This is a genomic window from Bradyrhizobium sp. JHI2711 (genome assembly GCF_056156565.1).
Genome location: NZ_JBPZPT010000003.1, coordinates 560188 through 784953, shown reverse-complemented (window position 1 = coordinate 784953; position 224766 = coordinate 560188). Strand labels below are relative to the sequence as shown.

The window sequence follows — 224766 nt, the reverse complement described above, 5'->3', positions numbered from 1 at the left end:
GGCAACGAGCCGCAGCCGGAATTCTCGACCTGCTTCGGCTCGCCCTTCCTGCCGCTCGATCCATCCGTCTACGGCAACATGCTGCGCGACCTCATCGCCCAGCACAATGTCGATTGCTGGCTGGTCAACACCGGGTGGACCGGCGGCAAGTATGGTGTCGGCTCGCGCATGCCGATCAAGGTGACGCGCGCGCTGCTCACCGCCGCGCTCGACGGCTCGCTTCGCAACGTCGAATTCCGCACCGACAAGTATTTCGGCTTTGCGGTCCCGACCGCGCTGCCGGGCGTGCCGGCCGAGATCCTCAACCCGGTCAACACCTGGAAGGACAAGGACGAGTTCGACAAGACCGCCCGCGCGCTGGTCGGCATGTTCCAGAAGAATTTTGCCAAGTTCGAAGCACAGGTGGACGCCGAGGTGCGCGCGGCTGCCCCGGACGTGAAGCTGGCCGCGGAGTAAGGTCGCATTGTTTGAATTGCGAAAGGGCGGCCGAAAGGCCGCCCTTTTTCTTTCCTTCTCCCCTTGCGGGAGAAGGTGGCGCGAAGCGCCGGATGAGGGGTTCTGTCCGCAAACTCAAGTGCGAGGGAAGTGCCCGCGGAGAGAACCCCTCGCCCGTCTCGCCGCTACGCGGCGATCCACCCTCTCCCACAAGGGGAGAGGGAGGAGAAAGCTACGCCTTGAAATACGCGATCTGCGTCGTGGTCGCGAGCAGCCGGCCGTTCGGCGACCACAGCTCGGCGTTCTGGTCGGCGTAGCTCTTGTGCATGATCTTGGAATCCGCCGTCGCGAGCACGCGCGTGATGTCTTCAGCCGCAAGCTCCTCGGCGTCGGTGTGGAAGTAGGTCGTCAGCGACACCGTGCCGAACGGCACCAGCTCCCGCCGGGCGTGGAAGATGCGGCCGAAGAAGGCGTCCGACATCGACATCAGCGACAGCATGTCGAGCTTGCGCGGCGTGCGGTCGCTGATCCAGATCTTCGAGTAGGTGCTGGCGGGCTCGGCTTGCGGCGGGCCGATCCGCATCTCGCCCTCGACGAAGCGGAATTCGTACTGGTTGGCCCAGGATGCCGAGATTTTTGGGAACGGCAGCGTCTCCTCGAACGGCTTGGCATCCGGATATTGCGCTACCCTGTGCTCCCAGGACGGACGGCGTTCGGCTAGCACGGCGGTGGCGAGCGTTGCGACCTCGCCGCCGCCCTGACTGAGCTCGACGCTCCAGTGCTGGCTGGAGCGGTTGGCCTTGACGAGGCGCACGTCGAGATCGAACGGACCCTTGGCGATCGGCGCGCAATAATTGACGGTGAGGGCGAGCGGATCGCCGGCGGCTTGCGGGTGCTCGATCAGCGCCCGCAAAATGGTCGCGGCGGTGGCGCCGCCGAACGGGCCGACAAAGGCCCAGTAATCGTCGTTGGTGTGTCCCTGCCAGCTAAAGTCACCGGCGGTGACGCGCGTGGCCTCGTCGAACGGGTGCGGGAGCTTGGCGTGCATTGTTGGTCCTCGATGCCCTCCGCAGCCGTCATTGAGCGTAGCGAAGCAATCCAGACTGTCTCCGCGGAAAGATTCTGGATTGCTTCGCTGCGCTCGCAATGACGGCGGTTGAGGTTGCGGCGTCGTGTCACAACGCCGCTTAGGGGATGATGACGATCATATCATCATCCCTCGCGAAGGATGCAATAACCTCGCAGGTAACGCCGCTTCCACGCCGCGGAAAATCAGCCCGCGGCGTCGCGCAGGTTCGGCAGCAGCGGCGTGGTCGGATTGACCGGCACGTTCCAGATCTCCTCGGCATATTCGCGGATGGTGCGGTCCGAGGAGAACCAGGCCATGCGCGCGACATTGAGGATCGAGGCGCGGGTCCAGGCCGGCGCCACCTGCCAGCGCGCATCGACCGCGCGCTGCGCCTCGTAGTAGGAATCGAAATCGGCGCTCACCATGTAATGGTCGAGGTAACGCAGCGCGTGCGCGATGGATTCGAAACGGCCGGGGTCGCCGGGCGAGAACTCGCCGGCGCCGATCGCGTTGATGGCACGCTGCAGCTTCGGCGACCGGCGGATCACGTCGGAAGCATCCAGCCCCTGCTTGCGCCGGATCATCACGTCGCCGGCTTCCATGCCGAAGATCGCGATATTCTCCGCGCCGACATGGTCGCGGATCTCGATATTGGCGCCGTCGAGCGTGCCGATGGTGATGGCCCCGTTCAGCGCCAGCTTCATGTTGCCGGTGCCGGAGGCTTCCATGCCCGCGGTGGAGATCTGCTCGGACAGATCGGCGGCGGGAATGATCACCTCGGCGAGGCTGACATTGTAGTCGGGCAGGAACACGACCTTGAGCTTGCCGCCGATCGCCGGATCGTTGTTGACGATCTCGGCGACGTCGTTGATCAGCTTGATGATCAGCTTGGCGTAGCGATAGCTCGCGGCCGCCTTGCCGGCGAAGATCTTCACCCGCGGCACCCAATTGCCGTTGGGCTCATCCTTGATGGCCTGGTACAGCGCGACCGTTTCGATGACGTTGAGCAGCTGGCGCTTGTATTCGTGGATGCGCTTGATCTGCACGTCGAACAATGCGCCCGGGTCGACCCTGATGCCGAGCCGTTCGCCGATCAGGCGGGCGAGCTGGGCCTTGTTGTGGTGCTTGACGCTGCGGAACTTCTTCTGGAACTCGACGTCGCTGGCGCGCGCCTCGATCAGCGAGAGCTGGGTCGGATCGTCGAGCACGGCATCGCCGCAGCTCTCGCGCAACAAATCGGTCAGCTTCGGGTTCGCCAGCATCAGCCAGCGTCGGAAGGTGATGCCGTTGGTCTTGTTGGTGATCCGTCCGGGATAGAGATGGTTGAGGTCGTGGAACACGGTCTCGCGCATCAGGTCCGAATGCATCGCCGAGACCCCGTTGATGCGATGCGAGCCGACGAAGGCGAGTTGGCCCATGCGCACGCGGCGGCCGCTCTTCTCGTCGATCAGCGACACCGAGGCGCGGAAGTCGATGTCGCCGGGGCAGCGCGCCTCGGCGAGCGCCAGATGCTGCACGTTGATGCGGTAGATGATCTCCAGATGCCGCGGCAGCAGCCGCTCGAACAGCTCGACCGGCCAGGTCTCCAGCGCCTCCGGCAGCAGCGTGTGGTTGGTGTAGGAGAGGGTGGCGACCGTGATCTTCCAGGCCTCGTCCCAGCGGAAATTGTGGAGGTCGACGAGGATGCGCATCAGCTCGGTGACGGCAAGGCTCGGATGGGTGTCGTTGAGCTGCACCGCGACCTTGCCGGCGAGGTTGCGCAGCTGGCCGTCGGAGGCGAGATGCCGCTTCACCAGGTCCTGGAGCGAGGCGGAGACGAAGAAATATTCCTGGCGCAGCCGCAGCTCGCGGCCCGCCGGGCTCTCGTCGTTCGGATAGAGGAACTTGCAGATCGCCTCCGCGCGCGCCTGCTCGGCGCTGGCGCTGACGTAATCGCCTTTGTTGAAGGCATCTAACTTGAGCGGATCGGGCGAGCGCGCCGACCACAGCCGCAGCGCATTGACGTGCTGGCCGCGCCAGCCGACGATCGGCGTGTCATAGGCGATCGCCTGCACGGTTTCAGCAGGATGCCAGATCGAGCGGTCGCGGCCCTTGTCGTCGACATGCTCGACGCCGCCGCCGAAATTGACGTCGTAGATCACCTCGGGTCGCTGCAATTCCCAGGGATTGCCGAAGCTCAGCCATTCGTCGGGATATTCCTGCTGCCAGCCCTGATTGATGATCTGGCGGAACAGGCCGTAATCGTAGCGGATGCCGTAGCCGATCGCGGGGATCGACAGCGTCGCCATGCTCTCCATGAAGCAGGCGGCGAGCCGGCCGAGGCCGCCATTGCCGAGCGCCGCATCCGGCTCGCATTTGCGCAGCTCCGGCAGCGAGACGCCGAGATCGCCGAGCGCGACCTCGAAGATCTTGAGCAGGCCCATGTTGTTGAGCGCGTCGGTGAAGAGCCGGCCGATCAGGAATTCGAGCGAGAGATAGTAAACCCGCTTGCGGCCCGCGTCGTAGCTGTGCTTCTCGGCCGTGAGCCAGCGATGCACGATGCGGTCGCGCAGCGCGAGCGCCGCGGCCTGGTACCAATCGTGCCTGGTCGCCATGCCAGCGTCCTTGCCGATGGCAAGGCGCAGCTTCGCCAGGATTGCGCCCTTGATCTCGGCCAGCGCGAGTTCGTCGATGGGCTGGCCGGGGGCCGGATAACTGGGCTGGAACGATGAATCCTGCAAAGCCGTTACTTCCTAACTCTTAACTCTACGCGTCCTGCCCTTGCACCGGAACTGTCGCCCGCGAGGTCGTGCACTGCGCTGGCGCAAATTTATGCAAGGAATGGGCCGAATTGGGAACCCGGAGGAGCACGGAGAAACCCAGATTCGGTGCTAGATTACGAAAGATTCAGCCATCAGTGTGGAGAAGCGGACCGTGAGACTGCTGATCGAAATCGCCACTGCGGCCCTGCTCGTCGTCTGCATCAGCGCCACCAGTGCGGCGTTTGCCGCCGGCACGACCGGTCGCAGCGCCGATGGCCTCAGCTGCGGCTTCACAGCGCCGCAGAAGGCGTCGCCCGCAGCCCGCTGCGCTGCGATCAAGCGCCAATGCGGCGGCAAGTTTTACGCAAGCGCGTGCGGCGACAAGCTGATATCCGCAGCGAATTGAGAGCCGTAGGAGCTTTGGCGAGCTCAAGCCGCCTTGCTCTGCACCGCATCGCAAAACTCCGCGAGACGGTCCGCAAGCCGCAGCGTCGCCGGGCTCGCATCCGGCGAAGCCATCAGTGCAACCTCGGTCTTGTTGATCGGCGCAAAGCCGTCCTTCGCCGTCAGCACGCGGTGGTCGGTCTGGATCGCCATCTCCGACAGGATGCTGAGGCCCATGCCGGCGGCGACCGCGGCCTGAATGCCGGCGAGGCTCGATGAGGTGTAGGCGGTGTGCCAAGCGCGGCCGGCCGTTTCCAGCGCGTGGATGGCGCCGGCGCGGTAGATGCAGCCGAGCGGAAAGCCGATCAGCGGCACCGACGGCACGTTGACGTCGACCGGGTGGCTCTTGCTGGTGACCCAGTGCACCCGCTCCGGCCACACCGCGATCGCGTCCTTCGCGCCAGCCTCGCGCTTGTAGAGCGCAAGGTCGAGCTCGCCGCGTTGGAGATCGCGGGCGAGATGCTTGCTCTGGTCGGCGCGCACGTCCAGCCGCAATCCCGGATGCGAGCGCGAGAAAGCGCCCAGCAGTTTTGCCAGCCGGTACGCGGCAAAGTCCTCGGGGATGCCGAGCCGGATCGCGCCATCGCTATCAGGCTGGCGCAGCACGTCGCGCGCCTCCTCGGCCAGCGAGAGCAATCGCCGCGCATAGGACAGCAGCCGCTCGCCGGCCTCGGTCGGGCGCACGTCCTTGCCGTCGCGGTGCAGCAGCACCTGACCGACATCCTCCTCCAGCCGCTTGATCTGCTGACTCACGGTCGATTGCGTGCGGTGGACGCGCTCGCCGGCGCGGGTGAAGCCGCCGGCCTCGACCACCGAGACGAAGCTGCGCAGCAGCTCGAGATCGAGCACGGCCGCCTCCATTAAGAAATCCACTGGGCGCGAGTTAATCATTTAATTTCCAAATGGCAAGCGGCCTCCCTAGATCGAGGGCAGAAAAAAACATCCGAGAATGCCCCTCATGTCGCTCGCCAGCTCGCTTCCCGCCCCCCGCAGCCGCTTCAACACATTGCCGCTCGCGATCGGCCTGTTCTGCCTGCTCTGGAGCTACGCCTTCATCGCCGGCAAGATCGGCGTCACCCATTGCCCGCCGCTGATCCTGCTCGCCGCGCGCTTCTCGCTCGCGGGTATCTTGATCCTGGGCGCCACGTTGATCCGCGGCGAAGCCTGGTCGTTGTCGTGGCGCGATGCCGCGATCTTCGCGGTGCTCGGCATCGCCAACAATGCGCTCTATCTCGGCCTCGGCTACACCGGCCTGCAATCGGTCTCCGCCGGCCTCGGCGGCCTGATCGTGTCAGCCAATCCGGTGTTCACCGCGGGCCTTGCCGCGCTGCTGCTCGGCGAAGGCATGACCTGGCGCAAGGCGAGCGGCCTCTTGCTCGGCATCATCGGCGTGACCGCAATCGTCTGGCACCGCCTGTCGGTCGGCACCGATTCGCTGCACGGCATCGTTTTCACGCTGGCCTCGCTCGCTTCGATCGTGGCCGGCACCATCCTGTTCAAGCTGCTGGCGCCGAAGGGATCCCTGTGGATCGGCAATGGCGTGCAGAACCTCGCGGCCGGCATCGTACTGACACCGGTCGCGCTCACCTTCGCCGATGTCGACGCGATCGACTATACGCCGAGCCTGATCGGCGCCTTCGCCTTTCTCGTGCTCGGCGGCTCGATCATCGCTTCTTGGCTCTGGTTTCGTCTCTTGAAGACGTGTGGCGCCACCGCCGCCAGCGCCTATCATTTCCTGATGCCGCCGCTCGGCATGCTGTTCGCATTCCTCGTCCTCGGCGAGCACATCGAGGCGCGCGACCTGCTTGGCATCATTCCGGTCGCGCTCGGCATCTATCTGGTGACGCGGCCGGCGAAGGCGGTGGTGTAGGTGGAGGCCCCGCTGTTCACTATCGTCATTGCGAGGAGCTCTTGCGACGAAGCAATCCAGACTGCCGCAGCGGAGGCAGTCTGGATTGCTTCGCTGCGCTCGCAATGACGGGGGGCTAGTCCTTCCTGAACACGATCGAGGCCATCCACCCCGTCATCAGCGCCATCGCAACGGTGGCGAGGCCGTAGATCAGGCCATTCTGGCGGGCAGTGGTGGCGACGAACTGCTCGAAGCCGACCTTGACGATCTCGAACGCGGTCTCGGTCTTGCCGATGAACGCGCCGTTGGCGAACAACTTGATCTCGATCTCATAGGTGCCGATCGGCACCTCCGCGGGCAGCGGAATGCCGGTGCGGAACAGCGTCGGCGTCAGGAACGTGACCGCGCTTCCGTCTTCGCGGTAGAGCCCGCGCTGGGTGCGCAGGCGAATGAAAGCCGAGCGGAACGCATCGTTGGGCACCACGTCGGCAAAGTCGCCGCTGACCCGCTGCGTCAGCAGCACGTTGTTGAGCCCGATCTGCTGCCGCCGCGCGATCTCGGGCGAGGTGATGGCGTCGAGCGGGCGGTTGGCGAACAGCGCGAGATAGCTCGGCACCTGCAGGAATTGGCGGTAGTCGGTGTTGATCCAGATGCCGAAGGTGCGCTCCTTCCGCCGCGTCACCATGTCGGCGCGCGGGCCCATCACGGTGACGACGAGGTCGTAGGCCGTGCGGTCCGCGGGCGTCGTCGTATCCTTCTCGACCGAGCCGAACAGCACCAGCTCCTCGCCGGAATAGTTCGGCGTCACCGTGACCCGGTGATTCGAGACCGACACAATCAGCCGCTCGGCCCGCGCAGCGCCGCCGAGCAGCAGGACGAGGACGATGGCGAGAAGCATGCGCCTCATCGGCTCACTCCGAGCTCACGGATGGTGAAGAGATCGGAGGGCTGGATCACCAGCTCGATCGCGAAGCGGATTCCGACCGAGAGGATGAGCAAGCCCAGCAGCAGCCGCAGCTGCTCGCCGCGGATCTTCTGGCCGGCACGGGCGCCGAACTGCGCGCCGGTGACGCCGCCGACCATCAGGATCAGCGCCAGCACGGCATCGACCAAGTGATTGGTCGCCGCGTGCAGCATGGTCGCGAACAGCATGGTGACGACGGTGAGAACCATCGAGGTCCCGATCACCGTCGAGGTCGGCACCCTCAAGAGATAGATCATGATCGGCACCAGGATGAAGCCGCCGCCTATACCCATGATGGCGCCGATGAAACCGATCACGATGCCGACGATCACCACGGGGATGACCGAGAGATAGATCTTCGAGCGCTTGAACCGCATCTTCAGCGGCAGGCCGTGGATCCAGTTGTGGGTGCGGCGCGGCGGCAGCGCCCCGCGCCGGGTCCGCATCAAGGCGCGCAATCCTTCCGAGAACATCAGGCTGCCGACCGTGGTGAGCAGCACGACGTAGGAGAGCGCGATCATCAGGTCGAGCTGGCCGAGCGCCCGCAGCTGGGTGAAGGTCCAGACGCCGAGCGTCGTGCCGGTCACGCCGCCGCATAACAACACGCTCGCCAGCGCCGGATCGATCGCGCGCCGCCGCCAATAGGAGAGGGCGCCGGAAAAGGAGGAGGCCGCGATGTGGCTCGCCACCGAGGCCACCGCGACCGCCGGCGTGATGCCGATGAAGATCAAAAGCGGCGTCATCAGGAAGCCGCCGCCGATGCCGAACATGCCGGAGACGAAGCCGACCGCAGCGCCCATGGCGAGCACCAGGAAGACGTTGACCGGAAGATCGGCGATTGGGAGGTAAAGCTGCATTGAACCTGCGCACCGGCGAGACGGATCGACGAACGCGGAATGCTCGCGGAAGGAACGGAACGATTGCCGCGTCCTTCAATAGCGGAATTCCCCGGCGGGCGGGACCGGGAATTTCAGGCGTGGTGAATGGGTATGACGCGCGCGTGATGATCTCTGCGATCGTCCGCACTCCCGCTGCAGGCGGAGAGGCGAAAGGTCAGAACGGACTGACCGAGAAATACCGTAGCCAGAGATCGGTGTAGCGGCCTTTTTCCCAGATCCGGAACATCGACCAGTTCAGGGCCTGGCGCAGCACGTCGTTGCCCTTGCGCACGGCGATGCCGATGCCCTCGCCGAAGAAACGGCTCTCGACGAACGGACCGCCGGAGAAGGCGCAGCAATCGGCCGAATCCGTGCCGTTGATCCAGAACGCCAGCGAGATGGCGTCACCGAAGATGAAGTCGACCTCGCCCCTGCGCAGAGCTGCGCGCATCGCATCGTCATTGGGGTAGGCGTGCAGCTCGGCGTCGGTGAACATCGCCTTGAGATACGCCTCGTGCGCCGAGCCGGCGATGGCGCCGACCTTCTTGCCCTCGAGATATTCGGGGCGGATCTCCGGCATTACCGCATCCTTGCGCGAGACGAAGCGCGCCGGCACGCGGTAATAGGGATCGGTGAAGTCGACGCGGGCGCGCAGCTGCGGGCTCACCGCCATGGAGGCGATGATGGCATCGCCCCGGTTGGAGGTGAGCGCATCGACCAGCGTCTCGAAACGCCGCATCTGCACCGTGCAGGTGACCTTGATCTCCTCGCACAGGGCGCGGGCGAAATCGACGTTGAAGCCGGCCGGATTGCCGTCCGCACCGGTGTAGTTGAACGGCGGATAGTCGGTCTCGGTCAGGAAGCGGATCACGGTCAGGCGGGACAGGTCCGGCCGTTCGGGGCGCCGGCGCGGGTCCCAGAACCCGGGCACCGCCTGCGGGGCGGCCTGGGGCGCCGCCTGAGGGGTGGTCTGTGGCGCAGCCGGAGGCCGCTTGGCGGGAGCTTGCGCGTTCGCCTCGGTGAGGCCGCCGAGCAGGCAAAGGCCAGCAGCCAGCCCTGCCAGCAAGCCACGGACAGATTTGAGCGATTTCGCCTGTTGCGATGGAGCCATCGGCCGAAGGAATGAATTTCGTCGGGATCGGAGGGCCTTATAGACCATCCCGCCGGGAACGCGAGCGCCGATTGTGGCCAGCGTGAAGCTCAGAGATAGCGCTTCAAATCAACGGCTGCCTCTTCCGGCGTCCGCTTCAAATTGAACGGCGAGACGAACCTGCCCTCGCGGTCCATCAGGTAGATCAGCGCGGTGTGGTCCATCGTGTAGTCGCCGTCCTTGGTCGGGACCTTCTTGGCATAGACCCGGTAGGAGGAGATCACCTTGGCGGTCTCGGCGGGGTCGCCGGACAGGCCCTGGAGGTGCGGATCGAAGCTCGACAGGTAATCCTTCATCGCGGCCTGCGTGTCGCGCTCGGGATCGACCGAGATGAAGATGGCATTGACCTTGTCGGCGTCCTTACCCAGCGCGCGCAGCACTTCCGAGATCTCGAATAGCGAGGTCGGGCAGACGTCGGGGCAATGGGTGTAGCCGAAGAAGATCAGGGTCGGCTTGCCCTTCAGGCTCTTGTCGGTGACGGCCTTGCCGTTCTGGTCGGTCAGCTGGAACGGGCCGCCGATCGCGGCCGGCTGTGCCACCTTGCCGACCCCGCCCATGGCCCAGAACATGATCAGGAGCCCGACGACGAGGCTTGTAGCGAAGGCGGTCGCGATCACCAGCGGACGGGTGGCGGAGCTCATGGGCGGAAAACTTCCTGTCGCAGGTCAGAAGCAGGCGGCAAAGCCGGTCCTGATCATTTCGAAGAACACCTGGCTGCCATAGTGGAACCAGAGCGCCAGCGCGCCGATCACGGCGAGACCGCCGATTGCAGCGCCCGCCCACAGCAGCACGGATGGCATCCGCCCGGCAGTGGGCGAATTGTCCGATAGCCGATGTGCCGGGTGCAGCGGTTGAGCCATGACAACGATCGGGACGAAGGCCCCGGTTCCCTGGCTTTCAGATAGGCTTTGCGCCGGCTGCGGGCAAGGCGCCGCCCGCAGGCAAGGCGCCGCCAGCAGGCAAGACGCCGCGGCGGCGCCAGAGGACGCCGCCAGCCCGTGGATGTCAGTGGAGGAGCTGGCCCCGGGCGGATTCGAGCGGCTCCGCTTGCGGGAGCGACCGGCGCGACGGCCTGGTCGTCGAGGCCTGCGCGTCCAGGTAGCACGGCTTGTACATGGCCTGGAGCTGCTTGCCCCTCAGGAAGAGCATCCGCGGGGTGAGGCCGCCCCGCTGGCCGATCCAGCGCCTGATCTGCGAGGGATACATCGCATAGAGCATCTGGGTCGCTTCGGGATTGGTGATGGCGCGGCCGTTCGCGCCGAAATCCCAGGCGGCATGGAAGCCCAGCGTCGCATGCGAGGTCACGCAGATCCGGTCGTGCGGGATAGCACCGAGAACGATGGTACAGGCCGAGGCGCAGAGGCCATCGATGATGACCGTCTCGCCCGATTGCCTGAGGTCCTGGTACTTGTCGACGTAGGTTCCGATCCGGCCGCCGCGGTCATCCGCGATCCGAACCACCGCGTGAGAAGCCCCCATGCCTGCGATCAAGAGAACCGCCGCAAGCAACCCCGTCAGAAAATTCATTTTCCCCCGCCCCAGTCGAATTCGAATCTGTGTGTCAGGTGATGATGCACGGCTAGCGTCGGTCGTAACCGAGGCTTTGTCTAGGCAGGCCTGCTGGCTCAAAACAAATTAAATCCAGTGTTGCGTCCGCGCTGCACCCGGCCGGTCTCCATCCCAAAGTGGAACAAGTTAACGAGGTCTTGCGCGCCATACCCTTGATCTCAGTTGCAACCGCTGGCTTCAATCCGGGCAACTACAGGGGGGAACCCTTGAGGAGGAGAAGAACTTGGAGGGGGAAGCGCATGGTTCAAGAAACGGATGTCATCGTCGTCGGCGCGGGACTGTCGGGCCTCGTCGCCGCCACCGAGATCGCTGATGCGGGCAAGCGCGTGATGGTAATCGACCAGGAAGGCGAGCAGTCGCTCGGCGGCCAGGCGTTCTGGTCGTTCGGCGGATTGTTCCTGGTCGATTCGCCGGAGCAGCGCCGGCTCGGCATCAAGGATTCCTACGAGCTTGCCATGCAGGACTGGCTCGGCACCGCCGGCTTCGACCGCGACGAGGATTTCTGGCCGCGCCAATGGGCCGAAGCCTATGTGGCCTTCGCGGCCGGCGAGAAGCGCGGCTGGCTGCGCGCGATGGGCCATCGCTTCTTTCCCGTGGTCGGCTGGGCCGAGCGCGGCGGATATGATGCGATGGGCCACGGCAATTCGGTGCCGCGCTTCCACGTCACCTGGGGCACCGGCCCGGGCATCGTCGAGCCGTTCGAGCGCCGCGCGCGCGAGGCGATGAAGACCGGCCGATTGATCTTCCGATTCCGCCATCGCGTCGATGCGCTCTCGGTCACCAATGGCACGGTGGATGGCGTCAGCGGCGTCGTTCTTGCGCCCGATGATGCAGAGCGCGGCAAGAGCTCCTCGCGCAACGTGGTCGGTGACTTCGCGTTGAAGGCGCAGGCCGTGATCGTCGCCTCCGGCGGCATCGGCGGCAACCACGAGCTGGTGCGGCAGAACTGGCCGGAGCGGCTCGGTGAGCCCCCGAAGTTCATGATCTCCGGCGTGCCCGAGCATGTCGACGGGCGCATGATAGGCATCACGGAAAAGACCGGCGCACGGCTGATCAATCGCGACCGCATGTGGCACTACGTCGAGGGCATCCAGAACTGGAACCCGATCTGGCCGCGCCACGGCATCCGCATCCTGCCGGGTCCTTCCTCGATGTGGTTCGACGCCACAGGCACGCGGCTGCCGGCGCCGCTATTCCCGGGCTCGGACACGCTCGGCCAGCTCAAATACATCATGTCGACCGGCTACGACTATTCCTGGTTCATCCTGACCCAGAGCATCATCAAGAAAGAGTTTGCGCTGTCGGGCTCGGAGCAGAACCCGGACCTGACCGGCAAGAGCTGGCGCATGACGCTTCGCCGCGCCACCAACAAGGGCGCGCCGGCGCCGGTGGAGGCGTTCAAGAGCCATGGTGTCGACTTCATTGTCCGCGACAAGCTCGATGAGCTCGTTGCGGCCATGAACAAGCTCGCCGGCAGCGATCTCCTCAAGCTCGAGCACATCAGGATGCAGATCGAGGCGCGTGACCGCGAGATCGCCAATCCCTACGTCAAGGATGCGCAGGTCATGAACATCCACAATGCGCGCCGCTATATCGGCGACAAGTTGATCCGCACCGCTTCCCCGCACCGCATCCTCGATCCCGCGCATGGGCCGCTGATCGCGGTGAAGCTCAACATTCTCACCCGCAAGACGCTAGGCGGCTTCGAGACTGATCTCGACTCCCGCGTGTTCGGGGAGGAGGGCCGCATCATCCCGGGCCTCTACGCCGTCGGCGAGGCCGCCGGCTTCGGTGGCGGCGGCGTGCATGGCTATCGCTCGCTGGAAGGCACCTTTCTGGGCGGCTGCCTGTTCTCGGGCCGCAATGCGGGCCGTGCCGCCGCCAAGGCAGTGGGCTAGACCATGCGGCGGCGGATGCGCATCGCCACGCTGATCGCTGCTTTGACGGCAGCTTCGGCTGCGTCCGCCGATACGGTCGATGTCAACGGGGTGAAGCGCTCCTACACCGCGCAACTGCCAGCCAAGCGGCCCGCACCGCTCGTAATCGTGCTGCATGGCAAGACCCAGCGCGGCGCCGACATGGTCACACGGACGGCCTGGCCGCAGGTCGCCAAGCGCGAGGGCCTCGCCGTGGTGTTTCCGGACGGGCTCAACAACGCATGGGCGGACGCGCGCACCAAGGCGGGGCCTGCCCTGCGCGGACCACCGGTCGGCACCGACGACGTTGCCTTCATCGCAAGGCTGGTCGAGAAGCTGGTGGCCGACGGCACGGCCGATCCGAAGCGCGTCTACGTCGCCGGCGTCTCCAATGGCGGTGCCATGGCGATGACCATGGCCTGTGCGCGGGCCGATCTGTTTGCGGCGGCTGCGAGTGTGATCATGAACCTCAACGATGAAGCCGCCGTCACCTGTCATCCGTCGCGGCCGCTGCCGATGCTGCTCATGAACGGGACCGAAGATCCGCTGGTCCCTTATGAGGGCGGGCGCGGATCGAGCTATTTTGCCGCAGAGGGATTCTGGTCGACGGACGAGACGCTGGCGTTCTGGCGCAGGCTCAATGGCTGCGAGACCGACGACGCCGGGATCACCGACATGCCCGACGCGGCGCCCGCGGACCAGTCCACGGTCACGCGTATCAGCTCGCGCTGTCCGGCTGGGCACGACGTCGTGCTCTATCGCATCAACCATGGTGGCCACCGCATGCCAGGTTTCGCTCCGGATGCCCGCTTCCCGAAGGTCGCCAGAAACCTGCTCGGAGCGCAAAACGGCGACATCGACGGCGCCGAAACGATCTGGACGTTCTTCAGCCGGTTTCCGTGAGCGGCGTTGCTGGCCCACGCATGCGTACCTGGCAACGCATGCGTGCCGGGCAACGCACGCGTGCCAGGGGGTGGCACAGTGCAAACCGCTGGGCTAGACAGGGCCGCCATTCCAGTCAGGAGATCCCAGATGAGCATTCAGCGTTTTGAAACCGGCCCGCGCATGAGCCAGGTCGTCGTGCACGGCAACACCGTCTATCTCGCCGGTGTCGTCGCCAACAAGGCGGCCGGCGAAAGCGTGACGAAGCAGACCCAGGACATCCTGGCGACCATCGACGGTCACCTCGCCAAGGCCGGCACCGACAAGTCGAAGCTGCTCTCGGCCACGATCTACATCACCGACATGAAGACCTTCGCAGAGATGAACGCTGTGTGGGACGCCTGGGTCTCGCCCGGCAATACGCCTGCGCGCGCCACCGTCGAAGCCAAGCTGGCGGCCCCGCAATACACCGTCGAGATCATGGTGACGGCGGCGAAGTAAATTTTGCGAACACCTCACGCGCGTTGATGACCTCCGAGGTAATCGATCAACGCGCGTGAACCTTCGATAGTCACGGTCAGCCGGACAACACGGCGCCATCGAAGGAGAGAACCATGACCGACCCCGTCACCATCGCCCGCCGCTACATCGAGCTCTGGAACGAGCGCAGTGCCGGCCGTCGCCGCGAGCTGCTGAGCGAAAGCTGGACGACGGATGCGAGCTACGTCGACCCCGTGATGAGGGGCGACGGCCAGGACGGCATCGAGGCGCTGATCGCAGGTGTGCAGCAGCGCTTTCCCGATTTCACATTCAAGCTGATCGGCGAGCCCAACGGCTACGGCGATCACATCCGCTTCTCGTGGGGACTTGGCCCTGACGGCGCCGACAGCCCGATCAAGGGCACCGATTTCGCCGTGCTGAAGGACGGCCGGATCAGAAGCGTGACCGGATTTCTCGATCAGGTCCCGGCCGGGGCGTGAGAGCGCTGGCCCTCGTCGCGCAGGCGAGGAGAGGACCGAAAATTTGGACCTCACAAGCGGTCGTCATGCCCGGGCTTGTCCCGGGCATCCACGTTCTTCGTGCCGCGGGTGAGACGTGGATGGCCGGGACAAGCCCGGCCATGACGATGTCGAGTCTATCGTGCCTCAAATGGACAGCGCGTGTGCGATCGCCCTGTCGCAGGCCATAGCCCCCCCTCGACGAAGCCATCCCTACGGCTTACCTGTCATGCCGTGCCGCCCCGTATCCTCCAAACATCGACCGAGCCGGCCGCGCTGCTGCCGGATCGCTTCCAGGCCTGGTTCGCAGCCCGCGGCTGGTCGCCGCGCGCGCATCAATTGGCGCTGCTGGAGAAGGCGCGCGAGGACCGGTCGGCGCTGCTGATTGCGCCGACCGGCGCCGGCAAGACGCTGGCCGGATTTCTGCCGACGCTGGTCGAGCTGTCGGCGCAGCCGCTGACGCGCAACGCGGGCGCGAAGAAGAACCTCGTCTCCACCGGCCGCAGCGTGCAGCGCAGCGGCGGCCTGCACACCCTCTACATCTCGCCGCTCAAGGCGCTCGCCGTCGACATCGCGCGCAATCTCGAGCGTCCGATCGCCGAGATGGACTTGCCCATCAAGGTGGAGACCCGCACCGGCGATACGCCGGTGTCGCGCCGTCAGCGGCAGCGGCGCTATCCGCCCGACGTGTTGCTGACGACGCCCGAGCAGCTCGCGCTGCTGCTCTCCTCCGACGACGCACCGTTCCTGTTTTCCTCTCTCAAGCGCATCGTGCTCGACGAGCTGCACGCGCTGGTCACGTCCAAGCGGGGCGATCTGCTCTCCCTCGGGCTGGCGCGATTGTGGCGCCTCGCGCCGCAGATGCGCGCGATCGGCTTGTCCGCGACCGTAGCCGAGCCAGAGCAGCTCGCGCGCTTCCTGGTGCCGCAGCCCGACGGCAAGGAGCGGGCAGCCGACATCGTCGTCGCCGGCGGCGCCGCGCCGCCCGTGGTCGAGATGCTCGATACGCGCGAGCGGCTGCCCTGGGCCGGTCACAGCGCGCGTCACGCGCTCCCTGAAATCTACGAGCTGATCAAGGCCAACAAGACCACGCTGGTCTTCGTCAACACCCGCAGCCAGGCCGAGATGCTGTTCCAGAATCTCTGGAGCATGAACGACGATGGCCTTGCCATCGCGCTGCATCACGGCTCGCTCGACGTCGCCCAGCGCCGCAAGGTCGAAGACGCCATGTCGGCGGGCCGGCTGCGCGGCGTGGTCTGCACCTCCTCGCTCGACCTCGGCGTCGACTGGGGTGACGTCGATCTCGTCGTCAATATCGGCGCGCCAAAAGGCTCCTCGCGTCTGATGCAGCGCATCGGCCGCGCCAATCACCGCCTCGACGAGGCTTCCCGCGCGGTGCTGGTGCCCGCCAACCGTTTTGAAGTGCTGGAGTGCCGCGTCGCCATCGACGCCATCGCCGAGAATGCGCAGGATACGCCGCCCTTGCGCACTGGCGCGCTCGACGTGCTGGCTCAGCATGTTCTGGGCTGTGCCTGTGGCGAGCCGTTCTTCAGCGACGAGCTCTATGGCGAGGTTCGCACCGCCGCGCCCTACGCAAGCCTGTCGCGGCAGGATTTCGACGACGTCGTCGATTTCGACGCCTCCGGCGGCTATGCGCTGAAGACCTATGAGCGCTTTGCTCGCATCAAGCAGGACAAGGAGGGACGCTGGCGCGTCGCCAATCCCAAGGTGCGGCAGAGCTACCGCATGAATGTCGGCACCATCGTCGAGGACGACATGCTGAAGGTGCGGCTGGTGCGTTCGCGCGGCAGCGGTGCAGGATCCACGGGCGTGATCGCACGCGGCGGCCGACTGCTCGGCGAGATCGAGGAAGCCTTCATCGAGGGCCTCTCCCCCGGCGACACATTCGTGTTCTCGGGCGAAGTGGTGCGCTACGAGACCCTGGTCGAGGACCAGGTCTATGTCTCGCGCGCGCATGACAAGGACCCGAAGGTGCCGTCCTACATGGGCGGCAAGTTTCCGCTTTCGACCTATCTCGCCGAGCGCGTGCGCCGCCTGCTCGATGATGGCCGCGCCTGGGGCGGCTTGCCGGAGCAGGTGCGCGACTGGCTGTCGCTGCAGAAGGATGTCAGCAGAGTGCCGGCGGTCCGCGAGCTGCTGGTCGAGAGCTTTCCGCGGGCCAACAAGCATTATCTCGTTTGCTACCCCTTCGAGGGCCGTCTCGCGCATCAGACCTTGGGCATGCTGCTGACGCGCCGGCTGGAGCGCGCTCGCGCGCGTCCGCTCGGCTTCGTCGCCAATGAATATGCCGTGGCGATCTGGGGGCTCGGTGATCTCTCGTTCATGATCCGCGATGGGCGGATCGACCTCAACGCGCTGTTCGATCCTGACATGCTCGGCGATGATCTCGAAGCCTGGCTCGCCGAATCCGCGCTGATGAAGCGAACCTTCCGCAACTGCGCCATCATCTCCGGCCTGATCGCGCGCCGCCACACCGGGGAGGAGAAGAGCCGCCGTCAGGTGCTGTTCTCGACCGATCTCGTCTACGACGTGTTGCGCAAGCACCAGGCCGATCACGTCCTGCTCCGCGCTGCGCGCGCCGATGCCGCCACCGGCCTGCTCGATTTGCGCCGGCTCGGCGACATGCTGATGCGCATCCACGGCCGCATCACGCACCGGGAACTCGACCGCGTCTCCCCGCTCGCCGTGCCCGTGATGCTGGAAATCGGCCGCGAGTCAGTTTATGGCGAAGCTGCAGACGAGCTTTTGGCGGAAGCCGCCGACGAGCTCGTCAAAGAGGCGATGGATCGAAGCGGGTAAGACGTGACGGCAGGCGCGCTGATTTCGGGAGATGTCGAGGACATGCGCGTTTCCAGAGTCACGATCAGCGATGTGACCTTCGCGGCCGATCTCTCCGGCGCGCTGTTCTGGGACGAGCAGCGCCTGCTCGTCGTCTCCGACCTGCATCTGGAGAAAGGGTCGAGCTTCGCCACGCGCGGCGTGCTGCTGCCGCCTTACGATACCATCGCGACTCTCGGCCGGCTCGCTGCTGTCATCTCCCGCCATGATCCGCGAGTGGTCATCGCGCTCGGCGACAGTTTTCACGACCGCAGCGCGCATGAGCGTCTGTCGGCCGAGGACCGCGACGCGGTGGCCGCACTCCAGACCGGCCGCGACTGGATCTGGATCTCGGGCAATCATGATCCCATGCTGCCGCGCGATCTCGGCGGCACCATCGCGGACGAAGTCGCGATCGGCCCGATCACCTTCCGCCACGAGCCGACCGGCGCCCACGGCGAGATCGCCGGCCATCTGCATCCGAAGGCGCGCGTCTCGGCGCGTGGCCGCTCGATGGAGCGCCGCTGCTTCGCCAGCGACGGGATGCGGGCGGTGATGCCGGCATTCGGTGCTTACGCGGGGGGCCTCAGCATCCGCGATCCAGCCTTCGCAAAGATCTTTCCGGCGAATGGCTTTGTCGCCCATCTCCTCGGCGACCGCCGCGTCCACGCCATTGCGGCCTCGCGCTGCCATTGAGGCGCCGGCTGCATTAGGACAGCACTACGACCGGTATTTTTCCGGAATCGCGCAAAGCCCGCTGTCGGTATTAACGTCCGCGCTTGCCGGGGCTGGATTTCATCCCGAACAAGATTGCAACCGGCAAAGGGGTCGCCTCGGGCGGCCCCTTTCGATTCCACGCGCGCCCAGAACAAATTAAGAACACTTTAGCAAGTCTTTGATATATCATTGTGATTCGGCGCCTCGCCGATACAATATCTAGCGTCTGTCCGACTTTGCGAGGACTACATGTCCACCATTGCCTTCGACCAGTTTGCCCTCACCCGGATCGCCGATTTCGCGCGCTCGCTGTCACGGCTGCATCAGGCCGCGCGGCGCCAGAGGGTCGATGACGACCAGTTCGACCGCGAGTTCAACGCGGTGTGCCAGTCGATCTGGGGCTACACCATCGACGATGTCAGCGACGATCTGTTCTCGTCCGAGGATCATCTGTTTCTCGACACGCTGGACGAAGCGCATGCGCGCATCTTCGCGGCGGAGCAGGGCTATGACCTCGTCGGCGATCAGGGCATGCTGACCGATTGGTGGGGCTTCTGCTGGATGATCCTGGCCGAGAAGCGCGGCCTCCTGACGCCGGAGAACCGCGCCTCCGCGCGCGCCGCGATCGAGGAGAAATATCTGGCGGCGCCGAATGTGATCGGCGTGATCATCGGGAGGTAGTGCCGCAAATTCCGTCATTGCTTCGCTACGCTCGCAATGACGGTGTGGTTACAGGTGAGGCTTACTCCAACCCCGCCCGCTTCGCCGGCTTCGCGGCGGTCTTCGGCACTGTCACGTCCGGCAGCGGCTCGCGCACGATCTCGTTTGACGCTGGCGCATCTGCCGACACCGTCTCGGCGCGCACCGGCGCCACCTTCATCTCGCCGAGCCGCGCTCGAACCTGCGCGGTGAGGCCGGGATAGGAGGCAACCGGGGTGAAATCCGCAGCCTGGTCGTTGCCGACGCGGACGCCGGTATAGGCGACGAGGCCGTCGCTGGTGGCGATCACGTCGCCGGCCTTCAGGGAGGAATCCAGCGCAAGGTCGACCGGGGCAAGACCGACGGGTTCACGGCCGTTGCAGGTGCAGTCGGCGCGCAGCGCCTTGCGGTAGGCGAACGCGTTCTCGCTGTCGGCGTAGCGCTCGCCGGTCTGTGAATAGGCACCGTCGATCGACGAGCCGAAATAGACCTTGGTCGCGCTGGCAGGACAGAACGCCTGACACATCTGCGCGGGTGAGACGAGACCGCGCATCAGCGGAAAGTATTTCCCGTCGCAACTGCGTACGCAGAAGGCCGGTCCCGAGCCACCGGCCGCGGCCGAGCGGGTCGGCGGCACATATTGCGGCGTGGCGCCATTCTGCTGGCTGCTGAAGGGATCGACGTGGGAGTTCGCCGGCGGCACCTCGCGCTGCGGCCGCTGCTGCATTCCGCCGAAGAGGAAATCGAACAGGCCTTCGGCCGCAACCGAGGTCGGCGCCGCCAGCAGCGGCGCTGCCAGCATGGCGGCCACAAGCGAAGCGCGACGCCGCCGGCGCGCATGGGACATGACTGTACGCAATGCTTACTCCACCCGACGCTACTGAATCGGCTGGGACCGAGCGATCTCAGCACACGATTCACCATAAAGCGGGATGGTAAATGAGCAGTTGAGCGTAGGCGGTTTCAAGACGAGGCGGTGGCCTCTTTAAGGCCGGGCGCAGCTTTGGACGGGTGGTTGCTACCGGGACACATTGAGGCATGACGGCGGAGAAATTTCCGCCACTTCACCCCTTCAAGAATTCCGACGCCTTGTACAGCGAGCGGAACGGCAGGCCAGCCGCACCGAACGTGTCGGTGGCGCCTTCCTCGCGATCGACCATGGTCAGCACCAGCACGACATTGGCCCCGGCCTCGCGCACCGATTCCACCGCCTTCATCGCCGAGCCGCCCGTGGTGGTGACGTCCTCGACGATCACGACGCGCTTGCCCGCCAGCGTCTCGCCCTTGGGCAGGCCCTCGATCGCGAGCTTCGCGCCGTGCTCCTTCGGCTTCTTGCGCACGAAGAAGGCCGCGATCGGATGACCCTTGATCCAGGAGATCTGCGCCAGCGCGCCGGCGAGCGGCACCGCGCCCATCTCGAGACCGCCGATGAAATCGAGCTGGTCGTCCTTGAGCGCCTCGTAAGTCAGCTCGGCGAGCAGCGTTGCGCCCTCGGGGTCGAGCATGGTCGGCTTGAGGTTGAAGTAGAAATCGCTCTTGCGGCCCGACGCGAGCGTCACCTCGCCGCGGCCGAATGAGCGCCGGCGGATGATCTCGAACAGGCGGGCGCGGGAGGCGGATTTCGACACGGCGGTCCCTCAAACAGCGTTTTTGGTGGCGGCGGAATTTATCCGCGACCGACGCGACATTCCAGAGGGGGCGTCTCCCGTCAACAGGGATCGGCCATCCCGGTCCGCCGGTTGTGAGGGCGCAACCTTCTGGAGTAGGTGAGGGGGCAAGCCTTCGGGCAAGCCTCTTGGGGAAGGACACGGAATGACCATCGAGCTCTATACCTGGAACACGCCGAACGGCCGCAAGATCTCGGTCGCGCTGGAGGAGATGGGGCTGCCCTATAAGGTGATCCCGGTGAACATCACCAAGGGCGAGCAGATGGCGCCCGAGTTCCTCAACCTCTCGCCCAACAACAAGATCCCCGCGATCGTCGACCCCGAGGGGCCTGAGGGCAAGCCCGTCAGCATCTTCGAATCCGGCGCGATCCTGCTCTATCTCGGCGAAAAGACCGGCAAATTCCTGCCGAAATCGCTTATCCAGCGCATTCCGGTCTACGAATGGCTGATGTGGCAGATGGGCGGCTTCGGCCCGATGCCCGGCCAGGTACACCATTTCATCGCACTCGAGAACGAGCAGGACCGGGCCTACGGCCTGAAGCGCTTCATGGCCGAGACCCGCCGGCTCTACGGCGTGCTCGACCGCCGCCTGGAGGGGCGCGACTTCGTCGCCGGCGAGCTCTCGGTTGCCGATTTTGCCATCCTGGGCTGGGCCTGGCGCCATCCTCGCCACAAGGTTGATCTGGCCGACTTCCCCAACGTCAAGCGCTGGTACGAGGCCCTGATGGCGCGCCCGGCCGTGAAGCGGGGGATGGAGGCGAAGCTGGATTAAGCTCTCTTCTCCCTCTCCCCGTTCTTACGGGGAGAGGGTTGGGGTGAGGGGCCTCTCTCCCCATGCGAGATGGTCGAGAGACCTGTACCCCCTCACCCGAATTCGATCTGCGATCGAATTCGACCTCTCCCCGCAGGCGGGGAGAGGTGAAGACCATCCTCACACCCTCTTCGCTTCCACCGCCATCCGCACCGCGAGTCCCGCCAGCACGGTGCCCATCAGCCAGCGTTGCACCAGCATCCAGCTCGGCCGGTTCGCCAGGAACAGCGCGATCGAGCCGGCGGCCAGCGCGATCATCGCGTTGACGCTGACGCTGATTGCGATCTGGATCGCGCCCAGCACCACAGACTGCGTCAGCACGCTGCCCGCCGCGGGATCGATGAACTGCGGCAGCAGCGCCAGATACAGCATCGCGATCTTCGGGTTGAGCAGGTTGGTGATGAAGCCCATCACGAACAATTTGCGCGGGCTGTCGACCGCGAGCTTCCTCACCTGGAACGGCGAGCGTCCGCCCGGCTTTACCGCCTGCCAGGCGAGCCACAGCAAATAGCCGGCACCGGCAAAGCGCAGCGCGTCATAGGCGAAAGGAATGGCGAGCAACAGCGCCGTGATACCGAACGCCGCGCACAGCATGTAGAACACGAAGCCGAGCGCCACGCCGCCGAGCGAGACGATGCCGGCCGCGCCGCCTTGCGTGATCGAGCGCGAGATCAGGTAGATCATGTTCGGTCCCGGCGTGAGCACGAGCCCGAGGCTGACGAGGGCGAAGCCGAGCAAGGCGGAGGTGTGGGGCATGGTTGAACCGGTGCGGGAGATGCAAAGGTTCTAATACGCGCGGGATCGCGCGGCCATCGCGCAATTGCTCGGAGGACAATCGAGGTCTTGCGCCGGTGTGCTCCCTCGCCCCGGTTCTTACGGGGCCGGGACGAGCTTCGCTCGCCCTGAGAGGGCTGGGGTGAGGGGCTTTCTCCACACGGGCGGTCGTCGATAGACCTGCACCCCCTCACCCGGATCGGAAGGGCGATCCGACCTCTCCCCGCAAGCGGGGAGAGGTAAGGAAGTGCGCTAATGCGCCTCGTCCCAATTGTTCGCGGCGCGGGCGTCGACATGCAGCGGCACTGAGAGCAGCACGGCCGGGAACGGCGCGTCCTGCATCACCTTCTGCACGACCGGGAGCGTTGCCTCGACCTCGTCGTCCGGCACCTCGAAGATCAACTCGTCGTGCACCTGGAGCAGCATTTGCGCCGAGAGCTTCTTCTCGGTGAGCGCATCCTCCACGCGCGTCATGGCGCGGCGGATGATGTCGGCGGCGGTGCCCTGAAGCCGCGCGTTGATCGCGGCGCGCTCGTTGAAGGCGCGCACCGAGGCATTCGAAGCCTTGATGTCGGGGTAGTGGCACTTGCGGCCGAACAGCGTGGTGACGTAGCCGTGGTTGCGGCAGAAATCGCGCGTCTCGTCCATATAGGCGCGGATGCCGGGGAACCGCTCGAAATACTTCTTGATGTAGGAGGAGGCTTCCTCGCGCGCGATGCCGAGCTGGTTGGCGAGGCCGAAGGCGGAGATGCCGTAGATGATGCCGAAATTGATCGCTTTCGCGCGGCGGCGGATCTCGCTCGGCATGCCCTTGATCGGCACACCGAACATTTCTGATGCGGTCATGGCGTGAATGTCGAGCCCGTCGCGGAACGCCTGCTTCAGCACGGGAATGTCGGCGATCTCGGCCAGCAGCCGCAGCTCGATCTGCGAATAGTCGGCGGAGACCAGCTTGTGCCCGGGCGTGGCGATGAAGGCTCGGCGGATCTTGCGGCCGTCCTCGGTGCGCACCGGAATGTTCTGCAGGTTCGGCTCGTTCGACGACAAGCGCCCCGTCGTGGTCGCAGCCAGCGCGTAGGTGGTGTGCACGCGGTGGGTCTGCGGGTTGACGTAGGTCGGCAGCGCGTCGGTGTAGGTCGATTTCAGCTTGGAGACCTGGCGCCATTCCAGAATCTTCTTCGGGAAGTCGTGGCCCTGCTCGGCGAGCTCGTCGAGCACCTGTGCGGTGGTCGACCACGCGCCGGTCTTGGTCTTGGTGCCGCCAGGCAATCCCATCTTACCGAACAGGATGTCGCCGATCTGCTTGGGGCTGCCGACATTGACCGGCTCGCCCGCGATCTCCTGGATCTCGGCCTCGACGCGCGCTGCGGTCTGGGCGAAGTCGCCGGACAGACGCGACAGCACCTGGCGATCGATCGAGATGCCGCGCCGCTCCATACGCGCAAGCACGGAGACCAGCGGCCGCTCCAGCGTCTCGTAGACCGCACTCATGTGCTCGGAAACCAGGCGCGGCTTCAGCACGCGCCACACCCGCAACGCGATGTCGACGCCTTCGGCTGACAGCGGTGCGGCCTTGTCGATCGGCACCTGGTCGAAGGTGATCTTGCCCTTGCCGCTGCCGAGCAGCTCGCTGTCCTTCAGCATGGCATGGCCGAACCAGCGCTCCGACAACGATTCGAGCGCATGCGAGCCGCGGCCGGCATCGAGCACGTAGGAGATCAGCAGCGCATCGTCGATGTTGCGCAGGGTGATGCCGTGCTGCGCCAGCATCACGGCCGTGAACTTGACGTCGAAGCCGATCTTGAGGATGCCCGCCGATTCCAGCACCGGCCGCAGCGCCTGCAGCGCGTCGTCATGCTTGACCTGGTCCGGCGCAAGGCCGGCATCGAACAGGCCGGCGCCGCCGCCGGATTGCTTGTGCGCCAGCGGCACGTAGCAGGCCTCGTTCGGCGCCAGTGCCAGCGCGATGCCGCAGAGATCGGCCTGCATCGGATCGATCGAGCTCGCTCTTGTCTCGATCGCGACATGGCCGGCGTCATGGATGCGCGCAATGAAGGCGTCGAGCTCCTTCAGCGTCTTGATGGTCTGGTATTTGCCGCGATCGACAGGAAGCTTGCGCAGCGCCTCTTCGCGCGCGACGGCGAGCGAGATCGGCGCACCCTTCGGGCTCGCAGCCTTGTCCTCCTTGCCTGCCGATTTGTTGGGCTGGTTCGGCCGGGCTGGCGCCGGAGTTCCCGTGCCTGGTGTGGGCACGACGTCCGAAGGCGGCAGCGTCGTGAACACGCTGGCGCCGCTGGCGTAGCCGGGATCGGCATCGACATTGGCAGGATCGATCTGCGCATATTCGGCGACGCGCCGCGTCAGCGTCGTGAATTCCATCGCCTTGAGGAAGGCGATCAGCTTGCGCGCGTCGGGCTCGTGGACGGCGAGGTCGTCCAGCGGCACCTCCAACTCGACCTTGTCGTCGAGCAGCACGAGTTGCCGCGAGATGCGCGCCTTCTCCGCATTCTCGAGCAGCGCCTCGCGCCGCTTGGGCTGCTTGATCTCGCCGGCGCGGAACAGCAATTGGTCGAGATCGCCAAATTCGGTGATCAGCTGCGCCGCGGTCTTGATGCCGATGCCGGGTACGCCCGGCACGTTGTCGGTGGAATCGCCCGCGAGCGCCTGCACCTCGACCACCTTGTTCGGCGGCACGCCGAACTTCTCGATCACCTCTGATATGCCGATGCGGCGGTCCTTCATGGTGTCGTACATCGTGACGCAATCGGTGACGAGCTGCATCAGGTCCTTATCGGACGACACGATGGTGGCGCTGGCGCCGCGCTCGCAGGCTTGGCGCACATAGGTCGCGATGAGATCGTCGGCCTCGAAGCCGATCTGTTCCAGGCAGGGCAGGTCGAAGGCGCGCACGGCTTCGCGGATCAGCGCGAATTGCGGAATGAGATCGTCGGGGGCGGGCGGCCGGTGCGCCTTGTAGTCCGGATAGATCTTGTTGCGGAAGGTGATCTCCGATTTGTCGAAGATGATGGCCAGATGCGTCGGCCGGTTGTCCTCGGGCATCTCGCGGAGCAGCTTCCACAGCATGTTGCAGAAGCCGAGCACGGCATTGACCTGGAGCCCGTCGGATTTGCGGTTCAGCGGCGGCAGCGCGTGATAGGCGCGGAAGATGTAGGAGGAACCGTCGACCAGGAAGACGTGGTCGCCCTTTCCGGCCGCCTTCGCCGCGACCGGTTTGGCAGCAGCTGTCGCAGCTTTGGCAACAGGCTTGGTGTCAGTGGCCGCCTTGGGCGCGGCTGTGGTGTCGGCTTTGGCGCTGGTCTTCGGAGATGTCTTCGGCGAGGTTTTGGGCATGGGCCGCAATGTATGAATTTTTGCGGGCTTTGACAGCCTTGGGCAGCGGATTTTTGGCGCGATTCCCACACCCTCGTCGTCCCGGACAAGCGCGCCCTAAGCGCGCGCAGATCCGGGCCCCATAGCCACAGGATGTAGTTTTGCGAAGACTCGGGGTTGCCATCTCCGCCATAACCGCTTCCTGGGGTTATGGATCCCCGCCCCGTGCGCAATTGCGCACTATGGGGATGGCCTCGGGGAGGGAGCGCTACTCGGCCGCCTGCAATCGCACGCCAGGCTTCTTCGGCGCGATCCAGAATGCCTCCGGCCGCTCGAACAGGAAGCGCGCATTAAGTCGCAACGCGGCCTGCCAGATCACAAGCGATCCAAGCACGCCGGCGATAGTGACGAGCAGCGACACCGTGCCGATATCAGGAATGATGCCCGTGCGCAGCAGCAGCGTCCGCGTCGCCGCCATCGGCAAGAAGAAGGCGAGATAGATCACGATCGAATGCTCGCCGCAGAAGCGGAGGAAGTTGAGCCAGTGCGCCCGCGCGAGCAGCGTGCCCGCGGCGATAATGGCGCAGGCGCCGGCGAAGCCGAGCGCGAGCGAGACGATCGCCCACTCGCTGGCGCCCGCTGCGACGAGGCCGGCATTGATCAGCGCCCAGGCAGCGAGCGCTGCAAGCGCCAGCGCCGGATGCTTCCGCGCCCGGTCCGACAGGGCGAACACGTAGGGCGCGAACAAATAGCCCGAATAGAAATAGATGAAGCGTGCGCAGAACTCGTCGATGGCGGTCCAGCCGGTCGTGATGTGCGCGGTCTCCAGCGCGGCGGCGACGAGCCAGACCGCGAGCGATGGGACCTTGCGTGTCAGTTTCGTGACGACGAAGAAGACCGGCAACAGATAGATGAACCACAGCGTGCCGAACGGCTCGATGAAGGATTCGAGATACAGCAGGCCGACGTGCTGCCAGCTGGTCTCGGCCGCAAAGGCCGGGGCCTTGAAGCCGAATTGGATTGTCACCCAGACGACATAAAAATAGGCGAAATGCACCACCTTGCGGTCGAGATAGGTTCGCCAGTCCCGATCGATCACCAGAGACAGGAACAAGCCCGAAATCAGAAAGAAATCCGGCATCCGGAACGGCTTTGCGAAGGCTACGAGCACGTGCATGAACCCGGTCTGCCCGGCGGCAAGCTCCACCCCCAGCACCGAATGCATCATCACCACCATGACGATGCAGATACCCTTGGCGTAGTCGACCCAGTCGATACGCGCGCCCGAAGCGGCCGTGGAGGGGCTGGCCGCCGCGATTGTGCCTGATCGTGCCATGGTGTCCCTTTTCGAGGCGCGTTCCGCCCGAGCCTGTGCGGGCCTGGGGCAGTTTGGAGCCCAGTAGTTTCCGACTTCTTTACCGGTTCAAATCGCGGGCCGGTTTTTGCATGCGGACTGTTCCATGGCCTCGGGAAAATGCTAAACCGCCCCGGATTGGGCTGAGTTGGACGTCCGTTAACCAAGCTGGAACAGGATTTTTCATGCGAATTGCGATGATCGGCACGGGCTATGTGGGATTGGTGTCCGGCGCCTGCTTTGCGGATTTCGGCCACGACGTCACCTGCGTCGACAAGGACGAGAGGAAGATCGCGGCACTCCATCGCGGCGAGATCCCGATCTACGAGCCTGGCCTCGACGAGCTGGTCGCGAACAATGTGAAAGCCAAGCGGCTCGACTTCACCACCGACCTGAAGCAGCCGGTCGCCGATGCCGATGCCGTGTTCATCGCGGTCGGCACGCCCTCGCGCCGCGGCGACGGACACGCCGACCTGTCTTACGTCTACGCCGCCGCGAAAGAGATCGCGCAGTCGCTGCAGGGCTTCACCGTGGTGGTGACGAAATCGACCGTGCCGGTCGGCACCGGCGACGAGGTCGAGCGCATCATCCGCGAGGCCAATCCCAAGGCCGACGTCGTGGTCGCCTCGAACCCTGAGTTCCTGCGCGAGGGCGCGGCGATCCGCGATTTCAAATTCCCGGACCGCATCGTGGTCGGCACCTCCGACGAGCGCGGCCGCAAGGTGATGGGCGACATCTACCGCCCGCTGTCGCTGAACCAGGCGCCGCTGATGTTCACCGCGCGCCGCACCGCCGAGATGATCAAATACGCCGCCAACGCGTTCCTCGCGACCAAGATCACCTTCATCAACGAGATCGCCGATCTGTCCGAGAAGGCCGGCGCCAACGTGCAGGAGGTCGCGCGCGGCATCGGCCTCGACAACCGCATCGGCACCAAGTTCCTGCATGCCGGTCCCGGCTTCGGCGGCTCGTGCTTCCCGAAGGACACCAAGGCCCTGATCAAGATCGCGCAGGACTACGACGTCTCCCTGCGCATCGTCGAATCGGTGCTGGCGGTCAACGAGAACCGCAAGCGCGCGATGGCGCGCAAGGTGAGCCAGGCGCTCGGCGGCAATCTGCGCGGCAAGACCGTCGCGGTGCTCGGCCTCACCTTCAAGCCCGACACCGACGACATGCGTGATGCGCCGTCGATCCCGCTGGTAACAGGCCTGATCGACATGGGCGCGAAGGTGAAGGCGTTCGATCCCGTCGGCATGGAGCAGGCCAAGGGCGAATTGCCCGATATCACCTATTGCGAGGACGCCTATGCCTGCGCGCAAGGCGCCGACGCTCTCGTCATCGTCACCGAATGGGTCCAGTTCCGCGCGCTCGATCTCGACCGGTTGAAGGCGACCATGGCGCAGCCGGTCGTCGTCGACCTCCGCAACATCTACCGCCCCGAAGACATGGAAGCCGCCGGCTTTGTGTACGAGAGCGTCGGTCGTCCGCCAGTGCAGGGCTGATCGTTCCCAGCTCCACATAAATTCGTCATGGCCGGGCTTGTCCCGGCCATCCACGTCTGTTTTCTGGTCGAGGACGTGGATGCCCCGGACAAGCCCGGGCATGACGAGTGGATGGATCTTGCCCCGCAGCTTCGACACGCCCCTCCCGATCGATGCCGTGCTCGACGATTTGTCGCGTACGCTGGAGGCTAGCAACGCCGCAGTGCTGGTGGCCCCTCCCGGCGCCGGCAAGACCACGCGCGTGCCGCTGGCCTTGCTCGATGCGCCGTGGGCCAAGGACAAGAAGATCATCGTGCTGGAGCCGCGCCGCATCGCCGCGCGCGCCAGTGCCGACCGCATGGCCAAATCGCTCGGCGAGCGCGCCGGCGAAACCGTGGGCTATCGTGTCCGCTTCGGCTCGAAGATCTCGCGCGCGACGCGCATCGAGGTGGTGACCGAGGGCATCTTCACCCGCCAGATCCTCGACGATCCCGAACTAACAGGCGTTGCCGCGATCCTGTTCGACGAATTCCATGAACGCTCGCTCGACGCCGACATGGGCCTCGCGCTGGCGCGTGATGCGCAAACCGGCTTGCGCGAGGATTTGCGCATCCTGGTGATGTCGGCGACGCTCGACGGTGCGCGGGTGGCAAGGCTGCTCGGCGATGCCCCCGTCGTCGAGAGCGAGGGCCGTGCGTTTCCGGTCGAGACACGCTATCTCGGCCGCAAGGCGGATGCACCGATCGAGCGGCAGATGGCGGATGCGATCGCATCTGCGCTGCGCGCCGATAGCGGCTCGGTGCTGGCCTTCCTGCCAGGCGCCGCCGAGATCCGCCGCACGCAGAATTTCCTCTCCGAGCGCGTGCAGGACGCCTCCGTCGAGATCGTGCCGCTGTTCGGCGCGCTCGATGCCGCCGTGCAGGATCGCGCCATCGCGCCGGCACCCAAGGGCACGCGCAAGGTGGTGCTGGCAACCTCGATCGCGGAGACCTCGCTCACCATCGAGGGCGTGCGTATCGTCGTCGATAGCGGTCTTGCCCGCGTGCCGCGCTATGAGCCCGATATCGGCCTGACCCGGCTCGAGACCGTGCGCGCCTCGCGCGCGGCGGTGGACCAGCGCCGCGGCCGTGCCGGCCGCACCGAGCCCGGCGTCTGCTACCGGCTCTGGGACGAGCCGCAGACCGCATCGCTCGCGCCGTACACCCAGCCGGAAATCCTCAGCGCCGACCTGTCCTCGCTGGTGCTCGATCTCGCGCAATGGGGCGTCAGCGATCCCGCGGCTCTATCGTTCCTCGATCCGCCGCCGCAGCCGGCCTGGAAGGAAGCCAAGAGCCTGCTGAGCGAGCTAAACGCGCTCGACGGCGACGGCCGCATCACCGCCGAAGGCAAGAGCTTGCGTGCGCTGGCGCTGCCGCCTCGGCTGGCGCGCATGATCGTGGATTCGCATCGCGCCGGCGAGGGCCAGGCCGCCGCCGAGATCGCGGCCATCATCACCGAGCGCGGCCTTGGCGGCGACAGCGTCGATCTCGAGCACCGCCGCGACCAGTTCCGCCGCGACCGCTCACCACGCGCGGCAAGCGCGCGCGATCTCGCGCACCGCTGGGCTTCGCAGGTCGCGGCGTCGGAGAAGGTGGCGCAGCAGGAGGATCTCTCGACCGGCCTGATGCTCGCCTATGCGTTCCCGGACCGCGTCGCGCGCAATCGCGGCAATGGCAGCTTCGTGCTGGCCAACGGCCGCGGCGCCTCTGTCGAGCAGACCTCCTCGCTCGCCCGTGCGCCCTACATCGCGATCGGTGAGATGACGGGGACGGCGGCGAGCGGTCGCATCTTGCTCGCCGCGCAAATCACCGAGGACGAGATCGAGCGGCATTTCGCCGAGCATATCGAGACCGCCGACGAGATCTCGTTCGATCGCGGCGCGATGGCGCTGCGGGCGCGGCGCAAGCGCGTGCTGCACGCGATCACGCTGTCCGAGGCGACGCTTTCAGTATCGCCCTCGGAGGACACCGCGCGCATCTTCGCAGATGGCCTGATCGCCGCGGGCCTCGACCGGCTGCCCTGGTCGAAAGCCGCCAAGCAATGGCGTGATCGCGTGATGTTCCTGCGCAAGGCCGAGGGCGACAGCTGGCCCGATTTGTCCGACGACGGTCTGATCGCGCGGCGCGACGACTGGCTGGTGCCGGCGCTCTCCGACAAGATCGCGCTCAAGGACATCTCCGCGGGCGATCTCTCCGACGCCCTGATGGCGCTCTTGCCCTGGGAGATGCGCACGCGGCTCGACCGCGAGGCGCCGACGCATTTCGAGGCGCCGACCGGCACTATGCTCGCGATCGACTACGAGGCCGAGCAGGGGCCGACCATCGCGGTCCGGCTACAGGAATTGTTCGGCCTCAACACCCATCCCTCGATCGCCGCCGGCAAGGTGCCGCTGGTGCTGGAATTGCTGTCGCCGGCCCAGCGTCCGGTGCAGGTGACGCGCGATCTGCCCGGCTTCTGGCGCGGCAGCTACGCCGCCGTCCGCTCCGACCTGCGCGGCCGCTACCCGCGTCACCCCTGGCCCGACGATCCCGCGAGCGCCGTGCCGACAAGGCGGGCGAAGCCGCGCGGGACGTGAGAACTCGCAACCGGCATTAACCCTCCGCTCATCCTTTTCGTCAAAATGACAGGAGCCCCGGCGTGCCTGCGCTCGCCGCCGGCCTCGTCGCGTGATGAAATCGAGCTTTCGGCTCGGAAGTGGTGTGATGCGTAACATTATGATCATCGCGGCCGTTATGATCGGCCTCGGCACCTTCATGGCGCAGATGGCGGACAAGATGAGCTCGGCTTCCGCCACGTCAGTGCCGCGCACGACGGTCGCAGTCGCGGCCACAGCGCCGGCCAGCGGCCGCAGCCTGGCCATTGGACGTGACGGCCGCGGTCATTTCCAGACCGAGGGCCGGATCGACGGCCAGCGCATCGGCTTCATGATCGATACCGGCGCCTCCGTCGTGGCGCTGAACGAGACCTCGGCCGCCCGCTTTGGTCTCCGTCCCTCGCGTGGCGAGTACAACGCCACCGTTTCCACCGCCAACGGCACCATCAAGGCCGCGCGCACCCGAATCGCCATGCTCGACGTCGGCGGCCTCATCGTGCGCGATGTCGATGCCATGGTGCTGCCGGACGAGGCGCTGTCGGAAAACCTGCTCGGCCTCTCCTTCCTGTCCCGCCTGAAGCGTTTTGAGTACGCCAACGGGCAGATGGTGTTGGAGCAGTAGAGGCGAGCCGCGCGACCGCGCGGTCGTCAATTTCAAGAAGATATTCTTGCTCCGGCCGCCCTTCCGGTAACGTTTCTTCGTTACCAAACTGCCGCAATTATCGGCCATAAGCCTTCATTCCCGCCTTTCGCTGCGGTTTGGCATTCGCTAAGCCTGCAGCAACTCCCGCCCCCCCTTTCACGAGACCGACTCAATGTTCCCGAAGCCGAAATCCGTATTGTTGCCCAACACCTACGCCTTCGAATCCGAGCCGATGGTGAAGCCGACAGGCTTTCGCGAATACGACGCGCGCTGGTTGTTCCAGAAGGAAATCAACCTGATGGGTGTGCAGGCGCTCGGCATGGGGCTCGGCGCGCTGATTGCCGAGCTCGGCGTCAAACAGGAGATCATCACCGGCCACGATTTCCGCGGCTACTCGGCCTCGATCAAATACGCGCTGATCTCCGGCCTGATGGCGGCGGGCTGCAAGGTGCACGATATCGGTCTTGCGGTGACGCCGATGGCCTATTTCGCGCAGTTCGATCTCGACGTGCCCGCCGTTGCGATGGTTACGGCCTCCCACAACGACAATGGCTGGACCGGCGTGAAGATGGGCGCCAACCGCCCGCTGACCTTCGGCCCTGACGAGATGACGCGGCTGAAGGAGATCGTCCTGAACGCGGAATTCAAGAACAAGGCCGGGGGCTCCTACCAGTTCCACGAGAACTATCCGGCGCGCTACATCGCCGACCTCACCTCTCGTCCGAAGCTCAAGCGCAAGCTCAAGGTGGTCGCGGCCTGCGGCAACGGCACCGCCGGTGCGTTCGCGCCGCAGGTGCTGGAAGCGATCGGCTGCGAGGTGATCCCGCTCGACACCGAGCTCGACCACACCTTCCCGAAATACAATCCGAATCCGGAAGACATGGAGATGCTGCACGCGATCCGCGACGCGGTGTTGCAGCACAAGGCCGATGTCGGCCTTGGTTTCGACGGTGACGGCGACCGCTGCGGCGTGGTCGACAACACCGGTGAGGAGATCTTTGCCGACAAGGTCGGCGTGATGCTGGCGCGCGACATGTCGGCGATCCACAAGGACGCGCAGTTCATCGTCGACGTGAAGTCCACCGGCCTGTTCATCACCGATCCCGTGCTGCAGAAGCAGGGCGCAAAGACCGCCTATTGGAAGACCGGTCATTCCTACATGAAGCGCCGCACCAACGAGACCGGCGCGCTCGCGGGCTTCGAGAAGTCCGGCCACTTCTTCTTCAACAAGCCCTATGGCCGCGGCTATGACGACGGCCTGGTCTCGGCGCTCGCGATCTGCGACATGCTCGACCGCGCGCCCGGCAAGTCGATGGCCGATCTGAAGAACGCGCTGCCGAAGACCTGGTCGTCGCCGACCATGTCGCCGCATTGCGCCGACGAGACCAAATACGGCGTCATCGACAAGGTGGTGAAGCACTTCGAAGGCCTGCAAGCAAAGGGTGCGAAGATCGGGGGGCAGGCGATCCGCGATCTCGTCACCGTCAACGGCGTGCGCGTCACGGTCGAGGACGGCAGCTGGGGCCTGGTGCGCGCCTCGTCCAACAAGCCCGAGCTCGTCGTCGTGGTCGAAAGCCCGGTCTCGGAGCAGCGCATGCACGACATGTTCGAGATGGTGAACAGCGTGCTGCGCACGCATCCCGAAGTCGGCGAGTACAATCAGAAGATTTGAGGAGCACCTGAGAGAGGCGATCCGTCCCTCTCGCTCCGCTGTCATGCCCCGGCTTGACCGGGGCATCCAGTACCCCGCGGCTTCTCGATTCTATCACCGGCGTCTCTGGAATACTGGATCGCCCGATTAAATCGGGCGATGACACTTTCCGTGTGGCGTAAATTAAGCCGCCACCACCGCCGGGATCGGTAGCGCCGTCACCGACTTGATCTTCTCCATCGCGAAGCGCGAGGTGACGTTCTTCAGCGGCACGGCGCTGATCAGCTTCTTGTAGAACACGTCATAGGCCTGCATGTCGGCGACCACGACGCGCAGCATGTAATCGACGTCGCCAGCCATGCGATAGAACTCCATCACCTCCGGCATGGCGCTGACGGCCTCGGCGAACCGTTTCAGCCAGGCATCCGAATGATCGGAGCTCTCGACCGACACGAACACGGAGATGCCGAGCCCGATCTTGTTCTGGTCGACGAGCGCGACGCGCTTGATGATCACGCCGTCGGCCTCCAGGCGCTGGATGCGCTTCCAGCAGGGGGTCGAGGACAGGCCGACCCGGTCGCCGATCTCGGCGACGGAAAGGGAGGCGTCTTCCTGGAGCACCATCAGGATCTTGCGGTCGATGGCGTCGAGGCGGCGGCTGGTCTCGGGAATTTGGACGGCGACATCAGTCATTTGAAGAACTTTGTTTCATTTCAGGGGCAGATTTCCCTGATATAGAGAAAATCTTTCCACGGCAAGCCCATAATCTCGGCGCGTCAGTGGAATCGCTCTAGAGCTTGCCTTGTAAAAGCTCTTCAACTTCAGCGCGTTGCGGGGCGGCCAGCCCGCCGCCATGGCGGGTGCATTTCAGCGCCGCGGCGGCTGCGGCGAATCGCATCGCTTCCCGCAACCCCTTGCCCTCGGCGAGGCCGAGCGCGAACGCGCCATGGAAGACGTCGCCGGCGCCGAGCGTATCGACCGCCTGGACCGGGAAGGCTGGTGTTTCCTCCAGCGTGCCCGCCTGGTTCAGCCAGATCGCGCCGTGCGGGCCGCGGGTGGCCGCGAGGAAGGCGGGCGTCAGCTCCGCCAGGCGCTTCAAGGCCGCACCGTCGTCAGCGATGCCGGCCGTCTCCTGCAGCTGGGCGCTGGCGAACAGCAGATGCGAGGCGGCCGTGAGCAGGCCGTCCTGCAGCGCCATCGCGCGGTCGACGCCGACGATGACGGGAATGCCGCGCCGGCGTGCCTCGGCGCAAAACGAGGTCGCGAACGCCGCGCAGCGGCTTTCGACGAGCACCGCCTGACAATCGGCAAGCAGCGCATCGGCCTCGGGCAGCCTCACGGTCCACAGCGCAGGATCGCGATAGATGGTGAGCGTCCGCTCGCCGGAGGGCTCGATCATGATCGCCGAGACCGGCGTGCTCAGGCCCGGCATGCGCACGATGTGCGTGCTATCGACGCCCTCCTGCGCCATCTGCGCGAGGATGAAAGCGGTCGACGTCTCCCGCGCATCGCCCATCGGCCCCCCGAACGCGACGCGGCCGCCGAGCCGCGCCATCGCGATGGCAGCGTTGAGCGCGTTGCCCCCGCACACTTCGGCGAGATGGCTGGCGTTCGCCTTGCTGCCGCGTTCGGGCAAGGCCTCGACGCGCAGGATGAGGTCGCGCACCGGCATGCCGATGCAGAGGATGCGCGGCGCGGTCCCGGCCATCGTCGTTCGGCTCAGCTGCTCTTGTCGTGTACCCAGCGGCCGAGCAGATGATGGGCGATCGCGAACGGATGCGGGCCGGCAAGCCCGTCGGGATGCGTCCGCGTCAGCATCTTCGCCGCCTCCTCGCGCGTGAACCAGCGCGCGTCTTCCAGCTCCATCCGATCGACGACGATGTCCTCGTTCAGCGCCTGCGCGCTGCAGCCGATCATCAGCGACGACGGATAGGGCCAGGGCTGGGTCATGTAATATTGCACGTCGGTGCAGCGGATCCCGGACTCCTCAAAGATCTCGCGGCGCACCGCGTCCTCGATGGTCTCGGCAGCCTCGACGAAGCCGGCGAGGCAGGAATACATCCCTGCCGGAAACTGCTTCTGCCGGCCGAGCAGGCACTTGTCGCCGGACGCCACCAGCATGATCACGACCGGATCGGTGCGCGGAAAATGCTCGGCCTTGCAACTCGGGCAGTCGCGCTTCCAGCCGCCTTCCTTCATGCTGGTGCGTACGCCGCAATTGGCGCAATAGCCGTGGCGCTGATGCCATCCCACCATCGACTTCGCCATCGCGACGGCCGAGAGCTCCTCGGGCGGGATCGCGCCCTGCATCGCCATGCCGCGCAGCTCGGTCACGGTATAATCCTCGCGGCCGACCAGCTTCTCGGCGGCGGCCTGCGACAGGCCCATGCCGAACACGGCCGCACCGTCGCGAAGCCCGAGGAACACCGTGCCGGGATTGGCGCCGCATTTCAGCGCCTCGTCGATTCCGAGCAGCGCCCGCACCTTGTCGCCCTCGCGCTTCACCAGCAGCGAGTCGCGATAGACCACGTAGGCGCGCGAGGACGGCTTCTGCTCCAGCGCGAACAGCTTTTCGTCGTCGCGGCGCAGATGCGCGGCGCGGTCGAGGACGTTGGTGACGAAGGCCGGCTGCCCCAGCGGAAACGCGTTGAATGCTGACATTATCGTTCTTTCAACCCAACCAGATCTTGCGGCGAAGCGCGCTGATGAAATTCTGAACCTCCGCGGCGTCATGCGCCAGCGGCGGCATCACGCCCCACACCGGCCGCGGCCAGGCCGCGTCACTGGTGCGGCGCGCGATGATGTGGACGTGCAGCTGCGGCACGAGGTTGCCGAGCGCGGCGATGTTGAGCTTGTCGCATTTGGTGATCTCCTTCAGCGCGCGCGAGACGCGGGAGATCTCGGTCATCAACTGCGCCTGCTGCACCTCGTCGAGATCGATGATCTCGACCGTATCGGCGCGCCGCGGCACCAGCAGCAGCCAGGGATAATGCGCGTCCTTGATGACCAGCACCTTCGACAGCGGCAGATCGCCGATATCGATGGTGTCCTCTTTCAAGCGGGAGTGCAGCGACCAGGCGGGTTCGGGCATGAAGGCTCTCTGGATTGATTCTTACCGTCGCAGAGACCACGCCCCCAGACAACATGCGTATGCGCCGTGGTCCTTATGCGCCGGACCCGGGGGGCAGGCCGAATGAGGGCGAATTCGGCGCCGGAAGTCCCCAAGCGCCGTCGGAACAGCCCCAGACCCCGCTTGCTTTCCACTCCCTTTGGCCCCAAATAGGGACCGGGAGATTGGCGGTGGACGAGCCACTCGCCAACCGGGTCAGGTCCGGAAGGAAGCAGCCCTAACGAGGTCCGGATCGGGTCGCTCGTCAGTCTCCTACCTGTTTTTCGAGCGAACCAGCGCCGGCGGCACCAGCCGCCAGCGCGCTCCTTTCCGCAAAAGCCGGCCAAGAGACATTTCATTGCGGATCGACCGATGACCGACGCTGGCGCCCCTCCCGATCCCGATAGCGCCGGCCAGGCCGGCAATGCGCCCTACCGGGTGCTGGCGCGCAAATACCGCCCATCCTCGTTCGACGACCTGATCGGCCAGGAGGCCGTGGTCCGTACCGTCTCCAATGCGTTCGAGACCGGCCGCATTCCGCAGGCCTGGATTCTCACCGGCGTCCGCGGGGTCGGTAAGACCACCACCGCGCGCATTCTCGCCCGCGCACTCAACTACGAGGTGCCGGATGGATCGGTGAAGGGGCCGACCATCCACATGCCGTCCTTGGGCGTGCATTGCCAGGCGATCATGGAAAGCCGGCACATGGACGTGCTGGAGATGGACGCGGCCTCGCATACCGGCGTCGACGACGTCCGCCAGATCAATGACAGCGTGCGCTATGCCCCGGCCAGCGCCCGCTACAAGGTCTACATCATCGACGAAGTCCACATGCTGTCGACGGCGGCGTTCAACGCCTTCCTGAAGACGCTGGAGGAGCCGCCGGAGCACGCCAAGTTCGTGTTCGCGACGACGGAGATCCGCAAGGTTCCGGTCACCGTGCTGTCGCGTTGCCAGCGCTTCGACCTGCGCCGCGTCGAGGCCGACGTGCTGATGAAGCACCTCGCCAGCATTGCGGCGAAGGAAAACGTCGAGATCGAGCCGGAAGCGCTCGGCATCATTGCGCGCGCCGCGGAGGGCTCGGTGCGCGATTCGCTGTCGCTGCTCGACCAGGCGATCGCGCATGCGGCGGGGCAGGTGAAGGCCGATGCCGTCAGGCAGATGCTGGGCCTTGCCGACCGCACCCGGGTCATCGACCTGTTCGAGTCGCTGGCGCGCGGCGACATCGCGTCCGCCTTCAAGGAGTTCCGCGACCAATACGATGTCGGCGCCGATCCCATCGTCGTGCTCTCGGACCTCGCCGAGTTCGTCAATTTCGTCACCCGTGTGAAGGTCATCCCGGCGACCGCCGACAACGTCGCCTATGGCGAGACCGAGCGGGTGCGCGCCAAGGAGTTCGCCTCCAAGATCTCGATGCGCGTGCTGTCGCGGATGTGGCAGATGCTGCTTAAGGGCATCGCCGAGGTGCAGGCCGCAACGCGTCCCGCAGCCGCGGCCGAAATGGTTCTGGTGCGCATCGCCTATGTCGCCGACCTGCCGACGCCCGACGAAGCGATCAGAATGCTCGAGCAGAACGGCGGCGGCTCGCCGGTCGTGAACGGCGGAAGTAGCGCGCGCAACGGCGCGCCGGCCGCGCCGGTTGCCTCCGCAGCGCCGATGTCAGCTGCGCCCGTGCGCATGCCGACAGCCTCGGCTCCAGCGTTTGGCGGTGGCGCCCGGCCGCAGATGGCGGCCCCCGCGCCGGATACGCAAGGGGCGGCGCCCCAGCTGCGCATCGCGAGCTTCACCCAGCTGGTTGCGCTCGCAGGGCAGAAGCGCGACATCATGACCAAGAGCGCGCTCGAAGGCGACATGCGCCTCGTCCGTTTCGAGGAGGGGCGGCTGGAAGTCGCGCTCGAGCCCAACGCTTCCAAGACCATGATCTCGGAACTTGCGAAGAAGTTCGAGCTGTGGACCGGCCGCCGCTGGACCGTGATCGTCTCCAACGAGCAGGGCCAGCCGACTTTGCGCTCGGTGAACCAGGCGGCTAAGCAGGAGCATGCCCGTACCGCGGAAGCCGATCCGCGCGTGCAGGAGGTGCTGTCGCGTTTCCCCGGCGCCAAGGTCGTCGAGGTCCGCAGGCTTGCTCCCGAGACGCCGGAAACCGATATTAACGCCGACTATGGCAGCGACGATCCGCCCGACGGTTCCGACGGCGACGATCTCTGAACCATTCTTTCCAAGGACACGCACCCATGGCTGATTTTCTCGGCATGATGAAACAGGCGGCGCAGCTGCAATCCAAGATGCAGGAGATGCAGGACCAGCTCGCCAACGTCGAGGTCGAAGGCATTTCCGGCGGCGGTCTCGTCGCCGTGCGCATGACCGCGAAGATGGACGTCAAGAGCATCAAGATCGATCCTTCGCTGATGAAGGCCGAGGAGCGCGAGGTGCTGGAAGACCTGCTCGTCACCGCCCTCGCTGATGCGCGCCGCAAGGCCGAGACCGCCATGCAGGAGAAGATGCAGGCCCTCACCGGCGGGCTCGGCCTGCCGCCGGGGCTGTTCGGCCAATAAGATGGGCGCTGTTGCAGGTCCCGAGATCGAGCGGCTGGTCCAGCTGCTCGCGCGGCTGCCGGGCCTCGGTCCGCGCTCGGCGCGGCGCGCGGCGCTGCATCTGATCAAGAAGCGCGAAGCGCTGATGATGCCGTTGTCGAGCGCCTTGCAGGTGGCGCTGGACAAGGTCCAGGTCTGCAAGACCTGCGGCAACATCGACACGCAAAACCCCTGCACCGTCTGCACCGATCCGAAGCGCGATCCTGCCATCATCGTCGTCGTCGCCGATGTCGCCGACCTCTGGGCGCTGGAGCGCGCCAATGCCACCCAGGGGCGCTATCACGTGCTGGGCGCGACATTGTCGCCGCTCGACGGCGTCGGCCCGCAGGACCTCACCATCGACGCGCTGGTGGCGCGCGCGCATGATTCGCAAGTGCATGAAATCATCCTAGCGCTGAATGCGACGGTGGACGGCCAGACCACGGCGCATTACATCACCGACCTGCTTCAGGACGCCAATGTGAAGGTGACGCGGCTCGCCCACGGGGTTCCCGTCGGCGGCGAGCTTGATTATCTCGATGAAGGTACGCTATCGGCTGCGATGCGGCAGCGCACCCTGTTCTAGAGCGTTTTCGAGCGAAGTGGATACCGGTTCGCGTGAAGAAAACGCGTCAAAACAGGAATCTCCATCCAGACTTTACGGAACGGACGACATGACGAAACTTTTCGCCACGCGATGGGCTTTGGTCGCGACGATGCTGATGCTGGTGACCCCGGCCATCTCCGCGCAGCAGGGCGACGCGGCGCTGCCGCCGTCCAAGCCCGGCAAGCCGATCAACACTGGCGACGTGCTCTCCGGGGAGCTCAACGCGATGAAGGTGCGCGACGCCAAGAACGGCAAGCGCGTCGCGACCTACCAGATCACGTCCGAGCCGCGCCGCCTGCCGCCGCCGAACGGGCTGTGCAATCTCGAAACCGGCCCCGAGACGTTCCAGCTCGTCACCTCCAGCGAGGCGCAGGCCGCCCAGCTGAAATCCTTCGTCGGCAAGGAGATCTCCGTGAAGGTGGACGAGGTCGCCTGCGCCAGCGATCCCGGCCAGATGAGCGAGGCCGTGATCACGAAGTGGAGCCTGATCAAGAAGCAGTAGGGGTGGAGTCGTCTCCCCGATTCCGGTGTCATCGCCCGCGAAGGCGGGCGATCCAGTACGCCGCAGCTTCTCGGTCGATCACGACTGTCTCGGAGTACTGGATGCCCCGCCTTCGCGGGGCATGACAGGGGTGCCTACACCCGCACCGGCCCCAGCGCCTCGAAATGCCCGCGCTTCTGCAAATACGCCAGCAGCATCAGGCTCGGGATGGCGACGAGGACGGAGATCGCGAAGAACATCGGCCAGCCCGTCGCCTTCGCCAGATAGCCTGCGCCCGACGACAAATAGGTCCGTCCCACCGCGGCGAGCGCCGTCAGCAGCGCATATTGGGTCGCCGTGTGCAGCGGGTTCTGGCACAGCGCCGAGAGATAGGCGACGAAGATCACGGTGCCGATGGCGTTGCAGAAATTGTCGGAGGTGATCGCGAGGGTCAGCGCCCATTCGTTGACGCCGACAATCGCAAGCCACGAGAACGACAAATTGGACATCGCCTGCACGATGCCGCCGATCCACAGGCTGGTCGCGAGCGAATAGCGTCGGGCCACGAAGCCGCCGGCAAAGCCGCCGGCCAGGGTCGCGATGATGCCGACGCCCTTGACGATCACGGCATAGTCGTTCCGCGTGAAGCCGATGTCGATGACGAACGGCACGGTCATGTTGCCGGAGAACGCGTCGGTGAACTTGAACAGCACGACGAAGGCGAGCACGACCCATGCTTCCTTGCGTCGCAGGAATTCCGAGAACGCGCCCAGCGCCGCATGGAACACCCGCGTGAGCGCGCCCTCGTCCTGCGTGGCGGCCTCGGCGCGCGCGGATTGTGCGGGCTCGGTGGCGGCGAGCGCAGTCGCCGTGCCGATCAGCACCAGAGCCGCCATCACCACATAGCCCCACATCCAGGCGGCCCCACGCGGGACGATCGCCTCGAAGCCGGTGACGATGAACAGGGCGCCTGCAGTCGAGACCAACATGCCGATGCGATAGGCGGCGACATAGGCGGCCATGCCGGCGGCCTGCTCGCTTTCGGGCAGGCTCTCGACGCGGAAAGCATCGACCACGATGTCCTGCGTCGAGGACATCGTCGCGACCAGCAGCGCGCCGAGCGCGACAAGCAGTGGCGAACGTGCCGGATCGGTCAGCGCCAACAGCAGGATCGCGCCGATCAGCAGCAGCTGCGCAAACACCAGCCACCCACGGCGACGTCCGAAGGCATGCGTGAAGAACGGCACATGCAGCGCATCGACCAGCGGCGCCCACAGGAATTTGAGCGTGTATGGCGTTCCAACCAGCGCAAACAGCCCGATCGTTCCAAGATCGACCCCGGCTTCGGCCATCCACACCAGCAGCGTCGATCCCGACAGTGCCAGCGGCAGCCCCGAGGAGAAGCCGAGAAACAGCACGATCAGCACCCGCGGCTGCAGGTAAACAGCAAGGCTGTCGCGCCAGGAGGGCGAGGCGGTGGAAGTCGCGGCGGGGGAGGTCGCGTCGGGTGCGGTCATGGGGGCGTGTTAGCAGATTCTGGGAGAAAAGACTCTCGCGGTAGCTGGTGAGACGGGAGAGCTTCCAACACGCTCGGTGTCATCGTCCGCGAAGGCGGACGATCCAGTACTCCGCGGCGTCTCGGTTCAACCACTCGGGCTGCGGAATACTGGGTGCCCCGCGTTCGCGGGGCACGACAGTGTGCCCTAGTCTCACTCCCCCGCCTGGAGCTTGCGCGGAAACAGCTCTGCCGCTCCCGTCGCCACCAGCCGCGGTGTCTCCGGCGCATCGCTCTTGCTGAAATCGAGCTCCTCGATGCGGCCTGCGCGCTTCTCGATCTTGTCGGCGGAGATCAGCACCTGGCGGACGTCCTCGTTCACGTCGGCAAAATGCTTTTGCAGCTTGAGCACGCGGTCGCGCAGGCGCCCCAAATCGTCGCCGAGCTTGATCACCTCGGTGCGGATCTGGTCGGCGGCGTCGCGCATGCGCGCGTCTTTCATGATCTGCTGCATCACCTGGATCGCGAGCATCAGCAGCGACGGCGACACCAGCACGACGCGGGCGCGATAGGCCTTCTGGATCACGTCGTCGAAGCCGTCATGGATCTCGGCATAGACCGATTCCGACGGCACGAACATCAGCGCCATCTCCTGGGTCTCGCCGGTGACGAGGTATTTTTCCGCGATGTCGCTGACATGCTTCATCACGTCGCCGCGCAGCCGCTGCGTGGCAACGCGCCGCTCCTCGTCGGTGCGGGCGTCGTGCAGCGCCGTCATCGCCTCCAGCGGAAACTTCGCGTCGATGCAGAGCGGGCGCTGGTCGGGCAGGAACACGACGCAGTCCGGTCGTTTTCCGGTCGAGAGCGTGAACTGGAACTCGTAGGAGCCTTTGGGCAGACCGTCCTGGACGATCGCCTCCATCCGCGCCTGGCCGAAGGCGCCGCGCGACTGCTTGTTGGCGAGTACGTCGCGCAGAGTGGTCACCTGCGTGGTGAGGTCGGTGAGGTTCTTGTGCGCGTTGTCGATGATGCCGAGCCGTTCATGCAGCGCGCGCAGGCTCTCCATGGTGTTGCGGGTCGAATGTTCCATGGACTGGCCGACCCGATGCGTCACCGAATCAAGCCGCTCGTTGACCGCACGCGCCATCTCGGCCTGGCGGCCGGCGAGCGCCTGGGTCATGGCGTCGACCCGCCCCGAGGCCTCGCTCTGGGCGTGCAGCACCTGGGCGAGCCGCTCCTCGAGCTCGTCGGCACGGATTGCGTTCGCCATGGCGAGTTCCGCGCCACGCCGCCCCGAGCGCGCGATCACAACCGCAATCACAACCAGCAGGATGAGGACGAGCGCACCGAAGCCGATCAGCGCATCGACGATGCGCACCGGCCAGTCGCCCAGCATGACAACGATCTCGTTCATGCCGCCTTGTAGCCGATTCGCTGCGCTCTCGCGAACGAAGAGGGAACATTCTGGGTTAACCGCCCCCTAAATTTCATGGTTAATGAAACGTGAAGTTTTATGGTTAGCGAGGGGTTAACGGGTTCCGGGCCGCATTGACCGCATCCGGCGCGCGGCTTAAATCGCGGCCATGGCCCTCAGAGAAATCATCATCCTGCCCGACAAGCAGCTGCGCCTGGTCTCCAAGCCGATCGAGAAGGTCACGGCGGAGATCCGCAAGCTTGCCGACGACATGTTCGAGACCATGTACGACGCGCCCGGCATCGGGCTGGCGGCGATCCAGGTCGCGCAACCCTTGCGTCTCATCACCATGGATCTCGCCAAGCGTGACGAGAGCGGCGAGACCAAGCACGTGCCGCGCGTCTTCATCAATCCTGAAATCATCGCCTCGTCCGAGGAACTGTCGGTCTACGAGGAAGGCTGCCTGTCGATCCCGGAATATTACGAGGAGGTCGAGCGTCCCGCGAAGGTGCGCGTGCGCTTCACCGATCTCGACGGCAAGGTGCACGAGGAGGATGCCGAAGGCCTCTACGCCACCTGCATCCAGCACGAGATCGACCATCTCAACGGCGTGCTGTTCGTCGACTATCTGTCCAAGCTCAAGCGCGACCGCGTCATGAAGAAGTTCGAGAAAGCCGCCAAGCGCGCGGCGGAGTGATAATTCCTCCGCCGTCATGCCCGGGCTTGTCCCGGGCATCCACGTTCTTTGCCGCCGCGAGCAGGACGAACGTGGATGGCCGGGACAAGCCCGGCCATGACGAGTACCTTGCTCGTTTCAAGGATTGTCTCGTCACATGCCCCTCCGCCTCATCTTCATGGGCACGCCCGATTTCTCCGTGCCGACGCTGCTCGAGCTGGTCGCGCATGGCCACGAGATCGCGGCCGCCTACACCCGCGCGCCGAAGCCGGGCGGCCGGCGCGGCCTGCAATTGCAGCCGACCCCGGTCGAGGAGGCCGCGCGAAAGCTGGGCATTCCCGTGCTGACGCCGAAGACGCTGAAGACCGAGCAGGCGCTGGCGGAGTTCCGCGCCTTCGATGCGGACGCGGCCGTCGTCGTCGCCTATGGCATGATCCTGCCACAGGCGATCCTCGATGCGCCAAAACTCGGCTGCTACAATCTGCATGCCTCGCTGTTGCCGCGCTGGCGCGGCGCCGCGCCGATCAACCGCGCCATCATGGCCGGCGATGCCGAGAGCGGCGTGATGGTGATGAAGATGGATGTCGGCTTAGATACCGGCGACGTCGCCATGGCCGAGAGCATCACGATCACCGACAACATGACCGCGCTCGACCTGCACGATCGTCTGTCCCGCCTTGGCGCCGACCTGATGGTGCGCGCGATGGCCGCGCTCGAACGCGGCGGGCTCCAGCTCAAGGCGCAGAGCGAGGACGGCGCCACCTATGCCGCCAAGATCGAGAAGGCGGAGGCGCGGATCGACTGGACAAAGCCGGCGCGCGCAGTGCTGCGCCACGTCCATGGCCTCTCGCCGTTCCCCGGCGCCTGGAGCGAGCTTGACGATGCCCGCGTCAAAATCCTGCGTTGCGAGTTGGCGCAAGGCGCCGGCGCGCCTGGCGAAATGCTCGACGATCAGCTTACCGTCGCCTGCGGCGACGGCGCCATCCGCATCATCGAGCTGCAGCGCGAGGGCAAGGCCCGCATGCAGGCCGCGGACTTCCTGCGCGGCGTGCCGTTAAAGGCGGGATCCAAATTCACCTGACACTGTCATACCCCGCGAAGGCGGGGTATCCAGTACGCCGAGGCTTCTCGGTCAATCGGATAAGCTGCGGAGTACTGGTTGCCCGCCCCAGTGCGCAACAGCGCACAAGGCGGGCAATGACGACGAAACTGGACACGATGCCCCGCTACAAGCTCACCATCGAATATGACGGCGCGCCGTTCTTCGGCTGGCAGGTGCAGGACACGCTGCCATCGGTGCAGGGCGCGCTGCAAGCCGCGGTGAAGGCGATGACTGGTTCGGATCTGCGCGTGCACGGTGCCGGCCGCACCGATGCCGGCGTGCATGCACGCGGCCAGGTCGCCCATGTCGACGTCGACAAGCAGTTTCCGCCGGGCCGTTTTCGCGACGGGCTCAACGCGCATCTGCGCCCGCATCCGATCGCGGTGCTCGAGGCCGAGATAGTGCCCGACGATTTCGAGGCGCGCTTCTCGGCGGTCAAGCGCCACTACCGCTATCGCATCGTCAACACTCGCGCCAATCTCGCGCTCGATGTCGGCCACGCCTGGCGCGTGCCGCGCAAGCTCGATGCCGACGCAATGCACGCGGCGGCGCAGCGCCTGCTCGGCAAGCACGATTTCACCACCTTTCGCGACACCGAGTGCCAGGCCAAATCGCCGGAGAAGACACTCGACCAGCTGGACGTGATCCGCGATGGCCGCGAGATCAACGTCATCACCTCGGCGCGCTCGTTCCTGCACAGCCAGGTGCGCTCGATGGTGGGATCCCTGGTCTGGGTCGGCGAGGGCCGCTGGACCGCCGACGATCTCTCCGCCGCACTCAAAGCCCGCAACCGCACCGCCTGCGGCATCGTCGCCCCGCCTGAGGGGCTGTATTTGATGAAGGTGGATTATTAGGCGAGCGGCGCAGAGAGCGGGCACGCTCTCGCCAAACCTCGGTGTCATGCCCCGGCTTGACAGGGGCATCCAGTACGCCGCGGCCTCTCGGCTCAATCACTGCCGTCTCTGGAATACTGGATCGCCCGGTCAAGCCGGGCGATGACGGTCGTGTTTATGGAGGCAACACTGCCTCAAGCAAAATACCGCGCCAAAATCCCGCGATACACTTTCGTCAGCCTCTCCAGATCCGCCACCGGCACGCGCTCGTCGATCTGGTGCATGGTCTGCCCGACCAGGCCGAACTCGATCACGGGGCAATAGAAGGAGATGAATCGCGCATCCGACGTGCCGCCTGAGGTCGAGAGCTCGGGCTTGCGCCCCGTCACCTCCTCGATCGCGGAGACCGCGAGATCGGTGAACGGACCCGGCTTGGTCACGAACACGTTCGAGTTCGAGGGCTCCCAGACGATGCGGGCCTTGATGCGGTTGCCGCAGGCTTTGGCGAGGCGCGTCTCGACCAATTCGCGCAAGCTCGTCTGGGTGTGGTTGTCGTTGTAGCGGATGTTGAATCTTGCGCGGGCCTCGCCGGGGATGACGTTGAAGGCCTTGTTGCCGACGTCGACCGAGACGAATTCGAGATTGGACGCCTGGAATTGCGCGCTGCCATTGTCGAGCGGCTCGTCGGAGATCGCGACGATCAGCCGCGAGATATCAGGCACCGGATTGGAGGCGCGGTGCGGATAGGCGACGTGGCCCTGCACGCCGTCGACGACGAGCGTGCCGGATTGCGAGCCGCGCCGGCCGATCTTGATGGTGTCGCCGAGCGTCTCGACGTTGGAAGGCTCGCCGAGCACGCAATGGTCGAATTTCTCGCCGCGCTCGGCGACCCATTTCAGCAGCTTGATGGTGCCGTTGATCGAGACGTCTTCCTCGTCGCCGGTGATCAGGAACGAGATCGAGCCCTTTCCGTCGCTGCGCGGCTTGCCGCCGTTGGCGGCGAGATGCTCCAGCACCGCGGCGACCGAGCAGGCGATGCCGCCTTTCATGTCGACCGCGCCGCGGCCATGCAGCACGCCGTCCTTCACCTCTCCGGAGAACGCGCCGACGCTCCAGGCGCTCTCGTCGCCGGGCGGCACCACATCGGTGTGGCCTGCGAAGGTGATGTGCGGACCGTCGGTGCCGATCCGAGCGTAGAGATTGTCGACGTCGGCGGTGCCTTCCTCGCTGAAGGTCACGCGGTGACAGGTGAAACCGGCAGCGCCCATGATTTTTTCGAGCACCCCGAGCGCGCCGGCATCGGCCGGAGTGACTGAGGGGCAACGGATGAGGTCGCGGGCGATCGAGAGGGCATCGGTCATGCGCCCCGCTTAACATGCATGCCGCCGGGTGGGCTAGCGCTGGGCGGAACAATTTCGATCTCGCGGTCCTGGTCCCAGCTCTTCGCAGGCGGCGAGGCGGGCGTGGACTCATACGCGATCCCGGCCAGCGGATCAGGCCCGAACCGGTTATCGCCGACAGTGCCGGGCACGCAGAGCATCTCGACGAGACCCCACAGCCACAGCATCGAAGCGGCGAGGTTGAAAAGAAGCATCACGCTGGTGTCGGGGAGCAGGTCCGAGAACTGGTTGAACAGGCCGGGCACGAGGAAAAACGGAACGAGCCACCAGCCGCTCCTGTCACGGTCGTGCAGCCGCTTGATCGCCGTTGCCAGATAGACCCACAGGAACAGCGACATGCCGAATGCCCTCAGGATCAGGGGCGCGCGGTCGGTAGACGCGAGTGAAGGGTGTTCCCGGGGATCGGCCAGCTTGAACAGATCGCCAAGGCCGAAATCGAGCTTGAGCGAGAGCTTCAACGATCCGTCGGCATTGGGCAGATGAATGATCTGACCGATCACCTCCAGCAAGCCTGCCAGCAGCGCAACGATCAGCAGCGCCTGCCACAGCAGGGCGCGATTGATGCGGCCGTCGAAGCGGAATAGGTACCAGATCCAGTCCATGCGAGTGGCTCCGGGCGGAATGGCCGCCCGGAAATTGGTCGCGATGGAGGGAGGGTGGGTTCGATCCTAGCAGCGAATGGTGAATGGTGAATGGCAAGTAGGATTGGCGCCCTATTCGCCACTGGCTATTCGCTACTCGCCTTGCATCAATCCCGCAGCAGCTCGTTGATGCTGGTCTTCGACCGCGTGCGCTCGTCGACGCGCTTGACGATCACGGCGCAAGCGGTGCTCGGGCCGATCTGGCCGTTCTTCATCGGCTTGCCGGGCAGCGCGCCGGGCACCACGACGGAATATTCGGGCACTTCGCCCATGAAGACCTCGCCGGTCTCGCGGTCGACGATCTTGGTCGAGGCTCCCAGGAACACGCCCATCGCCAGCACCGCGCCCTTGCGCACGATCACGCCTTCGGCGACTTCCGAGCGCGCGCCGATGAAGCAATCGTCCTCGATGATGACCGGCTCGGCCTGCAGCGGCTCGAGCACGCCGCCGATGCCGGCGCCGCCCGAGATGTGCACGCGCTTGCCGATCTGCGCGCAGGAGCCGACGGTGGCCCAGGTGTCGACCATCGTGCTCTCATCGACATAGGCGCCGAGATTGACGAAGGACGGCATCAAGACGACGTTCTTGGCGATGAAGGCCGAGCGGCGGACGATCGCGCCGGGCACCGCGCGAAAACCGGCATCGCGGAAGCGGTTCGGGCCCCAGCCTTCGAACTTCGAGGGCACCTTGTCCCACCAGCTTGCCTTGCCGGGGCCGCCGCCAATGACGTCCATGTCGTTGAGGCGGAACGACAGCAGCACGGCCTTCTTCAGCCATTGATTGACCTTCCACTTGCCGTCGCTGCCGCGCTCGGCAACGCGCGCCTCGCCCTTGTCAAGGATCTCCAGCGACTGGTCGACGGCCTCGCGCACCTCGCCCTTGGTCGTGGTCGAGATGCCTTCACGCGCCTCGAAGGCGCTGTTGATGGTGGATTCGAGGGCTGCAAGGGACATCGTGATTTCCTCTGGGAAGCGCGTGGTTTCGCGAGAATTGGAGCGCTTTTTCGGGATTTGGCGGAGCGGAGTCAAGGCTGCGTTCTGGATCACCACCCGGGAAGACCCGTAGCCCGGATGGAGCGAAGCGCAATCCGGGACAGTCTCTCCGCAGCTACGCCAGCCCCGGATTACGCTGCGCTCCATCCAGGCTACGAAATCACCCCGACAACTTTGCCAAAAACCCCGCCAGATCATCCGTGACGTGGTCGACATGGGCGGCGTCGCGGCCTTCCAGCTCCCAGTCCTCGCGCACCACCTCCTTGGTGCCGTCGGGCACCACCAACACGGTGGTCATGCCGAGCCGGTAGGGGACGGTGAGGTTGCGGGCGAGGTCCTCGAACATGGCGGCGCGGGTCGGATCGACCGCATGCTGGCCGAGGAACTTGCGGTAGGTCTGCTCCGCCGGCTTCGGTTCGAACTCGGCGGCGATGATGTCGAACACGCCGTCGAAATGGCCGGCGAAGCCGAGCCGCGCCAGCACGGCATCGACATGGTCGACCGAGCCGTTGGTGAGGATCAGCTTGCGGCCCGGCAGCTTTGCGATGGCCGCGCCAAGCGCCGGATTCGGCTCCAGCGGAGAGTGGTCGATCTTGTGGACATAGGCGAGGTAGTCGTCGGCGGAGACGCCGTGCAGGGTCATCATGCCGCGCATCGTGGTGCCGAAGCGGCGATAATAGTCTTTCTGGATCGCCCGCGCTTCCTCCGGGCCGACATTCAGCCAGTTGCAGACGAACTCCCCGATCCGCGCATCGACCTGCTGCCACAGATTGACGTGATGCGGATAGAGCGTGTTGTCGAGGTCGAACACCCAGGTGTCGACATGGTTGAAGCTGCGGGGGAAGGTCATATCGGCATTCTCAACTTGTCGTCCCGGGGCGCGCGAAGGGCGAGCCCGGGACCCATAACCCCAGGGAGGAGTTTTGCGAAGACTCGGGGTGACCAGCTTCCCTCCGCAACCACTCCCTGGGGTTATGGGTCCCCGCCTTCGCGGGGACGACGGCGGAGCTTGTGGATGCTTGCGTGCTGATCATTGCGCCAATCTCACGGCACGGCAAAGCGCAGCGTCTTGCCGCCGCTCGACATGTCTACCGCGCCGAAGCCCGTTGGCGCAAAGCCGCGCGCGCCGCAATCGGTCTGCTCGCTGGTCTCGAACTTGGTCTCGCGTGTGCAGAGCTGCCTGTCGCCGCCCCAATTCAGCGGCTTGTCCTTAAGCTTGACGATTCGGTTGTCGGCGTCGACCGCTTCCGCGAAGCTGAAGATCTGCTTCGGCTGGCCTGATACATCGGGGTGCAGGCAGGTCTTGGGATCGATGCGATACCAGCCGCGGCTGGTCACCGCCTTGCCGTCGTCGGTCGCGATCGCCGCCATCACCTTGTGCGGCGTGTCGTTGCACCAGGTGAGGCCGGTCGCGGACGGCGTCTGCACGGCATCGACCATGGTCTTGAAGAAGTTCTGCGAGCCCACGATGTCGGACGACAAGCCCCGGCTCTTCAGGAATGCGGCCAGCGCGCTCTGCGTCTTCGGCCCGTCGACGCCATCGATCGGCGCGGCGTCGTAGCCTGCGATCACCAGGAGCCGCTGGATGCCGGCGAGGCGCGCCTGCTCGTCGTCATATTCGGAATCCTCGGCGAGATAAGCGACGAGGTTGCCGTCCGGGCTTTGCGTCGGCGTCACCTGTGTGAAGGGAACCTGCGTCTGGCCGCTGCGGCACTGCCTGGCCGCCGCGATGACGAAATTGTCCTGCGCGACGCACAGCATGTCGTTGCCGCTTTGCGGGATCGGGGACGCGCCGTAGACGCCGAGCGCGCGCGCGTTGAGCAGGATGCGGTCGGCGGTCAGCGTGCCCTGCACCACCACGCGGCAGGCGGCGGGATCGATCCTGAACCAGCCGCGCGTCGCGGTGGCCGCCTTGTCGTCGATGCCGATCGCGGCCTCGACCACATAGGACATGCGGTTGCAGATCTTGAGGTCGGCGATCGCCGGCGCCGAGGAGAAGAAGAAGGAGACAGTTGCGGCAGGCAGCGTCATCAGGAAGCGGGTGAGGGGGGAGCGGCGTGGATGACGCTCTCTCAAATCGTCATGGCCGGGCTTGACCCAGCCATCCACGTCTTTGCCGCGAGAAGAAAGGTCGTGGATGCCCGGGACAAGCCCGGGCATGACGACCTTCTTCCGCTGCTCGCGTTCCCGCATCACTTGTGGATCAGCGTGCCCGTGCCCTGGTTGGTGAAGAGCTCGAGCAGCACCGCGTGCTGCATCTTGCCGTCGATGATGACGACGCCCTCGACGCCCTGCTCCAGCGCGTAGATGCAGGTCTCGACCTTCGGGATCATGCCGCCGGAGATGGTGCCGTCGGCGATCAGTTTTCGCGCGTCCTTCACCGACAATTGCGGGATCAGCTTCTTCGACTTGTCGAGCACGCCGGGCACGTCGGTGAGCAGCAGCAGGCGCTTGGCTTTCAGCGCGCCGGCGACGGCCCCTGCAAAGGTGTCGGCGTTGATGTTCAGCGTCTGGCCCTCTTTCGAGGTTGCGAGCGGGGCCAGCACCGGGATCAGCTCGTAGCCGATCAGCTGGTTGAGCAAAGTGAGGTCGACCTTCTCGGGGTCGCCGACGAAGCCGAGATCGATCGCCTTCTCGATGTTCGAGTCGGGATCGACGATGGTGCGCGTCGTCTTGGTCGCCTTCACCATGTTGCCGTCCTTGCCGGACAGGCCCACCGCCTTGCCGCCGGCCTCGTTGATGTAGCCGACGATCTGCTTGTTGACGGAGCCGGCGAGCACCATCTCGACGATCTCGATGGTCGCGGCATCGGTGATGCGCAGGCCCGCGGCGAATTCCGAGACGATCCCAAGACGCTTGAGCATGGTCGCGATCTGCGGCCCGCCGCCATGCACCACCACCGGATTGATCGCGGTCTGCTCCAAGAGCACGATGTCGCGGGCAAAGTTCTTCGCGGTCTCCTCGTCGCCCATGGCATGGCCGCCATATTTGATGACGATGGTTTCCTCGTCATATTGCTGCATGTGCGGCAGCGCTTCGGACAGGATGCGGGCCTGGTCGAGCGGAGAGATGTCGGTCATGTCGCGGGTCTCGCTGGCGGGTCGAATGGTGCGCGTTCTATCCGATTGGCGGGGACAGCGCAAAGGTGTGGCAGCTATGTAGCCCGGATGGAGCGCAGCGTAATCCGGGATTCGTCGCCGCAGACACCGGCCCCGGATTGCGCTTCGCTCCATCCGGGCTACGGATTCAGCGCTTCGCCACCACCGCCGCCACACTTACCGCCAGCCAGCTCGCAATCATCACCATCCCGCCCGTCGGCGCCGCCATCGGAAACAGCGCGTGCCCGGCATACTGCCGCAAGGTGAGGTCGCCTGCGAACAGCGCGGCACCGATCGCGAAGCCGAACGTCGCCACGATTCCAATTCCGCCGTGCAGAAGGCCGCGCGTGAGCAAGGCGATGGTCGCAAGTATGGCACTTGCATGAAACAGCAGCATGGCGCTGGCGGAGGCAAGACGGCTCGCGTCGGCACCATGGGCGGACGCGGCGGCCAGCGCGACGCCGGCGGCGCCCATCAAGCCGGCAAGCCCGATCAGCAGGCGGTGCGCTGCCATCACGAGGCCCGCTCTTCCAGGAGCTTCGCCATCGCGGCGCGAAGCTCGGCCATGCCGGTCGCGCTGCGCGACGAGGTCGCGAGCACGGTCGGGAACGCGGCCGGATGCTTGGCGAGCACGGCCTCGGTCTCGGCGATGCGTGCTTGCAGCTCGGCGACTTTCACCTGGTCGGCCTTGGTCAGCACGATCTGGTAGCTGACGGCGGAGCGGTCGAGCGTCTTCAGCACCTCGAGATCGACATCCTTGATCCCGTGCCGCGCATCGATCAGCACGTAGACGCGCGCGAGACTGGCGCGTCCCAGCAGGAATTTGTGGATCAGCTCGGTCCAGGACGCGACCTGGCTCTTCGGCGCCTTGGCATAGCCGTAGCCGGGCATGTCGACGAGGCGCAGGTCGTTCTTGCCGGGGACCTCGAAGAAGATCAGCTCCTGGGTGCGGCCCGGCGTATGCGAGGTGCGCGCCAGCGCGTTGCGGCCCGTGAGCGCGTTGATCAGGCTCGACTTGCCGACATTGGAGCGCCCGGCAAAGGCGATCTCCAGCCCCGCCATCGGCGGCAGCGTTTCGATCGAAGGCGAGGCCCAGATGAACTGCCAGTCGCGGGCGAACAGCTTGCGCCCGGCCTCGATCAGTCGCTCGTCGGTCTTCTCGTTCATGCGAGCGGGCTATCCTCTCGTCATGGCCGGGCAAAAGCGCGAAGCGCGTCCTTCCCAACCAAATGTCCCGGCCATCCACGTCTGACTGTGAGGCACCCTCCTAAACGTGGATGCCCGGGACGAGCCCGGGCATACGCTGTGGAGGCAGTTTGCCTGACATTATCGAAGGACTACGTCGCCTTCCTCGCGAACGTCGCCTTGAGATTGTCGAGTAATTCCACCTTCACGCCGTTGCGGCGCATGATGTAGCCCTGCTGGACCACCGAGAGCAGGTTGTTCCAGGCCCAGTAGATCACGAGGCCCGCCGGGAATCCCGCCAGCATGAAGGTGAAGATCAGCGGCATCCAGTTGAAGATGATCTGCTGCGTCGGATCCGGCGGCGTCGGATTCAGCTTCATCTGGATCCACATCGTGATGCCCATGATGATCGGCCAGATGCCGAGCGCGAGGTAATAGCCGAACACCGGAATCGTGGTCGGATCGAACGGGATGAGCCCGAACAGGTTGAAGAGATTGGTCGGGTCCGGCGCGGAGAGGTCCTTGATCCAGCCGAAGAACGGCGCGTGCCGCATCTCGATGGTGACGAACAGCACCTTGTAGAGCGCGAAGAACACCGGAATCTGGATCAGCACGGGCAGACAGCCGGCGACCGGATTGATCTTCTCCTTGCGGTAGATCTCCATCATCTCCTGCTGCTGCTTCACCTTGTCGTCGGGATAGCGCTCCTTCAGTGCCAGCAGCTGCGGCTGGATCGACTTCATCTTCGCCATCGAGGCGTAGGACTTGTTCGCCAGCGGGAAGAACAACAGCTTCACGATCACCGTGACGAGCAAGATCGAGACGCCGAAATTGCCGAAGAAGCGGAAGAAGAAGTCGAGGCCGAGGAACATCGGCTTGGTGAGGAAATAGAACCAGCCCCAGTCGATCAGCAGGTCGAACTGGTTGAGGCCGAGCGCCTTGTTGTAGCCGCCGAGGCCCGCGAGCGGGAAGTTGATGCCGACCACGCCGGCTTCCTTGGCGCCTGCGAACAGCCGCGCGTTGGCCGTCGCGGTGCCGCCGATCGCGACGGTGACGGGGTCGAGCAGATAGTCGGTCTGGTAGGTATGGACCTTGCCGACCGGGTTGGACGAGAAGCGCGCCTGGAGCTGGGCGTTGGTATCCGGCAGCAGCGCGGAGGCCCAGTATTTGTCGGTGATGCCGAGCCAGCCATTGGTGGCCTTGAAGTTCACCTGCTTGGCTTCGTCGATCTTGCTGTAGGCATATTCCTGCAGCCTGTGTTCGCCGAGATAGCCGATCAGGCCCTCATGCAGGATATAGTAGCCGGAGACATGCGGCGCGCCGTGGCGCGAGATCAGCGCGAACGGATAGAGCGTGACGGGCGCGTTGCCGACATTGCTCACCTCGTCCTTGATGGTGAAGAGATAATGGTCGTCGACGGCGATGGTGCGGCGGAAAGTCAGGCCGTCGCCATTGTCCCATTTCAGCACCACGGGCGTCGACGGCGTCAGGCTGCCGCTGCCCTCCTGCTGCCAGACGGTCTGGGCATCCGGCATCTTTGCCGTCACGCCCGTCGCTGCAACCCAGCCGAACTCGGCGTAATAGGGCTCCGCCGTGCCCGACGGCGAATAGAGGACGATCGGCGGCGATTTCGGATCGACCGTCTCGCGATATTGCACCAGCGCGATGTCGTCGATGCGGCCGCCCTTCAGCGAGATGCTGCCGGCGATCCGCGGCGTCTCGATCTTGACGCGCGGGCTCGCTGCAATGGCAGTCTCGCGCGAAACGACCGCTTGGGGCGGGCTCGCGGCCGGCGTCGACGGCTGGGCCGCGCCGGGCTGCGGCGCGCTGCCCGGCGTCGGGGACGCGCCCGGCTGCGGCGTGCTGCCCTTCTGGAGCTCGGACTGCGCCTGCTGCTGGGCGCGCTGCTTCTCCATCTGCGGCACATTGTAGAAGTACTGCCAGGCGATCAGCACCAGGCCGGACAGAATGACGGCGAGGATGGTATTGCGATTGTCGGTCATCTCGATTGTCTCGTCATCAATCCGGTTTGCGGCTGGTCGCTGCGACGTGACCCGGCCTGTGGCCGCGCGCTTTGGCCGTATGCCGCGCGGGCTTCGTGAACGCTATGCGCAGATCGTCGAGCATGGTGGCGAAGTCGCGCGAGAGCGCGTCCTTTCGTCCGACCAGGACATAATCATGGTGGGGCTGCATCGATGTCGGATCGAGCCGCTTCACCAGTTCGCGCAACCGGCGCCGGATGCGATTGCGCTCGGGGGCGTTGCCGTTCTTCTTGGTGACGGTGAAGCCGATCCTGACAGGGCCGGAATCATCGCGGCGGCGGCTTTGCAGGACGAACGCGGGACTATTCACCCGCGCGCCATTGGCAACGGCGAGGAAATCCGCCCGCTGCCTCAGCCGATCCATGATGAAATCCCAAAAAGGGGGTCCGGCTCAGGCGCTCAGACGCTTGCGGCCGCGGGCGCGGCGGGCGGCGAGAACCTTGCGGCCGCCGGCAGTGGCGAGACGGGCGCGGAAGCCGTGACGGCGCTTGCGCACCAGTTTGCTGGGTTGATAAGTCCGCTTCACGGGTTTTTCTCCGCTGACCGGGCAATTTGCCTGTAGAATTGATGGTAAAGTCCGGAAGATGCGGCCCAAAACGGGCCCTTTTTCGGCCCCAAGAGAGCCGCTCCCGGTGTCGCACCGGGTCATCGCGGACAATTCGCGCGGCTTATAAGGGAGCGCCTTGTCTTCGTCAACGCCGCACAAGCGCGCGATTGTGGTGAATATCGCTGTTTGCGCGGCGTTTTTAACCCTTGAGGTGGCGACTCGCGCTATCAGCGCTTACACCACACCTCGGCAGATTAGCGATCCGTAATTTGACCGGACATCGGTCGGGTCGCATCCTCCATCAGCCAAGGCCAACAGGGGCGAGTTTCGTGCCAGCCACAGATCGCCAGCCGATCCAGGATCTGGATCAGCCAGACCAGCCGGCGACGCGGCCCCGCGGCTCGCGCGGGCTCGGGTTGTCCGGCAAGCTGCTGCTGCTCACCATTCCCTTGGTGATGATCGCCGCGGTGCTGCTCTACGTGCCAGCCATCGCGAATTTTTGGGTCAACCGGCTGAATGATCGCGTCGCGGCGGCCAACACCGCGGCGCTGGTGCTGGATGCGGCGCCGCTCGGCATGGTCCCCGATTCGCTGTCGCGGCAGATCCTGAAGAGCATCAATGCCCGCGCCGTCGCAATCAAGATGGGCCAGCAGCGCCGGCTGCTCGCCAGCGACAACATTCCCGCCGCCATCGAGCACGACATCGACCTGCGCGACATGACGGCTTGGGAGGCGATCACCGGCTCGTTCCGGATGATGCTGGAAACCGGCAACCAGGCCATCCGCATCGTCGGCCCCGGGGTCGGCAATGCACAGTTCATCGAGATCGTCACCGATGAGCTGCCGCTGCGGAAGCAGATGTACCGCTTCTCCCGCAACCTCGTCGTGGTCGCGTTGATCATCGCGGTGCTGACCGCGGGCCTCGTCTATCTCGCGCTTCATTATCTCTTCGTGCGCCCGATGCGGCGGCTGACCGCGAGCCTGGTCGGCTTCCACGAGAATCCCGAGAGCTCGGCCGGCATCATCGTGCCGAGCCAGCGCAGCGACGAGATCGGGGTCGCCGAGCGCGAATTGTCCGACATGCAGCGCGACCTGATGTCGATGCTGAATCAGAAGAGCCGGCTCGCTGCCCTCGGCCTCGCGGTCTCCAAGATCAACCACGATCTGCGCAATCTGCTCGCCTCGGCCCAGCTGCTGTCGGATCAGCTCGCCAGCGTGCCGGATCCGCGCGTGCAGCGCTTTGCGCCCAAGCTCGTGCGCTCGCTCGAGCGCGCCATCGCCTTCTGCCAGTCGACATTGTCCTACGGCCGCGCCCAGGAGGCCGCACCCGACCGCCGCATGATCCTGATCGAGCCTGTTGTGATGGAGGTGCGGGAGACCGCGGGGCTCGCCAACGACGCCTCGATCGCCTGGGTCGCCGCGATCGAGCGCGGGCTCGCGGTCGACGCCGATCCCGACCAGCTGTTCCGGGTCTTGCTCAACCTCGTCCGCAACGCCGCCCAGGCGCTCGAAAGCCATGCGGCGGGTGAGGGGCGCGTGCAGCAGATCCGGATCACCGGAAAGCGCGAAGGCGCCGTCGCCATTCTCGAGGTCTCCGACACCGGCCCCGGCGTTCCCCCGAAGACCCGGGAGCGCCTGTTCGAGGCCTTCCAGACCTCGGGCCGCCCCGGCGGCAGCGGCCTTGGCCTCGCCATCGCCGCCGAGCTGGTCCGCGCCCATGGCGGCGAGATCCACTTGGTCGAGGGCACCATCGGCGCCACGTTCCGCATCGTCATCCCCGACCGTCCCGTGGAACTGCTCTCCATCCGCAACGAGCGCCAGAGGGCTTAAGGCTAGGCCAGCGGCCGACTGAAACGAGCTGGGCCATCGCCATTCCTTCCGTCATTCCGGGACGACCCGAAGGGTCGGGCCCGGAATCCATAACCCCGGCTGGTGGTTATGGATTCCGGGCTCGCGACTTCGTCGCGCCCCGGAATGACGAAGAGAAGTGCGGAAATGCTCCAAAATACCGGCGAGCCGGACCTTGCCAATCGGGACAAGAGCGGTTAGTCAGAGCGCTCTTTCGCACCCCCTCCGGCTCCGCCGGGGGCTGCTTGCGGGCCCTGCCCGCGCTGTTTGCGAAACACGCGCCCGTAGCTCAGCTGGATAGAGCATCAGACTACGAATCTGAGGGTCGGACGTTCGAATCGTTCCGGGCGCGCCATTATTTGCAGGGTTTTTGCATTCTATAGCTTTGAGCAGGTCGCCCTAGCTACCAACTAGCAACCGCCCCATTCAGACTCGGCTCCTGTCCCGACGTACTCCAAATTTTTATCGCAAGAGGCCCCCTACTCGGGAAAGGCCTTCATACTTGCGAGCAACAAAAAGGCCTTTTTCTCCTTCGCCCGGGCGCGGATCCAGTTCACCGCAGGCGGCGCGCAGCCTTCGGTCTATAAGGACATCGTCTTCCAAGCCATTCGGTGTCGGCCTTCTCATGGCGCAGAACATAGAACCAAATTTCAGCTTCCTCCCGTCTTGCCAGAGACCGCAACGCTCTCAACACTGCGACCCGATGCTTCTTGAGGACCGGTTCGGTGCGATAGACCAACTTGCAAAGCTCTGAGGTCGAAAACGACCCCGCGGGGTCTCTCTCGAAAATCTCCTTGATCCGCGCCCCGACCTTTCCAAGACCCCTGCTCATCTGCCTAGCTTAAGTTAAGTGTTTCCCAACCCGCCGTTCTAAAGTGTAGGTTGCGCAGGTCAATTCTTTCTCGCAAGTAGCGGGGACTCGCGCGGGGCATTTTCAGAGCGGGGTCATCATGCGAGTAACATTGGTTGGGGCTGGGAAGACGGTTTCATTCGAGACGATGGAAGCAGCGGGCGGCTGGCTCTTGGAACAGGCCGGCGTTCGGGACCTCGCGATCGTAAGGCGCAGCGTCGGGGCGTGGGCGCTTTGCGAAGCCCTACAGGACGGGACCAAGAAGGTGTTGGTCGAAGTCTCTACAAAGAGCGAGGCGCAGCTTGGATCGCTCCTTTTCCGGAAGTTCTACCAGGAATGGTTCGCCGTGCTTGGGTTCGAGGCACTGAACCCACCTGCTCACTCCTCGCCTCAGCGACTTGCAAGTGGTCGCCACCGGCAGCCGTCGTACCTGTTCGACGAACGGGCCCATATTGCTGCGTTCGGATATTAAGCGGCTACGAAGCATCCGAATTGGACACGAACCAGCAGTCAGATACAAGGAGGTCGCAAGTGGCAGCAATCATCACCCGCGAGAACATCCAGCCCCCAAAGATTGAGGAGGGCGACGCCGGCATTATTCTTAAAGCCGATGGCACGTTTCGCGTTTTCAACACCATCGCAGATCCGACGAAGCTGATCCCCGCGCAGATAGAGCAAGGCAAGAAGCTCCTGGCACTTGCCGCGGTGCTGAAAGATCCGGAGATCCTCAAACTGATTACCTCGAACATCGGAGCGTTTGGGGACGTTCTTTCATTGAAGATGGATTCGTAGTCTATGCAACAACACGTTTCGCGCTACCGCGCGCTCGAAATGTTCGCGGAGAGTATCGCCGAGTTGGAAATACCCAATGATAAAGGCCTGACGGCGCTTTTTGGTCAGATAAAGTCGCAGGCCAGGCAGGCGCTGAATCGCAAGGATCCTCTGCGCAATAAAAAGCTGAACGTGGCGCGGGAGAAGGCTCGCGAGACTACGATCCGCAAGGCAAAGAAGTTCCGCGAGCAGATGATGCCGCACATCGCGGAGGCGCAGACGGCCGGATGTTTGACGACTCGCGCCATTGCCGATTGGCTCAACAAACAAGGTTTTACGACAGCCCGTGGCTTCGACTGGTCTTCGGGCTCGGTCCATAGAATTTTGGAAGGTGACGGATAGCTCCGTCCACGGTACCAGCTCTGACCTATGTTACCGCGTTGGGTTGGCAGTTCACTTTTTCAGGGGGCGGTTCGGTTGGAAAAGCAAACATCTGTGTTCGATTTGATCCGACCAGGGAGCATCCTTCGTGGGCTCGACATCTCCGGTCCGGCCGAGGTCATTCAAGTCGCCAAATTCGGCCCAGATGCGATCAACATCGCTTTTCGGGTCAACGGCCGGGTCTCTGAACGGCTTCTCTACCGCGGCGAAGAGTCGTCCTTTGAGTTGGTCGAGAACGGCCGGGCGTACGCTTTTGATGCAGATGGCAACCTTTTGCGCCTCGCCTCAGAGGCCTACCGCATCCGATTGGCGCATCTCTTCGATCCCTACCTGGCGGTCAGCGCCTCGCAAATCGAGGCTCTGCCGCATCAGATCACGGCGGTTTACGGTGAGATGCTGCCTCGCCAGCCTCTTCGGTTTCTGCTCGCCGACGATCCGGGCGCCGGCAAGACGATCATGGCCGGCCTGCTCATCAAGGAGCTGATGATCCGCGGGGATCTCGATCGGTGCTTAATTGTTGCGCCGGGCAGCCTCGTGGAACAATGGCAGGAAGAAATGGCCGAGAAATTCGGCCTAGGCTTTGATTTGCTGACGAGAGACCAGATTGAAGCTTCGATCACCGGCAATCCGTTTGCGGAAAAGAACCGTCTGATCATGAGGCTGGATATGGCCGCGCGGTCGGACGAATTGAAAGCCAAGTTGGCTGCAGCGCCGGATTGGGACCTCATTATCTGCGATGAAGCTCATCGCATGGCTGCTTCCTATTTCGGTGGCGAAGTGAAGGAAACCCAGCGCCACAAACTGGGGAAGCTGCTGGGCACGCGAACCCGTAACTTCCTTCTCATGTCGGCGACGCCTCATAACGGCAAGGAGGCTGATTTCCAGCTATTCATGGGCTTGCTGGACGCAGACCGCTTTGAGGGGCGATTTCGCGAAGGCGTCCACAAGGCCGACGTGTCCGACATGATGCGGCGGCTTACCAAGGAAGAGCTATACCGGTTCGACGGCACGCCGCTTTTTCCGGAACGCCGGGCCTATACTGCCGGCTATGCGCTGTCCCCGGTGGAGGCCGATCTCTACCAAGCGGTCACGACGTACGTGCGGGAAGAGATGAACCGCGCAGATCGAACCGGCGATGATAAGCGCAGGTCGAGCGTAGGCTTCGCGTTGCAGATCTTGCAGCGGCGATTGGCATCATCTCCTGCAGCCATTCATCGCTCGCTTGAACGGCGACGCAAGCGTCTGGAAGAAAGATTGCGTGAAGAGACGCTAATGCGGCAGTCGGGTTCCGCCTCCCTGCGAGGCGCGCCTGAATTGCCAACTTGCGATCCCGATGATGTAGACGAAATTCCAGGCGTCGAGGTTGAAGAGGCGGAGGATCAAATTGCGGATCAGGCAACCGCAGCCGCGACCCTTGCTGAGCTGGAAGCCGAAATTCTCACCTTAAAGGACCTAGAGGGCCGCGCCCTGCGGCTCAAGCTTTCCGGCCAGGACGCCAAGTGGCGTGAACTGGAATCGATCCTCGATGAACCAATGATGCAGGATCAGGCAACCGGCCTTCGGCGAAAGGTTCTGATCTTTACGGAGCCGAAGGACACGCTGGAATATTTGCAGCAGAAGATCGTCGCGAGGGTCGGAGATCCGGCCGCGGTCGTTGTGATCCACGGCGGTGTTGCTCGCGAAGCGCGTCGTGCAGCCATTGCAGCATTCAATTCCGATCCCGTGGTTCGCGTCATGATCGCGAATGATGCCGCTGGCGAAGGTGTTAACCTTCAACGCGGCGCGCACCTCATGATCAACTACGATCTGCCTTGGAACCCAAACCGGCTTGAGCAGCGATTTGGTCGGATTCATCGCATCGGTCAGACGGAAGTCTGCCATCTATGGAACCTATGTGCGGCCAATACACGCGAGGGCGAAGTATATCGGCGATTGCTCGAAAAGCTTGAGGAGGCTCGCACCGCCCTTGGCGGCAAAGTCTACGACGTACTTGGCGAATTGTTTGAGGGCCACGCCCTCCGCGATCTTCTCGTTGACGCGATCCGCTACGGTGACCGGCCCGAGAAGAAGGCAGAATTGCTTCGGAAGGTCGAAGGTGCCGTCGACGTTGATGCAATTGAAAAGCTTGTCGCCGAACGCAAGCTCACCTCAGAGGGCATGAGCGCGAGTTCCGTCGCTGAGGTCCGCGAGCAGATGGAACGTGCCCAGGCGCGCCGTCTTCAGCCGCACTTCATTGGTGCTTTCTTTCGCGAAGCCTTCACATTGCTCGGCGGGCGAATTGCAGAGCGAGAGAAAGGTCGCTTCGAAATACTACGGGTGCCATCTATCCTGAAGGAGCGCGACAGGCTGATCGGCCGATCGGATCCGGTGCTCGATCGATACGCGCGGATCACGTTTGAAAAGGCGCTCATCGTTGGTAAGCCGCAAGGCGAACTGGTTGCGCCCGGTCACCCCCTTCTGGAAGCGCTGGTGGACGTGGTTCTCGAACGTTTCCAACCTCTGCTGTCCCAGGGCGCGGTGCTGGTTGACGAGACTGACGAAGGGCAATCCCCGCGCTTGCTTGTTTATCTTGAGCATGCTGTTCGTGACGCGCGGACAGGCCGATCGGGTGAGCCACGAACGATCTCACAGCGGCTCCAATTTCTCTTCTTGCAGGAAGATGGGACCGCAACAGACGGAGGCCCCGCACCCTATCTCGATTGTCGGCCAATCACGTCCGAAGAGCGCCTATTGGTTGCAGATTCGATCTCTGCCGCGTGGTTGTCGGTAAATGTTGAGGCACAGGCGTTAGGCTATGCGGTGCGGATGCTGGTGCCGGAGCATCTAAATGAGGTGCGCTCGCGTCGTATCGCAGAAATCGACAAAGTGGAGCGGGAGGTGCGCGCCCGCCTCAATCGCGAAATCAACTATTGGGATGCTCGTTCTGCACGATTGCGGGAGGAAGAGCGTGCCGGCAAGGAACAACGGATCAACGCTCAGAACGCGGAAGCAACGGCGGCGCGGCTGGTGGAACGGCTGCATCGCCGCCAAACAGAACTGGATCGGGAGCGGCAGATTTCAGCCCTGCCGCCCGTGTTGAAAGGGGCGGCTCTAGTAATTCCTGGTGGCCTGCTGAAGAAAAAGCCCGCAAGTGCGCCAGCCGAGAAACTAGATGGCTTCTCCGAAGACCCGGCGGCCCGTGCCGAAATCGAACGGCTCGCCATGGAGGCTGTGTTTGCGGCGGAGCGTGCTCTTGGCAATGACCCGCGCGACGTGTCGGCTGAAAAGAAGGGTTGGGATATCGAGAGCCGCGACTTGAAGGCAGGTCATCTCCGTTTCATTGAAGTGAAGGGAAGGCAGTCCGACGGACGCGACGTAATCCTGACTAAGAATGAGATCCTCGCATCGTTGAACGCCGCTGAGGCCTTTATACTGGCGATTGTTCAAGTCGATGGCGGCTTCGCACGAGAGCCGATCTATATCAGGCGCTTTTTTGGTAGGGAACTAGGCTTTGCGGAGACAGCGGTGGTTTTCGATATTGCAACGTTGATGGCGTCCGGCATGCCGCCGGCATGAGGTGGTGGATCAGAGAGGATGCGACGCAAGATATGAAGGCAATCGTAATTCGGGAGCCGTATGTCAGTCTCATTCTCGCGGGCGAAAAGACCTGGGAGATGCGCAAAGCAGCTTGCCGCTATCGAGGTCCTGTCGCTTTGATCAGCAAAGGCAGCGGCACGGTGGTAGGTGCAGCGGAGATCGTCGATTCGCTTCCGTCCATAGATTCGCTGGAGGCATATGCCAAGGCTGAACCAAAGCATCGCGTTCCGCCAAACCTCCAACGCCAGGCTTTTTCCGATGGCTGGCGGACCCCGTGGGTTGTGACCAGGGGACATCGCCTGGCCTCTCCAGTTCCTTACAAGCACCCCTCCGGGGCGGTAATTTGGGTCAGCCTTGATGAGGATGTGGCCGCCCAGGTGATGGCTCAGATTCAACAAACGTCTGAGCCTGGGGTGGCACAAGGGACACGGGAAAAGGTGGATCCTTCCTCTTCGTACCCAGGCTCAATACGATCGTACACGAGTTCGTCGAATGACATCTCCCCTTTGCGCGTCTTGAAGAAAGACGACATTGGGAGAAGTGGCATGTCTGACGAGATCAGAAGAGTGACCATAACCGGCGGAAACATCCGCAATAATCACATCTATTTGCCTCTCGATTTCTTTCCTCAGGAAGCCATCGGTGGCAACAACAAGTTCGAACCAGCTGCGCGGACCGTCTCCGTTACCTTCAGGCCTGGGCAAACGATCGAAACTGATATTGATCGTACAAAGCGGATCCTGCGAGCACGCAGGGCCGTAGGCGACTTTTTCGCTGCCGCTGGTGTCGAAGAGGGTGATGTGATTCGTCTCATCAGAATTGGTGTCTTCTGCTACGAAATATCGAAAGAGACTAATGGCTGATATTGCTCCACAGCATCCCCGCAAGAAGTTGATTGAAGTTTCAATTCCGCTTGAAGCGATCAATGCCGAATCGTCTCGACGTAAGCAAAAGGCACCTAAAGGCTACCCAACTGCGATACACAAGTATTGGGCTCAACGACCAGTGGCGGCGTGTAGGGCCGTTCTATTCGCTCAACTGGTCGACGATCCATCTGGATGGCCAGATCGGTTTAAGACTGAGAAAGAACAGGATGAGGAGCGCAAACGCCTGCACAAACTAATGGAGCGTTTGGTGCTTTGGGAGGCCTCAAACGATGAGGCGATCCTAAACGAAGCGCGATGGGAGATCGCACGTTCAATCGCGTGGGGTCTGAACGAAGAGCCGCCAGCGAAGGGCAGTACGAAAGCCATCTCGGAATATCTGTTCACTAAAGGCCCCCCTGTTTTCGACCCCTTTTCTGGCGGCGGTTCGATCCCCCTTGAGGCTCAACGGCTTGGGTTGCGTTCGTATGGGTCCGATCTCAACCCCATCGCGGTCCTGATCGGAAAATCACTTGTTGAGATACCACCGCGCTTCCATGGGAATGCCCCAGTGAACCCCGTATCGCAAATGAAGCTGAAGCGAGGGGGTGAGTGGAACAGTCGTGGCGCAGAAGGCCTCGCGGAAGATGTTCGATACTATGGCCAATGGCTCTGCAACGAGGCTCACCGACGCATCGGTTCATTTTATCCCGAAGTAACATTGCCTAACGGTCACAAAGGTACGGTCGTGGCTTGGCTGTGGGCCCGCACTGTCCGATCGCCTGATCCCTCGGCAAAGGGTGCGATGGTCCCTCTCGTCTCTTCCTTTATCCTCTCTAACAAGGATGGAAGGAAAGTTTGGGTCGAGCCGACTCTCGATCCCAAATCACCTGATGGGTACAGGTTTGAAGTTAAGGCGGGGACAATTTCGAAGGCGGATGAGGCGCGGCTTCGCGTAGGCACAATAGGAAGAAGCACCGGTGGGATCTGTGTCTTATCCGGTGCGTCGATGCCCTTCACATACGTTCGCAATGAAGGTCAAACAGTCGGTTTAGGAGTTCGGCTCATGGCAATTGTTGCAGATGGGCCAAGCGGTCGAGTGTACCTGTCACCGTCTACCGAACAGGAAACGGTGGCGCTGCAGGCTAGGCCACAATGGGAGCCGGAAGGAGAGTTGCCGAGTAATCCTCGCGATTTTAAGACACCAAACTACGGCATGTCGACATTCGCCTCGATCTTTACACCGCGACAGCTCCTTGGGTTAACAACGCTATCTGACCTCGTGCACGAGGCGCGGAAGCAAATAATTCTTGATGCAGGTGGTTCTGAAGTGTCGGGAGACGCCACTTCGCTCGACAAAGGTGGTTGCGGCGCCACTGCATACGCTCATGCGGTGGCGACCTATCTTGCGATGGTAATCGATAGAATGGCATTTTATGGATCCTCTCTCTGCGGATGGCTCGCAAAAGACAATGCAATGGGAAAGACCATGCCGCAGCAAGCTTTGGCAATGAGCTGGGATTTCGCTGAAGGCAATCCTTTTGGCAAGTCAAGCGCGTCTATCGCAACCTGCACAAAGGCGGTCGCCGACTGCATCGTTGAACTTAGACAGACCGCCAAGGCCGAGATATCCAATCAAGACGCGCAGAACATAGTCTACAAGGCTGGGGCAGTGATATCTACAGACCCGCCCTATTACGACAACGTGGGCTATGCCGACCTGTCCGACTTCTTCTATTGCTGGCTGAAACCCACGATCGGCGGTGTCTACCCTGATCTATTTCGTCGTCTTAGCACCCCCAAAGATTCCGAGTTGGTAGCAACTCCATACAGACATGGTGGAGCAAACGAAGCCGAGCAATTCTTCATGGAGGGGATGCGCAAGTCATTATTGCAAATGAGAACGGCAAAAAGTGCCTATCCAATGGCGATTTATTACGCATTCAAGCAGCAAGAACAAACTCAAATAGGAGTCACTTCGGCGGGTTGGGCGGGATTTCTTCAAGCGATTGTAGATGCAGGTTTCGGTATCGACGGAACATGGCCGATTCGAACAGAGAACCCAAGTCGATCTATCGCGCAAGGTGCCAATGCGTTGGCCTCTTCGATCGTCCTCGTCTGTCGCGAACGCGACTCTACGGCCGACGTAGTCACCCGCGGGGAATTTATCAGAGCATTACGGCGCGAACTGCCAGATGCCATCGACGATATTCGCAAGGCAGGTGTTGGCCCAGTGGATATGCAGCAGTCGGTCATCGGTCCCGGAATGGGTATATTCTCTCGTTACGCTAAGGTTTTGGAAGACGACGATAGCGCCATGCCAGTCAAGACAGCACTCTCACTCATCAATCGGGTCTGGGAGGAAATCGAGAATGAACTTGAAAGTAACTTCGATCCCGAAACTCAGGTCGCGCTTGCTTGGTTCGCAACCTATGGATTCGATGCACGCACTTCCGGTGAGTTGATCACCCTCGCCAATGCTAAGAACATTGCATCAAACTCTCTCTTCGATTCCGGCGTCTTCAAAGATCTTAAAGGCAAGGCCGCATTGACGCCTCGCGATGACCTTTCGAAGGAGTGGAGACCCATAACAGACAAGTCGCTCACCGTTTGGAAATGCGTTCAACATACTGCTCGCGTCCTCAACGCCGAAGATGGGGGCGCTGCGGCGGCTGGTCGACTTGTCGCCGAAATGGGGCCAAGGGCGGCGGAAGCCCGAGCGTTAGCTTATCGTCTATTCGAAATCGCCACGCAGAAGGGTTGGTCCGCCGAGGCGCTAGTCTATAACGAGCTGGCGCAGGAATGGCCGCGACTTGAGGATCTGGCTTCGACAACCGACGCTAGAGATCGAGCTGTATCTTCACAAGCGGAACTCTTTTAGTCAGTTGGGAGGGTTTGATGTCGGCTGAAAAAGAGACGCTCCAACGAGTTCAAGGCGGGCTCTATCATCTTCAGAGAGGCCTGACGCCATTCGTAGAAGCGCGCATGAAGTTGGCTCACGGCGCCAACTGGCTAAATTATGCAAGCCGAGCTTCCGGGGGGGTGCCAAACGCGCCACTCGATGCCTATGGTCTGGTCAAGACGATGATTGATCGCTGGCGCGAGACCTTTGATGATGCGTTTGGTCGAAACGACAAGCATAAGGCGCGCAATTTTGCATCAATGGCACTCGAAGCCAGAAATGCTATTTCCCATCTTGCTATTGGTCTTCAAGATGACGAAGCGTTGCGATACCTCGATGCAATGCATCAGCTGCTCAAGTTGGTGAAAGCGCCGGCCGCCGAAGTCGCCGAACTAAAGAAGCTATATGACGCGCAGCGCCAGTCGGGGCTGGCTAGATCGCCTGCATCGGAGACGGTCGTAACGCCGTCTCCGGCATCAAAGTCCGCTCAAGCGACGCTTACTCTACCGCAGTCGGCTACAGTTGATGAACGGACCGGTAAAGCACTCAAACCTTGGATTGAGGTTGCGCTGCCTCATCCAGATGTGATCGCAAACCGGTTCAAGGAGGCTGAGTTCGCGGCCGACCTTTTCGCCGTCGACACAGGCCATGCAAGCGACGCCTATGCGACGCCGACAAATTTCTTCGGCATCACATTCTTAACTGAAGGATTGCGGAGGGTGTTAACCTCGGCCGTCCAGCGCTTGGGAGACACAGGCGGCGATCCAGTGATCGGTCTTCAAACCTCATTCGGTGGAGGCAAGACCCACACTATGCTCGCGATCTATCATTTGGCACGTCATCTGAGTGAAGGTGGCGATGCAAGCCGGCTGGCGGGCGTTGCAGAGATCGTCGAGAAGACCGGTGCGCGCAAACTGCCAAAACCAAAGATTGCGGTGTTCGTCGGCTCCGCTGACGGGCCCGATGTAAGCCTAAAGATAGACAAGGGCCCCAAGGTTCACACGGTTTGGGGTTACATTGCGTGGCGGCTTGCCGGCGAAAAAGGACTTGCTCTCGTTGCCGAAGCTGAGGCGGCGCGAACGAGCCCGGGGTCTCGGGTGATGGTCGAGGTCTTCAAGCTGGCCGGCCCGAGCGTTATTCTTCTTGACGAGTTGACGATGTTTGCCCGCCAGCTCGATGATGATCGGTTCGAAGCGTTCTTGTCATTCGTTCAGTCGCTGACCGAAGCGGCAAAAATGGTACCCGGCATCCTGATCATCGGCTCCTTGCCAGAAAGCGACGCGGAGGCGGGAGGCGAACGAGGAAAGGCGGCGCTGCGGAGACTTGAGAAGGTTTTTGGCCGTGTGCAGTCACCTTGGCTGCCGGCTTCCGGCGATGAAACTTACGAAATCATTCGCCGTCGTCTCTTTCAGGCGCTCGACTCCGATGGAGAAAAGGCGCGGGAAGAGACCGTGAAAGCCTTCCATGATCTGTACAAGAAGAACGCAGCCGAGTTTCCGCCAGAGGCCAAGGAGCAGAGGTACTTAGAGCTGTTGCGGCTTTCTTATCCGATCCACCCGGAGCTTTTCGATCGGCTATCGAAGGATTGGGCAAGCTTGGAGAAATTTCAGCGGACGCGAGGCGTTCTGCGGTTCATGGCCAACGTGGTGGGAGTTCTCTGGCACTCTCAAGCACATGATCCACTGATCACGCCTGCTCGCATTCCGGTAGCCCATGAACGTGTTAGGGCGAGCGTGCTGTATCCACTCGACCCCCAATTCGGCTCCGTTGTTGACAAGGAGGTCGATGGTGAGGGGTCGTTGCCGAGCCGGATGGAGGCCAATCCGTCACGCAGGATATCCCAGCTGCGGGCTGCTACTCGTGCGGCCCGGGCGGTCTTTCTATGCTCTGCACCATTGGTTGGGCAGCCAAATGCAGGGCTTACCGGTCAGGGTCTCCGGCTTGCCTGCGCTGAGCCGGGGGACCAACTTGCGATCTTCGGCGAAGCGCTTCGAGAACTGACGGAGCGTGCCACCTATCTCTATGAGGAAGCGGGCCGCTATTGGTTCTCGACGCAGCCCACACTCAATCGGCTCGCGGATGATCGAGCGAAGGCATTGGCGGACCACGATGTAGACGAAGCGATTGCCGACGTTCTCCGCAAGGACGCGGCGATCAAGGGCGGATTCGACCGCGTCTATGCCGCTCCAGATGATCCGGTGACGATTGACGAAGCTCAGGCGTTGTCTCTTGTCATACTTGGTCCCGCTACCCCGCATGTCGGCAAGGGAGGCGTGAAATCTGCTGCAACGGATGCCGCGAGCGATGCCTTGACGCGCTGTCGTGCTACTCAGCGGCGCTTCCGCAATACCCTTGTTTTCGTTGGAGCTGACGAGGCGGGTCTGGGAACGGCCCGAGATGTCATGCGCAAAGCAATGGCATGGAAGCAAATCGTCGACGACAAGCGTTTGCACGATGCTATGACAACTGCGCAGATTGCGGACGCAGAAGACAAGGCGAGGACAAATCGCGATTCGGCTCAGAAGGCGGTTCGTAGCGCATGGAGCCACATTCTCTACGGGGTTAAGAGCGACACTGCGGGCAAGCCGTTCGAACTAGAGCATAGCTTGATTTCATCGCGTGACCGCGCTGCTATTCCGGCAGTTGTCTACGACAAGGCGAGGGCTGACGGGATTGCTCTGGAGAAGCTGGGAACGGAACGCCTTTGGCACGCTCTGAAGCCCATCTGGCCAGAGGACAGGGAGCATTTGCCTGTATCGGAACTCACCGATTGGTTTTCGTCCTATGTCTATCTGCCGAAGTTGCGTGATCGCGTAGTCCTGGAAGCGTCGATCAGGGATGCCGTTGCAAAGCTTGACCCGCAGTTCGGCTATGCCGACAGTTTCGACGAGACAAGCGGAAAATATCGCGGTTTGATCTGGGCAAAGGATCCGCCTCAGCCGTTCCCCGCAAATGCAGTCCTCGTCAGCGATGCCGCGGCGAAGAGGCAGCTCGCTGAGAAGGCAACTGTAGGGCCTGCAGCGCCCGCTGGATGGCCCGCGGCGCCAGGGGCCCCACCAAGCACTACCGACGACAAACCCGCGCCAGCGCAGCCCCGTAAGACCCGTCGGTTCTATGGATCGGTCGATCTCGATATGGTGCGTCCGGTGAAGGCCTTTGACGCAATCCTAAATGCCGTTGTCATGGAGCTTCAGCGAACCCAGGGAGCCAAGGTGAAGTTGACGTTGGAGATCGAGGCGGTGGCTGACGAGGGCTTTGCAGACAACGACGTAAGCGTGGTGCGGGACAACGCGCGGCAACTCAAGTTCAAGCCGGAATCGACGGGGTTCGAGGACTGAGAATGGTGGGACCCAAATTCAGTAAATGGGTTCGAAGTTGCCCACTCCATAAAAGCGGGATTATTTAAGGCTGAAAATCTCCTAAGGGATTGTTTTGTAATGAGAAAAAATTGTTCCAAAAACCAGAAAAATTCAAGAATTTTCGTCCGCTTCAGAGCTTCTTTCGCTCGCCTTTGGGGACAAGACGGATCAATGAGGTCATCGACGCCCAGACATGGTGGTCGGGGATGATCGAGAACTGGGAATCTTTTTCGAAATAGAATTGTGCCAGCCCAGAGAGCCATTCGTGCGTTAGGGGTATACGGGCGTTCGGGTTGTGAAATATCTGCAGCTCGTCGGACCAACCTTCAAAATAGGACGGATCGGCCACATCTTCCGAAAACCAAATGCCTCTTGTGGCATTAGGATCTGGATTGAAACGGAAACCCATTCGAAGGTACTTGTGCCCAGGTGCTTCGAAGCCCGCAACCACGCCCATGCGATCAAATTTCGCGATCGTTCCGGCATTGGAAAAGAGAACAGCCGAAATATTCTCAGCCCCGGGGTGGTCAAAAAAACCAGAAGGTATGCTCTTGGTGCCGAAGGTGTGGGACGAATTTTTCACCGCCCGCGTAATGAGCTGGCCATCTTTCATTTCCCATTCGACCCGGTGACCATAGAGGTAAGGCCATAGAGCAGAGTGCGTGAACGTCATTGAGCCGAGTTGGTCCTGCTCCGCCTGTTTGTGGAAGTCCGCCACAGCAAGAACGAAGGGCTTATCTTTTGTTTCTTCGCGCTCCCAATAATGACGTCCTTGAGCGTCCGTTTTGTTGAGCTTGCTCATCAAGGATGATCCAAATTTCATGGGCATGTAGTTCGCCAGGAAATCCTTAACTTCCTCGGGGGTTTGCGGGTTGGGATGCGCTGCCAACGGGCCCGTCTGCGAAGGGGAGACTGTAGTCGCCTCTACAGTGAAAGCGATTCCTGGGGCACTGCAAACAAAGTCGGGCGCCTCCAGTTGTTTGACATCAAAGCCAAGCTCACGGAAAGCCGCCCAAAGGTAAAGCTCCCACAAACGTTGATCAAAGTGTTGGCATTGAAATTCCTGCACGAAATGCGGGTCGGATGGCGCCAGCCATGGACCAATCTCCCTGACAGCGGCTCGTGCCGGTGCTCGGCCAGCAGTGTCTGCGAGCTGCCGGAAATAGGGATGAAGCTTGGTCGGATCGGTTTCCGGTGAGACTCTCAAGAGGTCGAAAGGTTCGTTTGGCTCATCGCCCTGAGAACCCAGCTCAGCAAGATTGTCCGTCTTTAGCGTAGAAGCAATCGCGCTACGCAGACCAATTGTTGCGTAGTCTTCGCTTTTTTTGCTGTGCTCCATCTTAACCCAACGGAAGCGCCCGGCTCGATCCCTCGCAAGAAGTATCCAGCCAAAGTCGTCATCCTCCCTATCGCGAAATACAAGGCCGATAATCTGTTCGTTGAGATCTGACCAACATGACAGTTCCTCGGCCAAGACGCGCGCCATCGAGTGCCGCGTTCCCAACGTGTACAGATTAAAGCGTGCGCGACTTAGCCGCTTGCTCAAGAGGCTGTCCTCTTGGCGCTGCTTATTCTTCCTCTTGCTCTGTCCCATAATTACTCTTGGTTGCGAAATTTGCGAATCGCGAGTTAGAGTAAGTCAAAGGGCGCCGTTTGGCACGCACCTGGTTGCGGTTCTCGAGTTCGCACTGATGGCAGATTTGCAGCTTTGTCCCTAACTTAGACGGATCATGCCGAGCTACGAAGACCATAGCGTTAGAGGGAGGACTATTTGACCCTAGGCATCATCTGGGCTCGATCAGTCGGCGGAATACGAGAAATGATCGTCGCCTCAGATAGCAGACTCAGTGGAGGTCAACATTGGGACGCCAACCCTAAGATCATGCTTCTTCCGCGAAGCGATGCGGTACTATCCTTTGGCGGGGATACTGACGACGCCTATCCCCTTATGCTCCAAGCGTGGAATGCGATTGAGATGTTTGGTCCGGCAAAGAGCCGTGCCATGGATCTGGCAGACCTTAAGGGTCATCTTGTTCGCGTTTTTAATCATTCACGGAGGTTCATCGGAGGCCTACCACAGGGTCAAAAAGCGCCCAGCGATCCTGGCGCCATATTCGCTATCAGCGGCTACTCTTGGCGTACACGGCGGTTCCATATCTGGAAGCTATTCTACGATGTATCGATTGGGCGGTTCACCTTCAGGCCGGCAGGCGAATGGCGCGGCCAGGACGCTGATAGTCACAAACTCGTTGAATATCTCGGCGACGATGATGCAATCGACGAAGCGAAAAAGCGCTTGGTCACGTTGCTCAGGGATCGAGGCAAAATCTCTAGCGGATCATTTGATATGGAGCCCTTCGAGGTATTGCGGGACATCATCAGGTCAAAGAGTTTTCCGAGTGTCGGGGGGCCGATCCAGCTCGTGAAAATCTACGAGCACGCCAACGTAGCTCCGATTGGCGTACTGTGGCCCGACAAGGCGGGAAGCGTGTCGCTTCTTGGTCGGCCCTTAATGGCCTATGAAATAATGCCCTGGGGCGTTATCGATCCTGATGTTCCGGACCGCGCACGACCACTTTCGTCTTACCCCTCGTACCCGGCTGAAAATGAGGTCTCCGAAGACCTGATGAAAACAAGCGAGCTAGAATCTAGCAAGGGTGACTGCGGAGATAGTTCGAAATGACCAGATCGACGCGGGTGCGGAACCACTGTCCCACCGACTTCCTGCGCAATGCTTTCTTGAGCGGCCAACACATCGCGAGTTCGTCTCGCCGAAGGTAACCACGCTGCTTTGATTCGATGAGCCTAAGCCGACGACCAAAGATCTCAGCAATCAAACTTGCGGATATCCTCATCCGAAACGTCCGGCAGGAATGGCCACTTGGCTGGGTCGATCTCATTGCAGCCGATCGCGCAGACCATAAGGTTCTCTGGAGACACAGCCGAGTACGCGACAATCGACCCCCGACGTCGTGCGTAGTCGAGCATGATCTGCTCCGGCGTGATAGTTGGGTCGGAATCGCGCAATATCCTAGGCAAGCCGTCGTCATACGACCAATCCGGGCCGATCATTTCGGGCAGGGACGAGCTGCGAATGACGAAACGGATAAACGGCGGCTGCTTCGTACCACTTGGCTCTAGTTCCGCGCCTATCGGATGCCAACAAGCGATCGGTCCTGCGCTCGGACCGAAGCGCGCCTTGACATAGTCGGGCGGTCCTTTGTCAATACGGGGCTCGATCCCCGTCTGCCTAATGGATTGCAAGCTGCTGAACTGCGATACATGACGGAACAACGGGTACCGCTCGATTAGCGCGGCACGGCAGCGCGCCATGATATCAGGCCGGAGTAGTTCTTGGTTGATATCGATCTTATTATTCAGCACAACGCTTCTCACAATTGAGGGAACTAGCCTGTCCCAGTGTCCCCCCTTTGGGGATTGGGACGGCGGGACACGGCGCTGCAGGAGCTAAAGCCTGGCATCTGTGGCGAGCCTACACTGCTTTGTATTTTACTGTCCCCAGTCTAGTCGCTCGGCGTCCTCATCCTGGCGGCGCGCGTCTTGCTCGTAGCTGTCGGCCAAGGTGTCGAGAGCCTTCGCAGTGCCGGGGTGCTCATAAACGATGGCTGCGGCGTACTTTCGGTACTTGGCGGCCTCATCTCGTTCAAGGTTGCCGCCGTCTCCCGGTCGCCGCGATGTGACACCCCGGCGGTTGCGTTTCCCGATCCAGAAGCCGTCAATCATCGGCTTGCTGCCGAAGTGATCGATGACTTCCCGCACTGCCTCGGCAGGCCAGACCCCGTCAGCGCCGTTAGGCGATGCGGAAAGCATCGCGCCGATCCGGCTATCGGCAATCTCACTACGTCCGACTGCCTTCGCGAGCGATCTTGCCTGTTCAATCCAAGCCTTTAGCGCGTTCGGGTCGATCGTGCCATCGTCGCGCGTCCCAGGAATCCGGCTCCAGAGGTCGAGCAGCCGGTAAGCCTGTTGGGCGACGGCACCGGCCCGTTCTGGATCGGTCGGCTCGGGCTCAACTACACCGCTGTCCTCACTGGGTTTAAAAACGGCACGGAGCATATCGATGAAGAGCGAAGGTTGTTCAGACAGCGCCTTTACGAGGGCCTTTGGTTGCCTTCGCGAATACTGGAGCAGTGGTAGATAGGCCCATTCCAAGCGGGCGAGGGCGTCCATGCTGACGTCTTGCTTCTCGTCCAGTTGGTTGAGGATTTCCACGACGTGGTGTTGGAACATCGTGGTCTCGTTTGCGTCGCTATCGCCCTCAAACGGCTGACCCAGCGCCTCCGTCAGCACGGACACCAAAAGATCGCTCTGCAGCCGATGCTCACGGTCGCGAGCCGCCAGATGTACGGCATGTCGGGCTCGGCCGACCTCGATCAGCTTGCGCACCGAGAAAGCGAGGTTGTCGCTGTCGTCGCCTATCCAAAGAATAGGTGCGCGCCGCCAGTACGCTTGCTCAATCGCTTCGCCGGCCTGCGCGGCCTGATCCCAAGTCCGGCGCTCCTGCGGCAAAGCCCGAAGGATGGTGAGCAGCGCTGTATCTCCCCATTTTTCTTTACGCGCCTTGGCAATTAGCGCGGCGGCCCAGGATTCCTTCCGCTCACGAAAGACAGAGATGATCAAGCCGTGAGCGACATCGCGCTCGTGCGGATTGTCACTTCGCACACACGCCTCCAGGACCTTGTCGAGGTCGGCCTTGCCGAGACCCGCTTCGAACAAGGCTCTGCCAATGTAGCCAGCCGTCGAGACAAGCCGCGCCAGCTTGAGGATTCCGTCTACGCCGTATGCGGAGAAGATTGTTCGAGCGGTCTGTCGGCGCGTTTCATCCAGCTGGCGTTCCTCGGCCTGCCAGCCCTCATGTGATGGGTTGGGCAGGCTCACCGATTGTTCGAAGAGCCAAGCGACGCGCTCGAACGGATCGGATGGCGCTAGGCGATCGTAGACGGTTTCAAGCTGATCAAGCTCATCGGGCGGCAAGGACCAATCGGCATCAGGGAACTGTCGGTGATGGTGCAGCACCTTGCGCAATCCCTCCCATAGCCTCGATCGGTCCGTCTCGGACTTGATCTGCGGCTCGGCCCTCTTCAGGAGGTCAATGGCAGCGTTACGATCGGGCGCAATGTCGACCAAGCGGTCGAACAGATCCAGCCAGCGGGGAACGTGCAGACCGACATCGCTGAGAATCCGTTCGCTGATGGCCGCGGCCCCTCGGGCGATCAATGGCCAAGTCACCACCTCCGACTTATCAACCGTGAAGTCGCGCCAACGCGGCGTTGGCGCATGATCGGATGTGTCGTGCGCTTGCGGCAGTACCGCGAGCATCAGCTTCCACGCCGCATCGTTCTCCCGTTTGCGAATTAGATCCAATACGCGAAGGCGTTGCTCTAGAGGGGCATGGGTTTGAGGTAGCCAGAGCAGAAATATATGGCGAAGGCTGTTTCCCGGACGATTGGCGAAACGACCGGGTGGACTATCGATGGCGTCCAGCCGAGCAAGAACGAGACTTACGCGCGCGAGGAGTTCTGGCGACCACGCCAATGATTCCAAAGCCCAAAGTAGATCAGACAGATGCTCGGTGCCGAACACACCTCCTTCGTCCGAGCCGAAGAGGGAACGTATTGGAGGATCATTCTGATCTAGGCTGTCCTCGATGGCAGTGAGGAAAGCGTTCGGTGACGCCTCGGCCAACAGCCGGAAATCCCGAGAGAGGGACCACCAGCGCCGTTGGTCGGCACCCCGGAGCAGCTTGCTGACGATGGCGTCGGCGCGCCGATGAGCGCTCGGCACCATCCGAATCTTGTCACCCCACAAGGCGAGCAGGATCAGGACCTCACCGACGCCATGCCGCAATAGTCCGGAATAAACCGGGCGAATACCACGGACTGAAGCCATCCAGCGGTCGTCTGGCTCCATGTCATAACGAGGGTCGGTAGAGCCCAAGATCTCGTGCGCTGCTGCTTCAAAGCGATCAATGTCTGCTGCAGTCACGTATGATCCCAGCAACAGCCAAGCATCGGGAGGCGACGCGACGCGCCAAGTTTTTCCGACCTTGCGTAGCGGACTATCGAACTCGCCGACATAGCGGGCGAGCGCGGCCGCCGCTTCTTCGTAGGGTTGGCCGGCCAGCTCGGAGATTTTGGCTTTGTCGAACTCAGACTCATCGTCCCATCCGCCGGCAAGCAACGCAGCGACTAGCGCGCGGGGGGGAGGGTCTTGCGCCCAGTCCGGAACACGTCCCGGCGCGCTTGGAATGAGGCGTCGTAGGACTGCTAGATTGCGGGCGCTATCGCGGGCCAGCGCTCGCGCCCGCGGCTCGGGAATGCCAGCCTCGCTTAGTGCGGCAGCAATGCCCTCGCGGGAAGGCCGCGCAAGCTTTCGCACTTCACCGGCCGAGACCGGACTATCGTCATAGGCCTGAAGGACAAAATGGCCACGCTGCACCAAGCTACGCGCGAGCCCCGGTTCTGGCTCGGTAAGTACGATAATCAGCGGCGCAGGCGCATTCGCTATTGCTCGGGCGGCGGCGGCGTCAGTTGCAACAAGGCAGCGCGCACGATAGTGCGCGGCCGTCTCATACGGCAGCATGCTCAATGTGGCGTGAAAGAAGGCGACGGCCTCGTCCGTTGTGGTCGCCTGGATCGAGAAAACCGACGGCGCTCCGCGCAGCCAGCGGAGGACTTCGGCAGCATCCTCGTCTCGGTCACTGAGGACCAGGTCGCCGGTGAGGGGCCACTGAGTGGCAAGTGACCACTCCTCCCAAATCTCTTCAAGCTCGCGCGTACCGGGCGGGCGCTTACCCAGGCGCGTGGCCAGCCACAGCCCGACAGCGGGCGTTTGCTCGATCCAGTGCACGAGGTCGTCGGCGTCGTAGACCTGCACGGCCTGCCAATGCCCCTCTGTCTGTCGAGCCTCGGTCCATTCACTCTTCTTCGGCCAATGACGGGGCGTGACGAAAATATAGGTGGAGGTCGCCGGGTTGAGCGGCGCGGGCTTCGCGGTTCGCTTGTTGTAGTCTTCGGTCGCCTTTTGCGCGATGCCTTCGCGCTGGCTCCCTATCTCCCAGCCAGCTTGACCTTTCGGAACGTAAGCACCGCCCTCTTCGGCGGTGGTGAGCCCGTCCCAGCCCGGATGACGGATGCCCTCGTCCGATGGAAATCGAAGTTCGACTGCGGGTCCGTGCGTCGCACGAATTAGGTGCGCCAGCAGGGTTGGGAGGCTTGCCACACCATCTAGGCGGTTTGCCCAGACGGCTAGGTCTTCGGCATCCACCCAGCGAAGCGGTGCGCCGTGAGATTCAGGTTTGGTGATGCGGGGAATCGGAGGTCCGATTAGCGCGCCGGTCGGCAGGAAGCTAATGCCGGCGGTTTCCAGTGCGTCTCGGATAGCCTGAGCATTGTTGGCCACCGGAGTGCGCTGGCCCCGTTCAAAATCCGCTATCGTCGAGGTCGCCACGCCGGCACTTCTGGCAAGATCCTGTTGGGACCAGGCCAGCAAGGCGCGGGCAGCCTTTACGAGCTTTGGGGTCAATTCGGCATTTGCAGACATGGTCATAAGAAATATATGACGTCAGTTAGCACTTTCCAAATGTTATCTAATGATGGCAACTATTTTTATTTGCCTGCTGTTGGTAACAAATTTCGTGTGAGCGCTTTCTAGCGGCTGGACGGGCGCGCCTTCGCGTTCATTCCGAGCTGGACTAGAGGTTGGCATCGTCATAGGAAATCTATGACATCAGGTGCTAATCTTCAAATGTTGTTCAATGTCGACAAATCTGCTGACGTGCCGACAAAAGATAACAAAATGACCCAACGTCATGTGCTGCCTTATCGCGAGCGCGCCCTCAATCTCGTTCGGGCCCGAGGCATTGCCCGCGCCCGCGACTTCAAAGCCGCGGGTATCCCCCTTGTCTACCTGAAGCGACTGACAGACACAGGTGAACTCGTTCGACTTGGAAGAGGGCTCTACCAAGATCCGGAGCGAGTCGGAGAAGATGTCGCTCATAATCTTGCGGAAGCCGCACGGGCCATTCCCAACGGAGTCGTTAGCCTTGCCAGTGCGCTCCGGTACCACGGGTTGACGACCCAGCTGCCGCATGCCGTCTGGCTGACCATTCCGCACAAAGCTAGAACTCCGAAGGCCATTGGCTTCCCGTTGGAAATCGTCCGTGCCACAGGCGATGTGATGACAGCTGGCGTCGAGCATGTGCAAGTCGAAGGCGTCGACGTCCCCATATACGGCGTAGCTAAAACCATCGCCGATTGCTTCAAGCACCGTCGTCATATCGGGGAGGACGTCGCGATTGAGGCACTCCGCGATGCGCTCCGCCTGCGGAAGACTACAGTGAGCGATGTCATGAGGTACGCCGAGATCGATCGTGTGGCCGAGAGAATCCGCCCCGTTCTTAAGGCGCTTCAATGATCGGCAAGCCGCTCAAAGATCCCGGTGCTTCGATCCGTCAGCGCCTGCTCAACCACGCCAAGGAGCACGGCGACGAGTATCAACGGATTCTGACGCGCTACGCGATTGAGCGGTTGCTATTCAGACTAAGCCGAACCGAGGCGCGCGAGCGATACGTCCTCAAGGGCGCGATGCTCTTCGTGACTTGGCCCGAACAAGTGTTTCGGCCCACGGGTGATCTTGACCTTCTTGGGCAAGGGGATCCCGATCCAGCTGCCATCATTGATCTCTTCACCCTTATCTGCCAGGTCGAGGCGCCGGCGGATGGCATCATCTTCGACCCCTCTACGCTGCAGGTGGAGGCGGTCCGCGAGGAGGAAAAATATCAGGGTGTCAGACTCTCCCTGAGGGGACGTCTTGGCACGGCGGTGATCCCTGTCCAGGTGGACATCGGGTTTGGTGACAGTGTTCATCCCGCGCCCAGCCGGAACAATTTCCCCAGCCTGCTGCCGGACCTGCCGGCGGCGGACGTCCTGATGTACCCGCCCGAGACAGTAATTGCAGAGAAATTCGAAGCGATGATCCGCTTTGGCGAAGCGAACGGCAGGATCAAAGATTTTCACGATATCTGGGTCACGGCGCGAACCTTCGCTTTCAACCTCTCTACGCTGGTCGAGGCGGTTAGCGGTACCCTGCAAAGGCGGGAAACCGCGTTCCCGACGGAGATGCCGGTGGCGCTGACGTCTCAGTTCGCCGAGATGGCCGACAAACAAGCGCTATGGACAGGCTTTCTGCGCCGCAATCCGCCCACGCTGCCGCCGCCTCCATTGGGCGACTTGTTGGCGGAGCTGCGGCGGTTCTTCGAACCCGTGCTTGCGGCTCTTCCTTTGCCGGAAAGCGCGACCGGTCGTTGGAATCCGGACCGCGGCGCCTGGGAATAGATCTTCATCATACCTCGCTGAGCAGCGGAGCAAGAGGCGTTGATGGGATTCCTACAGTCTTGAACATCATCGCACGAAGCGGCACCCAGTTGCGGTCCTGTCCCGCTGTCCCACACGTAGGCAGGGGGACAGTGGGACAGTCATTATAGTAGTGCTACCGTTCGTTGAATTTTCTCGCCTCCTTGAGCAGCCGGCCGACTACTGATTTTGACTTGCCGGTCAGCTCTGCGATCTCACGAACAGACTTACCTTCGTGGGACAACTTCAAGATCTGCTCCATCTCCTCTTCGTCCTCTTCTCCGAGATCGCGGCAAACCCAGGCCGAACCACCATCCTCCATCGGGACGAGCTTTGCCTCGAAGCCCAATGCCTTCTCCCCGAAGATGCCGCGTGCCTTCTCCAGGTGAACCTCAAACCGAGCCCCCTCTGAGGGATCATAGTCGTCCGGGTGCTTGAGCTTGATGACCGTGTCCAAGACATCCTCTCGCTTCGAGGTGCCTCGAGCATTGCCGTTCCGCGCCGCATGGTGAACCAGGAGCACGGTGACCCCCCTGCGTCGCAATTGCAGCAGCCACTCCTGCATCGAGACCCAAGACTCGGCATCGTTCTCCGGGCCGCCGTTCATCAACGTGGAGAGATTGTCCAGGACCAGAAATCCTACATCATCCAACTGGCGATCCAAGGCGGCCTGGTGCTTCGGGTTGGCCAGATTGAGCGTAAAGCCAAGCTCCTGTCGATCCATGCACAACAGCCTGAAAGCACCATCCTCTGGCTGCTTGTCGGATGCATCCATCATGGCCGACAGGCGCTCCTGCAGCGCTTGCTGGGGCATTTCGCCGTCGACGTACAAGACGTTTCTGGGCTTCTCCGCGTGCCACCGGAGGAACTCGCCACCACAGCTTACGGCATAGGCCATTCCGAGTGCCGTATGCGTCTTGCCGATCCCGCGCCCAGCAAACAGCATCCCCAGTCCCTTCTGAGGCAGGATCGGATCCAGGACCATCTTTCGCGGCGGCAGCTTCAATTGGGCGAACTCCCGGAGGCAGATCGTCTGAAGCCGGGGCGCTTTCCGCTCATCACCTTTGTACATCGACTCGTCATCACGCGACTGATCCGGATCGGCACCGTTGCCCGTCATCGGATCAGCGTCGTGGTCGCTCATCATCTCATCGAACATCTCTCTCAACCTTTCAGAGCCTTCGTTCCCTAGAATTTTGTTTGCGTCCTGCTTGATCATTTTTAGATCGAACCCTCCGAACCGCGGATTGCGGACCATCTCCCCAGCTGCACTTGGAATCCGCGAGCCCGTAGCACCGTGGCAAGCTCATTGGCGTGTTTCCATCCGGCGTCATCCTCGTCCGGGACGATGCAGACGGAGTCGATGTACCGCGGCACGGCTGCGGCGAGCCTCGGCAGGCGAGATGCCGCTCCAGCTGCCCAGGCTCCGAGTCCCGTGGCCGCATGCCACGAAAGCGCGTCCTCGATGCCTTCAGCGATTGCCAGTCCCAGCAGATCATTCGGCGGTGCGACGATGATCGGCGTGCCGCTGCTGCTGCCGATCATGATCTTGTCGCTCTCGGTGCCAGCTTTCCCCGTGCCATCAGCGCGGATGCGCGTTAGGTGGATGGCGGAAACGTCACCCGGCGGTATTTCAAGCACTCCGGGTTCATTCTCCCGCGCCATTCCGAAGGCGGCGACCATGGCTGCGGGGTATTGATCGCTCGGCTTCAGGTAGCGCAGCGTGGACGGGAGGTCGCCCGAATAATGCCGCGCAACCCGCAGGTACGTCTCGGCCGGTGTGCCCCCGATGGGGACGGCCTGCTTCCAGAGCCACCGGGCCTTCGATAACTGCCTCGCTGAGCGGTTCTCGGTGGGCGCATGCCGTCGTCCGCGAACGAGGCCGCGTACCGACGTCATCTGCGGCCGGCGCGGGCGGTGCCTAGCCGGGCTGAATGCCGGTAAGCCGAGGGCTTGCCGGACATGGTCCTTGCAGGCGATCGGATCATCACCCGCGAACGAATGGACCAAGAAGCCGTCTGGCGCGTTCGGCTCGAGTCTAACGCTGAGTGACCGATCTTTCGCGGAATGGCCGGGTCCTGGGGCTTGCACCCGGTTGCGACCAGTTACCGCGCCACAGAGAGCGCGCGCCACGGCATGGGCATCCAGAAGTGCCCGTTGGCCTCCAGGGGGGCGCCGCTTAGACATTGTACGACACCTTGGCCGACGTGGAGGTGCGAGCATTGTTGTCGAGCCACTGGTCCACGTCGCTGCGGCGGTAAAGGACTCGCCTGCCCGCTTTGAGGTAGGCCGGGCCGCATCCTTCGACGCGCCACCGTTCGAGCGTGCGTTCCGAGACGGCGAGGATGTGGGCCAGTTTTTGTTGGGGAAGTAGGTCTGTTGTCATTCGTGCCTCTTGCAGTGAATTTCTGCGAGGCTTCTGTCACGGGCGAGAACGTGTGTCGGCCGGTAACGGTCGGTAACTAGTTTCCGACCTCCTTCCTGAATCTGTCCAGGAACCGGCGGATGCGTCCCTTCAGCTCCGTGTCACCAGGTTCGGTGTCCCAGTTGTTCTGACACCATTGAGCCATTGCCTTCACCATGTCCGCCTGGGTCTTCGGAATACCGCTTTCATAGATCCAAGCCGCAGCTGCAGCATAGAAATCAGGCCAATCGTATTTTGCAGGTCGACCACCGACATTCGTTCTGACAGGCGCACCGGAGACCGGGCTCGTAAGGGCAGGCAACGCGGACAATACCTCATCGGTCGGGAGGACCACGGGCTCAAAGAAGGCTCGGTTTCCCCACGCAAAGAAATCGCCTGAGAAATCGAGCGCGTCAAACAGCTCACCTGGCAGATCAAACCCTTCGGTTATTTCCAGTGCAGAGGCGTTCCATCGAATGTCCCCTGAATACCAGGTTGAGGATGGCACCTCGAATGGCCCGATCTGGGGAACAGGGACTGGCGTCAGTGGATCTTCACCCTCGTAGACGACGCTGATCTTGGCGGTGGCCGTTAGCTCCCCGTCAGCCAGCAGCGCGAGGAGCCGGCGCAAGGTATCGTTGGACCCAAGTTCATCCTCGTCCAAGCGCACCTTCGTGCGTGCAAACAATTGTTCGGGTACTGGTCTGATTCCCCGAGCGATCCATAGCGCCACCTGGGCGAGGGAAATCTGATTGGGCAACTCGGAAGGCATGCTCGACTCCGCTCGTTACTGCATCCCGGACTGCACTAGCTGGCCGTTATCGACCGCCCGACTACTCGGCACCGGAAAGGTTGGTCCGGTGAAATGAAAGCTCGTCACATCCCCATGACCGCGGAACGGCTTGAGGTAGGTAGCTTCGATGCGGGTGATAGCACCGGCCTCGCACCTGGCCTGAAGGCCCCAAAGCAGGCCCTCCGGCACATAAGCGAATAATGACCGGGTGGTTCGCGACAGCTGTATTGAAAAAAGGCTCAGACGTGAGTCGGAATCGCCAACCCGATCTTCCCTAAGGCTGCGCTCGAAGGTGAATGCGCATTCGATGGCCTGGCCGATGTGCTCGGGTTGAGGGGGATCGATTTCAACTATGCTGCCGAGCAGGGTGATGATTGCTTCCTCTGTCGTATGGCGCGGCCGTTCCGACGAGTGACAGCAGGCGAAGTAGCTGAATGAACAGTTCCGGATGTCGATGATCATACGGTGTTCGGGGATCTGGGATTTGCGGGCAGAAGATTTCGGGCGGGACATCTCGATCTCGCTCTTGCGTGATGGATTTATTGAGAAGGGCTCAACGCGCCTCTGGCGCCTTGGGGGTTAGAGCGGCTCCCAGGCTATCGGCGATTTGCTGGCCGACGGATCTGAGCGGATCGTTTGCGAGATGGGCGTAACGCTGGGTCGTGGCTGGATTCTTATGACCCAGCAGCTTGCCGATGATGTACAGAGATGCGCCAGAACCCGCGGCAATGCTGGCGAAGGTGTGGCGCATGTCGTGGAGCCTAACGGTCTCCAAGCCTGCTCGGTGCCTAATCGATTTCCAGGTGGTCTTCAGTTCCTTGACTGACTCTCCCTCCTTCCGTCCTGGAAGGACGTATGGGTTACCCGCCAGCCTGGGCAGCTCGCGAAGAACCGCAGTTGCCAAGGCGTTCAAGTGGATGGGCTTCCTGCCGCTCTTGCTGTCGGGCAAGAACAGCATCGATCGCTCGAAATCGACGTAGTCCCATTTGAGTGTCAGAATCTCACCGCGGCGGGCTCCTGTGAACAGAAGGAGACGGATAGCCGCGATCGTGGATGGCAGGCTGCGACCGCTTTGCTCGGCCTCCTGGATGGCCTCGGCTAGGCGGTTAATCTCCTCCGTAGTGAGAAAACGCTCGCGAGGACTCTCGCGATATTTCTCGATATGGCGACATGGGTTGCTATCTTTGGGAACCAGTTCCCGCGCTTCAGCGAACGAGAACATCTTTGAGACGACGGCAACGGTCCGATTTGCCTGGTACGGGGTCTCATGCAGATCGTGATGGAGGCCGGCAATGTCAGCGTTCTTGACGTCCTTAGCGATCCGCTTTCCCAGCTTCGGGAGAACGATCCGGCTCAGGATGTCCCGGTAGAGGCTGGCCGTACTGGCTTTGCGCTTCGTATCGACGTGTTCGGCTAGGAACAGCTTTGTCAGCTCCTCGACGGTGAGGTCTTTCGTCGTCGACCTCCCGCTCGACGGATCTCCGCCACGAGCGATCTCACCTAGCATGCCGACGGCATGACGCCGCGCTGTGTCCGGCGTCCATGGGGCGCCATGCTTGCCAATCGTGAACCATCGCTGGCGCCCGTTCACGCGCGTCTTCAGACCATAGACCTTGTCCCTCCGCTGGCAACGAACGGAGAACCCGGACAGCTCGCCGTCCCAGACGATTTCGCCGGGTTTGAGGGAGTCGACGACGCGCTTGGTAATACGTTTCGTAGTCATTATACCGACCGAAATAGCTACACCGAGTAGTAGCTACCAGATAGCAACCTAGCAACCAGGAAATAGGGCGTAGATCCGCGACCGGATGTCGCTGACTTGATTGAAGAATATAGCTAAATCGTAGTGCTTCGTACGTCTGAGTAGCTAGACCCTGAAACTACGAATCTGAGGGTCGGACGTTCGAATCGTTCCGGGCGCGCCATTCTTTGCCGAAAGGTCAGGACAGGACAGCATCTGGTCGCCAGACCGGCCCGAGACCGGATGGCCATGCCGTGTGGGGAGCTGGATGAGGATATCGCAGGCGTTCAAGTTCGAGGCGGCGCATCGGCTGCCAAACGTGCCCGAGACTCACCGGTGCAGCCGGCTGCATGGTCATTCCTATCGGGTCGAGGTCCAGCTGGATGGGCCGGTCGACCCGCACACCGGCTTCGTCGCTGATTTCTTCGATATCGAGAAAAGCTTCGCCGGCATCATGGCGGCGCTGGACCACCAGTGTCTGAACGAGGTCGACGGCCTCGCGAACCCGACCGCCGAGAATATCGCGGTCTGGATCTGGGACCGCTTGAAGCCCAGCCTGCCGCAGCTGTGGGCGGTCCGCGTTTATGAAACGACGGATTGCTGGGCCGAATATCAGGGGCGGTGACGACGGCCCGCTGACCCAGCGCCGGCCTCACCGTCGCCATATGGGAACCCGCAGGGAAACTCAGGATCAGCCGTACGAGCGGAGTGGTGCTGCTTGCGCGCCGCCGGACGGGTCTCATTGCTCACGCATATATGAGCTGTGTTGATAACCGCATGCGGGTTGGAAGGTTTAATTTCAAGCTGGCGTAGAATGTCCGCAATGCCAGTTGTGCTTGGCCCCTGTACAGGGAAACCGTTGATGGAACGCAAGCTCGCCGCGATCATGGCCGCCGACATCGTCAGCTACAGCCTGATGATGGCCGAAAACGAGGCCTCCACCTATAAAGAGCTGCGCACGGTCTTCGACAATCTGATCGAGCCCACAGTCGCGCAGCATGGTGGACGCATCTTCAAGAAGACCGGGGACGGGTTTCTGGCGATGTTTCCCAGCGTCAACGAAGCCGTTGATGCGGGCTCTGCCATCCAGCAAGGGTTCGACAACGCCCCGTTTGAGCTGCGCATAGGCATCAACCTCGGTGATGTCATCGAGGATAATGGCGATATGTACGGCGACGGCGTTAATGTCGCCACACGGCTCGAGACGATGGCCGATCCCGGTAGCATCTTTGTTAGCGGCGCTGTCGTCATGGCCGCAGACCGCAATCGCGGCGATGTGTTCGCGCGTGTGGGCCGTAGGCGCGCCAAAAACATTCCCGACCGTCTTAACGTCTACCGGGTCCGACGCGCGCAATCCTCGTGGTCTCGCTGGCGAAAAGTCCCGCGCGTTCTACGCGGTACCGCTGCGCGCTGGTCGTATGGCGTCGCCGCCGTAGCCCTTGTCCTCATCGGCACCCAAATCCAACCGCTTTCCCTGGCGGCGATGGTCAGCCGGCTCCCGGCCGCGCTATCTTTCGACCAGACCCGCGCCGACCCGCGCCCGTCAGTTGCGGTCATGCCCTTTGCGACCATGGGCGGGGACCAGTCGTACTTTGCAGACGGGCTGACCGAGGATGTGACCACGGCGCTCGCAAGGAATTCCGAGCTTCAGATCATCGCGCGCGACTCCACCTATGCCGTGCGCGGGCAAGACAGCGATATGCGCAAGCTCGGGGCAAAGCTGGGCGTTTCCTACGTGGTGGAAGGCAGCGCGCGCCGCGAGGGGGACCGGCTTCGCGTCTCGGCGCAGCTGATCGACGTGAAATCGGGCGCGCACCTTTGGTCGCGCAGCTTCGACAGGCAGGTTGCCGACGTCTTCACCGTACAAAGCGAGCTGACCACGGAAATCGTCGCCCAGCTCGCGCCGTATATCGGCCGAAGTGAAGCCATCGCTGCCGCGCAACGTCCGACCGACAACCTTCAGGCTTACGATCTTCTCCTGCGGGCCCGTCATCGATACCGGCATGGCGTCCAGGATGCGGAAGCACTTATGGAGGCACGCGGCCTCTATCAGCGCGCGCTGGAAATGGACCCGGCCTATGCCGCCGCCCGTGCGGGCTTGGCCCTCACTTACATCGCGGATGTGGCCAAGAGGTCGAGTGGTCGGGCGACAGCGCATGAGCTGGAACTAGGTCTTAGCGAAGCGCGCCAGGCTGTGCGCCTCGATCCCAATCTCTCGCTCGGCTATCAGGTGATCAGCTTCGGGCTGGCGGTGCAGGGCGATTATGCGGGCGGCTTGCAGGCCGCCAAGCGCGCCGTCGAACTGAATCCCAATGACCCGGATAGCATGATGGCATTGGCAAAAGCACAAGTCCGTTTCGGGGACTACGCGGACGCCGTTGCCAATGCCGAACGGGCACGTCGCCTCCATCCCATGGCACCGGAATATTACGCCTACGTGCACGGCCAGGCTCTTTACGCCGCTGATCGTCGCGATGAGTCGGCTACCGTGATCTCCGAATGCCTTGTAAGGGCGCCGCGCGATGCCAACTGCCTGCTCATCCAGGCTGCGCTGCAAGGGCGGCGCGGTGATATAGAAGCGGCGCAGCTGACGATGGCAAGCTTGGTAGGGGCCCAACCGACATTTTCGTTGGAGGCAGAGCGCTCTTATCGCCGGTTTGGCAACAAGCCGCTCATGGAGCAGTTCCTGAAGGACCTGACGGTGGCGAAGGCACCGGGGGCTGCGTAATAGGATTTTTGTTCAGTTTCATCTCGTCGGGCGCACCGTTTCGATAGTAAGTTCGTCCGATGCGCACGATCGATCATCTATTCTCCCGCTTCGTTTTATTCCTTGCCATCGCAGCCGCCCCGGTGCTTCCCGTGCGCGCGGCCGAAACCTGCCCGTTCATCAGCGCCCAGGAGCTCGCCCGGGCGATGCCGGCGCTGAAATGGTCGCTGATTTCGAACCAGGACGGCCGCGGCTGCATCTACCAGGCCGGGCGCGGCGACACGATGATGCTCTCCGTGTTCCGCAATCCCGACAAGGACCGCGCCAGGGAATTGTACGCGACCTTCGTCAAGACGCTTGGCGAACGCATGCCGCTGAGCGCAGTGTCCGGAATCGGCGACGAGGGCCAGGGTGGAACGAGCGCGGCGGGCGCGGAACGCCAGGAGGCCTCGGTCGTCGCCCTGTCCGGCGATTACATCCTGCAGATCAGCGTCTATCCGGTCGGCCGGCGTGCCGATGATGCGCTGCTCGCGCCGATCGCTGAGGCCGCGCGCGTTGCCGTCGGCAATGTGAGCAGGAGCAGCGAGCGGTTCGGCAATTGCGAGTGGCTCACGGCCGCGGATGCCGACGGCTTTCTCGACAACGGCACGCTGACGGTGCAGCGGACCGGGGCAGGCAGCTGCATGATGTTCGATCGTGAGGCCAACACCATGACCGTCGCGGTGATCACGACCTCGCGCGATACCGCCATCGGCATGATGAAGCGTGCAGGGCCATGCACGCACGTGGCGATCCCCGAGCTCGGCCGCGAAGCCTTCGGCGAGCATTCCTGCACCAAGGGCAACGGCAACGCCGTCCACATCCATGTCTGGAAGAACGGCCGCCAGGCTTCGATCCTGTTCGCCCCGGTCAAGCCGCATCCGCAGTCCGGCTCGGTCGAGCGCCTGAAGGCGGTTGCCGCGCGGGTGTATGGGAAACTGTGACGACGGTGGTCGGGGTCACACTTGCGTCGCGCAATTCTGGATTGCGTTTGCCGCGGGCGCAGCTATCGTCCCACACCGCACGGTCTGCTGGAAAGCCCTTGATGTCTAAGCGTCGCACATGGTCCGCAGCCAGTGACTTGATCTGTGTCGCTGCCGCGCTGCTGCTATCAGCCCTCACCGCCGATGCCCAGGAGGCACAGTGGTCTCCGTTGTGGGATGCCTTGACGAAGCGGTCCGACGCAAAGGTGGTCGATGGCGTCAATGACAAGGGCAAGGCGACGCGACGTATAGATCTCTCCTCGGGGGTGTCCTTCTTTTTGGAGCGCGATGGCGACCGGATCATGAGTACCGGGTTCGACAATAGCGGACGCGGAGCCGTGCAATGCAGTTGGGAGATTTATGTCGGGGTTCGAGCCTACACCGAAGCTTGCCAGCCGAGCGAAGATCAAGCCTTTGAAGCCGATCTGGACGATGCGATAGCTCGCATGAACGAGTTCATCGTTGAGAACAGCATCGTTCCCGTGACCAAATCGGAGCTTCAGGATGCCATTCGGCAACGTAAGCAGCACGTCGGGGACGTGGTGCGCGGGCAATCCGACGACGATCGCCGCAAGCTGTGCGAAGCCAACCCTATTCGTCCCATGAGCATTGCATTGCGGTCCGCTTCGCACGACTTGCGAGTTTCAACTTTGAACACGCTCTTGTCCGTCAAGCGACCACCGGTGAAGAATCCGTGCCTTTGAGCGTGCCGCTGCCGGCGTGATGCGGTTTCGCAAAACGATGCAAGACGACAGCAACCGCCGGGACCCTCGGAGGTCCCGGATGTCATCCGCCTAGACCGTCAGCCCGCAAGCCCGCCGGATCGCGATCTGAACCGGCGAAGGTGGCAGCGCCGGATCGAATTCGCGCTTCGGCAGCAGCGGAGGCTGTGCCATGAAGCGCGGCTCTTTCCCGCGGTGGGGTTGCGCGGCATGAACCAGGAACGGGTGGCACAGATAGGCGGTGCCTGGCTTGCCGGTCGCAAGTTCAACCTCGCGATCCCTTGTCGACGCCCAGTCGCCGGCAGCAAGTTGCCGGAGCGTTGCGCCCGCCTCGCCATGGGGCAGTAGCTCCCGCGCGATGGCCGCATGCGAGCCTTTCCGGATTCGCGTGGGCGCATCATCGTTTCCGACGTCCGAGAACAGGAAGAGCATCAGCAGCGCACGGCCGCTGCTCTTCACATTGGCACGCCATTCCATGAAGTCGGCATGGGCTGTGCCAAAGCTCATGTCCACATGCCAGCCATCGTCGCCTGGCGATTGCGATGACGGGAAGCGGATCGGAAAGGTTCCGAGGCCCCTGGGCGCAAGCCAGCGCCCTTCGCCGGCGAGCTGATCATAGGCCTTGTGCAGACGCGGCGTGTTCGCGGCTTCAATGAAGGGGGGCGTCGCTTTGGCGCCGACCCGGACAACGGGCTGGGTCCAATGTTCGGGCTCGTCCGGCGACAGGCCGATATCCGCCCACAGCTCGTCCCTGCATTGCTTGGCAAGGTCGGTGCTGAAGGCATTCTCGAGTTTGACGAAACCGTCGTCGATGAAGGTCTGGACCTGACGGGGCGTCAGGCCAACCTGTTCGGTCTTGGGCATTGCACATCTCTCCGTTCGGCTACCGCAGCGCGCGTAGCCGTTTGATCTGAGTGGCGCAGGAGCGCCGGAACGACGTTCGGCCGTTCAGATCAGCGGGAAGAATGTGGAGATGAACATCATGGCGGGAACGTATAGCGCGGCGGAGCGGGGAATCAAGACACGGACAAGCGGATGAGCGAGGCCTTCACCGCAGGCCCTGCTCGTCGATCAGGATGCGGTGGATCTCGATGCGCTCCGGCAGCTCGATCAGAAACTCCGCGTCGCGCGCGAGATGATGGACCTTGGTCGGCTCGCCCTTGGTGAAAGCCGTCATGGCTGCGATGTCCGCCCAATAGGAAATGGTGGTGAACCACGTCTCCTCGTCGCGGTCCTCGCGCAATTGCTGCACGCCGAGCGCGGTCTTTCGCAGTGGCGGGATGCCCTCGGCCTGCAGATAGGCCTGGTAGGCGTCGGCGAGGTCGCGGCGGGTACGGCCGCGCCAGACGCGGGCGATGGTCGGCTTGGTCGGCATGGCAGGATTCTCCTCGCTGCCGAACGCCGTGCGGCGCATCTCGTTCCAGCGTCGCCATGTCACGGCCGCCGGCAGCCGCGGCTGGAACCTGGCGCTTGGTCGGCACTGGCGAATCATGGGCCGGATCTTGACCGGCGCCGCGGCAGCATTTCCACATCATTGATCTGAAACAATGATGGTCTTCGCCACAAATGCTAGGGCCAGTCGCAGGTCACGTGCGAGGCTCCCCAGGCCGGCCAAGACAATCTCCGCGCGTGATGAAATCCGAGGGCTCAATGGGACGACTGCTGAATATCGTAACGCCGCTGCACACTGCGACCAAGCGCGACTACATGGGCCGCATGAACGACGACAAGATCGGCTGCTCGCTGAAGGCGCGGGAGTACGAGGCCGATTACTGGGACGGCGATCGCCGTTTCGGTTATGGCGGCTACCGCTTCATCGAGGGGCGCTGGGCCCCGGTCGCCAAGGCGCTGATCGAGACCTATGGCCTGAAGGACGGGTCGAGCGTGCTCGACGTCGGCTGCGGCAAGGGTTTTCTGTTGTACGAGATGCAGAAGATCCTGCCGGGTCTGAAGGTCACCGGCTTCGACATTTCCAAGCATGGTCTTGCCAATGCACACGAGCAGGTGAAGCCGTATCTGTTCAACTATCGCGCCCAGGACGTCTATCCCTATGGCGACGACAGCTTCGACCTCGTCATCTCGCTCGGCACCCTGCACAATCTCAGGCTCTACGAGCTCGAGGCCGCGCTCAAGGAGATCGAGCGGGTCGGCAAGAACAAATACGTCATGGTCGAGGGCTACCGGAACGTCACCGAGCTGCACAACCTCGAATGCTGGGCGCTAACGGCAGAATCCATCCTGCACACCTCGGAATGGATCTGGCTCTACGGCAAGCTCGGCTACACCGGCGACTACGAATTCATCTATTTCGAGTGAACGGGCGCGCGATCCATGGACATCAAGACCGCGAAGGCCGCGATACTCGTCGAATCCGGCAAGCCGCTGATCGTCGACGAGTTCAATCTGCCCGACAGGCTCGAGCACGGTCAGGTGCTCGCCCATGTGCACACGTCGAGCATTTGCGGCGCACAGATCAACGAGATCGACGCCGTCAAGGGCGTCGACAAGTTCCTGCCGCACCTCTTGGGGCACGAGGCGCTGGCGACCATCGTCGAAACCGGACCCGGCGTCGTCTCCTGCAAGCAGGGCGATACCGTCGTCATGCATTGGCGGCCGGGCAAGGGCATCCAGTCCAACACGCCGGTTTATTCCTGGCGCGGCAAGCGCCTCAATGCGGGCTGGGTCACCACCTTCAACGAATATGCCGTGGTGTCGGAGAATCGCGTCACGCCCGTTCCTGATACGATCGACCGCACCAGTGCGCCGCTGCTCGGCTGCGCGGTGACGACCGCGCTCGGCGTCGTCAACAACGATGCGCAGATCGCCATCGGCGAATCCGTCGTCGTATTCGGTGTCGGCGGCGTCGGATTGAACATCGTGCAATTCGCCGCGATGGTCGGCGCCTGGCCGGTCATTGCGATCGACCGCCTCGACAACAAGCTGGCCATGGCGAAGGATTTCGGTGCCACCCACATCATCAATTCCGAGACTGTGAAGGATGTGGCCGCCGAGGTCCGGTCCATCACGGGGGCCGACGGCCCCGACAAGGTCGTCGAGACCACCGGCGTCAAGAACCTGATCGAGCTCGCCTACGAGATCACCGCCAAGAAAGGCCGCTGCATCCTCGTCGGCGTGCCCCGCGAGAAGGCCGAGATCTATACCCTTCCGTTGCACTTCGAGAAGGTGCTGAAGGGCTCGGAAGGCGGGCAATGCCAGCCCGCGCGCGATATCCCGCGCCTGGTGCGACTCAGCGACGCCGGCAAGGTGAGCTACCGCGGCATCGTCACCCACGAGTTCGCGCTCGACGACATCAACGACGCCTTGGATCTGATGCGCAGCGGCACATCGGGACGGATCCTCCTGAACATCAGCTGAGCGCTGCGCTCGCCGCGCACGCGCCGGTCACTAATCGATCTCCGCCTTGGTCTTCAGTCCGGGCAACACGGTGCGGACGTGCTCGGCCAGCGTCGTCGCCAGCAGCGAGGGCTTCGCCTCCGAGAATTCGAGCGCGATGCCGATGGTCGGAAGCAGGGGCAGTCCGGCCGAGACGACGTGTAGATCGAACGGGACGGCGGTTCGTGTCAGGACGCTGATCGCATGACCGGACCGCGCGATCGCGATCAGGCCGGCGAGGCTGTTGCTCGCGTAGGCGACCCTGTAGCGCCGATTGACCGCGTCCATCGCGGCGCAGGCGGCGCGGTAGTCCAGGCTCATCGGCGCCGCCAGCGCCAGCGGCAGCACATCCTGCGTCAGTATTTTCGGTTCGGCCTCGTTCGCGACCCAGACGAAGCGCTCCTCGCGGATCACCTCGCGCGCTCCGGCATCGGACAGCGAGACCAGCGCCATGTCGATCTGGCGCCGCGCCAGCATCGGGCGCAGCTCGGAGGTCGGTGCGCAGACCATGCGCAGCTCGACATTGGGATGCAGCGCGCAGAACCCCTTCAGCAGTGCCGGCAGGAAAGCGATCGAATAGTCCTCCGGGCAGCCCAGGCTCAGCGTCCCCTCGAGACTCTCGCCGCTCATGTCGGCGAGAATCTCGTCGTGCTGCGCCAGCAGCATCTCGGCGTGGGCGAGCAGTTTCTCGCCGGCCGCGGTCAGTCTCATGCCGGATCCGCTGCGGTGAAACAGCGGCTGCGTGATCGTCTGTTCCAGCCGTTGCATCTGCATGCTGAGCGCGGACTGTGTCCGGCCAATCTGCAAGGCCGCCAGGCTGATCGAGCCGGTGCGGGCCACGACGACGAAATTCCTCAGAAGGTTGAGATCCAGCATCGACATCAAGAAGATTGATATCCAGATTGAATTATATCAATTAGCCTGAAGTCAAATTCTTGACTAGAGGTCGGACGTCCCCCAAGCGGAGAGGTGGCTGTCATGACCTTGAATGCCGATCCCGATTTCTGGGCGTCCGCCAACACGCATCTGACCCGCTATGGGCCGAGTTTCGAACCCGTCATCATCGAGCGTGCGGCCGGCAGTTTCGTCTACGACGCCGACGGACGCGCCATCCTCGATTTCACCTCGGGTCAGATGAGCGCTGTGCTGGGGCACACGCATCCCGACATCGTCGCCACGGTCGCACGGCAAATGGGTGCGGTCGCTCATCTCTTCAGCGGCATGCTCTCGCGTCCGGTGGTGACGTTGGCCGAGCGTCTCGCTGCGCTTGCGCCCGGTCTCGACCGCGTGCAGCTGCTGACGACAGGCGCGGAAGCCAATGAAGCGGCGATCCGGATGGCCAAGCTCGTCACCGGCCGGCACGAAATCGTCGCCTTCGCGCAAAGCTGGCACGGCATGACCGGCGCGGCGGCGTCGGCGACCTACAGCGCGGGCCGGCGCGGTTATGGGCCGGCCGCGATCGGATCGTTCGTCATTCCCGCGCCGAACGCCTATCGGCCGCGCTTCAGGAACGTCGACGGCAGCAACGACTGGCAGACCGAGCTCGACGATGCGTTCGCACTGATCGACAGCCAGTCGACCGGTAGTCTGGCGGCCTTCATCGCCGAGCCGATCCTCTCCAGCGGCGGCATTCTGGAACTGCCGCTCGGCTATCTCGCGGCCTTGAAGCAAAAATGCGAGCAGCGCGGCATGCTGCTGATCCTCGACGAAGCTCAGACCGGAATCGGCCGCACCGGGCACATGTTTGCCTTCGAGCGTGACGGCGTGGTGCCTGATATTCTCACGCTGTCGAAGACGCTCGGCGCCGGTCTGCCGCTCGCCGCGGTCATGACGACAAAGGCCATCGAGCAGACCGCGTTCGAGCGCGGCTTCCTGTTCTACACCACGCATGTCTCCGATCCCTTGCCCGCCGCGATCGGCGTCACGGTGCTCGACGTGGTCGCGCGCGACGGGTTAGTGGCGCAGGCAACCGCCAGGGGCAACAGGCTCCGGGATGGATTGCTGTCGCTGCAGCAAAAGTTCGAATGCGTCGGTGACGTCAGGGGCCGCGGGCTTCTGCTTGGTCTTGAAATCGTCGTCGACCGGCAGTCCAAGACGCCGGGGTTTGAACTCGGCGCGCGGATCATGGAGGAGACCATGCGTCGCGGTCTCAGCATGAACATCGTCAAGTTGCCCAGCATGGGCGGCGTATTCCGCATCGCGCCGCCGCTCACGGTGTCCGAGGCCGAAATCGATCGCGGTCTCGAGATCATGTCGGAGGCGATCCAGGCTGCTGCGACGACGCACTGATCGGGGAAGGCCTTTTCCGGATGCAACTCGCCAGGACATATGGGCGTCCGACGCTGTTCTCGCGGCACGGCATGGTCGCCGCCGCGCATCCGCTCGCGGCACAGGCCGGTGCACGAATCCTGATGCAGGGCGGCAATGCGTTCGATGCGGCCGTCGCCACGGCGGCCGCCCTCAACGTGGTCGAGCCGTTCATGTCGGGGCTTGCCGGGTTTGGACTGGCCACGATCTGGGTGGCGATCGAGCAGCGCATTCGCGTGCTCGACTTCGCGCCGCCGATGCCCGCAAGCTTCCCGGTCGGCAGATACACCAGCAGATTCGAGCTCGAGCGCGGTCCGCAGGCAGCCTCGACGCCCGGCAATCTCGCGGGCTGGTGCGAGCTGCTCTCGCGCTATGGACGCAAATCGCTTCCGGACGTCTTTGCGCCGGCGATCACGCTGGCGCAGGGCGGCTTTGCGCTCTCGGATTTCGGTGTTGATGAGATCAACGAGCAGGTGCCGCTGCTCGAACCCTGGCCGGAGCTGCACGCCGCACTGGTCAGGAACTATCTCCCGGATGGAATGCCGGTGAAGCTCGGCAGCATCGTCGCGCAGCCTGATCTTGCGCAGACTCTTGCCGAGATCTCCGAATGGGGGCCCGAGCATCTGTATGGCGGCAAGCTCGGCCGGCGGATCGTGGACTATCTCGCCACGCTCGGCGGCAGCCTGACGCTGGACGATGTCATCGCCGTCAAGCCGCACTGGTTCGATCCCCTGACCGTGTCCTATCGGGGGCTCGAGCTTCACGTCCCGGCGCAGCAATGCGGCGGCTTCCAGTTCGCCCTGACCCTCAAGATCCTTGAAGGCTTTGACCTCGGGCGTCTGCCGAAGGACGGCGCCGATCATCTCGACACGGTCTATCGCGCGATCCGTCTCGCCGCCGGCGAGCGCATCGCCCATGGCAATCTGGGACCGGATCAAGCCGCTGCAGCAATGTCCGAGGCGACGATCGCGCGGCTTCGCCAGCGTGTGAGCGACGGCCGGCCGATCACGGGCCCGACGGAGCAATGGATGCCGCAGGATCGTGCCGATCCCGGCCACACCACCTCGTTCTCGATCGCCGACGCCGAAGGCAATCTGGTCTGCATGACGCAAAGTCTCGGCAGCCCGTTCGGCAGCGGCGTCGTGGTGCCGGGGACCGGCGTTTGCCTCAACAATCATCTGCATTGGGCCGACGTGCAGCCGGGAAGCCCGAACCTCGCCAAGCCGGGCGATGCGTTGCCGGTGACGCTGGCACCGTCGATTGCGACGCGCGGCAGCCGTCCGGTGCTCGCGCTGGGGACGCCCGGCAGCTACGGCATCCCGCAAACCCAGGCCCAGGCTTATGTGCAGCACATCGAGTTCGGCCTTCCGCTGCAGCAGGCGATCGAGGCGCCGCGTTCACGGCTGTGGGACGGCCGCTTCATTCAGGCGGAGAACCGCATCGCGCCGGAGACCATCGCCGAACTGAAGCGCCGCGGCCACGAGATCGAGATCTTGGACACCGAATGGACCATGCTCTGCGGCGGCATGCAGGCCGTCGCGCTCGATCCGGTAACCGGCGTGATGACGGGTGCCGCCGATCCGAGGCGGGACGGGTATGTCATCGCCTTGTGAGCGGTCTGCACATCGAGGCGAGCGCAGGCAGGCCCGCCGATGTGCGCCGCGCCTGAATGGCTGGCCGCGTCGCGTTAACGAATCGTTCACCGCCCAAGACCATCCCAGCCCGGCCCAGCCGTAACCGCCGGTTAACCATGGATATTTACGGTGTAGCAAGCCTCAGAGCTATGACTGTCAGTTGATTTCGAGTCCAACCCATGGCGTTCGGTAGCCGCGCATCTCCGCGAAGCATCGCCCCGACGGAGCAAGCGGCTTCGTGGGAAGCGCCGCGCGCTGCGAAGGCGAAGCCTGACGGCGCCTCGCCGGGACTGACCAAGGGATCGCTGACCGTCTCCGGGACGCTGTCCTTTCTGCGCGAGAACGGCCGGCGCATCCTGACGCTGACGCTGGCGCTGTTCGCCCTCGGCGTCGTCGCCCTGATGGTGCTTCCGGTCCGCTATGCCGCGACGGCCTTGGTCGTGCTCGATCCGCGCGAGCTGCGCGTGACCTCGGAGCAGGACGTGCTGCCCGGCATCGGCCAGGATGCCGCGGCGCTGCAGAGCCAGATCGAGATCGCCAAATCCGACGGCTTCCTCCGCCCCCTGATCGAGCAGCTCAAGATCGCGGACGACGACGACATCGCGGGCGGTTATACCGACATGACGCGCCTGCTCGAAAGATTCCGCAACCGCCTCGAGATCACCCGGCGCGGGCTGACCTACGTCATCGCGATTTCCTTCACCTCCAACCGGCCGGATCGCGCCGCCTACTACGCCAATGCCATCGCCGAGGCCTTCGTCGCCAGCCAGGGCCGCGTCCGCACCGAGGCGACGGACGAGGCGGCCGGCTGGCTCCAGGACCGGCTGAAAACGCTGAGCGAGCGCCTGCGCGCATCGGAAGACGCCGTCGCCGCCTTCCGGCTCGAGCACAACATCGTCAATGCCGGCAAGGAATCCACCACGCAGCAATTGCGGGTGACCGACCTGACCCAGCAGGTCTCCGCCGCCCGCGCCCGCACCGAGGAGGCCAAGGCGCGCTACGAGCAGGTGCAGCGCGACGTCAAGGCCAATGTCGAAGGGCCGGTGAAGCAGGATCTCCTCAGCATGCTGCGCGCGCAGCGCTCGGCGCTGAACGACCAGATCGCGCAGAAGAAGGCGGTTTATGGCGACCGCCATCCCGACCTTGCGATCTCCTACAGCCAGCTGGCGGACATCAACCGGCAGATCGAGATCGAGCGGAAGAAGAACATCGATACGGCCAAGTCCGAATATGAGGCGCAGCTGGAGCAGCAGAACGCGCTGGAAAAGCAGCTCAAGGCGGTCGAGACCAAGATGCTGCGCGACGGCCAGGCGCTGGTGAAGCTGCAGGAGCTGCAGCGCGACGCCGATGCTAACCGCAACATCTACGAGCAGTTCCTGTCGCGGTTCAAGACCACCAATGAGCAGCGTCAGCTGCAGGCGTCCCAGACCAAGATCGCATCGGTTGCCATTCCGCCGTTGCGCTCGACGCGTCCGCCGCTCGCCTTGCTGCTCGCGGCGCTGGCGATCGGCTCGCTGCTGACGTCGACCGCCGCCGTTGCGGTGACGACCAGCCTGTCCGCCGACAAGCCCGAATCCGTTGAGGCGCCTGTCTCACGTGAAGCGGAGGAGACGCCCAACCGGCAAGTTTCCCCTCCTGCCGCCGCCGCGCGCCCAGCCGAGGCGATGCCCCGCCTTCCTGTCTGGGCCCGCATCCCCGAGCTGGCGCCAGGAACCGGGATCAACGGAGGCGGGATCAACACGGTCTGGCAAAGACCGGTCAGCGCGTCGGCCGAGCTCGATCTCGGGCCCCACTTACGGCCGCTGCTCGAACGCATCGACCGCGTGCCGGTGCGCGGCTGCAAGGTCGCGCTGGTCTTGTCGGTCGGCAAGAGTGCCGGCGGCAACACCGTGGCGCGCGCCCTCAATCGCGCCGCCGTGAATCGCGGCATGATGAGCGTGCTGATCCGGCTCCAGCCGGAATTTGCAGGCACCCAGCCGCCGGTGACCGAATGGCAGGACGGCTCGACCACGGCGGGACTTCAGTCGATCGACGAGCTGCTCAGTGCCGGCCGGAAGCCCGATGCTCGGCCCGAGGACGATATCCGCTCGGAGTTCGACCTGATCGTGGTACACGCCGGTAATCTCGCCTTGCAGCCCGACGCCATTGCGCTCGCCGCGCATGCCGACCTGATCGTCCTGGTGGCGCGCGCCGGCGAGCTCGACTCGTCCGCGATGCGCAGGGTGACCGCGGCGCTGGCGAGATACGCGGCGGTGCCGACCGGCCTCGTCGTCAATCACGTGCCCGCCGATTCGATGGCGCCTCAGCCCGACGGTGGCGCTTTGGGCCTTGCGGTGTGACGATGACAGTCTTGCGCCGCCGTCTGCTGGCTGCGGCGATGCTGTTGTCGATCGCGGTCGGCCGTCCGGTATTCGCCGAGGATTGCGTGCCACTGCCGTCGACGGTTTCGCCCGGGCGGCTGGCCGCCCTCTCGCGCGGCTTCAACGCCGACGGTTGGATCAACGGTGCGCCACCGAGCCGCGCGCTGCTGCAGCAGCTGCGCAAGGCGGGCATGAGCCATGTCCGCCTGCCGGTGCCGGCGGAACGCGTGATGCCGCGCTTTGCCGCAAAGGACGAGCGCCAGGCGACGCTGCGCGTGCTAGACGGCGCGTTGAAGCAGCTGACCTCGCTCGGCTATTCCAGCTCCGTCGACCTTCATCCGGGCGAGCGCTTCAATCGCCTGCACAAGGATGATCCGGATGCAGCGATGGGCGAGATGCAGGAGGCCTGGCGCGCGCTTGCTGGGGTCATTCGGTCATATCCAGCCGATCTAGTCTTCGCCGAGTTGCTCAACGAACCCGATATCGAAGCGGACCGATGGCAAAAGGTGGTCGAGGCGCTCGCCGCCTTCGTTCGCCGGTTGCTGCCCGCCACCACGCTCATCGTCGGTCCGGTCAATTGGCAGCGCGCGGACTCGCTGCCGCGGTTTCGCCCGCTGGCGGACCCTGACGTCGTCTACGCCATCCATTTCTACGACCCAATGGTGTTCACCCATCAAGGCCATTGGGACGCGCGCGATCCGCTGCACGACATCATGGATCTGCCTTATCCGATCAATGCCGGCGATCCCAAGGTTCAGGCGCTTCGGCAGGATTTGCAGGCTAGGGCCGCGGTCAAGGCGCTCGCCATGCTCGATACCGCGATTGCCGCCGCCAAGGAGAAGCCGGGAGCCGATCGCTGGCTCGCGCCCGCGCTCGCATGGCAGCAGCAATTTTCGCGGCCGATCGTCGTCAATGAGTTCGGCGTGTTGAAAGCCGGCGCCCCCCGGCAGAGCCGGTTGCGCTGGCTGGCGGAGGTCACTGCCTATGCTCGCGCGCATTGCTGGGGCTGGGCGCATTGGGAACTGGAGCAAGGCTTTGGCCTCGTCGATGCCGCAACCGGCAAGCCCGATCCCGACGTGATGCGGGCGCTGCTCGGCGCGCCCGGCCGGCCTGAACGTGCTCCCGCTGCGCGCCGCGATCGTTAACGGATCCTTACCCCTCGCGCGGCTATCGTGTCCGGCGCGATGGAAGGACGATTGATGAGCGCCGGGTACTCACCGCAAGGCCAGAGCGTGCAGGCCGCGCCGTCGCCTCCGGCCTGGCGCGAGCTGGCCGCGACCTTCTGCATCGCCATCGCGACGATCAGCTCTGCGCCGGTTCTGCATCTCGCCAATCCCGCGCTGGCCATCATCATCGAGGTCCTGATCGGTATCGCCATCGTCGTTGCGGTCCCGACCTGGGCCCCGGCGGTCGCGATCTTCGTCCTGTTCTTCCAGAACCTGTTCGTCTCCATCCTGTCGCCGCTGGTCCCGCTCCCCTCCGATCTCGACTTCATCAAGGGCTACAATTTCCTGATTTGCTCCGTGATGTGGCTGGCGACGTTTGCGCTCTACGTGCTGGGCCAGAGGAGCCAGTCGAGGGAAATCAATCAGATCATGCGCTGGGGCGTCGTCACCCTCGCCGTCGTCTCGCTCTATTTCGCGATCGGCTTCGTCCAGGACGGACAGCCGGCGGCGGTCTATTTGCGCAACATCGTTCTGCCGCTGTTTCTGTTTCAGCTGTCGCTCCTGACCGCGGCAACCTTTGAGGTGCGCATCACGCCGTTCCTGGTCGCGCTAGCGGTCATCCTCATGCTGTGCGGCTATGTCGAGCTCGTCTTGCGCGATGTCTGGCTGGCCGTCACCAACGGCCATACGTTCTGGGGCTTCGACGAGCTCAAGGCGACCCATTCCGGCGTCTGGGAAACCCAGATGCGGCAGACCGGCAACGTGCCCGTCACACTCAAGGATCGTTTCAGCTTCGATTTCCTGAACACGCCCTTGCTCGAAGGCTTCGGCCTGTCGAAGATGCTGCGCATTCACGGCCCGAACATGCACCCGATCAGCTTCGCCTACGGGATCGGCTTTCTCGCCCTGTTCCTATTCTCGGTCGGACGCCCGCTGCTCGCCCTGGCAGCCCTGCCGCTGCTGGTCTTCTGCAGCGTGAAGGGAGCGCTCATCACCGTCATCTTCGTGGCTGCAGGCTGGATCGGGACTCGCCTCATCGGTGCCGTAGCGACATTGTTGCTGGGGTTCGCCGGCATGATCGCCTTTGCGATCCTGGCGATCCGCATCGGCCTGCAGATCGGCGACTATCACGTCATCGGCCTGATGGGCGGCCTCGACGGATTCGTGCAGAGACCTTACGGCCGGGGCCTCGGCATCGGCGGCAATTTGTCGGAGAGCTATTTTTCGATCGATTGGAGCGCTGCGCAGGCGGCCGGCACGATCGACGGCGCGGTCGAAAGCGCGATCGGCGTCCTCTTGTACCAGATGGGCATCGCGGCCTTCGTGCCGCTGGCCTTCTATTTCGCGATGGCGCTCAAGGCGTGGCGCCTCTACGCGTCGTCGGGATATCTGACGCAGGGCCTCGCCGGCTTCGGCGTGCTCGTCGTTCTGCTCAACGGATTATTCCAGGAAGAGGCCCTGTTCGCGCCGCTCGCGCTGGGCCTGATGCTCTCGCTCGCCGGTCTCGTCATCGGCAGCCATGCGAGGGTGCAGAGCGTTGCAAACGAGCATGCCGAGCCCGCTCGGCTCACCGGCTACCAGCCGGCTGCGTGAGCTGCCGACCTGCCGACGGTCCCGGTACTCGGGACCGTGCCCATCCAGGAACTTCCGGTTTTTCCCGGCGTTGAACAAGACCCGCACAAGCGGCCGACGCACGCGATGAAGAATTTTTCCAACGCCGAATTTTCTCCCGAGGTGATCGAGATCATGACGACCGCGCTGGAAGCTGCCGTTGCGACCCTGCCGGATCCCGTGCATTCCTCGCATGTCAACGCGCTCGCCGAATCCATCCTGCGCACCGCCGGCGCTGGCGAGCGGGACGTCTCCAACCTGCAAAGGATGGCCTTGATGGAGCTGCAACTGGCGCCGCGCAAATGACGGGGCGGACATGAAGACATTGCTTGCCGCAATCATCGCGCTCTGTGCGACATTCTCGATCGCCTCGGCAAGCGGCTGGAGGACTTACCGCATCCCGGAATCCGGAACGTCGGTCGACATTCCCGCCGCGATCTTCACCGAACCGGCCGGCAAGCCTGACGGATATGGGCAGCATTTCCGCAGCTCCGACGGCAATGCCGACTTCACCGTTCAGGCCGTCGAGAACCGGCAAGGTCTGTCGCCGGCCGAATTCCTCGCCAGCAAGAATCCGCCGACGGGGATCATCTACAAACGGATCAGCTCGAACTTCTTCGTGGTCTCGAGCATCAAGCGCGACAAGATCTGGTACAACCGCTGCAATTTCGCGCGCGGCTACGTGCACTGCGTTCTGATCAACTACCCGGCCGCCCAGAAGCGGCGATGGGATGCCGTCGTCACCCGGATCAGCCACAGCCTGCGTGGTGGCTGAGCCGGCTCGCAAGACGGAAAGTCGCAAACGGAAAAGCTGCCCGGGCCAAGCCGGGCAGCAGGTGGTGAGGAATAGAGCCGCGCGATGCTAGCGGGCCGTCGTCGTCGTCCTCGACATTGTCGGCTTCGAGCCCGGCACATGCGACATCGTCTTGGTGGTCGAGCCGACCTGCTCGCCGGCCTTGACCTTGGTGCGGGTGTGCGAGCGGCTGAACGTGCCGCCATCATGGGCTTGCGCGCGGGCGTTGGAGTTCAGTACCGGACCGTTGCCCTTGTTCATGCTGACGCCGGTCTTGGTCTTGCCGTCGACGGTAGCGGCGCTTCCGCCGGCCGCGATCGAAGAGCCGGTGCGGCCCGTCGCCAAGGTGGACGTTCCGCCGGTGCCGACGGTGGAGGCGGAGGTGCCGCCCGCTGCAGCCGAGCCGCCGCTGCCACCGGTGATGCTGGTCTGCGCCAGCAATGGTGAAGTGGCGGCAAGCAGAAGCGCGACCGCCGAGGTCGTAACGAGTGTTCTCATGTTTTCAATCCTTTCTATGCCTTAAGGCGACGAGGTCGAGATCGTGCAGCCGTTGACGGTGATGGTGCTGGCGCTGGTGGAGCCGGGCCCACCCGCCGTCGACGAGGAGCTCGAGACGTGGCCGCCGCCCGCTTGCACATTGACCGACGATCCGCCGGCAGAGCTCGAGCTCGACAGCGAACCGCTCGATGCGGTCGAGCCCGTCGTGCCCGAACCCGATGCGCCCGCGGCCGTGATGCTGCCGTCCGCATGCTTCACCACCGTCACCTTGCACGTCTCGCCCGACGCCGTCTTGCCGGTCTTTTCCATAGTAGCCGCCTGAGCTGCGCTAAACGTCAGTGCCAACGCTGCGATCGCAATGATTGATCTGTTCATGCGAGTTCTCCTCCAACAAAGACGAAGGAGCGGCATCGCTGCCGCTCCTGGTCAAGGCACTAGTTCTTGTCCTTCTTCCACTCGTCCTTGTTATGGCCCTTGCCCTTTTCGAGGCCCATGTCGCTGGCGTGGCTACCGGACTTGCCGTCGCCCATGCCGGGCGATTTCGACGAACCGGACTGGCCAACGGTCGAGCCGCCCGCAGCCGAGCCGCCAGTGCCGACGCTGGATGAGCTCTTGCCATCGCCCGCCGATGAACCACCGGTGCCGAGCGTCGAGGCCGAGCCGCTGCCCGAGCCACTGCCGGCCGCCGATCCGCCGGTGCCGACGGTCGAAGAGCTGGTGCCGCCGCCGGCCGACGAGCCGCCGGTGCCGAGCGTCGATGCAGAGCCCGACCCGCTGCCGCCAGCTGAAGAGCCACCGGTGCCCACCGTCGAAGAGCTGGTGCCGCCGCCGGCCGATGAACCGCCGGTGCCGATCGTCGAGCTCGATTGCGCAACGGCAAGCGCCGTGCCGGCCAGCAGCGCGGCCGCAGCCGCAGAGAGCTTCAGGATCCTCATTTCCATTTTCCTCCAGGGTTTCCAAAAATCAAATCGCCAATCAGGCACGGGATAAATTGGCAATCGCGCAAACGTTCCTTGTGTCCGACACGTTGACGCGTTGATACGATCTGAGATAGTTCCGCGACGCGCGGCGCATGGTCATTCATTCATCTGGCGTTCATCTCTGCCGCGCGCCACAGCTGTAGATTCCTGTTAGCTGCGATCGCGAGGCTCCAGCTCTCAGAATGCTCCGACCGTCACCAGACGCGTGGAGAGGCGAGAGGAAGCCGCGCGGCATTCCGATTTGAATGCAGACCGGCTGCTCGCGCCGTGCCGCGTCGAGATGCCGGTGTGACGTCCGGTTTTCTGGTTGCAAGCATCGCCAACGCGTTGCTTGCACCGGGATCCGGCGACTCGGCGGCGAGCAGGGGAGTGGAGACCGTGGTGGCGATCCGAGTCGATGTGTCGAAGATGATTCTTTCAGGCAGCGCCCGTGCGGAGTGGATGCGAATGCTGGTTCGCGCGACGTCCGGGCCGGCAGCGCGCTCCGCGGCCTGCGGCAGAGAGCGATCCAACAGGAAGAGCAACGCCACGGCTAAAATGCTTGCAAACACGAAATATCGAACGATCGGCATCAGGCGCTACCGCAAACGAGCTGTCGAAAGAATGCACGGGCGGGCCGCCTCGACGACCCGCCGTGCGGCGGTTTAGTCAATCTCCTGGACGACCATGCGGCTGCCGGGATCGACCAACATCACGCGGTTGCCCGAGTAGACGTAGCGGTACTTGGTGAGCGAGGGACCCCAGTCACTCGGCACGGCTGCGAGCTCGACGTCGCTCGGCACGGGCGAACCGACGACGATCTTTTCGCGCGTTTCGACCGGACGGATCTTGCGCTCGGTGACGTAGGACCGGATCTTGGTGCGGGACTCCGGTTCGATCTGCACGGCCGCGCCGTGCCCGGCTCCGGTCGTGGTGGTGACGGTGGTTTGTGCCATCGCGCCCGTCGACACGAGCAGAGCGGCGGCCGAAATCAACATGAGCTTCTTCATTGCGTTCTCCCTCGCCGCTGCATGCGGCGCTGCAATGAACTCGCCATCAGCTGCGCCGTTCCGGCAAAACCCGGAACGTTTGCCGTTTTTTCCCGTTCTCTCACCGGGAGCACTCAACTGGAGGAGAGGAAAATGCCTGTGTTGATTCTTTGGGCGGTGCCCGCGCTCATCGTCCTGGGCGGCGGCATCTATCTCATCGGCTACCTGCAATGAATGTGAAGGTTCCGGTTTCCGGACAAAGGAAGAAACCGGACCCCACATCCGCTCGCGCGCGTCGAGGCCGGTGCTCCGGCCGCGCCGTCGCCATCGGCTTCCGATCATCGCATTGTCACGCTCCGGTCATCTCCGCTGCATCGTCCGTTGCTCTTGTCCCGCGCGCCAGAGCCTGCTTCGTCCGGTGACGTCGGAACGGAGCTCTGGATCGTCGTTTGGCGTTTTCGCGATGCGATCCCGACGCCGCTTCGCTCGAAAACGCTCTGGGGAGAGCTGACATGCAACTGATCAGGACGTTTTCAGCGGACCGCCGCGCGATGCTCAAGGGCCTCGCGGCAGCAGTCGTGGCGCCGCTTGCGGGGCCGGCCTTTGCCGCCGAGGGACTTCCGCCGCAGCCGACCGGCTCAGTGGCTGCCATCGCCACCGACAAGTCCTATTGGGCGGCCGTGAAGGGGCTCTACGCCGTGACGCCGGACATCGTCAATTTCGAGAACGGCTATTGGGGCATCATGGCCGAGCCCGTGCGGCGCGAGTTCATCCGCCAGTCCGACATGGTCAATTATCAGAACACCTATTACGCGCGGCTGCGTGCGGGTGCGGATTTCGAGGCCGTGCGCACCAAGGTGGCGGAGGCTGTCGGCGCGCTTCCAGCTGAGATCGCGCTCACCCGCGGCGCCACCGAGGCGCTTCAGCTCCTCATCGGCGGCTACAACAGGCTGAAGCCGGGCGACGGCGTGCTCTATGCCGATCTCGACTATGATTCGATGCAATATGCGATGAACGCGCTGAAGGCGCGCCGTGGCGTCGAAGTGGTCAAGTTCGACGTGCCGGAGCCCGCCACCCGCCAGGCTGTGCTCGACGCCTATGCCCGCGCCATCGAGGCGAACCCGAAAACGAGGCTTTTGCTCCTGACCCATGTCAGCCACCGCACCGGCTTCGTCATGCCGGTCGCCGAGATCGCCCGCATGGCCAAGGCCAAGGGCATCGACACCATCGTCGATGCCGCCCATTCCTGGGGGCAGCTCGACTTCCGGGTGAGCGAGCTCGAGGCCGATTTCGTCGGCTTCAATCTGCACAAATGGATCGGCGCGCCGCTCGGCGTCGGCTTCCTCTACATCAGGAAGGATCGCCTCGCGGCCATCGACCGCAACATGTGCGACGAGGATTTTCCGGAAAGCGACATCCGCTCGCGGGTGCATACCGGCACGGTCAATTTCGCCACGATGCTGACGGTGCCGACGGCGCTGGCGCTGCATCAGCAGATCGGCGGCGCGGCCAAGCAAGCGCGTCTGCGCCATCTGCGCGACTATTGGGTGAGCCGCGTCCGCGGCTTCAAGGACATCGAGATCCTGACGCCGGATGAAGCCGGCTCATATGGCGCGATCACGTCGTTCCGCCTCGCCGGCAAGACCGGCAAGGCCGACAACGAGGCCATCGTTGCGAAGCTTCGGGACAGCTACAGGATCATGACGGTGCGCCGCGCCGGCGTCGCCAAAGGCCAGTGCATCCGTGTGACGCCGGCGCTCTTCACCGACGAGGCCGATCTCGGCCGCCTCGTCGAGGCGCTGGCCGTCATCACGGGGACGAAGACGGGGTAAGGCTGGTATGACACGGCCGCTCGATCGCCAGAGGTCGCACGCCGGTCGGGCGGGCTCGGCCGTGCACGGCTTCGCAATTCTGTTCCGACGGGGGCGGTGAGTGGGTTACAAGCGCAGGCGATCCAACGGTCGCCGATGCGACTGAGCCGCGACGGCATGGGTAGGAGACGGCTCGTGCCTCACGACAGGAAAGCCCTTCAGATCCTTTTCAATGCCTATTGGTCGCCAAAGGGCTGGAAGCAAAGCGCGGCGACTGATCAGGCGGATTTCGAGTATGCCCGTCAAGCCGGTTACATGTTCGATCCCGTCGCCGTGACGCATGACGACATCGTCGCGCGGCTCGTCTCTATCCGTCCCCGGGTGAATCTGGAACGGGCCGCCAACGCCTTCCTTGCCAGTCTCAGCACCCGCCGGCTCGATTTGCGCTCGGCGCTGGGCAGCTTCTCCTGTGCCGCATATTTCCCTCTTCATGGGCTTCGGGAACAGGCCTCTCGAGCGCTCGGCCGCCGGCTGCCCTGCCGCATCTGCGGGCGCTACGGTGACGGGAGCCCGGCGCAAGAGGATCTCAACGTGCTGAGCTTCGAGAGATGGAAATGGGGCGGCGTTCGTCACGTCGACCCCCTGTACTGCTGGTTCGATCTCGCGCAGTTCGAAAAAGCTGATTTGGTCGAGCCGACGGAGGAAGATTGCTCGATTCTGACGGAGATCGTCGGCATCGCCTCTGGCCTCCCTCCGGACGCAAGGCCGAATGAGCTGGAGAAGCGCATCGGCAAAGTGCTCAAGTCGAACCGAGCCGAGCGGTGCGTTCTCATCCAGATTCTCGGTTATTGCGGCGTCCTGAAGCCGGCGCGCCGCAGCGGCTTCCTGCAGGCCTTTACGCCGGATGAGTTCCGGGACCGGCCTCCCGATCACACCAATGATTGGGCCTACCCGGTCATCTGGTGGCGCGGCGCGGATGGCGTCAATGCCGATGCGCTCAGCCAGCTCTTTCCGAAAGTCGCTTCTATGGTCTGAGCACCTCGGCTGCGAGACGTGATACGCCCCAATCGACGATGCGCCTCAAGGTCGAGATAAGCGCGAGGCAGGCGGAACCGGCGGCGTCGGGCATCAACTGCGGCTGGTCGATTGGATGAGATCCCAGCGGTTGCCGCATAGGTCCTCGAAAACCGGGACGACGCCATAGGCCTCGTGCCGCGGCGGCCGGACGAAACGCACGCCGGCGGCAACCATGCGCGCATGATCGCGCTCGAAATCATCCGTTTCCAGGAAGAGGAAGACGCGCCCGCCGGTCTGGTCGCCGATGCGCGCCGTCTGCGCCGGCCCGTCTGCTCGCGCCAGGAGCAGGCCAGAACCAGGATTGCCCCGCGGCCGCACCACCACCCAGCGCTTGCCGCCGCCGAGCGGCGTGTCCTCGCAAAGCTCGAAATCCAGAGCGCGCGTGAAGAAGGCGATCGCTTCATCATAGTCGGCGACCACGAGACTGACGAGTGACAGACGCTGATTCATCGCGCGACCCGGCGAATGGCGGCAAGCTCGCTGTGGAGGAGACAGGATAGCATAACACTGTCCAGCTCGCGTGATCCTGCCGCCGGTCCCAAGAGCTAGCACGGACACACGAAGATCGTCGAGCAATTGTTCGCTCGGCCAGAGCCCGCACGTTCATCTGCCGACGCTGACCCACTCCTGGACCTTCTTCCGCCATTCCTCATCGAATCGTAAGGTGAGTTGGTTGGCAGCGTCCGGTGAGAGAAGTTGGTCAACCGCGGACATTTTTATCTCGCCAACGTCAGGTACGTCGATGTATCCGAGGCTGGCCAACCGCTGGCCAAAAGGCGGATGTGTCGAATCGGGATCGTGCTGGCGGCTCAGACTGGCGACGGCGGCGGTCATGAATCCCGGCGCTCTTATAGCTGGAATCTGATCTAAGATTCGCGCGAATGGCGGCGATGGCGCCTTGATTGCGCCGAGCACCTCCTTCTGCAGGGGAGCGAAGACGAGATCGGCCAGACGTGCTCCACAAACCTCCATCATCACCAGCGCGCGTGCCATCTCCTCGCGTCCAACCTGCTCGGCCGCTTCCAGATCGGCGGCAAGCTCGTTCTCCCGTGACAATGCCTTGTATTCCTTCTCCAGCCTTTCGAGCAGGGAATGGAGTAGGATGCGAGCAATGTATCCGGTAATCGTGTGCTCCGGATCGGCGTAGAAGAAAACGTTCTCCGCGGCCGCCATGAAATCGGCGAGGTTGGTGCCTCCCGAAGTGTGCCGAAGCCGGGCGTGCGCCACTTCATGAGCGATAACGGCACGAACCGATCGCTGGTCCAGGATCATCAACAATGGCAGACCAATGGTCATCGTGACATGCTGTCCGAACACGCCCGCATACCGGCTTTCTTCCGAGATCGAAGCGTTGAAATCGGTGTCGACCAGCAGAGTGCGGTTCGATCTGACAAAACTGCGATCGAGCTCCCTCCATGCGGCCCAAAGCCCCGGGGCGGTCTGTTCGTCGGCTTCGAAACCGCCATGCTTGCGCGAAGGCAGGAACAGGAGCCCAATTGCGAGTGCTATGGTGGCCATGGAGCTTGTGAACACAATCGGTGCCGTGGCCAGCGCCGCAATCGTGTAGCGGTCCATGATCATCAGCCAGATGGCGAGAATCGTGCATGCCAGCGCGACGACGGGAAGCACCGCATAGCGACCAAGGCGCAAGACGATTTGCAGAATAAGGCGTTTCATCCGCGTTTCGGCCGCGGAGAGCCTCAGATCACGCCTTGCCACATGAGCTGTTGCTCTGATGCAAGCTGGCGACGTCGGCACGACCCTGGCTTTCCGTGACCTGAACCAACGTGATCGCACCGGGCGTGATGATTCCCACCTGTGGCTGGGCGGAGAGGTAGGTGGTGCTGCCGGCGCGCAGATCGAGGCTCACTTTCTCGCTTCCCTGCCCGAACAGGTTGGTACTCAGTGGAAGATTGTTGACCGCAACCTCGTGGCGGCCCGGAGGCAGCTCGCAGGCGACGAACCCTGCAGCCTGGCTGCCTCCAACGACGTTTCCATCGACCGCATAATTTGGCTGGATCGCAAAACCGAGGGCGGACGAGCGATAGATGACAAGCCGCGCAGTGTTGGCCTTGACGTTCTCTGTCAGCGCCGAGCTGCCCATCGGCCCTGACGCACACCCCGCTAGCAAGAATGCTGCAACGAAAATTCCTGGACGCAAGCCCATTCAACCCCCCGATCAGTCCAACAATGCCCCGAGGGATCATTGGCGTCGGTGGTGCATGAAGTCAATCACGACTTGCGGTCGTGTCACGCCTTTCAGGTCACCGCCACCCCAGCGCCGGCGCGACATGCATCAGGATCGCCTCGATCGCATGCGCGCAATAATCCACGCCGAGCTGGTTCGGGATCGTCAGCAGCAGCGTATCGGCTTCGGTGATCGCCTCGTCCTGGCGCAGCTGTTCGATCAGCACGTCGGGCTCGGCCGCATAACTCCGCCCGAAGATCGCGCGCGTGCGCGGGTCGATGAAGCCGATCTCGTCTTCGCTGCCGCGCTCGCCGCCGAAATAGGCGCGGTCGCGATCGTCCATCAGCGCGAAGATGCTGCGGCTGACGGAGACGCGGGGCTCGCGGCTGTGGCCTGCTTCCTTCCACGCCGCGCGATAGGCACGGATCTGCGCCGCCTGCTGCACGTGAAAGGCCTCGCCGGTCTCGTCGTTCTTCAGCGTCGAGCTCTGCAGGTTCATGCCGAGCTTCGCCGCCCACACCGCGGTGGCGTTCGAGCCGGCGCCCCACCAGATCCGTTCGCGCAGGCCGGGCGCATGCGGCTCCAGGCGCAGCAGCCCCGGCGGGTTGGGAAACATCGGCTGCGGATTGGGCTCGGCGAATCCTTCGCCGCGCAGCAGGTCGAGGAAGACCTCCGCATGGCGCCGCCCCATGTCGGCGTCGCTCTGGCCTTCGGCCGGCCGATAGCCGAAATAGCGCCAGCCGTCGATCACCTGCTCGGGCGAGCCGCGGCTGATGCCGAGCTGAAGCCGTCCGCCAGCGATGAGATCGGCGCTGCCGGCGTCCTCCACCATGTAGAGCGGGTTCTCGTAGCGCATGTCGATCACGGCCGTGCCGATCTCGATTCGGCTGGTCTTGGCGCCGACGGCCGCGAGCAGCGGAAACGGCGAGGCCAGCTGCCGCGCGAAATGATGCACGCGGAAATAGGCGCCGTCGGCCCCGAGCTGTTCGGCCGCGACCGCCAGCTCGATCGATTGCAGCAGCGTATCCGCCGCCGAGCGCGTCCGGGATTGCGGCGAGGGCGTCCAGTGCCCGAAGGAGAGAAATCCGATCTTTTTCATGCGGGCAACATATGGCTGATCGGAAGAGTTTGCGAGACGTTCCTGGAGGCGGCCTCAGATTTCGCAGCCGGTCAAGTTCAAAGCCTTGAGCAGGCCGCCGAACGCCTTGAGGCGACACTGCTCGGTCTCGTTGGCCGCCTTTTCGCGCTGAACAGTGGCGGCTCGTTTGACGACAAATGCCTTTGGCTTCGGCTTGGGAGGTTCAGCGGTCGCGATCCGTTTCGGTTTGCTTCGCGGACGGACGATCGGCGTCGGCGCGAATGAACGGACATGCACGTCCTGCGGAGCAACCGGGTTATCCATCGAAGCGGTCTGTGTCGGCATCGCGCGGCTCTCAGCGGCAACCTCGAGGCGATCGGCCTTCGCCAGCGCATCGTGCGAAGCGGGGATGCTTGCGTTCTGCTCGGCAGGCGGCTGGACCGTGGCGGCGATGCGACGCGGTGGAGCGCTCAGCTCCATGGCCGACAGCATTCCCACACTCAACAGGATGAGGAGGCCCAACAACGCCATTCTCAGCATAACGCGCCTCTGACCCAGGTTAGCGCCGCTGAAAATTCTGCGCGTCAATGAGGCAACTTTGCCGGCGGCCGCCGCCCAACGGCAATCATTTGTCGATAGGGTTAATTCGGTGCCGCATCTTGCCAACGCAGACCGGCTTTGGTCGCGCAAGATGGTCTGTTCGGCCGTGGCTATCGACGTGAAGTGACGACTTGAATTGCTCTTTGTCCTCGGGGCAGAGCCAGGAGGAAGGACCGAACTACTGCACCTCGGCGATCTTCGGTCCGGGTGATGGCACCTGTGCGCTCGTTGCCGACGGCCGGTTCGACGGCGAGGCCGGGTCCGGAGATCGGGATGCGGCATCGGGCGGCGTACCCTGGGACGGTCGACGGGCCGCATTCGTCGGAAGCACGATCACCTTCGCGCCGACTTTCACCCGCTCATAGAGGTCGACGACGTCCTCGTTGGTCAGGCGGATGCAGCCGGACGACACCCGCTTGCCGATCGTCTCGGGCTTGTTGGTGCCGTGAATGCGATATTCGGTCTCGCCGAGATACATCGCCCGGGCGCCGAGCGGATTGCCGGGGCCGCCCGCCATGAACCGCGGCAGATAAGGCTGACGCGAGACCATCTCCGCAGGCGGGCGCCAATCCGGCCATTCTGCCTTGCGCGCCACGGTTTGCTCACCGGACCACGCAAAACCTTCGCGGCCCACACCGATGCCGTAGCGCATCGCCTGCGTGTCGCTCAGGACGAGATAGAGGAACGTGTTGTTGGTATCGATGATCACGGTGCCCGGCGTCTGGCGGCTGGCATAGTCGACCACCTGCCGGACCAAGGCTCCGGGAATTTCGGCGTCGGCTTTGGGCGGTTCGACCAGCGGCGCCGGAGTAGGAACCGGGGGCGGCGCGGGCGCTGCTGCGTGAACCTGCGGTGCCACGTAGACCGGCGTTGACGATGCCATGGCCTGGGGCGCGGACGGCTTCCGCACCGGTTGCACGTTTCCCGGGCGAGCCAGCAGGCCATACCCCAATGCTGCGATGGCCACGGCGCCAATTCCGACTCTCGCTGCCATCGGCAGTGCGATCGTCTCGACCTTCCGGCGTTTGGCCCGCTTGCTCATGTCTTCTCCCAGGTCGCCACGCCCAGGAGGAGTACCCAGCAAGATTTAAGAAACTTCGAAGCGATTTCGCTGGGACCGGAACCGTCGACCATGGTTAACGCCGGCTGAGCCCGCGGCGGCCGCGCGGGAGACCGTCGAGCGAAGCGGCGTCATTCGTCCTCTTGCTTTGGCAGCTTCTGCTTGGTCAGCTACACAAACCAATCATGCACTGGATGATGCTCAACGCCCCTCGCGTGATCAACGGCGCTTTGCTCCGCGTGCGAATGGCCAATCAGATCTGCATCTGGGATCAGCGACAGTTCGGGATGTCCGGCACGGTGCGGGCCGTGTTCTGCCGTGTCGGTGCCATAGCCACTCTCGCGATGATCCGAACCCTTGGCCGATGGCATATCGTTCCTGAAATGAAAGGAATCTCCGGGCCCGGGCGCGGCAGCCGCTTGTGCTGCACCGGCGCCGTGGTTCGCCGGGTCGTGGCCGTCAGCCTTTTGGCCCGGCTCTGCATGCGGATTTTGAGAAGCGTTTGGATGCGCCTGGTGCAAGTCACGCTGCGATTCGCCGGAATTGGCATGGCTTGCGGGTCCGTCATCGTCGGCAAGCTGCTTGGCAGCTGCGGAACCGGGTTCCGAAGCGTGATCCGATTGTCCATGATGGGAGTCGTGCCCGGTCGAGCCCTGCTTGTCCTGATGCTTTCCGGCCGCTGCACCGTTTTCCGAACCATGCAAATCACGCTGCGATTGTCCACGAGCGAAATCGCCCTCCGGCGGGCCGAGCTCGGCATGCTTGTTGCCGGCTGCTGCATCCTTCTCCGAAGCGTGCGATTTTCCCTGGCTTGATGCGTGGTCGGGTGGCCCGTGCTCGGTCTCCGGCTTGCCGGCTGCTGCGCCGTCTTCCGAAGCGTGCAAATCGCGCTGCGCTTGTCCATGATCGCGTGCGTCGATCGCCGCTGCCTGTGTCGTGCCGCGTTCGGCATTCCTCGCGCCCGTTGCGGCCGCCTGTTCCAAGCCGCCATGATCACTCAGAGCGTCGATGGCGCCGGATCCGATATGAGGGTTGCCGTTGTCGCCGAAGCCGTCCTCGCGCGCGGCCGCATCGATGATCTGAACCTCGTCGGCTCTGGCCATGGCGTCGCCTCGGGCAGCTTCCAACGCGAATGATTCATGGTGTGTGTCGGGATCGAGCCAGGGCAGCTTGTCGAAGCCGTCGAGATCGGGCCTGCCGGGACTATCGAGGGCGACCAACTCGCGGGGGGCGTTCGCGTCAGCCCACGCAAAGACATCGCTCGGTCTTTCCCAAGCAGTGAACGCCTGGGCGTGACTGCTCAGGAGCGAGACTCCGACTGCCGTCATCATGAACGTGCCGGCGCTGCTCAAGCCCGGCCTTGCAGGGTTGAGTGGCGGCACTGTGATCGTGCTGCCAGCAATATCGGCTCGGGATTCGATGAGCTTGGCGGCCCGCGTCGGCATGTCCGTCGGGGAGTTCTCGATACGGACGGCTCTGGCCATCTTGCCCGGAGCAGGAGTCGTTTTTGCGGAGGTGATCTTGATGGTCACGATCGCGCCGGTGCCATCTGCGGTCATGACCGTGACAGTGTCGGCATCCACAGTATCGACTTCGGTCGCGCCGGCGGATCGAACGTCCTCGAGCGCCGCCCAAATCAGAGCTGCAAGCGCGCCGACCCCGCCGTAAAGGCGCGTCAGGGCGAAGCTTGCGAGCTCCGTCCGGCCCTGGATGTCGAGCCGCGCGGATATGTGATCGATCCGCGCCTGAATGGTGCCTGGGGCGACCTTGAGCTCGCGCGCAATCTCCTTGTTCGACATGCCGCTGGCGACCAGACGCATGATCCTGCGCTCCTGGTCCGTCAGCGCTGCCAGGCCATTTTCGCCAGACGCGCCATTGCCTGCCTTGCGGGCCGCCGGGTGCGCGTTCGGCGCCACCAGCCGCAGCGACTGCAACAGGTTTTCGGGCTCCTCGCGCATCGGTATGGCGGTGCAGGCACCCGCTGCGACGGCCGCAGCGAGATCGCCGCGTGCGATCGATGCGGTGTAGAAGACCAGCCGTGTGCGAAGGCTTTCGGCGTTGACGGCGGCCAGCATGGCTGAAGCCGTCAGATCGGGAAATCCATCCTCGACAAGCGCGACGTCCGGCGCCAACGTCCGGACGGCTTCGAGGCAATCGGCTCCATTGATGCAGGACGCAACGATCTCGAAGTCACGTTCGGTCGCAAATAGCGTGGCAAAACCCTGCAAAACGATCGGACGGCGATCTGCGATCACGAGTCGGATACGACGCATCTGGTTTGGCTCGCCCGGCTTTCCCGTCTTGATTGGCCCAGCAAGGCGACCCGGCTTCAGCTGCGTCACCTTCAAGAGCAGCGCGGCAACGCGCGACACCCTCGTTGGTTCCACGAGGTGTGAAGCCCAGGGATGTCAGTACGGAGCAGCGGATGGGGTCGGCCCATCTTGATTCTTCCGATGCGCCATCCTGCTCCTGTTTTGCCCGACGGTGCAACGCTTTCGTAAAATGAGCAGAGTGCGCTGCGGTCATTCGAAAGATCGTGCTTGCTGAAGCAGCCTGGTCCGCCGCGGAGATCTATCCCGGCTCGCCGCGCTCTAAGTCGCTGATTTCGTTGCCCGCGCCTACCGTGCGTGGGGTTGTTTTCGACTTTTTGTTGCGGGGGTGCAAAGATATCGGTCCGAACCCGATCTGGTACGGCGCTCGCATTTTCATCCAATCATTTTCCGGAGGCGCGTCATGCAGGTTTACAACGTCGTCAAGTTCAAGGTGAAGCCGGGCCAGGAAGGCGCCTTTCTCGATGCGCACCGAGACGGCAAGGCCAAATGGCCGGGACTGGAGCACGGCGTCATCATCAGGACCGGCGATCAGACCTTCTGCCTCATCGGCACGTGGTCCAGCCAGGACGCGCTGGTGGCGGCACGCTCGGCGATGATCAAGACCCTCGACAGTTTCAGGCCGGTGCTCGAGGACCAGGGCAACGGACGCGGCGTGACGGACGCGGTGTCGGGCGAGGTCGTGCTCGCGCTGTAGCGCGGGCAGTGCCGCGACTTCATCACCCGCAGGGGTCCTTGGTCGTGAACCGCTGCGTCTTGACGCCGGGGCCGCAGGCTCGTCGGAAAATGACGCAGGGTTGAGGCGTGTCGTCGGCTATTTGCCGGCTGCCGTTGTACGCCATTGGCCGTCAGGCGTTACTTTCCCCTGTCAAAGATGGAATGAGCGTCGATATTGGGATGGGCTCTGGCCGGTCAATGACCGGAAGACGCGGGCAAAATGCGCGGGACTGATAAAACCGACGCGTAGCGCCATCTGCGCGACCGAAAGCTTGCTGCTCGCCAGCAGTTGTTTTGCCATTGCGACACGCCGCGCATGGACGAATGCCAGCGGCGTCTGCCCGGTCGCTGCCCTGAATGCGCGATGGAAATGGCCTTCCGAGAGCTGCGCAAGATCAGCGAGATCGGCAATCCGAATTGTCGCGCTCAAATGCGCGTCGATGAATTCAGTGACGCGCCGTAACCTCCACGCCGGCAGCTTGATCGATGTATCCTTCACTCTTGCACCACCGTATCGGCGTGCAAGGTATACAACGAGAGCAAGGCTCATCGTGTCGCAATAGATCGCGTCGAGACCTCCCTCCAGCGCGTCAACTCGTTCGAACTCCGCGAGCATGTTCCAGACAAAGCTGTCTTCCGAGCCCGACAGGGGGCCAAGTCCTTCGATCGATGCGCCGGCGATTGCTGAAATCCTGGCGGGGTCGAGGGCGATCGCTGCCCATCGCCAACCCACATTGTGAAGCCGAAGCCGTCGCTCGCAGCCAGCCGGGAGAAATGAAACGGTCGACGGCAGATCGGGCCCGTCATAGCGATGCCCGCCATCGGCCGAGATTTCATGTCGCTCGGCGCCGCCGGACAGGGTCGCCATGATGAGGTGATTTGGCGAGAGGATGCGTCCTTCGACGATGGAGGTCATCGGCCGGTACGCCGTTTCGAATGCGCCGTTCGCCCATTGGGTACGCCGCCAGCCATCCGGCCGGGAGCTCAACCGATCGATTGTCGACGCATTCTCAATGACACGGTGCATCGCGACTTCCTGCGAAGCGATGTCGCCTGAATACACATTCAAGCTTGGAACCGCAATTCCTTGCAGGCCGGAAAGGGAGCATCGTCGCGTCAGGATCCGAGTGATTTGATCAGAATCCCGCGCGACAAAGCGAGAGGTCGATCCTTTCTATTGGCAGGCGACAAGTGCCGCAGGCGAAATCACGGAGATTTGCAATGGATAAGACACCACAGGATTGGCCGACGGCGACCGACCGCCGCCAGTTTCTCGGCGCCGCCACCGCGATGGGCGCCGTCGCGGCGACAGCTGTTCACGCAACTGCAGTCGGCGTTTCGAGCGCCAATGCGCAAGCGCCAGCCGGCACTGCATCGCGTGCGGCTGCGGCGGGGCCGGTACTCACCCGAACGATCGGCCGCACCAACGAAAGTCTGCCCGCGCTCGGACTGGGAACGTTTCTGACTTTTGACCTGCTGCCCGGCAGCAATCGCGACGCGCTGCGAGAGGTCACCAGGAAATATATAGATGGCGGCGTCCGGGTGATCGATACATCGCCGCTCTACGGTACCGGCGAGGTCAGCGTCGGTGGATTTCTCAGCGCCATGGGCGTGACGGACCAGATGTTCATCAGCAACAAGATCTGGTCGACCGGCGACTACCTGGCCGACGAAAGCCACGCCTTGGCCAGCATGGAGCAATCGAGGCTTCGGCTGTGGCGCGACAAGATCGACGTGCTCCACTGCCACAGCCTGGTCAATGTCGACGCGATCGTGCCACTGCTGCGCGTATGGAAGAGAGAGGGCAGGATTCGCTATGTCGGCGCCTCGGTCCACGAGAATGACTATCACAACATTCTCGCAGGCTTGATCGACAAGGATCTGGTGGACATCATCCAGGTCAACTATTCGATCTTCAATCGTCACGCCGAGGAGCGCGTCCTTCGCGCGGCGAGCGAGAAGGGCGTCGGCGTGCTCACAAATATGCCGCTCGAAAAAGGCCGCTTGCACAAGATCGTCGAGGGCCGGCCGCTGCCTGATTTTGCCCGCGACATCGGTGCGGAGAACTGGTCGCAGTTCTTCATCAAATGGGCTATGGGCCATCCGGCGGTGACGACCGTTCTTGCCGCGACGTCGAACCCGGATCACGCGGCCGAGAACGTCGGAGCGTTGCGCGGTCCTCAGCCGGATCAATCCATGCGGCAGCGGATGGCACGGCATATGGAAAGCATTCCCGGCTTCGCCAATCTCGCGTCGATGCAATGGTATCCTGACAAGCAGAGCATGTACCAGGGCGTCATCCGCCGTTCGCAGGCGGCATTGCGTCAGCGCATGAGTTGATCGGTGAATGGCAGGCGCGCAGGGTCGATGCCTGCCCTTCTCACCTGGAAGCAATACAGGAGAAGTTCGTACATGAAATGGCGCTCGATTGCTTTGCGATGTGGCTTGATGGCTATTACCGGCGTTGCATTCGCCGAGGCTGGTCAACGCGAGAATCTGGGCAAGTTTGCCATCGACCGGACCGAGGTCACGATCGGCCAATTTCGCAATTTCGCGGCTGACAAAGCTCTGAAGACCGCGGCCGAACAGGAAGGAGGCGGACACGAATTCGCGGGCGGCTGGATCCGTCGCAGCGGCTGGACATGGGCGACTCCGTTCGGAGAACCAGGCAGCGACGATGAGCCGGCGGTGCATGTGTCGTGGAACGAAGCTCGTGACTACTGCTTAGCCGTGGGCGGACGCTTGCCGACCCTGGAAGAATGGGAAAGAGCCGCCTATACCGAAACGCGTGCGAATCCTACCGACGATTTCGTAAATGGACGCACCTATCCTTATCCTGTCGGCGATAGACCTGACGGCATGAACACATCCGATAGAGATCGCTGGCCGCGGCATGCAGCCGTGGGTACCACCAAGCGGGGTGTCAACGGTCTGTACGACATGGGTGGCAATGTCTGGGAATGGCTCGCGGATCGGCGGGGCGATGAGGCACTGACGGCCGGCGGGTCGTGGTGGTACGGTGCGGACAAGACAAAAGCGTCAGCCGTACAGTGGAAATCGGCCGACTTTCACGCGGTCTATATCGGGTTGCGTTGCGTTTACACGGCTCAATAGCCCGTTCAGGTGAGGGCCCAACACACCCTGGGTAAAGGCCGACGGCCGGCGAGTTGCGCTAAAGACAAGCAAGCATGCGCGGCGCTGCCGACGACCGACTTATTGGTTTGCCGCCGCCGCAGCAGTCGCCACATATTTCGTGTAGAATTCGGCGACCCGGCCGCGCCACATGCCGACGAACGCTTCTGACGTCACGTTGTCGACCGATTTCCAGGTGCGCTTGAAGGCCGGAAGTGCATTGCCCCAAATCGCGCGTTTGCACCACCGCTCACCCTTCTCCTTGCCTTCGCTGGTGGCGCACATGGATTTCCATGCGGCGCGAGCGGGCCGGCTGATGTGCTCGGCGGCGCCTTCCCAGCCCTGCTGATGAATCAGGTAGAGATCGCTCATGTCCGGCTTACGGTGGGTGATCCACTCGAACAGGACGCCCTCGGTAATGATCTTGTAGGCGGCGGCGACGGCGTTATCCCGCGGACTGCGAATTTGCCCGAAGCCGAACTTTCCGAACTCATAATAGCTGAGCTGAAACAGCCCGATATAGGACCCGGTGCGTTGATTGGGGTTGAAACCGGATTCGATCTTGGCAACCGCCATCATGAAATTGAAATCGAGACCAAACGCGTCGGCAGCGCGCTTGATTTCTTCGGTCGGCGTTCCCAGCGGAATGTCCCTGAACGCACGCAAGACGATCTCCGCCGGTTTCTCGGCGGGCGGCAGTTCGGACCAGACGTAGTAGGCCAGATGACGGAAATCCCGCGTCGACGCCGCTTTCGGCGCAATGTTTGACGCATCGCGTTCCGGCGGCAGCGATTGGACGACATCCTGTCCCAACGAGGCCAATTTCGGCGCGACGGGTTGATCGACGATCTCGGCTTCGGTGCGTAGCGGTGCCGAACCTGCCGACATCACCGCGCCCGGCTCTGCTCTTTCTTCCCGAAGCGCTGCCGCAAGTCTGGCGGATGCCTCTGCGTAGGCGGCCGGCGTCACCACGTTCGTGGGAGCCGCCATGCTCGCTGCAGCCGGTATGCTCGCTGCCGCTTGCGACATGACATCGGGCACCGTCGCGGCCGGTCTGTTAGCGGCGGCCAGAAAGAGTCCCACGGATGCGAGAACAGCCACGATGCAGCTGGTCTGCCAGGCCTTCATTGCCCGAAGTCCAATGACGGCTTCTGTAGGAAGGTTGTTCGCATGGTCCTGCGGCCTGTGGGTGAGTACTCTTCGTAGAAACTTAAGGTTTAAATGTGGTGAACGAGAGCGGGCTTTCTGCCTCGCACCCGATGAGTCCCCCCTTTGAGTCACAAGCGTTTCCTGGCGGAGGACGCTCGTGGGGGCGGCCAGGGGCGCATATGCTGCAAATGGGATCCGATCTTAGCGGCTTCCGCTCTACACGAGGCAACCGACGCGCCGACAGCCACCGGGATCTTCGGCTACGGGCCAGAAGTGGGCCGCGGACAGGAGGGGTACGTTGGGATCACACTAGCCACACCTCCTATTTCTCGCCGTACCGGCTACCCCACGATCCTGCATCCGAGCGACATCAGGTCGGAATGTCCGGGGTCGGGACAGATGCACCTTGTACCAGAGAAGCCAATCGGCGGCGCCTTCCACTCGCGGCACATAAGCGAGCGTTCAGCGGCCCGAGCGCGAGGTTTAGATTTTGAGATTAAAGGAACACCCACCGGAATATCTGGGTCGCACTGTTACTTGGCTATGTTGGCGGTTCGCAACCGACTTTGAAATGTGAATGCTCGTTGATCTGCATCATGAAACTTGCTTGATGTTCCTATAGACTACCTACCGGTTCACAAGCAGAGTTGCGGCCCAAATCACCGGAGGGATCAATGCGCATTCTCCTTCTTCTCGGCGAGACGGAGTCCTCGCTTAGCGCCCGGGAGTTTGCATTCGATCTCGCCCGTCCTGGCGGACTACCTGTTTCCGGCCTCTCTGGTATCGATCTGTCTTCCCTCACTGTTCCAATGATTGGCGGGATTGGCGCGTCGGCATATCAAGCCAAGCTCGAGGAGACGCGGGGGCGGCAAGCGCGCGAGAATAACGCGCGGCTACACGCGTCATATGCTGAAGCATGTGATGCGAGGGGCGTCGAGTTCTCCTGGCTCTCTTTCGAAGGTGATCCGGCTGAGGCCTTCCGCGTTGCTTCCGAGACGCGAGATTTGATCGTCACCGGTCACGATACGACCTTTTCGGTCGACCGGGCTGCCTCGTTGCCGGAATTGCTGTCTAACCTTCTGTTGCTCTCGCCACGGCCAGTCGTCGTCTGCGGCGACGAGTATCGCCGTCCGCGCGACGTGTTGGTGGCATATGATGGCAGTCTGACCGCCATGCGCGCCTTGCAAATGTACGCACTTCTGGGACTGTGGCGCGAGGCCCGCGTGCACGTGACGTCTATCGCAGCGGAATTGCAGCTTGCTACCCGACGCGCTCATGCTGCGGCCGACTTCTTACGTAGCCATGACGTACACTGTACAGTCGTTCCGATCGAGACAAGGGTGGACCCGTCCGAGGCGATCCGAATTGAAGTCGTTGATCGGGGCATTGGTCTGCTGGTGATGGGCGCATTTGGTCATCGCGGCTGGAGTAATGCCCTTTTTGGCTCGACGACGCGGCGACTGGTCGAGCGGCCGCCTTGTCCCCTGTTCCTCTTCCACTAGAACCGGCGTCCGTGCCCGTGCAGGTGCGCGCCTTACACACCGAACAGATACACGGCAAATTGGGCGATGATAACCCAACCGACCGTGCCGCGGACCCGTGTCTCGGGCTTGTACAGCACCGCTATGATGAATATTCCCGTCATCACGACGGCCGCGGAAGCCCAGGCGGGCAGGAATGCATGTCTCGCCTCATCGCGGTGATCGCGTCGAGCCGTCTCTATACGCGCCGGGGCGCGACGCACCGCTTCAAGCTTGAGCAAATCGAGGAGGCTTACGACGTATGCGCCAACCAGCGCGAGCACGTCCTCGAAGTGGCGATCTCACCCTGACAACGTAGCGGATAGCAAGCTCAACCGAAACACAATTCCAGGTCTCACAATTGAGCACGAACGAGCGCGAAGCACACTACCACGCAATGTCCGTGGAAGCGGTCCTCGCCGCTGTCGAGGCCCATGCGAGCGGGCTTTCTGCTCCCGAGGCGGCGCGGCGCCTAAGCCGGTACGGAGCCAACCGGCTTCCGGAACCGCCTCGACGCAGTGCGATCCTGCGTTTCCTCTCCCACTTCCACAACTTCCTGATTTATGTGCTGCTGGGCGCGGCGGCGATCACTGCCGCTCTCGGGCATCTCGTCGACTCGAGCGTCATCCTGGCGGTGGTGATTGCCAATGCGATTATCGGCTTCATTCAGGAAGGGCGCGCGGAACAGGCGATGGATGCCATCCGCCAGATGCTGGCTCCGAAATCCTCCGTGATGCGCGATGGCGAACGGCACAGCATCGATAGCGCCTCGGTCGTTCCGGGCGATATCGTGCTGCTGGAGGCAGGCGAGAGAGTTCCTGCCGACCTGCGGCTGGTAGAGGCGACCGGCCTCCGGATCGAGGAGGCAATCCTCACCGGCGAATCCGTACCGACAGACAAAGAAACGAAGCCTGTGGCAAGCGGAGCGATGATCGGCGACCGATCGTGCATGGCCTTCAGCGGGACGCTCGTTGCCGGCGGCGCCGGTCGCGGCGTGGCCGTGGCCACCGGAGCGTCAACCGAAATTGGCCGCATAAGCGGCATGCTTTCCCAAGTCGAGACATTGACCACGCCACTGGTTCGACAGATGGACGGGTTCGCGCGATGGTTGACGATCCTGATCCTGCTGATCGGCGGCGTGCTGCTCGTCTACGGCTATTTCGTAGGACACCTGCCCTTCGCCGAGTTGTTTATGAGCGTCGTCGGGCTGTCGGTCGCTGCAATTCCGGAGGGGCTACCAGCCGTACTGACCATCACGCTGGCCGTAGGTGTCCAGGCGATGGCTCGCCGCAACGCCATCGTTCGCCGCCTGCCGGCAATCGAGACGCTTGGGTCTGTTTCCGTGATTTGCAGCGACAAGACGGGAACACTCACTCGCAACGAGATGATGGTGACAACCCTGGCCAGCGCCGATCACATCTATTCGGTCGCGGGAGACGGGTATGCGCCCGAAGGCGCTATCCGACTCGCCGATGCGGACGTCGACCCGGTGGAGCATGAGCTGCTGCTCGAATTCGCCCGAACCTGTGCTCTCTGCAATGATGCCGCCTTGCACAGCCATGACGAAGGGTGGAAGGTCGTGGGCGATCCGATGGAAGGCGCGCTCAAGGCTCTGGCCGGCAAGATTACGCGCCAGGGCGCTGCGGCCTTCGCCGATTGGACGCGAACCGACACCATCCCCTTCGACGCCAAGCATCGGTACATGGCCGTCCTCCATCACGATCATGAAGGGCATGCCTGGATCCACGTCAAAGGCGCTCCGGAACGGATCCTTGCCATGTGTTCCGTTCAGCGGACATCAGATGGGAGCACTCACGCGATCGACGCGGACTACTGGCGCAAGCGGATGGACGACATTGCCGCGCAGGGCCAGCGCGTCCTGGCTCTTGCCGCACGTTCAACGGCGCCGGATCACGTTGTCCTGAACACTGCCGATCTCGACGGCCATATGGTGCTTGTCGGACTGATCGGCCTGATCGATCCACCTCGTCCGGAAGCCATCGCCGCCGTTGCGGAGTGCCATGGCGCGGGAATCCGCGTCAAGATGATTACCGGCGATCATGCCGGCACCGCAGCAGCAATCGCGCGCCAGGTCGGCCTTCAGCACCCCGGCAAGGTGCTTACCGGTGCCGATCTCGAGGCAATGAGTGATGCCGAACTCGCGGCCGTCGTCGTCGATACCGACGTCTACGCGAGAACCAGCCCTGAGCACAAGCTGCGACTGGTGACCGCGCTTCAATCGCACGGACTGACGGTTGCCATGACCGGGGATGGAGTGAATGACGCGCCCGCACTCAAGCGCGCCGACGCCGGTATCGCCATGGGGCAGAAAGGCAGCGAAGCCGCCAAGGAAGCTTCCGATCTGGTCCTCGCCGACGACAATTTCGCATCCATCGCCGTCGCGATCCGCGAAGGGCGCACGGTCTATGACAACATCAAGAAGGTCATCAGTTGGACGCTGCCCACCAATGCGGGGGAGGCTACAACAATCATCACCGCGCTGTTTCTCGGCATGGCGCTGCCCGTCACAGCGGTGCAGATCCTGTGGGTCAATCTGATCACCGGGATCACTCTCGGCATTGCGCTGGCATTCGAGCCGACCGAAGAAGACACGATGAAGCGGGCGCCGCGGTCACGGAAGGAGCCATTGCTGACTGGCGCGCTGATCTGGCACATCATTCTCGTGTCCGCACTGTTCCTTGCGGCAGTCTTCGGCATGTACACCTATGCAATCGACAAAGGACATGCGCCAGACCTCGCCCGGACCATCGCCCTGAACACGCTTGTGGTGCTGGAGATCTTCCATCTCTTCTTCATCCGCAACATCTACGGCACGTCATTGACCTTGAAAGCGGTGCGGGGAACGCGCGTCGTGTGGATTTGCGTGATCGCAATCACCCTGGCTCAATTCGCTGTCACTTATCTTCCACCGCTCCAGCAGGTGTTCGGCACGCAACCGGTACCCTTCTTCGATGGGATGCTCATCGTGGCGGTCGGCGCAGTATTCTTCGCGGTGATCGAGGCAGAGAAGCAGCTAAGAATTGTCTTCCAGCGGACCGAGCAAGCCCCGTATTCATGACGGGCGGCTTTTCACGTCTTGAATTGGCCAAGGTCCTGCACTGCGGTGGCGAGCACGCAGATAATCGGGAAGTGGTGATCCCAATTTAGCGCAAGCACCCCCTCGAACCGCGATGGGCATGATGAACGCCCGAGAAGGAGGAGCGAGCGGGGCTTGTCGGCGTTTGCAATCCGACGACCCTCATGGTTCTACCATTGAGAAATGGATTCGGGCGACAACCGCTGCTCAGAAAAGCTTCTGATGACCCTTTGACCTCCGGGAAGGATCAAACCGCTGGTGGCCCGATAGGTGTTTATCCCTTGCCCCAGTCCACAGTTGATCTCCCCGTTCTGGGTCGAAACAAGCCGAATGGCGGCATGCCCCTCGACGTTGGAGCGAACATACTCTTGCGCGGCCGAGATGAGATCTTCCACGGCCGTTTTGTTGTACAAAGGATGCTTCGGGTTCAGATGCAAACCAGTTTCGACGATCATCACCTGGGTGATCCCCGTTGATAGAACCTCAACGGCGAATGATACGAACGATACGTATTGAGCTTTGAAGGCCATTGATCTGCTCACCGCCATCGCGCGTAGATGGCGCCCCAGCCGAGGCCGAGCGTGGCGGCAACAAGCGAGCCGAGGAGTACGCCCAGTTTCGCTGCCCTCAGTAGTGCTTCATCGGAGAAGGCCAGCATTGAAATGAAAATGGACATCGTGAAACCGATGCCAGCCAGCAGGCCGACCAGACAGACGCCGCCCCAAGAAACACCGGGAGCAAGGCGACACCAGCTCAGTCGTACCGCAACCCAGCTCGCGCCGACGACTCCAAGCGGTTTGCCGGCGACCAGGGCAATTGATGTACCCATCATCACCAATTGCCCCCCAGAAGCGAGATCAGCGCCGGTGATGCCGACTCCGGCGTTCGCCAGCGCAAAGACCGGCATGACGCCATAAGCCACCCACGGATGTAGTGCCATCTGCACTCGGGAAACCGGCGGCAAAATTTCGCGGTGAGCGACGCGAAGATCTCGCAGCGGTCGCTCTAACCGGTGCGGATCTTTCGCGTTCACTGCATCGCTGCTTCGCAACTGCTTTAGTACTCGCGACAGCACCTCCAGCGGTGGTTCACGCATCGGTATAGCGCGTGCGGGAGTTATCAGTCCGAGGACAACGCCTGCAAGGGTTGGATGGATTCCCGCCACCATGAAGCCAATCCATACCAAAGAGCCGGGCAGCACGTACAAGAGTGCAGAACCGATCCCAATCCGCTGTAATCCTAAAACCCCGAGAACGCCTATCGACGCAATGGCGAATCCGCCAAGCTGAAGGCCAGTGGAGTAGAACAACGCGATGATCATCACTGCGATGATGTCGTCGATGATCGCGAGAGCCAGCAGCAAGACACGCACATTGACTGGGATTTTGCGCCCAAGCAGGGCAAGTACTCCGACAGCGAAAGCGATATCGGTTGCGGTGGGCACGGCCCAGCCTCGCCCGCCCGCCGGGTCGTGGTTGAGGCTCAGATAGATCAGCGCCGGGACGATGACGCCACCGGCCGCGGCGATCAGTGGCAGAATGGCTTGGTCGAACCGACTAAGAGCACCTTCATGGATTTCGCGTTTGATCTCCATTCCCACAACGAGGAAGAAGATGGTCATCAGAACGTCGTTGACCCAGAAATGCAGCGACCGTGAAAAGACGTAGTCCCCAAAGCCGATTGAGAGCTGAAGGTTCCAGAAATCGTGATAGCTGTGATCGTATCGAGAATTGGCCCAAAACAGCGCCGCTGCGGCGGCTACGAGAAGCGCAACGCCGCTGACAGCCTCAACATGCAAAAACCGATGGAGAGTGCTGAAGGCCTGTTCTGCCAGCCGCTGGGCTTTGGGCACATCGTCGAACGTTGGTCCATTATGCATGGGCGCACTCAATCCGCGTGGCGGCCCGACCATCGCTCGACCTGTCGCTGCTCAATGCAACGAGCACCCATGTGTCGTTATACAGAGCGATCGTGGCAATTCAACCTCGAAACAAGGGCCGGCGACAGGTCTGGAGTCCACTAAGGGTCAAGACGCGAAGAACTAAGGCTTCGTCAATCTGGTCCGCTCTGACGCGATCAGCGGACTTCCGTCAGACTTCACGCAACTTCGCCGCTGGGCCAAAAGCCGCGAGCACCTCGAGCGCGGTAAAGCCGGCAGCGGGTATCGCAACCTCCCGCTGGGCTGCTGGCGATCAAGCGATCATGAGCGCCGCCGCCTGCAGCACGTCGAGCCGCGGAACGGACTGCGCGCACGACGCGGTCGTGAACTCGACGACACCCGTGCTCAACAACGGAAGGGGCTCCCGATCCCGGTACATCCGATGCTGGCATTCTGCTCCTGTTTTGCCCGACGGAGCAACGGCTTCGTCTGATCAGCCGAATCAGAAGCAACTATTCGAAAAAATTGTGCTCGATCAACGAGCTAAAGGCGAGTGACGCGCCATCCGATCTCGTGGCGCTCTAAGCTGTTGATTTTGCTGCCCCTGCCTACTGTGCATGGGGTTGTTTTCGAACTTTTGTTTGGGAGAGCGCGAAAGCGCCCCCGACTCGCGCCTCATCCGGCTCGCGCGCTACTTCATCACCCGCAGGCCCTTGGTCGTAAACTTCTGCGTCTTGCCGCCGGGCCGCATTGGTCGCCTGGTGCCGGCGGCCTTGCCGGTGCCGGGAGGCTGGTGCGCAGGCACGAGCTGATGCGGCTGCGAGCCGATCAGGTCGCGGCGGCCCATCTCGATCAAGGCCTCGCGCAGCAGCGGCCAATTGTCGGGGTCGTGGTAGCGCAGGAACGCCTTGTGCAGGCGGCGCTGGCGCAGGCCCTTGATCGCCTCGACCTTGTCGCTGCCGCCGTGGCGCACGCCGCGCAAGGGGTTGACGCCGGTGTGATACATCGCAGTCGCGGTCGCCATCGGCGAGGGCAGGAAGGTCTGCACCTGGTCGGCGCGATAGCGGTTCTTCTTCAGCCACAGCGCGAGGTTCATCATGTCCTCGTCGGTCGTGCCCGGATGCGCCGCGATGAAGTAGGGGATCAGGTAATATTTCTTGCCGGCGCGCTCGGCCGCCTCGTCGAACATGCGCTTGAACTTGTTGTAGGCGCCGATGCCCGGCTTCATCATCTTGTCCAGCGGGCCGCGCTCGGTATGTTCAGGCGCGATCTTCAAGTAACCGCCGACGTGGTGGGTGACGAGCTCCTTGATGTATTCGGGGCTCTCGACCGCGAGGTCGTAGCGCACGCCGGAGGCGACCATCACCTTCTTGATACCCTTGGTCTCGCGCACCTTGCGATAGAGCCGGATCAGGTCGTCATGCGAGGTGTTGAGGTTCGGGCAGATCTCGGGGAAGACGCAGGAGGGACGGCGGCACGCCGCCTCGACCTTCGGATCCTTGCACGCCATCCGGTACATGTTCGCGGTGGGGCCGCCGATGTCGGAGATGACGCCGGTGAAGCCCGGCGTCTTGTCGCGGATGCGCTCGATCTCGCGCAGGATCGAGCCTTCCGAGCGGTTCTGAATGATGCGGCCCTCGTGCTCGGTGATCGAGCAGAAGGTGCAGCCGCCGAAACAGCCGCGCATGATCGTCACCGAGAACTTGATCATCTCCCAGGCGGGGATGCGGGCATCGCCATAGGACGGGTGCGGCGCGCGCGCGTAAGGCAGATCGTAGACCGCGTCCATCTCTTCCGTCGTGAGTGGGATCGGCGGCGGATTGAGCCAGAGGTCGCGGTCGCCATGGCGCTGCACCAGCGGCCGCGCATTGCCGGGATTGCTCTCCCGGTGCAGCACGCGCGAGGCGCGCGCATAGGCTTCCTTGTCCTGCTCGACCTGCTCCAGCGCCGGCAGGCGGATCACGGTTAAGCCCTTCTGGCGCGATGCGCCCTCGTCGGCGGACTCGAGATCGTCGGCGTGCAGCTCGGTGTAATCGTCCGGCACTTTTCGGAACAGCGCCACGCCCCTGATGTCGTCGAGCTCGCGCGGCGCTTCGCCAGCCGCGAGCCGGTGCGCCACTTCGACCACGGCACGCTCGGCGTTGCCGTAGAGCAGCAAGTCCGCCTTGGCGTCCGCCAGCACCGAGCGGCGCACCTTGTCGGACCAGTAATCGTAATGTGCGATCCGGCGCAGCGAGGCCTCGATGCCGCCGAGCACGATCGGGGTGTCCTTGAACGCCTCGCGGCAGCGCTGGGCGTAGACGATGGTGCAGCGGTCCGGCCGCTTGCCGCCTTCGCCGCCCGCCGTATAGGCGTCGTCGCTGCGGATGCGCCGGTCGGCGGTGTAGCGGTTCACCATGGAATCCATGTTGCCGCCGGTGACGCCAAAGAACACTCTTGGCTTGCCGAGCGCCTTGAACGGCTCCGCCGAATGCCAGTCCGGCTGCGCGATGATGCCGACCCGAAAACCCTGCGCCTCCAGCAGGCGGCCGATGATCGCCATGCCGAAGCTCGGATGGTCGACATAGGCATCCCCGGTCACCAGCACGATGTCGCAGGCGTCCCAGCCGAGCGCGTTCATCTCGGCGCGGCTCATGGGGAGGAACGGCGCCGGCTTGCGCGGGCGGGCCTGGGCCATCAGCGGCTTTTCGGCGGCAATCATCTGGGTGTCCATGGCGCCTACGCATAGGGCTCCGAGGCCATGAATTCAACCGACGGGCGCGTGAAAGATCAGGTTCCGCGGGACATCGCCTTTCCCTCAGGATGGCGAGGAAAACGCCTGCTCGATCCGCGCCGCGAAGGAGATCAGGCGCTCCTCGCTGTGCGGTGGGCCGACGACCTGCAAGGAGACCGGCATGCCGGCCCCATCGCGGCCGGCGGGCACCGCCAGCGCAGGGCAGCCGAGGATCGACCAGACATAGGTGATCATGATCCAGTCGATGTAGATCTTCGATGCGGTCCCCTCGATCTCGGCCGGCCACATGATCTCGACCGGAAAGGGCGCGACCTGCACGGTCGGGCAGATCAGGATGTCGATGTCGCCGAAGAAATCCTGCATGCGCCGATAGATGGCCGCGCGCTGCTCTATCGCGGCCGCGATGTCTGTTGCGGAGAGGCTTTCACCATAGGCGATGTCGCCCGCCACCTCGGGCGTGAAGGCCGCGCGCGATTGCGGCCAAAGTCTGCTCCAGGTGGCAAGATAGGCGAGACCACGCAGCGCGCGGATCACGCGCGGCAGCCCGGCGAGATCAGGGGCGGTCTCGCTCATCCTGCAGCCGGCGGGTTGGAGCCGGTCGATCGCGCCGCGGAAGGCGGAACGGATGTCGTGATCGACCGGCAGCAGGCCGAGATCCTCGGACACCGCTATTCGCTCCGCCCATCCGGGTCGTGCGGCGGCGTTGCGGAACGATGCGGGATGCTCGCGCGACAACAGATCGGGCGGATGGAAGCCGGCCATCGCATCCAGCATCAAGGCAAGATCGGGAATCGTCCGCGCCATCGGTCCCTCGACGAAAACGGTGTCGAACGGATCGGAGAGCGGCTTTCTCGGCACGAGGCCCGGTGTGGGCCTCAGCCCCGCAACACCGCAAAATGCGGCCGGCGTGCGCAGGCTGCCGCCGACATCGTTGCCATGGGCGAGATAGACCTGATGCGCGGCCAGCGCCGCTGCCGATCCGCCGGAGGAGCCGCCCGCGGTCAGCGCAGGAAAGAACGGATTGCGCGTCGCGCCGAACAGCGCGTTGGTGGTGTTGGCGCCGCCGAGCTCCGACAGATTGCTCTTGCCCACGACGATGGCGCCATTGCGCTGGAGACGATCGATCGCGGGATTCGATATCTCGGGAGCGCCGCGGGCCGTCAGCGCGCTGCCGCCGCTGGTCGGCACGCCTGCGACATCGGTGTTGTCCTTGACCGCGAGCGGAAGCCCGCAGAGCAGGGCCAGTCCTCACCGGCCGCCTTTTTCTCCATAAGCCGCCGTGCTTCACCCCGTGCGGCCTCGAAGCAGCGAACCGGAATCGCGTTGATTCCCGCATCCGTCGCTTCGATCCTGTCGATCGCGGCATCGACCACGTCGAGCGGCGACAGATGGCCTTTGCGAATCTCGGCAATGGCGTCGACGGCGGACAGCGCAAGAATGCCGGTGGAAGGCGCAAGGCCGGGCGCATCACTCATCTCTATGTCCGGATCGCGGCGGTGGACCCGCGCACCACCAGCGCCGGCTGAAGCTGGATCGATCTCGCCTCTCCCTCGACGCCGGAACGTCCCTCCGAAACTCGCGACAGCAGGGTCGAGACCGTGGTTTGGGCAATCGCCTCGGATGGCTGCGTCACGATGGTCATGCCCGGCCGCACCAAGCCGGCCCACGGAGGCTCGTCGACCGCGATGACGGAGAGGTCGTCGGGAATCGAGAGACCGCGCTCGGCAATGGCGCGAAGCAGTCCGAGCGACAGATGATTGTTGGTGGCGAAGATCGCGGTCGGTCGCTGCGCATGCCGCAGGAGCCGCATTGCGGCGGCATGGCCGGCGGCCTCGGAGAAATTGTCCTTCTCGATCAGCCGTTCGTCGAGGGTGGTGCCGCGCGAGGCCAGGCCGCTTCGGAGGCCATCGAGGCGGTGGCGCGCGATCTGATGCTCGGGCGATCCCATGATCACGGCGATGCGGCGATGGCCGAGATCGTCGAGATGTTCGGCCGCGAGCCGTCCCAGCGCAACGTTGTCGGTCGTGACCGAATCGAGGTCGAGCCCCTCGATGCGTCGGTCCACCAGAATGCCCGGCATCGGCAAGTCCGCCAGCGCGGCCTGGCGTCCGCTCCAGCCGCGCCGGGTCGGGATGACGATGACGCCGTCGGCGCGCTGCGACAGCAGCATGGCAAGATGCCGCTCTTCGCGCCCGGGGTCTTCGGCACTGTTGCAGAGAATGACGGAATAGCCCGCGGCGCTCGACAGCCGCTCGATGCTCTCGACGAGCCTCAGGAAATAGGGATTGGCGAGGTCTGCCACGAGCAGCCCGAGGATGCGCGTAGCGCCGCTGCGCAGGCTGCGGGCGCTGGCATGCGGTGCATAGCCGAGCTTGCGTGCTGCCGCATTGACGCGCGCCTGGAGGAGCTCGCTGACCTTGCCCGACCGGTTGAGCGTCTTCGACACGGTGGCCACGGAGACACCGGCGAGCCGGGCGACCTCGTGGATAGTGGGCAATGGCCCTGCCGGCATCAACCATTCTCCTGTTAAACGTTTTTGTATTGGTTGGATTGACTGGAGGCAAGCCATAAGAGCATGAGAAGTGTACAATACCGTTGCGATAGACCAGCTTCCGTGCTTCATTAGAAAAACGTTTAACTAAGACCAGGGAGGCAATGGTGCGTGGGCTGGATGGCGTCCGGCGATCGCCGGTCTGCATTTGCAGGCGCTCGGCATGACCGGCTATGTGGTCGGTCGGCTGTTCGCGGCCATCCCCGTGCTGCTCGCCGTCGCGGTATTCGTCTTTCTGCTGCTCAGCCTCGTGCCGGGTGATCCCGCCGTGCTGATCGCCGGTGACTTCGCCTCGCCGCCACAGGTGGAGGCGGTGCGCCAGGCGCTCGGACTCAATCTGCCGCTGCTGCCGCGTTTCCTCGCATGGGCCGGCCGCATCCTGAGCGGCGATTTCGGCCTGTCGCTGTTCAGCCGCATCCCGGTCTCGCAGCTCGTCGCCCAGCGGATCGAGCCGACGCTGCTTCTCTCTCTCATGACGATCACGATTGCGGTCGTCGTCGCCGTGCCGCTCGGCCTCGTCGCCGCCTATCGTCCGAGGGGGCTCGTCGCGCGCCTGACCATGGCGGGAGCGGTGCTCGGCTTCTCATTGCCGGTCTTCGTCGTCGCTTTCGCGCTTGTCTATACGCTCGCACTCGGCCTGCACTGGTTTCCGGTGCAGGGCTATAAGCCGCTGTCGCAGGGCGTGCTGGCCTGCCTGCATTCGCTCGTGCTGCCCGCGATCTCGCTGAGCTTCCTCTATATCGCCTTGATCGCGAGGGTGACGCGCGCTGCGGTGCTGGAGGTGCTGCGCGAAGATTATGTCCGCACCGCCCATGCCAAGGGGCTCGCGGCCCGCAAAATCATCGTACGGCACGTGCTCAGCAATGCCGCAGTCCCGATCATCACGGTCGTCGGCATCGGATTTGCCGCGCTGCTTGGCGGCGTCGTCGTTACCGAGACCGTGTTTTCCATTCCCGGCCTCGGCCGGCTGACCGCAGACTCCATTCTCCGGCGCGACTATCCGGTGGTGCAAGCCCTGATCCTGCTGTTCGCCTTCGTCTATGTCGTCGTCAATCTCGTGGTCGACATTCTCTACGCTGTCGTCGATCCGCGGATCCGGTACTGATGCAGGACGAGCCGATGGCGATGACCCACGCAGCTGAAGGGCTCGATGCGCCGGACATCGGTGTCAACCGGTTTGCGCAGATCGCGAGCCTGCCGGTTCGCCAGCCCATACTGGCTCTGAGTTGCGTTCTGCTGCTCGCCTTTGGCGTGACGGCCGTCGTGAGCCCGTGGATCACCGCGGATCCCGCTGCGCTGGACCCGCTGAACCGGCTTCAGCCGCCGTCGCCGGCGGAGCCCTTCGGCACCGATCAAGTCGGACGTTCCGTGTTTGCCCGCGCGCTGGTGGGAACGCGGGTTTCGCTGTCGGTCGGCATTGCCGTTGCGGTTCTCACCACGCTGATCGGCGTGTGCATCGGTGTCATCGCCGGTTATTTCCGCAGCGTCGACAAGATCGTAATGCGCGCGATGGATGCGGTGATGGCGATCCCCGCGATCCTGCTCGCGATCGCACTCGTGGCGCTGATTGGCGCTTCGCCCATCGTGATCGTCACGGCGATCAGCCTCCCGGAAATTCCCCGCATGGCGCGCGTGGTGCGCGCCAGCGTTCTCAGCTTGCGCGAACGCGCCTATGTCGAGGCCGCCATCACTTGTGGCGGGCGTACCGTGACCATCCTGCATCGTCACATCCTGCCCGGCGCTGCCGGGCCGATCATGGTGCAGTCGACCTACGTCTTTGCCTCCGCGATGATCCTGGAATCGATCCTGTCGTTTCTCGGTGCGGGCACGCCGCCCGACGTGCCGAGCTGGGGCAACATGATGTCGGAGGGACGGCAGTTCCTGCAGATCGCGCCGTGGATTCTCGGCTTCCCAGCCTTGATGCTGGCGATGACGGTGCTCGCCGCCAACCTGCTCGGAGATGTGCTTCGCGACCTGCTCGATCCGAGCTTTGCGGGAGGCGAGATGCGATGAGTACGCCGCTGCTCTCCGTCGAGAACCTCTCCATTACACTCAACACGCGAGGCACCCCGGTGCCGCTCGTCCGCAACGTCTCGTTTGCGATCGATCCGGGTGAAACGCTGTGCCTCGTCGGCGAGAGCGGCTGCGGCAAGAGCCTGACCGCGCTCTCCATCATCGGCCTGCTCAACCGAAGCGTCATGCAGGTCGCTTCCGGTCGCATCCTCTTCGAGGGGCGCGATCTCGTCACGCTCGGGGCCGAGGAACTGCGCAAGCTCCGGGGCGACCGTCTCGCGATGGTGTTTCAGGAGCCGATGACGTCGCTCAATCCGCTGCTGCGGGTCGGCGAGCAGATCGCGGAGGTGATCGTCGAGCATCGTGGCGTGTCCGAGGCGGACGCGCGGCGGCAGGCGGTCGGATTGCTCGATCTCGTCCGCATTCCGGATGCGCGGCGACGGGCCTCCGAATTTCCGCACCAGCTTTCCGGTGGCATGCGGCAGCGCGTGATGATCGCGATGGCGCTCGCCCTGCGCCCTGCATTGCTGATCGCCGACGAGCCGACCACCGCGCTCGACGTCACCATCCAGGCCCAGGTCTTGACCCTGATCGACGATCTGCGTCGCGAGTTCGGCACGTCCGTGCTCCTGATCACGCACGATCTCGGGGTCGTCGCGGAAATGGCCGACCGGGTCGTCGTGCTCTACGCCGGCAGCATCGTCGAGCAGGCCGGCGTCGACGGCATCTTCGATGCCGCGGCCCATCCCTATACGCGCGGCCTGCTTGGGGCGATCGGCCAGCTCAACAGCGGCACCCGCGATCGTCTCGCCGAGATTCCCGGCAGCGTGCCGAGCCCGGTCTCGCTCGGCACGGGCTGCGCCTTTCGCCAGCGCTGCGGCGCGGCGATGCCGGTGTGTCACTCGGAGTCGCCGTTGTTGTCGGGCGCTGACGAGCACCTGACGGCATGCTGGCTGGGCAAGGCCGGCGCGATGGTGCCGGCATGAGCGCCGTCCTCGAGGTCTCAGGTCTGACCCAGATCTTCACCTCACGGCAGGGGCCGTTCGGATTGTTCGGCCGGCGCGATCTTCGCGCCGTCGACGACGTCAGCTTCGTCGTCGCGCGCGGACGTACCTTCTGCCTCGTTGGTGAAAGCGGCTGCGGCAAGACCACGATCGGCCGCATGGTCGTGCGCCTGTTGCGGCCGACGGCCGGCTCGGTCCACATCAATGGCGAGGACTTCGGCAATCTCTCCGGCGAGACGCTGCGCAGGAAGCGCCAGCAGGTGCAGATGGTGTTCCAGGATCCCTTCGCCTGCCTCAACTCGCGCATGACCGCGGCGGAGATCGTCGAAGAGCCCTTGCAGAATTTCGGCATCGGCGATGCGGTGTCGCGACGGCGGAAGGTCGCGCGTCTGTTCGACCAGGTCGGACTGCCCCAACATTTTCGCGCACGTCTGCCGCATCATCTGTCGGGCGGACAGCGGCAGCGCCTCGGCATCGCGCGGGCGCTCGCCGCGGATCCCGCGCTGATCGTCGCGGACGAGGCGGTCGCGGCGCTGGACGTGTCGATCCGCTCCCAGATCCTGAATCTCCTGAAGGATGTCCAGCGCGAGATCGGGATCTCCTATCTGTTCATCTCGCATGATCTCGCCGTGGTGCGCTATCTCGCGGACGACGTGGCGGTGATGTATCTCGGCGCCATCGTCGAGCAGGGGCCGGCGAAAGCCGTGTTCGCTGCACCGGTGCATCCCTATACGCGGGCGTTGATCGATTCCGTCCCTGCGGTCCACCCGCGCAACCGGCGCCGCCGCGCGGCTCTCGAAGGCGAGGTGCCGAGTGCCGCTTCGCTGCCGTCCGGATGCCGCTTTCGCACGCGCTGTCCGTTCGCGACGGACATTTGCGCGCAAGCGGCGCCGGCGATGACTGAAGTCACGCCCGGCCATGCCGTCGCCTGTCATCACGCAGGATCGCTGCCACGCTTCGACGCGCCGGGTCCGGGCCGGGCCGTAGCCCCCGACGCAGTTGCCTAGAAACAGAAAACGGGAGGAGTATCAAATGAGATCGCCGAACGGAATATTTGCGGTCATGATGGCGGCAGGTTGGCTTGGTGCAATATCGCCTGCCGTTGCGGAGACGGTGCTCAAGATCCGCCCCTTCGGCGATCTCAAGCAGATCGATCCCGTGATCACGTCCGACTATATGGTTCGTAACCACGGCTATATGGTGTACGACACGCTGTTCTCGCTGGATGAGAAGCTCGTCGCGCAGCCGCAGATGCTGGAGTCCTTTGCGGTCGGCAGCGATCAACTCACCTACACCTTCACGCTGCGCGGCGGCCTGACCTTCAGCAACGGCCAGCCGGTCACCGCGGAGGATGCGGTCGTATCGCTGAAGCGCTGGTGGCAGCGCGATGGCCTTGGCCAACAGCTTGCCTCCGTCAGCGACAGCCTGACGGTCAAGGACGAAAAAACCTTCGAGCTGAAGCTCAAACGTCCTTGGGGGCTGGTGATCGAGGCGCTCTCCAAGCCGAGCTCCAACGTGCCCTTCATCATGCCGAAGGGGATCGCTGCGACGCCGGCGGACACCGCCATCACGGATGCGACCGGCTCGGGTCCCTTCATCATGAAGAAGGACGAGTGGGTTCCGGGCTCCAAGGTCGTTTACGTCAAGAGCCCGTCCTACAAGTCGCGCGCGGAGCCGGCGAGCGGGCTTGCCGGCGGCAAGCTCGCCAAGGTCGACCGGGTCGAATGGCATTACATCCCGGATGCGCAGACCGCGCTCAATGCACTCCAGGCCGGCGAGATCGACATTTTCGAGGAGGTGCCGCCGGACTTCCTGCCGACGCTTGCCGGCAATCCCGACATCAAGACGATGCCGCAGGACACGCTCGGCATGCAGATGGTGTTCCGCATGAACATTTCGGTCCCGCCGTTCAACAATCCAAAGGTCCGGCAGGCGATCAGCTACATGATCGACCAGGACAAGTTCGCGCGAGCCTATGTCAGCGACCCCAAGCTCTACAAGAGCTGCCCGAGCTTCTACATGTGCTCGTCACCCTATTTCACGGCCGCCGGCTGGACCAAGCCCGATATCGAAAAGGCCAAGAAGCTGATTGCCGAGAGCGGTTATGACGGTACGCCGGTCGTGGTGCTGCATGCGACCGAAAGCGGGCCCACGAATACGTTCAGCCTCGTTGCCGAGCAGTTGATGCGTCAGATCGGCCTCAAGGTCGAACCTCAGGCGATGGACTGGGGCACGCTGGTTGGACGGCGCGCGTCCAAGGAAACCGTCGACAAGGGCGGCTGGTCACTGTTCATGTCGGGACCGACGGGCGCCGACATGTTCGAGCCGGTCGGCCACCTTGGGCTGCGCGCAAACTGCGACAAGGCCTGGTTCGGCTGGCCTTGCGACGAGCAGATCGAAAAGCTGCGCAACGAATTCGCGTTGGCGACAGATCCCGAGCAGAAAAAGAAGATCGCAGCCGACCTCCAGCTCCGCGCCGTCGACTATGTGCCGTATTGGCCGGCTGCACAGCTCTATCTGGTGCGGGCGGTACGCAGCAACGTTGACGGCATCGTAAAGGGGGCGGTCCCGGTCTACTGGAATATCACCAAGAAGTAGTGCGATCCGGCACGGCGCCGGAGGAACCAATCGCTCCCAGCGACATTCAGATTGAGGGTTCGACGCGGGCCCGGGTTGCGCGCGCCTCCATCGTTTCGGCGTCCGTGACGTCGCCTCTGGCGATGGGGGAATCGTGGGTACGGTCATAGAGAACTTGCTGATGCGGAAGCAGAAGCTGGTGGAACAGCTCGAACAGGCGCCATCGGTGGAGGATCGCGACCGAATCGAGCACCAGCTCGAGCAGATCAACACCGCGCTGGATTTTCTGGACAGGCCGGGATCGAAGGAGGAGCGGTAGACGCGCTCAATCCACCTTCAACGCCCTAGCATAGACCATTCCCGAATTCGTGATGTGCGTCGTCATCAGGCCTTCGAAGGCGGCGAACTCGCCGCGCGCGAACAGATCGAGCAGCTTGCGGTGCTCGTCGAAGGACGTGCGGGTGCGCACGTCGATCGGCGAGGTCAGATTGGTGCGCAGCGCGGCGACGCGGCCGGAGACGAGCTGATAGGATTCGGCGAGATAGCGGTTGCTGCAATGGGCGAACAGCGCCTCGTGAAAAGCGGTGTCGGCGCGGCCATAGGCGATGTTGTCCTTTGCCGCGACGGCCGGCTCCATCGCCGCGATCGCCGCGCTCATGGACGCAATCGCGCCGTCGCGGTCATTGCGGAAGGCGAGCTCGGCGGCCTTGGGCTCGAGCGCAATGCGGAAGGTGCAGAGCGCATGGATGTCGTCCGCACTCGGCGTGAAGACGAAGCTGCCGACCTGGGGTCGGATCACCACGAGTCCCTGCGCCTGCAGCTGGCCCATGGCCTCGCGCACCGGTGTGCGGCTGACGCCGAAGGAATTGGCCACCATCTCCTCGGAGATGGCAGCGCCTAACGCGAACTCGCCGTCGATGATGGCCTGGCGCAGCCGCAGCATCACCCGCTGCGACAGCGATTTCGGCGTATCGAGCTTGAGCGATCGCATCGTGCGTTCAGATCACCTTGCCGGGATTGAGCAGGTGATCGGGGTCGAGCGCCGCCTTGAGCGTGCGCATCAGCGCGATCTCGGCCTCGCCCCTCGCATGGCCCAGCCATTGCTTCTTCAAGGTGCCGATGCCGTGCTCGGCGGAGACGCTGCCGCCGAGCTCGCGGACCAGACGGTAGATGATCGCGTCCATCTCCTCCTTCGGCTGCTGCGCGACGGAAAGGCCGGTGACCCAGGCGACGAGATGCAGATTGCCGTCGCCGATATGGCCGTAATAGACGCTCTCGCAACCCTCGATGCCCGCAGCGAGCGCCGCCTTGCAGCGTGTGACGAACTCGTCCATCCGTGCCACCGCAAGGCCGATGTCGTAGGAGATGTGCGGCCCCAGCACCTGACCGAATTCGGCGCAGACGTCGCGCACGCGCCAGAAGGCTTGCGTCTGCCCCAGCGATTGCGCGACAGCGGCATCCGCCAGCAGCCCGCGCTCCATCAGCTCCTCGAGCCAGCTCTGGAAGCGCGGCGCATCCATGCTCTCGTCGGTGCCCTGCGCTTCCACCAGCACGTAGAGACCGTGGCCTGGGGCGACCGGCAGCTTCACGCCGGCGCGCTTCGTGATCACGTCCCAATAATCCGGCCACATCACCTCGAAGGCGGACAGCAGCGGGCCGAGCCCTGAGCGCGCCGCGTCGAGCAGCGCGATCACCGCGGCATAATCCTTCAAGGCGCACAGCGCGGCCATGGTCGAGCGCGGCTTCGGGAACAGTTTTAGCACCACGCGCGTGATGATGCCGAGGGTGCCTTCCGAGCCGATGAACAGATGCTTCAGGTCATAGCCGGCATTGTTCTTCATCAGCTTGTTGAGGCTGGTGATGACGGTGCCGTCGGGCAGCACCACTTCGAGACCAAGCACCAGCTCGCGCGTCATGCCGTAACGGATCACGCGGTTGCCGCCGGCGTTGGTCGAGAGATTGCCGCCGATCGCGCAGGAGCCGCGCGAGCCGAGATCGAGCGGAAAGAAGAAGCCGGCTTCGTCGGCCGCCTTCTGGATCGTCTCCAGCGGCGTGCCGGCTTTCACCGTCATCGTCATCGAGGCGCGATCGATCTCCTCGATGCCGGTCATGCGCTCCAGCGAGATCGCGACCCAGCCCGCTTCGGGCGAAGCGCCGCGGCACAGTCCGGTCAGTCCGCCCTGCGGCACGAACGGCAGATGCGCCTGCCGGCAAGTCGTAATCGCGTCGGCAACGCCCTGCGCATCGACGGGGCGGATCACCGCGCGCGGCGTCTGCGGCAGGCTCGCGCTCCAGTCGTTGCAATTGCGCGCCGGCACATCTGTGCCAACAAGCACTGCCAGCGCGCCGAGCCTGTCGCGCAACGCGCCGAGCAATTGGTCGGGGCGTCCGGTGGGGGTCACCATGTTCATGCGAGACCTCCTCAAGATCTGGCCGCGCACATGGCGCGGATGATTGCATGAACGTTGTATGTAAGGTACAAGACCAAAAGTAAAGTGAAAACAAGGTCTCGGCAAGCGCGAAAGATCGTTGGAGATCAGCGGCTTGGCCGGGTGCGGCAGCAAAGGGTGGTGTGATGGCCGAGGCAATTTGCGGGTTCTGGGTGGCGTCGGCGACGCCGCTGGCGACGGACGGCAGTGTCGACGCCGCCAAGCTCGCCTCTCACGCCAAGCACCTCTTCGGCAAGGGCGTCGACGGCGTCGTGCTGTTCGGCACCACCGGCGAGGGGACCTCATTCAACGCCGCCGAACGGATTGCGACGATCGAAGCGATGCTCAAGGCCGGGGTCGCGGCGGAGCGCATCGGAATCGGCGGCGGCTTTCCGGCCATCACCGACAGCATTGCGCTGACGCGCGCCGTGCTCGGCCTCGGCCTGCGCCACGTGTTGCTGCTGCCGCCCTATTTCGATCGGAGTGTCACGCATGAAGGCATCGAGGACGCCTTTGCGGCCGTCATCGACGGTGTTGCCGACGATCGCCTGCGCGCCTCGCTCTACCACATTCCGCAAGTCTCGGGCGTTGCGATCCCGACGACAGTCGCCGCAAGCCTGCGCAAGCGCTACGGCCAAGTGGTTGCCGGTCTGAAGGACTCCAGCGGCGACTTCAAGCAGTTCCAAGCATTCCGTGCCGCCGCGCCCGAGCTCGCCATCACCGTCGGCAACGAACCCGATATCACTCGCGCGATCGCCGCCGGCGGCGCCGGCACCATCTGCGGCATGGCCAACATTGCGCCGGAGCTGGTCAAGGCGATGGTTGACGGCAAGAACGTCGAAGCGCGCATGCAGGCGGCGGTCGACGTCGTGCTGAAGACGCCCTCCCTTGTCCCAACGCTGAAGGCGATCCTTGCGGCGCAGACCGGCGATGCAGGTTGGTTGCGCGTGCGTCCGCCGCTCCGCGCTTTGTCGGACGGCAGTGCGTTCAAGCGGAAGCTCGACGAGTTGATCGCTCCCGCCATCGCGTGATCCGTGAAATCTCGGGTCACGATTTCGCGTGCAGCGTGTCATGCGCGGTGCACCGGCAATTCATGATTGCTGTTCAGCATCCGCCTCCTCTTAGAACAATTCAACACTAGAGCGATTCAAGCCCGGCTACGGTTCTCCTTGATCGCGGCGGCTGTTACAGGCGCACACTTCAATGCTCCTGACTTGAAGTGGAATGAAAGTGCGTGCCTTCGTGGATGGCCAACGTGACAACGGCCATCGAACCCGTGCCGGCAAGAGCCGTGCAGGTCTTCTCATGGGAGCAGCGGTGCTGCTCATCGAATATCCCTCCATCACGACGAGCGCACAGGCGCAATCGGCTCTGCCGCCGGTGACGGTGGAGGCGCCGGCGCCACGACCGAAGCCGGCACGTGCATCGGAGCAGTCGTCACGCCGCGCGCAAACGGCGGCGCGCCGCCAGCCCAGCCGCAATCCCGCACCCGCGGCGCCGACGCTGTCGGAGCGCGCCGCTGCCGTAGCCGCCGCACAGCAAGCCGCAAAGCTCGGCTACCGCGCGATGCCGAGCGCGACCACGCTGCGCAGCGGCGCCTCGCCGCTCGACACCTCGCAGGCCGTCAACGTCGTGCCTGCGCAGGTGCTGAAGGACCAGCTCCCGCGCAACATCGACGACGCGCTGAGCAACGTCTCCGGCGTCACCCAGACCAACACGCTCGCCGGCAGCCAGGACGCGGTGATCCGCCGTGGCTTCGGCGACAACCGCGACGGCTCGATCATGCGCAACGGCATGCCGCTGGTGCAGGGCCGCAGTCTCAATCCTGCGGTCGAAAGCGTCGAGGTGCTGAAAGGTCCGGCTTCGCTGCTCTACGGCATCATGGATCCCGGCGGCATCGTCAACACCATCAGCAAGCGGCCCGAGCTCTATCAGCATGGCTCGGTCACGCTGCTCGGCTCGGCCTTCAGTGCCTCCAAGACCGGTGCCGACGGCCTGCTCGACGTCACCGGTCCGATCGGCGACCAGGGGCTCGCCTATCGTTTCATCGGCTACGGCGTCAGCGAGGATTATTGGCGGAATTTCGGTCGTCACCGCGAGATGCTGGTTGCGCCCTCGCTCGCGTGGTACGGCCAGGACACCACGGTGCAGCTGAACTACGAGCACCGCGAGTTCATCTATCCGTTCGACCGCGGCACCGCGTTCAATCCGGTGACGAAGGCGCCGCTGGCCGTGCCCGCTACGCGCCGGCTGGATGAGCCTTTCAACAACACCTGGGGCACGTCCGATCTGATCCAGGCTTCGGTCGAGCACCGCTTCAACCAGGATTGGAAGCTCTACGCAGGCTACAGCTACAACACCGAAACCTTCAGCGCCAACCAGCTCCGCATCACCGGCATCAATTTCACGACCGGCGTCGAGACGCGCAGCAACGACGGCACGGGAAGCTCGCTAAGCAATGTCAGCTATGGAACATCCTATGTCTCGGGCGGCTTCTGGCTCGGCGACATGCGCAACGAGGTGCTATTCGGCGGCGACGGTCAGTATCGCACGATCTATCGCGACGTCTTGATCCGGCAGACAACTCCCGCCTTCAACGTCTACGATCCTGTCTATGGGCTGATCGGGCCTGGAACCAGGGTGTCGAACCCCGACAGCGCCCAGACCGACAAGCTTGGCCAGTGGTCGCTGTTCTTCCAGGACACGCTGCATCTGACCGAGCGGTTCGCACTGGTCGGTGGTGTGCGCTATATGGACTACGATCAGATCGCCGGACGCGGAAAGCCGTTCAACACCAACACAAACGTGTCGCAAGACAAGGTGCTCCCGCTTGGCGGCGCGATTTTCAAGCTGACCGACCAGATCTCGCTTTATGCGAGCTACACCGAATCGCTGAAGCCGAACTCGACGATTGCGCCGATCGGCGTGGTGATCGACTCCAGGGTCGCGCCCGAGGAGGGTGTGTCGTACGAGACCGGCGTGAAGTTCGACATCAACCGGCGCATCTCCGGGACCGTCGCATTCTACGACCTCGACAAGAAGAATGTGCAAACGACGAAGACGAACAGCGCGGGCGTGGTGGAGCTTCACACCGTCGGCCGCGCTCATTCGCGCGGCCTCGAAATCGACGTCACCGGCAGGCTCACCGACAGTTGGGCATTGATTGGGAGCTATGGCTATACCGACGCCCGCGTGACGGTCTCCGAGGATCTGACGTTGCTCGGCAAGAAGCTGCAAAACGTCGCCTTGAACACCGCTTCGCTCTATCTGGTCTACGACTTCGGCACCGCCTTGCCCGGCCAGCTCCGTCTCGGCGGCGGCGCGCGCTATGTCGGCGATCGTCCCGGCGATTCGATCAACAGCTTCTTCCTGCCGTCCTATGTCGTCGCAGACCTCTTTGCGACTTACGAGACGAAACACGAGCAGTTTCCGGTGGTGTACCAGGTGAACGTCAAGAACCTGTTCGACACGGTCTACTATCCCTCAGCCGTGAATAATTTAAACGTCGCTATCGGCGACGCGCGCCGGGTGTCTCTCTCGGCGACGGTGAAGTTCTAGCCATGGCCGCGCGGCCCGGGCACATGATCAAAACTGTCCTGCTCCAGGTCCATTCCATCGCAGGCCTGGTGCTCGCGCTGCTGCTAGCCTTGATCGCGCTGACCGGCGCGATCATGAGTTTCGAGGACGAGATCGTCGATCATCTCAACGCCGGCATCATGCATGTCGTGCCACGCGAGATGCCGGCGCTGATGCCGGACGAGCTGGTCGCGCGGCTGGGGGCGGGGCAAAATTTCGGTCAGGTCTCGGCCGTCATGTTGTCGAGCGATCCGACTGCGGCCGTGCGGGTCCGCTTCGCGCGCGACGAGCAGGGCGAGCGGCCGAATTCGCTCTATGTCGACCCCTATGATGCGCGCGTGCTGGGTGCGCCGCGCGGCGAGGCGTTCTTCGCGACGGTTCGGAAGCTGCATCGCTGGCTGCTGATCCCTGGCGATGCCAAGGGCTGGGGACGCCAGATCACCGGTGTGGCCGCGCTCGGCCTGATCGTCATGCTGGTCTCGGGCCTCGTGCTGCGCTGGCCCCGCCGCGTGCGCAGCGTGAAGATGTGGCTCAAGCCCAATCTCGGTCTCGGCGGACGCGGGCTGCATCGCTCGCTGCATGCGGTGATCGGCACCTGGGTTCTTCCGGTCTATCTGGTGATGACGCTCACGGGCCTGTGGTATTCGTTCGACTGGTACAAGGACGGCGTCGTCTGGCTGCTGTCGCGTCCAGAAGTCTCTGCCGCGAAGATGCAGCCAAGAATGTCCGCGAAGGCGCCGCGTGCGGCGGCTCGTTCCGAGCCGGCTCAGCCGATCGGGTTCGACCTGGCGTGGACGACGTTCCGGCGTGAGGAGGGCGACCGCTTCGCCAGGGCTTGGCTGACGCTGCCGCCGGGGCCTGGCACGTTAATACGGATCCGGTCTTGGGGAAAGGACTCGGCGCTCGATACTACGCGCGATGAATTCCGCATCGATGCCGTCACCGGTCAGGTCGCCTCCACGGAACGTTACGCCGACAAGACGTTCGGCGAGAAGATCATCGCCAACGTGCTCGATATCCATCGCGGCGCGGTCCTGGGCTGGCCCGGCAAGCTCGCCTTCATGATTGCTGCGGCACTGATGCCGCTGTTCTCGGTCACCGGCATTTTGCTCTATCTGTCGCGCCGCAAGCTGCGGCGCCCGGCGCAGCCGCCGCTTGGGCGGCTCGTTCCGGGCGAGTGAGTTGCAGCCGAAGAGGCTAGCCAACACCTCGACAATCGTTCAAAAGCCCGTGGCACGTCCTTGTCAGGTTTTCGCCATGAAGCTTCCGACCGTCACCCCCGCCGATATCCGCCGCGCCCTGCTCCTGCGCGAGGAGATCGCGCTGCTCGATCTCAGATACGAGGCTGCCTTTGCCACCGCCCATCCGCTGTTCGCCGCCAACATGGCCGCCGACCGGATCGCGATCGAGGCCGAGGTGCGGCTGCCGCGCAAGGACGTTGCGATCGTGCTTTATGATGACGGCGAGGGGCTCATCGCGTCCGGCGCCGAGGGTCTGGCTGCACTCGGCTACAGCAATGTCAGCGCACTCGACGGCGGGCTGAAGGCGTGGCGCGATGCAGGCTTCGAGGTTTTCGAGGACGTCAATTCCTATTCCAAGGCTTTCGGCGAGCTGGTCGAGTCGCGTCGCCACACGCCCTCGCTGAGTGCCGATGAGGTGGCAAAGCTGATCGCCGACAAGGCCAACATCGCCATCCTCGACGTCCGCCGCTTCGACGAATACGCGACCATGAACATCCCGGGCTCGGTCAGCGTGCCCGGCGCGGAGCTGGTGCTGCGGGCAGGCCAGGCCGCGCCCGATCCTGAAACCACCATCATCGTCAATTGCGCCGGCCGCACCCGCTCTATCATCGGCACGCAATCGCTGATCAATGCCGGCGTGCCCAACAAGGTGCGGGCGCTGCGCAACGGCACCATCGGCTGGACCCTGGCGCGGCACGGGCTCAATCACGGCGCCGACAGGCGCGGCGCGATCGGCCCGTTCGAGGGCGGTCCAGCCAATGCCCGCGACGTCGCCTATCGCGCCGGTGTTCGCCATATCGGAGCGAACGAGATGGCTGCGCTGGTCGCAGAGACCGATCGCACGCTGTATCGCTTCGACGTGCGCGATGCCGAGGACTATGCGGCCGGCCATCTCCCCGGCTTCCGCCATTATCCCGGCGGCCAGCTCGTGCAGGAAACCGACGTGGCCGCGCCCGTGCGCGGCGCGCGCATCGTCCTGACCGATGACAGATGCGTCCGCGCCGACATGACGGCGTCCTGGCTGGCGCAGATGGGTTGGGAAGTCTATGTGCTCGAGGGCGGCTATGATTGCGCGCTGGAAATCGGTCCACCGCAGGTCTTGCCGAAGCCCAACCCGGCCCATCGCTATCGCCGGCCCTATGAAGGCACCGATGTGGCCGAATCCGCGATGCAGGCCTATCTCGATTGGGAATACGGCCTCGTCGAGCAGCTCCGCCGCGACGGCACGCACGGGTTCTATGTGATTTGACCGAGCTCTGGGATGCCAAGCGCATCCTCAGCTCCGGCCGTCTTCTCCCCGTATCCGTTCCCTATTGTGCTGCGCACCGCCCGCGGTCTATGTGCGAAGGCAAAGCTGCCATCTACGGAGATGCCATGTCCGCCCCAGGCCAAAGCCCTGAGCGAAGCGCCAAGGCGCTGCTGCTCGAAGGCGTCAATGATAGCGCTGTCGACCTGTTCGCGAGCGCCGGCTTCACCAATGTCGAACGGCTGACCAAGGCGCTGGACGGCGCGGATCTGCGGCACGCGCTCGAGGGCGTGTCGCTGCTCGGCATCCGTTCGCGCACGCAGATCACGGATGAGGTTCTGGCGGCGGCCGGCCAGCTTCTCGCGGTCGGCTGCTTCAGCGTCGGCACCAACCAGGTCGATCTTTCGGCGGCGCGCAAGCGCGGTATTCCCGTCTTCAACGCTCCGTTCTCCAACACGCGCAGCGTCGCCGAGCTCGTGATCGGCGAGATCGTGATGCTGCTGCGCCGGATCTTTCCGCGTTCGGTGTCGGCCCATGCGGGGGGCTGGGACAAGTCGGCGGCGGGCAGCCGCGAGGTGCGCGGCCGCACGCTCGGCATCGTCGGCTACGGCAATATCGGCTCGCAGCTTTCCACCTTGGCCGAAGCCATGGGCATGCGCGTGATCTATTTCGACCGCACCGACAAGCTTCGCCACGGCAACACCGAGCCGGTCGAGAAGCTGGAAGATCTGCTGGCGCAGAGCGACGTCGTCAGCCTGCACGTGCCGGAGACGCCGGAGACTGCGGGCATGATCGGCGAGAGGGAGCTGCGGGCGATGAAGCCGGGCTCGTTTCTGATCAACAACAGCCGCGGCACCGTGGTCGATCTCGATGCGCTGGCGCGTGCCTTGCGCGACGGTCATCTGGCCGGTGCGGCCGTCGACGTCTTTCCCGTCGAACCTTCGTCGAATGCCGATCGTTTCAATAGTCCCATTCAGGGCATCGAGAACGTCATCCTCACCCCCCATATCGGTGGGTCGACTGAGGAGGCGCAGGAGCGCATCGGTGGGGAAGTCGCGCGAAAACTGGTCGACTATTTCATTACCGGCTCGACCATGGGCGCGGTCAACTTCCCGGAGGTGCAGCTGCATCTTCGTCCCTCCGGTGCACGCTTCAGCCATGTCCATCGCAACGTGCCCGGCATGTTGCGGCGGCTGAACGAGGTCTTCCTTCAGCGCGACATCAACATCGCCGCGCAATATCTGGAGACCGCCGGCGACCTCGGCTACGTCGTGCTCGACGCCGATCTCGGCGGTCAGGATTCCGGCGAGCTGCTGCAGCAGATCCGCGGCCTCGAGGGAACGGTCGGGGCGCGGCTGGTATTTGAGCACTAAACCGCCCACGTTCCGGTTGCATCTTGCGGCCGGTGCTCCCACACTGCGGTCGAATTCGACGTGTTCCAGTCATGTCGAATTTGAGCTTCAGTTGCGTGAGTGTCCGCCATGGAACGGGACGCCGTACTGATTGATCTCGCGTTGCAGGGCGGCGGTTCGCATGGCGCCTTCTCCTGGGGTGTGCTCGACCGTCTTCTGGAAGAGAAATGGCTGGAGATCGCCGCGATCTCCGGAACCTCCGCAGGCGCGATGAATGCGGCGGTCCTGGCGGACGGGTGGACGGCCGGCGGCGCCGAGGGGGCGCGTGAGGCGCTCGACCGATACTGGCGTCGTATCTCGAAGGCCGCGGCCTTCAGCCCGCTACAGCGCTCTCCGCTCGACCGCTTGATGGGGCGCTGGACCCTCGATACGTCGCCGTTCTACATCCTCACCGATTTGATGTCGCGTGTGCTCTCGCCCTACGACCTCAATCCTACCGGTTACAATCCGCTGCGCGCGGTGCTGGCCGAGAGCATCGATTTCGAACGGCTCGTGCGCTCGCCGATCCAGCTATTCATCACCGCGACCCGGGTACGCACCGGGCGCGGACGTATCTTCCGCAACGCGGAGATCACGGCCGACGTGCTGCTGGCATCGGCCTGTCTTCCAACCATGTTCCGCGCGATTGAGATCGACGGCGAGCCCTATTGGGACGGCGGCTATGCCGGCAACCCGACCATCACGCCGCTGGTTCGCGAAAGCGACGCGCATGACACCATTCTCGTCCAGATCAATCCGACCGAGCGGCCGGAGCAACCGCGGACGGCTGCGGAGATCCTCAACCGTCTCAACGAAATCTCCTTCAACTCGCCGCTGATGAAGGAGCTGCGCATGATCGCGCTGCTGCGCCAGGCGGCCGATCCGGGCAGCGGCGAGGGCGCGCGCTGGGCGAAGATGCGCACGCACCGGATCAAGAGCGACATGCTGGCGAAGTTCGGGGCCTCCTCGAAGCTCAACGCGGAGTGGGAGTTCGTCTCGATGCTGCGCGCCGAGGGACGCATGGCCGCGGACAACTTCCTCGCCGAGCACGGCGCGGAGATCGGCCGCCGCTCGACCGCCGATCTCGATGTCCTGCTGTCGGAGTGCTGAGGCATGGGTCTCCTCGGCCTCCTCGTCGGACTCGGTCTGCTCGTCCTATTCGCCTTCCGCGGTTGGAGCGTCCTGCTGCTCGCGCCGTTCGCCGCACTCATTGCTGCGTTGTTCGGCGGTGAGCCGCTGCTCGCGAACCTGACCCAGGTGTTCATGGTGAACGCGGCGGGATTTCTGGCGCAGTTTTTTCCGATCTTTCTGCTTGGTGCCGTCTTCGGCAAGTTGATGGACGACAGTGGCGCGGTGACGTCGGTCGCCGGCTTCATGGCGGAGCGCCTCGGCGAACGCCGCGTGATCCTGGCGGTCGTGCTCGCCGGCGCGCTGGTCACCTATGGTGGTGTCAGCCTGTTCGTTGCGTTCTTCGTCATCGTTCCAATGGCCCGCTCGCTGTTTCGTGCCGCTTCGATTCCGCGTCGTCTGATCCCGGCCGCGATCGTGCTGGGAACGTCGACCTTCACCATGTCGGCCCTACCTGGCACGCCGTCGATCCAGAATGCGATTCCGATGCCGTTCTTCGGCACGACGCCGTTTGCCGCGCCGGGCCTCGGCATCGTCGGCTCGCTCATCATGCTCGGCGCGGGATTGTGGTGGCTGCATCGCGCCGAAGCTGCGGCGCGCCGCGCCGGTGAAGGCTATGGCGACGACGCCGAGGGCGCGATCGAGCAGGCCGCTGCTGACGAGCTCGTGCGCGAGCGCGCGACGACTGCCCGCGAGTTCGATCCGGCGGAGCTACAGCACGGTCATCGCAGCGAGCGGCCGTCGCCCGTGCTGAACGCCATGGCGCCGCTCGTCGTTGTCGTGACCGTCAACCTGTTGATGTCGCTGGTGGTGCTGCCGCGGCTCGATGTCAGCTATCTCGCCGAGCCGCGCTTTGGCGACACGACGCTTGCGGCGGTCGCAGGCGTGTGGTCGGTCGCGGTGGCGCTGGCTGCCGCCATCGTCACGACCATCGCGCTGAACTGGGCGCGCCTGCCGGTGCTGCGCCGGACCATGGACGCCGGGGCCAATGCGTCGGTCCTGCCTGCGTTCAGCGTCGCCAGCCTCGTCGGCTTCGGCGCCGTCGTGGCCTCGCTGCCGGCGTTCACGATCGTGCGCGACTGGGTGCTGGCGATCGAAGGGGGACCGCTGGTCTCGCTCGCCGTCGCGACCAACATCCTGGCCGCGCTGACCGGATCGGCGTCGGGCGGCCTGACCATCGCCCTCGATGCTCTCGGCCCGACCTATGTCGAACTTGCCGCGCGCCACGGCATCGACCTTGCGCTGATGCATCGCGTGGCGGTGATCGGCGCGGGAACGCTGGACATCCTGCCGCATAACGGTGCGGTGGTCAGCCTGCTCGCGATCTGCGGCCTGACCCATCGCGACAGCTATTTCGATATCGTCATGGTCGGTATCGTGACCTCGCTCCTGGCGCTGCTGGCGGTGATCGCCCTGGGCACTGCGCTGGGCTCGTTCTGACGGAAAGCCGGCGTCAGCGATTGACGGACGGGCGAAGGTTGCATTGAATGCGGCCAAGTGCCGAACGCAACAGGACAAGCCGGGTGGAAACGATGAAGCGCAACAGAGCGAAGCTGTGTGCATGGCTGGTGGGCACTGCGGCCGCAATGAGCGCGAGTGGTGCCTCAGCGGCAACGCTGGCCGAAGACGCCGAGACCGTCTGCAAAGGCCTCGTCGGCGGCGCTGACGCCGTGAAGATCAATTCCGCGACCCTGCAGGCGCCGTCGCAATTGGCCGTGGCCGAGCGCGGGCCGACGCCGTCAGCACGCATCACGCCGGCCAATCCGCGCTTCTGCAAGGTGCTCGGCCATATCGATCCCACCGATCCCAAGGCGCCCCCGATCAAATTCCAGGTCAACCTCCCCGTCGAATGGAACGGGCGCTCGCTGCAATATGGCGGCGGCGGCTTCAACGGTGTGCTGATCACGGGCCTTGCCCTGCCGCCGGCCTATCCCTTCGACAGGCCCTCGCCGCTGGCGCGCGGCTTCGTCACCTACGGCACCGACTCCGGCCACGAGACCAAGCAGGGCGAGCCGCCGCAGGTCTTTGCGCTGAACGACGAAGCGTTCGAGAATTTCGCCCATCGCGCCTACAAGAAGGTGCGCGACGCTGCGGTCGGGCTGATGCAGCGTGCCTACGGCAGGAAGCCGGAGAAGCTGTACTTCATGGGCTCGTCAGAGGGCGGCCGCGAAGGCCTCGCCATGGCGCAGCGCTATCCCGACGATTTCGACGGCATCTTCGCCCGTGTGCCCGTGATCAACTGGGTCGGGCTGCAGCATGCCGGCACGCGCTCGGGTCTCGTCACCATGGGCGAGGGCTGGATCAACCCGGCGCAGGTCAAGCTCGTAGGCGAGGCCGTGCGCGCGGCTTGCGACAAGGCCGACGGCTCCGACGATGCGCTGGTGCAGGATCCCGTCGGCTGCAAGGCGGCGTTCAAGGTCGAGACGCTGCGCTGCGCGGCCGGGCAGAGCGGCGACCAGTGTCTCACCGATGCACAGATCAAGGCGGTGAACACGCTGCACGCCACCTACAAATTCCCCTTCGCGCTCGCCAATGGTCTCGACGATTATCCGGGCTGGGGCGTCTCCGGCGAGGACATCCCCGCGGTCGGGCCGACCGGCGGCTGGGTCTCCTGGTGGCTCGGCACCGCGCCGCCGGCGCAGCCGCCCGCGCCGAACAACGGCATCGCCTGGATCTACGGCGCCGGCGGCATCCAATATGTCTTCGCGCGCGATCCGAAGCTCGACGTCACCACCTACAAGGTGGAAGAGCACAAGGCGCGGCTGCTCGAGGTGTCCAGCCTGATGGATTCCACCGATCCCGATCTCAGTCGGTTCCGGGCGCGGGGCGGCCGGCTGATCGTGCTCGAGCACATGGCCGACTACGCCCAGAGCCCCTATGCCGGCATCCGCTACTTCGAGAGCGTCGAGCGCAAGATGGGCAAGGCCGAGACCGCGGAGTTCGCGCGCCTCTACACCGCGCCCGGCGTCGACCATGTCGGCTCCGGCGCGCCCGCCAATGTCGACATGCTGAGCGTGCTGGTCGACTGGGTCGAGAATGGCAAAGCGCCCGGCGACTTAGAGGTCAGGGAGCAGAAGGTCGAGGCGCCGTCGTTTGCCGCGACGCGCTCGCTGCCGCTGTGCCGCTGGCCGGCCTGGCCGCACTACAAGAGCGGCCCGGTGACGGAAGCGGCGAGCTTCACCTGCGCGCCATAACCAAGAGGGCCCGTTTGACAACGCGCCTGCGTTTCACTATCTATTTCGCATGCGAAATAACAGCGCCGTCGCTCGGCATCCCCGGCTGATCTACTTGCTGAGTGTCGCCCAGCGCCGGCTGCAGCGCTGGATGGCGGCGCGGCCCGAGAGCGCGGTGACGCCGGCGCAGGCGGGGCTACTGTTCATCCTTGGCAAGCAGGATGGCGTCCTGATGGGCGAGGCTGGGGCGGCGCTCGACATGGGACCGGCCGGCATTTCGGGTCTCGTCGACCGGACGGTGGCTGCGAAACTGGTCGAGCGGCGGGCCGATCGCGAGGACGGCCGCGCCTTTCGCATCTGGCTGACGCCGAAGGGGCGCACCGCGCTGGCGCAGGCCAAGACCAGCGCGGCGGAGGTCAATGCGGCGCTGACGGAAGGTTTCACGGCCGCGGAAATCGACATCGTCGCACGCTGGCTGACGAGCATTCAGGACAAGTTTCCAAGACGTTCAGACGAATAACACGGAGCAGACTAATGACCGAGCACGTCCGGATCGAGAATAGCGGCGGAGTCCTCACCCTCACGCTGGCACGTCCCGACAAGAAGAACGCGCTGACGGATGCGATGTACGGCAAGCTCGCCGATGCGATCGAATCCGCCGAGTTCGACCCATCCGCCCGCGTGATCCTGATCCGCGGCGAGGGCGACATGTTCACCGCCGGCAACGACGTCGGCGAGTTCGCGGCCGTCGCGGCCGGCAAGTCCGAAGGCAGCCGCAACGTGGTGCGCTTCATCCAGTCGCTGGCGCGTTGCACCCGGCCGCTGGTCGCGGCCGTGCAGGGCCGTGCCGTCGGCGTCGGCACCACGATGCTGCTGCATTGCGACCTCGTCGTGCTCGCCGACAACGCGCAATTGTCGACGCCGTTCGTCAGCCTCGCGCTGGTGCCTGAAGCCGCCTCCAGCCTGTTGATGCCGGCGCGCATCGGCTATGCCCGCGCCTACGAGATGTTCGCGCTTGGCGAAACCGTGCCGGCCAGGTCGGCGCTGGAATGGGGACTCGCCAACCGTGTGGTGCCGCTCGATAGGCTCGATGCCGAAGCGCTTGCGCTGGCGCAGCGTCTCGCCCGCCAGCCGGCCGGGGCTCTCATCGCGACCAAGCGGCTGATGCGCAACGGCGAGGCGCTGGTCGCGCAGATGCAGGCCGAAGGCGAGCAGTTCGCGCAGCGCCTGCGCACCGCCGAAGCGCGTGAGGCGTTTACGGCGTTTGCGGAGCGCCGCCCGCCGGATTTCACCAGAATAGGATAGTATTCCGAATGCGTGCAGGTTGGATCGTTTCGATTCAACTCAAACCTTAACGCAACATTGGCACGTGGCGGTGCAAGGTGGCCTCTCCGGAGAGTTAGGCCCCTTGACCCATGTCCATTTTTAAGAAATCGGTAAGCACGCTTCTCCTGGTCCTGATGACGCTGCTGGCGGCCGGCGCGCTGACCAGCACGGCCATCCAGATGGTCGGGGCTTTCGGCCGCTACAGCGACAGTCTGGAGACCGAGCGGCTCGCGAATGCCGACAAGTCGATCTTCCATGGCGTGGTTGCCCTGCGCAGCAATCGTGGCGATGCCCAGAGCGCCCTGCTCGGTGAGGACGATCCGCGCGCCAAGCTCGGCGTTGCCGAGAAGGCGGAACAGGCCGGCTACGATGCCATCAGCGCGGCGCTCTCTACCGTCGAATTCGCCCGCCGCGACGAACTCGCCAGCACGCTGAAGCAGCGCTGGAGCGAGGCCGCGCCAAAATTCCAGTTGTTCTACGACGAGGCCAAGCTGCCGCGCGCCGAGCGCAAGCTGGAGCGGACTGCGCCCTGGTACGATGCGGTCACCAAGGTGATCGAGACCGCCAATCTCGCATCCACTGCCGTGTCGAACCGCGCCTGGATGAACGATCCTTACATCGCCCGCATGATCCAGGCCCGCCGCCTCGCCTGGCAGGTGCGCGACCGCTACGGCATCCAGTGCTCGACCCTGCGGCCGAACGTCAACGCCAGCAAGCCGCTCGACGATGCCCAGAAGCAGACCGTGGCCGGATGGAACGGCGTCGTCGCCGCCGGCTGGACCGGCATGGAGGAGCTGCTGGCTGCGCCTGACGTGCCGGCCGACCTCGTCAACACGGCCAAGGAGGCGAGGGCCAAGACTGACGGCGCCCTCAAGCAGATCGGCGAGATCACCAAGGGCTTCGACGGCAGCGGCCGGCCCGCGATGCCCGCCGCGGAATGGAACACGTTGTGCCAGGCTCCGTTCGCGTCGATCGTCGCGGTCGCGAGCAAGGCGCTCGACCTGTCGATCGCGCACGCGGAGGCGGTTCAGGCGAAAGCCCTCACCAATCTCATCGTGCAATCCTTCGGCTTCCTGCTCGCACTGGCCGTGACTGTCGCGGGCGTGTTTGTGGTGCGCAACCGGCTGATGCGCCCGGTGCGCGCCATCCTCGACGCCATCGCCCGCATCAGCGCCCGCGACTATGCGACGCCGGTGCCGCAATCGCGGCATCCCGACGAGTTCGGCACCATGGCGGCTGCGCTCGAAAGCCTGCGCGAGAGCGCGGCGACCGCGGAGCGGCTGGGTAAGGAACGCGAATCGCAGCAGGCGCTGCAGCTCGCCCGCTCCGGCACCGTCGATGCCGCCTGCCGCACCTTCGACGACACGGTGCAGGCGGTGATCCGGAGCGTTGCGGCCTCGACGCGGGAGCTCGACGCTACCGCAAGCGGCGTGCGCTCGCTGGTCACGGAATCGAGCAGCCAGACCGCGGCGGTGTCCTCGGCAGCCGAGCAGGCCACCAATAATCTCGAGACCATCGCCGCCGCGACCGAGGAGCTCTCCGCATCCGTGGGCGAGATCTCCGCGCAGGTGCAGTCGAGCGCCCGCGAGGCCCGCGAGGCCGTGGCCCAGGCCGAGCAGACCAATGCGACGGTCGAGATCCTCGATCAGACGGCGAGCCGCATCGGCGAGATCGTGAAGATGATCAACGCGATCGCGGCCCAGACCAATCTGCTGGCATTGAACGCCACCATCGAAGCCGCGCGCGCCGGCGAGGCCGGCCGCGGCTTCGCGGTGGTTGCAGGCGAGGTCAAGAGCCTTGCGGCGCAGACCGCGACGGCGACGGAAGAGATCTCGCGCCAGGTCGAGGAGATCCAAGGCGCGACCGGCCAGGCGGTCGCCGCGATCCGGTTGATCGGCGGCGCCATCGGCGGCATCGACGAGAAGATGACGGCGATTGCCGCCGCGGTCGAACAGCAGCGCGCGGCCACGACGGAGATCTCGCGCAACTTCCAGCAGGCGGCCCAGGGCACCCGCGAGGTCACCGATACCATCGGCAGCGTCGCCAGGCTCAACCAGGAGACCGGCAATGCCGGGACGGTGCTGTCGGAGTCCGTCAAGAAGATGTCGGCGGACGCCGATCGTCTCCGCGTCGCGGTCGAGGGTTTCCTGGGCGCCGTGAAGAGCGCCTGATTTTCGTACTCTTTCCACCTGATGTCGCGCGGGCATTGCCGCAGCTCGGCACTGCGGGTACATCTGTGCCGCCTCGCTCCCGCGGGCGCGGCGACAGACGCAAGACATCAGGGATGGAGAGTTCGATGCCGGTCACCCCACACAAGGCCCAACGCCCCTATCGCGGCGTGTTCCCGGTCGCGCCCACCATCTTCGACGAGCGCGGCGAGCTCGACCTCGAGGGTCAGCGCCGCTGCATCGATTTCATGATCGACGCCGGCTCGCACGGCATTTGCATCCTCGCCAATTTCTCCGAGCAGTTCGTGCTCACCGATGCCGAGCGCGACACGGTGATGCATGCGGTGCTGGACCATGTGGCCGGCCGGGTTCCCGTGATCGTCACCACCACCCATTTCAGCTCGGCCGTATGCGCCGCGCGCAGCAAGCAGGCCGAGGCGGCCGGCGCCGCCATGGTGATGGTGATGCCGCCCTATCACGGCGCGACCTTCCGCGTCCCCGAGAAAGGCATCGTCGAATTCTTCAAGGTGCTCTCCGGCGCGATCAACATCCCGATCATGATCCAGGACGCGCCGGTTGCCGGCACGCCGCTGTCGGTCGAGTTGCTCGCGCGGCTGTCGCGCGAGTTTTCCAACATCCGCTATTTCAAGATCGAGGTGCCGGGCGCGGCCTCGAAGCTCCGCAGCCTGATCGAGGCGGGCGGCAAGGACATCGAGGGCCCCTGGGACGGCGAGGAGGCGATCACGCTGCTCGCCGATCTCGACGCCGGCGCCACCGGCGCCATGACCGGCGGCGGCTATCCCGACGGCATCCGCCAGATCATCGATCCCTATTTCGCGGGCGATCGCGAAAAGGCGAAGGCCGCCTACGAGCGCTGGCTGCCGCTGATCAACTACGAGAACCGCCAATGCGGCCTGATCGCCTGCAAGGTGATGATGCAGGCCGGCGGCGTGATCAAGTCGGAGGCGGTGCGCCATCCGCTGCAGCCGCTGCATCCGGCGACGCGCGCCGGGCTATTGGAGCTCGCCAAGGAGCGCGACGCGTTGGCGCTCAGGTGGGGGAAGTAATTCTCTCCCCCGTCATTGCGTGAAGCTGTCGTAGGGTGGGCAAAGCGAAGCGTGCCCACCAACTTGCGCGCCCGCGGGAAGAGCGGTGGGCACGGCGCTTTGCGCCTTTGCCCACCCTACGAAGGCTGCGAGGAGCGACTTGTGCGCCCTCGCTCGAAATGAACGAGGGATGCCCATTTCGCCTGAAGGCGTCGAATTAGCGCGTGCCGGGCCGTTCCCCATAGCCCCGCGATGGCATAATGTACGCGCGCCAACCGGCCCTGCGGAGATTCTCAGGACATCGCGCAACAGCTCTTCTTTTGCCACTATCCCGAGCCAGGTTGGTGCAAACCGACAGAACAGGGAGGCAGTGCCATGACGATGAGGCCGGATCCCACCTTTCACGCATCGCCCAAGCTTGCGATGGAAGCGCCTGCGGAGAATTTTGCTTACACCTTGCTGCTCAGTCCGGATTTCTCAAAGCCGGATGCTCTCGCGGTCATCGACGTCAAGCCGGGATCGCCGACCTATAGCCAGATCGTCCACACCGTAACGATGCCCAACAAGGGTGATGAGTTTCACCATTTCGGCTGGAATGCTTGCTCCTCCGCCCTGTCGCCGCTCGCCGGACACGCCTTCATCGAGCGGCGCTATCTCATCATCCCGGGGCTGCGCTCGTCGCGGATCTACGTCATCGATACCAAGCCCGATCCGACGCAGGCCAAGATCCACAAGATCATCGAGCCTGAGGAGGTCTTCAAGAAGACCGGCTACTCGCGGCCGCACACGATCCATTGCGGGCCGGACGGCATTTACGTGAGCACGCTGGGCGGCGGCGGCAAGGACGGCACCAATGGACCTCCGGGCGTCTTCATCATGGATTGCGAGACGTTCGAAGTTCTTGGACGATGGGAGATCGACCGTGGCCCGCAGACGCTGCATTATGATTTCTGGTGGAATCTGCCGCGCGATTACATGGTGACGAGCGAATGGGCGTTACCGCCGCAGTTCGAGAACGGGATCGTCCCGGAAGATCTGCTTGCGAACAAATATGGCCATCGTCTCCACTTCTGGGACCTTCGCGCGCGTCGCAACGTCCAGACCATCGACCTCGGCGCCAATCATCAGATGGCGCTGGAGGTGCGCCCCGCGCACGATCCGGTTCGCGAGTACGGCTTCGTTGGCGTCGTGGTCGACACCACCAACCTCGAAGCGTCGATCTGGACCTGGTGGCGCGAGGACGGAAGATTCCATGCCGAGAAGACGGCGACGATCCCTCCCGAACCCGCGCCCAAGGAGAAGCTGCCGCCGCTGCTGCAGGGATTTGGCGCCGTGCCGCCGCTGGTGACGGACATCGACCTGTCGATGGACGACCGGTTTCTCTATGTCTCGTGCTGGGGCACGGGTGAGATGCGCCAGTACGACGTCAGCGATCCCAGAAAGCCGAAGCTTGCGGGCTCAGTCCACATCGGCGGCATCGCGCGCCGCACGCCCCATCCGAACGGCAAGCCCTTTGCGGCGGGTCCGCAGATGGTCGAGATCAGCCGCGACGGCCGGCGCGTGTACTGGACCAATTCGCTTTATTCCACCTGGGACGACCAGTTCTATCCCGACGGGGTTCCGGGCGTGGAAGTCATGGCCAATGTCGGTCGCAACGGCGGCCTCGAGCTCGACAAGGACTATTTCGTGAGCTTCCCCGACGGATATCGTGCGCACCAGATCAGGCTCGAGGGCGGCGACTGTTCGACGGACTCATTTTGCTACCCGTCGGTCTAGATGGCACGCAGGCGAGCCCGGCCCTTGGCTGGCTGTGGCTCGCGCTTGTTGCGAGCGGTCTCTACCACGGGGTCAATCCGGGAATGGGATGGCCGCTCGCCGTTTCGGCCGGGCTCATGGACAAGAGCCCCCTCGCGCTCTTCCGTGCATTGTGGGCTCTGGCGGCCGGGCACCTCCTGGCAACACTTCTCGTGCTGCTGCCGTTCGCCTTCCTGCTCGTACTGGCCGAATGGCAGCGTCCAATCCAGATCGTCGCGAGTCTTCTCGTCATCGGCTTTGGCGTCTACCGGCTGATCGACCGGCGTCATCCGCGCGCGCTGGCACGAATTCCGCCGACGCAATTGGTGCTCTGGTCATTTGCCGTCGCCATCGCTCACGGCGCTGCCCTGATGCTCGTGCCGATCTATCTCGGGCTCTGCCAGGCCTTCGAGCTCGATGCCGGCCATCAGGCGGCGGGCGCGCTGATGACGGCAAATCTCGGGATGGCGGTGCTGGTGTCGCTGGTGCACGTTGCCGCCATGGTCGGCGCCGGCGGATGTCTGGCGTGGCTGGTCTACCGCCATCTGGGACTGAGGTTCGTCTCGCGAAGCTGGTTCAACCTGGATGCAGTCTGGGCGATCAGCCTCGTTCTGGTTGGCGCGGTGGCGCTCGCTTTCAATCTTGCGACCTCGCGCTGAGGTCTACCGCACCAAAGCCCACTCGCCGATGATGCGAAACCGCGCCTTGGCATCATCCTGCTTGAACAGGGCAATGCGATCGATCGCGAGCGTCTCGATCCCCAGCGCCGCAAACCGTGTTCGCAGCATCTGAAGGATCGGCCCGCGCCGCTCCGCATCCAGCCGCCCCGTCAGCGTCATGTGGAAGCGGAATTCTTCCATCACGTAAGGATAGCCCCAGCGGTCGAGATAATCGCGCTGCCGCTCGCTGAGCTTCTCCGGCTTGCGCCGAGCGCGATCTTCCGCCGTCAGCGCGGCGCGAAACGGGTCGAACTCGCGAACGCAATCAGCGGCAAGTTGCTGGAGCGTTTCCATCGGCTCGGCCGGAATAACGGCAATGAAGCCGCTGATGGCATCGACCACTGGTCGGATCGCCGGGATCGGACGTGTCCTGCCCGCGAAGGCCGCGCAGGCGGCCAGCAGCTCGGCTTCGGTATTGCCAGGCGCCAGCGCCATCGGCGCCTTCAGCGTGGCGTGAAAGCCGTATTTGCGAGGATCGGCGCTGACCTCGCGCCAGTCGGGCGCGGCGTGCAGCGCCTGCTCTGGAAACGAAATCTCGCCGCCGCTGTAGGCGTCATAGCCGAGCAGCTCGGCGCCGAAGCGGGAGAGGGCGCTGTCGCGGCCTGCGGCATAATAGATCGCGTAGCGGGGGAAACCTGTCATTGCCTCAGCATAACCAATTTACGCCGCGACGACAGTCTCGCGCGGGGCCGCCACTGCGGTGAGCAGCCGCGTCGCGTCGGTGAGATGCACGAGCCTGCCGCCTGAGATCACCGCGATCAGCCGCGGCCGCAGCTTCACGTTGTCGTCGACGAGGAGAATGTCAGCGCGGCGTCCCTCCGCGAGCAGGCCGCGATCGGTGAGGCCGGTCGCGCGCGCCGGGCCGGCGGAGACCAGATCCCAGGCCTGAGCCAGAGGCACCACGCCATCGGCGGCCAGGCGGAACGCGGCGAGCAGCTGCGCGGGATAATAATAGTCAGACGCCAGCACCGAGCAGAGCCCCTTGGCGATCATGTCGGAGGCCCTGGTCCAGCCGGTGTGGCTGCCGCCGCGCACGACGTTCGGCGCGCCGTAGACGATGGCATCGCCGTGGCTGGCCGCTGCGCGCGCCGTCTCCTCGTTGATCGGAAACTCCGCGATCAAGGCGCCGAGCTCGCGAAAGTCCCGGCGCATCGCCGGGCTCGAATCGTCGTGCGAGAGCATCCGCACCTCGGCGGTGCGGGCCGCGGCGGCCAGGCGTGACACCGAGGTGGGCACCTCGTCGGCGCGCGAGACCACGCGCTCGACCAGCCGGTCGAATTCGTCGCTCGACAGACCGGTGCGCTCCACCATGCGGTTGCGCTTGCGTGGGTTGGAGATGTCGGCAACGACGCCGTCCATATGATCGTTAAAGGCGAACAGGTCGACGCGGCCCTCGCTGAGCCACTGTGCGATCTCCGCTTCGGCATCGAGATTGAAGGTCTCGTGCCGCAGGTGGAAGCGGGTGTCGGCGGCGAATTGAGGACGCTGCCGCTCGATCGCCTCCATCAGACCGCGCGCATTGTCGGCGCTGCGCAGGCCCGGCTCCCACGAGCAGGTTGTGGCGTGAAACACGGTAGTGATGCCGTTGCTGATCGCCTGGCGGTCGCTGTCGGCGAGCGCGACGTCGATCGGAAAGTCGACGCCGGCGCGCGGCATCATCTGGCGCTCGAAGGCATCGCCATGCAGATCAACGATGCCGGGCAGCACCAGCAGGTCACGGGCATCCAGCGCCAGCCGCGCCCGGCCGCGAGAGGCGTCGACCTCTGCAATGTCTGTTCCGGAGACGAGAAGGGAGGTTTCGACGAGCTCGGCGCCGATCAGGGCCCGGCCGCCTTCGATGAATATGTCTGTCACGCGACCGCGCTTCGTTTGCTGGCAGGAGAATTGGCGAGTGAGCTCGCTTTTGCTTCGTATGACGAGAGGAAATCTTCAATCCCGAGCTTGCGGAAATTGGGCAGCGCCTCGCGCAACTTGTCGTGATCCCAGTCCCACCAAGCAAGCCTTGCGAGCCGTCCGGCGATCTCCTCCGAGAATCGCCGCCGCACGATGCGGGCCGGATTGCCGGCGACGATGCTGTAGGCCGGCACGTCCTTGGTGACGATCGCGCCGGCGGCGATCACCGCGCCGGTGCCGATGTTGCGGCCCGGCAGCACGATCGCGCCATGGCCGATCCAGACGTCATGGCCGATATGAACGTGATGCCGGCGGCGCCAGTCGAAGAACTCGAGATCGTCGCTCTCACCTTCGAAATAGGCGCTGGATCGGTAAGTGAAATGCGCCTGAGTGGCGCGATGCATCGGATGGTTGCCGGGATTGATGCGGGTCATCGCCGCGATCGAGCAGAACTTTCCGATGGTGGCGTAGGTGATCTGCGCATCGTTCACGACATAGGAATAATCGCCCATCGCGACTTCATGCAGGATCGTGCGCGCGCCGACTTCGGTGTAGGCGCCAAGCCTGGTCTCATGCAGCTTGGCCGAGGGATCGACGGTCGGCTGAACCGAAAGAGCTTTGGCGGCCATGTTGCATCCGAAGTGCGAGGGCGGGCGTCTTTCTTCGAGCGGCCGGATGACGGTGTCGTGACAATGAGATGACAGGGGATGACGTGCGTAGGATGGCCGCACTGCAGCAGCCTTGTCACACAAGTGTTAACCACGGGCGTTAGCGGTTGGCTCCAGCTACTCTGGAGCCCCTCGATGCTGGTGGTTGAAGGCCTGACGTGTCGCTTCGGCGCGAAGGCCGCTGTGGACGATGCTTCGTTTCAAGTTTCCCCTGGCGGCTTCGTCGGGGTGATCGGGCGATCCGGCGCCGGCAAGTCGACATTGCTGCGGTCCATCAACCGCCTCATCGAGCCCTCCGAAGGCCGCATCCTGTTCGAAGGCGTCGACGTCACCGCGCTGCGCGGCAAGGAGCTGCGGCAGTGGCGTGCGCGGTCGGCGATGATTTTTCAGCAGTTCAACCTCGTCGGCCGGCTCGACGTCCTCACCAATGTGCTGATGGGGCGGCTGTCGACGGTGCCGACATGGCGGTCGCTGCTGCAGCTTTGGCCCGAAGAAGACAAGGCCATCGCGATGTCGGCGCTCGAGCAGTTCGACATGGCTGCCATCGCGGCCCAGCGCGCCGACCAGCTCTCGGGCGGTCAGCAGCAGCGCGTGGCGATCGCGCGGGCGCTGGTTCAGCAGCCCGACATTATCCTTGCCGACGAGCCGATCGCCTCGCTCGATCCCCGCAACACCAAGATCGTGATGGATGCGCTTCTGCGCATCAACAAGCATTTCGGTATCACCGTGCTCTGCAACCTGCATTCGCTCGATCTCGCCCGCAGCTATTGCGACCGCCTGATCGGGATGGCCGCGGGGCGGGTGGTGTTCGACGGCGCGCCGGCGGCCTTGACCGATCATATCGCGCGCGAGCTGTACGATCTCGAGGCGAATGAAGTCATGGATGTTGCGCCCGCGGATGCATCGGTCGGCACGGCAGTTCCTGCCCTCCGCACGGTTGCCGTGGCCTGATCGCTGCTTCTTTAAATCGAGCCTGGTCGTAGAGCCGGAACTCGACAGTTTCATAACCTTGAAATGGGAGACGTCATGATAGACCGTCGTACGATCGTTGCCGCTGCGGCGGCCCTGGCATTTTCAGTTTCAGCCGCTGCGGCGCAGGACTGGAAGGCAAAATATCCTGAGTTGATCTTCGCAAAAGTCCCCGACGAGAATGCCTCCGGCACCACCAACCGCTGGACGCCTCTGACGGAGTACCTGTCCCGCGAGCTTGGAACCAAGGTCACGCTGCGCATCGCCAACGACTACGCCGCGGTGATCGAAGGTCAGCGTGCAGGAAACATTCACATTGCGATGTACGGCCCGGCGTCCTACGCGCGTGCCTACATCATTGGCGCGAAGGTCGAACCGTTCGCGATCGAGGTGAACGGCGACGGCACCAAAGGCTATTACTCGGTTCTCTATGTCAAAAGCGATTCGAGCTACAAGGACATTAAGGACCTGCAAGGCAAGAACCTCTGCCTCGTCGATCCCAATTCGACTTCCGGCAACAACGTGCCGCGTTTCGCGATGAACAAGATGGGCATCGACCCGGAAAAGTTCTTCGCCAAGGTGGTCTATTCGGGGAGCCATGAAAACGCGGTGATCGGGCTTTCCCAGGGCACCTGCGACGCGGCGTTCAACTGGTGGAACGACGAGAAGGAATCGAACCTGCTCCGGATGGAACGGAAGGGCATGGCGAAGGCCGCTGATTTCAAGATCATCATGAAGTCCGAGCAGATCGTGAACTCGCCGATGGCCTATCTCAGCAGCCTGCCTGACGACCTCAAGGCGGCGATCAAGAAAGCAGTGCTGGAAATTGCGGTGAAGGACAAGGCGGCTTTCGACAAGATTTACGAGGGGAAGCAATTGCCCTACGTCGAGGTCGGCCACAAGGCGTATGACGCCGTGATCGAACTGACCAAGTTTGTCGACAGCATTCGCAAGCAGAAATCCTGAGGGAAACGAAGGGTTGGACAAGTCGGGCAGATCGCAAGATCTGCCCGTCGGCTCTCGCGAACATCCCATGCGAACAGCAGTTCCCGAATTTCCGGAAGCCAGGCTGCGTGAGCTTGGCGATCGCTATGCGGCCGCAATTGCCGCCAAGCGCCGCCGCGTATGGCTCGGTGCCGCCGTCCTGATCGCCGTTGCCATTGCCGCGGGCTGGATGGGCGAGGTCAGTCTCGGGAATTTTGTCGAGAACTTCTGGCGCTTCCCGGCCTATTTCGTCAGCATCGCACCCAAATTTTCGTTCGCGACCGCATGGAGCGATTTGGCGGACTGGCTGTGGGGATTGCCGCGCTGGGCACGGCTTCTCGGGGATACGTTGCTGATCGCCTATATGGGCACCCTCTCGGGTGCGCTGTGCGGTTTCGCACTTTGCTTCCTCGCCTCGGCCAATCTCGTGAAATCAGGAACGACTGTTTTCGTCACCCGGCGCGTTCTGGAGTTTTTCAGGACCGTGCCGGAGATCGTGTTTGCCCTGATCTTCGTGCTGGCCTTTGGTCTCGGGCCGCTGCCGGGCGTTCTGGCGATTGCAATCCATACCGCCGGAGCGTTGGGCAAGCAATTCGCCGAGGTTGTCGAGAACATCGACAGCAAGCCGGTCGAAGGGGTGGCGGCAAGCGGGGGCAGCTGGGTTCAGGTCGTTCGGTTCGGCGCGTTGCCTCAGGTCCTCTCGAACTTCGTGAGCTATGCCTTGCTCAGGTTCGAGATCAACGTGCGGGGCGCCGCCGTGATGGGCTTCGTCGGCGCCGGCGGGATCGGTCAGGATCTGATCGAGGCGGTTCGCAAGTTCTACTTCACCGACGTCAGCGCCATCCTGCTGCTCATCGTCCTTACCGTCATGTTGATCGACTTCCTGACGGAACGGTTGCGACACCGCCTGCTCGGGCTGGAGGGAAGCACCCGATGAGCTCCTTCAGTTTTGAAAACCGGGCCGGCATTGCCGAACGGTATCCCGACGTCTTCCGGACCGATTGGTGGCAGCGGGGAAGGATCGCAATACTCGTCGGCGGGGCGGTCGGGCTGTTCCTGTTCGGGATCGTCCAGCTCGATATTCCCTTTAATCGGCTCTCCCAGGGCATGGTCAGGCTGGGCGAATTCGTCCAGCTCATGTTGCCGCCCAACCCGGGTTCTTGGGCGGAGGTCCTGAAATATCTGTATGCGCTCGGAGAGACGGTGTCGATCGCGTTTCTCGGCACGCTGGGTGGCGCGCTGCTCGCGCTGCCGGTATCCCTGCTGGCGGCGCGCAACGTGGTTGCAAACCGGATCATCCGCCTATTGACCCGTCGTGGCCTCGATACCATCCGTGGAGTCGATACCTTGATCTGGGCACTGATCTGGGTCGGCGTCGTGGGGCTGGGGCCGTTTGCCGGCATCCTGGCCGTGATCTGCAGCGATTTCGGAACGTTCGGCAAGCTGTTCTCGGAAGCGATCGAGGTCGCCGACAAGAACCCCGCGGAAGGCGTTCGGTCATCGGGCGGCAGCCATCTCCACAGCGTCCGGTTCGGATTGCTGCCGCAGGTATTCCCGGTCTTGCTGAGCCAGGTGCTCTACTATTTCGAGTCGAACACGCGATCGGCGACGATCATCGGAATCGTTGGCGCTGGCGGCATTGGCCTTCAGCTTGCCGAACAGATCCGGGTGCTGGAATGGCAGAAGGTATCGTTTCTGATCCTCCTAATCCTGATAACGGTATCGTCGATCGACTGGATTTCCGGCAAGCTGCGCTTCGCGATCATCGGCAAGCGGACGGTCGCCTAACGTCGTGCTGCAGTCTTATCGTTCCGATTGGATCGGAACGGAGCTCTGATTCTAGTTTTGACGCGTTTTCTCGACGCAAACCGTTTCCACCCCGGATCAAGTCCGAGGGCAGGCTTCGCTGGAAAACGCTCTGATCTAAGCGTTCTCCACCAAGAACTCCACACGTTCTGCCGCAAAGCGCGAGTGCTTCGTCACCAGCGGCTTGCCCATGAGATCATGGTCGGTGGCGTCGACCACCAGGATCGGCCGCCCCAGCGCCAGGTCGAGCCGTGCGGCGTCGGTCGCGTCGACGATCCCTGCGGTGATTCTCGTCGCGCCGCGGCGATAATCGCGGACGCCGAAATGCTCCAGCAGCTTCGTCATCGAGCGCGTTGCTGCGAACACGGCGCCCGCGTCCGGGAACAGCTCAGCCGAGAGCCAGGTGGTGGAAACACAGATTGGCGTACGGTCGGCGAGGCGAATCGCCTCGATCCGCACCAGAGGCGCGCCGGTCTTCAATCCCAGCTCTCGTGCGAGCTCGCGCGTCGCAACGTCATCGGTCGCCTCGATCAGCCGGCCATGCGGTTCGCGGCCATCGGCGCCGACGATCTCGGAGAAGCGCGTGCGCGAGCGCAAGGGATAAGCGAGCTTTTGCGCCTCGACATAGGTTCCGCTGCCGCGCTCGGCGCGCACCAGGCCGCGCTCGGCGAGGGCTGCCAACGCGCGCCGCACGGTGTGGCGGTTGACGCGATAGGTTTCGGCGATCTCCATCTCGCCCGGCAATTTGTCGCCGGCCGCAAAGCGGCCGTCGGCGATGCCGCGCTCGATGCCATCGGCCACGAGGCGCCATAGCGCGACGCCCGAGGAGGCTGTGTCCTGCATGCTCATGTCGCGGGAAACCTACTCCAGAAATCACAGCATTGTCACGAAACAGTCATGGCGCGTCCGTATGAAGTTGTCTATTATCATAGACAACTTCGACGCGGCAAGTTCTGTCAAAAAGCTCGGTGGACCAGGTGACCCAGCACAACGACCAGCAAGCCCAGCGCAAGGCCGCAATGGCGGTGCTGGCGCACGCGGAGGCGGGCGAGATCGCCGCTCGCCTCCGCAACTTGTCTCTCCCGGATCACCACGATCTGCGCACGCCGGAGAACGGCCTCGTCATGCTGCGCGGCCGGGTCGGCGGCGACGGCGCGCCGTTCAATCTCGGCGAAGCCACGGTGTCGCGCGCCGCGGTGCGGCTTGCGAGCGGCGAGGTCGGGTTCGGCTACACGCTCGGCCGCGACGGTGAGAAGGCGCGGCTGATCGCGCTGTGCGATGCGCTGGTGCAGTCCCGCGATTTCGGCGGCGCGGTGGAGCGCGACGTTATCGCGCCGTTGCGCGAGCAGCTTATGGTCAGGCGCAAGCAGGCGGCGGCAGCGGCCGCCGCAACGAAGGTTGATTTCTACACCATGGTGCGCGGTGAGGGGTGAGATCATGACCACGATTGCGGAACTGCCGCCGGGTTTCGCCGACAAGGTGCTGTCGGCGCAATCGACCTTTCGCTCGGTCATGGACGCCATGGCGCGGCCGGGCTCGGTCCAGCGCATCGTGCCGATGGCGGGCGCGCCTGATACGATGATGCGAGGCACCGCCGCGATCGCGCTGACGCTGTTCGACCACGACACGCCGCTCTGGCTCGACGCACGGATGGCGGAAAGCGCGGACGTGACGAAGTGGCTGAAGTTCCACACCGGAGCGCCGGTTGTGCAGGATTCGTCGGTTGCTTCGTTCGCGCTCATCAGTGACGGCGGTGCGCTGCCTTCGCTCGAGCGCTTCGCGCTCGGCACCAGCGAATATCCGGACCGCTCGACCACGGTGATCGTCCAGATCGACAGCCTCGCCGCCGGGCGCAGCTTCGAGCTGCGCGGCCCCGGCATCGACGGGGTCGCCACGCTGCAAGCGTCGATCAAGCCGTTCGACCTGTTCGAGCGCCTGCATATCAACGAGGCGCTGTTTCCGCGCGGCATCGATGTGGTGCTGGTCGCCGATGACGCCGTGGTCGCGATCCCCCGCACCACGCGAATCGTGAGCAAGGGAAGCTAGAAGCATGTATGTCGCAGTCAAAGGCGGCGAACGCGCCATCGAGAACGCCCATCGCCTGCTCGCGCATAAGCGGCGCGGCGACCAGAGCGTTGCGGAAATCTCGCTCGACCAGATCTCGGAGCAGCTCGGCCTTGCCGTCGATCGCGTCATGAGCGAAGGCTCGCTCTATGACCGCGAGCTCGCGGCACTCGCGATCAAGCAGGCGCGCGGTGATTTGATCGAGGCGATCTTCCTGGTTCGCGCCTTCCGCGCCACGCTGCCGCGTTTCGGTGCCAGCGAGCCCGTCGACACCGGCGCGATGCGGGTGCAACGGCGGGTGTCGGCGACCTTCAAGGACATTCCCGGCGGCCAAATCCTGGGTCCGACCTTCGACTACACGCACCGCCTGCTCGATCCATCGCTCGCCCAAGGTTTTGTGCCGGAGAGGCCGGCTGCGGCCGAAGCCTCCACCGCGCCGACGCCGCGCGTGACAGACATTCTCGGCCGCGACGGGCTGATCGAAGCATCGCCGGAAGCCGAGGATGGCGCCAGCGTCGGCGATCTCACCCGCGAGCCGCTGAATTTCCCCGCGGACCGTGATTTGCGCCTGCAAAACCTCGCGCGTGGTGACGAAGGCTTTCTGCTCGCGATGGGCTATTCCACCCAGCGCGGCTACGGCCGCAACCATCCCTTCGTCGGCGAGATCCGTTTCGGCGAGGTCGAGGTCGAATTTGTCGCGGAAGATGTCGGCTTTGCCGTGCCGCTCGGGGCGATCGAGCTGACCGAGTGCCAGATGGTCAACCAGTTCAAGGGCTCCGCGACCGAGGCGCCGTGCTTCACCCGCGGCTATGGCCTCGCCTTCGGCCAGAGCGAGCGCAAAACCATGTCGATGGCGCTGGTCGATCGCGCGCTGCGCGCCCGTGAGCTCGGCGAAGAGGCGCTGGCCCCGGCGCAGGACGAGGAGTTCGTGATGTCGCATTCGGACAACGTCCAGGCGACCGGATTCGTCGAGCATCTGAAGCTGCCGCATTACGTCGATTTCCAGTCCGAGCTCGGCCTCCTGCGCAAACTGCGCAAGGAATTCGCCGATGCCAATGCGCCCGATGCCATGAAGGAGGCCGCGGAATGAACGCGCCCGCCTACAACTTCGCCTATCTCGACGAGCAGACCAAGCGCATGATCCGCCGCGCGATCCTCAAGGCGATCGCCATCCCCGGCTATCAGGTGCCGTTCGCCAGTCGCGAAATGCCGATGCCGTATGGCTGGGGCACCGGCGGCGTGCAGGTCACCGCCGCGATCCTTGGGCCTCAGGACGTGCTGAAGGTGATCGACCAGGGCTCGGACGACACCACCAACGCGATCTCGATCCGCAAATTCTTCGCCAAGACCGCGGGCGTTGCGACCACGACGGCGACGGACGAGGCAACCGTGATCCAGACCCGTCACCGCATCCCCGAGACGGCGCTGAACGAGAACCAGGTGCTGGTCTATCAGGTGCCGATCCCCGAGCCGTTGCGCTTCCTCGAGCCGCGCGAGACCGAGACGCGGCGCATGCACGCGCTCGCCGAATACGGCCTGATGCATGTGAAGCTCTACGAGGACATCGCACGCTTCGGCCACATCGCCACGGCCTATGCCTACCCGGTGAAGGTCAACGCGCGCTATGTGATGGACCCGTCGCCGACGCCGAAATTCGACAATCCCAAGATGGACAATTCCCCGGCGCTGCAATTGTTCGGCGCCGGCCGCGAGAAGCGCATCTACGCCATCCCGCCCTACACCCAGGTGGTGTCGCTCGATTTCGAGGATCACCCGTTCGAGCCCTACCGCTTCAACGCGCCCTGCGCGCTCTGTGGCGCGGAGAATTCCTATCTCGACGAGATCGTGACCGACGACAAGGGCGGGCGCATGTTCGTGTGCTCGGATACCGATTATTGCGAGGGCCGCCAGGCCGCCGGCCATCACGGCAGCCTCAGTGCCGCGCCGTACAAGGATAAGGCGCAGGAGGCCGCGAATGGCTGATCAGAATCTGGTCGAGAACGACGAGCCGCTGCTGGTCGCAAAATCCCTCAGCAAGTCGTTCGGCCGCATCAATGCCTGTCGCGACGTGTCGTTCTCGCTCTATCCCGGCGAGGTGCTGGCGATCGTCGGCGAATCCGGCTCGGGCAAGTCGACGCTGCTGCAAATGCTGTCAGGCCAGCTCGCGCCGAGTGCAGGCCATGTGTCCTATCGGATGCGTGATGGCGTCACCCGCGATCTCACGACGCTCGGCGAGGCCGAGCGCCGCTTCCTGTTCCGCACCGATTGGGGCTTTGTGCATCAAGACCCCGCGCAGGGCCTGCGCATGGCAGTCTCGGCCGGCGCCAATGTCGGCGAGCGGCTGATGGCGGTGGGGTGGAATCACTACGGCCGCATCCGTGAGACCGCGTCGGATTGGCTGACGCGCGTCGAGATCGACGTCGCGCGCATCGACGATGCGCCGCGCACCTATTCCGGCGGCATGCGCCAGCGCCTCCAGATCGCCCGCAACCTCGTTACCGAGCCGCGGCTCGTGTTCATGGACGAGCCGACCGGCGGCCTTGACGTATCGGTGCAGGCGCGCCTGCTCGATCTCTTGCGCAGCCTCGTCGCCGAGCTGAACCTCGCCGTCATCATCGTCACCCACGATCTCGCGGTGGCGCGCCTCTTGTCGCACCGCGTGATGGTGATGAAAGGCGGCCGCGTCATCGAGACCGGTCTCACGGACCAGGTGCTCGACGACCCGCGCGAGCCCTATACCCAGCTCCTCGTCTCCTCGATCCTGCCGCCATGAACTTTACGATATGAGCTTTCCAATGACCGCCATGATCGACATCACTGACGCCGGCAAGACCTTTACGATGCACCTGCAGGGCGGCATCGAGCTGCCTGTCGTGCGTGGCGTGACCTTCCAGGTCAATCCAGGCGAGTGCGTCGTGCTGTCGGGGCCGTCGGGCGCCGGCAAGTCGTCCATCCTGAAGATGATCTTCGGCAATTATCGCTGCGATAGCGGCTGCATCGGCATCCGCCATCGCGGCAAAGTGGTCGATCTTGCCACCGCCGAGCCACGCCAGGTGCTCAACATCCGCCGCTCCACCATCGGCTATGTCAGCCAGTTCCTGCGCGCGGTGCCGCGCGTCGCCACCATCGACGTCGTCGCGGAGCCGCTGATCGCGAATGGCATGAGCCGGGCAGACGCACAGGCGCGCGCCGGCGAGCTGCTGCATCGTCTCAACATCCCCGAACGGCTCTGGCAGCTTCCCCCCGCGACCTTCTCCGGCGGCGAGCAGCAGCGCGTGAACATCGCCCGTGGCTTCATCTCCGACCTGCCGATCCTTCTGCTGGACGAGCCGACCGCCTCGCTCGATGCGGCCAATCGCGCCGTGGTGGTCGAGCTGGTCGCTGAAAAGAAACGTCAGGGCGTCGCCATGGTCGCCATTGTCCATGACGACGAAATCCGTCATTTGATTGCCGACCGCATCGTCGACGTCACCGGCTTTGCCGCCGCGGCCTGAAGGAATGGGGAAATGAAGAAGGAATCCGTGATCGCCAACGCCAGGATCGTGCTGGCTGACCGGGTGATCGAGCAGGGCTGGCTCGCGCTTGCCGACGGCCGCATTGCGGAGATCGGCGAGGGGAGGGCGCCCGCGGGTGCCGAGGATGCCGGCGGCGATCTGATCATGCCCGGCCTGATCGAACTCCACACCGACCATCTCGAGGCGCATTACGTACCGCGGCCAAAAGTGTTCTGGAATCCTGTCGCCGCCGTCATCTCCTATGACGGCCAGCTCGCGACCTCGGGCATCACCACCGTGTTCGATTCGCTCCGGGTCTGGCGCGAGGACGGCGCCGAGGAGGTCGATGGCCGCGCCGGCGTGCTCGCCGCCGCGATCACCACCGCGCGCGAGGCCAACCTGCTGCGCGCCGATCACTTCCTGCATCTGCGCTGCGAGATCCCGATGCCAAGCGTGGTCGAGGAGGCCAAGGAGCTGATCGACCGTCCCGACGTCAAGCTGATGTCGCTGATGGACCACACGCCGGGCCAGCGCCAGTTTCGCGACGAGGTCAAGCTGCGCGACTATTATCGCGGCAAGGGCGGCGGCAAGACCGATGCCGAGCTCGACGAGCTGTTCGCAAAGCGGTTCGAATATCAAAGGCTGTATGCCGCGGCCAACATGCGCGAGATCGTGGCGCTGGCGCATCAGTACAACATTCCGCTGGCGAGCCACGACGACACCACCGAGGAGAACGTCGCGGACGCCGTGCGCGACCGCGTCTCCGTCGCGGAATTCCCGACCACGCTTGAGGCCGCGCGCGGCCTGCACCAGGCCGGCATCGACATCCTGATGGGCGCGCCGAACGTGGTGCGCGGCGGCTCGCACTCCGGCAACATCGCCGCGGTCGATCTCGCCCGCGAGGGCCTGCTCGACATCCTGTCGTCGGACTACATCCCGTCGAGCCTTTTGATGGCCGCGTTGCAATTGCCCGAGCATGTGCCCGCGATCAGCCTTCCGGCCGCGGTCCGCACCGTGACGAAAGCGCCCGCCGAAGCGGTCGGCCTCACCGACCGCGGCGAGGTCGCGACTGGCAAGCGCGCCGATCTGATCCGCGTCCATGTCGCAGGCCACGTTCCCGTGGTCCGCAGCGTCTGGCGCGAAGGACACCGCGTCGCATGAGCGAGATGGCGGCCACGGGCGAAGGCGAGACGGGTGCGATCGGCCCCGGCCGGCTCGTGCTCGTGGTCGGCCCCAGCGGCGCCGGCAAGGATACCTTGCTGCGGCTGGCCCAGGCGGCTTGCAGCGACGATCCCGACATCGTCTTCCCGCGCCGCATCGTGACGCGTGCGTCCTCGGCCGATGAAGACAATATCGCGGTCAGTCCCGACGAATTCCGCCGCGCGTGCGAGCACGGCGACTTTGCCGTGCACTGGGAGGCGCATGGGCATTCCTATGCGCTGCCGCTCGAGATCAACGACGACGTCCGCGCGGGCCGCACCATCGTTGCCAACGTCTCACGCACCGTGATCGCTGCCTTGCGCCGCGCCTATGCCAACGTCGTGGTGGTCGCGATCACGGCGCCGCCGGACGTATTGGCGCAGCGGCTTGCCGCGCGCGCCCGGAAAAGCGATGGCAACATCGCCGAGCGGCTGTCGCGCAGCGTCGATGACGCCTCGGCACACGCCGATGTCACCATCCTCAATGCCGGCAGCGCCGACTATCACAGCCGCCAGCTCGTGCGCGTGATCAGGAATCAAGGCTGGCAAGATTAGTTGCGGGCAATAACACGGAGAGAGTGGAATGACGGTGATTGAAACGGTCGAGCAGCTGGAGGCCATCTACGGCGTCACGAACGATGCCTCGACCGTCAAAGTTGCCGACCACGTCACCCCGCTCTACCGCATCTTCATCGAGAAGGCGCCGTTCGCCGCGCTCGCCACCATCGGGCCCGAAGGCATCGATTGCTCGCCGCGCGGCGATCTGCCCGGCTTTGTCCGCATCCACGACCCCAAGACGCTGATGCTGCCCGACCGCCGTGGCAACAACCGGGTCGATTCCTTGCGCAATATCGTGCGCGACCCGCGCGTGTCGCTGATGTTCCTGATCCCCGGCTCGGGCAATGCGGTGCGGGCCAACGGCCGCGCGCATCTGTCGATCGATCCGGAGCTGCTGGCCTCGTTCAAGGTCGAGGGTAAGGCGCCGCGTAGCGTCATGGTGATGAACGTGGACGAGATCTACTTCCAGTGCGCCCGCGCCATCGTCCGCGCCGATCTCTGGAATCCCGACAAGCGCGTCGATCCGAAGACGCTGCCGACACCGGGGCAGATTCTTGCGGAGATGAGCGACAACAAAGTCGGCGGCGCGGAATACGACCGCATCTGGCCGGAGCGCGCCGCCGCGACGATGTGGTGAGTGAGCCGTCTCTTTCCACGATCGACGGAATCGTAGGGGTGGGCAAAGGCGCATTTGCGCCGTGCCCACGACCTGCCCAACGCGGCGAAGAAATCGTGGGCACGCCTCGCTTTGCCCACCCCACAGACGCCCGCGATGTGGTGCCGACCACTTCTGACCGCGCCAGATGAATCCGCCTGACGCCGCCTGAGCTGATCAGCTCTGGCGGCGCGCCCTGGTGCGCGCCGCCTTCTTCGCGGTGGCGGAGCGCACCTTGGCACCCTTGGTGTGGCTTGCCTTGCGCGCGGCGGCTGAACGGGACGCTGCGGTTCGGCGGCTTGCGGCTCGCTTGGCCTGTTTCGACAGCGCACTGCGCGATGCGGTCGATCGCGGTTCCTTCTTCAGAGCGTTCGTGGCGGCGCGCGATACTTTTGGCCTCCGCTTCGGCGTGCGTTTGCCCTGGCCGACCTCGTAAGCGTACTTGGCACTACGGCGCGTCGACTTCTTAGTGCTTCCCTTGCGCGGTGGCGGCAGATCGACACCGGCGCGACGCGCTTCGGAGAGGCCGATCGCGATGGCCTGCTTGGTCGAGCGTGCGCCGTGCTTGCCTTTCCGGATCCTGTCGATCTCGTCCTTGACGAATTCGCCGGCCTGCGTGCTGGCCGACTTGCCGGCGCGCTTGTCTTGCCTGGCTTTGCGAATGACTTCCTGTCTCGGCATGGTCCAGTTCCCTTCTTGAGTGAGAGGGATGTCTGACCGCAACGCGCAAGACGGAAGATTGATCCGCCTAAAGCATGATCCGGAAAAGTGCGAAGCGGTTTTCCGGAAAGATCATGCGTAGACAACTTTAGTTCCTCAGCGCCGCCAGCAGCTCGTCCGGCCGCTCGGCCATGATCATGTGGCCGGCGCCGGGCACCACGACGGTCTTTGCATGCGGGATCGCCGCGGCGAGCGCCTTGCCGGCCTTCGCCGGCGTCATCATGTCCCGCTCGCCGAGGATGAGCGTCGTCGGCACCTTCACGGTCGCCGCAGCGGCAAGCGCATTCGTATAGGAGTTGCAGGCCGACAGATCCCTGAACAGCACGCCCGGCTCGCATGCCCTGAGCACCGCCTGCGCGCCGCCATGCATCCACAGGCCCGGCGCCAGGCTGCCGCCGAGCTCCGCGTTGAAGCCGAGGCCCCAGATCGAGACCATGTCGTTGGCATCCTGCGAGTTGGCTTCGGCGGCTTTCAACAGATCCGGACCCACCGTCATGGTCGCGGCGGTGCCGATCAGGCTCAGCGCTGACACCTTGTCGGGATGTCGCGCGGCGGTCTCCAGCGAGATCAGCGAGCCCATGGAGTGACCGATCAGATGCGCCTTTGCGGCGCCCGCCGCATCGAGCAGCGCCGCCGTCCAGTCGGCCATCTCGGCGATGCTGCCGAGCGAAGGCCCAGTAGAGCGGCCGTGGCCGGGCAGGTCGGGCGCCAGCACGGCAAAGCCGTGATGGGCGAACCAGCGCGTATGCAACGCCCAGGTCGAATGGTCGAAGCCGGCGCCGTGGATGAAGACGACCGCGGGCAGGGACTTGTCGAAGTCGCGGCCACCGGTTGCGACAAACACATCGGTGCCGTTGACGGAGAGCTTCATGGTGTCAGGCCTTTTGCGAGATGCGCAGCGCTTGGTTGAGGTCGTCGATGATGTCGCTTGCGGTCTCGATGCCGACCGAGAGCCGCACCAGCTCTTCGCCGATGCCGGCCGCCTTGAGCTGCTCGGCATCCATCTGCTGATGCGTGGTCGAGGCCGGATGGATCACCAGCGTCTTGGCGTCGCCGACATTGGCGAGATGGCTGATCATGCGTAAGCTCTCGATGAACTTGCGTCCGGCAGGCCGGCCGCCCTTGATGCCGAAGGAGACGATCGAGCCGGCACCGCGCGGCAGCAGCGTCTTGGCAAGCTGGTAGTCCGTATGATCCTCGAGCGACGGGTGCAGCACCCAGTCCACGGCCTTGTTGGACTTCAGCGCCTCCAGCACCAGATGCGTGTTCTGCATATGCCGGTCCATGCGCACGCCGAGCGTCTCGACGCCCTGGAGCAGCTGGAACGCGTTGGTCGGCGACAGACAGGCGCCGAAATCGCGCAGGCCTTCGGTGCGGGCGCGCATGATGAAGGCGGCGGTGCCGAACTGCTCGTCGAAGACGATGCCGTGATAGCCGCCATAGGGCTCGGTCAGCACGCCGAACTTGCCGGAGGAGCGCCAGTCGAAGCGGCCGCCGTCCACGATAGCGCCGCCGATCGCAATGCCGTGGCCGCCGATCCATTTGGTTGCCGAATGCATCACGATGTCGGCGCCGAGCTCGATCGGGCGGCTGAGATAGGGCGTGGCGAAGGTGTTGTCGATCAGAAGCGGAATCTTGGCCTCATGCGCGATCGCCGCAACCTTCGGGATGTCGAGCACCTCGAGGCCGGGGTTGCCGATGGTCTCGCCGATCACGAGCTTCGTGTTCGGTTTGATCGCCGCGCGGAATGCGTCGAGATCGCGTGGTTTCACAAACGTCGTGGTGATGCCGAAGCGGGGCAGCGTGTGCGCCAACAAATTGATGGTGCCGCCATAGAGCGAGCTCGACGCCACGATGTGGTCGCCGGCATTGAGCAGCGTGGCGATGGCGAGGTGCAGCGCCGCCTGGCCGCTCGCCGTGCAGATCGCGCCGACGCCGCCTTCCAGCGCCGCAAGCCGCTCCTCCAGCACGCCGGTGGTCGGATTGGAGATGCGCGTATAGATGTGGCCGGCGCGCTCCAGATTGAACAGCGCGGCGGCGTGATCGGAATCCTGGAACACGTAGGACGTGGTCTGGTAGATCGGCACCGCCCGGGCGCCGGTCGTGGGATCCGGATGCTGGCCCGCATGCAGGCTCAGGGTCTCGAAGGCAGGCGGTTTCGGCGCGGGCATGCGTGGCCTCGTTGATCGGTCGGCGATGGCGGCCGTTGTGCCACAAAACGGAGCGGTACGTCAGCCCATTGACAGCGCTGGGTTTGAAGCGAGCTCCAGCCGCGCCGGCGGTGCGCTCCCTCGCCCCGTTCTTACGGGGAGAGGGTTGGGGTGAGGGGCTCTCTCCACGAAGATGGTGGCAGCTGGACTCGCGGAGGCTCCCCCTCACCCGGAATTTGCTGCGCAAATTCCGGCCTCTCCCCGCAAGCGGGGAGAGGCGAAGAGGCGCCGTCCGCGCTTCACCCCCCGATCGCCTGCTCGATCATCCGCGCCTCCCGCAGCAGGATCTCCGCGACCTCCTGCTCGCGCCTTGGCCCGAGCCTCGTGCGAACGGCGGAGACCGTCATCGCTGCAGCCGGTTGCCCGTCCGGCGTCTTGATCCAGGTCGAGATCGATTTCGTCCCCTGCACCAGTCCGATCTCTCTCATGCCATATCCCAGCCGCCTGGCGGCGGTGACCTCGCCGAGCACGGTCGCGACGTCGGTCCGGTAGGCCTCGAACCGCTTCTCGTTCGCCGCGACGATCTTTCGCGCCTCCTGCGCCGGCATTGCGGCGAGAATGGCAACGCCGGCGCTGGAGACGCCGAGCGGCCGGCGCGCGCCGACCTCGATCGACAGCACCTGGATCGGGTAGACGCCGATCCGGCGATCGACGCAGAGCGTGTCGTTGCCGGTGCGCACCGTCAGGAACAGCGTGTCGCCGATCGCGGCGGACGCGCGCTGCAGCGACGGATTTGCGGCGACCAAGAGCCGCGATGGCCGCGGACGCGCCAGCGCCAGTTCCGGTACCTGGTTGCCGATCGCGTAGCGGCCGCTCCGGCCGTGCCGCTCGACGATGCCTTCCTCGATCAGCACGTGGACGATGCGATGCACGGTGGGGCGGGTGAGCCCGGTCGTGCGGACCACATCGGCCAATGGCACACCGTCCTCGCGCCCTGCGGCCAGGATGCGCAGCACCGCGAGCGCGCGCCGGATCGCCTGCGCGCCATGTCGCGGCTCCACGGCGCTGCGGGTGGATTTCGTTGCGCGTCGTTTGTCCATAATATGGACAAGAACGCCACAATTCGCTCGACAGGGCAAGCGCGCATCTGGAGATTGCGCTCCGATCGGGATGCCATGCACGAAAGTCTGCGCCCGATATGGAATTGGAAGCGCCGCCGGGAGGTTAACATGAGATTAATCTGGATTGCCATCGCTGCAGCAGCCGCAATGTTGGCGGGACCCGCCTCCGGCCAGCAATGGCCGGCGCGCAACGTCAAGCTGATCGTGCCCTATCCCGCCGGCGGCAATGTCGACAGCGCCGCGCGCATCGTCGCCGACAAGCTCCAGGAAAAGCTCGGCCAACCCTTCGTCATCGAGAACAAGGCCGGCGCCGGCGGCATGATCGCGGGCGAAGCCTTCGCGAAATCGGCGCCCGACGGCTACACGCTGTTCGTCGGCGCCAACGGCCCGGTGCTGTTCGCGACCGAGATCAACAAGCGCGACGCCTACAATTGGAAGAAGGACTTTCTCCCGATCTCGACGATCTCGATGACGCCGCTGGTGCTCGAGGTTCATCCCTCGGTGCAGGCGACCACGCTCAAGGAGTTTCTCGACCTCGCCAAGCGCGAGCCCGGCAAGCTGACCATGGCCTCGCCCGGTCCCGGCACCACCAACCATCTGCTCAGCGAGCTGATGCAGTCGAATCTCGGCCTGCAATGGGTCACGGCGCATTACCGCGGCAATGCGCCGGCCATCAACGATCTCCTGGGCGGTCAGGTGCAGTTCGCCTTCGACCAGCTCACGGTCAGCCTCCAGCACATCAAGGCCGGCCTGTTCCGCGCGCTCGCCGTCACCTCACCGCATCGATTGAAATCGCTGCCCGACGTGCCGACCTTCGCCGAGCTCGGCTACAAGGACTTCGACGGCCAGACCTTCACCGGCCTGTTCGCGCCCGCTGGCACGCCTGCGCCCATCGTCGAGAAGCTGCACGAGACGCTGGTCGCGATCCTCAAGGACCCTGCCATTGCGGACAAGTTCGAGAAGCTCGGCGGCGAAGCCACGCCGATGACGCCGGCCGAGTTCAAGGCTTATCTCGAGCGCGAGGACGCCAAGTGGATTCCGGTGGTGCGCAAGGCCAATATCAGGGCGGATTGATCGATGCGGATCGATCCGACCGAGCTCGGCGCCGAGCGCATCTACCGCCTGATGACCGGCATCGTGGTGCCGCGCCCGATCGCCTGGGTGACGAGCCTGTCAGCTACGGGCGTGCTCAATCTCGCTCCGTTCAGCGCCTTCACCTTCGTCTCGCAGAAGCCGCCGATGCTCGCCATCAGCGTCGGCCGCAAGGGCGCTGACTACAAGGACACCGCGCACAACATCCTCGACACCGAGGAATATGTGATCCACATCGCGGATACGCCGCTGATGAATGCCGTGCACGACTCATCGGTCGAGCATCCGCCTGAAATCAGCGAGGTGGAGCATCTCGGCCTGGAGACGCTCGCGAGCGAGCGCATCAAGGTGCCGCGGCTCGCTGCCGCCCCGGTCGCGATGGAGTGCCGCTTCCGGCAGTGCCTCGAATTCGGTGACGCCAAGAGCCGGCTCATCGTCGGCGAGGTCGTGCTGTTCCATTTGCGCGACGGTCTCGTCAACGACGGCAAGGTCGAGACCAGGGCGCTCGATCCGATCGCGCGCATCGGCGGCCCGCGCTACGCCCGCCTCGGCGAGATCGTGACGCTGGGCAGCGTCTTCCAGACTCCCAAGTCGAAAGACTGAGCGCGCGGGCCTCATCGCCGGCCGCCGCCCCAAGATCATCGGAGGAATACAATGCGACTGCTGAGCTATCTCCTGGACGGCGAGGCGCGCTACGGCGCGGCCGTGGACGGCGGCGTGGTCGATCTGACCAGGCGCATCGGCCGCGACTATTCGGACGTGAAGGCGCTGATCGCGGCCAACGCACTCGCCGATGCGCAGGAGGCCGTCGCGGGGCAAAAGCCGGATCATGCGCTGGACAAGCTCGTCCTGTTGCCGCCGGTGCTGGCGCCGGAGAAGCTCTGGTGCATCGGCGTCAATTACGCCGAGCGCAATGCGGAGTATAAAGACGATTCCGACCTGCCCAAATATCCCAGCCTGTTCGTGCGCAGCATGTCCTCGATGACGGGCTCCGGCCAGCCGATCGAGAAGCCGAAGGTTTCGGACCAGCTCGACTATGAAGGCGAGCTCGTCATCGTGGTCGGGCAGGGCGGCCGCCACATTCCGCGCGAAAAAGCGTGGTCGCACATCTTCGGCATGACACTGTGCAATGAGGGCACGATCCGCGACTGGCTGCGCCACGGCAAGTTCAACGTCACGCAGGGCAAGAATTTTGATCGCTCCGGCAGCATCGGCCCGTGGATCGTGACGTCTGACGAGCTCGACCCGCGCGGGCCTCACGACATCGTCACACGCGTGAACGGCGAAGTGCGGCAGCAGGACACCACCGAGCGGTTGATGTTCCCGTTCGACTTCCTGATCTCCTATCTCTCGACCTTCGCCACCCTCAAGCCCGGCGACATGATTGTGACAGGCACGCCGACCGGCGCGGGTGCGCGGTTCGATCCGCCACGCTGGCTCAGGGACGGCGACGTCGTCGAGGTCGAGTCCAGCGGCATCGGCGTGCTGCGCAACACCGTGGCGGCGGAGCAGTAAAACGATGCTGGATTCCGCCACGATCGAACGCCTCGCCGCCCGGCTCGATGAAGCCGAGCGAACCAAGACGCTGATCCCGATGTTCACCAAGGACTATCCGGAGTTCAGCATCGAGGATGCCTACGCGGTCCAGCGCGCCTGGACGAAACTCCAGCTCGGCCGCGGCCGAATCATCAAGGGCCACAAAATCGGTCTGACCTCGAAGGCGATGCAGAACGCGGTCGGCATCAACGAGCCCGATTACGGCGTGCTGTTCGCCGACATGTTTTACCCCGATGCCACGCCTGTTCCGTTCGACCGCTTCCACGCGCCGCGCATCGAGGTCGAGCTCGCCTTCGTGCTGAAGGCGCCGCTGCGCGGGCCCGATTGCACCATTTTCGACGTGCTCAACGCCACCGACTACGTCACGCCTGCGCTGGAGATTCTGGAGACGCGCATGCACCGCGTCGACCCCGAGACGGGCAGGACCCGCAAGGTGATGGACACGATCTCGGACAACGCGGCCAATGCCGCGCTGGTGCTCGGCGGCCGGCCGATCCGCCCGATGGATGCGGACCTGCGCTGGATCGGCGCATTGCTGTTCCGCAACGGCGAGGTCGAGGAAACCGGCCTTGCCGCCGGCGTGCTCAATCACCCCGCCAACGGCATCGCCTGGCTCGCCAACCGCCTCGCACCGCATGACGAGCATCTCAAAGCCGGCGAGGTCGTGCTGGCGGGATCGTTCACGCGTCCCGTCGACATCCGCCGCGGCGACACCTTCCATGCCGATTACGGCGCCTTCGGCTCGGTGTCATGCCAGTTCGTCTGAAGCAATAACAAGCAGGGAGCGCACCATGAGTGGTCAAACGCGGCGCAGGAGCATCCACATCGGCGGCTTCAAGCACGTCAACCCGATTCCGAACGCCTGCCGCATCGGCAATCTCGTGATGTCCGGCGTCATCCTCGGCCGCGATCCCGCGACCAATGCGATGCCCGAAAGCCTGGATGCCCAATGCGCCAACATGTTCGCGCATATGAAGGCGACGGTGGAGGCCGCCGGCGGCTCGACCTCCGACATCATCAAGATGACGGTGTGGCTGAAGGACCGCTCGCAGCGCGGCCCTGTGAATGTCGAGTGGTTGAAGATGTTTCCGGACGAGCATTCGCGCCCCGCGCGCCACGCGCTGCCGATGGACAACATGGATGGCGGCGCCCTGGTCCAATGCGATTTCACCGCTGTGATCGACTGAGGGAGCGCTTGCATGCCGACCTATCTGCCGTTCGACCCCAACCCGCGCCGCCCGATCAAGGCGCCGCCGCCAAAGACCATCGACAGCCAGTTCCACGTGCTGGGGCCGATCGACAAATATCCGGAGCGTCCCGGCGCCGCCTATCGGATGCCGACCGCGACCTGGGAAGCGGCGCTGCGCATGCACAAGACGCTCGGCATCGAGCGCGGCATCATCGTGCAGACCACGACCTACGGCGCGGATCATGCCGTCGTGCTCGACGGCCTTGCCGCGATGGGCCCGAACTATCGCGGCTGCGCCAATGCGCTGGTGTTCGCGGAAGCCAGCGACGCCTATCTCGCAAAACTGCATGATGCCGGCGTGCGCGGCGCGCGCTTCAGCTTCCGCCAGGAGCTCGGCGCCGTGCTGTCGGACGCCGATTTCGCCCGCGCCATCGCCCGCATCCGCGAGCTCGGCTGGTACGTCAAGATCCAGCCGGAGAAGGACGGCATCGTCTCGAGCGTCGCCAAATACGAGAACCTCGACGTGCCCGTGCTGATCGACCACATGGCGCGGCCTGACCCCGAGGCCGGCAGGAACGATCCGAATCTGCGCAAGATGCTGGAGCTGCTCGCCAAGGGCAATTTCTGGGTCATGCTCTCGCTCGGCGAGAAGACCTCGAAGACCGGCGCGCCTTACGACGACGTGATCCCGATCGCGCGCGCCTATATCGAGGCCGCTCCCGACCGCTGCGTCTGGGCCAGCGACTGGCCGCATCCGGTCTCGGTGAAGCAGCCGCCGAACGATGCCGATCTGTTAGAGCTGATGTACCGTTACGCGCCCGACCAGGCGGAGCTGGAGAAGATCCTGGTGCACAATCCGGCCAAGCTGTTCGGCTTTGCGGATTAGGGCATGAGAGGATTGGGCTGAGCAGCTCGCCACGCGCGCGGTGCGCTCCCTCTCCCGCGTGCGGGAGAGGGTCGGGGTGAGGACTCTTTCCTCTAGGGGATTGTCCCATTGCGGAGACACCCTCTCCCCAACCCTCCCCCGCAAGCGGGGGAGGGAGCGCACCTTCATCGCCGCGACAATCGGGCCCTCACCCCACCGGCTGCTTCGCGAGCCTATCCCGCACCTCCGCTGCGATCTCGAACGAGCGCAGCCGTGCCGTGTGGTCGTAGATCTGCCCCGTCGTCATCAATTCGTCCGCGCCGGTTTCAGTGATCAGCGCCTTCAGCTTCGCTTCGACCACATCGGGCGACCCGACCGCTGAGCATGACAGCGCTTGCGCAACGCCGGCCTTCTCCGCCGGCGACCACAACGCGTCCATGTCCTCCACCGGCGGCGGCAGCGGCCCCGGCGTGCCGCGGCGCAGGTTGATGAATTGCTGCTGCAGCGAGGAGAACATCCGCTGTGCCTCTTCATCGCTGTCGGCCGCGAACACGTTGACGCCGATCATCGCATAGGGCTTGTCGAGCTGCGCCGAGGGCTCGAAGCGCGCACGATATTCGCGCAGCGCCGGCATCATCATCTGCGGTGCGAAATGCGAGGCGAACGCGAAGGGCAGGCCGAGCATTGCCGCCAGCTGCGCGCCAAAGGTGCTCGATCCCAAGATCCACAACGGTACCTTGGTCCCCATGCCGGGCACGGCGCGGATCGCCTGGTTCGGCTGCACGTCGCCGAGCAGCGCCTGCAGCTCCAGCACGTCATGCGGAAAATTTTCGGACGTCGTGGCAAGGTCGCGCCGCAATGCCCGCGCGGTGAACTGGTCGGTGCCCGGCGCTCGGCCGAGCCCGAGATCGATCCGCCCGGGATAGAGCGATTCCAGCGTGCCGAACTGCTCGGCGATGACGAGCGGCGAGTGGTTCGGCAGCATGATCCCGCCGGAGCCGACGCGGATCGTTTTCGTTCCGCCCGCGATGTGGCCGATCACTACCGACGTCGCCGCGCTCGCGATGCCGGTCATGTTGTGATGCTCGGCCAGCCAGAACCGCTTGAAGCCCCACGTCTCGGCATGCCGGGCCAGATCGAGCGAATTGCGGAACGCCTGCGACGCGTCGCCGCCCTGGCAGATGGGGGCGAGGTCGAGCACGGAGAAGGGGATCATGGGAGGGCTGCCGGTGTGGAGGGGCCGCGTGACGGTGCGCGCTTGCAGGACACACATGTAGTGGCAGCGCGCCGAATAGGTAGAGCACTTGCGGGCCCCTCTTGTCAGCTCATCTGAGAGATGCACGCCGCGAAGACGGCCGTTCACAACACTGTTATTGCAGGCCCTGGCGCCCCTCGCGCCAACTGGGCGTTTTACACCTGGTATTGTAGCTTGCGGGAAGCAGCTGCGCTGCTGCCAGGAGGAACTGACATGACCACGGTCGTCTTCACCCGCCGCAACCTCCTCGCTGCCGGCGGCTCCGTCCTCGCAACGGGCCTTCTGGCAACCGGCGCTTCCGGCGTCCTGCTGCCCGCCCGTGCGAGCGGCCTCGCACCGACCGAGTCGATGTCGGGCGGCGCGAACAATTACCGCAAGGGCGCGGCGATCGTGGAGCGGATCGGCAAGGGCGGTTTCTGGATGAGCGGCACCGTGCGCCGCGCCGGCGACGGGGCTCCGCTGGCCGGGCAGCGCATCCAGATCTGGGCGCACACCGTCGAAGGGCGGGAGCACGAGCCGCAGAGCCACGGCGCAACGCTCACCGACAAGGACGGCAGGTTCCGGCTGGAGATGCCGCAGATCATTCCGATCTTCGGCCAGCCGCACGGCCACCTCGCCTATGACAGCGGCGAGTTCAAGACCGTCTTCCTGCGGCCGGTGATGCGGAGCGCCAAGGAGACCAGCCTGGAGGCGCACTTCGTGCTGCAGCCGGCTTGAACCCGACTTGCAGATGACGCGATGGAGATCGGCCCGGGCGCCCCTGATCTGGGGCGCCCTTGGCTTGGCGATCGGCGTGCCGGTTGCGCTTGCTGCGGCCAGCGAGCAGCTGGCATGGCGCGATCCTGTCTACATTATCGCCGGCTTCGCCGGGATCATCGCCCTCGGTCTCGTGCTCGTGCAGCCCTTGCTGATCGGCGGCTACCTGCCGCGATTGTCGGCCTATCGCGGCAGGCGCGCCCATCACTGGATCGGCGGCGCGCTTGCTCTCGCGATTCTGATCCACGTCGCCGGCCTCTGGATCACCAGCCCGCCCGACATGGTGGACGCACTGACCTTCTCATCGCCGACGCCGTTCTCTCCCTTCGGCGTGACCGCGATGTGGGCCATCTTCGCGGTTGCATTCCTGGCTTTGTTGCGAAGGCGGTTGGGATTGCGCCCGCGAACCTGGCGCATTATCCATATTCCCCTCGCCATCGTCATCGTCGCAGGCAGCGTGGTCCATTGCCTGCTGATCGAGGGGACGATGGAGACGATCTCCAAGGTGGCACTCTGTGCGCTCGTCCTCGCGGCGGCCGTGAAAGTCATGATTGACCTGCAGGTGTGGCGGAAGCGACAGGCGCCGCGCGGGGAGAATGTCGCACGGCAATAATCCGGCGGATCTGGTCAGCTCCAGGACTTCCCCAGGGGGCTATCGCATTTGGGAGTTTTCCCCGCGGCCATCCTTCGAGACGCCCGCTTTGGGCGGGCTCCTCAGGATGAGGGTGGAGTGCGCGGCAGCAAATTTCAACGAGCACTGATGCTGATTAGCCTCATCCTGAGGAGGCGCGTCAGCGCCGTCTCGAAGGACGAGGCGTGCGCGCTGGCCGCTGGTACGAGTCATCTGCGATAACCTGGGGACTTCCCCAGTCCCATCTCTTGTGCGCAGAATGGCGCGCGCCAAGCATCGTCATCGAGCCGGGAGGATCTCGACATGGCAGAGCAGACCATTCGCTTCGACGATGGTGCCGCCTACGAGCAGATGATGGGAATCTGGAGCCGGTTCGCCGGCGAGATATTCCTTGATTGGCTGGCACCTCCTGCAGGCTTGCGCTGGATCGATATCGGCTGCGGCAACGGCGCCTTCACTGAACTCCTGGTCGAGCGCTGCAGCCCCGCCGAGGTCCAGGGCATTGACCCCTCGGCAGAGCAGCTCGCTTTTGCGCGCACACGACCTGCGGCGCGCGTGGCAAAGTTTCACCAGGGCGATGCGATGGCACTTCCTTTCGCCGACGCCAGCTTCGACGCGGCCGTGATGGCGTTGGTTCTGGTGTTCGTTCCGGACCCCGCGAGGGGCGTCAGCGAAATGGTGCGGGTCGTTGTCCCCGGCGGTGCGGTCATGACGTATATGTGGGACATGTTGGGCGGCGGCTTTCCGCTCGACCCGATCTACGACGAGATGAAGGCGATGGGCATTCCGGCAACGCGCCCGCCGCGGATGGACGCCTCTCGCATGGAAGCGTTGCGGGACCTGTGGCGAGGAGCAGGTCTCGAGGACGTGCAAACGCGAGAGATTACGGTGCAACGGACGTTCTCAGGTTTCGATGACTTCTGGGCAATCAGTCTGAAGTCCCCCGCGCTCCGGCCTTCCGTTGCCGCCATGAGGCCCGCGGACGTCGAGACCCTCATCGCGCGGGTGCGTGCGGGCCTGCCGGCGCATGCGGACGGCCGCATCACCTGCACTGCGCGCGCGCACGCGATCACGGGGCGCCGGCCCAAATAGCTCGCACTGTGCGGCCCGTAGGATGGATAGAGCACTTGCGAAACCCATCATCTTCGCCACCGCACGAGTCTGATGGGTTTCGCTGCGCGCGGCAGTGGTCCAGAGTCGAGAGGTGAAATCTCTCGCCGCGTCATTGCGAGGAGCCCTTGCGACGAAGCAATCCAGACTGTTTCCGCGGACACATTCCTGGATTGCTTCGCTACGCTCGCAATGACGGAACCTGGCTGCACCGCTTAGCTTGCCGCAGCCTTCGACCGGGCGTAACCTCGCGCAATGCTCGTCACGTCCCCCGATCTGAAAGCGTTCCTGCTGGCGACGCCGTTCTTCGGCGGGCTTTCGGAGGCAGGCCTCGACCTCTTGATCTCGATGCTGGTCGAGCGCCGCTTCGAGGCCGACGCGACCGTTGTGGCCGAGGGCGAGCCGGGACGTTCGATGTTCATCGTCAAGTCCGGCCGGCTGGCGGTGAGCAAACGCACGCATGCGGGCAGGGTCATCCCGATATCGCGTTTGGAGCCTGGCGATTTCTTCGGCGAGATGACGCTGATCGAAATGCAGAACCGCTCCGCCACTGTTATCGCGGAGGCGCCGACCGTGCTGTACGAGCTGACGGCCCAAAAGCTCTATGCCTGCTACAAGGCCGACATCCACGCCTACGTGATCGTTCTGCAGAACATCAATCGCGAGCTATGCCGGCGGTTGCGCCGTTCGGACGACCGCTTCGCAGCACTGCAAATGAATGGCGACCATTGATGGTGCGCAGTGCGTAGGATGGGTAGAGCCCTTGCGAAACCCATCATGTTTCGTGGCTCGACAAGGAGCAGATGGGTTTCGCTTCGCTCTACCCATCCTACGGGCTACTGAGATCCTCGACGCGCATCACGACTTGTCGTGCGCGTACTTCTCCAGGACCAGCCGATTATACTCGTCCCTGACGGCTCTGCGGGAAACATGTCCCTTCCGGTCCTTGGCGATTTTCAAAAGATCAGGATCGGTCGGTGCTTTTGATTTCCGCCGAAATCTCGCAAGAAGAGGAATCGTCGGCTCCGACATCCTTCCAAACAGGCGGTCGAACCATCCCATCGTGTCCTCCCGGACAGGTCGCGAGCGAAAAGACTAGCACCATGAAATGAGGGGTCAACGTGCCGTGTGGCCGCAACCTTTCGAAGAGGCGCAACCGGAAGGACACCGATCGCAACGCTTCTGGCCCGTCGGGCAAAACACCGCCTCTCCCGCGCAGCCCCCGTCAATCCCTTCCCGCAATATATTCCACTTTACCGAAATTCGGAATTGCAGTATCCATCGCTCATCCCGGCCCAGGGAGAGGGGCGATCGTACGTCGTCACGAACGAGGGCCAGGGTGCGGTGGACGCGGCTGCGTCGGGCACGCGGGGCGGGACCAGGGCGAGATGAACCTCGTGAGGTCTCACAGCGTGCGGAACGGACGGCGCCAACATCCGGCGAAGCCTCTTGGCGGAGCCGGAAGCTGCGTACGGCAAAACCGTGTGGTCCTGACCGTCGTTGCTACGGTCAAGCCTTGCGGAGATGCATCTGGGCTCAACCGGGCCTTGAGGCATCGTCAATTCGCGAGGTGATGGAGGCCAGAAGGAACTCGGCTCCGGGGAGAGCAGGCATAAGCCGTCAAACCACTGCGCAGGGAAGGCCGTGTGTTGGGCTTCACCTGTATGCCGCTGTGCAGTTTTCTGCGTGTGCTGTCGCACAGCGGACCGTGGGTGCCAGCCGGCACCCGGCCTTCCCTGCGCCCTCTTCATAGAAGAGGGACAAGGAAACGAGCAAAACTCGGGCGTTTCGGGCCGCGAGAATGCCAAGCCATGTGTGGAAGACTGACGAAACGACCGAACTTGCTCTTCTCGCCCGTGAGGATCAGCGGCGCGCGGCGATCGCCGTCAGCTCCAGCTTGACGCCCGGGCCGAGATCCGCAACGCCGATCGCGGCACGCGCCGGCAGATGCTCCGCGGTGAAATAGCGCTTCCACACCTGGTTGAACGCGGCCTTCTCAGTGAGGTCGGCCACGAAGATCGTCACCTGCAGAACGCAGGACAGATCGGAGCCGGCCCCCTCGAGCAGGGTCTTCAACTGGCGCAGCACATCCTCGGCCTGGCCGGCCATGTCGAGCCCGGCATCTTCAGGGACGATGCCGCCGAGATAGAGCACGCCATTATGCTCGACGATCTCGTGGAGCAGTCCTTCATAGGGCAGGGAGCGTGTGATCACGATCGCATCCATGGGTGTTGCGGGCGCGCTGGCCAGGCACAAGGCTTGGTTCAACAAGGCTTGGTTCAACAAGGCTTGGTTCAACACGGCTCGCGTCGGTGAGGAAAGCTGGTGCTGCCAGACAGGATTGAACTGTCGACCTCTCCATTACCAATGGAGTGCTCTACCACTGAGCTACGGCAGCATGTGCTGGGACAAGAATCGGCCGCCCGAGGGGCCTACCAAGCGGGCCGATATCTGCCACAAGCCCCCCTCCTGCGCAAGCTTGCTAGCCCCGCCAAAACGAGAAAATCGGGCCGATATCGGCGCCAAAATGCCCGTTTTCGTCCGGACTGACCGCCTTCATGCCGATTCGGGGTCTGATATCCCTGCCCAACTGGTCAGTTGGCCGGGGAGCCGGATTCGATCCATCTCGCGTTTCGCAAGGGTCCTATCGCCTCACCCTCTTGAGCTGCCACACTTCGATGGCATCCTGTGGCCGGTTGCTGTGATGGAGCCGCGATGGGCGACGAGACTGACAAGAGCGCGAGGCAGCCGAGGGCGTCCCGGGACGACCGGCTGAAATCGGCGCTGCGCGAAAACCTGAAGCGGCGGAAGTTGCAGGCGCGCGAACGCGCCGCAAGCACCGACCCCTCGCAGAACGACGATGGTTCCCTAAATGAGGGGGCCGCCGGCAAGACCTCTCGTTGAACGCCGGCGGCTGGAAATTTGGAGTGCAAGCAGTGGCCATGGGGCAGGACGAAACACAACGAACCGATCGTGATGCGCAGCTGTTGCGGTTCACCCGCCCCGAGCAGACCTTTCCGGCGCTGACGCCCGCCGAGATCGAACGGATCAGGCACTTCGGCGAAATCCGCACCTACGCGGACGGCGAGTTGCTGTTCGAGACCGGCAAGCCCGGGCCCGGCATGTTCGTGGTGCTGGCGGGCCACGTCGCCATCACCCAGCGCGACGGTCTCGGCCACGTCACGCCCGTGATCGATCAGGGGCCGGGGCAATTCCTGGCCGAGCTCGGCCAGCTCTCGGGCAGGCCGGCGCTGGTCGACGGCCGCGCCGAAGGCAATGTCGAGGTGCTGCTCGTCCCGCCGGACCGGCTGCGCGCGCTGCTGGTGGCCGAAGCCGAGCTTGGCGAGCGCATCATGCGCGCGCTGATCCTGCGCCGGGTCAATCTGATCCAGGGCGGCATCGGCGGCCCCGTGCTGATCGGGCCCTCGAACTCCGCGGGCGTGGTGCGCCTGCAGGGCTTTCTCACCCGCAATGGCCAGCCGCATCATCTGCTCGATCCCGAGAGCGAGCATGACGCCGCCGAACTGATCGCGCGCTATTCGCCGAAGCCGGAGGATTGGCCGCTCGTCGTCACGGCCGGCGGCACGGTGCTGCGCAATCCCAGCGAGACCGAGCTCGGCCGCGCCATCGGCATGATCGGCGGGGCCAAGGACAACCGCATCTACGATGTCGCCATCGTCGGCTGCGGGCCGGCGGGGCTCGCGACCGCGGTCTATGCGGCGTCCGAAGGTCTCTCGGTCGCGGTCGTCGACACCCGCGCCTTCGGCGGCCAAGCCGGTGCCAGCGCGCGCATCGAGAACTATCTGGGCTTCCCGACCGGCATCTCCGGCCAGGCGCTGGCGGGCCGCGCCTTCACCCAGGCGCAGAAGTTCGGCGCCGACATCATGATTCCGATGTCGGTGAGCTCGCTGGATTGCTCGCGCGTCAACGGCACCTTCGCGCTGGCGCTGGATTGCGGTGAAACCTTGCGCTCCCGTTCGGTGGTGGTCGCCAGCGGCGCGCGCTATCGCCGTCCCGATATTGCCAACCTCGAGAAGTTCGAGGGCCGCGGCGTCTGGTACTGGGCATCGCCCGTGGAGGCGCGGCTCTGCGCCGGCGAGGAGGTGGCTCTGGTCGGCGCCGGCAATTCGGCCGGCCAAGCGGCCGTGTTCCTGTCGGGCCATGCCAAACGCGTGCTGATGATCATCCGCGGCGGCGGCCTTGGCGCCAGCATGTCGCGCTATCTCATCGAGCGCATCGAAGCGACCCCGAACATCGAACTGATGTTCAACACCGAGATCACCGCGCTCGAGGGCGACGAGGCCTCGCTGCTGCGGCGCATCCGCTGGAAGAGCCGGCTGTCGGATGACGAGGATTCCGCCGACATCCGCAATCTCTTCCTGTTCGTCGGCGCCGATCCCGCCACGTCCTGGCTCGACGGTTGCGGCGTGACGCTCGATCGCGGCGGCTTCGTCGTCACGGGCGCGCAGTCGGAGCAGAACCAGGGCAAGCTGGTGGCGCCGCTGGAGACCTCCGTGCCCGGCGTCTACGCCGTCGGCGACGTCCGCTCCGGCTCGGTCAAGCGCGTCGGCGGCGCCATCGGCGAGGGCGCGCAGGTCGTTGCCTCCCTGCATGGCTATCTCGGCGACGCCGCAAAACCGGCGCTTTAGTCAAGGACAAGGCAAGGCAATGGCAAGCCAAATCCGGCTTGTCATCTTGCTGCGCAATGCGTGACTATCCCCTCGTCGCGAGGCAAATCGCGCGCGGAAAAAACAACGATTCAACGGGAGGACCAAATGGCTGAAGTCGTCGTGCTCTACAAGACACCCAAGGATGCTGCCGCCTTCGACAAGTACTATGCCGAGACGCACATTCCACTCGCCAAGAAACTTCCCGGCCTGAAGAACTACGCCGTCAGCAAAGGGCCGGTCGCATCTCCCGCAGGCCCTTCCGGAATCCATCTCGTCGCCATCCTCACCTTCGACAGCGTGGCCGACGTTCAGGCCGCCTTTGCCAGCCCGGAAGGCAAGGCGACCGGCGCCGACGTGCCGAAATTCGCCAGCGGCGGTGCCGACATCCTGATCTTCGATACCAAGAACGTGTGAGTTCGATTCAACTTTCGTCGAAAGCCTGCCGTCGTTTGTGACAGCGCTGCAAAAAGTTCAGCCATGCGTTTTTCGATTTCGCACGATGACGCATGGCTGCGCTCATGCATGTGACGACAACGCAGGTGGTAATCCGATGAGGACCGTAATACTATTCTCGTCACCTCAACGCCGAGAGTAGGAGAGATGTCATGGTGCTTGGCCTAAGCCTGCCCGCCCTTACGCTGATCCATGTCATCATCAGCCTGATTGCCATCGTCGCCGGGCTTGTCGTGATGTTCGGCCTGCTTGGCTCGAAGTCGATGCCGGGCCTGACTGCGATCTTCCTGCTGTTCACCATTCTCACCAGCGCGACTGGTTTCCTGTTTCCATTCAAGGAGCTGCTGCCCTCGCACATCATCGGCATCATCTCGCTGGTGCTGCTCGCGATCGCCTGTTTCGCGCTCTACGGCATGAAGCTCGGCGGCGTCTGGCGCCCGGTCTACATCGTCACCGCGATGATCTCGCTCTATTTCAACGTCTTCGTGCTGGTGATCCAGTCGTTCCTCAAGGTGCCCGCACTTGCCGCGCTCGCGCCCGCCGTGCCCCCGGCGCCGCCATCGGGGCCGGTCTTCGCCGTGGTGCAGGGCATCGTGCTGGTGTTCTTCGTCGTGCTGACCATCGGCGCCTGGCGCCGCTACAAGCCCCTGGCGTTTGCCTGATTGGCCCCTCTCGTCATTCCGGCCATCGCACAGCGATAAACTCTGGTGCGCAATCGCGCACCTGAGAATCCCGATTTAACAATCTCCAGATTCCGGGTTCGCGCTGACGCGCGTCCCGGAATGACGTCTCTCATTGAAAGGAGCCCCACCATGCCCACCATCACCACCAAAGACGGCGTCGAGATCTTCTACAAGGACTGGGGCTCGGGCCAGCCGATCGTGTTCAGCCATGGCTGGCCGCTGTCCTCGGACGATTGGGACGCGCAGATGATGTACTTCGTCACGCGCGGCTATCGCGTCATCGCCCATGACCGCCGCGGCCACGGCCGCTCGGCGCAGGTCGCCGACGGCCACGACATGGATCATTATGCCGACGATCTCGCCGCGCTCACCGCGCATCTCGACCTCAAGAACGCCCTCCATGTCGGCCATTCCACCGGCGGCGGCGAGGTCGTGCACTACATCGCCCGTCACGGCGAGAGCCGCGTCGCGAAGGCCGCGATCCTCTCCGCGGTGCCGCCGCTGATGGTGCAGACCGCAGCCAATCCCGGAGGCCTGCCGAAGAGCGTGTTCGACGATTTCCAGGCCCAGCTTGCCGCCGGCCGCTCGGCCTTCTACCGCGACATCGCCGCCGGCCCGTTCTACGGCTACAACCGCCCCGGCGCAAAACCGCTGGAAGCGGTGATCGAGAACTGGTGGCGCCAGGGCATGATGGGTGGCGCGAAAGCGCATTACGACGGCATCGTCGCGTTCTCGCAAACCGATTTCACTGAGGATCTGAAGAAGATCAACGTCCCGGTGCTGGTGATGCATGGCGACGACGACCAGATCGTGCCATACGCGGACTCGGCGCCGCTCTCGGCCAAGCTGCTCAAGAAAGGCATCCTGAAGACCTACAAGGGATTCCCCCACGGCATGCCGACCACGCATGCCGAGACGATCAACGCGGATCTCCTGGCGTTCTTCAGGGAGTGAGGTTTCACGACTCTCACCCTCCCTTGTTGTGGGAATGGGTGGCTCGCCGCGTAGCGGCGAGCCGGACGAGGGCTTAACTTGTGTGTGGAAATTTCGGGGCTCGTGCGCGTTGAGCCCCGTCCACTCCAGGAGAGGCGCGGCGATGTCGCCCCAGCTCAAACTGATCGCTCTCGACGCCGACGACCTCGCCGTGATCTCGACCCATGTCCAGGACGCCCGCGTCCAGGCTTCCGATATCATTTGGCGGCAGGGCGAGAAACGGCTTGTGGTCGGAATGAGCCGGCTGGACTGGGAGCAGACCTTGGAGGGCGAGACCGAGCCGCGCCGGCTGGTCGCAGCGCTCCGTTTCGACCGTGTGCTCGCCTGCAAGTCGCGCAACATTGACCTCGCCGCGCCGGACAAGATCCTGGATCTCGTCGGCATTGAATTTCACCCCCGGGACGGCCGAGCCGAGGAGCCCGGCGGCAGCGCCCTGCTTTTGTTCGCCCAGGGCGGCGCCATCCGCCTGGACGTCGAGTGTCTGGAATGCGAGCTGACCGACCTCGGGGCCGACACGCTGGGCACTGGAGTCCAGGGGGAGGGCTGAAGAGGCCGTATACCAGCCGAATGGGCCCTGGCTGGGATGGCATCTGCCGAGGGTTGACGCAGCTTTCCCGCCGCGCCATTGAGCAGGGGACCTGGTGCGCCGACCCGCCCCTCAAGACCAGCCGGAAGCCAAGCGAAACATGCCCGTTCGCCTCGACCGCAGCAGCGCCGATTTCGACCAGCGATTCGCCGCCTTCCTCGCCGCCAAGCGCGAGGCGTCGGCCGACGTCGAGGCCGCCGCGCGCGCGATCGTCGACGACGTGGCCAAGCGTGGCGACGCCGCCCTGCTCGAGGCGACGGCCAAGTTCGACCGCTTGAGGCTGGACGCATCCTCCTTGCGCGTCTCCGCCGCCGAGATCCAGGCCGCCGTGAAGGCCTGCGAGCCTGCGACGCTGGATGCGCTCGAGCTTGCGCGCGACCGTATCGAGACCTATCACCGCCGCCAGCTGCCGAAGGACGAGCGCTTCACCGATCCGCTCGGCGTCGAGCTTGGCTGGCGCTACACCGCAATCGAATCCGCCGGCCTCTACGTCCCCGGCGGCACGGCGGCCTATCCGTCATCGGTGCTGATGAACGCGGTGCCGGCGAAAGTCGCCGGCGTGTCGCGCCTCGTGATGGTGGTGCCCTCGCCGGACGGCAAGCTCAATCCGCTGGTCCTGGCGGCCGCCCATCTCGGCGGCGTCACCGAGATCTACCGTGTCGGCGGTGCGCAGGCGGTGGCCGCGCTGGCGCATGGCACCGCGACCATCGCGCCGGTCGCCAAGATTGTCGGCCCGGGCAATGCCTATGTCGCTGCCGCGAAACGGCTGGTGTTCGGCAAGGTCGGTATCGACATGATCGCCGGCCCCTCGGAGGTGCTCGTCATCGCCGACGACACCGGCAACGCCGATTGGATCGCCGCTGACCTCTTGGCGCAGGCCGAGCACGATTCCAGCGCGCAGTCGATCCTGATCACGGACTCGGCGCGCCTCGCTGCCGACGTCGAAAAGGCGGTGGAGGCGCAGCTGAAGACGCTGCCGCGCGCCGCGATCGCCAGCGCGTCCTGGGCCGATTTCGGCGCCGTCATCATGGTGAAGAACCTGGGCGACGCCGTCCCGCTCGCGGACGCCATCGCGGCCGAGCATCTCGAGATCATGACCGTCGATCCCGACGCGCTCGCTGCGAAAATCCGCAATGCCGGCGCGGTGTTCCTCGGGCCGCACACGCCCGAAGCGATCGGCGATTACGTCGGCGGCTCCAATCACGTGCTGCCGACGGCGCGCTCGGCGCGGTTTTCCTCCGGCCTCTCGGTGCACGACTTCATGAAGCGCACCTCGATCCTGAAATGCGGGCCCGACCAATTGCGTGCGCTGGGACCTGCCGCGATGACGCTCGGCAAGGCGGAGGGGCTGGATGCCCATTCCCGCTCGATTGGATTGCGCCTCAATCTGTCATGACAAAGCCGCCCGCACAGGACGACTCAACTAATCGCATCGTCGGCGTCACGCTCGACGAGGAATCGATTGGCCGTTCCGGGCCCGACATCGAGCACGAGCGGGCGATCGCGATCTACGATCTGATCGAGCAGAACCTGTTTGCGCCCGAGGGTGCGGACGGCAAGGGCCCGTTCACGCTGCATATCGGCATCACCGGCAACCGGCTGATGTTCGACATCCGCCGCGAGGACGGCACGCCCGTGGTCGCGCATCTGTTGTCGCTGACGCCGTTCCGGCGGATCGTGAAGGACTATTTCATGATCTGCGACAGCTATTACCAGGCGATCCGCACCGCGACCCCCGACAAGATCGAGGCCATCGACATGGGCCGCCGCGGCATCCATGACGAAGGATCGCGCACGCTGCAGGAGCGGCTGAAAGGCAAGGTGCGGGTCGACTTCGAGACCTCGCGCCGGCTGTTCACGCTCATTACTGTCCTGCACTGGAAGGGTTAGGGCATGGCCCGGAAAAGTGTGCAGCGGTTTTCCGACAAGGCCATGCCCTCTATCAAAAGAGGCTGAGCGCGATGGCGGATCCGCCACGCGCACGCGATCCTCAGTCGGTGCTGTTCGCCTGTGCGATGAACAGCGTGCGCTCGCCGATGGCCGCGAGCCTGTTGCAGCACATGTTTCCGCAAGGGCTCTATGTGAAGTCGGCCGGCACCAGGAAGGGCGAGCTCGATCCCTTCGCCGTCGCCGTGATGGGCGAGCTCGGCCAGGACATCTCCGGCCACAAGCCGCAGACCTTCGAGGAGCTGGAGGATTGGGAGGGACTGAATTTCGACCTCATCATCACGCTCTCGCCCGAAGCGCATCACAAGGCGCTGGAGCTGACGCGAACGCTCGCGGCCGAGGTCGAATACTGGCCGACGCAGGATCCCACCACCATCGAAGGCAGCCGCGACCAGAAGTTAGCTGCCTATCGCGAGGTCTGCGATCAGCTTCTGATGCGCATCCGGCGGCGCTTCGCCAAGGTCGGCGCGGCGAACGGGTAGCATCGGCCCTCCGTAACACCCGCGTCACAGAGAGCAGGCACAGCCGTGGCGGATACATCGAATCACCAAACTCCGGTTCCCGGGTTGTGAAATCGGCCCCCTTCCGATAGGTTCCGCGCGCAATTCACCCCTGCCTCATCTTCCAAATCACCTGATGCTTGGCCGCCCCAAATTCGTACTTGCCTCCGGCTCGCCGCGTCGGCTGTCGCTGCTCAACCAGGCCGGCATCGAGCCGGATGCGCTCCGGCCGGCCGACGTCGACGAGACGCCGAAGCGGGGCGAGCTGCCGCGCGCCTGCGCCAACCGGCTGGCCAGGGCCAAGGCCGACGCTGCGCTGAAGTCGGTGCAGCTCGACGACGAGCTGCGCGGCGCCTTCATCCTCGCCGCCGACACGGTGGTGGCGGTCGGCCGCCGCATCCTGCCGAAGGCCAATCTGGTCGACGAGGCCGCGCAGTGCCTGCGGCTGCTGTCGGGCCGCAACCACCGCGTCTACACCGCGATCTGCCTGGTCACGCCGCGCGAGGCTTTCCGCCAGCGTCTGGTCGAGACGCGCGTGCGCTTCAAGCGCCTGTCCGAGGACGACATCCAGGCCTATATCGGCTCCGGCGAATGGCGCGGCAAAGCCGGCGGCTACGCCGTGCAGGGCATCGCCGGATCCTTCGTGGTCAAGATGGTGGGGTCCTACACCAACGTCGTCGGCCTGCCGCTGTACGAGACCACGACGCTGCTCGGCGGCGAGGGCTTTCCGATCCGCTTCGGCTGGCTCAATACCACCGCGGTGTGAGCCCAAGTGAGCCCAAGGGCCGCGCCGACAAAAACCTCGAAAACAACCCCATGCACAGTAGAATGGCCCTGCCGGGTCCGCGCCGCGGCGCATGCGCGGCTGCGCCAGGAACCCGTTTCCGGGCAGGCTCTTGAACCCCGTCACCCCGTGTAAGCTGCCGACATCCATGGACGACCAGGTCAACAAGCCCACCGGCCCGCTCAAAACCTGCCCGATCTGCGGCAAGCCGCAGACGCAGGCCACCCGTCCGTTCTGCTCCTCGCGCTGTCGCGACGTCGACCTGAACCGCTGGCTGAAGGGCTCCTACGTCATCCCCGGCCGCGACGACGAAACCGACGACGTCGAATAATCGAGCTATTTCAATGTACTAAGAGCGTCACTGAGGTGCCGAGCACCAGCCGCAGCAACCCCGCTCGATCTTGTGCACAGAGGGGCCGCGCCCGGCGCAGCCACTTGGCGAAGCCGGGTGGACAGGCCGCCTCGAGCCCACTATAAACCGCCCGCTCGATGGGCTTTGGCCCCTCTCTTGGAGCACGCCCAGGTAGCTCAGTTGGTAGAGCATGCGACTGAAAATCGCAGTGTCGGTGGTTCGATTCCGCCCCTGGGCACCAATCTACGCTTTTCCACACTGAAGCACGATCTCGTACGATAGCGCTTGCCAGATGACCGGCGCGAAGCGCGCTCGCGTTTTTCTTTTCTCTTCCTGGAGCTTGCCAAGAGGCATCTGGAAAACCCGGCGCGCGGCGGCGTCTGGAATCAAGGCATCTAAGTCGTTCGGCAGGCTTGGCCGACCGCCTAGGCTCCCGCTAAAGGCTGCGCGATCCCGCGCGGCTTCCGCAGGAGCCCAACCATGAAGCAACTCAAGGATATAGCCATCGAAGCCCATGGAGGCCTCGATCGGTGGCGGCAGTTCGAGCAGGTGTCGGCCGATCTTGTGCAGGGCGGCGTCCTGTGGTCCTTGAAGGGACAGGCAGTCACCCTCGAGCGGACCAACGTCACCGTGGGTCTGAAGAGGCAGTGGGCGTCACACGCTCCGTTCGGCGCTGACCATCGCCGCTCGCGCTTTGAGCCGAGCCGGGTGGCTCTGGAAGCAGACAACGGAACGGTTCTCGAAGAGCTGCTTGAGCCGCGCGCGAGCTTTGCCGGCCATGAGTTGCAAACGCCGTGGACTGAACTGCAACTCGCCTACTTCGCCGGCTGCGCGATGTGGACCTATCTGAACATGCCGTTCCTGCTTGCCTGGCCGAGACTTGAGACCGAGGAACTGGAGCCCTGGCCGACCGACAGCGGAGACTGGCGCCGCCTTGCGGTGCGATTTCCGGCAGAGATCGCGACGCACAGCACCGTGCAGACGCTCTATTTCGACGGTGAGGGGCTGCTGAAGCGCCACGACTACAACGTCGAGATCTCCGGCAACACGCCCGGCGCGCATATCATCGAAGACTACACGGAAGTCTCGGGCATCAAATTCCCGACGAAACGCCGGATCTATTCCCGCCAGCCAGACGGCAGCTTCAGCACCGAGCCCCTCGTCGTTTCGATCGATCTTTCCAACATCCGGCTCAGCTAGCGATGAGCCTTTGGAATCCAAACTCGACGGCGTGAGAAGCCGGTGGCCTTATGACGATTGATCCGACATGGGCCGCCTTCTCACACGCATTGCCGCGGTCGCGCGTCGATCATAGTGCGGCCAGCGGTCCGGCATCATTGCGGATGGCTCTAGGGACCTCCCCAAGCACGCGCGCAAACGCCAGACGCATCCGCTCTCGGTTCGCGAACCCCACCTCGCGAGCGATGACCTCGATCGGCAACCGACTTTGTTCCAGCATCAACTTCGCGGCTTCGACACGCAACGCTTCGACCGCCTTTGCGGGCGTGGTGCCGGTTTCCGCCCGAAACAGCCGCGTGAACTGCCGGGGGCTGAGGCACGCGGCCTCGGCAAGCTCGTCAACGGTGAGGTTTTCGGCAAGGTTCTGACGAGCGTAGTTCAGCACGCGCTGGACCCGATCTTCATTCGCGCCGAGGTCCAGCAAAGTGGAATGCTGGGACTGTCCGCCTGAGCGGCGATGGTACATGACCATGCCCTTCGCGACCGAACGGGCAATATCGGAGCCGTGGTCGCGCTCGATCATGCCCACGACCAGGTCCGTTCCCGCGGTCATGCCGGCTGACGTCCATATCGGTCCGTCCGCGATGAAGATCTTGTCCATGTCGACCTCGCAGCTGGGGAAACGGTCCTGCAGCGCCTGCGCGTAACGCCAATGCGTGGTGGCGCGCCGGCCGTTCAGCAAGCCCGCATCTCCCAGGACGAACGAGCCCAGGCAGATGGCGGCGACGCGGCGCGCGTCGCGAGCAGCAGCGCGAAGCAGCCGAACCAATCCCGGCGACGAGGTCGGTATCTCCAGGCCCGCGGCGACGATCAGCGTGTCATAGCGAGCATCGTCGATTGGGTCCGTCATGACCTGCATGCCGGATGACGAGGCGACCAGTCCTCCTTCCTCCGAGAGGACGCGCACGTCATAGACCTTCTCGCCGGCCTGCTTGTTGGCCACGTCGAACGCTGCGACGGCTCCGAAGCAGACGGGTTGGAAACTCGGGCAAAGGACGAGGCCGATCTTCATGCTTTCTCCGCGACGGTTGCTAATCGCCTAGATGGTCGTTCCAGCGATGTTTCGCCATGCATGGCCGGAATGATGGCATCTACGTCCTGTCGGCTTGGGCAGGCCGCTGGTAGCGCTCCGACAGGTTTTTCAGACCTTGGAGCTTTCATGTCGAGCGATCCGACGACATACAGCGCTGTTCAGGCCGTCGCGCCGGGACAGCTCGAACTGACGCAAAAGCCGCTTGTCGATCCCGGCCCCGGGCAGGTCCGCCTTCGCGTCGAGGCCTGCGGTGTCTGCCACTCCGACGCCGCGACCGTCGAAGGGGCTTTTCCGATCCAATGGCCGCGCGTGCCGGGCCACGAGGCTGTAGGCGTGATCGACGCGGTCGGCAGCAACGTCGAGGGTTGGACGCTCGGGCAGCGCGTCGGCATCGGCTTCCTCGGAGGTAGTTGCGGACACTGTGCAGAGTGCCGCGGCGGCGATCTCGTCAATTGCCGGAACCAGGAGTTCACCGGCGTTCATCATGACGGGGGCTACGCGCAGTACATGCTCGCGCGCTCAAGTGGCCTCGTGTCGATTCCCGATGGGCTCGCCTCGGAAGACGCCGCTCCGCTGCTCTGCGCCGGACTGACGACCTTCAGCGCGCTCCGCAACTCTCCCGCTCGCGCCGGCGATCTGGTCGCCGTGATCGGCATTGGCGGCCTCGGGCACCTCGCCGTGCAGTTCGCCCGGCGCATGGGCTTCGAGGTCGTGGCGATTGGGCGCGGACCGGACAAAGGTGGTCTCGCCGGAAAGCTTGGCGCCCACCATTATGTCGACAGCTCGAGCGTCGCGGTTGCTTCCGCGCTGCAGGATCTGGGCGGCGCGCAGCTCGTCGTCATCACCGCGTCAGGTGGTAGCGCTGTGGCAGACGCGGTGAAGGGGCTTCGGCCGCGCGGCCGGATCATCGCGCTCGGCGCATCTCCCGAACCTGCGGAGATCGCGACGTCCGACCTCCTGTTCGGCGAGCGTTCGATCGAAGGCGCCTTGACCGGCGATCCAGCGACCGCCGATGCCACCTTGCGGTTCAGCTCGCTCGCTGGCGTTGCCGCCATGATCGAGACGATGCCGCTAGAACGCGCGCCGGAAGCGTATCGCAAGATGATGGCGGGCGAAGCCCGCTTTCGCATCGTCCTCACCATGTAGATGCGCTGCCAATCATCAGGATCGACTCCGCATCAAGCAAATGCAACTCACAAAGGAGCAACCATGTCGCTCGAAACCGCTAGAACAGAATCTTTGAACGTCGGCGATGTGCGCTTCGCCTTCCGGCGGCTCGGCCCGACGGCCGGGACGCCGCTCATCCTGCTGCAGCACTTCACCGGGACGATGGATGCCTGGGATCCGGCAGTGGTGAATAGCCTTGCTGAAACGCGGCCGGTCATTGTGTTCAACAATCTCGGCATAGGCACCTCCACCGGCCGGACGCCCGACACGGTGGAGCAGATGGCCTCTGATGCCGAGACATTCATACGAGGCCTTGATCTGCCAAAGGTTGACCTCCTCGGCTTCTCCCTCGGCGGCATGCTCACCCAAGTGCTTGCCGTGCAGCACCCCGGCTTGATCCGCAAGCTCATCATCGCCGGCGCTGCACCGCGCGGGGGCGAGGAACATCTGCTCGCCGTAGTCGACGAAGCCTTCGCTCAAAGCGGGACGGATGTGCGGTTGCCCCTGTTCTTCACACCCTCCGAAGAAAGTCAGCGCGCCGGCCGCGCTTTCGTCGCCCGCGCAACCATGCGCAAGGAGGATCGTGATCCGGACAGCGGCGAGGATGTCAGCAACGCGCAGGCGAAGGCAATCATTGGCTGGTGCGCCAGGAAGCATGAAGGCGAAGCGACGCTCGGCGCCATCGCGCAGCCTACGCTCATCGTGCACGGCAGCGACGACACGATGTTTCCGAGCATCAACGCCTACAACATGTTCAAGGCTATGAAGAACGCCCAGCTCGTTCTCTATCCGGACTCCGGCCACGGCGCGCTGTTCCAGTATCCAGCGAGGTTCGTCGCCCATTGCCGAACCTTCCTGGACGAGTGAGGGAAGAGATCGATGCCAATCTTCAGCAACTGGCGATCGAAGCCCATGGCGGCCTCGATCGGTTTCGGCAGTTCTCGTTCCTCACGGCGCGGCTTCACCAATTTGGCATCCTCTGGAATCCGAAGGGAAAGCCGGACGTGCTCACTCATGCCAATACGTTCTTGTTGCTTGCTAGAAATTCTCTCGATATTTCAATTACAAGAGCGTCGGAGAGCGCATCCCGCCCCTGCGCACCACGCCCCGGACGTCGGACATCCCCCGAGCTGTAGCTGCCCCCGAGCCACGACCCTCGTCCGCTATACGCAGCCGGCCGCCGCTGATATGATCCTCCGACAGTAAACGGCAGCTCGCCACCAGACTATTTCTGCGATGCCGGCCTTCTGATCGGATCTCGATCCCGCTCGCGCCTTTTCGCATTGCTTCGACAAGAACGCTGAACAAATCCAACGGCTGCCGCGTCCCCGCTCACATCAGGAGATGTGCCATGGCTGCATCGGACTGGCGTCTCGAAGGCGAATGGATGAAGAACTGCACCTGTGCGTTCGGCTGCCCCTGCGATTTCAACGCACGGCCGACCCAAGGCTATTGCAAGGGATTGGTCGCCATGCGGATCGCCAAGGGACATTTCGAAGGGACCAGGCTCGATGGTCTCTGCTTTGCGATCACGGTCGATTTCCCCGGGCCGCTGCATGAGGGCAACGGGACAATCCAGCCCATCATCGACGAACGCGCCACGGCGGAGCAGCGACAGGCGTTGTTCGATATCTTCTCCGGTAAGCATTCGGCCGAAGGCACGCTGTTCCAGATCGTCAGCATGATCGTCACCAAGATCCATGATCCCGTGTTTGTGCCGTTCGAGTTCTCCTTCGACAAGGACGGACGCGTCGCAAGACTCGTCGCCAAGGGCGTGCTCGAGACCGATGTCGAGCCGATCAAGAATCCGGTGACCGGTGATCCGCACCGCATCCAGGTGGTCATGCCCGAAGGGTTCGAACATCGGGCGGCCGAGGTCGCATCCGCCGACATCCGCTCGACCGGCGCGATCCGGTTCGAGACCCGCGCTACGCATAGCTCGCTCGCCAATGTCGTGCAGACGCCCAAGGGCGTTGCGGCATGATGCGGCGCTGACACCGACACGAGATCTCGGTGTCAGCTCCTCGTCGCCATGGACAAGTCGATGCAGGAGCGCTCGATACTCGAACACTTGCTCCACCGCGACCGGCTGATCGTCGCGATCGGGACCGCCGCAGTGGTCGCGCTCGCCTGGGCCTATCTCGCTGCGGGCGCCGGCATGGACACCGAGATGATGGCCGACATGCCGGACATGGCGCCGATGCCGTGGACGCCGTTCTATGGCGCGCTGCTGTTCGTGATGTGGTGGGTGATGATGATCGCGATGATGGCGCCGAGCGCGGTGCCCACCGTTCTCCTGTATGCGACCGTCAAGCGAAGGCAGGAGGCTGCCTCCCGCGCCGCAATCGATAGCTGGATCTTTCTCGCCGGTTATCTCGTGACGTGGGCCGGGTTCAGTCTCGCTGCGGTCCTGGTGCAAGGAGCATTCGAACGCTTCGGGTTGTTGTCGATGGCGATGGCAAGCACCAGCGCGATTCTGGGCGGCGGCGTGCTGATTGCAGCAGGGCTCTATCAGTTCACGCCGCTCAAACAGGCCTGCCTGCGCTACTGCGACAGTCCGCTGTTGTTTCTCAGTCGATATTGGCGGCCCGGCACGCGCGGCGCATTCCGGATGGGACTTCGCCACGGCAGCTACTGCGTCGGCTGCTGCTGGTTTCTGATGGTATTGCTGTTCGTCGGCGGCGTGATGAACCTGGCCTGGATCATCGGCATCGCGCTCTATGTCGCCGCCGAGAAGCTGCTGCCGTTCGGCCAACGGTTGAGTTATGCGGCAGGCGCGCTCCTCATCCTGTCCGGCACGATCGTCCTTGCGCGCGCGATGTGAAAAACGGTCCAAAGACGGTTAAAATGTGCCGCTTGCGACATGGCGATGTGCCTGAATACCAGCCGACCTCCGTGATGATACGGAGGCTTTGAGCTGAAGAATTGAGCTTCCTCCAAACAAAAACTTAAGGCTGTTTCGGCTACCTTCGCGCTATGAACGGCACCCGCGCGGGTGTCCCTGTGCAGTCGAGGCGGAGACAAGGCGATGCCAATACTGCGGGCGAGCGCAGTTCTGCCCTGGCGGCCGAAGCGGGGGTGCGCGTCGTGATTCCCGCAGGGGCAGTCCGCAAAGCCGGAAGAGCGATCCTGCGGAATGCTCCGCTGCAGATCGCATTGTTCTTTCTCCCCCTGGTCTGGATCGGCTATTTCGCAATCACCGCCTCCGAGCGGATGGACGCGATCCAGCAAGCGCGGTCGCACGGCAACAGCGTCGCCGAATTGTTCGAGGAGAACACCGAGCGCATCTTCGAGCGCGTGGATCAGTCGTTGCTGGTGGTACAGGCACTCTACGCCCAGGATCCGCAGGCCTTCAGCCTGAAGTTCTGGTCCGACAAGGCCCGCCTCGCCACCGGCGACGTGGTCCAGTTCGCTCTGATCGGATCGGACGGATACATGACCGAGACGACGGCGGGCTATTCCGGTCCGCCGCTTTATCTCGGTGATCGCGAGCACTTCATTCATACCATGTCGCAGGTCGACGATCGCCTTTACGTGGCGAAGCCGGTGCTGGGCCGCGCGTCCAAAAAGTGGACGATACAGCTCGCGAGAAAGCTGTTCGATCTCGCCGGCAATCGGGTCGGCGTGGTTGTCGGCTCGATCAGCGTCGACGTCGTCGGCAGGTTCTACGACACCGCAAAGCTCGGCGTCGGAGGAACGCTGGTGCTCAGGAATGCGAGCCACGTCGTGCTCGCCGCCCGGGGCGTGGACCAGGGGTCAGTGCTGGGACAAAGCGCGCCGAGCCGCGTCGCGGGCGAACTGGGCGACGGCTTCTATGCGCAATATTGGAACGAGAACCGACCGGACCGCAGCGACCGACTGATCACGGCGCGCAGGTCGCGTGCGTTTCCGCTCATCTTCACCGTCGGCATTTCGGAGCAGGAGATCTATTCCCGCTCCGCCTTCAGGCAGAAGGTCTATCTCGGCGGCGCGGTGCTGCTCACGTTCATCATCCTCGCCGCGACGACATTTCATTGGCGACGGCAGCAGGCGCTGGATCGCGCCCACCGCGAGCGGCGCGACTTCGCCAGCAAGTTCGAGGATGCGCTCAGGAACCTCCCCCAGGGCTTGAGCATGTTCGATGGCCGCGACCGTCTGATCGCGTTCAACCGGCAATGGCTCGAACTTTACGACCTCGTGCCGGAAGACATCCGGATCGGCATGGACTTCCGGGAGGTGTTCGCGAAGCAGACCGCCGTGCTCGACGTCGAGGCGTACCTCGTCGATTTGAAGAACCGGCTCGCCCAGTCGGAGCAGATCTCGAACACCGTGCAGTTTCCGGACGGCCGGGTCGTCTACATCTCCTACGGCCGGCGCGAGGACGGCGGCTGGGTTGCCACGCATGAGGACATCACCGAGCGCAAGGCGTCGGCGGACCGCATCGAGCGGCTCGCGCATTACGACAGCCTGACCGGCCTTGCCAATCGCAACCTGTTCAAGGAGCGCATCGACGAGGCGCTGGCCCGCCCGCGCCGGCCGGAGCCCGCGTTCGCCGTACTCCTGCTCGATCTCGACAAGTTCAAGTCGGTCAATGATGCGCTCGGCCATCAATGCGGCGACGCGTTGCTGAAGCAGGTTGCCGACCGGATCAAGGCGCAGATCCGTGATGCCGATACGGCGGCGCGAATCGGCGGCGACGAATTTGCCGTCATCGTGGCACCCGGCGGGGCCGCGATGCGCGAGGGCGCTGAAAGCCTGGCCGCGCGGCTGGTCGAGGCCATTGCCGAACCCTTTCACATCGATGGCCACCCCGTCGTGAGCGGCTGTAGCATTGGCCTTGCGCTCGTGCCCGAGCACGGCACGCGGGTCGACGAGATCCTTCGCAACGCCGATCTTGCGCTCTACAGGTCGAAGAATGCCGGCAGAAACTGCTTCCACGTCTATTCACCGGAGCTCAAGGCGGAAGCGGATCAACGCAACGTGCTCGAGATCGAGCTGCGTGAAGCGATCTGGCGCGAGGAGATAGAGCTGTTTTATCAGCCTGTGATCGAGCTCGGCACCGGTCGGGTAAAATCGGTCGAGGCCCTGGCGCGCTGGCATCACGCCACCAGGGGCTACGTCCCTCCGGCGGAGTTCATTGCGGTTGCCGAGGCGGGGGGACTGATCGTCGAGCTCGGCCACCAGGTGCTCGCCAGGGCCTGCCGCGATGCGATGAGCATGCCGGGCGACATCAAGGTCGCTGTCAATCTCTCCGCCCTGCAATTTGCCAGCGCCAATCTCGTCGACACCGTGACCTTTGCGTTGACGCAGAGCGGGCTTCCGCAGACCCGGCTCGAGCTCGAGATCACCGAAAGCGTATTTCTCGCCGACACCGAGGAGAACCTCAGGACGCTCCAGCGCCTCAAGGCGCTCGGCGTCTCCATTGCCCTCGACGATTTCGGTGTCGGATACTCGTCGTTGTCCTATTTGACGGCCTTTCCTTTCGACAAGGTCAAGATCGACAAATCCTTCATCGACAGGATCGATCGCTGCGAGACCGTCGCCGTGCTGAAATCCATCGTGCAGCTCGCAAAGACGCTGAAGCTGTCGATCGTCGCCGAGGGGGTCGAGTCCTCCGAACAGGTCAGACGGCTCCAATCACTCGGCATCCCGCTCGGCCAGGGATTTCACTTCAGCAAGCCCGTGCCGCTTGCAAGCCTCTCCTGGCAAGCCCCCACGGCGCGCCGGAAACGGCGGGTGGCGTGAGGTCAATGCCTCAGGCGTTTTCATCATACCCCGCCACTAGAGCCCCTTGGGCCGAAGAGCGTTCCTCAATTGCCGGTTCGGAAGCTGCGCCCGCCCGTCCTGGCACTCCCCTTGCTCAGTCCTGACCCAAGCCCGGGCCTCGGCGGAGAGGCCGTTTCAGGTTGAGGCAAGTGATGCAGGAAGTGTCCCGTTCTGGTGCTGCTGACGAACTCCGGCTCGACGCGTTGATCGCCGATCTATGGTGGCGCGTTCGGCTGATTAATACCGACATTCTCGAGGAAGAGGCGCGCGCCGGGGTGTTCGACCCGATTCAGCCGACCTATCCGCTTCTCGCGGCCAACCTTCGCGCCCGACGCGACAATCTGGTCGCGACGATCGGCGTGCTCGAGCAGCGTGCGAGATCGGTGTCGGAAGCGGCTTGAAGCGGTCGCGGGGGCGCGCCAGCCTCGGCGTCTTCGTCAACCGGCCCGGCTGCAGCGCCAGAGGCGGGCGCGGGATGCAATGCGCATCCTCGCATGGCTCGAATGCCTCCGACGCTGTGCCGCTAACAGTTGAATTCAGGCCGCCGCCTGCCCGTGTTATGGCTGGTCTCTGCACCCCCGCGAGGCCGCCATGCTCCCCATTCCCGCCGATATCTTCACCGAACCCGAGGACGTCTCGCCCGACGGCCTGGCCAATCTCGGCCCGCTTCGGCGTCTTGCCGGCACCTGGCAGGCGGACAAGGGCATCGACATCAATCCGAAGGCGGAAGGGCCGGAGCGGCGGACCTTCATCGAGCACATCCGCATGGATCCGATCGATCCGCAGGCCAACGGGCCGCAGCTGTTGTACGGTCTGCGGTACCACATCCACATCAACACGCCCGAGGAAGACATCACCTTCCACGACCAGGTCGGCTACTGGCTGTGGGAGCCGGCGACCGGGCTGATCATGCAGACGCTGGCGATCCCGCGCGGGCAGGTGCTGCTGGCCTCGGGCAAGGCCGGGCCTGACGACAAGACGATCTCGGTCACCGCCAAGCGCGGCGACACCGCCTACGGGATCTGCTCGACCGATTTTCTGGAACAGGCCTTCCGCACCGATGCTTACCGCTGCGACATCACCTTCAACGACGACGGCAGCTGGACCTATCTGATCCAGACCGAGCTGTTCGTGCGCGGCGCGCCGTTCAATCACCACGACACCAACACGCTCCAGCTCATCGCGCCACCCAAGCTCAATCCGCTGGCGGCGATCGTGAACGATCGTGCCGCGCGCGGTGGACCCGCGGCCTGAGCGCTGCCCTGAGGATTGCATGAAACCGTATGTCATCTGCCTGATGCACTCCAGCCTCGACGGGCGCACGCATCCCAGCCGCTGGCGTCCGAAAGGCGCGGGCACGGACTGGTTCGAGAAGATCCATGATGAGCTCGGCGGCGATGCCTGGGTGATCGGCCGCGTCACGGGTTCGGAGTTCGCCAAGGGCAGGCCCTATCCTTCGACGGACGCGAAATTTCCGCGCGAAAACTGGTTCGCCCGGCGCGATGCAAAGACCTACGGCGTCGTGCTCGATGCCGAGGGCAAGATCGGCTGGGGGCGCGCGGAGATCGGCGGCGATCCGATCGTCGTCGTGCTGACCGAGAACGTCCCGGATTCGCATCTCGCTGGCCTCCGCGGCGAGGGCGTGTCCTACATCTTTGCCGGCCAATCCGAGATCGACCTCGCACTGACGCTGGACATTCTCAGCCGCGAGCTCGGCGTGAAGCGCCTGCTGGTCGAGGGCGGCGGCGTTGCCAACGGCGCGTTCCTGCGCGCCGGCCTCATCGACGAATTCAACCTGATCCTCAGCCCTGCGATCGACGGCGCAAAAGGCGCCCCGTACGTGTTCGATTCCACCGAGGCGGACAGCGACCGGCGCGCGCCGATCGCCGCGATGACGCTGGAGAGCACGCGCGAGCTCGGCGGCGACGTCCTGCTGCTGCGCTATCTGATCCAGAACGACCCGCAAGCCGTGAGCCGGTAAGGCGCGGCCATGTCCGATCCGTCCGAGCACATCGTCATCGTCGGCGCCGGCGCGGCCGGCCTGATGGCGGCGCGCGAGCTGGCGCGTGCGGGGCGCAAGGTGACGATCCTGGAGGCGCGCCAGCGCTGCGGCGGCCGCATTCATCCGCTGCCGGCCTCGGAGTTCGGCTATGCCGCCGATGGCGGCGCCGAGTTCGTCCATGGCGAGGCGCCGGTCACCCGCGCATTGCTGCGCGAGGCAGGCCTGTCGCTTCAGGAGATCGAAGGCGAGCAGTGGAGCTTTGACGGGACGAAGCTCACACGCGAGGCGCGTGACGATCCCCATGAAGCGGAGCTTCAGGCCAAGCTCGCGGACTTGAAGGACGACCTCACGGTCGCCGACTTCCTGCGCCGGCATTTTGCAGGCGACAATTACGCGCCGCTGCGCCATTCGATCGAGCGGATGGTCGAGGGCTATGACGCGGCCGATCCCGAACGCGCCTCCACGCTGGCGCTGCGCGCGGAATGGATGGACGGCGGGCACGCTCCGCAGGCGCGCATCGAAGGCGGCTACGGCGCGATGATCGACGTGATGACGGCCGACTGCCGCAGGCACGGCGTCACCATCCGCCTCGGCAGCGTCGTGTCGGCGATTGCGGAGGAGGGCGGCGCGGTGATCGTTCGCTGCGCCGGCGGCGACGTGCACGCCTGCGACCGCATGATCCTCACCGTGCCGCTGCCGCTGCTGCGCGAGATCGCGCTACCGGCAGGCGCGCGTGCCAAGCTGGCTGCTGTCGACGACATCGGCTTTGGCAACGTCATCAAGATCCTGCTGCGCTTCGCGCGGCCATGGTGGCGCGAGCGCAAGGAAGACCTTGCGGACATGACATTCCTGCTCTCGGACGAGGCGATCCCGGTCTGGTGGACGCGCTATCCGGACCAGCATCCCGTGCTGACGGGCTGGTTCGGCGGCCCGCGCACGGCGGAGCTGGAAAGCCTCGACGCGCGAGCATTGATCGATGCCGGGCTCGGCTCGCTCGCCGCAATCTTCGGCCTGCCGCGCGATCACATCGCGCGCGAGCTGGTGGCGTCCGCCGCGACCAACTGGGCGCATGATCCGTTCGCGCGCGGCGCCTATTCGTGGGCGACGCCGCGCACCCGAGCGGCACAGGCGATCCTCGCGCGTGGCGACGGCTTGGTGCTGTTTTCCGGCGAAGCGCTCTATCGCGGCCGCGACATGGGCACGGTTGAGGCGGCACTGGCGAGCGGCCTGGAGACGGCGGACATGATCCTTCGGGGACAATGAAAAGAGGCCCGCATCTGATGCGGGCCTCTCGTCGCGTGTCTCTCCAGAACTTACCAGCGGCCGCCGCCGAAGCTGAACGTCACGCCGGGGCCTCCGCCGTAATAGCCGTAGGGCCCGCCGCCGTAATAGCCGTGGTGCCGCGGGTAATAACCGTAGCTCCTGTAATACGGCCGGTAATAGCCGTGATGATGCCGCCAATGATGATGGTGGCGGTAATGCCTGCGGTGCGCGCTGATGTCGGTGGTCTGGCTTTCCTGCGCGGTCTGCTTGGCACTTGTATTGCCGGCCGCGCTCGCCGATCCACCGGCCAACGCCGCAGCACCAAGGGCGATCGCGGCAATGAGATATTTCATGTCATCACTCCAGTTGAAGGTCGTGTGACAACACATGAGTATCCCGCGCGTTCCAGCCACTGCGGGCGTCGAAACGACGCAGATTTTCAGTTCCCCGATGAACGCACGTTAACGTTCGTGAACGAGCGAAGGCCGCGCGATCTATCGTCGCATGAAGAGCCGTGGCTTGCGACTCGTGCCCCGGACGCAGCGCAGCGTCTCTTCGACGATGCGGTGCGAGTCCGGGACACGAGAGTGGCGCATGTAGATTTTCGCAACTATCACGGATGCGGATTAGGAAAGCGGTGCCGCTCGGAGAGCGCAGCGAGGATCGCGTCCTGTCTGCGATGAATGTACGACCGTGATAGCTGAGCGCAGTGCCAGGGCTCCGTGGCATCATCGCGATCGCACACGTTGACGCCAGCGGACACGGACTACTTGAACGGGTCCTGGATCGACGGGGCCGACTGGCGGATGCGGCGCACGCTGACCGGCGTGCCGTCGGAGACGAACAGCAGCTCGTACTTGCGGCCCTCGCTGTCGGTCGCCGAGCAGGTGACGTCGTTCACCTTTCTGGCGGCGAAGTTGCCGGTCTGGCGGCAGATGCCGGTCGAGGTCTGCTCGGCCGGCACCGGCAGGCCGTCGACCTTGGGGCGGTTCTTGGAGTTGAGCAGCACGCGGTCGATCCGCAGCTCGTAGGAATTGTCGTCGGCGCGCTTGCCGTTCTCGCCGGAGAACGACACCACGTGGCTGTCATCGGAGGGATCGTCGACCGCGACCGCGAAATTGACCCGGCCCGTGTCGCCATGGGCATAGGCCACCGTCTTGCACGGCAAGGTGCGGCCCGCGACCCTGAACGTCTTGCAGTGGCCGGACATCAGCGCCAGGAGATCGATGAAGGCGTTCGGCCGCGCCGGCGGATTGTTGACCGGAATCGGTTTGGAAGTCTCGGCAAAACAAGGACTTGCCGCAAGCACGAGCAGCGCGGCGAGGACCAATCGGCGAAGGCGCATCGTCGGGCTCATGAGCCAGGGGGCCATGGCGGAAGAGTTCCGCACCATAGCCATCGAGCCGCAAATTGGTTGCGATCCCGTTTGTGCTGCAAATCCCGTCTGGAATACCACCACGGCCACCCCGACGGCGATTCGTTCAAATCGCCCGATCCATCCCGGCGGGCACATGCCATCAGGGCGGTGTTTTTTTCGTGGCATGATCCGGAAAAGTGCGTAGCGGTTTTCCGAAAGGCTCATGCTCAAACAATAACCTAACCCATCGCCGCCTGCCAGCGCCTGTCGCGGAAGGAGGGGCGGCGGTGGAGGCGGGCGTCCAGCACGGCGCGGGCGCGGGGCAGCTCACCGCTGCGCATGAGCGCGACGATATAGGTGTCCTCGATCAGCTCGCGCTGGGCGTGGCTGCCGCCGATGCGCACGACCTCGCCGAGCACCGGCGCGAGCATCTGCACGCAAGTCCGGTAATCCTCATCGGCGAAAGCCGCGAGTGCGCGGAAGATCGCCGGCACCACAGGCCCCGCCGGCAGCTTGCCGTCGGCAAGCCGCTGCTCGATCGCCGCAAGGCGGGCGGCGAGCGCTTCGCGATTCTGCGTCGCGGCTGCGAATAGCGCCATGTGGACGTCGGCAAAGGACAGGCTCGATTTCGGAAACAGTTTTTGCGCGGCGGCGTCGGCTTCCTGCCACAGCGCCTTCGGCACCGCATGACCGTACATCGACAGGCGCCACAGCAGCGAAGCGCTGTCGGTGATGACGTTGAGCGGCGGCGCCTGCGTGGCAGTGGGCCGAAGCACGTCGGCATAGATCGCGAGCGCCCGCGCCGCATCGCCATGCTCGAGCGCGCCGAGCGCCTGATGCCAGCTTATATGGCCGTGGAGGATGCCGGCGCGGTCGTAAGCCGGGAGCCATTCGTCGACGAGACGATCGGCGTCCTCAATCGATCCATCCTCGAACATCGCATGCAGCACCGCATGCGCGGCGTGGGCATTTTCCCGGCGCAGATGGAAGCCGCGCTCGGTGACGGCGCGGCCGCGCGCGACGTCGCCATTCTCCGTCATCGCCCAGCCGGACATCGTGAGGAACCACCAGTCCTCGCCGTAATGCTGCGCGACGTTCTCGCAGAGCTCGTGCCGGGCGCGGTCGTGATCGGCCATGCCTGAGAAGGCGAACAGGCCGAACGCGCCAAGCGGCAGCGACAGCACCAATGCGTCGCGGGGCCATGCGTCGATATGCTTCAGCGTCGATGCGATCGCCTCCGGCAGCCGGCCCTCGATCGCGAGCGCCAGCGTCTCGACATGCGAGCGCTCGCGCTCGCTGCCGCGCCCGGCCACGAGCTCGCGCGCGCGTGCCGCCTTTTGCCGCGCGAGATCGCCCTGCTGGTAGAAGGCATGAACGCGGCCGCGGGCGATGTGGGCCAGCGCGAAATCAGGGTCGGCCGCGATCGCGCGCTCCAGCATCTCCGCCGTGCCGGTCCAGCCCGCGAGCATGAGGTCGACGCCGTCGCGATAGGCGGATGCTGCCTCGTGCGAGGTGGTGGAGAGCGGCAGGCCGTAGCGGTCTTGAAGCGCCATCGAAGGCCCCCCTCACGCCGTCCGCGCGCGGCGGCCTTCGATCGGATAGGCCGGATCATTGTAGCCTGGCGTCGAGGGATGGCCTGGCGTCACCAGGCGGTCGATCAGCGCCTCGTCCTCCGCGGTGAAACGATAATCGAGCGCGCTGATGTAGCCGTCCCATTGCTCCTCGGTGCGGGGACCGGCGATCACCGACGAGACGAAGGCGGAGTTGAGCACCCAGCCGACCGCGAACTGGCCGGCGGTGATGCCTTTCGTCTCGGCGTGAGCCTTGATCTCCTGCGCAAGCTGGAGCGATTCCGGCCGCCATTCGGTCTGCATCATGCGGGTGTCGTTGCGCCCCGCGCGCGTCTCCTTGTCGGGCGCTGCATCCACCCTGTACTTGCCGGTGAGCACGCCGCGCGCAAGCGGGCTGTAGGGCACGATGCCGAGACCGTAATAGGCGCAGGCCGGAAAGTGCTCGACCTCCGGCATGCGGTTCATGGCGTTGTAATAAGGCTGGCTCACCGCGGGCCGGTCGATGCCGAGCCGGTCGCAGATGTTGCAGATCTCGGCGACGCGCCAGGCGCGGTAGTTGGAGACGCCGAAATAGCGCACCTTGCCGGCGTGGATCAGGTCGCTCATGGCGCGCACCGTCTCCTCCAACGGCGTGGCATGGTCTTCCTTGTGCAGATAGTAGATGTCGATGTGATCGGTGCCGAGCCGCATCAAGCTCTCGTCCGCCGCCTGCAACACCCAGCGCCGCGACAGCCCGCCGCGATTGGGATCGTCCCCCATGGGGTTTGCGAGCTTTGTGGCAAGCACCCAGGCACCACGATTGCGCGCGATGGCGCGGCCGACGACCTCCTCGGAGGCGCCTTTGGAATAAGCGTCCGCTGTGTCGATGAAATTGATCCCGGAATCGCGTGCCTTGTCGATGATCCGCTTCGACGTGGCCTCATCGGTCGGCCCGCCGAACATCATGGTGCCCAGGCAAATCGGCGAGACCTTGAGGCCGCTGCGGCCGAGCTGGCGGTATTGCATGGGCGAGTCCTCGATGTTGGTGGACGGCAGCATAGCCAGCAAAGTCCGTCATTGCGAGCGCAGCGAAGCAATCCAGAGATGTGTCCGCGGAGGGATGCTGGATTGCTTCGCTGCGCTCGCAATGACGGTGGGGCACGTTTGCGCCTCACATTCAGTGTCATCGCCCGCGAAGGCGGGCGATCCAGTACGCCGAGACAGTCGTGATCGATCGAGGGGCCGCGACGTACTGGATTCCCCGCCTTCGCGGGGAATGACGGCTGCGGGTGTGGCGCGCAGCAGCGCCGGCCTGATCGCCCGCTACCCCGGCCCCTTCAAGATCTTGAACACGCCGTTCGCCATCACGATGCAGCGGTCGTCCACGGTCACCTCGGTGCTCATGAAGATCAGGCTGCGGGTCGAGCGCACCACGCGCGGGCGGGAGATCAGGGTGTCGCCGATCTGGCCGGCCTCGACGAAATGGGTGTCGAGCTGCACCGTCGCCAAGTACTCCTTGCCGGAGACGTAACGGGCCGTCATGCCGCAGGTGCGATCGGCGAACGTCATCATCACGCCGCCCTGGACCATGCCGCGGCGGTTGTGGTGCTTGTCCTCGGTCGCGAGCGCGAACTCGTAATGACCGTCGACCTTGCGCTCCCACAACGGGCCGATCAGATGCAGGAAGCCCGTGGTCTCCAGGATGCTCCAGCCCTCTGATTTCAACCTTGCGGCGGCCTTGCTGGTCATGTCGTCGTTCGTCCTTGCAACGCGATGTCTCCTCGTTTCATCAGATGCAGTCCTGGTGTAGTCAAGCATCATGAGAACGTTCGACGATGCCACCAGACGGAATATCGCAGAGGCCTGCGCGGCCTTCGCGCGGCTGCCCGACACAGCCGAGCCGTCGGCGCTGAAGCGCGCCGCGGTGGTGCTGGCGCTAACCGAATCCGACGACGGTGGCGACACCGCCTTCCTGCTCACCAGGCGCGCCTCGCACCTGCGCGCCCATCGCGGCCAATGGGCGCTGCCCGGCGGACGCTGCGATGCCGGCGAGACGCCGGTCGAGGCGGCGCTGCGCGAGCTCGACGAGGAGCTCGCACTCGCGCTGTCAGCCGATGCGGTGCTCGGCCTGCTCGACGATTATCCGACGCGCTCGGGCTATCTGATCACGCCGGTCGTGGTCTGGGCGGCCGATAGTGCTGCGATCCGCCCGAACCCGGACGAGGTCGCCTCCGTCCATCGCATCGCGCTGGCCACGATCGAGCGCGACGATGCCTTCGATTTCACGGAGATCCCCGAGAGCAACCGCCGCGTGATCCGCTTCCATCACCAGATGAGCCTGATCCATGCCCCGACCGCGGCGCTGATCTACCAGTTCCGCGAGGTGCTGGCGGGGCGGCACACCCGCGTCACCGACCTGGAACAGCCGGTCTTCGCCTGGACGTGACGATGGTAAACGGCGCGTTAACGCGACGGTTACCGGATGCCTGCTAAGAAGGCAGCATGCATCATTCGATTCGAAATAAATTGGCGCTGGTTCCGCTCGCGCTCGTCCTGATCTCGCCTGCGGCGCGCGGCGCCGAGGCCGACGCGCTGTCGCCCGCCGTTCGCAATGCCAACGCCCAGCTGCTGTCGCAGTTTTTCGCGCAAGGCGCGGGGGCTTCGCCGGCCGTGCTCGAATATCGCCGCAAGCTCGCGGAATATCAGGCCGCGCGCGCCGCCTTCGATGCCGAGGCCGGCGCCTATTGGAGCCAGATCTCGGAGAAGCGGAAGGCCCGCAACGCCAAGCGGCGCAATGGGCAGCAGATCACGCTCGATGACTACGTGCTGGAGCATCCGCCGCTCTATACCGGGCCGAAGAAGCCGGTGAATCCGGAGCCGGAGGAAACGCCGGATCGCCCCGCGAGAAGACCGATCCCCGTGGTCGCCGATTTCCTGCGTGCGGCGCAGGAACTCTACCAGTTCACGCCGCAACGCCCGTCCAGCGAGCTCGAGTTCAAGCGCGCCTATGCGCGCTACGCTCTGGCCCATGGCCTGACGCGCGAGCAGGCGGTGCGGGTCTATTCGTTCGAGACCGGCGGCACCGGCAGTTACGACGTGCAGGCGGGCATCGAGCATGGCGGCAAGCGCGCGATCTCGACCGCGATGGGCTACAACCAGCTGCTCACCACCAACAGCGTCGAGCTGCTCGCCGAGCAGGGCCATGAACTGATCCGCGCGCTGTCCGAGAAGGTGACGCGCACATCTGGACCGGCGCGGCATGCGCTCGAGCACAAGCTCACTGTCCTGAAGAAGATGGTGGCGCACGCGAAGTCGGTGCCCGATACCTGGTCGGAGCACGAGAAGATGGGCGCCACCCCGCAGGGCTGGGCCATGCATGCGATGGTGCTCGACGTTGACATCGGACCGATGCTGCAGACCCACAAGCTGCTGACTTCGGTGCATTTCGCCCGCGCCAAGGGACACTCGCGCCCGCTGTCGGCGGCCGAGCTCGAGATGATGAACCTCACCGGCGACGGCACCGGCCTCGACATGGTGACGATGCCGCAAGCGATGCGCGAGCGGGTGCCGACCTCGAATTTCTTCCAGCGCGGCGGCTATGAGCGCAACCCAGTCGCGATCCGCCACAACACGGTGGCGAAGCTGCTGGCCGTGACCGACGAGCGCATGGACGTGAACAGCGGCAAACCCGGCGCAAGGGAATTGGCAGGGGCGTTCTAGGACGCTGGCGCTTTCTTCACCTCTCCCCGCTTGCGGGGAGAGGTCGGATTGCATCGTCAGATGCAATCCGGGTGAGGGGGTACAGGTCCCTCGACGATCTCATGCGTGGAGAGAGGCCCCTCACCCCAACCCTCTCAGCGCGAGCGAAGCTCGTCGCGGCCCTGTAAGAACGGGGCGAGGGAGCGCACCGTGATCGCAGCTTCTACTGATCCGGCCCGAACTTGAACTTGCCGTCACCCTCCAGATACGGGCCGGTGCGCATGTAGAGCTGGCCGTTCTGGCCGATGAAGAACAGTGTGCCCTTGGGTACCTTCTTGGCGCCCTTCAAGAGCTCGCCGGCGTTGCTGGTGCCCATCTTGTAGGAATAGGTCTTGCCCTCCCTGTCGTAGGCGTAGCCGGTGTCGGTCTTCAGCTCCCAGGGCGTCGCTGCGGTTTGCGCCAATGCGGGCGCTACCAATGCGCCGAGCGCGGCTGCGAGTGCAAATGTCTTGATTGAAAATGCCGTCATCCCATCCTCCCAAGATCGGGACATTCCATGATTGAACAAATCACGAACGATGCGTCCCGGTCAACTTGCGACGCGCCGCAGCGCATCACGTCTTGCCCAGCAGTTTGTGATTTTCCCTTCGTCCCCTCGCGACTATGTTCCGCTTTCCGTCTAGAACGCAACTCGACAAAAATATTGGTGGGGATGATTCGAATGAACCTAGTCGTCAAAGCCTGCTCGGCTGCCGCGCTGTTGCTCACGGCGCTGGCGCCGGCCGCCCAAGCCGATGACTACCGGCTCAGCCACAACCAGCGGATTTCGTGCAGCCGCGGCCTTGCCCCGGGCAAGCTGAACACGGCGACCTGCAAGTCCTACACCTATCTCTTCAACACCAAGACCTCGGAATATTTCCGCTGCCAGGTTTCCCTGGCGCTGACCCGCGACAACAAGGAGGTCATCAACGTCCAGACCGACGGCGGCTGCACCAAGAAACCGCGCATTTTCGAGACCGACGGCAAGTACGATTTCGACGCCACCGAGACCGAGCCGCCGAACACCAATTCGTTCTTCGGCCCCGGCGGCTATTCGGTCTGGGCCGCCGACGTCGGCGCGCAGAAGGTGCGCGGCTGCATCACCATCTCCTCCGGCCTCGGCTCCGACATCTCCAAATGCCTGGACATGACGTTCCAGTGAGCGAGCGCTCGATAGCCACTGCGTAGACGGTGCGCTCCCTGCCCCGCCTACGGGGGAGGGCTGGGGAGAGGTGTCTCCGCATCGGGACAATCTCCTAGAGGAGAAAACCCTCACCCGCGCCTTCGGCGCGACCTCTCCCGCAAGCGGGAGAGGTGACCGAGCAAGCCGCTCCGACTCGAACCTAACGCGACTCCAGTCCCGCTGCGCCACCTCGCCGCACCGTCCGGTTCCCAAAAACCCAGCGGGAACGGCCCTTTGCCGCAGTCCTGTTTTGCCTTTTGGATGGGTTGACCCGCATCCCTCATCCGGCCAATTTCGCCGCCGGTTTGGGGAGAACAACAACCATGAAACGGACGATTTTCGGCGCGGCCGCGGCTCTGGCTCTGGCGGCGTCGGCACCTTGCGCCCAGGCGCAATCCTTCATCAACGTGCTGACCGGCGGCACCTCCGGCGTCTACTATCCGCTCGGGGTCGCGATCGGAAAGATCTACGGCGAAAAGATTCCGAACGTGAAGACGCAGGTGCAGGCCACCAAGGCGTCGGTCGAGAACCTGATCCTGCTGCAGCAGGGCCGCGGCGAGCTGGCGTTCACGCTGGGCGACTCGCTGAAAGCCGCCTGGGAGGGCGAGGAGGAGGCGGGCTTCAAGACCAAGCTCGACAAGCTCCGCACCATCGGCGCGATCTACCCGAACTACATCCAGATCGTCGCGACCGCCGACAGCGGCATCAAGACGCTCGCCGACCTCAAGGGCAAGAGCCTGTCGGTCGGTGCACCGAAGTCGGGCACCGAGCTGAACTCCCGCGCGATCCTGGCCGCTGCCGGCATGAGCTACAAGGAGCTCGGCAAGGTCGAATATCTGCCGTTCGCCGAATCCGTCGATCTCATGAAGAACCGGCAGCTCAACGCCACGCTGCAATCGGCCGGGCTCGGTGTCGCCTCGCTGAAGGACCTCTCGACCTCGAGCCCGATCACGGTGGTGTCGGTGCCGAAGGAGACCGTCGACAAGATCGGCCCGCCCTTCGTGGCGGCGACTATTCCGGCCAACACCTATACCGGCCAGGACAAGGACGTGCCGACTGCGGCCGTGATCAATTATCTGGTCACGAGCTCCGCCGTCTCGGACGATCTCGCCTACCAGATGACCAAGCTGGTCTATGAATCGCTGCCCGAACTCGTCACTGCGCACGCGGCCGGCAAGGAGATCAAGCTCGAGACCGCCGCCACCGGCAGCCCGGTCCCGCTGCACCCCGGCGCGATCCGCTATTACAAGGAAAAGGGGCTGATCAAGTAATCAGCTCCTGTCGTCGGACGTCATGGCCGGGCTTGTCCCGGCCATCCACGTTCTGCGGCTGTGCATGGAAGTTTCGTGGATGCCCGGGACAAGCCCGGGCATGACGGCTCGGGACATACCGTGCCAATGCTACAAGCGCTCGACGATTGGGGATGGGCTGAGATGCTGGAAAAGGCAGAGGGGACTGAGATCGCGCCCGACAAGGTCAAGGTCGAGTTCGACAATTTCGAGCATGGCTTCCCAGAAGGCTTCGGCCCGGGCTGGTGGGGCCGGCTCGCCTACTGGATCGGCATCGCGTTCGCGATCTTCCAGCTCTACGTCGCCGCCTTCAACTATCTGCCGAGCCAGGTGGTGCGCGGCGTCCATGTCGGCTTCCTGCTCCTGCTCACCTTCGGCCTGATCGCCAACTTCACCGCGAAGAGCAATTTCGGCCGTGCGCTGGGCTGGGCGATCGGCGCCGCCGGCTTCTACTGCGGTCTCTACCAATGGATCTTCTATGCCGACCTGATCGCGCGCGATGGCGATCCGACCAGGCTCGATCTCGCCGTCGGCACCCTACTCGCGGTGCTGATCTTCGAGGGCACGCGGCGGCTGATGGGCGCGGCGCTGCCGCTGATGTGCGGTGCGTGTCTCGTCTATTGGTTCTTCGGTCAGTACCTGCCGTCGCCGCTCAACCATCGCGGCTATGATTTCGACCAGATCGTCACGCATCTGTCGTTCGGCACCGAAGGCTTTTACGGCGTGCCGGTCTACGTCTCCGCGACCTACATCTTCCTGTTCATCCTGTTCGGCTCGTTCCTGGAGCGCGCCGGCATGATCCAGCTGTTCACCGATGTCTCGCTCGGCCTGTTCGGCCGCACCCGCGGTGGACCTGCCAAGGTCGCGGTGTTCGCCTCGGGCATGATGGGGACCATCTCCGGCTCGGGCGTCGCCAACGTCGTCACCGTCGGCCAGTTCACGATTCCCTTGATGATCAGGTTCGGCTACCGCCGCGCCTTCGCGGCCGGCGTCGAGGCGACGGCCTCGATGGGCGGCCAGATCATGCCGCCGGTGATGGGGGCGGTCGCCTTCATCATGGCCGAGACGCTCGGCGTGCAATATTCGGAGATCGTCAAGGCCGCCGCGATCCCCGCGATCCTCTATTTCGCCTCCGCGTTCTGGATGGTGCATTTGGAAGCCGGCAAGCACGGCCTGGTCGGCATGAAGCGCTCGGAGATCCCGAGCGCCTGGAAGGCGCTGGTGACGCGCTGGTACCTCGTGCTGCCGCTCGCGGCGCTGGTCTACATGCTGTTCGAGGGTTTTACGCCGCTCTATGCCGGCAGCATGGGCCTTGCGCTCACCGTGACGCTGATCCTCGGTACCGCCATCACGACGGGCGCCTCCTCGAACGTGATCCGGACCATCTTCTGGGTCGGGCTCGCGCTCGTCGTCGCGGCATTGTCGCGCGACGGCCTCCAGATCGTGCCGGTCGCGACCGTCGTGGTCGGCCTGATCGTGATCACGGCGTTCGTGCGCGGCGGCTTTGCCGCCTTGCGCGCCTGCCGCGATGCGCTGGCCGAGAGCGCGAAATCCGCCATCACCGTCGGCATGGCCTGCGCGATCGTCGGCGTCATCATCGGCATGATGTCGCAGACCGGCGTCGGCACCATTTTCGGCGGCTGGGTGATCGGGCTCGGCGAGAAGAGCCTGTTCCTGGCGCTGGTCATGACCATGCTGCTGTCGATCCTGCTCGGCACCGGCATCCCCACCATCCCGACCTACATCATCACCGCCGCGCTCGCAGCTCCCGCGCTGGCCAAGCTCGGCGTGCCCTTGATCGCGAGCCACATGTTCGCATTCTATTACGGCATCATGGCCGACCTCTCGCCGCCGGTGGCGCTCGCCGCGCTTGCGGCCGCGCCAATCGCCAAGGAAAACCCGGACAAGATCGGCTGGGAGGCGATGCGCATCGCGCTCGCCGGCTACGTCATTCCCTTCATCTTCGTCTATTCGCCGGCCTTGATGCTGCAGGCCGGCGATCCCATGGCGGCCAAGCTCGGCTTCTACGGCGCGGTGGCGCTGGCGAGCTTGAAGGCGCTGGTGGCGATCGGCCTGTTCGGCATGGCCGCGATCGGCTTCCTGTTCACGCGGCTGACGCTGATCGAGCGCCTGGTCGCGCTCGGCGCCGCGTTCTGCCTGCTCGGCGAATTCCCCTTCAGCGACACTGCAGGCTTCGTGCTCGCCGCCGCGCTGGTGCTGTGGCAATGGCGGCAGCGTCCGCCGGCGCCGGTCGAGGCGGTGTGAGCCTCTGTCTTGCGACAGCGGGCGGCGTGAAAGCGCTGACGCTGTCCGCGTTCACGCTTGTCTGGACGCATTCGATCGCGAAGGTCGAATGGCAGGAAGACTGGCGCCTCACGCCCGCCGGCCTCGAGCTGGTGCAAGCCCGCGTCAAGGGCACCGGCCCCGGCATGGAGCCGCCGGCCGCGGCGCGGCTGGTCGACGGCTGGTTTCAATGGCGGCCGCAGCGTGCGCCGATGCCGGAATTGGTGCTCGGCGATTCCGGCGCGGCCGGAGAATGGCGACTCTGCCATGACGGGACGTGCCGGACATTGTCGGAGATTGTCGGGCATCCCATTGGTGCTAACGTGACCACGTTGAGCGTCTGCAAAGAACCGTAGCCCGGATGGAGCGGAAGCGTAATCCGGGACCACTGCCCCGGATTGCGCTGCGCTCCATCCGGGCTACAAGAAGAACAACAACACGGGAGACACGCGATGGATCGGCTCAAGGGCAAGGTTGCGATGGTGGTGGGGGCCGGCTCGATCGGTCCCGGCTGGGGCAACGGCAAGGCGACCGCGGTGACCTTTGCGCGCGAGGGCGCGCAGGTGTTCTGCGTCGATCGCAACGGTGCCGCGGCCGAGGAGACCGCCAGGATCATCAGCGGCGAGGGCGGCAAGGCGATTGCGTTCACGGCCGACGTGGCGCGGCCTGCCGAGATCGAGGCGATGGTCGCGGCGTGCCTCAAGGCCTATGGCCGCATCGACGTGCTCGACAACAATGTCGGCATCGCCGAGATGGGAAGCGTGGTGGAGGTGAGCGAAGACAGCTGGGACCGCGTCTTCAGCGTCAACCTCAAGAGCGCCTATCTCGCCATGAAGCACGTGATCCCTGTTATGGTGAAGCAGGGCGGCGGCTCGATCATCAACATCTCCTCGATCGCCTCGATCCGCCACATGGGCATCTCCTACGTTACCTACGGCGCCTCGAAAGCGGCGATGAACCAGATGACGCGCACCACAGCGATCGAGTTCGCGCGCCATCACGTCCGGGTCAACGCGATCCTGCCCGGCCTGATGAAGACGCCGATGGTCGAGCACTCCGCCGGCCTCGCCGCCAGCTACGCCAAGGGCGATGTCGAGGCGATGTGGCGCGCGCGGGACGCCCAGGTGCCGATGGGCCATATGGGCGATGCATTCGACGTCGCCAACGCCGCGCTGTTCCTGGCCTCGGACGAGTCGAAATACGTGACGGGCATCGAGCTCGTTGTCGACGGCGGAATCACGTGCAAGGCCGGGGCTTGATCAGCCCCAGCTTGCACGCAGCCCGCCGCTGCGAGTCATAGTCGATAGCCCTGTCTTGCAAGAAGGAAGCAGATCATTCACAGCAAGGTGTATTGCGCGCGTTCGCGCCTGGCGAGCAGCGGCAGCGCCTGTTCCGCGATGTAGCTCTTGAAATGCGCGCTCTCCTGGTGGGCCCTGAAGGCGGCTTCGTCGCGGAACAACTCGTAGAAGAGGAACTGGGCCGGATTGTCCTTGGCGCGCGAGATCAGGAACAGCTTGACGCCTGGCTCGCGCTGCGCCTGAGGGAGGAAGCCGCGCAGGATTTCAGCAACCCGGTCGACCTCTTCGGCCTTTGCTTCCCATTGCGCCACGACGAGAAGTCCGCCGCCGATGGCCGGGTGGCCGGTCTGTTGATTCATTGCCTGTTCGGTCATGATGGAGCTCCCTGAGAATGCTCCATTCGATAGCGCAGCTCTGGGCGACAATGGTTCGATGAAGATCGTAGTTCGAATGTCGCCGAACGGCCCGACGTTCCGTCGTGGGTCGAATTGATTTCCTGCGCGAATTTCGCTACCGCCTTTTCCCGTGGATACGCTCAAGGTCAGAGACGCCAAAGACGTCGAAGAGGTGGTGCGCGCGGCGATCGCGAGCGAGCAGCCGCTCGAGATCATCGGCCATGGCGGCAAGCGCGGCATCGGCCACGCCATGGCGACCAACGCCGTGCTCGACGTCTCCGCGCTCAATGCCGTCACCGCCTACGAGCCGAGCGAGCTCATCATCACGCTCCAGGCCGGCGCGCCGCTGGCCGACGTGCTGGCGCTGATCGACGCCAAGAACCAGCAATTCGCCTTCGAGCCTGTAAACACCGCCCCGCTGCTCGGCACGACGGCAACAGGCACCATCGGCGGCATGATCGCGGCAGGGCTCGCCGGGCCGCGGCGGATCCGGGCGGGCGGAGCGCGCGACCACCTGCTCGGCGCGCATGCCGTCTCGGGTTTCGGCGACAGCTTCAAGACCGGCGGCAAGGTGGTGAAGAACGTCACCGGCTACGACCTCTGCAAGCTGCTGGCGGGGTCCTGGGGCACGCTGTCGGTGATGACCGAGGTCACGCTCAAGGTGATGCCCAAGCCCGAGGCCGAGCGGACGCTGTTGCTGCGCGGGTTAGATGATGCCGCCGCCAACAAGGCCATGACTGCGGCGCTGGGCTCGCCCTTCGACGTCTCCGCCGCCGCGCATCTGCCGAAATCCGCACTCCGGGCCGGGACCGAGGGGCTGGGCGACATTGCGGGCCAAGGCGAGGCCGAGGCGCTGACCGTGCTGCGGCTCGAGGGCATCACCGCGTCCGCTGCGCACCGCGCCGGCTCGCTGCGCCAATTGCTGGCGCCGTTTGGAACCGCGACGCTGATCGAGGACGTGGCATCCACGGCCCTGTGGAGCGCGATCCGCGACGTGCTGCCGTTCGCGGCGAGCGGCGCGCTCGGCGCCTGGCCGGTCTGGCGGATCGTCTGCCCGCCGGCCTCGGGCGCGGCGCTGGGCACGCAGCTGGCGCGCGAGACGGGGGGCGATGTGATCTACGATTGGGGCGGCGGCCTGATCTGGGCGGCGCTCCCGCCGAAGCCGGACGCGCATGCCCCGGCGGTGCGTGCGCACGCGAACGCGGCCGGCGGGCATGCCACGCTGATCCGGGCGACTGATGATGTCAGGCGCGAGGTCGACGTGTTCCATCCGCAGGCGCCGGGGATTGCCGCGCTGAGCGAGCGGGTGCGCGCCAGCTTCGATCCGAAGATCATTCTCAACCGGGGGCGGCTCACGCGGAGCGCTGGCTGATGAAGACCGAATTCTCACTCGCGCAGCTCGCCGACCCCGATATCGCGGAAGCCGACAAGATCCTGCGCGCCTGCGTCCATTGCGGCTTCTGCACCGCAACCTGCCCGACCTATGTGCTGCTCGGCGACGAGCTCGATAGCCCGCGCGGCCGCATCTATCTGATTAAGGAGATGCTGGAGAAGGACCAGGCGCCGACCGCCGACGTGGTCAAGCATATCGACCGTTGCCTGTCGTGCCTTGCCTGCATGACGACCTGCCCCTCGGGCGTGAACTACATGCACCTGGTCGATCAGGCCCGGGTGCAAATCGAGCAGCGCTATCGGCGGCCGCTGACCGAGCGGCTGCTGCGCCAGGTGCTGGCCTTCGTCTTGCCGGACCCGCAGCGCTTTCGCGTCAGTATGTGGCTGGCGCGGCTCGCCCGTCCGCTCGGCGTCTTGCTGCCGACACCCCGGCCTGCGGCGACGCCGGGCTTGATCCAGCGCATCAAGGCGATGCTGGCGCTGGCGCCGGACCGGCTGCCGCCCGCAGGACCCGCCGCCGGCAGCGTGTTCGCGGCGCTGGGCAAGAAGCGCGGCCGTGTGGCACTGCTCCAGGGCTGCGCCCAGCAGGTGCTGGCGCCGCGCATCAACCAGGCCGCCATCAGTCTCCTGACCCGCCACGGCATCGAGGTCGTCCTTGTCAGGGACGAGCAATGCTGTGGCGCGCTGACCCATCACCTCGGCAACGACCAGGATGCGCTGGCGCGGGCTCGCGCCAACGTCGCGGCGTGGCGGAAGGAAATGGTCGGCGAGGGGCTCGATGCCATCCTGGTGACGACCTCCGGCTGCGGCACGGTAATCAAGGATTACGGCTATCTCCTGCGCGAGGACACAGCGTTCGCGGCCGATGCTGCGAGGGTCTCGGCGCTTGCCAAGGACATCACCGAATACGTCGCCGGCCTCGAGCTTGCGACGGCGGCGCGAGCGGACGACATCGTCGTCGCCTATCACTCCGCGTGTTCGTTGCAGCATGGACAGAAAATCACAGGCCTTCCGAAAGAATTGCTTTCCAAGAATGGATTCGTGGTGAAAGATGTGCCCGAGAGCCATTTGTGTTGCGGTTCGGCGGGGACCTACAACATTCTCCAGCCCGAGCTTGCGGGTCGGTTGCGTGATCGCAAGGTCGCCAACATCGCGAGCGTCAAGCCGGACATGATTGCCGCGGGCAATATCGGCTGCATGGTGCAGATTGCCAGTGGCACGTCAGTTCCGGTCGTACACACGATTGAGCTTCTCGATTGGGCGACGGGCGGGGCGCGGCCGGCACTGAACGCGCAGGTTTGAGCTTTCAGGAGCCCGAACTGTCCTCCCGAGGTGACGACTGAAGACGCCCGATCAAGCATTGTTCGGCGGCAACAGGAGGACCACGATGGCGAAAGCGAAGAAGAAGAAAAGCAAGAAGGCCAAAAAGGCCAAGAAGGCCGTAGCGGCGAAGAAGTCCGCGAAGAAGGCGACGAAGAAGAAGGCGGCCAAGAAGACCGCCAAGAAGTCTGCCAAGAAATCTGCCAAGAAGGCCGCCCCGAAGAAGGCTGCCAAGACGACCGCAAAGAAGTCGGCGGCCAAGAAGGCTGCTCCGAAGAAGGCCGC

General features: G+C 64.1%; 212 protein-coding genes, 3 tRNA genes and 1 other RNA gene (2 of these 216 cut by a window edge). 131 read left to right on the top strand and 85 right to left on the bottom strand.

The window, feature by feature from the left end; translation table 11 throughout:
* On the top strand, positions 1-456 hold the 3' end of the coding sequence (locus ACTEK7_RS26010; RefSeq protein ID WP_109145474.1) for a phosphoenolpyruvate carboxykinase. Its footprint begins 1161 nt before the window's first position; 456 of the gene's 1617 nt are visible here — the last part of the coding sequence; its start codon lies off the left edge, out of view; its stop codon occupies positions 454-456.
* Positions 457-667: 211 nt separating this feature from the next.
* Here ACTEK7_RS26010 and ACTEK7_RS26005 read toward each other — a convergent pair whose 3' ends face one another.
* Both ACTEK7_RS26005 and ACTEK7_RS26000 read right to left on the bottom strand, forming a co-directional pair.
* Positions 668-1483, bottom strand: a complete 816-nt coding sequence (locus ACTEK7_RS26005) for an acyl-CoA thioesterase (protein ID WP_225147233.1) — start codon at positions 1481-1483, stop codon at positions 668-670.
* A 224-nt stretch (positions 1484-1707) separates the two neighbouring features.
* Entirely contained in the window at positions 1708-4224 is a 2517-nt protein-coding gene (locus ACTEK7_RS26000) for a glycogen/starch/alpha-glucan phosphorylase (protein ID WP_225127025.1), read from the bottom strand.
* 193 nt (positions 4225-4417) lie between these two features.
* On the opposite strand from ACTEK7_RS26000, the gene ACTEK7_RS25995 reads away from it, so the two are divergent.
* Positions 4418-4651 carry a hypothetical protein gene (locus ACTEK7_RS25995; RefSeq protein WP_057027807.1) on the top strand — a complete coding sequence of 78 codons (234 nt, stop codon included), beginning with the start codon at positions 4418-4420 and terminating at the stop codon, positions 4649-4651.
* Between the two features lie 23 nt (positions 4652-4674).
* On the opposite strand, the gene ACTEK7_RS25990 is transcribed toward ACTEK7_RS25995, so the two are convergent.
* On the bottom strand, positions 4675-5538 hold the full coding sequence (locus ACTEK7_RS25990) for a LysR family transcriptional regulator (RefSeq protein WP_036026460.1): 864 nt from the start codon (positions 5536-5538) through the stop codon (positions 4675-4677).
* Positions 5539-5647: 109 nt separating this feature from the next.
* Here ACTEK7_RS25990 and ACTEK7_RS25985 point away from each other — a divergent pair, with 109 nt between their 5' ends.
* The gene (locus ACTEK7_RS25985; protein WP_225114582.1) at positions 5648-6559 is read left to right on the top strand and encodes a DMT family transporter; all 912 of its coding nucleotides are present in this window, start codon (positions 5648-5650) and stop codon (positions 6557-6559) included.
* 115 nt (positions 6560-6674) lie between these two features.
* Here ACTEK7_RS25985 and ACTEK7_RS25980 read toward each other — a convergent pair whose 3' ends face one another.
* The 6 genes from ACTEK7_RS25980 to ACTEK7_RS25955 all read right to left on the bottom strand — a co-directional run bounded on the left by ACTEK7_RS25980 (position 6675) and on the right by ACTEK7_RS25955 (position 11057).
* Positions 6675-7445: a TIGR02186 family protein gene (locus ACTEK7_RS25980; RefSeq protein WP_036014162.1), complete on the bottom strand. Its 771-nt coding sequence runs from the start codon at positions 7443-7445 to the stop codon at positions 6675-6677.
* On the bottom strand, positions 7442-8359 hold the full coding sequence (locus tag ACTEK7_RS25975) for a sulfite exporter TauE/SafE family protein (RefSeq protein ID WP_074448058.1): 918 nt from the start codon (positions 8357-8359) through the stop codon (positions 7442-7444). Before ACTEK7_RS25975 ends, ACTEK7_RS25980 begins: the two co-directional genes overlap by 4 nt.
* A 196-nt stretch (positions 8360-8555) precedes the next feature.
* Complete coding sequence (locus tag ACTEK7_RS25970; protein ID WP_225147234.1) at positions 8556-9491, bottom strand: transporter substrate-binding domain-containing protein; 936 nt, start codon at positions 9489-9491, stop codon at positions 8556-8558.
* Positions 9492-9580: 89 nt separating this feature from the next.
* On the bottom strand, positions 9581-10171 hold the full coding sequence (locus ACTEK7_RS25965; protein ID WP_225134023.1) for an SCO family protein: 591 nt from the start codon (positions 10169-10171) through the stop codon (positions 9581-9583).
* 24 nt (positions 10172-10195) lie between these two features.
* Complete coding sequence (locus ACTEK7_RS25960) at positions 10196-10390, bottom strand: hypothetical protein (protein ID WP_036014155.1); 195 nt, start codon at positions 10388-10390, stop codon at positions 10196-10198.
* Between the two features lie 145 nt (positions 10391-10535).
* Positions 10536-11057 carry a Clp protease/crotonase-like domain-containing protein gene (locus tag ACTEK7_RS25955; protein ID WP_036014153.1) on the bottom strand — a complete coding sequence of 174 codons (522 nt, stop codon included), beginning with the start codon at positions 11055-11057 and terminating at the stop codon, positions 10536-10538.
* Between the two features lie 281 nt (positions 11058-11338).
* On the opposite strand from ACTEK7_RS25955, the gene ACTEK7_RS25950 reads away from it, so the two are divergent.
* The 7 genes from ACTEK7_RS25950 to ACTEK7_RS25920 all read left to right on the top strand — a co-directional run bounded on the left by ACTEK7_RS25950 (position 11339) and on the right by ACTEK7_RS25920 (position 19131).
* On the top strand, positions 11339-12997 hold the full coding sequence (locus ACTEK7_RS25950) for an FAD-binding dehydrogenase (RefSeq protein ID WP_225147235.1): 1659 nt from the start codon (positions 11339-11341) through the stop codon (positions 12995-12997).
* 3 nt (positions 12998-13000) lie between these two features.
* The gene (locus tag ACTEK7_RS25945; RefSeq protein WP_225147236.1) at positions 13001-13918 is read left to right on the top strand and encodes a CE1 family esterase; all 918 of its coding nucleotides are present in this window, start codon (positions 13001-13003) and stop codon (positions 13916-13918) included.
* Positions 13919-14047: 129 nt separating this feature from the next.
* On the top strand, positions 14048-14398 hold the full coding sequence (locus ACTEK7_RS25940) for a RidA family protein (protein WP_025032572.1): 351 nt from the start codon (positions 14048-14050) through the stop codon (positions 14396-14398).
* Between the two features lie 113 nt (positions 14399-14511).
* The gene (locus ACTEK7_RS25935) at positions 14512-14877 is read left to right on the top strand and encodes a nuclear transport factor 2 family protein (RefSeq protein WP_225147237.1); all 366 of its coding nucleotides are present in this window, start codon (positions 14512-14514) and stop codon (positions 14875-14877) included.
* A 252-nt stretch (positions 14878-15129) separates the two neighbouring features.
* Entirely contained in the window at positions 15130-17715 is a 2586-nt protein-coding gene (locus ACTEK7_RS25930) for a ligase-associated DNA damage response DEXH box helicase (RefSeq protein ID WP_225147238.1), read from the top strand.
* A gap of 42 nt (positions 17716-17757) precedes the next feature.
* On the top strand, positions 17758-18429 hold the full coding sequence (pdeM, locus tag ACTEK7_RS25925) for a ligase-associated DNA damage response endonuclease PdeM (RefSeq protein ID WP_057027512.1): 672 nt from the start codon (positions 17758-17760) through the stop codon (positions 18427-18429).
* 270 nt (positions 18430-18699) lie between these two features.
* Positions 18700-19131, top strand: coding sequence for a hypothetical protein (locus ACTEK7_RS25920; protein ID WP_036026470.1), 432 nt, complete (start codon positions 18700-18702; stop codon positions 19129-19131).
* A 61-nt stretch (positions 19132-19192) separates the two neighbouring features.
* On the opposite strand, the gene ACTEK7_RS25915 is transcribed toward ACTEK7_RS25920, so the two are convergent.
* Positions 19193-19996 carry a DUF2865 domain-containing protein gene (locus ACTEK7_RS25915; RefSeq protein WP_036014132.1) on the bottom strand — a complete coding sequence of 268 codons (804 nt, stop codon included), beginning with the start codon at positions 19994-19996 and terminating at the stop codon, positions 19193-19195.
* Positions 19997-20213: 217 nt separating this feature from the next.
* Positions 20214-20777 (bottom strand): orotate phosphoribosyltransferase, encoded by a 564-nt coding sequence (gene pyrE, locus ACTEK7_RS25910; protein WP_036014130.1) that lies wholly within the window; start codon positions 20775-20777, stop codon positions 20214-20216.
* A 184-nt stretch (positions 20778-20961) separates the two neighbouring features.
* On the opposite strand from pyrE, the gene ACTEK7_RS25905 reads away from it, so the two are divergent.
* Positions 20962-21588 (top strand): glutathione S-transferase family protein, encoded by a 627-nt coding sequence (locus ACTEK7_RS25905; RefSeq protein WP_036026473.1) that lies wholly within the window; start codon positions 20962-20964, stop codon positions 21586-21588.
* Positions 21589-21747: 159 nt separating this feature from the next.
* On the opposite strand, the gene ACTEK7_RS25900 is transcribed toward ACTEK7_RS25905, so the two are convergent.
* The 3 genes from ACTEK7_RS25900 to ACTEK7_RS25890 all read right to left on the bottom strand — a co-directional run bounded on the left by ACTEK7_RS25900 (position 21748) and on the right by ACTEK7_RS25890 (position 27067).
* Complete coding sequence (locus ACTEK7_RS25900; RefSeq protein ID WP_225147239.1) at positions 21748-22383, bottom strand: LysE family translocator; 636 nt, start codon at positions 22381-22383, stop codon at positions 21748-21750.
* A 270-nt stretch (positions 22384-22653) separates the two neighbouring features.
* Entirely contained in the window at positions 22654-25752 is a 3099-nt protein-coding gene (gene polA, locus ACTEK7_RS25895; protein ID WP_225147240.1) for a DNA polymerase I, read from the bottom strand.
* A 247-nt stretch (positions 25753-25999) separates the two neighbouring features.
* Positions 26000-27067: an acyltransferase family protein gene (locus ACTEK7_RS25890; protein ID WP_036041801.1), complete on the bottom strand. Its 1068-nt coding sequence runs from the start codon at positions 27065-27067 to the stop codon at positions 26000-26002.
* Between the two features lie 203 nt (positions 27068-27270).
* Between ACTEK7_RS25890 and ACTEK7_RS25885 the strand changes: the two genes are divergently transcribed.
* From ACTEK7_RS25885 to ACTEK7_RS25870, 4 genes are all read left to right on the top strand, one after another.
* Entirely contained in the window at positions 27271-28587 is a 1317-nt protein-coding gene (locus ACTEK7_RS25885; protein ID WP_225147241.1) for a UDP-glucose dehydrogenase family protein, read from the top strand.
* A gap of 118 nt (positions 28588-28705) precedes the next feature.
* Entirely contained in the window at positions 28706-31180 is a 2475-nt protein-coding gene (hrpB, locus tag ACTEK7_RS25880; RefSeq protein WP_225147242.1) for an ATP-dependent helicase HrpB, read from the top strand.
* Positions 31181-31307: 127 nt separating this feature from the next.
* Positions 31308-31820: a TIGR02281 family clan AA aspartic protease gene (locus ACTEK7_RS25875; protein WP_225145576.1), complete on the top strand. Its 513-nt coding sequence runs from the start codon at positions 31308-31310 to the stop codon at positions 31818-31820.
* Between the two features lie 193 nt (positions 31821-32013).
* Entirely contained in the window at positions 32014-33513 is a 1500-nt protein-coding gene (locus ACTEK7_RS25870; protein ID WP_036026482.1) for a phosphomannomutase/phosphoglucomutase, read from the top strand.
* A 162-nt stretch (positions 33514-33675) separates the two neighbouring features.
* Here the strand turns inward: ACTEK7_RS25870 and ACTEK7_RS25865 are convergent, their stop codons facing one another.
* The 4 genes from ACTEK7_RS25865 to ACTEK7_RS25850 all read right to left on the bottom strand — a co-directional run bounded on the left by ACTEK7_RS25865 (position 33676) and on the right by ACTEK7_RS25850 (position 36583).
* Positions 33676-34185, bottom strand: coding sequence for an Lrp/AsnC family transcriptional regulator (locus tag ACTEK7_RS25865; protein ID WP_025032510.1), 510 nt, complete (start codon positions 34183-34185; stop codon positions 33676-33678).
* A 97-nt stretch (positions 34186-34282) separates the two neighbouring features.
* Positions 34283-35200: a sugar kinase gene (locus ACTEK7_RS25860; protein WP_225147243.1), complete on the bottom strand. Its 918-nt coding sequence runs from the start codon at positions 35198-35200 to the stop codon at positions 34283-34285.
* An 11-nt stretch (positions 35201-35211) separates the two neighbouring features.
* Positions 35212-36153 carry an NAD(+) diphosphatase gene (gene nudC, locus ACTEK7_RS25855; RefSeq protein ID WP_109145459.1) on the bottom strand — a complete coding sequence of 314 codons (942 nt, stop codon included), beginning with the start codon at positions 36151-36153 and terminating at the stop codon, positions 35212-35214.
* 10 nt (positions 36154-36163) lie between these two features.
* Positions 36164-36583: an HIT domain-containing protein gene (locus ACTEK7_RS25850; RefSeq protein WP_036041788.1), complete on the bottom strand. Its 420-nt coding sequence runs from the start codon at positions 36581-36583 to the stop codon at positions 36164-36166.
* Positions 36584-36781: 198 nt separating this feature from the next.
* On the opposite strand from ACTEK7_RS25850, the gene ffs reads away from it, so the two are divergent.
* The 5 genes from ffs (at position 36782) to ACTEK7_RS25825 (ending at position 40283) form a co-directional block, all read left to right on the top strand.
* Positions 36782-36878: signal recognition particle sRNA small type (gene ffs / locus ACTEK7_RS25845), an RNA gene on the top strand.
* Between the two features lie 95 nt (positions 36879-36973).
* Positions 36974-38809 carry a DNA polymerase III subunit gamma/tau gene (locus ACTEK7_RS25840; protein WP_225147244.1) on the top strand — a complete coding sequence of 612 codons (1836 nt, stop codon included), beginning with the start codon at positions 36974-36976 and terminating at the stop codon, positions 38807-38809.
* 26 nt (positions 38810-38835) lie between these two features.
* Positions 38836-39156: a YbaB/EbfC family nucleoid-associated protein gene (locus ACTEK7_RS25835; protein ID WP_036014105.1), complete on the top strand. Its 321-nt coding sequence runs from the start codon at positions 38836-38838 to the stop codon at positions 39154-39156.
* A gap of 1 nt (position 39157) precedes the next feature.
* The gene (gene recR, locus ACTEK7_RS25830) at positions 39158-39760 is read left to right on the top strand and encodes a recombination mediator RecR (RefSeq protein ID WP_036026497.1); all 603 of its coding nucleotides are present in this window, start codon (positions 39158-39160) and stop codon (positions 39758-39760) included.
* Positions 39761-39848: 88 nt separating this feature from the next.
* Complete coding sequence (locus ACTEK7_RS25825; RefSeq protein WP_036014102.1) at positions 39849-40283, top strand: hypothetical protein; 435 nt, start codon at positions 39849-39851, stop codon at positions 40281-40283.
* 134 nt (positions 40284-40417) lie between these two features.
* Here the strand turns inward: ACTEK7_RS25825 and ACTEK7_RS25820 are convergent, their stop codons facing one another.
* Complete coding sequence (locus ACTEK7_RS25820) at positions 40418-41779, bottom strand: AmpG family muropeptide MFS transporter (protein ID WP_036026499.1); 1362 nt, start codon at positions 41777-41779, stop codon at positions 40418-40420.
* 192 nt (positions 41780-41971) lie between these two features.
* Positions 41972-43171: a DNA recombination protein RmuC gene (locus tag ACTEK7_RS25815; RefSeq protein ID WP_225147245.1), complete on the bottom strand. Its 1200-nt coding sequence runs from the start codon at positions 43169-43171 to the stop codon at positions 41972-41974.
* A gap of 169 nt (positions 43172-43340) precedes the next feature.
* Here ACTEK7_RS25815 and def point away from each other — a divergent pair, with 169 nt between their 5' ends.
* From def to truA, 3 genes are all read left to right on the top strand, one after another.
* Positions 43341-43868: a peptide deformylase gene (gene def / locus ACTEK7_RS25810; RefSeq protein ID WP_036026503.1), complete on the top strand. Its 528-nt coding sequence runs from the start codon at positions 43341-43343 to the stop codon at positions 43866-43868.
* 136 nt (positions 43869-44004) lie between these two features.
* Positions 44005-44928 carry a methionyl-tRNA formyltransferase gene (fmt, locus tag ACTEK7_RS25805; RefSeq protein WP_225147246.1) on the top strand — a complete coding sequence of 308 codons (924 nt, stop codon included), beginning with the start codon at positions 44005-44007 and terminating at the stop codon, positions 44926-44928.
* Between the two features lie 137 nt (positions 44929-45065).
* Positions 45066-45803: a tRNA pseudouridine(38-40) synthase TruA gene (truA, locus tag ACTEK7_RS25800; RefSeq protein ID WP_225127162.1), complete on the top strand. Its 738-nt coding sequence runs from the start codon at positions 45066-45068 to the stop codon at positions 45801-45803.
* Between the two features lie 173 nt (positions 45804-45976).
* Here truA and dapE read toward each other — a convergent pair whose 3' ends face one another.
* The 11 genes from dapE to rpmH all read right to left on the bottom strand — a co-directional run bounded on the left by dapE (position 45977) and on the right by rpmH (position 55666).
* Positions 45977-47143: a succinyl-diaminopimelate desuccinylase gene (dapE, locus tag ACTEK7_RS25795; RefSeq protein WP_225147247.1), complete on the bottom strand. Its 1167-nt coding sequence runs from the start codon at positions 47141-47143 to the stop codon at positions 45977-45979.
* The gene (locus ACTEK7_RS25790) at positions 47140-47784 is read right to left on the bottom strand and encodes a DUF805 domain-containing protein (RefSeq protein ID WP_225147248.1); all 645 of its coding nucleotides are present in this window, start codon (positions 47782-47784) and stop codon (positions 47140-47142) included. The genes dapE and ACTEK7_RS25790 overlap by 4 nt, the downstream gene beginning before the upstream one ends.
* A gap of 146 nt (positions 47785-47930) precedes the next feature.
* Positions 47931-48776: a 2,3,4,5-tetrahydropyridine-2,6-dicarboxylate N-succinyltransferase gene (gene dapD / locus ACTEK7_RS25785; protein ID WP_074448081.1), complete on the bottom strand. Its 846-nt coding sequence runs from the start codon at positions 48774-48776 to the stop codon at positions 47931-47933.
* A gap of 199 nt (positions 48777-48975) precedes the next feature.
* Complete coding sequence (locus ACTEK7_RS25780) at positions 48976-49665, bottom strand: pyrimidine 5'-nucleotidase (RefSeq protein WP_057027530.1); 690 nt, start codon at positions 49663-49665, stop codon at positions 48976-48978.
* Positions 49666-49859: 194 nt separating this feature from the next.
* Positions 49860-50846 (bottom strand): DUF1036 domain-containing protein, encoded by a 987-nt coding sequence (locus ACTEK7_RS25775; RefSeq protein WP_036026517.1) that lies wholly within the window; start codon positions 50844-50846, stop codon positions 49860-49862.
* A gap of 161 nt (positions 50847-51007) precedes the next feature.
* The gene (gene argB, locus ACTEK7_RS25770; protein ID WP_036014067.1) at positions 51008-51895 is read right to left on the bottom strand and encodes an acetylglutamate kinase; all 888 of its coding nucleotides are present in this window, start codon (positions 51893-51895) and stop codon (positions 51008-51010) included.
* Between the two features lie 166 nt (positions 51896-52061).
* Positions 52062-52427 carry a DUF423 domain-containing protein gene (locus tag ACTEK7_RS25765; RefSeq protein WP_225114333.1) on the bottom strand — a complete coding sequence of 122 codons (366 nt, stop codon included), beginning with the start codon at positions 52425-52427 and terminating at the stop codon, positions 52062-52064.
* Positions 52427-53080: a ribosome biogenesis GTP-binding protein YihA/YsxC gene (gene yihA, locus ACTEK7_RS25760; RefSeq protein ID WP_225145583.1), complete on the bottom strand. Its 654-nt coding sequence runs from the start codon at positions 53078-53080 to the stop codon at positions 52427-52429. Before yihA ends, ACTEK7_RS25765 begins: the two co-directional genes overlap by 1 nt.
* Positions 53081-53250: 170 nt before the next feature.
* Positions 53251-55101, bottom strand: coding sequence for a membrane protein insertase YidC (yidC, locus tag ACTEK7_RS25755; protein ID WP_036041754.1), 1851 nt, complete (start codon positions 55099-55101; stop codon positions 53251-53253).
* A gap of 16 nt (positions 55102-55117) precedes the next feature.
* A complete protein-coding gene (gene rnpA / locus ACTEK7_RS25750; RefSeq protein WP_225134005.1) occupies positions 55118-55504 on the bottom strand; it encodes a ribonuclease P protein component in 387 nt (128 codons plus the stop codon).
* A 27-nt stretch (positions 55505-55531) separates the two neighbouring features.
* Positions 55532-55666, bottom strand: a complete 135-nt coding sequence (rpmH, locus tag ACTEK7_RS25745; RefSeq protein WP_008542748.1) for a 50S ribosomal protein L34 — start codon at positions 55664-55666, stop codon at positions 55532-55534.
* A 350-nt stretch (positions 55667-56016) separates the two neighbouring features.
* Between rpmH and ACTEK7_RS25740 the strand changes: the two genes are divergently transcribed.
* The 9 genes from ACTEK7_RS25740 to ACTEK7_RS25700 all read left to right on the top strand — a co-directional run bounded on the left by ACTEK7_RS25740 (position 56017) and on the right by ACTEK7_RS25700 (position 70275).
* Positions 56017-57516: a sensor histidine kinase gene (locus ACTEK7_RS25740; RefSeq protein ID WP_036014057.1), complete on the top strand. Its 1500-nt coding sequence runs from the start codon at positions 56017-56019 to the stop codon at positions 57514-57516.
* Between the two features lie 296 nt (positions 57517-57812).
* A tRNA-Arg gene (locus ACTEK7_RS25735) sits at positions 57813-57889 on the top strand.
* A gap of 595 nt (positions 57890-58484) precedes the next feature.
* Positions 58485-58856 (top strand): hypothetical protein, encoded by a 372-nt coding sequence (locus tag ACTEK7_RS25730; protein WP_225147249.1) that lies wholly within the window; start codon positions 58485-58487, stop codon positions 58854-58856.
* Positions 58857-58915: 59 nt separating this feature from the next.
* Positions 58916-59176, top strand: a complete 261-nt coding sequence (locus ACTEK7_RS25725; protein WP_225147250.1) for a hypothetical protein — start codon at positions 58916-58918, stop codon at positions 59174-59176.
* A 3-nt stretch (positions 59177-59179) separates the two neighbouring features.
* Positions 59180-59557, top strand: a complete 378-nt coding sequence (locus ACTEK7_RS25720; RefSeq protein ID WP_225147251.1) for a recombinase family protein — start codon at positions 59180-59182, stop codon at positions 59555-59557.
* Positions 59558-59632: 75 nt separating this feature from the next.
* Complete coding sequence (locus ACTEK7_RS25715; protein ID WP_225147252.1) at positions 59633-63151, top strand: protein NO VEIN domain-containing protein; 3519 nt, start codon at positions 59633-59635, stop codon at positions 63149-63151.
* Positions 63152-63183: 32 nt separating this feature from the next.
* Positions 63184-64035 carry an ASCH domain-containing protein gene (locus ACTEK7_RS25710; RefSeq protein WP_225147253.1) on the top strand — a complete coding sequence of 284 codons (852 nt, stop codon included), beginning with the start codon at positions 63184-63186 and terminating at the stop codon, positions 64033-64035.
* Complete coding sequence (locus ACTEK7_RS25705) at positions 64028-66916, top strand: DUF1156 domain-containing protein (protein WP_225147254.1); 2889 nt, start codon at positions 64028-64030, stop codon at positions 66914-66916. Before ACTEK7_RS25710 ends, ACTEK7_RS25705 begins: the two co-directional genes overlap by 8 nt.
* 17 nt (positions 66917-66933) lie before the next feature.
* Complete coding sequence (locus ACTEK7_RS25700; RefSeq protein WP_225147255.1) at positions 66934-70275, top strand: DUF499 domain-containing protein; 3342 nt, start codon at positions 66934-66936, stop codon at positions 70273-70275.
* A 151-nt stretch (positions 70276-70426) separates the two neighbouring features.
* Here ACTEK7_RS25700 and ACTEK7_RS25695 read toward each other — a convergent pair whose 3' ends face one another.
* Positions 70427-71890, bottom strand: a complete 1464-nt coding sequence (locus tag ACTEK7_RS25695; protein ID WP_225147256.1) for a hypothetical protein — start codon at positions 71888-71890, stop codon at positions 70427-70429.
* A 225-nt stretch (positions 71891-72115) separates the two neighbouring features.
* On the opposite strand from ACTEK7_RS25695, the gene ACTEK7_RS25690 reads away from it, so the two are divergent.
* Positions 72116-72979 (top strand): hypothetical protein, encoded by an 864-nt coding sequence (locus ACTEK7_RS25690; RefSeq protein WP_225147257.1) that lies wholly within the window; start codon positions 72116-72118, stop codon positions 72977-72979.
* Between the two features lie 143 nt (positions 72980-73122).
* Here ACTEK7_RS25690 and ACTEK7_RS25685 read toward each other — a convergent pair whose 3' ends face one another.
* Together ACTEK7_RS25685 and ACTEK7_RS25680 are read right to left on the bottom strand one after the other, a co-directional pair.
* Entirely contained in the window at positions 73123-73680 is a 558-nt protein-coding gene (locus tag ACTEK7_RS25685) for a hypothetical protein (protein ID WP_225147258.1), read from the bottom strand.
* Between the two features lie 126 nt (positions 73681-73806).
* Positions 73807-77865 (bottom strand): helix-turn-helix domain-containing protein, encoded by a 4059-nt coding sequence (locus ACTEK7_RS25680; RefSeq protein ID WP_225147259.1) that lies wholly within the window; start codon positions 77863-77865, stop codon positions 73807-73809.
* Positions 77866-78039: 174 nt separating this feature from the next.
* Between ACTEK7_RS25680 and ACTEK7_RS25675 the strand changes: the two genes are divergently transcribed.
* Both ACTEK7_RS25675 and ACTEK7_RS25670 read left to right on the top strand, forming a co-directional pair.
* Positions 78040-78732, top strand: coding sequence for a type IV toxin-antitoxin system AbiEi family antitoxin domain-containing protein (locus ACTEK7_RS25675; RefSeq protein ID WP_225147260.1), 693 nt, complete (start codon positions 78040-78042; stop codon positions 78730-78732).
* Complete coding sequence (locus tag ACTEK7_RS25670; protein WP_225147261.1) at positions 78729-79652, top strand: nucleotidyl transferase AbiEii/AbiGii toxin family protein; 924 nt, start codon at positions 78729-78731, stop codon at positions 79650-79652. The genes ACTEK7_RS25675 and ACTEK7_RS25670 overlap by 4 nt, the downstream gene beginning before the upstream one ends.
* A gap of 154 nt (positions 79653-79806) precedes the next feature.
* On the opposite strand, the gene ACTEK7_RS25665 is transcribed toward ACTEK7_RS25670, so the two are convergent.
* The 6 genes from ACTEK7_RS25665 to ACTEK7_RS25640 all read right to left on the bottom strand — a co-directional run bounded on the left by ACTEK7_RS25665 (position 79807) and on the right by ACTEK7_RS25640 (position 84590).
* Entirely contained in the window at positions 79807-80889 is a 1083-nt protein-coding gene (locus tag ACTEK7_RS25665; RefSeq protein WP_225147262.1) for an AAA family ATPase, read from the bottom strand.
* Between the two features lie 2 nt (positions 80890-80891).
* Positions 80892-81680: a DUF7146 domain-containing protein gene (locus tag ACTEK7_RS25660; RefSeq protein ID WP_225147263.1), complete on the bottom strand. Its 789-nt coding sequence runs from the start codon at positions 81678-81680 to the stop codon at positions 80892-80894.
* A 169-nt stretch (positions 81681-81849) separates the two neighbouring features.
* Positions 81850-82056 (bottom strand): helix-turn-helix transcriptional regulator, encoded by a 207-nt coding sequence (locus ACTEK7_RS25655; RefSeq protein WP_225147264.1) that lies wholly within the window; start codon positions 82054-82056, stop codon positions 81850-81852.
* A gap of 76 nt (positions 82057-82132) precedes the next feature.
* Positions 82133-82846, bottom strand: coding sequence for a hypothetical protein (locus tag ACTEK7_RS25650; RefSeq protein WP_225147265.1), 714 nt, complete (start codon positions 82844-82846; stop codon positions 82133-82135).
* Positions 82847-82861: 15 nt separating this feature from the next.
* Entirely contained in the window at positions 82862-83380 is a 519-nt protein-coding gene (locus ACTEK7_RS25645) for a hypothetical protein (protein WP_225147266.1), read from the bottom strand.
* A 40-nt stretch (positions 83381-83420) separates the two neighbouring features.
* Entirely contained in the window at positions 83421-84590 is a 1170-nt protein-coding gene (locus tag ACTEK7_RS25640) for a site-specific integrase (protein WP_225147267.1), read from the bottom strand.
* Positions 84591-84876: 286 nt separating this feature from the next.
* Between ACTEK7_RS25640 and queD the strand changes: the two genes are divergently transcribed.
* The 4 genes from queD (at position 84877) to ACTEK7_RS25620 (ending at position 89041) form a co-directional block, all read left to right on the top strand.
* On the top strand, positions 84877-85233 hold the full coding sequence (gene queD, locus ACTEK7_RS25635; RefSeq protein ID WP_036014055.1) for a 6-carboxytetrahydropterin synthase QueD: 357 nt from the start codon (positions 84877-84879) through the stop codon (positions 85231-85233).
* 237 nt (positions 85234-85470) lie between these two features.
* Positions 85471-87336 (top strand): tetratricopeptide repeat protein, encoded by a 1866-nt coding sequence (locus ACTEK7_RS25630; protein ID WP_225140599.1) that lies wholly within the window; start codon positions 85471-85473, stop codon positions 87334-87336.
* Positions 87337-87395: 59 nt separating this feature from the next.
* Complete coding sequence (locus tag ACTEK7_RS25625; RefSeq protein ID WP_225147268.1) at positions 87396-88298, top strand: hypothetical protein; 903 nt, start codon at positions 87396-87398, stop codon at positions 88296-88298.
* Between the two features lie 101 nt (positions 88299-88399).
* Complete coding sequence (locus tag ACTEK7_RS25620) at positions 88400-89041, top strand: hypothetical protein (RefSeq protein ID WP_225147269.1); 642 nt, start codon at positions 88400-88402, stop codon at positions 89039-89041.
* A gap of 90 nt (positions 89042-89131) precedes the next feature.
* On the opposite strand, the gene ACTEK7_RS25615 is transcribed toward ACTEK7_RS25620, so the two are convergent.
* Together ACTEK7_RS25615 and ACTEK7_RS25610 are read right to left on the bottom strand one after the other, a co-directional pair.
* Positions 89132-89923 (bottom strand): phytanoyl-CoA dioxygenase family protein, encoded by a 792-nt coding sequence (locus ACTEK7_RS25615; protein WP_225147270.1) that lies wholly within the window; start codon positions 89921-89923, stop codon positions 89132-89134.
* Positions 89924-90107: 184 nt separating this feature from the next.
* On the bottom strand, positions 90108-90434 hold the full coding sequence (locus ACTEK7_RS25610) for a hypothetical protein (RefSeq protein ID WP_036014049.1): 327 nt from the start codon (positions 90432-90434) through the stop codon (positions 90108-90110).
* 275 nt (positions 90435-90709) lie between these two features.
* On the opposite strand from ACTEK7_RS25610, the gene ACTEK7_RS25605 reads away from it, so the two are divergent.
* Both ACTEK7_RS25605 and ACTEK7_RS25600 read left to right on the top strand, forming a co-directional pair.
* Positions 90710-91375 carry a class I SAM-dependent methyltransferase gene (locus tag ACTEK7_RS25605; protein ID WP_036014038.1) on the top strand — a complete coding sequence of 222 codons (666 nt, stop codon included), beginning with the start codon at positions 90710-90712 and terminating at the stop codon, positions 91373-91375.
* 15 nt (positions 91376-91390) lie between these two features.
* Complete coding sequence (locus ACTEK7_RS25600; RefSeq protein ID WP_225147271.1) at positions 91391-92434, top strand: zinc-binding dehydrogenase; 1044 nt, start codon at positions 91391-91393, stop codon at positions 92432-92434.
* Between the two features lie 30 nt (positions 92435-92464).
* On the opposite strand, the gene ACTEK7_RS25595 is transcribed toward ACTEK7_RS25600, so the two are convergent.
* On the bottom strand, positions 92465-93328 hold the full coding sequence (locus ACTEK7_RS25595) for a LysR family transcriptional regulator (protein WP_225147381.1): 864 nt from the start codon (positions 93326-93328) through the stop codon (positions 92465-92467).
* A 102-nt stretch (positions 93329-93430) separates the two neighbouring features.
* Here ACTEK7_RS25595 and ACTEK7_RS25590 point away from each other — a divergent pair, with 102 nt between their 5' ends.
* From ACTEK7_RS25590 to ACTEK7_RS25560, 7 genes are all read left to right on the top strand, one after another.
* Positions 93431-94741: an aspartate aminotransferase family protein gene (locus ACTEK7_RS25590; protein ID WP_225147272.1), complete on the top strand. Its 1311-nt coding sequence runs from the start codon at positions 93431-93433 to the stop codon at positions 94739-94741.
* A 20-nt stretch (positions 94742-94761) separates the two neighbouring features.
* Entirely contained in the window at positions 94762-96372 is a 1611-nt protein-coding gene (locus ACTEK7_RS25585) for a gamma-glutamyltransferase family protein (protein ID WP_225147273.1), read from the top strand.
* 200 nt (positions 96373-96572) lie between these two features.
* Positions 96573-98732 (top strand): GumC family protein, encoded by a 2160-nt coding sequence (locus tag ACTEK7_RS25580; protein ID WP_225147274.1) that lies wholly within the window; start codon positions 96573-96575, stop codon positions 98730-98732.
* Positions 98733-98734: 2 nt separating this feature from the next.
* Complete coding sequence (locus ACTEK7_RS25575) at positions 98735-99898, top strand: glycoside hydrolase family 5 protein (protein ID WP_225147275.1); 1164 nt, start codon at positions 98735-98737, stop codon at positions 99896-99898.
* Positions 99899-99952: 54 nt separating this feature from the next.
* Positions 99953-101512, top strand: coding sequence for a hypothetical protein (locus ACTEK7_RS25570; RefSeq protein WP_225147276.1), 1560 nt, complete (start codon positions 99953-99955; stop codon positions 101510-101512).
* A gap of 105 nt (positions 101513-101617) precedes the next feature.
* The gene (locus ACTEK7_RS25565; RefSeq protein WP_036026528.1) at positions 101618-101836 is read left to right on the top strand and encodes a hypothetical protein; all 219 of its coding nucleotides are present in this window, start codon (positions 101618-101620) and stop codon (positions 101834-101836) included.
* Positions 101837-101846: 10 nt separating this feature from the next.
* A complete protein-coding gene (locus ACTEK7_RS25560) occupies positions 101847-102305 on the top strand; it encodes a hypothetical protein (RefSeq protein ID WP_225144971.1) in 459 nt (152 codons plus the stop codon).
* An 87-nt stretch (positions 102306-102392) separates the two neighbouring features.
* On the opposite strand, the gene ACTEK7_RS25555 is transcribed toward ACTEK7_RS25560, so the two are convergent.
* The 5 genes from ACTEK7_RS25555 to ACTEK7_RS25535 form a co-directional block, all read right to left on the bottom strand.
* Positions 102393-102821: a hypothetical protein gene (locus tag ACTEK7_RS25555; RefSeq protein ID WP_225147277.1), complete on the bottom strand. Its 429-nt coding sequence runs from the start codon at positions 102819-102821 to the stop codon at positions 102393-102395.
* Between the two features lie 21 nt (positions 102822-102842).
* Positions 102843-103196 carry a hypothetical protein gene (locus ACTEK7_RS25550; protein ID WP_074448055.1) on the bottom strand — a complete coding sequence of 118 codons (354 nt, stop codon included), beginning with the start codon at positions 103194-103196 and terminating at the stop codon, positions 102843-102845.
* A 59-nt stretch (positions 103197-103255) separates the two neighbouring features.
* Positions 103256-103756 carry a hypothetical protein gene (locus ACTEK7_RS25545; RefSeq protein WP_036041710.1) on the bottom strand — a complete coding sequence of 167 codons (501 nt, stop codon included), beginning with the start codon at positions 103754-103756 and terminating at the stop codon, positions 103256-103258.
* A gap of 239 nt (positions 103757-103995) precedes the next feature.
* Positions 103996-104373 carry a hypothetical protein gene (locus ACTEK7_RS25540; RefSeq protein WP_225147278.1) on the bottom strand — a complete coding sequence of 126 codons (378 nt, stop codon included), beginning with the start codon at positions 104371-104373 and terminating at the stop codon, positions 103996-103998.
* Positions 104374-104445: 72 nt separating this feature from the next.
* Positions 104446-104790 carry a DUF1236 domain-containing protein gene (locus ACTEK7_RS25535; RefSeq protein ID WP_036014486.1) on the bottom strand — a complete coding sequence of 115 codons (345 nt, stop codon included), beginning with the start codon at positions 104788-104790 and terminating at the stop codon, positions 104446-104448.
* 491 nt (positions 104791-105281) lie between these two features.
* Between ACTEK7_RS25535 and ACTEK7_RS25530 the strand changes: the two genes are divergently transcribed.
* Complete coding sequence (locus ACTEK7_RS25530; RefSeq protein WP_225147279.1) at positions 105282-106601, top strand: aminotransferase class V-fold PLP-dependent enzyme; 1320 nt, start codon at positions 105282-105284, stop codon at positions 106599-106601.
* A 174-nt stretch (positions 106602-106775) separates the two neighbouring features.
* Entirely contained in the window at positions 106776-107615 is an 840-nt protein-coding gene (locus ACTEK7_RS25525; RefSeq protein ID WP_225147280.1) for a hypothetical protein, read from the top strand.
* A gap of 93 nt (positions 107616-107708) precedes the next feature.
* Here the strand turns inward: ACTEK7_RS25525 and ACTEK7_RS25520 are convergent, their stop codons facing one another.
* The 7 genes from ACTEK7_RS25520 to ACTEK7_RS25490 all read right to left on the bottom strand — a co-directional run bounded on the left by ACTEK7_RS25520 (position 107709) and on the right by ACTEK7_RS25490 (position 114955).
* Positions 107709-108107 carry a VOC family protein gene (locus ACTEK7_RS25520; protein ID WP_225147281.1) on the bottom strand — a complete coding sequence of 133 codons (399 nt, stop codon included), beginning with the start codon at positions 108105-108107 and terminating at the stop codon, positions 107709-107711.
* Between the two features lie 153 nt (positions 108108-108260).
* Positions 108261-109334, bottom strand: coding sequence for a M48 family metallopeptidase (locus ACTEK7_RS25515; protein ID WP_225147282.1), 1074 nt, complete (start codon positions 109332-109334; stop codon positions 108261-108263).
* A 28-nt stretch (positions 109335-109362) separates the two neighbouring features.
* Entirely contained in the window at positions 109363-109761 is a 399-nt protein-coding gene (locus tag ACTEK7_RS25510) for a DUF2846 domain-containing protein (RefSeq protein WP_225114314.1), read from the bottom strand.
* 160 nt (positions 109762-109921) lie between these two features.
* Positions 109922-110944 (bottom strand): LLM class flavin-dependent oxidoreductase, encoded by a 1023-nt coding sequence (locus ACTEK7_RS25505; protein ID WP_225147283.1) that lies wholly within the window; start codon positions 110942-110944, stop codon positions 109922-109924.
* Positions 110945-110998: 54 nt separating this feature from the next.
* A complete protein-coding gene (locus ACTEK7_RS25500; RefSeq protein WP_474809760.1) occupies positions 110999-111463 on the bottom strand; it encodes a hypothetical protein in 465 nt (154 codons plus the stop codon).
* 238 nt (positions 111464-111701) lie between these two features.
* Positions 111702-112565 (bottom strand): L,D-transpeptidase, encoded by an 864-nt coding sequence (locus tag ACTEK7_RS25495; RefSeq protein ID WP_225126976.1) that lies wholly within the window; start codon positions 112563-112565, stop codon positions 111702-111704.
* A gap of 188 nt (positions 112566-112753) precedes the next feature.
* Positions 112754-114955 carry a LuxR C-terminal-related transcriptional regulator gene (locus ACTEK7_RS25490; RefSeq protein WP_225147284.1) on the bottom strand — a complete coding sequence of 734 codons (2202 nt, stop codon included), beginning with the start codon at positions 114953-114955 and terminating at the stop codon, positions 112754-112756.
* A gap of 361 nt (positions 114956-115316) precedes the next feature.
* Here ACTEK7_RS25490 and ACTEK7_RS25485 point away from each other — a divergent pair, with 361 nt between their 5' ends.
* Positions 115317-115610 (top strand): antibiotic biosynthesis monooxygenase family protein, encoded by a 294-nt coding sequence (locus ACTEK7_RS25485; RefSeq protein WP_036014479.1) that lies wholly within the window; start codon positions 115317-115319, stop codon positions 115608-115610.
* A 171-nt stretch (positions 115611-115781) separates the two neighbouring features.
* Here the strand turns inward: ACTEK7_RS25485 and ACTEK7_RS25480 are convergent, their stop codons facing one another.
* The gene (locus ACTEK7_RS25480; protein WP_225147285.1) at positions 115782-116657 is read right to left on the bottom strand and encodes an AraC family transcriptional regulator; all 876 of its coding nucleotides are present in this window, start codon (positions 116655-116657) and stop codon (positions 115782-115784) included.
* 194 nt (positions 116658-116851) lie between these two features.
* On the opposite strand from ACTEK7_RS25480, the gene ACTEK7_RS25475 reads away from it, so the two are divergent.
* Together ACTEK7_RS25475 and ACTEK7_RS25470 are read left to right on the top strand one after the other, a co-directional pair.
* Positions 116852-117970: an aldo/keto reductase gene (locus ACTEK7_RS25475; protein WP_225147286.1), complete on the top strand. Its 1119-nt coding sequence runs from the start codon at positions 116852-116854 to the stop codon at positions 117968-117970.
* Between the two features lie 72 nt (positions 117971-118042).
* A complete protein-coding gene (locus ACTEK7_RS25470; protein WP_225147287.1) occupies positions 118043-118744 on the top strand; it encodes a formylglycine-generating enzyme family protein in 702 nt (233 codons plus the stop codon).
* A 99-nt stretch (positions 118745-118843) separates the two neighbouring features.
* Here ACTEK7_RS25470 and ACTEK7_RS25465 read toward each other — a convergent pair whose 3' ends face one another.
* Positions 118844-119890 carry a lytic transglycosylase domain-containing protein gene (locus ACTEK7_RS25465; protein WP_225133985.1) on the bottom strand — a complete coding sequence of 349 codons (1047 nt, stop codon included), beginning with the start codon at positions 119888-119890 and terminating at the stop codon, positions 118844-118846.
* 695 nt (positions 119891-120585) lie between these two features.
* On the opposite strand from ACTEK7_RS25465, the gene ACTEK7_RS25460 reads away from it, so the two are divergent.
* From ACTEK7_RS25460 to ACTEK7_RS25450, 3 genes are all read left to right on the top strand, one after another.
* On the top strand, positions 120586-121413 hold the full coding sequence (locus ACTEK7_RS25460) for a universal stress protein (RefSeq protein ID WP_225147288.1): 828 nt from the start codon (positions 120586-120588) through the stop codon (positions 121411-121413).
* A gap of 179 nt (positions 121414-121592) precedes the next feature.
* Positions 121593-121742, top strand: coding sequence for a hypothetical protein (locus tag ACTEK7_RS25455; protein WP_158284448.1), 150 nt, complete (start codon positions 121593-121595; stop codon positions 121740-121742).
* Positions 121743-121792: 50 nt separating this feature from the next.
* Positions 121793-124510: a cation-transporting P-type ATPase gene (locus tag ACTEK7_RS25450; protein WP_338129079.1), complete on the top strand. Its 2718-nt coding sequence runs from the start codon at positions 121793-121795 to the stop codon at positions 124508-124510.
* Positions 124511-124698: 188 nt separating this feature from the next.
* On the opposite strand, the gene ACTEK7_RS25445 is transcribed toward ACTEK7_RS25450, so the two are convergent.
* The 6 genes from ACTEK7_RS25445 to ACTEK7_RS25420 form a co-directional block, all read right to left on the bottom strand.
* Positions 124699-125058: a hypothetical protein gene (locus ACTEK7_RS25445; protein WP_225133983.1), complete on the bottom strand. Its 360-nt coding sequence runs from the start codon at positions 125056-125058 to the stop codon at positions 124699-124701.
* An 8-nt stretch (positions 125059-125066) separates the two neighbouring features.
* The gene (gene nhaA / locus ACTEK7_RS25440) at positions 125067-126407 is read right to left on the bottom strand and encodes a Na+/H+ antiporter NhaA (RefSeq protein WP_225133982.1); all 1341 of its coding nucleotides are present in this window, start codon (positions 126405-126407) and stop codon (positions 125067-125069) included.
* Positions 126408-127098: 691 nt separating this feature from the next.
* Positions 127099-129120, bottom strand: coding sequence for a YgiQ family radical SAM protein (locus ACTEK7_RS25435; protein ID WP_225147289.1), 2022 nt, complete (start codon positions 129118-129120; stop codon positions 127099-127101).
* A gap of 84 nt (positions 129121-129204) precedes the next feature.
* Positions 129205-130329, bottom strand: coding sequence for an amidase (locus ACTEK7_RS25430; protein ID WP_345944113.1), 1125 nt, complete (start codon positions 130327-130329; stop codon positions 129205-129207).
* Positions 130302-130616, bottom strand: a complete 315-nt coding sequence (locus ACTEK7_RS25425) for a hypothetical protein (RefSeq protein ID WP_225147290.1) — start codon at positions 130614-130616, stop codon at positions 130302-130304. The genes ACTEK7_RS25430 and ACTEK7_RS25425 overlap by 28 nt, the downstream gene beginning before the upstream one ends.
* 2 nt (positions 130617-130618) lie before the next feature.
* The gene (locus tag ACTEK7_RS25420; protein ID WP_225147291.1) at positions 130619-131653 is read right to left on the bottom strand and encodes a LacI family DNA-binding transcriptional regulator; all 1035 of its coding nucleotides are present in this window, start codon (positions 131651-131653) and stop codon (positions 130619-130621) included.
* A 202-nt stretch (positions 131654-131855) separates the two neighbouring features.
* On the opposite strand from ACTEK7_RS25420, the gene ACTEK7_RS25415 reads away from it, so the two are divergent.
* The 6 genes from ACTEK7_RS25415 (at position 131856) to ACTEK7_RS25390 (ending at position 137605) form a co-directional block, all read left to right on the top strand.
* Positions 131856-132797: an ABC transporter permease gene (locus tag ACTEK7_RS25415; RefSeq protein ID WP_036014490.1), complete on the top strand. Its 942-nt coding sequence runs from the start codon at positions 131856-131858 to the stop codon at positions 132795-132797.
* On the top strand, positions 132797-133705 hold the full coding sequence (locus ACTEK7_RS25410; RefSeq protein WP_225147292.1) for an ABC transporter permease: 909 nt from the start codon (positions 132797-132799) through the stop codon (positions 133703-133705). Before ACTEK7_RS25415 ends, ACTEK7_RS25410 begins: the two co-directional genes overlap by 1 nt.
* Entirely contained in the window at positions 133702-134691 is a 990-nt protein-coding gene (locus tag ACTEK7_RS25405) for an ABC transporter ATP-binding protein (RefSeq protein WP_225147293.1), read from the top strand. Before ACTEK7_RS25410 ends, ACTEK7_RS25405 begins: the two co-directional genes overlap by 4 nt.
* Entirely contained in the window at positions 134688-135716 is a 1029-nt protein-coding gene (locus tag ACTEK7_RS25400) for an ABC transporter ATP-binding protein (protein WP_225140565.1), read from the top strand. The genes ACTEK7_RS25405 and ACTEK7_RS25400 overlap by 4 nt, the downstream gene beginning before the upstream one ends.
* Positions 135717-135741: 25 nt before the next feature.
* A complete protein-coding gene (locus tag ACTEK7_RS25395; RefSeq protein WP_225113405.1) occupies positions 135742-137307 on the top strand; it encodes an ABC transporter substrate-binding protein in 1566 nt (521 codons plus the stop codon).
* A 160-nt stretch (positions 137308-137467) separates the two neighbouring features.
* Positions 137468-137605 carry a hypothetical protein gene (locus ACTEK7_RS25390; protein WP_162130853.1) on the top strand — a complete coding sequence of 46 codons (138 nt, stop codon included), beginning with the start codon at positions 137468-137470 and terminating at the stop codon, positions 137603-137605.
* Between the two features lie 6 nt (positions 137606-137611).
* On the opposite strand, the gene ACTEK7_RS25385 is transcribed toward ACTEK7_RS25390, so the two are convergent.
* The gene (locus ACTEK7_RS25385) at positions 137612-138277 is read right to left on the bottom strand and encodes a GntR family transcriptional regulator (protein ID WP_225147294.1); all 666 of its coding nucleotides are present in this window, start codon (positions 138275-138277) and stop codon (positions 137612-137614) included.
* Positions 138278-138284: 7 nt separating this feature from the next.
* Positions 138285-139697: an FAD-binding oxidoreductase gene (locus tag ACTEK7_RS25380; protein ID WP_225147295.1), complete on the bottom strand. Its 1413-nt coding sequence runs from the start codon at positions 139695-139697 to the stop codon at positions 138285-138287.
* Positions 139698-139861: 164 nt separating this feature from the next.
* Here ACTEK7_RS25380 and ACTEK7_RS25375 point away from each other — a divergent pair, with 164 nt between their 5' ends.
* The 14 genes from ACTEK7_RS25375 (at position 139862) to ACTEK7_RS25310 (ending at position 158463) form a co-directional block, all read left to right on the top strand.
* Entirely contained in the window at positions 139862-140746 is an 885-nt protein-coding gene (locus ACTEK7_RS25375) for a dihydrodipicolinate synthase family protein (protein ID WP_225147296.1), read from the top strand.
* 193 nt (positions 140747-140939) lie between these two features.
* Entirely contained in the window at positions 140940-143273 is a 2334-nt protein-coding gene (locus ACTEK7_RS25370) for a TonB-dependent siderophore receptor (protein WP_225147297.1), read from the top strand.
* A 2-nt stretch (positions 143274-143275) separates the two neighbouring features.
* Positions 143276-144472, top strand: a complete 1197-nt coding sequence (locus ACTEK7_RS25365; protein WP_225144951.1) for a PepSY-associated TM helix domain-containing protein — start codon at positions 143276-143278, stop codon at positions 144470-144472.
* A 76-nt stretch (positions 144473-144548) separates the two neighbouring features.
* Positions 144549-145781 (top strand): rhodanese-like domain-containing protein, encoded by a 1233-nt coding sequence (locus ACTEK7_RS25360; protein ID WP_225147298.1) that lies wholly within the window; start codon positions 144549-144551, stop codon positions 145779-145781.
* 125 nt (positions 145782-145906) lie between these two features.
* Entirely contained in the window at positions 145907-147151 is a 1245-nt protein-coding gene (gene serA, locus ACTEK7_RS25355) for a phosphoglycerate dehydrogenase (RefSeq protein WP_225147299.1), read from the top strand.
* A 108-nt stretch (positions 147152-147259) separates the two neighbouring features.
* Positions 147260-148279 (top strand): patatin-like phospholipase family protein, encoded by a 1020-nt coding sequence (locus ACTEK7_RS25350; RefSeq protein ID WP_036026863.1) that lies wholly within the window; start codon positions 147260-147262, stop codon positions 148277-148279.
* Between the two features lie 3 nt (positions 148280-148282).
* Positions 148283-149737 carry a GntP family permease gene (locus ACTEK7_RS25345; protein WP_225113398.1) on the top strand — a complete coding sequence of 485 codons (1455 nt, stop codon included), beginning with the start codon at positions 148283-148285 and terminating at the stop codon, positions 149735-149737.
* A 92-nt stretch (positions 149738-149829) separates the two neighbouring features.
* On the top strand, positions 149830-151491 hold the full coding sequence (locus ACTEK7_RS25340; protein WP_225147300.1) for a tannase/feruloyl esterase family alpha/beta hydrolase: 1662 nt from the start codon (positions 149830-149832) through the stop codon (positions 151489-151491).
* Positions 151492-151540: 49 nt separating this feature from the next.
* Entirely contained in the window at positions 151541-151990 is a 450-nt protein-coding gene (locus ACTEK7_RS25335; protein ID WP_225147301.1) for a MarR family winged helix-turn-helix transcriptional regulator, read from the top strand.
* A 14-nt stretch (positions 151991-152004) separates the two neighbouring features.
* Positions 152005-152775, top strand: a complete 771-nt coding sequence (locus ACTEK7_RS25330; protein WP_225147302.1) for an enoyl-CoA hydratase — start codon at positions 152005-152007, stop codon at positions 152773-152775.
* Between the two features lie 110 nt (positions 152776-152885).
* Positions 152886-154967: a methyl-accepting chemotaxis protein gene (locus tag ACTEK7_RS25325; protein WP_225147303.1), complete on the top strand. Its 2082-nt coding sequence runs from the start codon at positions 152886-152888 to the stop codon at positions 154965-154967.
* A 125-nt stretch (positions 154968-155092) separates the two neighbouring features.
* Positions 155093-156031: a dihydrodipicolinate synthase family protein gene (locus tag ACTEK7_RS25320; RefSeq protein WP_036026912.1), complete on the top strand. Its 939-nt coding sequence runs from the start codon at positions 155093-155095 to the stop codon at positions 156029-156031.
* 354 nt (positions 156032-156385) lie between these two features.
* The gene (locus ACTEK7_RS25315; RefSeq protein ID WP_225147304.1) at positions 156386-157786 is read left to right on the top strand and encodes a selenium-binding family protein; all 1401 of its coding nucleotides are present in this window, start codon (positions 156386-156388) and stop codon (positions 157784-157786) included.
* Between the two features lie 83 nt (positions 157787-157869).
* Positions 157870-158463, top strand: coding sequence for a hypothetical protein (locus ACTEK7_RS25310; protein WP_109145408.1), 594 nt, complete (start codon positions 157870-157872; stop codon positions 158461-158463).
* 3 nt (positions 158464-158466) lie between these two features.
* Here ACTEK7_RS25310 and ACTEK7_RS25305 read toward each other — a convergent pair whose 3' ends face one another.
* Genes ACTEK7_RS25305 through ACTEK7_RS25295 form a run of 3 tightly spaced genes read right to left on the bottom strand, consistent with a single transcriptional unit; the run spans position 158467 to position 161045 of the window.
* Positions 158467-159165, bottom strand: a complete 699-nt coding sequence (locus ACTEK7_RS25305) for a DUF1045 domain-containing protein (protein WP_109145407.1) — start codon at positions 159163-159165, stop codon at positions 158467-158469.
* A gap of 18 nt (positions 159166-159183) precedes the next feature.
* The gene (locus ACTEK7_RS25300; protein WP_225147305.1) at positions 159184-160377 is read right to left on the bottom strand and encodes an alpha-D-ribose 1-methylphosphonate 5-triphosphate diphosphatase; all 1194 of its coding nucleotides are present in this window, start codon (positions 160375-160377) and stop codon (positions 159184-159186) included.
* A complete protein-coding gene (locus ACTEK7_RS25295) occupies positions 160374-161045 on the bottom strand; it encodes an LbetaH domain-containing protein (protein ID WP_225147306.1) in 672 nt (223 codons plus the stop codon). The genes ACTEK7_RS25300 and ACTEK7_RS25295 overlap by 4 nt, the downstream gene beginning before the upstream one ends.
* A gap of 174 nt (positions 161046-161219) precedes the next feature.
* Between ACTEK7_RS25295 and phnC the strand changes: the two genes are divergently transcribed.
* From phnC to phnE (ACTEK7_RS25275), 4 genes are all read left to right on the top strand, one after another.
* Positions 161220-162035 (top strand): phosphonate ABC transporter ATP-binding protein, encoded by an 816-nt coding sequence (gene phnC / locus ACTEK7_RS25290; RefSeq protein ID WP_225144940.1) that lies wholly within the window; start codon positions 161220-161222, stop codon positions 162033-162035.
* A gap of 75 nt (positions 162036-162110) precedes the next feature.
* Positions 162111-163019 (top strand): phosphonate ABC transporter substrate-binding protein, encoded by a 909-nt coding sequence (phnD, locus tag ACTEK7_RS25285; protein WP_225147307.1) that lies wholly within the window; start codon positions 162111-162113, stop codon positions 163017-163019.
* A gap of 67 nt (positions 163020-163086) precedes the next feature.
* On the top strand, positions 163087-163974 hold the full coding sequence (gene phnE, locus ACTEK7_RS25280; RefSeq protein ID WP_225147383.1) for a phosphonate ABC transporter, permease protein PhnE: 888 nt from the start codon (positions 163087-163089) through the stop codon (positions 163972-163974).
* Positions 163971-164825, top strand: coding sequence for a phosphonate ABC transporter, permease protein PhnE (gene phnE, locus ACTEK7_RS25275; RefSeq protein WP_225147308.1), 855 nt, complete (start codon positions 163971-163973; stop codon positions 164823-164825). The genes phnE (ACTEK7_RS25280) and phnE (ACTEK7_RS25275) overlap by 4 nt, the downstream gene beginning before the upstream one ends.
* A gap of 135 nt (positions 164826-164960) precedes the next feature.
* Here phnE (ACTEK7_RS25275) and phnF read toward each other — a convergent pair whose 3' ends face one another.
* Positions 164961-165692, bottom strand: coding sequence for a phosphonate metabolism transcriptional regulator PhnF (phnF, locus tag ACTEK7_RS25270; RefSeq protein WP_225147309.1), 732 nt, complete (start codon positions 165690-165692; stop codon positions 164961-164963).
* A gap of 119 nt (positions 165693-165811) precedes the next feature.
* On the opposite strand from phnF, the gene phnG reads away from it, so the two are divergent.
* From phnG to ACTEK7_RS25225, 9 genes are read left to right on the top strand one after another with little or no spacing between them, the layout of a single operon-like run.
* The gene (gene phnG / locus ACTEK7_RS25265; RefSeq protein WP_109145401.1) at positions 165812-166276 is read left to right on the top strand and encodes a phosphonate C-P lyase system protein PhnG; all 465 of its coding nucleotides are present in this window, start codon (positions 165812-165814) and stop codon (positions 166274-166276) included.
* 4 nt (positions 166277-166280) lie between these two features.
* Complete coding sequence (gene phnH / locus ACTEK7_RS25260; protein ID WP_225147310.1) at positions 166281-166889, top strand: phosphonate C-P lyase system protein PhnH; 609 nt, start codon at positions 166281-166283, stop codon at positions 166887-166889.
* 4 nt (positions 166890-166893) lie between these two features.
* Positions 166894-167997 (top strand): carbon-phosphorus lyase complex subunit, encoded by a 1104-nt coding sequence (locus tag ACTEK7_RS25255; RefSeq protein WP_225147311.1) that lies wholly within the window; start codon positions 166894-166896, stop codon positions 167995-167997.
* Positions 167994-168890: an alpha-D-ribose 1-methylphosphonate 5-phosphate C-P-lyase PhnJ gene (locus tag ACTEK7_RS25250; RefSeq protein ID WP_036014400.1), complete on the top strand. Its 897-nt coding sequence runs from the start codon at positions 167994-167996 to the stop codon at positions 168888-168890. The genes ACTEK7_RS25255 and ACTEK7_RS25250 overlap by 4 nt, the downstream gene beginning before the upstream one ends.
* Entirely contained in the window at positions 168883-169680 is a 798-nt protein-coding gene (gene phnK, locus ACTEK7_RS25245; RefSeq protein ID WP_036014398.1) for a phosphonate C-P lyase system protein PhnK, read from the top strand. The genes ACTEK7_RS25250 and phnK overlap by 8 nt, the downstream gene beginning before the upstream one ends.
* 22 nt (positions 169681-169702) lie before the next feature.
* Complete coding sequence (gene phnL / locus ACTEK7_RS25240; RefSeq protein WP_057027587.1) at positions 169703-170401, top strand: phosphonate C-P lyase system protein PhnL; 699 nt, start codon at positions 169703-169705, stop codon at positions 170399-170401.
* Positions 170402-170413: 12 nt separating this feature from the next.
* Positions 170414-171562 (top strand): alpha-D-ribose 1-methylphosphonate 5-triphosphate diphosphatase, encoded by a 1149-nt coding sequence (locus ACTEK7_RS25235; RefSeq protein WP_057027588.1) that lies wholly within the window; start codon positions 170414-170416, stop codon positions 171560-171562.
* Complete coding sequence (gene phnN, locus ACTEK7_RS25230) at positions 171559-172155, top strand: phosphonate metabolism protein/1,5-bisphosphokinase (PRPP-forming) PhnN (protein ID WP_036026943.1); 597 nt, start codon at positions 171559-171561, stop codon at positions 172153-172155. Before ACTEK7_RS25235 ends, phnN begins: the two co-directional genes overlap by 4 nt.
* A 28-nt stretch (positions 172156-172183) precedes the next feature.
* Positions 172184-172795: a pyridoxamine 5'-phosphate oxidase family protein gene (locus tag ACTEK7_RS25225; protein WP_036026947.1), complete on the top strand. Its 612-nt coding sequence runs from the start codon at positions 172184-172186 to the stop codon at positions 172793-172795.
* Between the two features lie 195 nt (positions 172796-172990).
* On the opposite strand, the gene ACTEK7_RS25220 is transcribed toward ACTEK7_RS25225, so the two are convergent.
* From ACTEK7_RS25220 to ACTEK7_RS25205, 4 genes are all read right to left on the bottom strand, one after another.
* Positions 172991-173494, bottom strand: coding sequence for a DUF6496 domain-containing protein (locus ACTEK7_RS25220; protein WP_225147312.1), 504 nt, complete (start codon positions 173492-173494; stop codon positions 172991-172993).
* A gap of 127 nt (positions 173495-173621) precedes the next feature.
* Positions 173622-174404: an alpha/beta fold hydrolase gene (locus tag ACTEK7_RS25215; RefSeq protein WP_036026951.1), complete on the bottom strand. Its 783-nt coding sequence runs from the start codon at positions 174402-174404 to the stop codon at positions 173622-173624.
* A 4-nt stretch (positions 174405-174408) separates the two neighbouring features.
* Positions 174409-175704: an O-acetylhomoserine aminocarboxypropyltransferase gene (locus ACTEK7_RS25210; RefSeq protein ID WP_036014390.1), complete on the bottom strand. Its 1296-nt coding sequence runs from the start codon at positions 175702-175704 to the stop codon at positions 174409-174411.
* Positions 175705-175982: 278 nt separating this feature from the next.
* Positions 175983-176783 carry an IclR family transcriptional regulator gene (locus ACTEK7_RS25205; protein WP_225147313.1) on the bottom strand — a complete coding sequence of 267 codons (801 nt, stop codon included), beginning with the start codon at positions 176781-176783 and terminating at the stop codon, positions 175983-175985.
* Positions 176784-176912: 129 nt separating this feature from the next.
* Between ACTEK7_RS25205 and ACTEK7_RS25200 the strand changes: the two genes are divergently transcribed.
* From ACTEK7_RS25200 to ACTEK7_RS25175, 6 genes are read left to right on the top strand one after another with little or no spacing between them, the layout of a single operon-like run.
* Positions 176913-177878: a Bug family tripartite tricarboxylate transporter substrate binding protein gene (locus tag ACTEK7_RS25200; protein ID WP_057027821.1), complete on the top strand. Its 966-nt coding sequence runs from the start codon at positions 176913-176915 to the stop codon at positions 177876-177878.
* A gap of 3 nt (positions 177879-177881) precedes the next feature.
* Positions 177882-178499 carry a flavin reductase family protein gene (locus ACTEK7_RS25195; RefSeq protein WP_036026965.1) on the top strand — a complete coding sequence of 206 codons (618 nt, stop codon included), beginning with the start codon at positions 177882-177884 and terminating at the stop codon, positions 178497-178499.
* A 51-nt stretch (positions 178500-178550) separates the two neighbouring features.
* Positions 178551-179411: a fumarylacetoacetate hydrolase family protein gene (locus tag ACTEK7_RS25190; protein ID WP_225147314.1), complete on the top strand. Its 861-nt coding sequence runs from the start codon at positions 178551-178553 to the stop codon at positions 179409-179411.
* A gap of 4 nt (positions 179412-179415) precedes the next feature.
* Positions 179416-180219: a 2-oxo-hept-4-ene-1,7-dioate hydratase gene (hpaH, locus tag ACTEK7_RS25185; RefSeq protein WP_225147315.1), complete on the top strand. Its 804-nt coding sequence runs from the start codon at positions 179416-179418 to the stop codon at positions 180217-180219.
* A gap of 25 nt (positions 180220-180244) precedes the next feature.
* Positions 180245-180640 carry a RidA family protein gene (locus tag ACTEK7_RS25180; protein ID WP_225133946.1) on the top strand — a complete coding sequence of 132 codons (396 nt, stop codon included), beginning with the start codon at positions 180245-180247 and terminating at the stop codon, positions 180638-180640.
* Positions 180641-180652: 12 nt separating this feature from the next.
* Complete coding sequence (locus ACTEK7_RS25175) at positions 180653-181528, top strand: amidohydrolase family protein (RefSeq protein ID WP_225147316.1); 876 nt, start codon at positions 180653-180655, stop codon at positions 181526-181528.
* A 187-nt stretch (positions 181529-181715) separates the two neighbouring features.
* On the opposite strand, the gene ACTEK7_RS25170 is transcribed toward ACTEK7_RS25175, so the two are convergent.
* Entirely contained in the window at positions 181716-182723 is a 1008-nt protein-coding gene (locus tag ACTEK7_RS25170; protein ID WP_036026975.1) for an LLM class flavin-dependent oxidoreductase, read from the bottom strand.
* Between the two features lie 252 nt (positions 182724-182975).
* Between ACTEK7_RS25170 and ACTEK7_RS25165 the strand changes: the two genes are divergently transcribed.
* The 4 genes from ACTEK7_RS25165 to ACTEK7_RS25150 all read left to right on the top strand — a co-directional run bounded on the left by ACTEK7_RS25165 (position 182976) and on the right by ACTEK7_RS25150 (position 185991).
* Positions 182976-183479, top strand: a complete 504-nt coding sequence (locus ACTEK7_RS25165; protein ID WP_036014379.1) for a peptidase associated/transthyretin-like domain-containing protein — start codon at positions 182976-182978, stop codon at positions 183477-183479.
* A gap of 13 nt (positions 183480-183492) precedes the next feature.
* Complete coding sequence (locus ACTEK7_RS25160; protein ID WP_225147317.1) at positions 183493-184131, top strand: ferric reductase-like transmembrane domain-containing protein; 639 nt, start codon at positions 183493-183495, stop codon at positions 184129-184131.
* 321 nt (positions 184132-184452) lie between these two features.
* The gene (locus ACTEK7_RS25155) at positions 184453-185241 is read left to right on the top strand and encodes a class I SAM-dependent methyltransferase (RefSeq protein ID WP_036026978.1); all 789 of its coding nucleotides are present in this window, start codon (positions 184453-184455) and stop codon (positions 185239-185241) included.
* 273 nt (positions 185242-185514) lie between these two features.
* Complete coding sequence (locus ACTEK7_RS25150; protein WP_036014373.1) at positions 185515-185991, top strand: cyclic nucleotide-binding domain-containing protein; 477 nt, start codon at positions 185515-185517, stop codon at positions 185989-185991.
* A 126-nt stretch (positions 185992-186117) separates the two neighbouring features.
* Here ACTEK7_RS25150 and ACTEK7_RS25145 read toward each other — a convergent pair whose 3' ends face one another.
* The 3 genes from ACTEK7_RS25145 to ACTEK7_RS25135 form a co-directional block, all read right to left on the bottom strand.
* Positions 186118-186321 (bottom strand): hypothetical protein, encoded by a 204-nt coding sequence (locus ACTEK7_RS25145; protein WP_036026980.1) that lies wholly within the window; start codon positions 186319-186321, stop codon positions 186118-186120.
* 801 nt (positions 186322-187122) lie between these two features.
* The gene (locus ACTEK7_RS25140; RefSeq protein WP_085969234.1) at positions 187123-187473 is read right to left on the bottom strand and encodes a RidA family protein; all 351 of its coding nucleotides are present in this window, start codon (positions 187471-187473) and stop codon (positions 187123-187125) included.
* A gap of 109 nt (positions 187474-187582) precedes the next feature.
* Positions 187583-187657 (bottom strand) — tRNA-Thr (locus tag ACTEK7_RS25135).
* Positions 187658-187974: 317 nt separating this feature from the next.
* Between ACTEK7_RS25135 and ACTEK7_RS25130 the strand changes: the two genes are divergently transcribed.
* The 13 genes from ACTEK7_RS25130 (at position 187975) to ACTEK7_RS25070 (ending at position 197427) form a co-directional block, all read left to right on the top strand.
* Positions 187975-188163, top strand: coding sequence for a hypothetical protein (locus tag ACTEK7_RS25130; RefSeq protein WP_036014369.1), 189 nt, complete (start codon positions 187975-187977; stop codon positions 188161-188163).
* 38 nt (positions 188164-188201) lie between these two features.
* Positions 188202-189908 carry an FAD-dependent oxidoreductase gene (locus tag ACTEK7_RS25125; protein ID WP_225147384.1) on the top strand — a complete coding sequence of 569 codons (1707 nt, stop codon included), beginning with the start codon at positions 188202-188204 and terminating at the stop codon, positions 189906-189908.
* A gap of 126 nt (positions 189909-190034) precedes the next feature.
* A complete protein-coding gene (locus ACTEK7_RS25120; RefSeq protein WP_036014366.1) occupies positions 190035-190343 on the top strand; it encodes an EthD family reductase in 309 nt (102 codons plus the stop codon).
* A 191-nt stretch (positions 190344-190534) separates the two neighbouring features.
* Complete coding sequence (locus ACTEK7_RS25115) at positions 190535-191044, top strand: hypothetical protein (protein ID WP_036014365.1); 510 nt, start codon at positions 190535-190537, stop codon at positions 191042-191044.
* A 150-nt stretch (positions 191045-191194) separates the two neighbouring features.
* Positions 191195-192019 carry an alpha/beta fold hydrolase gene (locus tag ACTEK7_RS25110; RefSeq protein WP_128264893.1) on the top strand — a complete coding sequence of 275 codons (825 nt, stop codon included), beginning with the start codon at positions 191195-191197 and terminating at the stop codon, positions 192017-192019.
* A 142-nt stretch (positions 192020-192161) separates the two neighbouring features.
* On the top strand, positions 192162-192605 hold the full coding sequence (locus ACTEK7_RS25105; protein ID WP_036014359.1) for a DUF2948 family protein: 444 nt from the start codon (positions 192162-192164) through the stop codon (positions 192603-192605).
* 139 nt (positions 192606-192744) lie between these two features.
* Positions 192745-194040, top strand: a complete 1296-nt coding sequence (hisD, locus tag ACTEK7_RS25100) for a histidinol dehydrogenase (RefSeq protein ID WP_225126906.1) — start codon at positions 192745-192747, stop codon at positions 194038-194040.
* Positions 194037-194534: a UPF0262 family protein gene (locus tag ACTEK7_RS25095; protein ID WP_025032375.1), complete on the top strand. Its 498-nt coding sequence runs from the start codon at positions 194037-194039 to the stop codon at positions 194532-194534. The genes hisD and ACTEK7_RS25095 overlap by 4 nt, the downstream gene beginning before the upstream one ends.
* Before the next feature lie 71 nt (positions 194535-194605).
* Positions 194606-195073, top strand: a complete 468-nt coding sequence (locus tag ACTEK7_RS25090) for an arsenate-mycothiol transferase ArsC (RefSeq protein WP_225147318.1) — start codon at positions 194606-194608, stop codon at positions 195071-195073.
* Between the two features lie 154 nt (positions 195074-195227).
* Complete coding sequence (locus ACTEK7_RS25085) at positions 195228-195857, top strand: Maf-like protein (protein WP_057027605.1); 630 nt, start codon at positions 195228-195230, stop codon at positions 195855-195857.
* 166 nt (positions 195858-196023) lie between these two features.
* Positions 196024-196206, top strand: coding sequence for a DNA gyrase inhibitor YacG (gene yacG, locus ACTEK7_RS25080; protein ID WP_036027000.1), 183 nt, complete (start codon positions 196024-196026; stop codon positions 196204-196206).
* Positions 196207-196392: 186 nt separating this feature from the next.
* A tRNA-Phe gene (locus ACTEK7_RS25075) sits at positions 196393-196468 on the top strand.
* Between the two features lie 239 nt (positions 196469-196707).
* Positions 196708-197427 carry a hypothetical protein gene (locus tag ACTEK7_RS25070; protein ID WP_036027003.1) on the top strand — a complete coding sequence of 240 codons (720 nt, stop codon included), beginning with the start codon at positions 196708-196710 and terminating at the stop codon, positions 197425-197427.
* A 109-nt stretch (positions 197428-197536) separates the two neighbouring features.
* Here ACTEK7_RS25070 and ACTEK7_RS25065 read toward each other — a convergent pair whose 3' ends face one another.
* Positions 197537-198478 (bottom strand): GlxA family transcriptional regulator, encoded by a 942-nt coding sequence (locus ACTEK7_RS25065; RefSeq protein ID WP_225126902.1) that lies wholly within the window; start codon positions 198476-198478, stop codon positions 197537-197539.
* Positions 198479-198625: 147 nt separating this feature from the next.
* Here ACTEK7_RS25065 and ACTEK7_RS25060 point away from each other — a divergent pair, with 147 nt between their 5' ends.
* The 9 genes from ACTEK7_RS25060 (at position 198626) to ACTEK7_RS25020 (ending at position 208676) form a co-directional block, all read left to right on the top strand.
* Complete coding sequence (locus ACTEK7_RS25060; RefSeq protein WP_225147319.1) at positions 198626-199645, top strand: alcohol dehydrogenase; 1020 nt, start codon at positions 198626-198628, stop codon at positions 199643-199645.
* A gap of 63 nt (positions 199646-199708) precedes the next feature.
* The gene (locus ACTEK7_RS25055) at positions 199709-200533 is read left to right on the top strand and encodes an alpha/beta fold hydrolase (RefSeq protein ID WP_225147320.1); all 825 of its coding nucleotides are present in this window, start codon (positions 199709-199711) and stop codon (positions 200531-200533) included.
* A gap of 484 nt (positions 200534-201017) precedes the next feature.
* On the top strand, positions 201018-201650 hold the full coding sequence (locus tag ACTEK7_RS25050; RefSeq protein WP_036014350.1) for a DUF1326 domain-containing protein: 633 nt from the start codon (positions 201018-201020) through the stop codon (positions 201648-201650).
* A 174-nt stretch (positions 201651-201824) separates the two neighbouring features.
* A complete protein-coding gene (locus tag ACTEK7_RS25045) occupies positions 201825-202490 on the top strand; it encodes a DUF2182 domain-containing protein (protein ID WP_345944114.1) in 666 nt (221 codons plus the stop codon).
* A 332-nt stretch (positions 202491-202822) separates the two neighbouring features.
* A complete protein-coding gene (locus tag ACTEK7_RS25040) occupies positions 202823-205390 on the top strand; it encodes a bifunctional diguanylate cyclase/phosphodiesterase (RefSeq protein WP_225147321.1) in 2568 nt (855 codons plus the stop codon).
* Between the two features lie 173 nt (positions 205391-205563).
* The gene (locus tag ACTEK7_RS25035) at positions 205564-205812 is read left to right on the top strand and encodes a hypothetical protein (RefSeq protein WP_225147322.1); all 249 of its coding nucleotides are present in this window, start codon (positions 205564-205566) and stop codon (positions 205810-205812) included.
* A 190-nt stretch (positions 205813-206002) separates the two neighbouring features.
* Complete coding sequence (locus ACTEK7_RS25030) at positions 206003-206665, top strand: FABP family protein (RefSeq protein WP_225126896.1); 663 nt, start codon at positions 206003-206005, stop codon at positions 206663-206665.
* A gap of 19 nt (positions 206666-206684) precedes the next feature.
* Positions 206685-207392 carry a RibD family protein gene (locus tag ACTEK7_RS25025; protein WP_225147323.1) on the top strand — a complete coding sequence of 236 codons (708 nt, stop codon included), beginning with the start codon at positions 206685-206687 and terminating at the stop codon, positions 207390-207392.
* 9 nt (positions 207393-207401) lie between these two features.
* Positions 207402-208676, top strand: coding sequence for a flavin monoamine oxidase family protein (locus ACTEK7_RS25020; protein WP_225147324.1), 1275 nt, complete (start codon positions 207402-207404; stop codon positions 208674-208676).
* Between the two features lie 50 nt (positions 208677-208726).
* On the opposite strand, the gene ACTEK7_RS25015 is transcribed toward ACTEK7_RS25020, so the two are convergent.
* The 5 genes from ACTEK7_RS25015 to ACTEK7_RS24995 form a co-directional block, all read right to left on the bottom strand.
* On the bottom strand, positions 208727-209029 hold the full coding sequence (locus ACTEK7_RS25015; protein WP_036027019.1) for a hypothetical protein: 303 nt from the start codon (positions 209027-209029) through the stop codon (positions 208727-208729).
* Between the two features lie 413 nt (positions 209030-209442).
* Positions 209443-210021, bottom strand: a complete 579-nt coding sequence (locus ACTEK7_RS25010; RefSeq protein ID WP_225147325.1) for a hypothetical protein — start codon at positions 210019-210021, stop codon at positions 209443-209445.
* A gap of 251 nt (positions 210022-210272) precedes the next feature.
* Complete coding sequence (locus tag ACTEK7_RS25005; RefSeq protein ID WP_225147326.1) at positions 210273-211586, bottom strand: tetratricopeptide repeat protein; 1314 nt, start codon at positions 211584-211586, stop codon at positions 210273-210275.
* Between the two features lie 12 nt (positions 211587-211598).
* A complete protein-coding gene (locus ACTEK7_RS25000) occupies positions 211599-212609 on the bottom strand; it encodes an aldo/keto reductase (protein ID WP_036027041.1) in 1011 nt (336 codons plus the stop codon).
* Positions 212610-212906: 297 nt separating this feature from the next.
* On the bottom strand, positions 212907-213332 hold the full coding sequence (locus ACTEK7_RS24995) for a PaaI family thioesterase (RefSeq protein ID WP_036014328.1): 426 nt from the start codon (positions 213330-213332) through the stop codon (positions 212907-212909).
* 70 nt (positions 213333-213402) lie between these two features.
* On the opposite strand from ACTEK7_RS24995, the gene ACTEK7_RS24990 reads away from it, so the two are divergent.
* Positions 213403-214029, top strand: a complete 627-nt coding sequence (locus ACTEK7_RS24990; RefSeq protein WP_225147327.1) for an NUDIX hydrolase — start codon at positions 213403-213405, stop codon at positions 214027-214029.
* A 56-nt stretch (positions 214030-214085) separates the two neighbouring features.
* The gene (locus ACTEK7_RS24985) at positions 214086-215303 is read left to right on the top strand and encodes a hypothetical protein (protein ID WP_225147328.1); all 1218 of its coding nucleotides are present in this window, start codon (positions 214086-214088) and stop codon (positions 215301-215303) included.
* Between the two features lie 202 nt (positions 215304-215505).
* On the opposite strand, the gene ACTEK7_RS24980 is transcribed toward ACTEK7_RS24985, so the two are convergent.
* Entirely contained in the window at positions 215506-215811 is a 306-nt protein-coding gene (locus tag ACTEK7_RS24980) for a hypothetical protein (protein WP_036014324.1), read from the bottom strand.
* A gap of 192 nt (positions 215812-216003) precedes the next feature.
* On the opposite strand from ACTEK7_RS24980, the gene ACTEK7_RS24975 reads away from it, so the two are divergent.
* The 5 genes from ACTEK7_RS24975 to ACTEK7_RS24955 all read left to right on the top strand — a co-directional run bounded on the left by ACTEK7_RS24975 (position 216004) and on the right by ACTEK7_RS24955 (position 221335).
* Positions 216004-216483 carry a hypothetical protein gene (locus tag ACTEK7_RS24975; protein ID WP_225147329.1) on the top strand — a complete coding sequence of 160 codons (480 nt, stop codon included), beginning with the start codon at positions 216004-216006 and terminating at the stop codon, positions 216481-216483.
* A 344-nt stretch (positions 216484-216827) separates the two neighbouring features.
* Positions 216828-217775 carry a TAXI family TRAP transporter solute-binding subunit gene (locus ACTEK7_RS24970; RefSeq protein ID WP_036027036.1) on the top strand — a complete coding sequence of 316 codons (948 nt, stop codon included), beginning with the start codon at positions 216828-216830 and terminating at the stop codon, positions 217773-217775.
* Positions 217776-217937: 162 nt separating this feature from the next.
* Positions 217938-220058, top strand: a complete 2121-nt coding sequence (locus tag ACTEK7_RS24965; protein ID WP_036039900.1) for a TRAP transporter permease — start codon at positions 217938-217940, stop codon at positions 220056-220058.
* Positions 220019-220432 carry a DUF1850 domain-containing protein gene (locus tag ACTEK7_RS24960; protein WP_225147330.1) on the top strand — a complete coding sequence of 138 codons (414 nt, stop codon included), beginning with the start codon at positions 220019-220021 and terminating at the stop codon, positions 220430-220432. Before ACTEK7_RS24965 ends, ACTEK7_RS24960 begins: the two co-directional genes overlap by 40 nt.
* A gap of 96 nt (positions 220433-220528) precedes the next feature.
* Positions 220529-221335 (top strand): SDR family NAD(P)-dependent oxidoreductase, encoded by an 807-nt coding sequence (locus tag ACTEK7_RS24955; RefSeq protein ID WP_225147331.1) that lies wholly within the window; start codon positions 220529-220531, stop codon positions 221333-221335.
* Between the two features lie 77 nt (positions 221336-221412).
* On the opposite strand, the gene ACTEK7_RS24950 is transcribed toward ACTEK7_RS24955, so the two are convergent.
* The gene (locus ACTEK7_RS24950) at positions 221413-221748 is read right to left on the bottom strand and encodes a putative quinol monooxygenase (RefSeq protein WP_225147332.1); all 336 of its coding nucleotides are present in this window, start codon (positions 221746-221748) and stop codon (positions 221413-221415) included.
* Between the two features lie 151 nt (positions 221749-221899).
* Here ACTEK7_RS24950 and ACTEK7_RS24945 point away from each other — a divergent pair, with 151 nt between their 5' ends.
* From ACTEK7_RS24945 to ACTEK7_RS24935, 3 genes are all read left to right on the top strand, one after another.
* Complete coding sequence (locus ACTEK7_RS24945; RefSeq protein ID WP_225147333.1) at positions 221900-223141, top strand: FAD-binding protein; 1242 nt, start codon at positions 221900-221902, stop codon at positions 223139-223141.
* Entirely contained in the window at positions 223141-224463 is a 1323-nt protein-coding gene (gene glcF / locus ACTEK7_RS24940) for a glycolate oxidase subunit GlcF (protein ID WP_225147334.1), read from the top strand. The genes ACTEK7_RS24945 and glcF overlap by 1 nt, the downstream gene beginning before the upstream one ends.
* An 85-nt stretch (positions 224464-224548) precedes the next feature.
* Positions 224549-224766: the 5' portion of a hypothetical protein gene (locus tag ACTEK7_RS24935; RefSeq protein WP_036039910.1), read on the top strand. Its footprint extends 142 nt past the window's final position; the window shows 218 of its 360 coding nt (coding positions 1-218); it begins with the start codon at positions 224549-224551; its stop codon lies off the right edge, out of view.

Bases quoted from the DNA above. Each gene is read 5' to 3' on its own strand.
- dapD (WP_074448081.1), bottom strand. From the start codon at position 48,776: ATGTCCCTTGCAGCCCTCGAATCCACCATCAACAGCGCCTTCGAGGCG.
- glcF (WP_225147334.1), top strand. From the start codon at position 223,141: ATGAAGACCGAATTCTCACTCGCGCAGCTCGCCGACCCCGATATCGCG.
- ACTEK7_RS25020 (WP_225147324.1), top strand. From the start codon at position 207,402: ATGTCCGATCCGTCCGAGCACATCGTCATCGTCGGCGCCGGCGCGGCC.
- ACTEK7_RS25695 (WP_225147256.1), bottom strand. From the start codon at position 71,890: ATGGGACAGAGCAAGAGGAAGAATAAGCAGCGCCAAGAGGACAGCCTC.
- ACTEK7_RS25070 (WP_036027003.1), top strand. From the start codon at position 196,708: ATGAAGCAACTCAAGGATATAGCCATCGAAGCCCATGGAGGCCTCGAT.
- ACTEK7_RS25650 (WP_225147265.1), bottom strand. From the start codon at position 82,846: ATGCCTTCCGAGTTGCCCAATCAGATTTCCCTCGCCCAGGTGGCGCTA.
- ACTEK7_RS25400 (WP_225140565.1), top strand. From the start codon at position 134,688: ATGAGCGCCGTCCTCGAGGTCTCAGGTCTGACCCAGATCTTCACCTCA.
- ACTEK7_RS25330 (WP_225147302.1), top strand. From the start codon at position 152,005: ATGACCGAGCACGTCCGGATCGAGAATAGCGGCGGAGTCCTCACCCTC.
- ACTEK7_RS25860 (WP_225147243.1), bottom strand. From the start codon at position 35,200: ATGGCCGGGACCGCGCCGCGCATCCTCTGCATCGGCATGCCGGTGCGC.
- phnL (WP_057027587.1), top strand. From the start codon at position 169,703: ATGACCGCCATGATCGACATCACTGACGCCGGCAAGACCTTTACGATG.
- phnH (WP_225147310.1), top strand. From the start codon at position 166,281: ATGACCACGATTGCGGAACTGCCGCCGGGTTTCGCCGACAAGGTGCTG.
- ACTEK7_RS25875 (WP_225145576.1), top strand. From the start codon at position 31,308: ATGCGTAACATTATGATCATCGCGGCCGTTATGATCGGCCTCGGCACC.
- ACTEK7_RS24990 (WP_225147327.1), top strand. From the start codon at position 213,403: ATGAGAACGTTCGACGATGCCACCAGACGGAATATCGCAGAGGCCTGC.
- ACTEK7_RS25065 (WP_225126902.1), bottom strand. From the start codon at position 198,478: ATGAAGATCGGCCTCGTCCTTTGCCCGAGTTTCCAACCCGTCTGCTTC.
- ACTEK7_RS25645 (WP_225147266.1), bottom strand. From the start codon at position 83,380: ATGTCCCGCCCGAAATCTTCTGCCCGCAAATCCCAGATCCCCGAACAC.
- ACTEK7_RS25780 (WP_057027530.1), bottom strand. From the start codon at position 49,665: ATGACCTTCCCCCGCAGCTTCAACCATGTCGACACCTGGGTGTTCGAC.
- ACTEK7_RS25870 (WP_036026482.1), top strand. From the start codon at position 32,014: ATGTTCCCGAAGCCGAAATCCGTATTGTTGCCCAACACCTACGCCTTC.
- ACTEK7_RS25455 (WP_158284448.1), top strand. From the start codon at position 121,593: ATGTCTCGCCTCATCGCGGTGATCGCGTCGAGCCGTCTCTATACGCGC.
- ACTEK7_RS25945 (WP_225147236.1), top strand. From the start codon at position 13,001: ATGCGGCGGCGGATGCGCATCGCCACGCTGATCGCTGCTTTGACGGCA.
- ACTEK7_RS25520 (WP_225147281.1), bottom strand. From the start codon at position 108,107: ATGAATCAGCGTCTGTCACTCGTCAGTCTCGTGGTCGCCGACTATGAT.
- ACTEK7_RS25465 (WP_225133985.1), bottom strand. From the start codon at position 119,890: ATGAAGGCCTGGCAGACCAGCTGCATCGTGGCTGTTCTCGCATCCGTG.
- nhaA (WP_225133982.1), bottom strand. From the start codon at position 126,407: ATGCATAATGGACCAACGTTCGACGATGTGCCCAAAGCCCAGCGGCTG.
- phnN (WP_036026943.1), top strand. From the start codon at position 171,559: ATGAGCGAGATGGCGGCCACGGGCGAAGGCGAGACGGGTGCGATCGGC.
- ACTEK7_RS25980 (WP_036014162.1), bottom strand. From the start codon at position 7,445: ATGAGGCGCATGCTTCTCGCCATCGTCCTCGTCCTGCTGCTCGGCGGC.
- ACTEK7_RS24985 (WP_225147328.1), top strand. From the start codon at position 214,086: ATGCATCATTCGATTCGAAATAAATTGGCGCTGGTTCCGCTCGCGCTC.
- ACTEK7_RS25485 (WP_036014479.1), top strand. From the start codon at position 115,317: ATGCAGGTTTACAACGTCGTCAAGTTCAAGGTGAAGCCGGGCCAGGAA.
- ACTEK7_RS24995 (WP_036014328.1), bottom strand. From the start codon at position 213,332: ATGACCAGCAAGGCCGCCGCAAGGTTGAAATCAGAGGGCTGGAGCATC.
- ACTEK7_RS25970 (WP_225147234.1), bottom strand. From the start codon at position 9,491: ATGGCTCCATCGCAACAGGCGAAATCGCTCAAATCTGTCCGTGGCTTG.
- ACTEK7_RS25410 (WP_225147292.1), top strand. From the start codon at position 132,797: ATGCAGGACGAGCCGATGGCGATGACCCACGCAGCTGAAGGGCTCGAT.
- ACTEK7_RS25595 (WP_225147381.1), bottom strand. From the start codon at position 93,328: ATGCTGGATCTCAACCTTCTGAGGAATTTCGTCGTCGTGGCCCGCACC.
- ACTEK7_RS25175 (WP_225147316.1), top strand. From the start codon at position 180,653: ATGCCGACCTATCTGCCGTTCGACCCCAACCCGCGCCGCCCGATCAAG.
- dapE (WP_225147247.1), bottom strand. From the start codon at position 47,143: ATGACCGATGCCCTCTCGATCGCCCGCGACCTCATCCGTTGCCCCTCA.
- phnK (WP_036014398.1), top strand. From the start codon at position 168,883: ATGGCTGATCAGAATCTGGTCGAGAACGACGAGCCGCTGCTGGTCGCA.
- ACTEK7_RS25340 (WP_225147300.1), top strand. From the start codon at position 149,830: ATGAAGCGCAACAGAGCGAAGCTGTGTGCATGGCTGGTGGGCACTGCG.
- ACTEK7_RS25960 (WP_036014155.1), bottom strand. From the start codon at position 10,390: ATGGCTCAACCGCTGCACCCGGCACATCGGCTATCGGACAATTCGCCC.
- ACTEK7_RS25415 (WP_036014490.1), top strand. From the start codon at position 131,856: ATGACCGGCTATGTGGTCGGTCGGCTGTTCGCGGCCATCCCCGTGCTG.
- ACTEK7_RS26005 (WP_225147233.1), bottom strand. From the start codon at position 1,483: ATGCACGCCAAGCTCCCGCACCCGTTCGACGAGGCCACGCGCGTCACC.
- queD (WP_036014055.1), top strand. From the start codon at position 84,877: ATGAGGATATCGCAGGCGTTCAAGTTCGAGGCGGCGCATCGGCTGCCA.
- ACTEK7_RS25445 (WP_225133983.1), bottom strand. From the start codon at position 125,058: ATGGCCTTCAAAGCTCAATACGTATCGTTCGTATCATTCGCCGTTGAG.
- ACTEK7_RS25435 (WP_225147289.1), bottom strand. From the start codon at position 129,120: ATGGACACCCAGATGATTGCCGCCGAAAAGCCGCTGATGGCCCAGGCC.
- yihA (WP_225145583.1), bottom strand. From the start codon at position 53,080: ATGAACGAGAAGACCGACGAGCGACTGATCGAGGCCGGGCGCAAGCTG.
- fmt (WP_225147246.1), top strand. From the start codon at position 44,005: ATGCCCCTCCGCCTCATCTTCATGGGCACGCCCGATTTCTCCGTGCCG.
- ACTEK7_RS25250 (WP_036014400.1), top strand. From the start codon at position 167,994: ATGAACGCGCCCGCCTACAACTTCGCCTATCTCGACGAGCAGACCAAG.
- yacG (WP_036027000.1), top strand. From the start codon at position 196,024: ATGGACGACCAGGTCAACAAGCCCACCGGCCCGCTCAAAACCTGCCCG.
- ACTEK7_RS25540 (WP_225147278.1), bottom strand. From the start codon at position 104,373: ATGCCGATCGTTCGATATTTCGTGTTTGCAAGCATTTTAGCCGTGGCG.
- ACTEK7_RS25480 (WP_225147285.1), bottom strand. From the start codon at position 116,657: ATGCACCGTGTCATTGAGAATGCGTCGACAATCGATCGGTTGAGCTCC.
- ACTEK7_RS25030 (WP_225126896.1), top strand. From the start codon at position 206,003: ATGCTCCCCATTCCCGCCGATATCTTCACCGAACCCGAGGACGTCTCG.
- argB (WP_036014067.1), bottom strand. From the start codon at position 51,895: ATGACCGACATCTCTCCGCTCGACCAGGCCCGCATCCTGTCCGAAGCG.
- ACTEK7_RS25640 (WP_225147267.1), bottom strand. From the start codon at position 84,590: ATGACTACGAAACGTATTACCAAGCGCGTCGTCGACTCCCTCAAACCC.
- ACTEK7_RS25700 (WP_225147255.1), top strand. From the start codon at position 66,934: ATGTCGGCTGAAAAAGAGACGCTCCAACGAGTTCAAGGCGGGCTCTAT.
- ACTEK7_RS24975 (WP_225147329.1), top strand. From the start codon at position 216,004: ATGAACCTAGTCGTCAAAGCCTGCTCGGCTGCCGCGCTGTTGCTCACG.
- ACTEK7_RS25710 (WP_225147253.1), top strand. From the start codon at position 63,184: ATGAAGGCAATCGTAATTCGGGAGCCGTATGTCAGTCTCATTCTCGCG.
- ACTEK7_RS25545 (WP_036041710.1), bottom strand. From the start codon at position 103,756: ATGAGGATCCTGAAGCTCTCTGCGGCTGCGGCCGCGCTGCTGGCCGGC.
- ACTEK7_RS25495 (WP_225126976.1), bottom strand. From the start codon at position 112,565: ATGAGCAAGCGGGCCAAACGCCGGAAGGTCGAGACGATCGCACTGCCG.
- ACTEK7_RS25320 (WP_036026912.1), top strand. From the start codon at position 155,093: ATGCCGGTCACCCCACACAAGGCCCAACGCCCCTATCGCGGCGTGTTC.
- ACTEK7_RS25460 (WP_225147288.1), top strand. From the start codon at position 120,586: ATGCGCATTCTCCTTCTTCTCGGCGAGACGGAGTCCTCGCTTAGCGCC.
- ACTEK7_RS25655 (WP_225147264.1), bottom strand. From the start codon at position 82,056: ATGACAACAGACCTACTTCCCCAACAAAAACTGGCCCACATCCTCGCC.
- ACTEK7_RS25055 (WP_225147320.1), top strand. From the start codon at position 199,709: ATGTCGCTCGAAACCGCTAGAACAGAATCTTTGAACGTCGGCGATGTG.
- ACTEK7_RS25155 (WP_036026978.1), top strand. From the start codon at position 184,453: ATGGCAGAGCAGACCATTCGCTTCGACGATGGTGCCGCCTACGAGCAG.
- ACTEK7_RS24955 (WP_225147331.1), top strand. From the start codon at position 220,529: ATGGATCGGCTCAAGGGCAAGGTTGCGATGGTGGTGGGGGCCGGCTCG.
- ACTEK7_RS25310 (WP_109145408.1), top strand. From the start codon at position 157,870: ATGGGATGGCCGCTCGCCGTTTCGGCCGGGCTCATGGACAAGAGCCCC.
- ACTEK7_RS25900 (WP_225147239.1), bottom strand. From the start codon at position 22,383: ATGCCCCACACCTCCGCCTTGCTCGGCTTCGCCCTCGTCAGCCTCGGG.
- ACTEK7_RS25200 (WP_057027821.1), top strand. From the start codon at position 176,913: ATGAGATTAATCTGGATTGCCATCGCTGCAGCAGCCGCAATGTTGGCG.
- ACTEK7_RS25850 (WP_036041788.1), bottom strand. From the start codon at position 36,583: ATGCCCGAACCCGCCTGGTCGCTGCACTCCCGCTTGAAAGAGGACACC.
- ACTEK7_RS25505 (WP_225147283.1), bottom strand. From the start codon at position 110,944: ATGAAAAAGATCGGATTTCTCTCCTTCGGGCACTGGACGCCCTCGCCG.
- ACTEK7_RS25025 (WP_225147323.1), top strand. From the start codon at position 206,685: ATGAAACCGTATGTCATCTGCCTGATGCACTCCAGCCTCGACGGGCGC.
- def (WP_036026503.1), top strand. From the start codon at position 43,341: ATGGCCCTCAGAGAAATCATCATCCTGCCCGACAAGCAGCTGCGCCTG.
- ACTEK7_RS25615 (WP_225147270.1), bottom strand. From the start codon at position 89,923: ATGCCCAAGACCGAACAGGTTGGCCTGACGCCCCGTCAGGTCCAGACC.
- ACTEK7_RS25360 (WP_225147298.1), top strand. From the start codon at position 144,549: ATGAAGCTTCCGACCGTCACCCCCGCCGATATCCGCCGCGCCCTGCTC.
- ACTEK7_RS25570 (WP_225147276.1), top strand. From the start codon at position 99,953: ATGAGCGCCGGGTACTCACCGCAAGGCCAGAGCGTGCAGGCCGCGCCG.
- ACTEK7_RS25630 (WP_225140599.1), top strand. From the start codon at position 85,471: ATGGAACGCAAGCTCGCCGCGATCATGGCCGCCGACATCGTCAGCTAC.
- phnD (WP_225147307.1), top strand. From the start codon at position 162,111: ATGATAGACCGTCGTACGATCGTTGCCGCTGCGGCGGCCCTGGCATTT.
- ACTEK7_RS25670 (WP_225147261.1), top strand. From the start codon at position 78,729: ATGATCGGCAAGCCGCTCAAAGATCCCGGTGCTTCGATCCGTCAGCGC.
- ACTEK7_RS25380 (WP_225147295.1), bottom strand. From the start codon at position 139,697: ATGAACATGGTGACCCCCACCGGACGCCCCGACCAATTGCTCGGCGCG.
- pdeM (WP_057027512.1), top strand. From the start codon at position 17,758: ATGCGCGTTTCCAGAGTCACGATCAGCGATGTGACCTTCGCGGCCGAT.
- ACTEK7_RS25235 (WP_057027588.1), top strand. From the start codon at position 170,414: ATGAAGAAGGAATCCGTGATCGCCAACGCCAGGATCGTGCTGGCTGAC.
- ACTEK7_RS25940 (WP_025032572.1), top strand. From the start codon at position 14,048: ATGAGCATTCAGCGTTTTGAAACCGGCCCGCGCATGAGCCAGGTCGTC.
- ACTEK7_RS25115 (WP_036014365.1), top strand. From the start codon at position 190,535: ATGGTGCTTGGCCTAAGCCTGCCCGCCCTTACGCTGATCCATGTCATC.
- ACTEK7_RS25060 (WP_225147319.1), top strand. From the start codon at position 198,626: ATGTCGAGCGATCCGACGACATACAGCGCTGTTCAGGCCGTCGCGCCG.
- ACTEK7_RS25815 (WP_225147245.1), bottom strand. From the start codon at position 43,171: ATGAACGAGATCGTTGTCATGCTGGGCGACTGGCCGGTGCGCATCGTC.
- ACTEK7_RS25905 (WP_036026473.1), top strand. From the start codon at position 20,962: ATGACCATCGAGCTCTATACCTGGAACACGCCGAACGGCCGCAAGATC.
- ACTEK7_RS25690 (WP_225147257.1), top strand. From the start codon at position 72,116: ATGATCGTCGCCTCAGATAGCAGACTCAGTGGAGGTCAACATTGGGAC.
- ACTEK7_RS25885 (WP_225147241.1), top strand. From the start codon at position 27,271: ATGCGAATTGCGATGATCGGCACGGGCTATGTGGGATTGGTGTCCGGC.
- ACTEK7_RS25550 (WP_074448055.1), bottom strand. From the start codon at position 103,196: ATGAACAGATCAATCATTGCGATCGCAGCGTTGGCACTGACGTTTAGC.
- ACTEK7_RS25820 (WP_036026499.1), bottom strand. From the start codon at position 41,779: ATGACCGCACCCGACGCGACCTCCCCCGCCGCGACTTCCACCGCCTCG.
- ACTEK7_RS25345 (WP_225113398.1), top strand. From the start codon at position 148,283: ATGGGTCTCCTCGGCCTCCTCGTCGGACTCGGTCTGCTCGTCCTATTC.
- ACTEK7_RS24980 (WP_036014324.1), bottom strand. From the start codon at position 215,811: ATGACGGCATTTTCAATCAAGACATTTGCACTCGCAGCCGCGCTCGGC.
- ACTEK7_RS24970 (WP_036027036.1), top strand. From the start codon at position 216,828: ATGAAACGGACGATTTTCGGCGCGGCCGCGGCTCTGGCTCTGGCGGCG.
- ACTEK7_RS25125 (WP_225147384.1), top strand. From the start codon at position 188,202: ATGGGGCAGGACGAAACACAACGAACCGATCGTGATGCGCAGCTGTTG.
- phnE (WP_225147383.1), top strand. From the start codon at position 163,087: ATGCGAACAGCAGTTCCCGAATTTCCGGAAGCCAGGCTGCGTGAGCTT.
- ACTEK7_RS25620 (WP_225147269.1), top strand. From the start codon at position 88,400: ATGTCTAAGCGTCGCACATGGTCCGCAGCCAGTGACTTGATCTGTGTC.
- ACTEK7_RS25510 (WP_225114314.1), bottom strand. From the start codon at position 109,761: ATGGGCAGCTCGGCGCTGACAGAGAACGTCAAGGCCAACACTGCGCGG.
- ACTEK7_RS25130 (WP_036014369.1), top strand. From the start codon at position 187,975: ATGGGCGACGAGACTGACAAGAGCGCGAGGCAGCCGAGGGCGTCCCGG.
- ACTEK7_RS25675 (WP_225147260.1), top strand. From the start codon at position 78,040: ATGACATCAGGTGCTAATCTTCAAATGTTGTTCAATGTCGACAAATCT.
- ACTEK7_RS24950 (WP_225147332.1), bottom strand. From the start codon at position 221,748: ATGACCGAACAGGCAATGAATCAACAGACCGGCCACCCGGCCATCGGC.
- ACTEK7_RS25035 (WP_225147322.1), top strand. From the start codon at position 205,564: ATGCAGGAAGTGTCCCGTTCTGGTGCTGCTGACGAACTCCGGCTCGAC.
- ACTEK7_RS25220 (WP_225147312.1), bottom strand. From the start codon at position 173,494: ATGCCGAGACAGGAAGTCATTCGCAAAGCCAGGCAAGACAAGCGCGCC.
- ACTEK7_RS25225 (WP_036026947.1), top strand. From the start codon at position 172,184: ATGACGGTGATTGAAACGGTCGAGCAGCTGGAGGCCATCTACGGCGTC.
- ACTEK7_RS25590 (WP_225147272.1), top strand. From the start codon at position 93,431: ATGACCTTGAATGCCGATCCCGATTTCTGGGCGTCCGCCAACACGCAT.
- ACTEK7_RS25835 (WP_036014105.1), top strand. From the start codon at position 38,836: ATGGCTGATTTTCTCGGCATGATGAAACAGGCGGCGCAGCTGCAATCC.
- ACTEK7_RS25840 (WP_225147244.1), top strand. From the start codon at position 36,974: ATGACCGACGCTGGCGCCCCTCCCGATCCCGATAGCGCCGGCCAGGCC.
- ACTEK7_RS25395 (WP_225113405.1), top strand. From the start codon at position 135,742: ATGAGATCGCCGAACGGAATATTTGCGGTCATGATGGCGGCAGGTTGG.
- rnpA (WP_225134005.1), bottom strand. From the start codon at position 55,504: ATGGATCGGCTGAGGCAGCGGGCGGATTTCCTCGCCGTTGCCAATGGC.
- ACTEK7_RS25305 (WP_109145407.1), bottom strand. From the start codon at position 159,165: ATGACAGGTTTCCCCCGCTACGCGATCTATTATGCCGCAGGCCGCGAC.
- ACTEK7_RS25095 (WP_025032375.1), top strand. From the start codon at position 194,037: ATGACAAAGCCGCCCGCACAGGACGACTCAACTAATCGCATCGTCGGC.
- ACTEK7_RS25005 (WP_225147326.1), bottom strand. From the start codon at position 211,586: ATGGCGCTTCAAGACCGCTACGGCCTGCCGCTCTCCACCACCTCGCAC.
- recR (WP_036026497.1), top strand. From the start codon at position 39,158: ATGGGCGCTGTTGCAGGTCCCGAGATCGAGCGGCTGGTCCAGCTGCTC.
- ACTEK7_RS25535 (WP_036014486.1), bottom strand. From the start codon at position 104,790: ATGAAGAAGCTCATGTTGATTTCGGCCGCCGCTCTGCTCGTGTCGACG.
- ACTEK7_RS24965 (WP_036039900.1), top strand. From the start codon at position 217,938: ATGCTGGAAAAGGCAGAGGGGACTGAGATCGCGCCCGACAAGGTCAAG.
- ACTEK7_RS25605 (WP_036014038.1), top strand. From the start codon at position 90,710: ATGGGACGACTGCTGAATATCGTAACGCCGCTGCACACTGCGACCAAG.
- ACTEK7_RS25350 (WP_036026863.1), top strand. From the start codon at position 147,260: ATGGAACGGGACGCCGTACTGATTGATCTCGCGTTGCAGGGCGGCGGT.
- ACTEK7_RS25255 (WP_225147311.1), top strand. From the start codon at position 166,894: ATGTATGTCGCAGTCAAAGGCGGCGAACGCGCCATCGAGAACGCCCAT.
- ACTEK7_RS25765 (WP_225114333.1), bottom strand. From the start codon at position 52,427: ATGGCAGCGCACCGCCTGCTGATCGGGCTTGCCGGCTTGATGGGCGCC.
- ACTEK7_RS25575 (WP_225147275.1), top strand. From the start codon at position 98,735: ATGACAGTCTTGCGCCGCCGTCTGCTGGCTGCGGCGATGCTGTTGTCG.
- ACTEK7_RS25665 (WP_225147262.1), bottom strand. From the start codon at position 80,889: ATGATCAAGCAGGACGCAAACAAAATTCTAGGGAACGAAGGCTCTGAA.
- nudC (WP_109145459.1), bottom strand. From the start codon at position 36,153: ATGTCAGCATTCAACGCGTTTCCGCTGGGGCAGCCGGCCTTCGTCACC.
- ACTEK7_RS25825 (WP_036014102.1), top strand. From the start codon at position 39,849: ATGACGAAACTTTTCGCCACGCGATGGGCTTTGGTCGCGACGATGCTG.
- hisD (WP_225126906.1), top strand. From the start codon at position 192,745: ATGCCCGTTCGCCTCGACCGCAGCAGCGCCGATTTCGACCAGCGATTC.
- ACTEK7_RS25600 (WP_225147271.1), top strand. From the start codon at position 91,391: ATGGACATCAAGACCGCGAAGGCCGCGATACTCGTCGAATCCGGCAAG.
- ACTEK7_RS25625 (WP_225147268.1), top strand. From the start codon at position 87,396: ATGCGCACGATCGATCATCTATTCTCCCGCTTCGTTTTATTCCTTGCC.
- ACTEK7_RS25920 (WP_036026470.1), top strand. From the start codon at position 18,700: ATGTCCACCATTGCCTTCGACCAGTTTGCCCTCACCCGGATCGCCGAT.
- hpaH (WP_225147315.1), top strand. From the start codon at position 179,416: ATGCTGGATTCCGCCACGATCGAACGCCTCGCCGCCCGGCTCGATGAA.
- ACTEK7_RS25500 (WP_474809760.1), bottom strand. From the start codon at position 111,463: ATGCTGAGAATGGCGTTGTTGGGCCTCCTCATCCTGTTGAGTGTGGGA.
- ACTEK7_RS25045 (WP_345944114.1), top strand. From the start codon at position 201,825: ATGGACACCGAGATGATGGCCGACATGCCGGACATGGCGCCGATGCCG.
- ACTEK7_RS25955 (WP_036014153.1), bottom strand. From the start codon at position 11,057: ATGAATTTTCTGACGGGGTTGCTTGCGGCGGTTCTCTTGATCGCAGGC.
- ACTEK7_RS25170 (WP_036026975.1), bottom strand. From the start codon at position 182,723: ATGATCCCCTTCTCCGTGCTCGACCTCGCCCCCATCTGCCAGGGCGGC.
- ACTEK7_RS25705 (WP_225147254.1), top strand. From the start codon at position 64,028: ATGGCTGATATTGCTCCACAGCATCCCCGCAAGAAGTTGATTGAAGTT.
- ACTEK7_RS25580 (WP_225147274.1), top strand. From the start codon at position 96,573: ATGGCGTTCGGTAGCCGCGCATCTCCGCGAAGCATCGCCCCGACGGAG.
- ACTEK7_RS25090 (WP_225147318.1), top strand. From the start codon at position 194,606: ATGGCGGATCCGCCACGCGCACGCGATCCTCAGTCGGTGCTGTTCGCC.
- ACTEK7_RS25150 (WP_036014373.1), top strand. From the start codon at position 185,515: ATGCTCGTCACGTCCCCCGATCTGAAAGCGTTCCTGCTGGCGACGCCG.
- ACTEK7_RS25215 (WP_036026951.1), bottom strand. From the start codon at position 174,404: ATGAAGCTCTCCGTCAACGGCACCGATGTGTTTGTCGCAACCGGTGGC.
- ACTEK7_RS25775 (WP_036026517.1), bottom strand. From the start codon at position 50,846: ATGACGCTGCCTGCCGCAACTGTCTCCTTCTTCTTCTCCTCGGCGCCG.
- ACTEK7_RS25865 (WP_025032510.1), bottom strand. From the start codon at position 34,185: ATGACTGATGTCGCCGTCCAAATTCCCGAGACCAGCCGCCGCCTCGAC.
- ACTEK7_RS25720 (WP_225147251.1), top strand. From the start codon at position 59,180: ATGCAACAACACGTTTCGCGCTACCGCGCGCTCGAAATGTTCGCGGAG.
- polA (WP_225147240.1), bottom strand. From the start codon at position 25,752: ATGCCCAAAACCTCGCCGAAGACATCTCCGAAGACCAGCGCCAAAGCC.
- ACTEK7_RS25085 (WP_057027605.1), top strand. From the start codon at position 195,228: ATGCTTGGCCGCCCCAAATTCGTACTTGCCTCCGGCTCGCCGCGTCGG.
- ACTEK7_RS25405 (WP_225147293.1), top strand. From the start codon at position 133,702: ATGAGTACGCCGCTGCTCTCCGTCGAGAACCTCTCCATTACACTCAAC.
- ACTEK7_RS25610 (WP_036014049.1), bottom strand. From the start codon at position 90,434: ATGCCGACCAAGCCGACCATCGCCCGCGTCTGGCGCGGCCGTACCCGC.
- ACTEK7_RS25015 (WP_036027019.1), bottom strand. From the start codon at position 209,029: ATGAAATATCTCATTGCCGCGATCGCCCTTGGTGCTGCGGCGTTGGCC.
- ACTEK7_RS25390 (WP_162130853.1), top strand. From the start codon at position 137,468: ATGCGGAAGCAGAAGCTGGTGGAACAGCTCGAACAGGCGCCATCGGTG.
- phnF (WP_225147309.1), bottom strand. From the start codon at position 165,692: ATGAGCATGCAGGACACAGCCTCCTCGGGCGTCGCGCTATGGCGCCTC.
- ACTEK7_RS25205 (WP_225147313.1), bottom strand. From the start codon at position 176,783: ATGGACAAACGACGCGCAACGAAATCCACCCGCAGCGCCGTGGAGCCG.
- ACTEK7_RS25965 (WP_225134023.1), bottom strand. From the start codon at position 10,171: ATGAGCTCCGCCACCCGTCCGCTGGTGATCGCGACCGCCTTCGCTACA.
- ACTEK7_RS25915 (WP_036014132.1), bottom strand. From the start codon at position 19,996: ATGTCCCATGCGCGCCGGCGGCGTCGCGCTTCGCTTGTGGCCGCCATG.
- ACTEK7_RS25180 (WP_225133946.1), top strand. From the start codon at position 180,245: ATGAGTGGTCAAACGCGGCGCAGGAGCATCCACATCGGCGGCTTCAAG.
- ACTEK7_RS25935 (WP_225147237.1), top strand. From the start codon at position 14,512: ATGACCGACCCCGTCACCATCGCCCGCCGCTACATCGAGCTCTGGAAC.
- ACTEK7_RS25790 (WP_225147248.1), bottom strand. From the start codon at position 47,784: ATGGACTGGATCTGGTACCTATTCCGCTTCGACGGCCGCATCAATCGC.
- ACTEK7_RS25560 (WP_225144971.1), top strand. From the start codon at position 101,847: ATGAAGACATTGCTTGCCGCAATCATCGCGCTCTGTGCGACATTCTCG.
- ACTEK7_RS25470 (WP_225147287.1), top strand. From the start codon at position 118,043: ATGAAATGGCGCTCGATTGCTTTGCGATGTGGCTTGATGGCTATTACC.
- ACTEK7_RS25730 (WP_225147249.1), top strand. From the start codon at position 58,485: ATGCGAGTAACATTGGTTGGGGCTGGGAAGACGGTTTCATTCGAGACG.
- ACTEK7_RS25160 (WP_225147317.1), top strand. From the start codon at position 183,493: ATGACGCGATGGAGATCGGCCCGGGCGCCCCTGATCTGGGGCGCCCTT.
- ACTEK7_RS25120 (WP_036014366.1), top strand. From the start codon at position 190,035: ATGGCTGAAGTCGTCGTGCTCTACAAGACACCCAAGGATGCTGCCGCC.
- ACTEK7_RS25950 (WP_225147235.1), top strand. From the start codon at position 11,339: ATGGTTCAAGAAACGGATGTCATCGTCGTCGGCGCGGGACTGTCGGGC.
- ACTEK7_RS25195 (WP_036026965.1), top strand. From the start codon at position 177,882: ATGCGGATCGATCCGACCGAGCTCGGCGCCGAGCGCATCTACCGCCTG.
- ACTEK7_RS25555 (WP_225147277.1), bottom strand. From the start codon at position 102,821: ATGAGAACACTCGTTACGACCTCGGCGGTCGCGCTTCTGCTTGCCGCC.
- yidC (WP_036041754.1), bottom strand. From the start codon at position 55,101: ATGACCGACAATCGCAATACCATCCTCGCCGTCATTCTGTCCGGCCTG.
- ACTEK7_RS25010 (WP_225147325.1), bottom strand. From the start codon at position 210,021: ATGCGCCTTCGCCGATTGGTCCTCGCCGCGCTGCTCGTGCTTGCGGCA.
- ACTEK7_RS25375 (WP_225147296.1), top strand. From the start codon at position 139,862: ATGGCCGAGGCAATTTGCGGGTTCTGGGTGGCGTCGGCGACGCCGCTG.
- ACTEK7_RS25145 (WP_036026980.1), bottom strand. From the start codon at position 186,321: ATGGGATGGTTCGACCGCCTGTTTGGAAGGATGTCGGAGCCGACGATT.
- ACTEK7_RS25420 (WP_225147291.1), bottom strand. From the start codon at position 131,653: ATGCCGGCAGGGCCATTGCCCACTATCCACGAGGTCGCCCGGCTCGCC.
- ACTEK7_RS25985 (WP_225114582.1), top strand. From the start codon at position 5,648: ATGTCGCTCGCCAGCTCGCTTCCCGCCCCCCGCAGCCGCTTCAACACA.
- ACTEK7_RS25190 (WP_225147314.1), top strand. From the start codon at position 178,551: ATGCGACTGCTGAGCTATCTCCTGGACGGCGAGGCGCGCTACGGCGCG.
- ACTEK7_RS25295 (WP_225147306.1), bottom strand. From the start codon at position 161,045: ATGGCCGCCAAAGCTCTTTCGGTTCAGCCGACCGTCGATCCCTCGGCC.
- ACTEK7_RS25110 (WP_128264893.1), top strand. From the start codon at position 191,195: ATGCCCACCATCACCACCAAAGACGGCGTCGAGATCTTCTACAAGGAC.
- ACTEK7_RS24960 (WP_225147330.1), top strand. From the start codon at position 220,019: ATGGCGGCAGCGTCCGCCGGCGCCGGTCGAGGCGGTGTGAGCCTCTGT.
- ACTEK7_RS25105 (WP_036014359.1), top strand. From the start codon at position 192,162: ATGTCGCCCCAGCTCAAACTGATCGCTCTCGACGCCGACGACCTCGCC.
- ACTEK7_RS25425 (WP_225147290.1), bottom strand. From the start codon at position 130,616: ATGAGTGATGCGCCCGGCCTTGCGCCTTCCACCGGCATTCTTGCGCTG.
- ACTEK7_RS25370 (WP_225147297.1), top strand. From the start codon at position 140,940: ATGAAAGTGCGTGCCTTCGTGGATGGCCAACGTGACAACGGCCATCGA.
- ACTEK7_RS25335 (WP_225147301.1), top strand. From the start codon at position 151,541: ATGCGAAATAACAGCGCCGTCGCTCGGCATCCCCGGCTGATCTACTTG.
- phnC (WP_225144940.1), top strand. From the start codon at position 161,220: ATGCTGGTGGTTGAAGGCCTGACGTGTCGCTTCGGCGCGAAGGCCGCT.
- ACTEK7_RS25890 (WP_036041801.1), bottom strand. From the start codon at position 27,067: ATGGCACGATCAGGCACAATCGCGGCGGCCAGCCCCTCCACGGCCGCT.
- ACTEK7_RS25325 (WP_225147303.1), top strand. From the start codon at position 152,886: ATGTCCATTTTTAAGAAATCGGTAAGCACGCTTCTCCTGGTCCTGATG.
- ACTEK7_RS25475 (WP_225147286.1), top strand. From the start codon at position 116,852: ATGGATAAGACACCACAGGATTGGCCGACGGCGACCGACCGCCGCCAG.
- ACTEK7_RS25000 (WP_036027041.1), bottom strand. From the start codon at position 212,609: ATGCAATACCGCCAGCTCGGCCGCAGCGGCCTCAAGGTCTCGCCGATT.
- ACTEK7_RS25515 (WP_225147282.1), bottom strand. From the start codon at position 109,334: ATGAAACGCCTTATTCTGCAAATCGTCTTGCGCCTTGGTCGCTATGCG.
- phnE (WP_225147308.1), top strand. From the start codon at position 163,971: ATGAGCTCCTTCAGTTTTGAAAACCGGGCCGGCATTGCCGAACGGTAT.
- ACTEK7_RS25385 (WP_225147294.1), bottom strand. From the start codon at position 138,277: ATGCGATCGCTCAAGCTCGATACGCCGAAATCGCTGTCGCAGCGGGTG.
- truA (WP_225127162.1), top strand. From the start codon at position 45,066: ATGCCCCGCTACAAGCTCACCATCGAATATGACGGCGCGCCGTTCTTC.
- ACTEK7_RS25530 (WP_225147279.1), top strand. From the start codon at position 105,282: ATGCAACTGATCAGGACGTTTTCAGCGGACCGCCGCGCGATGCTCAAG.
- ACTEK7_RS25680 (WP_225147259.1), bottom strand. From the start codon at position 77,865: ATGACCATGTCTGCAAATGCCGAATTGACCCCAAAGCTCGTAAAGGCT.
- ACTEK7_RS25210 (WP_036014390.1), bottom strand. From the start codon at position 175,704: ATGCCCGCGCCGAAACCGCCTGCCTTCGAGACCCTGAGCCTGCATGCG.
- ACTEK7_RS25365 (WP_225144951.1), top strand. From the start codon at position 143,276: ATGGCCGCGCGGCCCGGGCACATGATCAAAACTGTCCTGCTCCAGGTC.
- ACTEK7_RS25565 (WP_036026528.1), top strand. From the start codon at position 101,618: ATGAAGAATTTTTCCAACGCCGAATTTTCTCCCGAGGTGATCGAGATC.
- ACTEK7_RS25975 (WP_074448058.1), bottom strand. From the start codon at position 8,359: ATGCAGCTTTACCTCCCAATCGCCGATCTTCCGGTCAACGTCTTCCTG.
- ACTEK7_RS25165 (WP_036014379.1), top strand. From the start codon at position 182,976: ATGACCACGGTCGTCTTCACCCGCCGCAACCTCCTCGCTGCCGGCGGC.
- ACTEK7_RS25050 (WP_036014350.1), top strand. From the start codon at position 201,018: ATGGCTGCATCGGACTGGCGTCTCGAAGGCGAATGGATGAAGAACTGC.
- ACTEK7_RS25585 (WP_225147273.1), top strand. From the start codon at position 94,762: ATGCAACTCGCCAGGACATATGGGCGTCCGACGCTGTTCTCGCGGCAC.
- serA (WP_225147299.1), top strand. From the start codon at position 145,907: ATGTCCGCCCCAGGCCAAAGCCCTGAGCGAAGCGCCAAGGCGCTGCTG.
- ACTEK7_RS25315 (WP_225147304.1), top strand. From the start codon at position 156,386: ATGACGATGAGGCCGGATCCCACCTTTCACGCATCGCCCAAGCTTGCG.